Source organism: Micromonospora sp. NPDC004551, from assembly GCF_040609975.1.
GTDB lineage: Bacteria > Actinomycetota > Actinomycetes > Mycobacteriales > Micromonosporaceae > Micromonospora.
Genome location: NZ_JBEXLM010000008.1, coordinates 56,156 through 245,383, shown reverse-complemented (window position 1 = coordinate 245,383; position 189,228 = coordinate 56,156). Strand labels below are relative to the sequence as shown.

At 74.2% G+C, this 189,228-nt stretch carries 170 protein-coding genes and 5 tRNA genes (1 of these 175 running past the window's edge); 73 read left to right on the top strand and 102 right to left on the bottom strand.

Features of this window, described 5'->3' with window-relative positions:
- Nucleotides 1-95: 95 nt before the first annotated feature.
- From ABZW14_RS13170 to ABZW14_RS13160, 3 genes are all read right to left on the bottom strand, one after another.
- Nucleotides 96-1,742: a PKD domain-containing protein gene (locus ABZW14_RS13170; RefSeq protein ID WP_355344497.1), complete on the bottom strand. Its 1,647-nt coding sequence runs from the start codon at nt 1,740-1,742 to the stop codon at nt 96-98.
- Between the two features lie 249 nt (nt 1,743-1,991).
- Nucleotides 1,992-2,066 (bottom strand) — tRNA-Val (locus tag ABZW14_RS13165).
- Nucleotides 2,067-2,118: 52 nt separating this feature from the next.
- Nucleotides 2,119-2,191, bottom strand: a tRNA-Gly gene (locus tag ABZW14_RS13160).
- Nucleotides 2,192-2,375: 184 nt separating this feature from the next.
- On the opposite strand from ABZW14_RS13160, the gene ABZW14_RS13155 reads away from it, so the two are divergent.
- Nucleotides 2,376-2,615 carry a DUF6458 family protein gene (locus ABZW14_RS13155; RefSeq protein ID WP_091269284.1) on the top strand — a complete coding sequence of 80 codons (240 nt, stop codon included), beginning with the start codon at nt 2,376-2,378 and terminating at the stop codon, nt 2,613-2,615.
- Nucleotides 2,616-2,702: 87 nt separating this feature from the next.
- On the opposite strand, the gene ABZW14_RS13150 is transcribed toward ABZW14_RS13155, so the two are convergent.
- Nucleotides 2,703-3,521, bottom strand: a complete 819-nt coding sequence (locus ABZW14_RS13150; protein ID WP_355344492.1) for an isocitrate lyase/phosphoenolpyruvate mutase family protein — start codon at nt 3,519-3,521, stop codon at nt 2,703-2,705.
- Between the two features lie 70 nt (nt 3,522-3,591).
- On the opposite strand from ABZW14_RS13150, the gene ABZW14_RS13145 reads away from it, so the two are divergent.
- The gene (locus ABZW14_RS13145; protein ID WP_355344489.1) at nt 3,592-4,563 is read left to right on the top strand and encodes a helix-turn-helix domain-containing protein; all 972 of its coding nucleotides are present in this window, start codon (nt 3,592-3,594) and stop codon (nt 4,561-4,563) included.
- A gap of 53 nt (nt 4,564-4,616) precedes the next feature.
- On the opposite strand, the gene ABZW14_RS13140 is transcribed toward ABZW14_RS13145, so the two are convergent.
- From ABZW14_RS13140 to ABZW14_RS13130, 3 genes are all read right to left on the bottom strand, one after another.
- Nucleotides 4,617-4,691, bottom strand: a tRNA-Val gene (locus ABZW14_RS13140).
- Between the two features lie 13 nt (nt 4,692-4,704).
- Nucleotides 4,705-4,775: transfer RNA gene (locus ABZW14_RS13135), tRNA-Cys, on the bottom strand.
- Between the two features lie 34 nt (nt 4,776-4,809).
- Nucleotides 4,810-4,882, bottom strand: a tRNA-Gly gene (locus ABZW14_RS13130).
- 273 nt (nt 4,883-5,155) lie between these two features.
- On the opposite strand from ABZW14_RS13130, the gene ABZW14_RS13125 reads away from it, so the two are divergent.
- Nucleotides 5,156-5,758, top strand: coding sequence for a TetR/AcrR family transcriptional regulator (locus tag ABZW14_RS13125; protein ID WP_355344486.1), 603 nt, complete (start codon nt 5,156-5,158; stop codon nt 5,756-5,758).
- On the opposite strand, the gene ABZW14_RS13120 is transcribed toward ABZW14_RS13125, so the two are convergent.
- Nucleotides 5,679-6,932, bottom strand: coding sequence for an alkane 1-monooxygenase (locus ABZW14_RS13120; protein ID WP_355344483.1), 1,254 nt, complete (start codon nt 6,930-6,932; stop codon nt 5,679-5,681). The two genes, ABZW14_RS13125 and ABZW14_RS13120, sit on opposite strands and share 80 nt — an antisense overlap.
- 281 nt (nt 6,933-7,213) lie before the next feature.
- On the opposite strand from ABZW14_RS13120, the gene ABZW14_RS13115 reads away from it, so the two are divergent.
- Complete coding sequence (locus tag ABZW14_RS13115; RefSeq protein WP_355344481.1) at nt 7,214-8,602, top strand: glycosyltransferase; 1,389 nt, start codon at nt 7,214-7,216, stop codon at nt 8,600-8,602.
- A gap of 5 nt (nt 8,603-8,607) precedes the next feature.
- Here ABZW14_RS13115 and ABZW14_RS13110 read toward each other — a convergent pair whose 3' ends face one another.
- Nucleotides 8,608-9,492: a hypothetical protein gene (locus ABZW14_RS13110; protein ID WP_355344478.1), complete on the bottom strand. Its 885-nt coding sequence runs from the start codon at nt 9,490-9,492 to the stop codon at nt 8,608-8,610.
- A gap of 145 nt (nt 9,493-9,637) precedes the next feature.
- Between ABZW14_RS13110 and ABZW14_RS13105 the strand changes: the two genes are divergently transcribed.
- The 4 genes from ABZW14_RS13105 to ABZW14_RS13090 all read left to right on the top strand — a co-directional run bounded on the left by ABZW14_RS13105 (nt 9,638) and on the right by ABZW14_RS13090 (nt 13,299).
- The gene (locus tag ABZW14_RS13105) at nt 9,638-10,306 is read left to right on the top strand and encodes a 50S ribosomal protein L11 methyltransferase (RefSeq protein WP_355344475.1); all 669 of its coding nucleotides are present in this window, start codon (nt 9,638-9,640) and stop codon (nt 10,304-10,306) included.
- Between the two features lie 66 nt (nt 10,307-10,372).
- Entirely contained in the window at nt 10,373-11,479 is a 1,107-nt protein-coding gene (locus ABZW14_RS13100; protein WP_355344545.1) for a cytochrome P450, read from the top strand.
- A 69-nt stretch (nt 11,480-11,548) separates the two neighbouring features.
- Complete coding sequence (locus tag ABZW14_RS13095; protein ID WP_355344472.1) at nt 11,549-12,481, top strand: ATP-binding cassette domain-containing protein; 933 nt, start codon at nt 11,549-11,551, stop codon at nt 12,479-12,481.
- Entirely contained in the window at nt 12,478-13,299 is an 822-nt protein-coding gene (locus ABZW14_RS13090; protein WP_355344469.1) for an ABC transporter permease, read from the top strand. The genes ABZW14_RS13095 and ABZW14_RS13090 overlap by 4 nt, the downstream gene beginning before the upstream one ends.
- Before the next feature lie 15 nt (nt 13,300-13,314).
- Here ABZW14_RS13090 and ABZW14_RS13085 read toward each other — a convergent pair whose 3' ends face one another.
- Genes ABZW14_RS13085 through ABZW14_RS13070 form a run of 4 tightly spaced genes read right to left on the bottom strand, consistent with a single transcriptional unit; the run spans nt 13,315 to nt 17,631 of the window.
- Nucleotides 13,315-13,992 (bottom strand): response regulator transcription factor, encoded by a 678-nt coding sequence (locus ABZW14_RS13085; protein ID WP_355344466.1) that lies wholly within the window; start codon nt 13,990-13,992, stop codon nt 13,315-13,317.
- Nucleotides 13,989-15,650, bottom strand: coding sequence for a histidine kinase (locus ABZW14_RS13080; RefSeq protein WP_355344464.1), 1,662 nt, complete (start codon nt 15,648-15,650; stop codon nt 13,989-13,991). The genes ABZW14_RS13085 and ABZW14_RS13080 overlap by 4 nt, the downstream gene beginning before the upstream one ends.
- A 54-nt stretch (nt 15,651-15,704) precedes the next feature.
- The gene (bioD, locus tag ABZW14_RS13075; protein ID WP_355344461.1) at nt 15,705-16,439 is read right to left on the bottom strand and encodes a dethiobiotin synthase; all 735 of its coding nucleotides are present in this window, start codon (nt 16,437-16,439) and stop codon (nt 15,705-15,707) included.
- A 55-nt stretch (nt 16,440-16,494) separates the two neighbouring features.
- Complete coding sequence (locus ABZW14_RS13070) at nt 16,495-17,631, bottom strand: 8-amino-7-oxononanoate synthase (protein ID WP_355344458.1); 1,137 nt, start codon at nt 17,629-17,631, stop codon at nt 16,495-16,497.
- A gap of 168 nt (nt 17,632-17,799) precedes the next feature.
- Here ABZW14_RS13070 and bioB point away from each other — a divergent pair, with 168 nt between their 5' ends.
- The 3 genes from bioB (at nt 17,800) to ABZW14_RS13055 (ending at nt 19,588) form a co-directional block, all read left to right on the top strand.
- Nucleotides 17,800-18,795 carry a biotin synthase BioB gene (gene bioB / locus ABZW14_RS13065; RefSeq protein WP_355344455.1) on the top strand — a complete coding sequence of 332 codons (996 nt, stop codon included), beginning with the start codon at nt 17,800-17,802 and terminating at the stop codon, nt 18,793-18,795.
- 82 nt (nt 18,796-18,877) lie between these two features.
- Nucleotides 18,878-19,078: a hypothetical protein gene (locus ABZW14_RS13060; protein WP_355344542.1), complete on the top strand. Its 201-nt coding sequence runs from the start codon at nt 18,878-18,880 to the stop codon at nt 19,076-19,078.
- A gap of 3 nt (nt 19,079-19,081) precedes the next feature.
- Entirely contained in the window at nt 19,082-19,588 is a 507-nt protein-coding gene (locus ABZW14_RS13055) for a GNAT family protein (protein WP_355344452.1), read from the top strand.
- A gap of 29 nt (nt 19,589-19,617) precedes the next feature.
- Here ABZW14_RS13055 and ABZW14_RS13050 read toward each other — a convergent pair whose 3' ends face one another.
- From ABZW14_RS13050 to ABZW14_RS13040, 3 genes are all read right to left on the bottom strand, one after another.
- Nucleotides 19,618-20,148, bottom strand: a complete 531-nt coding sequence (locus ABZW14_RS13050) for a DUF488 domain-containing protein (protein ID WP_355344449.1) — start codon at nt 20,146-20,148, stop codon at nt 19,618-19,620.
- 140 nt (nt 20,149-20,288) lie between these two features.
- Nucleotides 20,289-22,724 carry a non-reducing end alpha-L-arabinofuranosidase family hydrolase gene (locus ABZW14_RS13045; RefSeq protein WP_355344447.1) on the bottom strand — a complete coding sequence of 812 codons (2,436 nt, stop codon included), beginning with the start codon at nt 22,722-22,724 and terminating at the stop codon, nt 20,289-20,291.
- A 220-nt stretch (nt 22,725-22,944) separates the two neighbouring features.
- Entirely contained in the window at nt 22,945-25,809 is a 2,865-nt protein-coding gene (locus ABZW14_RS13040; RefSeq protein ID WP_355344444.1) for a glycoside hydrolase family 9 protein, read from the bottom strand.
- Nucleotides 25,810-26,103: 294 nt separating this feature from the next.
- On the opposite strand from ABZW14_RS13040, the gene ABZW14_RS13035 reads away from it, so the two are divergent.
- The 3 genes from ABZW14_RS13035 (at nt 26,104) to ABZW14_RS13025 (ending at nt 29,352) form a co-directional block, all read left to right on the top strand.
- Nucleotides 26,104-26,895 carry an LPXTG cell wall anchor domain-containing protein gene (locus ABZW14_RS13035; protein ID WP_355344441.1) on the top strand — a complete coding sequence of 264 codons (792 nt, stop codon included), beginning with the start codon at nt 26,104-26,106 and terminating at the stop codon, nt 26,893-26,895.
- 99 nt (nt 26,896-26,994) lie between these two features.
- Complete coding sequence (locus tag ABZW14_RS13030; protein WP_355344438.1) at nt 26,995-27,519, top strand: isochorismatase family protein; 525 nt, start codon at nt 26,995-26,997, stop codon at nt 27,517-27,519.
- Between the two features lie 267 nt (nt 27,520-27,786).
- Entirely contained in the window at nt 27,787-29,352 is a 1,566-nt protein-coding gene (locus ABZW14_RS13025; protein ID WP_355344435.1) for an aldehyde dehydrogenase family protein, read from the top strand.
- 183 nt (nt 29,353-29,535) lie between these two features.
- Here ABZW14_RS13025 and ABZW14_RS13020 read toward each other — a convergent pair whose 3' ends face one another.
- Together ABZW14_RS13020 and ABZW14_RS13015 are read right to left on the bottom strand one after the other, a co-directional pair.
- On the bottom strand, nt 29,536-30,621 hold the full coding sequence (locus ABZW14_RS13020; RefSeq protein ID WP_355344432.1) for a GNAT family N-acetyltransferase: 1,086 nt from the start codon (nt 30,619-30,621) through the stop codon (nt 29,536-29,538).
- An 80-nt stretch (nt 30,622-30,701) separates the two neighbouring features.
- Nucleotides 30,702-31,406 (bottom strand): amino acid-binding protein, encoded by a 705-nt coding sequence (locus ABZW14_RS13015; protein WP_355344429.1) that lies wholly within the window; start codon nt 31,404-31,406, stop codon nt 30,702-30,704.
- Nucleotides 31,407-31,556: 150 nt separating this feature from the next.
- Between ABZW14_RS13015 and ABZW14_RS13010 the strand changes: the two genes are divergently transcribed.
- Entirely contained in the window at nt 31,557-32,630 is a 1,074-nt protein-coding gene (locus tag ABZW14_RS13010; protein WP_355344426.1) for a phosphotransferase family protein, read from the top strand.
- Between the two features lie 43 nt (nt 32,631-32,673).
- Here the strand turns inward: ABZW14_RS13010 and ABZW14_RS13005 are convergent, their stop codons facing one another.
- The 6 genes from ABZW14_RS13005 to ABZW14_RS12980 form a co-directional block, all read right to left on the bottom strand.
- Entirely contained in the window at nt 32,674-33,720 is a 1,047-nt protein-coding gene (locus tag ABZW14_RS13005) for a LacI family DNA-binding transcriptional regulator (protein ID WP_355344423.1), read from the bottom strand.
- Between the two features lie 81 nt (nt 33,721-33,801).
- On the bottom strand, nt 33,802-35,235 hold the full coding sequence (locus ABZW14_RS13000; RefSeq protein ID WP_355344420.1) for a GH1 family beta-glucosidase: 1,434 nt from the start codon (nt 35,233-35,235) through the stop codon (nt 33,802-33,804).
- Complete coding sequence (locus ABZW14_RS12995; protein ID WP_355344417.1) at nt 35,232-36,128, bottom strand: carbohydrate ABC transporter permease; 897 nt, start codon at nt 36,126-36,128, stop codon at nt 35,232-35,234. Before ABZW14_RS12995 ends, ABZW14_RS13000 begins: the two co-directional genes overlap by 4 nt.
- A 9-nt stretch (nt 36,129-36,137) precedes the next feature.
- Nucleotides 36,138-37,115 carry a sugar ABC transporter permease gene (locus tag ABZW14_RS12990; RefSeq protein ID WP_355344414.1) on the bottom strand — a complete coding sequence of 326 codons (978 nt, stop codon included), beginning with the start codon at nt 37,113-37,115 and terminating at the stop codon, nt 36,138-36,140.
- A gap of 121 nt (nt 37,116-37,236) precedes the next feature.
- Nucleotides 37,237-38,553 carry an extracellular solute-binding protein gene (locus ABZW14_RS12985; RefSeq protein ID WP_355344411.1) on the bottom strand — a complete coding sequence of 439 codons (1,317 nt, stop codon included), beginning with the start codon at nt 38,551-38,553 and terminating at the stop codon, nt 37,237-37,239.
- Nucleotides 38,554-38,801: 248 nt separating this feature from the next.
- Nucleotides 38,802-39,347: a plasmid pRiA4b ORF-3 family protein gene (locus ABZW14_RS12980; RefSeq protein WP_355344408.1), complete on the bottom strand. Its 546-nt coding sequence runs from the start codon at nt 39,345-39,347 to the stop codon at nt 38,802-38,804.
- Nucleotides 39,348-39,497: 150 nt separating this feature from the next.
- Between ABZW14_RS12980 and ABZW14_RS12975 the strand changes: the two genes are divergently transcribed.
- Nucleotides 39,498-40,283: a pyrimidine reductase family protein gene (locus ABZW14_RS12975; RefSeq protein WP_355344405.1), complete on the top strand. Its 786-nt coding sequence runs from the start codon at nt 39,498-39,500 to the stop codon at nt 40,281-40,283.
- A gap of 70 nt (nt 40,284-40,353) precedes the next feature.
- On the opposite strand, the gene ABZW14_RS12970 is transcribed toward ABZW14_RS12975, so the two are convergent.
- Entirely contained in the window at nt 40,354-41,385 is a 1,032-nt protein-coding gene (locus ABZW14_RS12970) for a sigma-70 family RNA polymerase sigma factor (RefSeq protein WP_355344402.1), read from the bottom strand.
- Between the two features lie 73 nt (nt 41,386-41,458).
- Here ABZW14_RS12970 and ABZW14_RS12965 point away from each other — a divergent pair, with 73 nt between their 5' ends.
- On the top strand, nt 41,459-42,289 hold the full coding sequence (locus ABZW14_RS12965; protein WP_355344399.1) for an alpha/beta hydrolase: 831 nt from the start codon (nt 41,459-41,461) through the stop codon (nt 42,287-42,289).
- 115 nt (nt 42,290-42,404) lie between these two features.
- Here ABZW14_RS12965 and ABZW14_RS12960 read toward each other — a convergent pair whose 3' ends face one another.
- Nucleotides 42,405-43,943: a M4 family metallopeptidase gene (locus ABZW14_RS12960; RefSeq protein WP_355344396.1), complete on the bottom strand. Its 1,539-nt coding sequence runs from the start codon at nt 43,941-43,943 to the stop codon at nt 42,405-42,407.
- Between the two features lie 339 nt (nt 43,944-44,282).
- Here ABZW14_RS12960 and ABZW14_RS12955 point away from each other — a divergent pair, with 339 nt between their 5' ends.
- Entirely contained in the window at nt 44,283-44,693 is a 411-nt protein-coding gene (locus ABZW14_RS12955) for a hypothetical protein (RefSeq protein ID WP_355344393.1), read from the top strand.
- Between the two features lie 9 nt (nt 44,694-44,702).
- Here ABZW14_RS12955 and ABZW14_RS12950 read toward each other — a convergent pair whose 3' ends face one another.
- Nucleotides 44,703-46,310 (bottom strand): hypothetical protein, encoded by a 1,608-nt coding sequence (locus ABZW14_RS12950; protein WP_355344539.1) that lies wholly within the window; start codon nt 46,308-46,310, stop codon nt 44,703-44,705.
- A gap of 263 nt (nt 46,311-46,573) precedes the next feature.
- On the opposite strand from ABZW14_RS12950, the gene ABZW14_RS12945 reads away from it, so the two are divergent.
- The 9 genes from ABZW14_RS12945 (at nt 46,574) to ABZW14_RS12905 (ending at nt 57,303) form a co-directional block, all read left to right on the top strand.
- Nucleotides 46,574-48,322: an ATP-binding protein gene (locus ABZW14_RS12945; protein ID WP_355344390.1), complete on the top strand. Its 1,749-nt coding sequence runs from the start codon at nt 46,574-46,576 to the stop codon at nt 48,320-48,322.
- A 10-nt stretch (nt 48,323-48,332) separates the two neighbouring features.
- Entirely contained in the window at nt 48,333-49,481 is a 1,149-nt protein-coding gene (locus ABZW14_RS12940; RefSeq protein WP_355344387.1) for an exonuclease SbcCD subunit D, read from the top strand.
- Nucleotides 49,481-51,955, top strand: coding sequence for an SMC family ATPase (locus ABZW14_RS12935; protein ID WP_355344384.1), 2,475 nt, complete (start codon nt 49,481-49,483; stop codon nt 51,953-51,955). Before ABZW14_RS12940 ends, ABZW14_RS12935 begins: the two co-directional genes overlap by 1 nt.
- A complete protein-coding gene (locus ABZW14_RS12930) occupies nt 51,952-52,905 on the top strand; it encodes a hypothetical protein (RefSeq protein ID WP_355344382.1) in 954 nt (317 codons plus the stop codon). Before ABZW14_RS12935 ends, ABZW14_RS12930 begins: the two co-directional genes overlap by 4 nt.
- A 13-nt stretch (nt 52,906-52,918) precedes the next feature.
- Nucleotides 52,919-53,776 carry a fused MFS/spermidine synthase gene (locus ABZW14_RS12925; protein ID WP_355344379.1) on the top strand — a complete coding sequence of 286 codons (858 nt, stop codon included), beginning with the start codon at nt 52,919-52,921 and terminating at the stop codon, nt 53,774-53,776.
- Nucleotides 53,777-53,858: 82 nt separating this feature from the next.
- The gene (locus ABZW14_RS12920; protein ID WP_355344376.1) at nt 53,859-54,557 is read left to right on the top strand and encodes a sigma-70 family RNA polymerase sigma factor; all 699 of its coding nucleotides are present in this window, start codon (nt 53,859-53,861) and stop codon (nt 54,555-54,557) included.
- Nucleotides 54,554-55,342 (top strand): zf-HC2 domain-containing protein, encoded by a 789-nt coding sequence (locus tag ABZW14_RS12915; protein WP_355344373.1) that lies wholly within the window; start codon nt 54,554-54,556, stop codon nt 55,340-55,342. The genes ABZW14_RS12920 and ABZW14_RS12915 overlap by 4 nt, the downstream gene beginning before the upstream one ends.
- Before the next feature lie 207 nt (nt 55,343-55,549).
- Nucleotides 55,550-56,206, top strand: coding sequence for a hypothetical protein (locus ABZW14_RS12910; RefSeq protein WP_355344370.1), 657 nt, complete (start codon nt 55,550-55,552; stop codon nt 56,204-56,206).
- 182 nt (nt 56,207-56,388) lie between these two features.
- The gene (locus tag ABZW14_RS12905) at nt 56,389-57,303 is read left to right on the top strand and encodes a DNA-3-methyladenine glycosylase 2 family protein (protein WP_355344367.1); all 915 of its coding nucleotides are present in this window, start codon (nt 56,389-56,391) and stop codon (nt 57,301-57,303) included.
- Here the strand turns inward: ABZW14_RS12905 and ABZW14_RS12900 are convergent.
- Nucleotides 57,297-57,818 (bottom strand): DUF1990 domain-containing protein, encoded by a 522-nt coding sequence (locus ABZW14_RS12900; protein ID WP_355344364.1) that lies wholly within the window; start codon nt 57,816-57,818, stop codon nt 57,297-57,299. The genes ABZW14_RS12905 and ABZW14_RS12900 overlap by 7 nt on opposite strands.
- A gap of 84 nt (nt 57,819-57,902) precedes the next feature.
- Between ABZW14_RS12900 and ABZW14_RS12895 the strand changes: the two genes are divergently transcribed.
- Nucleotides 57,903-58,415 carry a GNAT family N-acetyltransferase gene (locus tag ABZW14_RS12895; protein WP_355344361.1) on the top strand — a complete coding sequence of 171 codons (513 nt, stop codon included), beginning with the start codon at nt 57,903-57,905 and terminating at the stop codon, nt 58,413-58,415.
- Here ABZW14_RS12895 and ABZW14_RS12890 read toward each other — a convergent pair.
- Complete coding sequence (locus ABZW14_RS12890) at nt 58,390-58,812, bottom strand: SRPBCC family protein (protein ID WP_355344358.1); 423 nt, start codon at nt 58,810-58,812, stop codon at nt 58,390-58,392. The genes ABZW14_RS12895 and ABZW14_RS12890 overlap by 26 nt on opposite strands.
- A gap of 65 nt (nt 58,813-58,877) precedes the next feature.
- Nucleotides 58,878-59,090, bottom strand: a complete 213-nt coding sequence (locus tag ABZW14_RS12885) for a hypothetical protein (protein ID WP_355344355.1) — start codon at nt 59,088-59,090, stop codon at nt 58,878-58,880.
- A gap of 135 nt (nt 59,091-59,225) precedes the next feature.
- Here ABZW14_RS12885 and ABZW14_RS12880 point away from each other — a divergent pair, with 135 nt between their 5' ends.
- The gene (locus ABZW14_RS12880) at nt 59,226-60,338 is read left to right on the top strand and encodes an ATP-dependent DNA ligase (RefSeq protein WP_355344352.1); all 1,113 of its coding nucleotides are present in this window, start codon (nt 59,226-59,228) and stop codon (nt 60,336-60,338) included.
- A 34-nt stretch (nt 60,339-60,372) separates the two neighbouring features.
- A complete protein-coding gene (locus ABZW14_RS12875; protein ID WP_355344349.1) occupies nt 60,373-61,965 on the top strand; it encodes an alpha/beta hydrolase in 1,593 nt (530 codons plus the stop codon).
- 15 nt (nt 61,966-61,980) lie between these two features.
- On the opposite strand, the gene ABZW14_RS12870 is transcribed toward ABZW14_RS12875, so the two are convergent.
- Nucleotides 61,981-63,258, bottom strand: coding sequence for a YncE family protein (locus tag ABZW14_RS12870; protein ID WP_355344346.1), 1,278 nt, complete (start codon nt 63,256-63,258; stop codon nt 61,981-61,983).
- Nucleotides 63,259-63,786: 528 nt separating this feature from the next.
- On the opposite strand from ABZW14_RS12870, the gene ABZW14_RS12865 reads away from it, so the two are divergent.
- Nucleotides 63,787-64,578 carry a helix-turn-helix domain-containing protein gene (locus ABZW14_RS12865; RefSeq protein ID WP_355344343.1) on the top strand — a complete coding sequence of 264 codons (792 nt, stop codon included), beginning with the start codon at nt 63,787-63,789 and terminating at the stop codon, nt 64,576-64,578.
- 17 nt (nt 64,579-64,595) lie between these two features.
- Here ABZW14_RS12865 and ABZW14_RS12860 read toward each other — a convergent pair whose 3' ends face one another.
- On the bottom strand, nt 64,596-65,084 hold the full coding sequence (locus ABZW14_RS12860) for a potassium channel family protein (RefSeq protein ID WP_355344340.1): 489 nt from the start codon (nt 65,082-65,084) through the stop codon (nt 64,596-64,598).
- A gap of 73 nt (nt 65,085-65,157) precedes the next feature.
- Here ABZW14_RS12860 and ABZW14_RS12855 point away from each other — a divergent pair, with 73 nt between their 5' ends.
- From ABZW14_RS12855 to ABZW14_RS12845, 3 genes are all read left to right on the top strand, one after another.
- The gene (locus ABZW14_RS12855) at nt 65,158-65,610 is read left to right on the top strand and encodes a GNAT family N-acetyltransferase (protein ID WP_355344337.1); all 453 of its coding nucleotides are present in this window, start codon (nt 65,158-65,160) and stop codon (nt 65,608-65,610) included.
- A gap of 18 nt (nt 65,611-65,628) precedes the next feature.
- A complete protein-coding gene (locus ABZW14_RS12850) occupies nt 65,629-66,087 on the top strand; it encodes a hypothetical protein (RefSeq protein WP_355344334.1) in 459 nt (152 codons plus the stop codon).
- Nucleotides 66,088-66,163: 76 nt separating this feature from the next.
- Complete coding sequence (locus ABZW14_RS12845; protein WP_355344331.1) at nt 66,164-66,721, top strand: hypothetical protein; 558 nt, start codon at nt 66,164-66,166, stop codon at nt 66,719-66,721.
- A 63-nt stretch (nt 66,722-66,784) separates the two neighbouring features.
- Here the strand turns inward: ABZW14_RS12845 and ABZW14_RS12840 are convergent, their stop codons facing one another.
- Genes ABZW14_RS12840 through ABZW14_RS12825 form a run of 4 tightly spaced genes read right to left on the bottom strand, consistent with a single transcriptional unit; the run spans nt 66,785 to nt 74,400 of the window.
- Nucleotides 66,785-67,501, bottom strand: a complete 717-nt coding sequence (locus ABZW14_RS12840; RefSeq protein ID WP_355344328.1) for an ABC transporter ATP-binding protein — start codon at nt 67,499-67,501, stop codon at nt 66,785-66,787.
- Nucleotides 67,501-68,490, bottom strand: a complete 990-nt coding sequence (locus ABZW14_RS12835; RefSeq protein WP_355344325.1) for an ABC transporter ATP-binding protein — start codon at nt 68,488-68,490, stop codon at nt 67,501-67,503. The genes ABZW14_RS12840 and ABZW14_RS12835 overlap by 1 nt, the downstream gene beginning before the upstream one ends.
- A gap of 1 nt (nt 68,491) precedes the next feature.
- Entirely contained in the window at nt 68,492-71,221 is a 2,730-nt protein-coding gene (locus tag ABZW14_RS12830; RefSeq protein WP_355344322.1) for an ABC transporter permease, read from the bottom strand.
- Nucleotides 71,218-74,400, bottom strand: coding sequence for an FtsX-like permease family protein (locus ABZW14_RS12825; RefSeq protein WP_355344319.1), 3,183 nt, complete (start codon nt 74,398-74,400; stop codon nt 71,218-71,220). Before ABZW14_RS12825 ends, ABZW14_RS12830 begins: the two co-directional genes overlap by 4 nt.
- A 125-nt stretch (nt 74,401-74,525) precedes the next feature.
- Here ABZW14_RS12825 and ABZW14_RS12820 point away from each other — a divergent pair, with 125 nt between their 5' ends.
- Nucleotides 74,526-74,813: a hypothetical protein gene (locus ABZW14_RS12820; protein ID WP_355344317.1), complete on the top strand. Its 288-nt coding sequence runs from the start codon at nt 74,526-74,528 to the stop codon at nt 74,811-74,813.
- 3 nt (nt 74,814-74,816) lie between these two features.
- Here the strand turns inward: ABZW14_RS12820 and ligD are convergent, their stop codons facing one another.
- A complete protein-coding gene (ligD, locus tag ABZW14_RS12815; protein ID WP_355344314.1) occupies nt 74,817-75,845 on the bottom strand; it encodes a non-homologous end-joining DNA ligase in 1,029 nt (342 codons plus the stop codon).
- Between the two features lie 47 nt (nt 75,846-75,892).
- Between ligD and msrB the strand changes: the two genes are divergently transcribed.
- Nucleotides 75,893-76,300, top strand: coding sequence for a peptide-methionine (R)-S-oxide reductase MsrB (gene msrB, locus ABZW14_RS12810; protein WP_154225374.1), 408 nt, complete (start codon nt 75,893-75,895; stop codon nt 76,298-76,300).
- Nucleotides 76,301-76,322: 22 nt separating this feature from the next.
- On the opposite strand, the gene ABZW14_RS12805 is transcribed toward msrB, so the two are convergent.
- A complete protein-coding gene (locus tag ABZW14_RS12805) occupies nt 76,323-76,598 on the bottom strand; it encodes an isoamylase early set domain-containing protein (RefSeq protein ID WP_148427919.1) in 276 nt (91 codons plus the stop codon).
- Nucleotides 76,599-76,753: 155 nt separating this feature from the next.
- On the opposite strand from ABZW14_RS12805, the gene ABZW14_RS12800 reads away from it, so the two are divergent.
- The 3 genes from ABZW14_RS12800 to ABZW14_RS12790 all read left to right on the top strand — a co-directional run bounded on the left by ABZW14_RS12800 (nt 76,754) and on the right by ABZW14_RS12790 (nt 78,738).
- Nucleotides 76,754-77,014: a Prokaryotic metallothionein gene (locus ABZW14_RS12800; protein WP_091269340.1), complete on the top strand. Its 261-nt coding sequence runs from the start codon at nt 76,754-76,756 to the stop codon at nt 77,012-77,014.
- Nucleotides 77,015-77,045: 31 nt separating this feature from the next.
- Nucleotides 77,046-77,495, top strand: coding sequence for a GNAT family N-acetyltransferase (locus tag ABZW14_RS12795; RefSeq protein ID WP_355344309.1), 450 nt, complete (start codon nt 77,046-77,048; stop codon nt 77,493-77,495).
- A 133-nt stretch (nt 77,496-77,628) separates the two neighbouring features.
- Nucleotides 77,629-78,738 carry a lytic polysaccharide monooxygenase gene (locus tag ABZW14_RS12790; RefSeq protein ID WP_355344307.1) on the top strand — a complete coding sequence of 370 codons (1,110 nt, stop codon included), beginning with the start codon at nt 77,629-77,631 and terminating at the stop codon, nt 78,736-78,738.
- A gap of 46 nt (nt 78,739-78,784) precedes the next feature.
- Here ABZW14_RS12790 and hemQ read toward each other — a convergent pair whose 3' ends face one another.
- Genes hemQ through hemE form a run of 3 tightly spaced genes read right to left on the bottom strand, consistent with a single transcriptional unit; the run spans nt 78,785 to nt 82,047 of the window.
- Entirely contained in the window at nt 78,785-79,486 is a 702-nt protein-coding gene (gene hemQ / locus ABZW14_RS12785; RefSeq protein ID WP_355344305.1) for a hydrogen peroxide-dependent heme synthase, read from the bottom strand.
- Nucleotides 79,483-80,892 (bottom strand): protoporphyrinogen oxidase, encoded by a 1,410-nt coding sequence (gene hemG / locus ABZW14_RS12780; RefSeq protein ID WP_355344302.1) that lies wholly within the window; start codon nt 80,890-80,892, stop codon nt 79,483-79,485. The genes hemQ and hemG overlap by 4 nt, the downstream gene beginning before the upstream one ends.
- Nucleotides 80,893-80,904: 12 nt before the next feature.
- Nucleotides 80,905-82,047, bottom strand: coding sequence for a uroporphyrinogen decarboxylase (gene hemE / locus ABZW14_RS12775; protein ID WP_355344299.1), 1,143 nt, complete (start codon nt 82,045-82,047; stop codon nt 80,905-80,907).
- Between the two features lie 160 nt (nt 82,048-82,207).
- On the opposite strand from hemE, the gene ABZW14_RS12770 reads away from it, so the two are divergent.
- Nucleotides 82,208-82,780 carry a DUF3000 domain-containing protein gene (locus tag ABZW14_RS12770; protein ID WP_189193695.1) on the top strand — a complete coding sequence of 191 codons (573 nt, stop codon included), beginning with the start codon at nt 82,208-82,210 and terminating at the stop codon, nt 82,778-82,780.
- An 81-nt stretch (nt 82,781-82,861) separates the two neighbouring features.
- On the opposite strand, the gene ABZW14_RS12765 is transcribed toward ABZW14_RS12770, so the two are convergent.
- Entirely contained in the window at nt 82,862-83,719 is an 858-nt protein-coding gene (locus ABZW14_RS12765; protein WP_355344296.1) for a hypothetical protein, read from the bottom strand.
- Between the two features lie 126 nt (nt 83,720-83,845).
- Nucleotides 83,846-84,937, bottom strand: coding sequence for a trypsin-like peptidase domain-containing protein (locus ABZW14_RS12760; RefSeq protein WP_355344536.1), 1,092 nt, complete (start codon nt 84,935-84,937; stop codon nt 83,846-83,848).
- A 706-nt stretch (nt 84,938-85,643) separates the two neighbouring features.
- Here ABZW14_RS12760 and ABZW14_RS12755 point away from each other — a divergent pair.
- The 4 genes from ABZW14_RS12755 to ABZW14_RS12740 all read left to right on the top strand — a co-directional run bounded on the left by ABZW14_RS12755 (nt 85,644) and on the right by ABZW14_RS12740 (nt 91,664).
- Entirely contained in the window at nt 85,644-86,966 is a 1,323-nt protein-coding gene (locus ABZW14_RS12755; protein WP_355344293.1) for an HRDC domain-containing protein, read from the top strand.
- A 235-nt stretch (nt 86,967-87,201) separates the two neighbouring features.
- Nucleotides 87,202-88,425, top strand: a complete 1,224-nt coding sequence (locus ABZW14_RS12750) for a thiolase family protein (RefSeq protein ID WP_355344290.1) — start codon at nt 87,202-87,204, stop codon at nt 88,423-88,425.
- Entirely contained in the window at nt 88,422-90,485 is a 2,064-nt protein-coding gene (locus tag ABZW14_RS12745; protein ID WP_355344287.1) for a 3-hydroxyacyl-CoA dehydrogenase NAD-binding domain-containing protein, read from the top strand. Before ABZW14_RS12750 ends, ABZW14_RS12745 begins: the two co-directional genes overlap by 4 nt.
- A gap of 306 nt (nt 90,486-90,791) precedes the next feature.
- Entirely contained in the window at nt 90,792-91,664 is an 873-nt protein-coding gene (locus ABZW14_RS12740) for a hypothetical protein (protein ID WP_355344284.1), read from the top strand.
- A 64-nt stretch (nt 91,665-91,728) separates the two neighbouring features.
- Here ABZW14_RS12740 and ABZW14_RS12735 read toward each other — a convergent pair whose 3' ends face one another.
- The 4 genes from ABZW14_RS12735 to ABZW14_RS12720 all read right to left on the bottom strand — a co-directional run bounded on the left by ABZW14_RS12735 (nt 91,729) and on the right by ABZW14_RS12720 (nt 96,858).
- Nucleotides 91,729-92,115, bottom strand: coding sequence for a VOC family protein (locus ABZW14_RS12735; protein WP_355344281.1), 387 nt, complete (start codon nt 92,113-92,115; stop codon nt 91,729-91,731).
- Between the two features lie 204 nt (nt 92,116-92,319).
- Complete coding sequence (locus tag ABZW14_RS12730; RefSeq protein ID WP_355344278.1) at nt 92,320-94,824, bottom strand: malectin domain-containing carbohydrate-binding protein; 2,505 nt, start codon at nt 94,822-94,824, stop codon at nt 92,320-92,322.
- Between the two features lie 295 nt (nt 94,825-95,119).
- Entirely contained in the window at nt 95,120-96,193 is a 1,074-nt protein-coding gene (locus ABZW14_RS12725; RefSeq protein ID WP_355344275.1) for a HAMP domain-containing sensor histidine kinase, read from the bottom strand.
- Nucleotides 96,190-96,858 (bottom strand): response regulator transcription factor, encoded by a 669-nt coding sequence (locus ABZW14_RS12720; protein WP_355344272.1) that lies wholly within the window; start codon nt 96,856-96,858, stop codon nt 96,190-96,192. The genes ABZW14_RS12725 and ABZW14_RS12720 overlap by 4 nt, the downstream gene beginning before the upstream one ends.
- Before the next feature lie 159 nt (nt 96,859-97,017).
- Between ABZW14_RS12720 and ABZW14_RS12715 the strand changes: the two genes are divergently transcribed.
- On the top strand, nt 97,018-98,271 hold the full coding sequence (locus tag ABZW14_RS12715) for a C39 family peptidase (protein WP_355344269.1): 1,254 nt from the start codon (nt 97,018-97,020) through the stop codon (nt 98,269-98,271).
- Here the strand turns inward: ABZW14_RS12715 and ABZW14_RS12710 are convergent, their stop codons facing one another.
- Both ABZW14_RS12710 and ABZW14_RS12705 read right to left on the bottom strand, forming a co-directional pair.
- The gene (locus ABZW14_RS12710; protein ID WP_355344266.1) at nt 98,272-99,564 is read right to left on the bottom strand and encodes a PQQ-binding-like beta-propeller repeat protein; all 1,293 of its coding nucleotides are present in this window, start codon (nt 99,562-99,564) and stop codon (nt 98,272-98,274) included.
- Nucleotides 99,549-100,823: a PQQ-binding-like beta-propeller repeat protein gene (locus ABZW14_RS12705; RefSeq protein ID WP_355344264.1), complete on the bottom strand. Its 1,275-nt coding sequence runs from the start codon at nt 100,821-100,823 to the stop codon at nt 99,549-99,551. Before ABZW14_RS12705 ends, ABZW14_RS12710 begins: the two co-directional genes overlap by 16 nt.
- 140 nt (nt 100,824-100,963) lie before the next feature.
- Between ABZW14_RS12705 and ABZW14_RS12700 the strand changes: the two genes are divergently transcribed.
- A complete protein-coding gene (locus ABZW14_RS12700) occupies nt 100,964-102,757 on the top strand; it encodes a hypothetical protein (protein ID WP_355344533.1) in 1,794 nt (597 codons plus the stop codon).
- Nucleotides 102,758-102,961: 204 nt separating this feature from the next.
- Here ABZW14_RS12700 and ABZW14_RS12695 read toward each other — a convergent pair whose 3' ends face one another.
- Complete coding sequence (locus ABZW14_RS12695) at nt 102,962-104,749, bottom strand: hypothetical protein (protein WP_355344262.1); 1,788 nt, start codon at nt 104,747-104,749, stop codon at nt 102,962-102,964.
- Complete coding sequence (locus ABZW14_RS12690) at nt 104,707-106,515, bottom strand: hypothetical protein (protein WP_355344530.1); 1,809 nt, start codon at nt 106,513-106,515, stop codon at nt 104,707-104,709. Before ABZW14_RS12690 ends, ABZW14_RS12695 begins: the two co-directional genes overlap by 43 nt.
- 237 nt (nt 106,516-106,752) lie before the next feature.
- Between ABZW14_RS12690 and ABZW14_RS12685 the strand changes: the two genes are divergently transcribed.
- Nucleotides 106,753-107,937, top strand: coding sequence for a hypothetical protein (locus ABZW14_RS12685; protein WP_355344259.1), 1,185 nt, complete (start codon nt 106,753-106,755; stop codon nt 107,935-107,937).
- Between the two features lie 163 nt (nt 107,938-108,100).
- A complete protein-coding gene (locus tag ABZW14_RS12680) occupies nt 108,101-108,628 on the top strand; it encodes a hypothetical protein (RefSeq protein WP_355344256.1) in 528 nt (175 codons plus the stop codon).
- A gap of 141 nt (nt 108,629-108,769) precedes the next feature.
- On the opposite strand, the gene ABZW14_RS12675 is transcribed toward ABZW14_RS12680, so the two are convergent.
- The 8 genes from ABZW14_RS12675 to ABZW14_RS12640 all read right to left on the bottom strand — a co-directional run bounded on the left by ABZW14_RS12675 (nt 108,770) and on the right by ABZW14_RS12640 (nt 119,018).
- A complete protein-coding gene (locus ABZW14_RS12675) occupies nt 108,770-109,159 on the bottom strand; it encodes a hypothetical protein (RefSeq protein WP_355344253.1) in 390 nt (129 codons plus the stop codon).
- 38 nt (nt 109,160-109,197) lie between these two features.
- Entirely contained in the window at nt 109,198-109,434 is a 237-nt protein-coding gene (locus ABZW14_RS12670; RefSeq protein ID WP_355344527.1) for a hypothetical protein, read from the bottom strand.
- Between the two features lie 359 nt (nt 109,435-109,793).
- A complete protein-coding gene (gene dxs, locus ABZW14_RS12665) occupies nt 109,794-111,740 on the bottom strand; it encodes a 1-deoxy-D-xylulose-5-phosphate synthase (RefSeq protein WP_355344250.1) in 1,947 nt (648 codons plus the stop codon).
- 70 nt (nt 111,741-111,810) lie between these two features.
- Complete coding sequence (locus ABZW14_RS12660) at nt 111,811-112,971, bottom strand: anhydro-N-acetylmuramic acid kinase (protein WP_355344247.1); 1,161 nt, start codon at nt 112,969-112,971, stop codon at nt 111,811-111,813.
- Complete coding sequence (locus tag ABZW14_RS12655) at nt 112,892-114,229, bottom strand: O-antigen ligase family protein (protein ID WP_355344244.1); 1,338 nt, start codon at nt 114,227-114,229, stop codon at nt 112,892-112,894. The genes ABZW14_RS12660 and ABZW14_RS12655 overlap by 80 nt, the downstream gene beginning before the upstream one ends.
- A gap of 20 nt (nt 114,230-114,249) precedes the next feature.
- Nucleotides 114,250-115,599, bottom strand: coding sequence for a hypothetical protein (locus ABZW14_RS12650; protein WP_355344241.1), 1,350 nt, complete (start codon nt 115,597-115,599; stop codon nt 114,250-114,252).
- A 123-nt stretch (nt 115,600-115,722) separates the two neighbouring features.
- Nucleotides 115,723-116,958, bottom strand: coding sequence for a TRAM domain-containing protein (locus ABZW14_RS12645; protein ID WP_355344238.1), 1,236 nt, complete (start codon nt 116,956-116,958; stop codon nt 115,723-115,725).
- A complete protein-coding gene (locus tag ABZW14_RS12640; RefSeq protein WP_355344235.1) occupies nt 116,955-119,018 on the bottom strand; it encodes an APC family permease in 2,064 nt (687 codons plus the stop codon). The genes ABZW14_RS12645 and ABZW14_RS12640 overlap by 4 nt, the downstream gene beginning before the upstream one ends.
- A gap of 157 nt (nt 119,019-119,175) precedes the next feature.
- Here ABZW14_RS12640 and ABZW14_RS12635 point away from each other — a divergent pair, with 157 nt between their 5' ends.
- On the top strand, nt 119,176-119,841 hold the full coding sequence (locus tag ABZW14_RS12635) for a TrkA family potassium uptake protein (RefSeq protein WP_355344232.1): 666 nt from the start codon (nt 119,176-119,178) through the stop codon (nt 119,839-119,841).
- A 2-nt stretch (nt 119,842-119,843) separates the two neighbouring features.
- Nucleotides 119,844-120,533, top strand: coding sequence for a TrkA family potassium uptake protein (locus tag ABZW14_RS12630; RefSeq protein WP_355344229.1), 690 nt, complete (start codon nt 119,844-119,846; stop codon nt 120,531-120,533).
- An 18-nt stretch (nt 120,534-120,551) separates the two neighbouring features.
- Here ABZW14_RS12630 and ABZW14_RS12625 read toward each other — a convergent pair whose 3' ends face one another.
- The 4 genes from ABZW14_RS12625 to dut all read right to left on the bottom strand — a co-directional run bounded on the left by ABZW14_RS12625 (nt 120,552) and on the right by dut (nt 123,043).
- Nucleotides 120,552-121,226, bottom strand: coding sequence for a DUF3159 domain-containing protein (locus ABZW14_RS12625; RefSeq protein ID WP_355344226.1), 675 nt, complete (start codon nt 121,224-121,226; stop codon nt 120,552-120,554).
- Nucleotides 121,223-121,603, bottom strand: coding sequence for an OB-fold nucleic acid binding domain-containing protein (locus tag ABZW14_RS12620; RefSeq protein WP_355344223.1), 381 nt, complete (start codon nt 121,601-121,603; stop codon nt 121,223-121,225). Before ABZW14_RS12620 ends, ABZW14_RS12625 begins: the two co-directional genes overlap by 4 nt.
- A 263-nt stretch (nt 121,604-121,866) precedes the next feature.
- Nucleotides 121,867-122,520 carry a DUF3710 domain-containing protein gene (locus ABZW14_RS12615; protein WP_355344220.1) on the bottom strand — a complete coding sequence of 218 codons (654 nt, stop codon included), beginning with the start codon at nt 122,518-122,520 and terminating at the stop codon, nt 121,867-121,869.
- Between the two features lie 25 nt (nt 122,521-122,545).
- Nucleotides 122,546-123,043 carry a dUTP diphosphatase gene (dut, locus tag ABZW14_RS12610; protein ID WP_355344217.1) on the bottom strand — a complete coding sequence of 166 codons (498 nt, stop codon included), beginning with the start codon at nt 123,041-123,043 and terminating at the stop codon, nt 122,546-122,548.
- 86 nt (nt 123,044-123,129) lie between these two features.
- On the opposite strand from dut, the gene ABZW14_RS12605 reads away from it, so the two are divergent.
- Nucleotides 123,130-123,621 carry a DUF3093 domain-containing protein gene (locus ABZW14_RS12605; protein WP_355344214.1) on the top strand — a complete coding sequence of 164 codons (492 nt, stop codon included), beginning with the start codon at nt 123,130-123,132 and terminating at the stop codon, nt 123,619-123,621.
- Between the two features lie 21 nt (nt 123,622-123,642).
- Here the strand turns inward: ABZW14_RS12605 and ABZW14_RS12600 are convergent, their stop codons facing one another.
- Together ABZW14_RS12600 and ABZW14_RS12595 are read right to left on the bottom strand one after the other, a co-directional pair.
- Nucleotides 123,643-124,407, bottom strand: a complete 765-nt coding sequence (locus tag ABZW14_RS12600; RefSeq protein ID WP_355344524.1) for a hypothetical protein — start codon at nt 124,405-124,407, stop codon at nt 123,643-123,645.
- A gap of 267 nt (nt 124,408-124,674) precedes the next feature.
- Nucleotides 124,675-124,971 (bottom strand): DUF4193 domain-containing protein, encoded by a 297-nt coding sequence (locus tag ABZW14_RS12595; RefSeq protein WP_091269374.1) that lies wholly within the window; start codon nt 124,969-124,971, stop codon nt 124,675-124,677.
- 438 nt (nt 124,972-125,409) lie between these two features.
- On the opposite strand from ABZW14_RS12595, the gene ABZW14_RS12590 reads away from it, so the two are divergent.
- Nucleotides 125,410-125,922, top strand: a complete 513-nt coding sequence (locus ABZW14_RS12590) for a LytR C-terminal domain-containing protein (protein WP_355344521.1) — start codon at nt 125,410-125,412, stop codon at nt 125,920-125,922.
- 70 nt (nt 125,923-125,992) lie between these two features.
- Here ABZW14_RS12590 and ABZW14_RS12585 read toward each other — a convergent pair whose 3' ends face one another.
- Nucleotides 125,993-126,814, bottom strand: a complete 822-nt coding sequence (locus ABZW14_RS12585; RefSeq protein WP_355344211.1) for an inositol monophosphatase family protein — start codon at nt 126,812-126,814, stop codon at nt 125,993-125,995.
- A 286-nt stretch (nt 126,815-127,100) separates the two neighbouring features.
- Here ABZW14_RS12585 and ABZW14_RS12580 point away from each other — a divergent pair, with 286 nt between their 5' ends.
- Together ABZW14_RS12580 and ABZW14_RS12575 are read left to right on the top strand one after the other, a co-directional pair.
- A complete protein-coding gene (locus tag ABZW14_RS12580) occupies nt 127,101-128,711 on the top strand; it encodes an RNA polymerase sigma factor (protein ID WP_091269377.1) in 1,611 nt (536 codons plus the stop codon).
- A gap of 245 nt (nt 128,712-128,956) precedes the next feature.
- A complete protein-coding gene (locus ABZW14_RS12575) occupies nt 128,957-129,190 on the top strand; it encodes a hypothetical protein (RefSeq protein ID WP_013284786.1) in 234 nt (77 codons plus the stop codon).
- A gap of 140 nt (nt 129,191-129,330) precedes the next feature.
- On the opposite strand, the gene ABZW14_RS12570 is transcribed toward ABZW14_RS12575, so the two are convergent.
- From ABZW14_RS12570 to ABZW14_RS12560, 3 genes are all read right to left on the bottom strand, one after another.
- On the bottom strand, nt 129,331-131,070 hold the full coding sequence (locus ABZW14_RS12570) for a DEAD/DEAH box helicase (protein ID WP_355344207.1): 1,740 nt from the start codon (nt 131,068-131,070) through the stop codon (nt 129,331-129,333).
- A 180-nt stretch (nt 131,071-131,250) separates the two neighbouring features.
- On the bottom strand, nt 131,251-131,901 hold the full coding sequence (locus ABZW14_RS12565; RefSeq protein ID WP_355344204.1) for a TRIC cation channel family protein: 651 nt from the start codon (nt 131,899-131,901) through the stop codon (nt 131,251-131,253).
- 40 nt (nt 131,902-131,941) lie between these two features.
- Nucleotides 131,942-132,160: a DUF3039 domain-containing protein gene (locus tag ABZW14_RS12560; protein ID WP_030502976.1), complete on the bottom strand. Its 219-nt coding sequence runs from the start codon at nt 132,158-132,160 to the stop codon at nt 131,942-131,944.
- A gap of 88 nt (nt 132,161-132,248) precedes the next feature.
- Between ABZW14_RS12560 and ABZW14_RS12555 the strand changes: the two genes are divergently transcribed.
- Both ABZW14_RS12555 and ABZW14_RS12550 read left to right on the top strand, forming a co-directional pair.
- Complete coding sequence (locus tag ABZW14_RS12555) at nt 132,249-133,184, top strand: pseudouridine-5'-phosphate glycosidase (RefSeq protein WP_355344201.1); 936 nt, start codon at nt 132,249-132,251, stop codon at nt 133,182-133,184.
- Nucleotides 133,181-134,077 carry a sugar kinase gene (locus ABZW14_RS12550; RefSeq protein ID WP_355344198.1) on the top strand — a complete coding sequence of 299 codons (897 nt, stop codon included), beginning with the start codon at nt 133,181-133,183 and terminating at the stop codon, nt 134,075-134,077. The genes ABZW14_RS12555 and ABZW14_RS12550 overlap by 4 nt, the downstream gene beginning before the upstream one ends.
- A 34-nt stretch (nt 134,078-134,111) precedes the next feature.
- On the opposite strand, the gene ABZW14_RS12545 is transcribed toward ABZW14_RS12550, so the two are convergent.
- The gene (locus ABZW14_RS12545) at nt 134,112-134,468 is read right to left on the bottom strand and encodes a DUF3099 domain-containing protein (protein ID WP_355344196.1); all 357 of its coding nucleotides are present in this window, start codon (nt 134,466-134,468) and stop codon (nt 134,112-134,114) included.
- 106 nt (nt 134,469-134,574) lie between these two features.
- On the opposite strand from ABZW14_RS12545, the gene ABZW14_RS12540 reads away from it, so the two are divergent.
- Nucleotides 134,575-134,886, top strand: a complete 312-nt coding sequence (locus ABZW14_RS12540) for a hypothetical protein (RefSeq protein ID WP_244282502.1) — start codon at nt 134,575-134,577, stop codon at nt 134,884-134,886.
- Nucleotides 134,876-135,187 carry a hypothetical protein gene (locus ABZW14_RS12535; RefSeq protein WP_355344194.1) on the top strand — a complete coding sequence of 104 codons (312 nt, stop codon included), beginning with the start codon at nt 134,876-134,878 and terminating at the stop codon, nt 135,185-135,187. The genes ABZW14_RS12540 and ABZW14_RS12535 overlap by 11 nt, the downstream gene beginning before the upstream one ends.
- A 4-nt stretch (nt 135,188-135,191) precedes the next feature.
- Here ABZW14_RS12535 and ABZW14_RS12530 read toward each other — a convergent pair whose 3' ends face one another.
- The 4 genes from ABZW14_RS12530 to ABZW14_RS12515 form a co-directional block, all read right to left on the bottom strand.
- Nucleotides 135,192-136,424, bottom strand: a complete 1,233-nt coding sequence (locus ABZW14_RS12530) for a low temperature requirement protein A (protein ID WP_355344191.1) — start codon at nt 136,422-136,424, stop codon at nt 135,192-135,194.
- Between the two features lie 74 nt (nt 136,425-136,498).
- Complete coding sequence (locus tag ABZW14_RS12525) at nt 136,499-137,698, bottom strand: low temperature requirement protein A (RefSeq protein ID WP_355344189.1); 1,200 nt, start codon at nt 137,696-137,698, stop codon at nt 136,499-136,501.
- Between the two features lie 56 nt (nt 137,699-137,754).
- Entirely contained in the window at nt 137,755-138,339 is a 585-nt protein-coding gene (locus ABZW14_RS12520) for an HhH-GPD-type base excision DNA repair protein (RefSeq protein WP_355344186.1), read from the bottom strand.
- A 104-nt stretch (nt 138,340-138,443) separates the two neighbouring features.
- Nucleotides 138,444-139,667: a S8 family peptidase gene (locus tag ABZW14_RS12515; RefSeq protein WP_355344183.1), complete on the bottom strand. Its 1,224-nt coding sequence runs from the start codon at nt 139,665-139,667 to the stop codon at nt 138,444-138,446.
- 185 nt (nt 139,668-139,852) lie between these two features.
- Here ABZW14_RS12515 and ABZW14_RS12510 point away from each other — a divergent pair, with 185 nt between their 5' ends.
- Entirely contained in the window at nt 139,853-141,337 is a 1,485-nt protein-coding gene (locus ABZW14_RS12510) for a methyltransferase (RefSeq protein ID WP_355344180.1), read from the top strand.
- A complete protein-coding gene (gene dtd / locus ABZW14_RS12505) occupies nt 141,337-141,759 on the top strand; it encodes a D-aminoacyl-tRNA deacylase (RefSeq protein WP_355344177.1) in 423 nt (140 codons plus the stop codon). The genes ABZW14_RS12510 and dtd overlap by 1 nt, the downstream gene beginning before the upstream one ends.
- Nucleotides 141,760-141,767: 8 nt before the next feature.
- On the opposite strand, the gene ABZW14_RS12500 is transcribed toward dtd, so the two are convergent.
- On the bottom strand, nt 141,768-142,556 hold the full coding sequence (locus ABZW14_RS12500; RefSeq protein ID WP_355344518.1) for a sporulation protein: 789 nt from the start codon (nt 142,554-142,556) through the stop codon (nt 141,768-141,770).
- Between the two features lie 227 nt (nt 142,557-142,783).
- Here ABZW14_RS12500 and sigB point away from each other — a divergent pair, with 227 nt between their 5' ends.
- Nucleotides 142,784-143,770, top strand: a complete 987-nt coding sequence (gene sigB, locus ABZW14_RS12495; RefSeq protein ID WP_355344174.1) for an RNA polymerase sigma factor SigB — start codon at nt 142,784-142,786, stop codon at nt 143,768-143,770.
- Between the two features lie 72 nt (nt 143,771-143,842).
- On the opposite strand, the gene ABZW14_RS12490 is transcribed toward sigB, so the two are convergent.
- The 3 genes from ABZW14_RS12490 to ABZW14_RS12480 form a co-directional block, all read right to left on the bottom strand.
- A complete protein-coding gene (locus tag ABZW14_RS12490) occupies nt 143,843-146,398 on the bottom strand; it encodes a GNAT family N-acetyltransferase (RefSeq protein ID WP_355344171.1) in 2,556 nt (851 codons plus the stop codon).
- 25 nt (nt 146,399-146,423) lie between these two features.
- Nucleotides 146,424-147,605, bottom strand: coding sequence for an acetoin utilization protein AcuC (locus tag ABZW14_RS12485; protein ID WP_355344168.1), 1,182 nt, complete (start codon nt 147,603-147,605; stop codon nt 146,424-146,426).
- Nucleotides 147,606-147,669: 64 nt separating this feature from the next.
- Entirely contained in the window at nt 147,670-148,512 is an 843-nt protein-coding gene (locus ABZW14_RS12480; protein WP_355344165.1) for a sulfurtransferase, read from the bottom strand.
- 98 nt (nt 148,513-148,610) lie between these two features.
- Between ABZW14_RS12480 and ABZW14_RS12475 the strand changes: the two genes are divergently transcribed.
- Nucleotides 148,611-149,297, top strand: coding sequence for a metal-dependent transcriptional regulator (locus tag ABZW14_RS12475; RefSeq protein ID WP_355344162.1), 687 nt, complete (start codon nt 148,611-148,613; stop codon nt 149,295-149,297).
- A 24-nt stretch (nt 149,298-149,321) separates the two neighbouring features.
- Here ABZW14_RS12475 and ABZW14_RS12470 read toward each other — a convergent pair whose 3' ends face one another.
- The 4 genes from ABZW14_RS12470 to ABZW14_RS12455 form a co-directional block, all read right to left on the bottom strand.
- Nucleotides 149,322-149,870, bottom strand: coding sequence for a hypothetical protein (locus ABZW14_RS12470; protein WP_355344159.1), 549 nt, complete (start codon nt 149,868-149,870; stop codon nt 149,322-149,324).
- A gap of 86 nt (nt 149,871-149,956) precedes the next feature.
- Nucleotides 149,957-150,199 (bottom strand): DUF5522 domain-containing protein, encoded by a 243-nt coding sequence (locus tag ABZW14_RS12465; protein ID WP_355344156.1) that lies wholly within the window; start codon nt 150,197-150,199, stop codon nt 149,957-149,959.
- 35 nt (nt 150,200-150,234) lie between these two features.
- The gene (locus ABZW14_RS12460; RefSeq protein WP_355344514.1) at nt 150,235-151,173 is read right to left on the bottom strand and encodes an asparaginase domain-containing protein; all 939 of its coding nucleotides are present in this window, start codon (nt 151,171-151,173) and stop codon (nt 150,235-150,237) included.
- 35 nt (nt 151,174-151,208) lie between these two features.
- Complete coding sequence (locus ABZW14_RS12455; RefSeq protein WP_355344153.1) at nt 151,209-151,850, bottom strand: class I SAM-dependent methyltransferase; 642 nt, start codon at nt 151,848-151,850, stop codon at nt 151,209-151,211.
- A 148-nt stretch (nt 151,851-151,998) separates the two neighbouring features.
- Here ABZW14_RS12455 and ABZW14_RS12450 point away from each other — a divergent pair, with 148 nt between their 5' ends.
- From ABZW14_RS12450 to ABZW14_RS12440, 3 genes are all read left to right on the top strand, one after another.
- Nucleotides 151,999-153,255 (top strand): MFS transporter, encoded by a 1,257-nt coding sequence (locus tag ABZW14_RS12450; RefSeq protein ID WP_355344151.1) that lies wholly within the window; start codon nt 151,999-152,001, stop codon nt 153,253-153,255.
- Between the two features lie 93 nt (nt 153,256-153,348).
- On the top strand, nt 153,349-153,690 hold the full coding sequence (locus ABZW14_RS12445; protein ID WP_091269399.1) for a YciI family protein: 342 nt from the start codon (nt 153,349-153,351) through the stop codon (nt 153,688-153,690).
- Nucleotides 153,691-153,755: 65 nt separating this feature from the next.
- Complete coding sequence (locus ABZW14_RS12440) at nt 153,756-154,955, top strand: DUF6596 domain-containing protein (RefSeq protein ID WP_355344511.1); 1,200 nt, start codon at nt 153,756-153,758, stop codon at nt 154,953-154,955.
- Here ABZW14_RS12440 and ABZW14_RS12435 read toward each other — a convergent pair.
- The 5 genes from ABZW14_RS12435 to nrdR all read right to left on the bottom strand — a co-directional run bounded on the left by ABZW14_RS12435 (nt 154,948) and on the right by nrdR (nt 161,952).
- The gene (locus ABZW14_RS12435) at nt 154,948-156,579 is read right to left on the bottom strand and encodes a hypothetical protein (RefSeq protein WP_355344148.1); all 1,632 of its coding nucleotides are present in this window, start codon (nt 156,577-156,579) and stop codon (nt 154,948-154,950) included. The two genes, ABZW14_RS12440 and ABZW14_RS12435, sit on opposite strands and share 8 nt — an antisense overlap.
- 88 nt (nt 156,580-156,667) lie before the next feature.
- A complete protein-coding gene (locus ABZW14_RS12430) occupies nt 156,668-157,393 on the bottom strand; it encodes a nucleotidyltransferase domain-containing protein (protein WP_355344145.1) in 726 nt (241 codons plus the stop codon).
- A gap of 89 nt (nt 157,394-157,482) precedes the next feature.
- A complete protein-coding gene (locus ABZW14_RS12425; RefSeq protein ID WP_355344142.1) occupies nt 157,483-158,418 on the bottom strand; it encodes a DUF2332 domain-containing protein in 936 nt (311 codons plus the stop codon).
- A 119-nt stretch (nt 158,419-158,537) separates the two neighbouring features.
- Nucleotides 158,538-161,423, bottom strand: coding sequence for a vitamin B12-dependent ribonucleotide reductase (locus tag ABZW14_RS12420; protein WP_355344139.1), 2,886 nt, complete (start codon nt 161,421-161,423; stop codon nt 158,538-158,540).
- A 34-nt stretch (nt 161,424-161,457) separates the two neighbouring features.
- Nucleotides 161,458-161,952, bottom strand: a complete 495-nt coding sequence (nrdR, locus tag ABZW14_RS12415; protein WP_355344136.1) for a transcriptional regulator NrdR — start codon at nt 161,950-161,952, stop codon at nt 161,458-161,460.
- 544 nt (nt 161,953-162,496) lie between these two features.
- On the opposite strand from nrdR, the gene lexA reads away from it, so the two are divergent.
- A complete protein-coding gene (lexA, locus tag ABZW14_RS12410) occupies nt 162,497-163,279 on the top strand; it encodes a transcriptional repressor LexA (protein ID WP_355344133.1) in 783 nt (260 codons plus the stop codon).
- A gap of 49 nt (nt 163,280-163,328) precedes the next feature.
- Here the strand turns inward: lexA and ABZW14_RS12405 are convergent, their stop codons facing one another.
- Nucleotides 163,329-164,927, bottom strand: a complete 1,599-nt coding sequence (locus tag ABZW14_RS12405) for a hypothetical protein (protein ID WP_355344131.1) — start codon at nt 164,925-164,927, stop codon at nt 163,329-163,331.
- 50 nt (nt 164,928-164,977) lie between these two features.
- Nucleotides 164,978-166,441 (bottom strand): GTPase HflX, encoded by a 1,464-nt coding sequence (gene hflX, locus ABZW14_RS12400; RefSeq protein WP_355344128.1) that lies wholly within the window; start codon nt 166,439-166,441, stop codon nt 164,978-164,980.
- A gap of 195 nt (nt 166,442-166,636) precedes the next feature.
- Between hflX and ABZW14_RS12395 the strand changes: the two genes are divergently transcribed.
- Nucleotides 166,637-168,109, top strand: a complete 1,473-nt coding sequence (locus ABZW14_RS12395; protein WP_355344125.1) for an NAD-dependent malic enzyme — start codon at nt 166,637-166,639, stop codon at nt 168,107-168,109.
- 124 nt (nt 168,110-168,233) lie between these two features.
- On the opposite strand, the gene dapF is transcribed toward ABZW14_RS12395, so the two are convergent.
- Genes dapF through ABZW14_RS12380 form a run of 3 tightly spaced genes read right to left on the bottom strand, consistent with a single transcriptional unit; the run spans nt 168,234 to nt 170,767 of the window.
- Entirely contained in the window at nt 168,234-169,079 is an 846-nt protein-coding gene (dapF, locus tag ABZW14_RS12390; RefSeq protein WP_355344122.1) for a diaminopimelate epimerase, read from the bottom strand.
- Nucleotides 169,080-169,086: 7 nt separating this feature from the next.
- Nucleotides 169,087-169,998 (bottom strand): tRNA (adenosine(37)-N6)-dimethylallyltransferase MiaA, encoded by a 912-nt coding sequence (miaA, locus tag ABZW14_RS12385; RefSeq protein WP_355344120.1) that lies wholly within the window; start codon nt 169,996-169,998, stop codon nt 169,087-169,089.
- Between the two features lie 49 nt (nt 169,999-170,047).
- Nucleotides 170,048-170,767 (bottom strand): hypothetical protein, encoded by a 720-nt coding sequence (locus tag ABZW14_RS12380; protein WP_355344117.1) that lies wholly within the window; start codon nt 170,765-170,767, stop codon nt 170,048-170,050.
- Nucleotides 170,768-170,969: 202 nt separating this feature from the next.
- Here ABZW14_RS12380 and ABZW14_RS12375 point away from each other — a divergent pair, with 202 nt between their 5' ends.
- Nucleotides 170,970-172,178 (top strand): DUF349 domain-containing protein, encoded by a 1,209-nt coding sequence (locus ABZW14_RS12375; RefSeq protein ID WP_355344115.1) that lies wholly within the window; start codon nt 170,970-170,972, stop codon nt 172,176-172,178.
- A 347-nt stretch (nt 172,179-172,525) separates the two neighbouring features.
- Nucleotides 172,526-174,136, top strand: coding sequence for a cellulase family glycosylhydrolase (locus tag ABZW14_RS12370; RefSeq protein ID WP_355344112.1), 1,611 nt, complete (start codon nt 172,526-172,528; stop codon nt 174,134-174,136).
- Nucleotides 174,137-174,188: 52 nt separating this feature from the next.
- Here the strand turns inward: ABZW14_RS12370 and miaB are convergent, their stop codons facing one another.
- The 3 genes from miaB to selD form a co-directional block, all read right to left on the bottom strand.
- On the bottom strand, nt 174,189-175,688 hold the full coding sequence (gene miaB, locus ABZW14_RS12365; protein WP_355344109.1) for a tRNA (N6-isopentenyl adenosine(37)-C2)-methylthiotransferase MiaB: 1,500 nt from the start codon (nt 175,686-175,688) through the stop codon (nt 174,189-174,191).
- 171 nt (nt 175,689-175,859) lie between these two features.
- A complete protein-coding gene (locus ABZW14_RS12360; RefSeq protein WP_355344106.1) occupies nt 175,860-176,339 on the bottom strand; it encodes a hypothetical protein in 480 nt (159 codons plus the stop codon).
- 237 nt (nt 176,340-176,576) lie between these two features.
- Nucleotides 176,577-177,566: a selenide, water dikinase SelD gene (gene selD / locus ABZW14_RS12355; RefSeq protein ID WP_355344103.1), complete on the bottom strand. Its 990-nt coding sequence runs from the start codon at nt 177,564-177,566 to the stop codon at nt 176,577-176,579.
- Nucleotides 177,567-177,762: 196 nt separating this feature from the next.
- Between selD and ABZW14_RS12350 the strand changes: the two genes are divergently transcribed.
- Genes ABZW14_RS12350 through ABZW14_RS12335 form a run of 4 tightly spaced genes read left to right on the top strand, consistent with a single transcriptional unit; the run spans nt 177,763 to nt 181,164 of the window.
- Nucleotides 177,763-178,518, top strand: coding sequence for an amino acid ABC transporter ATP-binding protein (locus ABZW14_RS12350; RefSeq protein ID WP_355344100.1), 756 nt, complete (start codon nt 177,763-177,765; stop codon nt 178,516-178,518).
- 57 nt (nt 178,519-178,575) lie between these two features.
- Nucleotides 178,576-179,454 (top strand): glutamate ABC transporter substrate-binding protein, encoded by an 879-nt coding sequence (locus ABZW14_RS12345; protein ID WP_355344097.1) that lies wholly within the window; start codon nt 178,576-178,578, stop codon nt 179,452-179,454.
- A gap of 37 nt (nt 179,455-179,491) precedes the next feature.
- Nucleotides 179,492-180,199 (top strand): amino acid ABC transporter permease, encoded by a 708-nt coding sequence (locus ABZW14_RS12340; protein ID WP_355344094.1) that lies wholly within the window; start codon nt 179,492-179,494, stop codon nt 180,197-180,199.
- Nucleotides 180,196-181,164 carry an amino acid ABC transporter permease gene (locus tag ABZW14_RS12335; protein ID WP_355344091.1) on the top strand — a complete coding sequence of 323 codons (969 nt, stop codon included), beginning with the start codon at nt 180,196-180,198 and terminating at the stop codon, nt 181,162-181,164. The genes ABZW14_RS12340 and ABZW14_RS12335 overlap by 4 nt, the downstream gene beginning before the upstream one ends.
- Before the next feature lie 64 nt (nt 181,165-181,228).
- On the opposite strand, the gene rny is transcribed toward ABZW14_RS12335, so the two are convergent.
- The 7 genes from rny to ABZW14_RS12300 all read right to left on the bottom strand — a co-directional run.
- Nucleotides 181,229-182,995, bottom strand: coding sequence for a ribonuclease Y (gene rny, locus ABZW14_RS12330; protein WP_355344088.1), 1,767 nt, complete (start codon nt 182,993-182,995; stop codon nt 181,229-181,231).
- Nucleotides 182,996-183,876: 881 nt separating this feature from the next.
- Nucleotides 183,877-184,581, bottom strand: coding sequence for a 3-keto-5-aminohexanoate cleavage protein (locus tag ABZW14_RS12325; protein WP_355344085.1), 705 nt, complete (start codon nt 184,579-184,581; stop codon nt 183,877-183,879).
- A gap of 100 nt (nt 184,582-184,681) precedes the next feature.
- Nucleotides 184,682-185,380, bottom strand: a complete 699-nt coding sequence (locus ABZW14_RS12320) for a regulatory protein RecX (RefSeq protein ID WP_355344082.1) — start codon at nt 185,378-185,380, stop codon at nt 184,682-184,684.
- A gap of 14 nt (nt 185,381-185,394) precedes the next feature.
- A complete protein-coding gene (recA, locus tag ABZW14_RS12315) occupies nt 185,395-186,441 on the bottom strand; it encodes a recombinase RecA (RefSeq protein WP_091269420.1) in 1,047 nt (348 codons plus the stop codon).
- A 184-nt stretch (nt 186,442-186,625) separates the two neighbouring features.
- Nucleotides 186,626-186,826, bottom strand: coding sequence for a DUF3046 domain-containing protein (locus ABZW14_RS12310; RefSeq protein ID WP_073832642.1), 201 nt, complete (start codon nt 186,824-186,826; stop codon nt 186,626-186,628).
- 3 nt (nt 186,827-186,829) lie between these two features.
- Nucleotides 186,830-188,206, bottom strand: coding sequence for an MFS transporter (locus ABZW14_RS12305; protein ID WP_355344078.1), 1,377 nt, complete (start codon nt 188,204-188,206; stop codon nt 186,830-186,832).
- A gap of 70 nt (nt 188,207-188,276) precedes the next feature.
- Nucleotides 188,277-189,228, bottom strand: the 3' portion of a protein-coding gene (locus tag ABZW14_RS12300) for an acyl-CoA dehydrogenase family protein (protein ID WP_355344075.1). The gene runs 191 nt beyond the window's last position; only the last 952 of its 1,143 coding nucleotides appear in the window; the start codon falls outside the window, past its right edge; the stop codon is at nt 188,277-188,279.

Below are 189,228 nucleotides of genomic sequence, written 5' to 3'. Positions count from 1 at the left end.
GGCCACCGACATCGTCGCCCACAACTGGAACAGCTGAGCCAACACCACTGGCCGGCACCCCGAACGACGGGGTGCCGGCCAGTGGCGTATCCAGGTCAGGCCGGACGCAGGACGAACGTCCAGGTGGTCGTGGTCGTGCTGGCCGCCGCGCCCACCGCGGCCAGGCCGCCGTAGTTGCCCGCCGGCACACTGCTGCCCGAGTCGGCGAGGAGGGTGGTCACCCGGCCGCCGCCGGTCTGGGAACTGTTGCTGCGCACCTCGACACCGGCCGGCGGGGTCAGCGCCGTGGACGCCGCGTCACCGTGCAGCCAGTACGACACGGCCCAGCTCTGGTCGGCGGTGACCGGCGCGTAGGGGGTGGTACGGGTGGCGGTGCTTGCCGGGTCGGTGGCCCGCGCGAAGACCGGCGCGCTCGGCGCCACCCCCCGATACGCGGCCACCACGAGGTTGCCCTTGGCCTGACTGTCGAGGGCCACCCGGACCGCCGATCCGGCGTCCCCGGCGGCGGCGACCTTCCACCAGGCGGTGGTGGTGGCGTAGCCACCGTCGAGCCGGTCCAGGCGGGTCCAGCCAGTGACCCCGGTGGGCTCGCCGGTGCCGGTGTGGGTGTTCTGGCTGAGCAGGAGCAGCAGCGTGTCGCCCGGCTGGACGGTCGGCGGCACGGTCACGGTGTGGCTGGTCCAGTTGGCGTTCGCGGTGGCCTGGCCGACGAAGGCGATCCGCTCGGGCACCGGCGCGACCGTGACGTCGATGCTCGCCGTGCCGGTGGCGCCCCGGTCGTCGGTGACCGTGAGGGTGACCGGGTAGGTGCCGGCCGCCGCGTACGTGTGCGAGGTGGTCGGCACGGAGACGGTGTCGGCCGTGGACCCGTCGCCGAAGGTCCAGCGGTGGTCCTGGATCGCCCCGTCGGCGTCGGTCGAGCCGGCGCCGGAGAAGGTGCAGACCAGCCCGGAGCAGTTCGGGACGAGCTGGGCCACCGGCGGCTGGTTGACGGGGCCGCCCGATCCCTTGAGGATCTTCACGTAGTCGATGTCACCGGCGAAGTAGTCGCAGGTGACCTTCACGCCGTCGCACTGGCTCTTGCCGCCGATGGAGAGCTGCCAGTTGTTCGCGATCGTGCCGGTCGGCCCGGTCAGCCGGCTCATCCGCACCCCGTCGACGTACATCTCTACGTAGGTGGAGGTGCGGTTGCAGGTCACCGTGTGCCACTGGCCGTCGTTGATGGGCACGTCGGTGTAGCCGGTGCGGGAGGCGCCGTCGCCGCCGCGGAACAGGCACTTCGGCTTGCCGCCCGGTGCCTCGAACTTCCAGTAGCCGCCGATCGTCGCGCCCTGTCCCTTCTGGAGGATGTTGCCGAAGGAGTACGTGGTCCGGTAGCGGATGGTGAACGAGAAGTCCCCGGCATCGGGGTTGAAGTCGGTGGTGTGCGGCACCAGGTTCACGTGGCCCGGGACGTACTCCTGGTCGGTGGGCAGGTGGGTGGCGAACCGGTGCCCGGTGGCGCCGGCGTAGAGCGCGCCCGTGACGACCTCGGCGCCGACGGTGCCGTTGCGGCCGTTGCCGCTGCTGTCCTTGAGCACCGTGGACCCGGCCGGTTCGTCCATGCTCCAGAACGCGACGGTCCGGGTGGCGGTCGCCTGCGCGGGTGCGGCGCCCAGCGCCACTCCCGTCGTCACGAGGAGGGCGGCCACGCCCAGCCGGGCGGCTGCGCGCCGCCACCGTCCCTGCCTGACTGACCGCATACGATCGCCTCCCAGCTCCACGGGCCATCACCCTGTCATGCCGCGGGCCAGCGGTTCCATAACCCGTTGGGCGGATCCGTACCAGGTCCTCGGTGCGGCCGGGCGACCGATGTGGCCAGTGGCGGCGACCCGGCGGACCGCCGGCGCCGAGAGGCCGGGTGGTCGAGGCCCGCCGATCGGCCGGTGCGGCCATGAGGAAGAAGGCCCGCCACCGCGCGCGGTGACGAGCCTTCGTGCTGCTCAAGGAGCTGGTGGGCGATACTGGGTTTGAACCAGTGACCTCTTCCGTGTCAAGGAAGCGCGCTCCCACTGCGCCAATCGCCCGGGCACCCGCCGGATCACCGGCGACGGTCGGCCCGCGAGGGGGCGGATCGCGAGCGGACGACGGGATTCGAACCCGCGACCCTCACCTTGGCAAGGTGATGCGCTACCAGCTGCGCTACGTCCGCGTTGTCACCGGCTCGCGTCGGCGACGGGTGCAACTGTACCCGATGACAAGATCGCCGCGTGGCAGGGCCCCGCCGCGCCTCCGGACGGCGATCGGTGACCGCCGTCACAGCCCGGTGGTTGCGCTGGTCGCCGCCGGGGTACTGACTGCGGCGACAGCACAACCGTCCCCCGAAGGAGGCTGTCGTGGGTATCGGAACCAGCATCTTCCTGATCGCGGTCGGCGCGATCCTCACCTTCGCCCTGGACGCCAGCGTCGGCGGGGTCGACCTGGACGTCGTCGGCTGGATCCTCATGGCGGCCGGCGTCCTCGGCCTGATCATGACGACCCTGGTCTGGGGCCGCCGTCGCGAGGTGGTCACGACGGCCGAGCCGGTCGAGTACCGCCGGGTCGAGGAGCGCCGGGACATCGCCCCGCCGCTGTGAGCCGAGCGTGGCCGGGGTCGATGGAGCTGATCGGTCCCGGCCGGGTGTGACGGGGGCGCCTCGCGGCGCCCCCGTGCGCGTACCCGGTCAGTGGCGCATCAGCTCGTTGAGCGTGCCGTAGTCGAGCGCGCCGGCCAGTGCGCCGTACGTCCCGGCGGTGAGCGCCTCCTCGGCGGCCCGCGGGGCCACCGCGTACGCGGCCTCGGCGACGGCGGAGCCGAGGCTGACCCGGGCCACCCCGAGCCTCGCCAGCTCCGGCACCGGCGGGGCGCCCGGCCCGACCAGCACGTTCAGCGGCGCCGGAATGGCGGCGACCAGGGCGGCCACGGTGTCCCGATCGACCACCCCGGGCACGAAGATGCCGTCCGCCCCGGCGGCCAGGTACGCCCCGGCCCGCGCCACGGTCTCCTCGATCCCGCCGGCGCCGCGCAGGAAGGTGTCGACGCGCGCGTTGACGTACAGCGGGATCCCGGCCCGGTCGGCGGCGGACCGGACGGCGGCCAGCCGGGCGGACTGCTCCTCGACCGGGCGCAACGGCGCACCGCCGTCGTGCCGGGCGTCCTCGACGTTCACCCCGACCGCGCCGGCGGCCAGCACGGCGGCCACGGTCCCGGCGACCTCGTCGGCGGTGTCGCCGTACCCGGACTCGATGTCGGCGGTGACCGGCAGCGGCACCGCGGCGGCGACGCGGCGGACGACGTCGACGGCGGTCTCGCGGCCGAGGGCGTCACCGTCCGGGGCGCCGCGGCTCCAGGCGACGCCCGCGCTCGTGGTGGCGATCGCGCGGGCGCCGGCCGCGGCGACGATCCGGGCGCTCGCCGCGTCCCAGGCGTTGACCAGGACCAGCGGCTCGCCGGGGACGTGCAGGGAACGGAAGTGCAGGGCTCGGGTGTGGTGTTCGTTCACCCGGCCAGTCTCCGGCGGCGCCGCCGGCCGCCGTAATGTTTCAGTCCTGGCTGAAACGACGGGGGGCGGCGTGGTCGCGATCGGGCTGTCGGCGGGCGGCGTGGCACGCGTCCGCTTCGCGCTCTCCTGCCTCTGGGAGGTGATGGCCGGCGTCCGGGTGCTGAGCGACCCGGGCCGCCACGCGCTCCACCTGCCCTGGGCCAACCGGGTCCGGCCACGGCTGGCCGAAGCGGGACTGCTCGACGGCCTGCTCGGGCACCTCGTCCCGCCCGCGCCGGGCTACCTGCCCGACTTCCTCACCCCGCCGCCGGCCGGCCTGAGCCCCGACCTGGAGCAGGAGCTGGCCGTGCTCCGCGCCACCCCGCCCGGCACGGTCCGCGCCCAGCTCGACCTCTGTCCCGGCCCGCGGCCGGCGACGGTGGCCGCCCTGTACGACGATCCGGAGGCTGGGCTGCGCCGGCTCGCCGACGAGATCGCGGCGTACTGGCGGCTGGCCGTGTCCCGCGACTGGCCCCGGATCCGGGCGGTGCTCGACGCCGAGGTGTTCCACCGGGCCCGGCGGCTGGCCGAGGGCGGCGCGGCGGGGCTCCTCAACGACCTGCACGAGCGGGTCCGCTGGGAGGGCGACGCCCTGTTGATCAGCCAGCGCCACTGCGCCGCCCCGGACGTGCCGGACGGCCGCGGCCTGGTGCTGGTGCCCTCGGTCTTCGTCTGGCCGTCGGTGCTCAGCATCGCGGCGGGCGACGTCCCGCAGCTGGCCTACCCGGCCCGGGGCATCGGCGGGCTGTGGGAGTGCCCGGCGGAGGCGCCGGACGCGCTGGGCGCGGTGCTCGGGCGGGGCCGGGCGCGGCTGCTCGCGGCGCTGGACGCGCCGCGGTCGACCACGGAGCTGGCCCGGCGGACCGGGCTGTCCGCGGCGGGGGTGTCGCAGCACCTGACCGCGCTGCGGGCGGCCGGGCTGGTGGTGACGCACCGGCAGGGCCGGTCGCTGCTGAGCAGCCGGACGGCCGTGGCCGAGGCGCTGCTGGGCGCGTCGGCGTGAGGGGGCGGGCAAAGTGAGAGGCCGTATCGAATGATCGATACGGCCTCTCGTGCTGGTGGGCGATACTGGGTTTGAACCAGTGACCTCTTCCGTGTCAAGGAAGCGCGCTCCCACTGCGCCAATCGCCCTCGTCAACTGCCGAGGTGGAGACGGGATTTGAACCCGTGTACACGGCTTTGCAGGCCGTTGCCTCGCCTCTCGGCCACTCCACCGAGGTTGCCCCCGACATGCGTGGCGGCATCTCCGAGCGGACGACGGGATTCGAACCCGCGACCCTCACCTTGGCAAGGTGATGCGCTACCAGCTGCGCTACGTCCGCGTGCCCCCGGTTGTTACCCGGTGACGGATGAGAACTTTAGCCGAGCCCGGGAACGGTTGCCAAATCGGGTCCCCTTTCCGGGCGCGTCCGGGTGACGGGGTTTCGGGGTCCTAGAGCTTCCTAGGAGCCTGGGTGGAAGCCGATCAAGGGCGGCGCAGGGCGGCGACCTGCGGATTGTCGCCCCGGACGCACTGTCCGGCATCCGACTGTCGCGCGCCGGACCGGCCGCTTCGGTAACTCCTCGTGGTCACTCGGATGGGCTACGGTAACGGCGTGACGAGACGTGCCGCCGAGATCCGCCTGGACGCGCTGCTGCGCACGGCCTGTGAGGTGATCGCGGAACGGGGACTCGCCAACACCCGCACGGCCGACGTGGCCGAGGCCGCCGGGGTCAGCCAGGCCCTGGTGTTCTACCACTTCGCCACCAAGGACCGGCTGCTCGCGCAGGCGTTCGCCTACGCCGTCGAGCAGGACCTGCATCGGCTCGACACGGTCGTGCGCTCCACCGCCGCGCCGCTGGCCAAGCTGCGCCGGATGCTCCGCCTCTACGCCCCGACCGGCCGGTCGACCTCCTGGTCGATGTGGATCGACGGCTGGGCCGAGTCGCTGCGCACCCCGGAGCTGGAGAAGCTGTCCCGCCGGCTCGACCTGCGGTGGCGGCGGGACCTGGCCACGGTGATCACCGACGGGGTGGCCGACGGCACGTTCGACTGCCCCGACCCGGCCGGCGCGGCGTGGCGGATCAGCGCCGTGATGGACGGCCTGGCCGTGCAGCTCGCGGTGCACGAGCGGGTCATCACCCGCCGGCAGATCGCCGAGTGGGTCCGGCTCGTCGCGGCCCGCGAGCTGGGTCTGGAGCCGGCCCAGCTGGACTGAGCGGGCCGGGCGCGGCGACGCGCCGCCCGCGCAGCCGCGCCCGGGCCGGCGGGTGGACGTTGGCCAGTTCCAGGTCGCCGCCGTAATGGGCGAGCACCCGGTGGTCCATCACCCGCCGCCAGACCGGCGGCAGCAGCGCGGCGACCACCATGGTGGCGTAGCCGGCGGGCAGCTGCGGGGAGGCGTCGAAGCTGCGCAGCGTCTGGTAGCGGCGCAGCGGGTTGGCGTGGTGGTCGCTGTGCCGCTGGAGCTGGAAGAGGAAGACGTTCGTGACGGTGCGGTCGCTGTTCCAGCTGTGCCGCGGGTCGACCTTCTCGTAGCGGCCCGCCGCGGTGCGCTGCCGGGCCAGCCCGTAGTGCTCCAGGTAGTTGACCACCTCCAGCAGGGAGAAGCCGACCACCGCCTGGAGCACGAGGAAGACCAGCACCCCGGGGCCGAAGGCGACCGCCAGCACGGCGTAGAGGAGCACCGTCATGGCCCAGGCGTTGAGCACGTCGTTGCGCCAGGTCCACGGGGTACGGCCGCGGAGCCGGAGGCGACCGCTCTCCAGCCGCCAGGCCGAGCGCAGGCTGCCCCAGACCGTACGCGGCCAGAACGCCCAGAAGGTCTCGCCCAGCCGGGAGCTGGCCGGGTCCTCCGGGGTGGCCACGCGGGTGTGGTGTCCCCGGTTGTGCTCGACGTGGAAGTGCCCGTAGCCGGTCGGCGCGAGGGCGATCCGGGACAGCCAGCGTTCCGCCGTCTCCCGCTTGTGACCCAGCTCGTGGGCGGTGTTGATGGCGATGCCGTCGACCACCCCGACGGTGGCGACCAGGCCCGCGGCGGCCGGCCAGGAGAGCCCGCCGCGGGTCCAGACGGCACAGCAGAGCACGAGGGCGGCGTACTGGGCCGGCAGGTAGAGGTAGGTGAGCCAGCGGTAGTAGCCGTCGGCCTGGAGCGCCGGCACCAGCTCCTCCGGCGGGTTCTCCCGGTCGTCACCGATGAGCAGGTCGGCCACGGGGATGACGCCGAAGACGATCACCGGGGTGAGCCACCAGGCCCAGCCGGCGCCGGTCGCGTGCCAGAGCGACCATGCGGCGAAGGGCAGCGCGGGCACGAGCAGCGCGAGCGGCCAGAGCGGCTTGCGGGTGTCCCGCCAGGTAATCGTGTCGGCGCCCATCGTCAGCCTCCGATCCATGCACTCCTGCCCAGACTGTGGCAGCCGCCGCGCCGTTTTACAAGAGGTCAGTTTTTGTAAACCGATCTGATCGAAGACCCCCTATGCCACCCCTGCTTTGGGTGATGGTCGTCTATGCACAGAGTTATCGTCGCTGGGGCGCCTCCGCTTCCCTGGCCGGCCCCGCCGACCGACCCGCAACCGGTCGTCCCGCTCCCTTCCGGCCTTCCGCACACCGCCGCCGGGCCCGCCGGCGGCCCGGCCCGGCCGCGGCACGTCCGTCCGACGAACGGAGAACTCGCATGTCGTTGCAGACCACCGGCACCCCCGAGCTGAGCGTGGTGATGCCGACCTTCCAGGACGCGCAGTGCCTGGAGCTGACGCTGCGGGCGCTGACCCGCCAGACCCTGTCCCCGGACCGCTTCGAGGTGATCGTGGTACGCGACGGCGGATCGTCCGCCGGCTACGCCCGGGCCCTCGCCGCCGGCGCCGGCCTCCGCCTGCGGGTGGTGGAGTTCGCCGAGCGCCGGGGCCGCGCCGCCGCACGCAACGAGGGGGTACGGCACGCGTCCGCGCCCCTGCTGGTCTTCCTGGACGCCGACTCGTACGCCCTGCCCGACCTGCTGGAGCGGCACCTGGCCCACCACGCCGTCCCCGGTGGCCCGGCCGTGCTGATCGGCCGGCGCGACGAGATCGGCATGGCCCACCTGCCCGCCGTCCTGGCCGGCGCCGGGCCGTCGGCGCTTCCCCGCACCTATCCCCACGGTGGCGACATGCGGTTCCCCACCGGCGCGCCGGACGACGACCGGGACTGGCTGCGGGTGGGCTGGGCACTCGCCTACACGCACAACATCTCCCTCCCCCGGGCCCCGTTCGACGAGATCGGTGGCTACCGCGAGGAGTTCGGCCTGAGCTACGGGATGGAGGACATCGAGCTGTTCTACCGGGTGGACCGGCACCTGCCGCCGGGCGTCAACTTCGCGTTCGACGACGACGCCCGCGTCGTGCACCTGCCGCACCACAAGGACATCGGCCGCAACTGGGCCGAGATGATGGCGAACACCCGGACGCTCGCCGCCCTCTACCCCTGCCTGGAGTGGGAGTTCCTCAGCGTGATCGTGGGCCACGAGGCGGCCCGGCGGATCCTGCACTACCGGTCGCTGGTCGACGAGTGCGTCCGGCGGTCGTCCTGCGCGATCGGGCCGGCCGTCGCGCGGCTCGCCGACCGGCTCCCCGGGCCCCGGGTGCTCTGGGTGGGCACCGGCAGTGACCGGGCCGACCTGCCGGAGACCGCGCTGACCTTCGACTACGCCGCGCCGCCCGGGCCGACCAACTTCCACCTCGTCGGCATCGCGCCGCCCATCCCGCCCGGCAGCCTGGACGCGGTGGTCAGCGTCGACTTCTGGCGACACCTGCTCTGGCCGGAGCTGTGCCAGTTCGTCAAGGCGTCCGCGCTGCTGGCCGGGGAGGTGCACCTGGTCGCCACTGGCGACACGGCGCCCGGCATGTCCGTGGCCGACGCGGACACGACGGAGTACCTGCGCCGCGCCCTGGCCGCCGAGTACGCCGCCGAACTGCACGACGTGGACGGTCTCGGCCGGGTGCTGTCGCTGCGGCCCCGCCCACCGGCGGCCGACACCACCGCACCGGACGTGCCGGCGAACCACGAAACGGCGTACGCCCCGGCGTGAAACCCCTACCGCCGCCGCGACCGGGCCGGTGGCCGCTCGAACGCCCACCCCCGGTCCTCCGGCGCCTCGGAGGCCGGCCGCAGCAGGCGCCGCATCCGCAGCAGCAGCCCGGCGCCGAGGAAGACCAGCAACCCGCCGAGCAGGAAGGCGCCCTGGACCACGCCGAAGCCGCCGGACGCGGACACCGGGCGGCCCGCCGCGCCGGGCGGCGGGGGCTCCACCACCGCCGCCTCGGCCGACGGCTCGGCCACCGGCTCGTCGGTGGCCGGGTCGGCCGGCCCGTCGCCGGTCTCCGTAGGGTCCGGTGTCGCCTCGGTCGGCGCGGCCGTCGCCTCCTCCCCCACCACCCGGCGGTCGGCGGTTCGCCGGGCCAGCAGGCGCAACTGCGGGTCGTACGCCTCGGCGGCGAAGCTCACCCGCCCCCGGCCCACGTCCTCGGCGAAGGCCACCCGGTAGCGGGCCGTGACGGTGCGGCCCGGGCAGAGCACACCCGGGTCCAGCTCGCGGTCGGTCAGCCGGGCGGTGTCCCCCTCGGTCCGGATCTCCAGCGGGAAGGAGCCGCTGTCCTCCACCCGGTCCACCTTGACCTGGTCGAGCCGCAGGCCCTGCACGCGCAGCAGCATCGACCAGCGCACCTTGACGCAGCCACCCCCGTCGGTGCGGGACACCACGGCGGAGAGGGTCTCCACCCGGTCGCCGGCGGTGAACTCGTCCGGCAGGCCGCTCAGCTCGGTGGAGAAGGCGGCCGCCGCTCCGGCCGGCACGGCCGCGCCGAGCCCGGCCCCCGCCAGGCAGGTCAGCACGACTCCGATCCGCAGCGCGTACCGCCACCCGTTCACCACCGTCTCCCTCCCGTCGGCCGCGTCCACCCGGAACGCTAGGAGCGCCATCGGCGCCCCGGTAGACGGGCGTGTTCGCACGGACCGTCAACACCGGGGCCCGGTGTCACCGAACGTGGTGAACCGGTCACGACCACACCGCGACACGCCCGGGATCGCCCGCCGGCCGGCTTCGGGCGTACGACAGAATCACCCGGTGTCCGACCTGTCCGCGACCTTCGTCCGGCTGCACGCCAGGCTCGCCCCGGTCGCCTTCGTCCCCGAGGTACGGCTGCACCAGGCCGACGAGCCGATCGGCCTCTGGGAGCTGACCGAGGGCGAGTTCCGCAGCGCCCAGCCGCCGCCGTTCTGGGCATTCGCCTGGGCCGGTGGCCAGGCCCTCGCCCGTTACGTCACCGACCACCCCGAGCTGGTCGCCGGCCGCCGGGTGCTCGACCTCGCCTCCGGCTCCGGCCTGGTCGCCATCGCCGCCGCCCGGTGCGGCGCGGCCGCCGTCCGCGCCGTCGAGGTGGACGAGCGGGCCGTCGCGGCCGTCGCGCTCAACGCCGAGGCCAACGGGGTACGCGTCGACGCCGAACTCGGCGACATCCTGGACGGCGACGCCGGGGACGCCGAGGTGGTGCTCGCCGGGGACGTCTTCTACAGCGAGGCCATGGCCCGCCGGATGCTGCGCTTCCTGCTCCGGGCCGCGCGGTCCGGCGCCCGGGTGCTGGTCGGCGACCCCGGCCGGGCCTTCCTGCCCCGCGAGCGCTTCCACGAACTGGGCGCGTACGAGGTGCCGGTGCCGGAGGCGCTGGAGAGCGTACGGGTGAAGCACACCACCGTGTGGGAGCTGGACCCGGCTCCGCCGGGAGCCGCCCGTTAGCGTGGCGCCGTGCTGTTCCGGGGCTGGGGCGAGTCCGTCGACGGACCGTGGCCCGACGCGGCCACCGTGGTCGATCACGTCGGCGTGCCCCATCTGGTGGTGACCCGGCACGCGCTGGTGCGGCGGCTGCTCACCGACCCGGCGACGTTCCACCCGGACAACGCGCTGGACGCGGTGACGCCGATCCCGGTGGCCGCGCTGCGGGTGCTCGCCGGGCACCGGTTCCGGCTGCCGCCGACGCTGGCCAACAACGCGGCGGCCAGCCACCCGGAGATCCGCGGGATCGTCGCCGACGCGCTGCACCCGGACCGGGTGGCCGCCCAACGGCCCTGGCTGACCGGCCTGGTGCGGGAGCGGGTGGCCCGGCTCGCCGCCGCCCTCGCCGCGGGCGAGCCGGTCGACCTGCACGCCGGGCTCGCCGCCGACCTGCCGCTGCTGGTGCTGGCCCGGCTGGTCGAGCTGCCGGACGCCCCGGTGGGCGCGGTCAAGGATTTCGCCCGCGCCGCCCTGGAGCTGTTCTGGGCGCCGCTCGACGAGTCGAGGCAGCTCGCTCTCGCCGCCGAGGTGGGCCGGTTCCACACCGTGCTGCGCGCGTTCGCCGCCACCGGGGGCGGGCTGGCCGCCCGGCTGCGCGCCGCCGGGCACTCCCCCGACGTGGTGGTCGGCGCGCTGTTCTTCCTGCTGGTCGCCGGCCAGGAGACCACCTCCCAGTTCCTCACCCTGCTGCTGCACCGGCTCGCCGGCGAACCGGCGGTACGGGCCGGCCTGCGCGCGGGCGAGGTCACCGCGGCCGACGTGGTCGAGGAGGGGCTGCGACTGGAGCCGCCGATCGTCACCTGGCGGCGGGTGGCGGCCGTGGACACCACGCTGGGCGAGGTCGCCGTGTCGGCCGGGACCAGCATCGTCGCCTGGCTGGCCCGGGCCGGCCGGGACCCGGCGGTGGTGGCCGGGCCCGGCGAGTTCCGGCCCGGGCAGCGCGGCTCCCGCCGGCACCTGGCCTTCGGGGCCGGCCCGCACCGGTGCGTCGGGGCGCAGCTGGCCCGGATGGAGGCGGCCGTGGTGGTGGCCGAGGCCGCGCCGCTGCTCGACGGCGCGACCGTGGTCCGGCCGCCGTGGTGCCCGGACAACCTCACCTTCCGGATGCCCGACGCGTTCGTGGTGCGCCGGACCTGACGAAAGTCAGGGTGCGGCGGTGCCGATCGGTGGCGGTGCGCCACCACCTCCGCTCCCTACCGTCGGCGCATGATCACACTTCGTGGGTTGACGAAACGGTTCGGCGCGGCCACCGCGGTCGACGACCTGACCGTCGAGATCGGACCGGGGCAGGTGACCGGCTTCCTCGGCCCGAACGGCGCCGGCAAGTCCACCACCATGCGGATGGTGCTCGGGCTGGACCGGCCGACCGCCGGGCAGGCCCTGGTCAACGGCCGGCCCTACCGGGAGTTGCGGTACCCGCTGCACGAGGTCGGCGCGCTGCTCGACGCCACCGGCGTGCACCCGGCCCGCTCCGGGCACGCGCACCTGCGGGCGATGGCCCGCAGCAACGGCATCCCGGCCCGCCGGGTGAACGAGGTGCTCGACCTGGTGGGGCTGGACGCACGGGCCGCCGCGAAGCCGGGACGCGCGCTGTCGCTCGGCATGGGCCAGCGGCTCGGCATCGCCGGGGCGCTGCTCGGCGACCCGCCGGTGCTGCTGCTCGACGAGCCGGTGAACGGCCTCGACCCGGACGGGGTGCGGTGGATCCGCCGGTTCACCCGGGGCCTCGCCGACGAGGGGCGGACCGTGCTCATCTCCAGTCACCTGATGAGTGAGATGCAGCAGACCGCCGACCGGGTGGTGGTGCTCGGCCGGGGCCGGCTGGTCGCCGACGCGCCGCTCGACGAGCTGATCGCGGCCCGCCCGGCCAGCTCGGTCCGGGTACGCGGGCCCGAGCCCGCCGGCCTGGCGGCGCTGGGTGCCCGGCTGGCCGCCGAGGGGGCGGCGGTCAGCCCGGACGAGGGCGGGTTGGCCGTCACCGGCGCCACGGCCGGCCGGATCGGTGATCTCGCGTACGAGCTGGGGGTGCGGCTGCACGAGCTGACCCCCGTGGCCGCCTCCCTGGAGGAGGCGTTCCTGGAACTCACCGCCGGCAGCGTGGAGTACGCGGCCGGCCCGACCGGAGGCGAGACCCGATGACCGCCCTGCCCGCCGTCACCCCGACCCGGCCGGCCTCCCGGCCCGCACCGGTGGGCCGCCCGTTCACCGGGGCCGTGGCCGCCGAGTGGACCAAGCTCTGGTCGGTCCGATCCACGTGGTGGACGCTGCTGGCCGCCGTGCTGACCATGGCGGCCACGGCCGGCCAGCTCGCCATCTACGCGGTGAACGCCAACACCGACGACGACCCGACCGTGAACCCCGGCGTCGTGCCGGTCGGCGAGGTGGTCGCGGGCGCGCTGGAGCTCACCCAGTACGTCGTGCTCGCGATCGGCCTCTTCTCGATCACCAGCGAGTACGCCACCGGCACGATCCGGACGACGCTGCGCTGCACCCCGTCCCGGGTACGGGTGCTGGCGGCCAAGGCGGTCGTGGTCGGCGCGGTCACCTTCCCCGCCGGGCTGCTGGTCGGCACGGTCGGCGCGGCGGTCGCCGGGCCGGTGCTCGGCGAGTGGGGCCGGGCCCCGCTGGGCGGGACCGTGGCCGACGTGGTCGCCTCGGCCGCGTACCTCGCGCTGGTGGGCGTGCTGGCGCTCGGGCTGGCGGCGGCGCTGCGCGGCGCGGTGCTCACCCTGACCGTGCTCTTCGCGCTGCTGATGATCGTGCCGCTGTCCCTCCAGGAGCCGGGGATCACCGCGCTCACCCGGATCGCCGACGCGTTCCCCGGGGTGGCCGGCAACCACTTCCTGGCCGGGGACACCGAGCCCTACCCGGCGGCGGTCGGCCTGCTGCTGCTCGCCGGCTGGGCCGTCGCCGCGCTGGCCCTGGGCAGCTGGGCACTGCGCCGCCGGGACGCCTGAGCGGGGCGGGGCTGGTCAGCCGGTGGGCGGGACCAGCCCCGCCTCGTACGCGAGGATCGCCGCCTGCACCCGGTTGCGCACGTCCAGCCGGGTGAAGATGCTGGTCAGGTAGCTCTTCACGGTGCCCTCGACGAGGTGCAGCCGGCGGGCGATCTCGGCGTTGGACAGCCCCGCCCCGACCAGGGCGAGCACGTCCCGCTCCCGGTCGGTGAGCCCGGCCAGCCGGTCCCGCGCGTACGGGCCCTGGGCGAGCCGGCCGCCGCTGAGCTCGATGACCCGGCGCGCCACCCGCGGTGACAGGTACGCCCCGCCGTCGGCCACCGCCCGGAGGCCGGCCAGCAGCTCCCGGGGGTCGCCGGACTTGAGCAGGAACCCGCTGGCCCCGTGGCCGAGCGCCCGGGCGATCAGGTCGTCGTCGCCGAACGTGGTGAGCATGACCGTGGCGGTCTCCGGCACCAGCCGGCGGATCTCGGCCGCCGCGGCCAGCCCGTCCTGCCGGGGCATCCGGATGTCCAGCAGCGCCACCCGGGGCCGGTGCGCCCGGACCAGTTCCACGGCCCCATGGCCGTCACCCGCCTCGCCGACCACCTCGATGCCCGGGTCGGCGGCCAGGATGGCGCGCACCCCGGCGCGGACCATCGCCTCGTCGTCGGCGAGCACCACCCGCAGGGGGCGCCCGTGGTCGTCGGTCACTGCGCGATCCGCTCCTTGCTGATCAGGCGGCCGTCGGCGAAGCAGAGCCGCCAGGTCGGCTGCGCGAACGGGAAGTTGCCGTCGGTGTAGAACTCACAGCCCGGCGCGGCGGCCGGGGTCGGCGGGTCGGCCTGCCGCCGGGGCAGCCCGAGGGCGTCCCGATCCTCGCCGAGGCGCAGGCGCTCGTAGCCGGGCTCGTCGAGGACCGCGCCCGCCGTGGCGAGCGGGTAGTAGACCAGCGCGAGTGCCAGGGCGAGGCCGGCCGGGGCGCCGAAGGCCACCAGCAGGCTGCGCCGCGCCCGCCGGCGCGCCTCGCGCAGCCGCCGTTCCGCGTCGCCGGGGCCGTCGACCGGCGCCCCACCGGGCCCGCCGGCATCCCGGAGGCCGTCGTCCGGCTCGCCCGCCGAGCCGGCCAGGACGTCGGATCGGCCCGTTTGCGGGCCGCCGGACCGACCGGTGCCCGGGCCGGCCGCGGTCGGCACGGTGAGGCCGTCGGTGCGGTCGGCCTCGATTCCGGTCGCGGCGGGCGCGGGCGCGGCCAACGGCAGGTGTGCCGTCACCGCGAAGCCGCCGTTGCGCGGACCCGCGTCCAGCATGCCCCCGGCAAGGCGGACCCTCTCGCGCAGGGCGAGCAGCCCCGAGCCGTGCGACGCCGGCCCCGGCAGCGGCCCCTCCGGCGCCGGCCCGTTGACGACCGACACGGCCACCTCCCCGCCCGCCCGGTCGACGGTGACGGTGACCCGGGCGCCGGGGGCGTAGCGGGCGGCGTTGGTCAGCGCCTCGCGGACCACCCGGTGCACGGCGTGCGCCACGAGCGGCGGCAGGTCCGCTCCGGCCGTGTCGTGCAGCTCGACCGCCAGCCCGGCGTCGCGGGCGCCGTCCACCAGCTCCGCCACGCTCTCGCCGGCCGGTCGCAGCGACCCGGACCGCTCCTCGCGGAGCACGCCGATGATGTCGTGCAGCCGCTCGGTGGCGGCGGCCACGCTGGCCCGCAGCTCCCCGGCCGCGCGGCGGTGAGCGGGCAGCAGGTCGGTGGCCAGCTCCAGGGCGGCCGCGCGCAGCGCGATGAGGCTCAGGTCGTGCCCCAGCGAGTCGTGCATGTCCTGGGCGATCCTGGCCCGCTCGCGCAGCCGTACGCGCTCCACGGTCGCCCGCCGCTCCCGTTCCTCGGCCTCGGCGTGCCGTTCCCCGGCCTCGGCCAGCGCCCGCTGCTGCCGGCGCAGCCGGCCGAGCAGCCACGGGAACACCCCGGCGAAGAGCAGTACCGAGGCGAGCAGGAACCAGGTGGCCGGGTTGGTGCCGAGCAGCCCGAGGTTGAGCGCGGTGCCGGCGACCGCGATGGCGCCGAAGACCGCCGCCACCCGGCCGGCGCCGGCGCTGCGCCGCCCGGCCAGGTAGCTGAACACCGGGATGGCGAAGACGAAGTTGCCGTCGACCAGCGAGCCGAACACCACGGCCAGCAGCGCCGCGAGGGGCCACCGGCGGCCGTACGCCACCGCGAGGCCGAGCAGCGCCAGCGAGGCGGCCAGCAGCGGCAGGGCGTGGCGCGGCCAGGGCGGGGTGAGCCCGGCGTACGCCACCGGGGCGGCGACCACGGCCCAGAGCAGCAGGTCCCCGGCCCGGCGGCGGCCAGGCGGCGGGGTTCGCGGCGGTTTCACGGCGGCCAGGCTACCCACGGGCGGCCGGGCCGGGCACCGACGAAAGTCAGGTGCTCAGCTGATCTCCTCGGCCCAGGCGCGCCAGTCGTCGAGCACCCCGTAGAGGGCCGGGGTGAGCCAGCCCGGCGCGGACCGCCGGAACACGCCCGGGTCCATCCCGCCCGCGCCCATCGGCAGCGCGCCCAGCAGGTTGGGCACCAGGTCGGACAGGTTGAGCCAGTGCACCAGCTCCGGCTCGCCCGGCCAGGCGCCGATCACCACGCCCGCCGGGATGGCCCGGCGTTCCAGCGCCTCCAGGGTCAGCGCCGTGTGGTTGAGCGTGCCCAGCCCGGCGCGGGCCACCACCACGGCCGGCGCGCCCAGCGACACCGCCAGGTCGGCCACCGTCCAGGGCTCGCCCGACGGGCGCAGCCCCATGGGTACGAGCAACCCGCCGGCACCCTCGACCAGCACCAGGTCGTGCTTGTCGCTCTCCTCGCGGATGGCGTCGACGGCGGTGTAGAGCTCCAGCGGCTCCAGCTCGGCGACCCGGGCCGCGGCGAGCGGGGCGAGCGGGTCCGGGTAGCTGGCCAGGGTCCGGCCGGTGAGCGGGGCGGCCAGCCGGGTCACCGAGTCGACGTCACCGGGCTCACCGGTGGCCGTACCGGTCTGGCCGGGCTTGACCACCGCGACCCGCAGGCCGGCGGCCTGCGCGGCGGCGGCGATCGCCGCGGTCACCACGGTCTTGCCCACCTCGGTGTCCGTGCCGGTCACCAGCACCGGCCCGGTCCAGCCGTTGCCGTTGCTCATGAGCCCTCCTTCGTTCGCGACTGCGGGGCTCGCAAACCCGGCTCACTCCTCGCGCTCACGGTGCACACGCCACGATCACGTCCAGTGCCCGTTCGAAGTCGGCCCGGTCGACCCCGGCGCTGAGGGTCAGCCGGAGCCGGGAGCGGCTGTCCGGGGTGGACGGCGGACGGAAGCAGCCCACCGCCACGCCCCGGTCCCGGCAGTCGGCCGCCCAGGCGGTCGCCGCCTCCGGGCCGGGAGCGGTCACCGAGACCACCGCCGCGTCGGGGGCGGAGACCTCCAGGCCCGCCCCGCCCAGCCGGCGCACCACGAGGGCGGCCCGCTCGGCCAGCTCGGCGCGCAGGTCGTCGCCGGAGCGGGCCAGCCGCACGGCGGCGCGTACCCCGGCCACCACGGCGGGCGGCGGCGCGGTGTCGAAGATGAAGGTGCGGCCGGTCTCCACCAGGTGCCGGACGAACTCCGCCGGCCCGGCCACCACCCCGCCGGCCCCGCCGAGCGCCTTGGACAGGGTCGCCGTCACCACCACGTCGGGCTCGCCGGCCAGCCCCGCCGCGGCCACCCCGCCGGCACCGGCCGGCCCGGTGACGCCGAGCGCGTGCGCGTCGTCGACGAGCAGCAGCGCGCCGTGCCGGCGGGCCACGGCGTGCAGCGCCGCGAGGGGGGCGAGGTCGCCGTCGACGGAGAACACCGACTCGGTCACCACCACGGCCGGGCGGCCCGGGGCGGCGGCCAGCGCGGCGGCCACCGCGTCGACGTCGGCGTGCGGCGTGACGACCGTCTCGGCGCCGGAGATGCGGCAGCCGTCGATCAGCGAGGCGTGGTTGTGGGCGTCGGAGACGAGCAGCGTACGCGGCTGCACGAGCCCTCGGACGGCGGCCAGGTTGGCCAGATAGCCGGAGGAGAACACCAGCGCGCGGTCGACGCCGAGCCAGTCGGCCAGATCGTCCTCGAGGGCGTGGTGCGCCTCGGTGGAGCCGCGCACCAGCCGTGACCCGGTGGCGCCCAGCCCGTACGCCGACAGCGCCCGGCCGGCGGCGGCCGTGACCTCGGGGTGGCTGGCCAGGCCGAGGTAGTCGTTGCCGGCCAGGTCGACCACGGCGTCGCCGGCGGCGCGCGGGCGCAGCGTGCGGGTGAGCCCCGCCTTGGCCCGCAGCTCGGCGCGGCGGTCCAGGGCCGCCAGCCAGTCCGCCACCGTCACGTCCCTTCGCCCGACCCGTCGCCCCTCCGGGCGCTTCCGCGGGGCGAAGTTACCACCCGGGCGGAGGGCCCCGGCGTGGCGCGGTCCGGCTCGCCGGGCCTGCTCCCGGGGGCCCGACGCGGCCGTTTCCCGGGCTCCGGGGGGCCTTGTAGGGTACGAGCCATGCCAGAGATCCTCGACCAGGCCCGGACCCAGGTGCTGGAGAACGGCGTCGGCCTCGACGAGGCCGGTGTCCTCGCCGTGCTGAACCTGCCCGACGAGCACCTGCCCGCCGCCCTCCAGCTCGCCCACGAGGTGCGGATGCGCTGGTGCGGTCCGGAGGTCGAGGTCGAGGGCATCGTGTCGTTGAAGACCGGTGGCTGCCCGGAGGACTGCCACTTCTGCTCGCAGTCCGGCCTGTTCACCTCGCCGGTCCGTTCGGTCTGGCTGGACATCCCGGCGCTGGTCGAGGCGGCGAAGCAGACCGCGGCGACCGGGGCGACCGAGTTCTGCATCGTGGCCGCCGTGCGCGGCCCCGACGCGCGGCTCATGAAGCAGATGCGCGAGGGCGTGGCCGCCATCCGGGCGGAGGTGGACATCCAGGTCGCGGCGTCGCTCGGCATGCTCACCCAGGAGCAGGTCGACGAGCTGGTCGAGATGGGCGTGCACCGCTACAACCACAACCTGGAGACCTGCCGCTCCTACTTCCCGAACGTGGTCACCACGCACTCCTTCGAGGAGCGCTGGGAGACCTTGAGGATGGTCCGCGAATCCGGCATGGAGGTCTGCTGCGGCGGCATCCTCGGCCTCGGCGAGACGGTGGAGCAGCGCGCCGAGTTCGCCGCGCAGCTCGCCGAGCTGGACCCGCACGAGGTGCCGCTGAACTTCCTCAACCCCCGCCCGGGCACCCCGCTGGCCGACCGCCCGGTGGTGGAGGGCAAGGACGCGCTGCGCGCCATCGCGGCGTTCCGGCTGGCCATGCCCCGCACCATCCTCCGCTACGCCGGTGGCCGCGAGCTGACCCTCGGCGACCTGGGCACCCGGGACGGCCTGCTCGGCGGCATCAACGCGGTGATCGTCGGCAACTACCTGACCACGCTGGGCAGGCCGGCGACCGCCGACCTGGAGCTGCTGGACGACCTGAAGATGCCGGTGAAGGCGCTCTCCGCCACCCTGTGAGGACGACGTGACCGAGCTTGTCGAGCCCGCACCGCCGGCCGATCCCGGCGCCGGCCCGCTGCGCTCCCGCGGGGCGGCGGACATGAGCGACCTGGCTGCGGCCCCACGCTGGTGCGACCGCTGCGGCGAGTCCGTCGCGGCGGGCCCGCACGGGGCGTGCGCGGCGGCCCGGGCGCTGGAGCCACCGCGCTGGTGCGCGCACTGCCGGCGGCGGATGAAGGTGCAGGTCGTGCCGACCGGCTGGTCGGCGGTCTGCGTCGAGCACGGCGAGATCCGGGGCTGAGGCGTGCTTCGGGGGCGGGCCGTGACGCTGCGACCGGTGACCGACGCCGACGTGCCGGCGCTCGCGGCGATCCGGGCCACCCCGGAGGTACGCCGCTGGTGGCGCGGCGACGACGACCTCGCCGAGGCGGTCCGCGCCGACCTGGCCGACGACGACCTGACCGTCTACGCGATCGAGCACGACGGCAAGCTGGTCGGGGCGATCCAGTGGTACGCCGAGACCGACCCCGACTACCGCCACGCCAGCCTGGACATCTTCCTCGACCCGGCGGCCCGCGGCGCCGGCCTCGGCGGGGACGCCATCCGCACCCTGGTCCGGCACCTGGTCGACGAGTACGGCCACCACCGGTTCACCATCGACCCGGCGGCGGCGAACACCGCGGCCATCCGGGCGTACGCGAAGGTCGGGTTCCGGCCGGTCGGCATCATGCGGCGCTACGAGCGGGGCGCCGACGGCCGTTGGCACGACGGCCTGCTCATGGACCTGCTCGCCGAGGAACTGGCCGACTGAGTCGGCGGTGGGCGCGGGGGTTCCGGCGGTCAGCGGTCCCAGATCAGGTGCTCGCCGGGGAGGCGGCGGGCCCCCTCGGCCGGTCGGTGCGGGCTGAGCCGACCGTCCGGCATGAGGTGCGACACCGCCACCCCGCGGCCGAGCACGGCGACGTCGGCGATCAGCCGCCGGTGGCAGCGCCACCAGACGCTCTCGCTGCACATGACCGCCGTCGACCGCCGCGCCGCGTCGGCCAGCACCTCGTCCAACGCGGCGTCGAACTCCGGCGTCCGGGTGTAGCCGGCGTACGCCCGGAAGGCCGCGACGGTCCACCAGGTGTCCGGCGCCGGTTCGCCGGCGCGGACGTGCCGGCGGCCGCCGAGGCGCGGCTCCCAGCGGTAGCCGATGCCCCGCTCCGGCAGCCAGCCTTCCAGCGCCTCCTGCCGGACGTCGGGATTGGTCCGGCTGGCCGGGTAACGCCGCACGTCCACCACGAGAGCGATCCCCGCGCCGGCCAGCAGGTCCCCGAGCCGGTCCCGGTCGGCGGCTCCGTGCCCGACCGTCAGCAACTCCCGTTCCACCGGCTCAGCTTGCCCCGGGTCGCCGCCGGCCGCCGGTCAGCCGGGGCGCGACCCGCCAAAAAGGGCGTGTCCGGCACCGCACGGTGCCGGACACGCCCCGGTGATCAGCAAACGGGTGTGGCCTCGGACCAGGCCGTTCCCTAGCGCTGCAGGGTCAGCACACCCGGCCGCCAGGGCAGCAGGTTGTAGTCGCCTCCCGCGCTGGGGTTCTTGCCCTGGTACAGGAACTGCAGGTTGCAGGCGTCGATGGTCTTGGTCTGGTCGGGGTTGGTCCGGACCAGGTCACCGTGGCTGATGTCGTTGGTCCACGTCGCGCCGCTGTTGGCCTTGCCGGCGAAGGGGTTGCTCTCGCTGGCGGCCTGGGGGGTCCACGAGCCGCTCAGGCTGTTGGACGTGAAGGACCGGAAGTAGCGTCCCTGGCTCCCGATCGCCTCGACGATCATGAGGTACTGGTTCTGGCCCGCCACCTTGTAGACCTCGACGCCCTCGAACAGGTTGTTCGTCGAGTCGGTCATGATCGTCGTGTAGTTCGAGCCGAAGCTGCCCGGGAAGTTCCCGAGCGGCATGCTCGACCGGTAGATCTTGCCGTTGTCCCCGGCGAAGAACAGGTACATGTTCTGGTCGTCACCGATGAGGGTCTGGTCGATGACGCCGTACGGGGCGTCCGGCAGGGTGGCCGTGGACAGCGTTTGCGCCGAGGACCAGCCGTTGGCGTTCGTCGGGTCGCTCGACGTCTTGTAGCTGAACGAGGTCGGTCCCCACTGGTACGCCAGCACCCAGATGTTCTTCGGGGCGAAGTACAGCAGCGTGGGCGCCACGGTGCCCTGGCTCATCCCGGTCTGGCCCGCCGAGGCCATGTCGGACCAGTTGGTGAACAGGCTGAAGTTCATCGAGCCGTACTGGCCGCTGCTGTTGACGTTCGACCCGTAGACCAGGTGCTTGCCGTTGTAGACCACGTTGGTGAAGTCCTTGAGCGAGACCCAGCCGTTCTGCGGGTTGGCCAGCGCGCCGGTCGACGACCACCGGTAGGTCGACGGGAGCGCGCAGCCGCCCGGCGGGGGCGTCGTGGTCGGTGGCGGCGTGGTCGGGGGCGTGGTGCCCCCGAAGTCGGTCCGCCACTGCTGGTTGGTCTGCCCGTGGCAGTCGTACAACTGGATCTGCTGGCCGTTGCCGGTGCCCCAGACGTCCAGGCAGCGGCCGGACTGCACGCCGCTGATGGTGCCGTTGGAGTTGATGTTCCACTGCTGGTTCGACTGGCCGTTGCAGTCCCAGATGATGATGCCGGTGCCGTTGCCGGTGGCCGCGCCGTTCGCGTCGAGGCACTTGGTGCCGTAGACCATCAGCTGCTTGCTGGTGGTGTACGTCCACTGCTGGTTGGACTGACCGTTGCAGTCCCAGAGCTGGACGCGGGTGCCGTTTGTCTGCGTGGCGTTCGGTACGTCGATGCACCGGCCCGACTGCACGCCGACGATCCGGCCAGCGCCGCCGCTCGGCGGCGGTCCCGTGGTCGGGGTGGTGGTCGGCCCGGAGGTCGGGGCGGCCGCGTTCAGCGCGTTGAGGACCGAGGTGTACGCGGCCTTCTTGTTGCCGCCGCCGTCGAACAGCAGCGGGTTCTCGTTCGAGCGCCAGGAGTCGCTGTCGCGGACGCCCCACACGGTGATGCCGATGCAGCGCGGCACGTTGATGCACGCCTGGGTCAGCCCGGCGTACTGGCTGGTCGACGCGTTCGTGACGTCGACCTCGGTAAGCGCCACGTCGACGCCGAGCGCGGCGAAGCTGGACAGGGTGGTCTGGAAGTTGCTCGGCAGCGAGCTGCCGCCGGTGAAGTGGGTCTGCAGGCCCACGCAGTCGATCGGTACGCCGCGGGACTTGAAGTCCTGGATCATCCGGTAGACGCCCTGCGTCTTGCCGTACGACCAGTTCTCGATGTTGTAGTCGTTGTAGCAGAGCTTCACCGACGGGTCGGCCGCCCGCGCGGTGCGGAACGCCACCTCGATCCAGTCGTTGCCGGTGCCCTGCAGGTTCGACTGACGACGGCTGCCGTCCTCGTTGAACGCCTCGTTCACCACGTCCCACGCGGCGAGCTTGCCCTTGTAGTGGGCCATCACGCCGTTGATGTGGTTGATCATCGCGTTGCGCAACGTGCTGCCCTGCATGTTCTGCATCCAGGGCGGCTGCTGGGCGTGCCAGGCCAGGGTGTGCCCGCGGACCTTGAGGCCGCGTTGGGTGGCCCAGTTGTAGATCTGGTCGCCGGAGGAGAAGTTGAACTGGCCCTGGTTGGGCTCCGTCGCGTCCGGCTTCATCTCGTTCTCGGCGGTGATCATGTTGAACTCACGCGCCGCGATCGTGTTGTAGGTCGAGTCGTTCAGCCGGCCCGCCGCGATCGCCGTGCCGAAGTACCGGCCCGACTGCGCGGCGGCCGCGCCCAGCGTGGACGCGGCGGCGTTCGCCGACGGCATCATCACCGCGACGGCGGCCACCGTCACGGCGCTGACCGCGCCAGCGAGCAGCGCTCGGACGGCGGGCGATCGCCGTCGCCGACTCCCGCCGCGACGAAGGGATGGGCTCATTGCCATCGTGGCCTCCTTATGGCCAACACCCAAAGCAGTCTGGGTGAGGACGACTGGCGTCTTTGTTAGGAAATATATCGACTTCGATGTTCTCATCGGCCATCCGGCCGGACAACAACTTCCGGAAACTTCCGGAAGCAGTCCTGGCGCCCGGGTTCACCGGTTCGGCGACCCGGCGTGGCCGGTCACTCAGGTACGGTGACCGGCCACGCCGGCCGGATGCCCGTCAGGAGACGGTGCAGGGAGAGCCGTTGAGGGTGAAGGTGGCGGGTCTCGGGTTGGTGCCGGTGTGGGTGCCGTTGAAGCCGAAGCTGGTCGACGCTCCCGGCGCCAGCGCCCCGTTGTACGACACGTTCGTGGCGTTCACCGCTGTGCCGGTCTGGGTGAAGTTCGCCGACCAGCCCTGGCCCACCTTCTGCCCGCTGCTCGGGAACGTGAAGCCGAGCGTCCAGCCGTTGATCGCGCTGGTTCCCGTGTTGGTGAGGGTGATGTTCGCGGTGAAGCCGGTGTCCCAGCTGCTGGTCGTCCAGGTCACCGCGCAGCCGCCCGCGGCCGGCGGGTCCGCGGTGGTGACGGTGAGCGCCGGCGAGGCCGCCGAGACGTTGCCGGCCGCGTCCACGGCGACCACCGTGAAGGTGTACGCGGTGGCGGCGGTCAGCCCGGTGACCGCCAGCGTGGTGCCCGTGCTCGACCCGACGAGGACGTTCCCGGCCCGGTAGACCCGGTAGCCGGTGACGCCCACGTTGTCGGTGGCCGGGCCCCAGGCGAGGGTGAGCCCGGTCGGGCCGACGGCCGAGGCGGTGGGCGTGCCCGGGGCGGTGGGCGGGGTGGTGTCCGGCGCCGGGGCGGCCGGGGTGGTCACGGTCAGGGCCGCCGACGCCGCCGACCGGTTGCCGGCGCCGTCGCGGGCGCGCACGGTGAACTGGTACGTCCGCTCGGGCAGCAACCCGGTCACCGCGAGGGTGTTGGTCGGGGCGTCGGTCAGCACGAGCGCGTCGCTGCCGGCCTGTGCCCGGGTGACCTCGTAGCCGGCCAGGCCGCTGCCACCGGTGTCGGTGGAGGCGGGCCAGGTCAGGGTGAGGCCGGTGGCCGTGACGGCCGAGGCGACCGGGGTGCCCGGCACCGTCGGCGCGGTGGTGTCCGGGGTGGCCGGTCCGGGCTCCTCGCCCCAGACCCGCGTCCCGCCGGAGTAGAGCGGCACCTTCCGGTTGGGCCCGGCGGCGGTCTGGTACGACGGGTCGTTGGTCGGGTCCCAGGTGCCGCCCTCCGGCACGCCGACCTTGAACTGCACCTCCATCCGGTGCTGCGACTGGCCGGCCGGCGCGATCGTCCAGCCGGTGCAGTCGAACTCGACGTACCAGATGTCGCCGGACAGTTGCCGCGCCGCGGTGGGCGACGGGCAGCCCTGGGTGTAGCCGGGGGTGACCTGCACCGGGCCGGTGCCGTCGGGGCGGAAGTAGTAGCGGAACTTCGCGGTGGTCAGCGCCCGGGCCGGGAAGGCCGACTTGTTGTAGATGATCGCCTTGAGCCCGGTGGCCCGCGGTTCGGCCTGCATCACCGTGGTCTCCACGGTCAACTCGTCCAGGTCGGGCTGCTCGGCGGTCGGGAAGCCGGCGAGCGGGCTGCCGCCGTACTCGGTGACCAGCCGGGCCAGGGCGGAGGTGAAACCGGCGTTGTAGTCGGTGGCGACCTCGTTCATGACGTAGTCGGAGCGGCTGTCGGTGTAGGCGTCGTTGGCCGAGGACGGCCCGCCGACCAGCGCGCCGTAGAGCACGTGCCGGGTCTCGGTGGGCATGGTCTGGCTGTCCCACCAGGAGCCGTGCGCGGTGCGGTGGTGCGGATTCCTCGGCGAGTTGGCCCCGAAGCCGATCACGTAGCTGGAGTTGCGCGGATTGTCGCCGAGCGCGTAGTTGATCTGCCGGACCGCGAAGTCGTGGTATCGGGCCTTTCGCGTCGCGTCGGTGGTCCGGTCGCTGTAGACCAGCGCGGCGAAGGCCGTGTTGGCGGCGTAGCGCAGGGCGCCCCAGGAGTCGAGGACGGCCATGCCGCCGGGCGAGTAGTTGACCCGCGAGCCGTTGACGCCGACGGTCCACCAGTCGAGCCAGCGGTTGGCGTCGTCGGCGTACTTCTGCTTGCCGGTCAGGTTGGCCAGCAGCACGTACGTGCCGAACTGCTTGTTGTCCCAGGCGATGGTCCACTTGTAGGAGCGGGTGGTGGACTGCGGCTCGGTGCCCAGCTTGTCGTACTCGCTCTCCGCCTTGGCCAGGTAGGCCGCGTCGCCGGTGGCCCGGTAGAGCCACACCGCGCCCCAGACCAGCTCGTCCTGCCACCCGCTCCAGGACCGGTAGAAGCTCGTCGCGTCGGTGATGCACTCGTGGTAGCTCTTCCGCACCGTGTCGGCGAACGTGTAGAGCTGCTTCGCGTGGCCGAGCAGCCTGTCGGCGTAGGCGGCGTCGGTCGGGCGGAAGACCATCGACGAGGCGGCCATGGCGGCCGCCGTCTCACCCGCCAGGTCCGCGCCGCCACAGCTCGCATCGATCTTGTACGCGGGCCGCGCCATCGGCAGCACCTCGGCCGGCCCCCACCACTTGTGGTCGTCGTCGCCCTTGCCGATCTGTCCGTAGAGGACGTTCGGTGCGGGGTGCGCCTTGACGAACCAGTCGTTGACCCAGCGCAGGTTGTTCAGCAGGTGCGGGAGTTGGCCGGAGGCGGCGTAGCCGTCGCGGTACTCGACCGCGCCCCAGGCCAGCATGGTGGCGCTGAACGCCATCGGGAAGCCGAACTTCACGTGGTCGCCCGCGTCGTACCAGCCGCCGGTGAGGTCGAGGCCGACGTCCGCGCCGTCGGTGAGCGCCGAGTCGCCCCGCCAGGAGACCCGGTTCCAGGCCGGCTTCCTCCCGGACTGCTGCGCCTCGTAGAAGAACAGCGACTTCTGCAGAGCCTCTGAGTAGTTGAAGGCGGGCGCGGCCGCCGCCGGTGCGGGCGGCGGAACGGCGACGGCCGCGGCCAGGCCGGCGGCGAGCGCGGCGCCCGCGGCGAGCAGCCGGCGGAGCCGGGACGGGCCACGAGGTGGCGGGGTCGGACGGGGCATGGCGAGCTCCTGTGGGTGGCGGTGGTGGGGTGAGCCGTCGAAGCGCGGGAGCGCTCCCATGGATAGTCGACAATGTAATGTGGCCATCGCCGGTTGGGAAGGCACGCCCTGCGCCGGGAACCGGCGAGGCGTCCGGGACCCGTTTCGCGTTACGTCGACACGCCGGGAAAGTGGCCCGGATTTCGTCCCACGGAGGCGGCATCCTCGCAGCTCAGGCCGTTCGTCCGATGTCGCCAGACGGGTGCCGGTATGCGATCATGTGCCGTCCCCTCTCCCGATCTCGGAGGATTCCTCATGCCACAGCGTCGGCACGTGGCGCGCGCGGCCCTCACCGCAGCCGCCGCCACGGCCATGCTCGGGCTGGTGGCCGCCCCGGCCTGGGCCACCGGCAACCCGCACAACCCGAAGGGCGACAACGGCACCGTCAAGATCGACGGCGCCCCGTTCTCGGACAAGGTCGACAACCAGCCGCACGTCACCTGCGACTTCGAGCTGGAGTTCTTCAACTTCGACCAGAACCAGACGGCGAACATCACGCTGTGGGCGCAGGCGCCGTCGGCCACCCCGAAGGACAAGGTCGTCTGGTCGAAGAGCAACGTCCTGATCAGCGACGACCCGGCCTCCGGCGCGGAGAACGACCACGACGAGGTCATCAAGCTCTCCTCGAAGGATCTCGATCTGACCGGGCTGAGCCTGCACCCGCAGCAGGGCTACCACCTCAAGCTCGACGTCGACCTGACCGACGGCAAGGCGTTCGACGACAAGCACAAGGTGTTCTGGCTGACGCCGTGCGAGACGTCCAGCCCGACGCCGACCCCGTCGACCCCGGGCGAGGAGACGCCGACCCCGACGCCGGGCGGCTCGGAGAACCCGTCCGGGAACCCGTCCGAGAACCCGTCGGGCACCCCGGCGCCGGGCACCTCGGTCGGCGGTGGCCAGGGCGGCGGCAGCGGCACCGAGGGCGGCCTGCCGCTCACCGGCGTGGCCGCCACCAGCATCTCGCTCACCGGCCTCGCCCTGATCGGCGGCGGTGTCCTGCTGATGGCGCTGCGGCGCCGCCGGGACCGGATCACCTTCACGAGCTGACCGGACAGCGGCTCGGAACCGGCCGTCGGACCTCGGTCCGGCGGCCGGTTCCGCCGTTCGGGGCCGCCGCCCCGGCCTCATCGGCGATATGATCTTGGGGTGGACGCTCTCGACCCGACCCGCACCGCCGTCGTTCTGATCGATCTCCAGCGGCGCATCGTGGACCTGCCGACCGCCCCGCACACCGGGCCGGAGGTGGTCGCGCGCTGCCTCGCCCTCGCCGAGGCGGGCCGCGCCGCCGGCGCCACGGTCGTGGTGGTCCGCGTCGACCGGCCCGGCCCGGATCCGCAGCCGCCGGGCAGCGAACTGCTGCCCGAGGTGGCGCCCCGAGAGGGTGACCTGGCGGTGGTCAAGCACAGCTGGGGCGCGTTCCACGAGACCGGGCTCGACGACGCGTTGCGGGCGCGCGGGGTGGACACCCTGGTGATCGGCGGGATCGCCACCAACTTCGGGGTGGAGCAGACCGCCCGGATCGGCGACGAGATCGGCTACCGGGTGGTGCTGCCGCACGACGCGATGTCCGGACTGGACGCGTACGCGCACGAGTTCGCCGTCGACTATGTCTTCCGCCGGCTCGGCACCGTGTGCACGACCGCGGAGGCGATCGCCGCGCTGGGCGGTTGAACCGGCCGGCCACCTGATCCGTATCGACGGGCAACCCGGTCGACGCCGCCCGGACCTGGATCACATCATCGATAATCTTCTATAGGCTTCTCGCGTACTCCCCGGTCAAGCCGGTGGCGGTCGGGCCGCGACGTGTCGCGGCGGCGGGACGGGCGTCCTGGCATACGAGCGTACGGTTGCCCGCGCGCTCGACCGCGCGGGACAGTACGCGACACCAGCGGTGCCATCGACGCCGCCGCTCCCCCGGACAACCCTGAGGAGATCGCGATGGCTCTCAGACTCGCCGACGGCACCTCCTGGTCCGACACGCTCGCCCGCGCGGTGGCCGCCGCGCCGGAGGCCTTCGGCACCGCACCCGACGGCATCGCCACCCTGCACAACCTGGTCGAGGGCGGGTGGCGGGCGGTCGGCGCGCCGACCCCGGTACGCACCCCGGTCGACAACACCGTGCTGGTGAACCTGGCCCGGCTCGACGCCGAGGCGGCACGGGCCGCGGTCGCGCACGCCGCCGCCGCGCACCGCGAGTGGGCGCAGACCCCGCTCGCCGAGCGCAAGGCCCGGGTCGACGACGCCCTGGACGCCCTGACCGCCCACCGGGACCTGCTCGCCCTGCTGCTGGTCTGGGAGATCGGCAAGCCGTGGCGGCTGGCCTGCGCCGACGTCGACCGCGCGCTGGACGGCGTGCGCTGGTACGTGCAGGAGATCGACCGGATGCTCGCCGACGGCCGCGAGGCGCTGCCCGGCCCGGTCAGCAACATCGCCTCCTGGAACTACCCCATGAGCGTGCTCGTGCACGCCGAGCTGGTGCAGCTTCTCGCCGGCAACGCGGTGATCGCCAAGACGCCGTCGCAGGGCGGAGCGGTCTGCCTCACCGTGGCGCACGCGCTGATGCGCCGCGCCGGGCTGCCCGCCACCCTGCTCTCCGGCAGCGGCGAGGAGCTCTCCGAGGTTCTGGTCCGGGCACCGGAGATCGGCGCCGTGGCGTTCGTGGGCGGCCGCTCCAACGGCGGCAAGGTGGCCGCGGCGCTGCTCGACTCCGACAAGCGGCACTTCATCGAGCAGGAGGGCCTCAACGCCTGGGGCATCTGGAACTTCTCCCAGTGGGACCTGCTCGCCGCGCATCTGAAGAAGGGCTTCGAGTACGGCAAGCAGCGCTGCACCGCGTACCCGCGTTTCGTGGTCCAGCGCGACCTGGTCGACGAGTTCCTCGACATGTACCTGCCGGTGGTGCGCTCCGTCCGGTTCGGACACCCGCTCGCCGTGGCGGACGACTGGTCGGCCGGCGACCCGCTGCCCGAGCTGGACTTCGGCCCGCTGATCAGCGGGGCCAAGGCCGAGGAACTGCGCCGCAAGGTCGACGAGGCGGTCCGCGGCGGGGCGGTGCCGCTGCACCGGGGCAAGCTCGACGGCGCGCCGTTCCTCGACGGGCAGGACACCTCCGCGTACGTGGCGCCGGCGGTGCTGCTCGCCCCGCCCGGCCGGTCGCGGCTCATGCACGCCGAGCCGTTCGGGCCGGTGGACACCATCGTCGTGGTGGACACCACCGACGAGCTGCTGGCACAGATGAACGCCTCGAACGGTGCGCTGGTCGCCTCGCTGGCCTGCGACGACGAGGAGCTGGCCGGCAAGCTGGCGGTCGACCTCCAGGCGTTCAAGGTGGGCATCAACAAGCCGCGCTCCCGGGGCGACCGGGAGGAGCCGTTCGGCGGCCGGGGCGCGTCCTGGAAGGGCGCGTTCGTCGGCGGTGACCTGCTGGTGCAGGCCGTCACCGTGGGCGGGGACGGCCGGCTCTACGGCAACTTCCCGGACTACAGCAGCTACCCGGCGACCTGACCGGTCGGGCCCGGACACGGGCAGGGCCCCCGCACCGGGGGCCCTGCCGTGTCACCGTCCTCCGCACCGGAGGTCGGCCCGGGTGGCGCCGCTGCTCCGGCGCCGGTGCGCGGTCGCCCGCCGGCCGACGTCCCGGACCGCGCCGTTGCGGCCGGGGACGCGTCGTGGCGCGCGACCGCGGAGTCAGTACGACCGCCGCGCCCGCACGGTGGCGTCGGCCTGCCGGGGCGGCACGGCCGGGCGGGGGGCCAGCGGCACCGTCACGGTCAGCACGCTGCCGTCCCGTTCCACCGACGTGGGCCGGTTCAGCCCGCGTACGGTGCGCAGCATCGGGGTGTTCTCGGCCTGCACGTGCAGCAGCACGGCCGCGTAGCCGGCCCGGTCGGCGTGCCCGAGCAGGCGTCGCAGCAGGGCCGAGCCGAGGCCCCGGCGCTGCCAGTCGTCCCGCACCAGCAGCGCCGCCTCCGCCTCGTCCCCCTCGCCGAGCAGGTTGGCCATGGCCACCACCGGTGCCGCGGCCCCGCCGGAGCCGGCCGTGGCGACCAGGGTCAGCCCCCGGGCCGGTTCGAGCAGCCGCTGCAGCCGCGCCGCCGACGGGTTCCCCGCCCCGCTCAGGTAGCGCCGCTGGCGGCTCCGGTCCGAGCAGCCCGCGTGCAGCTCCAGCACGCCGGGCAGGTCGTCGGCGGTGGCCGGCCGGACCGGCACCTCGGCCGTGTCGGGCAGCACCAGGGTCACCCGGTCGGCGTCCCGGCGGGCCACCGAGGCGGCCAGCTCGACCAGGGCCTGGGCGCGGGCGTACTCGGCCGGGGTGAAGGTCGGCTCCCGCCGGCGCAGCTCGTACGAGCCGCCGGCCGGGTCGGTCAGCAGCATCGTGGTCCCGTCCACCCCGCCGGGCCGGACCGGCGGTGCCGGTCGCCAGGTCACCGCGTCCGCGCCGAGCAGGACGCGCAGTGTCTCGCCGGCCGCGTCCGGGTCGCGGACCAGCCGGCCGGCGAGGCCGAGCACCCGGGTGGGCTGGTCGACCAGGCCGCGCGCCTCGCTGCGCGCGACCCAGCAGTTCCGGCCCCGCCCCCGTTCGACGGCCGCCCGCAGGTCGGCCTCGGTGAGCCGGTCGGGCGCGTCGACCAGGAAGTCGTCGACCGCGCCCAGCTCGGTGGTGTGCACCTGCACGGTGAGGATGTTGACCCCACGCAGCGCGAGGCTCGCCGTGAGCACCGACAGGTAGCCCGGCCGGTCGTCCACGGTGGCACGGATCCGCCACAGCGCCATGGTTCGCTCCCTTCCTCACCACCGACCCTGCCCGCCGCCTGTTGCGCCCCCGTTGCCCACGGGTGAAACGGCGGGACCGGTCAGGTGATGGTGGTCACGGGCGGCGCGCCGACCAGGTCCAGCCGGTCACCGAGGATCACCGCGCCGGCCCGGACGAGCTGGGCGAGCCGGTCGACCTCGGTCGAGTGGAACGCGGCCGCGGCCAGCGGCTCGCTGTGGTCGCGCGCCACCACCAGCACCAGGCCGGCCCGGCCGAACGGCGCGACCGCGTAGTGGTGGCCGTCGGGCGTGGTCATCGACCGGGCCCGCAGCGGGGTCACCTCCGGCAGCCGGGGCGGGACCGGGGCGCGCCAGCTCGCGTGGCCGACCGTCGCCCCGCCGGCGCCGCCGCCGCGCGCGGCCCAGTCCAGCGGGACCATCGCGGCCACCGCCCAGTCCGCGGCGAGCAGCCCGGGCACCGCGTCGACCAGGGTGGCGACCCCGTCGGCGGGGTTCGCCGCGATCTGGGCGAGCAGCTCGGCGTCCTGGCCCGTGGTGGTCGGCGCGCCGATCGCCCGCCACACCCCGTCCACCCGGACGCCCGGGATCGCGGCCAGGCCGGCGAGCAGGCGCTCCACCCGCGCCGCACCCGGCCAGACCACGGTGAAGTCGTCCACCGCCCGGCCGCCGAGCCGTTCCAGCACCACCACCTGGACGATGTCGGCGCCGGAGACGCCGAGCGTCCGGGCCACCTGGCCGAGCGTGCCCGGCCGGTCCGGCAGGGTCACCCGCACTCTCAGCAGCATGTCTGGTCCCTCCGCTCGGCGGGCCGGCCGTGGCGGCCGGCAGGCTGGGCCCCAGCCTGCCGGTTGACCATTTCGCCCCCGTTGCAGCGGCATGTCCCGCCGGGAACATCCCACCTTGACAACAAAGCTGAGCTGCCATCAACTAACCCGATGACCGATCCGGCCGTCGACGCACCGCAGACCCCGACCGGTCCGGCCCCGCGCGGCCTCGACCTCGACCGGCTGGCCGCGTATCTGGACGAGCACCGGCCGCGGCTGGCCGGGCCGCTGTCGGCGCGACTGATCGCCGGGGGCAAGTCCAACCTGACCTACCTGCTGCGCGCCGGCGACCGCGAGGTGGTGCTGCGCCGGCCGCCGCTCGGGCACGTGCTGGCCACCGCGCACGACATGGCCCGGGAATACCGGGTGATCTCCGCGCTCGCCCCCACCGCGGTGCCGGTGCCCGGGGCGCTGCTGCTGTGCGCCGACCCCGACGTGATCGGCGCGCCGTTCTACCTCATGGAGAAGGTCGACGGCGAGGTCTACCGGCGGCGGGAGCAGACCGACGCGCTCACGCCCGGGCAGCGGCGCGACCTGGCCTTCGCGATGATGGACACCCTCGCCGGCCTGCACATGGTCGAGCCGGCCGCGGTCGGGCTGGCCGACTTCGGCCGCCCCGACGGCTACCTGGCCCGGCAGGTCCGCCGGTGGGCCGGCCAGCTCGACCGCTCCCGCAGCCGCCCGCTGCCCGGCATCGACGAGCTGCGGGACGCGCTCACGAGCAGCGTCCCGGAGGGCGCGAACGCCGGGCGGATCGTGCACGGCGACTACCGGCTGGACAACCTGCTCGCCACGGTCGAGCCGGTGGCGGTGCGGGCGGTGCTCGACTGGGAGATGGCCACCCTCGGCGATCCCCTCGCCGACCTGGGGCTGCTGCTCACCTACTGGGACGTGCTCGGGGACAGCGACAGCGCCGAGGGCAACCCGGTCGCCGACGGCATCGGCCCGCGGGCCGGCTTCCCCACGGGTGCCGAGCTGATCGACCGGTACGCCGGCCGCAGCGACGTCGACGTCGGGCCGCTGCACTGGCACGTGGCGCTCGGCTGCTTCAAGCTCGCGGTCATCTGTGAGGGCATCCACTACCGGCACACCCTCGGTCAGACCCTCGGCGGCGGCTTCGACCGGATCGGCGAGATGGTGGCGCCGCTGGTCGAGCACGGGCTGCGCGCGGTGCGGGAGAAGTGACGGACGCTCCGGAGCGGGACCCGCGCCGCCGGCCCTGAGCGCCTCAGGCGGAGGCGCGGTGGATGAGCTTCGTGTCCAGCAGCACGTGCGGGCTGGACAGCTCCTCGCCGCGGATCCGGGAGACCAGCAGCCGGGCCATCTGCCGGCCCATCTCCTCCACCGGCTGGAAGACCGTGGTCAGCGGCGGCTCGGCCTGCCGGGCGATCGGGGCGTCGTCGAAGCCGACCACCGCCACGTCCTCGGGCACCCGGCGGCCGGCCTCGCGCAGCGCCCGGAGCGCGCCGAAGGCCATCAGGTCGGAGGCGACGAAGACGGCGTCCAGGTCCGGGCAGACCTCCAGCAGCCGGCGCATGCAGGCGGTGCCGCTGCCCTCGCTGAAGTCCCCGTACGCGATGAGGTCCGGGTTGAGGTCGACGCCCGCGGCCCGGACCGCCTCCTTGTAGCCGGACAGCCGGGCCAGGCCGGCGCCCATGTCCTGGGTGCCGGCGATGGTGGCGACCCGCCGCCGGCCGCGCGCGAAGAGGTGCTCGACGGCCTGCCGGGCGCCGCCGACGTTGTCCACGTCGACGAACCAGGCCGGCTGGGCGTTGGGGTGCAGCATCCGGGCCGGCCGGCCGCCGAGCACCGTGGGCAGGCCGCGCTCCTCCAGCAGGGTGGGCAGCGGGTCCGCGTCGTGCAGCGACAGCAGCAGCACGCCGTCGACGTGCTGGTTGGTCAGGTGGTGCTCGACCCGTTCCCGCTCGATCTGCGACTGCGCCATGGCCAGCCACAGCTGCATCGGGGTCTCCAGCAGCGCGGAGCTGACGCCCCGGACGATGCCGGCGAAGAACGGCTCGGTGAAGACGCGCTCCCCCGACTCGGAGACCACCAGCGCCACCGAGTCGGTCCGCTGGGTGACCAGTGCCCGGGCCGCCCGGTTGGGCACGTACCCCAGTTCGGCGATGGCGGCCTGGACGGCGGCCCGGGCCTCCGGGCTGACCTGCGGCGAGCCGTTGACCACGCGGGAGACCGTGCCGCGCCCCACGCCGGCGCGGGCCGCGACCGCGTCGAGGGTCGGGCGCCCGAGCGACCGCGTGCGCTGCGTTGTCATCGTCTGTGCTCCTCCGACATCGGGCGGGCCCGGCACCTGTGAGGCGCCGGCGCCGGGCCGCCCGTCACTGGCTGGCCCAGCCTATTGTGCGGCCAGGCCGTTGCGTCGGATCACCTCGGCGTACCACGTGGCGCTGGACTTCGGGATTCGGACCTGGCTGTCGTAATCGACGTAGACCATGCCGAAGCGCTTCGTGTAGCCCCACGCCCACTCGAAGTTGTCCATGAGCGACCAGGCGAAGTAGCCCTTGAGCGGCACGCCGGCGCTGATCGCGGCGTGCGCGGCGCGCAGGTGCGCGTCGAAGTACGCCAGCCGGTCGGGGTCGTCGACCCGGCCGTCGACCACCGCGTCGACGAAGGCGGAACCGTTCTCGGTGACGTAGAGCGGCAGGTCCGTGTAGTCCCGGTGGACCCGTTCCAGCGTCTCCAGCAGGCCGGGGGCGTCGATCTCCCAGTCCATGTCGGTCACCGGGACCCCCCGGGTGACGAACCGGACGTCCTGGCTCCCCGGCCAGCACGAGGGCGCCCGCCAGTACGCCTCCGCCGCCCCGGTCTCCGCCGGCGCGGCGACCACGTACCGGCTGTAGTAGTTGACGCCCACCATGTCCAGCGGGGTCGAGATGATCGCCAGGTCGCCGTCCCGGACGTGCCCGAAGTCGGTGACCTTGCGCAGGTCGGCCTTCAGGTCCGCCGGGTACGCGCCGCGCAGCACCGGGTCGAGGAAGAACCGGTTGGCCAGCGCGTCGATCCGGCGGGCGGCGTCGGCGTCCGCCGGCGAGCCGGTGGCCGGGGTGACCGGGTAGAGGTTGACCGTGATGCCGAGCTGCGCGTCGGGGCGGGACGCCCGCAGCGCCTGCACGGCCAGCCCGTGCCCGAGCATGAGGTGGTGCCCGGCCCGGACGGCGTCCGCCCCGTCCGACCGGCCGGGCGCGTGCACGCCGGAGCCGTAGCCGAGGAAGGCCGAGCACCACGGCTCGTTGAAGGTGGTGAAGTACTTCACCCGGTCGCCGAGGGCGTCGGCGACCAGCTGGGCGTAGTCGGCGAACCGGGCGGCGGTGTCCCGGGCCGGCCAGCCGCCCGCGTCCTCCAGCGGCTGGGGCAGGTCCCAGTGGTAGAGGGTGAGCCAGGGCTCGATGCCGTGGTCCAGCAGCTCGTCCACGAGGCGGCGGTAGAAGTCCATCCCCTCCTGGTTGACCGCCCCGGCCCCGCCGGGCTGCACCCGCGGCCAGGAGACGGAGAAGCGGTAGGACTTCAGACCCAGGTCGGCCATCAGCCGCACGTCGTCGGGCATCCGGTGGTAGTGGTCGCAGGCCACGTCGCCGGTGTGGCCGGCCACCGTCCGCCCCTCGGTGTGGCTGAAGGTGTCCCAGATCGACGGGGTGCGGCCGCCCTCGGCCGCCGCGCCCTCGATCTGGTACGCGGCGGTCGCCGCGCCCCAGAGGAAGCCGGGCGGGAAGGTGACTGCCGCGCCCTCGTCGAGGACTCCGACGGCGGGCGGGCTGGCTGGGTTGCTCACGACTTGACGGCGCCTTCCATGATTCCGCCGATGATCTGGCGGCCGAACAGGATGAACACGATGAACAGGGGCAGGGTCGCGATCAACGTACCCGCGAAGATCTGCGAGTTGTCGGCGAAGTAGGCGGTGTTGAGGCTACGGAGGGAGATCTGCACGGTCGGGTTCGCGGGGTCGGCCAGCACCACGAACGGCCAGAAGAACTGGTTCCACTGCTCCATGAACGTGAGCAGGCCGAGCACCGCGGCGGCGGGACGCAGGGCGGGCGCCACCACGTGCCAGTAGACCCGCCAGGTCGAGCAGCCGTCCACCCGGGCCGCCTCGATGAGCTCGTTCGGCACGGCCTGCTCGGCGTACTGGCGCATCATGAAGATCCCGAAGCCGCCGATGAGGAACGGCACGGTCACCGACGGCATGGTGTTCAGCCATTCGAGCTTGGCCATGAGGATGTACAGCGGGAGCACGCCGAGCTGGATCGGCACCATCATCGAGGCCAGGATGATCAGCAGCAGCGCGTTCTTGCCGCGGAAGCGGAGCTTGGCGAAGGCGAAGCCGGCCAGGGAGCCGAAGAACACCGTGGCGATGGTGATGGTGCCGGAGACCAGGAACGAGTTCAGCAGGCCCTTGACGATGTTGGCGTCGCCGTTGTCGAGCACCCGCTGGATGTTCTCGCCGAGCTTGCCGCCGGGCAGGAACGGCGGCGGCCAGGAGTTGGCCGCGTCGTTGGTCCGCGAGGCGATCACGATCATCCAGTAGAACGGGAAGAGCGACAGGATCACCCCGAGGACCAGGCCGAACCAGGTGAGCGGGCTGGCCTTCCAGAGCCGCTCGGCCTGGTGGGTGGCCCGGACCGGCGCGTTGGGCCGGGCGGGTGGGCGGAGCGTGGTGGTCGTCATCTCGTCACCTCACTTGTCGGAGCTGATGCGGCGGGCCAGCAGGTAGTTGACCGTCGACATCAGCGCGATGAGCACGAAGAGCACGAGCGCGACCGCGCCGGCGTAGCCCCACCGGAAGCGCTGGTTCATGACGTCGAGCAGGTACATCGTGATCGTCTGGAACTGTCCCTCCGAGCCGCCGGAGAGACCGCCCGAGCCGCTGGTGAACAGCAGGGGCTCGGTGAACAGCTGGAGGCCGCCGATGGTCGAGATGATCAGCGTGAAGATGATCGTCGGGCGCAGCTGCGGCACGGTGATCGACCAGAACTGCCGGCGCCGGGAGGCGCCGTCCAGCGCCGCGGCCTCGTACATGTCCTTGCTGATGGACTGCATGGCGGCCAGGTAGATCAGCGCGTTGTAGCCGACCCAGCGCCAGTCGACCATGGTGGAGATGGCGAACCAGGAGGCGAACCGGTTGGCCCGCCAGTCGATCGGGTCCAGGCCGATGCTGTCGAGCACCCAGTTGACCAGGCCGAAGTCCTTCGCGTAGATCATCGAGAAGATCAGCGCGACCACGGCGGTCGAGGTGATGATCGGCATGGCGATGGCCATCCGGAAGAAGGTCTGCGCGCGCAGCTTCCGGTTGAGCGCGTTGGCCAGCACCAGCGCCAGCAGCAGCTGGGGCACGGTGGAGAGCACGAACATGCCGAACGTGTTCACCACCGCGTTCCAGAACTGCGGGTCGTCGGTGATCAGTTCGACGAAGTTGTCCAGCCCGACGAACGAGATCGTCGAGTTGAGCGGGGACCGGTCGGTCAGCGCGATCCACACCGTGTACGCGATGGGGTACGCGCTGAAGACGGCGAAGATCAGGAAGAACGGCAGGACGTAGAGGTAGGGCGAGTACCTCAGGTCGAGCCGGGTCAGTGAGCGGGCGCGGCGGTGCGCGGGACGGGCGCGGGACGATCCGGGATCGGGCGGCGCCGCGGCGTGCAGGTCGAGGCTCATGGGGAGTCCTTCTCCTCGGCCGGCGTCACCCGCCCACACGGGCGACGCCGGGGCTCTCCGGGCAGCGCGGGTGGCGCCGACAGCGGGGCTGTCGACGCCACCCGCGAGCGGGCCGGCCGGATCACTTACCGGCGGCCGCACCGTTCTTCAGCGCCGCCTGCCACTGCTCCTCGGCGGTCTTGCCCTGCTCCACGGCGCGGAGGCTGTTCTCCACGGCGGTGCGGACCGCGTTGTTCTTCGGGCCGAGGTAGACCGGCTTCAGCTCGCTCGCGCCGGTGGCGAAGATCTTGCCGACCGGGGCCTTGCTGAAGTAGTCGTTGGTCGAGTCGGCCACGACCGGGTCGGCCAGCGCCTGCGGCGAGGAGGGCAGGTTGCCGACCTTCTTGAACGCCTCGGTCTGACCCTTCGCGCTGGTCAGGAACTTGGCCAGCTCGGCGGCCTCCTTCTGGTGCTTGCTCGACTTCGGCACCGCCAGGAAGGAGCCGCCCCAGTTGCCGCCGTTGCCGGGGGCCTTGGCGATGTCCCACTTCCCGGCCGCCGCGTCACCGGCCTGGCCCTTGATGACACCGGTCATCCAGGCGGGGCAGGCGATGGTGGCGAAGGTGCCGTTCTTGAAACCGGCGTTCCACTCGTTGGAGAAGGACTGCAGGTTGTTCGACAGGCCGGCGGCGATCATCTTGGTGGTGAGGTCGTACGCCGACTTGATGTCCGGGTTCTCGCTGATGACCAGCTTGTTGCTCTTGTCGTAGTAGGTGTAGCCGGTGCCCGCGCCCGCGGTCTGCATGAGCACCACGTTGTAGAAGTTGGTCGCCGAGTCGACGAACTTGTGCTTCTTGTCGGCGGCGGCGAACCGCTGGCCGGCGGCGATGAACTGGTCCCAGGTCGGCCAGAGCGCCCCGACCTGCTCGCGGTCGGTGGGCAGGCCGGCGGCCTTGAACAGGTCGCTGCGGTAGCACAGCGCCATCGAGCCGACGTCGGTGCCGAGGCCGAGCACCTTGCCGTCCGGCGTGGTGCCCTGCTCCCACTTCCACGGCAGGAAGTTGCCCTTGAGGTCGTTCGCCCCGTGGTCGGCGAGGTTCACGAACTTGTCGGACTGGGCGTAGAACTGGACGATGGTGCCCTCTTCCAGGGCCACCACGTCGCCGGCGCCCGATCCGGCGGTGATCTGCTGGGTCAGCCGGGTGTTGTAGTCACCGAGGCCGAGACCCTTGCCCCGCTCCTGGATCTTGACGTTCGGGTGCTCCGCTTCGTACTGCTTGTACAGCTCGTCGTAGCCGAAGCCCTGGTCGCCGAAGACGTCGACGACCAGGGTCACCGGGCCACTGCTGCCGGTGTCGCTGTCCGACGAGTCGTTGCCGCAGGCGGTGGCGGCGGCGAGCACCGCGACGGACGCGAGCGCGATGGCCGCGAGCCGCCGGCGGCGGATTGGGACGCTCATCCGAGACCCCTCTTTCGGTGGTGAGGCGATATCTGTGTGGTGGGGGGGTGCTGTCGCGCCTCCGGCCGCCACCGGCCCGAGCCGAGGGCGACCCCGGGAGCGGGGCAGGGATGAGACCCACGCCACTCGCGGGAGCGCTCCCATGAGATTGCCGGGACGTGTCAGGGGTGTCAATAGACCGATGGGAGCGTTCCCATTTCGTTACCGCAACGGCCCCCGGCCCGTTCCGGCGGCCGGCCGGGACGCGGTCAGCAGAAGCGGCGCAGCAGGGTGGTGGCCCGGTCGGCGGCGAAGAAGTCCGGCTCGAACGCGGCGCCGGCCCACTCCCGCATCATCCGGTGCTCGGCGTGCCCGGGATCGGCCAGCGCGGCCAGCAGGACCGCGTACCCGGCCGGGCCGCCGACGTCCTCGGGCGGGCAGGCCCGCTCCCCCTCGACGCAGACCGGGTAGCGCTCGTCCGGGTCGGCCGTGCACACGTCCTCGACCACGAGGTCGTGCTCCCACCAGTCGCCGAAGTCGTAGGTGTAGCGGAACCGGTCGCCCTTGCCCACCACCGCGTCCAGCCGGACGTCCAGCTCGTCGCGGAGCGCCAGCTCGCCGTCCGGGTCGGGCTCGCCGTACTGGCGGCCGTCGATCTCGAACGAGTGCAGGTGGCAGTCGCGCCAGCCCATCGCGTGCTGGACCACCCGGTGCAGCCGGTCCAGCGTGTAGCCACCGGGGACCAGCACCCGCCGCCACACCGGCGGCCGGACCCCGGCGAGGGAGACCTTCAGTTGGAAGATCTGACGCGACATGCTGTCCCATCCTTCCCCGGCATAGGCTGCCCACATGATCTGCCGAGCGTGCCGGGAGCGGCGGCACGACGACTGTCCTGGTCGGAAGTGGTGCGACTGCCAGCACCGTACCCCCGAACCGACCCCTCCGGTCACCGGTCCGGCCGGCGAATGAGCGTCGCAACCCCGATCGAACGGATCTGGCCGGCGCCCGTCACCGGGCCCCTGGCCGACCCGGAGCTGGCCGCGCTCTACGGCCGGGCACCGCACCCCCACCTGCGGGTGAATTTCGTGGCCAGCGCCGACGGTGCGGTCACCCTGGACGGCTACTCCGCCGGCCTCTCGGGCGAGCCGGACAAGCGCGTCTTCGGCCTGTTGCGGATGCTCTGCGACGGGCTGGTGGTGGCCGCCGGCACGCTGCGCCACGAGGGCTACCGGGCGGTCCGGCTCGGCGAGGCGCGCCGCGCCTGGCGCCGTGAGCAGGGCCTGGCCGAATACCCGACGCTGGTGGTGGTCTCCGGCTCGCTGGACCTCGACCCGGCCCAGGCGTGCTTCGCCGACGCGCCGGTCCGGCCGCTGGTGCTCACCCGCGCGGCCGCCGAGCCGCCGCCCGGGCTGACCGAGGTGGCCGACCTCGTGCGCTGCGGCACGGAGCGGGTCGACCTGGCCGCCGGCCTGGCCGAGCTGCGCCGCCGCGGGCTGGGCCAGCTCCTCTGCGAGGGCGGCCCGCACCTGTTCGGCGCGCTCACCGCGGCCGACCTGGTGGACGAGCTGTGCCTGACCGTCGCGCCGCTGCTCGCCGGCGCCGGCCCGGGCCGGATCACCGCCGGGGCCGGCAGCGCGCCCCGGCACCTGCCGCTGCGGCACGTGCTGGCCGCCGCCGACGGCGTGCTGATGCTGCGCTACGCCCGCGACCCGGGTGGGGCGCCACCCGCCGGCGCCGCACCGGCCGCCTGACCGGGCCCTACCGGGAGGGGTACGCCCACGGCCGGCGCGGGGCGGGCGTGCCTGCGCCCGCCGCGCGGGGTCAGCGCGCCGGCGGCAGTGCGTCCGGGAGACCGAACGCCGCGACGTGCGCCGCGCCCACGAACGAGGTGATCCCGGCGATCCGGTTCCCCCGCAGCGTCAGCACGTCGACCGACCACGGGAGGTACGGGCCGGCGCCGCCCCGCCGCAGGTAGCCGGCGACCGCCGGCTGCCCGTTCGCGCCGGTCGGCACGTGCCGCCAGCTGCCGCAGGCGCCGAGCGGCACGGCCAGGGCGAAGTCCCGCACCGCCGCGAGGCCCCGGTACCAGTGCGGCATCGGCGGCATGGACCAGGTGACGTCCTCGGTGAGCAGGGCGACGAGGGCGTCCGCGTCGCCGTTCTCCAGGGCGGCGGTGTAGCCGGTGACGACCTCCCGCAGCCGGACGTCGTCGAGCATCCGCAGGGTGCGCTGCTGGGTCGCGGCGGGAACCCGTTCGGCGAGCACCCGCCGGGCCCGCGCGAGCGCCGAGTTCACCGACGTGGTCGAGGTGCCCAGCATGGCCCCGATCTCCGCGGCGGAGTAGCCGAGGACGTCGAAGAGCAGCAGCGCGGCCCGCTGGTTGCCCGGCAGGTGCTGCACCGCGGCCACGAAGGCCAGCTCGACGGCCTCGCGCTGCTCGTACCGCGCGCCCGGCGCGGCCGGGCCGGCCGCGAGACCGGTGTCCGGGTACGGGCCGAGCCAGGCGACGTCGTCGAGCGGATCGCTGTCGGTCACGGCGCGCTCGCTGGCCGGGCCGAGGTCGACCGGCAGGGCCCGCCGGGCGCGTCCGGCGATCGCGTCGAGGCAGACCCGGGTCGCCACGGTGTAGAGCCACGACCGCAGCGAGCCGTGCCCGGCGAAGGTCGGCAACCCGCGCCACGCCCGCACCAGCGCGTCCTGGAGGGCGTCGTCGGCGTCGTGGACCGAGCCGAGCATCCGGTAGCAGTGGGCGTGCAGTTCCCGGCGCAGCGGCGCGACGAGCGCCGTGAAGGTGGCCTCGTCGGCCGGGGCCCGGTCGGACGATCCGGCGGCGGTCGAAGAACTGACGCTCACGACCGACGATTCTGCCGCAGCGCCGGAGTCAGGAAGGTGAAGGGCTCGCTCACCCACGACTCCGGAGGACCCGATGAGCAGCATGTCGACCGCGCCTGTCACCACCGGCACCCTGGCGGTGCCCGACGGGCGGTTGTACTACGAGGTACGCGGCCGGGGCCCGCTCGTGGCGCTGGTCGCCGCGCCGATGGACGCCGACGCCTTCACGCCGCTGGCCGACCTGCTGGCGGAGGAGCACACCGTGCTGACCACCGACCCGCGCGGGATCCGCCGCAGCGTCCTGCACGACCCGCACCAGGACTCGACCCCCGAGCTGCGCGCCGACGACGTCGCCCGGCTCCTCGCCCACGTCGACGCGGGCCCGGCCGCCGTGCTTGGCTCCAGCGGCGGTGCGGTGACCGTCCTCGCCCTGGCCCAGGCGGCTCCCGCCGGGGTGCACACGGTCGTCGCGCACGAACCGCCGCTGCTCGGCCTGCTGCCGGACCGGGCGGAACTCCTGGCGAGCGAGGACGACATGATCGCCACGTACCGCGCCGGGGACCGGCTCGGCGCCGGGCGCAGGTTCCTCGCCGCCGCGAACATCCACCTGCCCGAGGAGGTGGTCCTCGGCATGTTCGGCGGCGAGCCGGACCCGCAGGCGGCCGCCGACGAGCACTTCCAGTACCTGCACATGATCCGGGGGACCACCCGCTTCCGGCCCGACGTCGACGCCCTGCGCGCCGGCCCGACCCGGGTCGTCGTGGGTCTGGGCGAGCGGTCGACCGGCGAGGTCTGCGACCGCACCTCGCGGGCGCTCGCCGCGGCGCTGGGCACGGCGCCGGCGATGTTCCCGGGCGGGCACGTCGGCTTCGCCGAGGACCCGCCGGCCTTCGCCGCCCGGCTGCGCGAGGTGCTCGCCGGCTGACCCCGGGACGGCGACGGCGGGCGCGGGACGCCGCCGACGGCGTACCCGCGCCCGCCGTTCGGAGCGCGGCCGCCCGGCGTCGACGGTGGGAGTCCGCCGACGCCGGGCGGGGCGATCAGTTGACGCTGACGGCCGACCAGGCGGCGGCCACCGTGTTGTACTCGGCGCTGCCGCTGCCGTACAGGTCGGCGGCGGCCGACAGGCTGGCGGTGCGGGCGCCGGCGTAGTTGGTCCGCGAGGTCATGTAGCGGGTGAGCGCGCGGTACCAGATCGCGCCGGCCTTGGCGTTGCCGATGCCGGTCACGGTGCTGCCGTTGCAGGTCGGGCTGTTGCCGTACGAGGACGAGCCGCTGCCCACGGCGAGCAGGTAGAAGAAGTGGTTCGCCACGCCGGAGGAGTAGTGCACGTCCAGCCGGCCCACCGAGCTGCTCCAGCAGTCGGCCGAGGCGCCGTCCTTGGAGGGCTTGTCCATGTACCGCAGCGGGACGCCGCTGCTGCGCAGCTTCTCGCCGATCAGGTAGTCGCCCGGGTCCTTGCTGTTGGCGGCGGAGAACTCGACCAGCGTGCCGAAGATGTCGCTGGTGGCCTCGTTGAGACCGCCCGATTCACCGCTGTAGCGCAGGCCGGCCGTGTTGCTGGTGACGCCGTGGGTCATTTCGTGACCAGCCACGTCCAGCGAGGTCAGCGGGTACCAGCCGGAGCCGCCGTCGCCGTAGGTCATGCAGAAGCAGGAGTCGCTCCAGAACGCGTTGGCGTAGTTGCTGCTGTAGTGCACCCGGCTGTAGGCGCCGACACCGTCGTTGCGGATGCCGTTGCGGCCGTGCACGGTCTTGTAGTAGTCCCAGGTCTTCTGCGCGCCGTAGGCGGCGTCGGCCGCGGCGGTCTGCCGGTTGGCCAGCGTGCCGTCACCGAACACGTTCGAGGCGCTGGCGACCAGGGTGCCGGTGCCGCTCGTGCCGCCGTTGAGGTCGTAGGTCTTGTGGCCGCCCCGGGTGGCGTCGGTGAGCTGCCAGGTGCTGCCGGACTGGGTGCTGCCCACGGTCACCGTGCCGGAGTGGAAGGTGTTGCCGGTGCCGTCGCGCTGCACGCCCTCCCAGGAGTCGCGCACCCTGCCGGTGGTGGCGTCCACCAGCACGTGCAGCTCGCTGGGGGTGCCGTCGGCGTACGCGCCGCCCACGACGACCTCGTAGGCGAGGGTGGTGCCGGTGGCGTCGGCGTCGTGGACGAGCTGGCTGCCGTCCACCCGGCGGGTGGTGGCGGTGGAGGCGGCGAGCGCGGCCCGGCCGGCGGCCGCGGCGCTCACCCGGGCCTTGGCGCCCCGCGTCGGCGCGGCCGCCATGCTCTGGCTGGCGCCCTTCCAGGTGTTGCCCTTGCCGAGGTGGACCACGGTGTCGCCGCCGAGCACGGGCAGGCCGTCGGAGTAGCGGTTGAGCCGGACGTGCTCGGTGCCGTCGGCGTCGGTCTGCACGTTCTTGAGCGTGAAGCTCTGGCCGTCGGCGACCAGCGCGCTGCCCGAGTGGGCCTTGAGCTGGGCGACCGCCCGGGTGAACGCGTCACCGGAGACGGGGGCGGCGGAGGCCGCGGTGGGCAGCGTGCCGGCAGCGGCCAGCAGCGCCGCCGTGGCCAGCCCGCCGAGGAGAGTGGTACGACGCATGAAGCTCCTACCTTCGCTAGAACTGCCGGTCGGGGGGTTTCGACCGACGGGTGACCCGCCGTGGGAGGACACGCCGGATCGGCCGCGTCCGTGCAGGTCACACGGCCGTGGCGGCGCACGAGGAATCGATGGAGGAAAGATCCTCGATGCGTTGTTGCACATTCTTGCCGCAGGCGGCCCATGTCTGTCACGACTTTCGGCCAAGATTTTTTCCACGGTTTTCGCATCCCGTTCACCACCCGGCGCGGGCGGCGCCGCGGGCACCCGGAGCCGCACCCCGCCGGGCCGGGCTGCGGCGTCTGACGAACCCGCCGGTGACCAGCGCCGTAACCTCGGGGAATGAGTGCTCCGCAGGCGACCGGGACGGCGCCGGAGCGGACCCGCCGGCCGGCGCTCGCCGGTGGGCTGCTGGTCGCCACCGGCCTGACCGACGCGCTGGCCGCGTACGGGATGCTCCGGTCCGGGTCGTTCATCGTGCTGGGCGAGGAGGGCCTCTACCCGGTCGATGTCACCGGCTGGATCTGGCTGCACCTGGTGGCCGGGGCCGCGGTGGCGCTCGCCGGGCTGGTGGCGATCACCGGCCGGCGGGGCGCGGCCACCGTGGCGATCGGCTGCGCCGTGCTGGCGCTCGCCGTGGACCTGCTCCTGCTGCCCTACGCGCCGATCCGGCTGGTGCTGGTGGCCGCCATCGACGCGGCGGCGATCCGGCTCCTGCTCCGGCACCGCCGGGCCACCGGCCGGTCGGAGTGAGACCGCCGGTCAGCGGGGCTCGCAGATCCGGCCGGAGAAGGCGGGATCGCCCTCCCGGTCCGCCGACCACACCTGGTTCAGGGCCAGCGCGAGCGGCGGGGCCTGCCAGGCCGCACCCAGCCGCTGGAGCAGGCGGTACTCCCGGCGCGGCTCGTCGACCCGGGCGCCGGCGAGGAAGTCCTCCACCCGGTCCTGGGCGAGCCGCTGGCCGATCAGTCCGCCGTGCAGGGCGGGCATCTGGAAGACCGGGATCCGGCTGTACTCGCCGGGCGGCGCCTCCGCCGCGCTGACCGTGGGCAGGAAGGCGATCATGCGCACCCCGGCCACCGGGCACAGCGTCCGGTTGCGGTAGAACGGCGCGTTGACCAGCACCGACCGCACGAACGGCTCGTCCGGGGTGCTCTTCACGCTGCGCCCCAGGTTGGCCAGCCAGAAGATCCCGCGCAGCTCCCAGCCGGCGGCCACGCCCCACCCCTCGTACCCCGGGGGCGGATAGTAGGCCCGGCCCGGCTGGATCAGCGGGCTGAACAGCAGCACCGCCTCCACCGGCAGCGGCTGGGCCCACTTGTCCAGGTAGGTGCGCGCCACCATGGCCCCCTCGCTGAACCCGAGCAGGGCGACCGGCCGGCCGGTCCGGCGGTGCAACTCGGTCACCTGCGCCGCGAGCAGCACCGCGCTGGAGTCCAGGGACTGGTGGGTCGCCTCGGGCCCGTACGGCAGCGGCCGGCCCTGCCGGTCCAGGCCCACGTAGGAGAAGCGCTCCACCCGGGGGTCGGCCGGTGGGCGGCCGTTCCACTGCGAGTCGTGCCCGGCGATGGCGATCACCGCGTGCGGCACCCGGTCGGGCAGCCGCTGGGCGATCACCCGGGGCCGCCACTCCGCCGGCGGACCCAGCGCCAGGCCGACGAGCGTCTGCGAGGCGACCGCGGCGGCCATGGTGAGCGCGATGGCCACCGGCGCGACGGGGACCCGCGCCAGCCGGATCCGGGCGGGCAGCACGGCCGCCGCCACGGTGCGCTGCCAGAGCAGGCCGTTGGCCAGGCCGGCCAGCGCGGCCACCGGGACGCCCCACCAGCCGGACGTGCTGGAGATGACCGCGCCCGCCACGGTGAGCACCACGAAGTTGAGCACCGACCAGCCGAGCATCTCGATGGTGGGCAGTCCCCGCCACCAGTTCCGGACCACCCCGGCGCGCTGGAGGAACGGGGCGAGCACCAGCATGGGGACGAGCGAGGCGAACAGGTAGAGCGAGAGCGCGACGGCCGAGAAGGCGACCGAGATGGCGGCCCACGGCGAGATGATGACCAGGGCGAGCGCGGCCACCTCCAGGTTCCGCCGGACCAGCCAGCCGAACGAGGGACGCGGCACCCGCTCGGGCCACGCCAGCGCGGTCAGCCCGGCGGTCAGCACGCCGCGGAAGACGGTGAGCCCCACCAGCCCGAGACCGAAGGTCCACCAGGCGTCGTGGTAGACCAGCAGCCACCGCAGGTCGTGGAACGAGTCGTACGGCCAGACCGCGGTCACCTGGGGCGCCAGGCCCCGGGCACCGTGAAAGCTGATGCCGACGAGCACCGCCTCCTCCAGGACCGCCGGCAGGACGGCGAGCAGCAGCAGCATCGCCGTCCGGCTCCGGACTGCCTCCACCGCCGCTCCTCGTGCCATCCGTCCTCCGGCCCCTTGCAGGATCTCCCGGGATCCGGCCCGGCGGTGTCGGAATGGCCGACCAGGGCGTACGGAGAGTCAGCATTCGGTGCCGCTGCGCAGGGTCGGTGGACCGGCGAGGTGGCGTCCGCCGCGTCGCGTGGCAACCTGTCGCATCCCTCGGGCAGGATGCACGACGTGCGCCGTGAACGGGACGACCAGCCGACCGGAGACCGCCGATGACCGACGACCTGCTCGACGGCCCCGGCGACGGGGTCGGCCGGGTGCTCGGCACCGCCGACGCCACCCCGCTCACCTTCTGGACCGCCGTCGCGCCCGGCAGCTACCTCCAGCTCGACGACGTGGTGGTGACCCGCCGCGAGCTGCCCGACCGGGAGCCGGTCACCATCGCCGGCGTCGTCACCCAGGTGCGCGCCCGGCACGAGGGGGCGCAGTTCGACTCCGACGTGTTCGCCATCGCCGACGGCACCCTGCCCGCCCAGGTGCAGGAGGCCGCCGAGGTCACCACCACCCGCGTCGACCCGGAGTTCTACGTGCCGCCCACCCCGGGCGCCGTGGTGCACCGGGCCGAGGGCGACGCCCGGGCCCGGGCGCTGCACTTCGACCGGATGGAGCGGCGCATCCCGATGGGCATGGGTCGCGACGGCGTCCCGGTCTACCTCAACGCCGACTTCCTCGACGGCACCCGGGGCGCGCACGTCTCCATCTCCGGCATCTCCGGCGTGGCCACCAAGACCAGCTTCGCCACGTTCCTGCTCTACTCGGTCTTCCGCTCCGGGGTGCTGGGCGGCGACGCGGTCAACGCCAAGGCGCTCATCTTCAACGTCAAGGGCGAGGACCTGCTCTTCCTCGACCACCCCAACACGCGGCTCGACGAGGCCACCCGGGCCGGCTACGCGAAGCTGGGGCTCGACGCCGGCGCCTTCCCCGACGTCCGGGTCTACGCCCCGCCCCGGGTCGGCGACTCCTCCGGCACGCCGGACGTGAGCAGCCGGCTCACCGGGGTGGACAGCTTCTACTGGACGCTCAGCGAGTTCTGCGCCGACCGCCTGCTGCCCTACGTCTTCGCCGACGCCGACGACGAGCGGCAGCAGTACACGATGGTGGTGCACTCGGTCGCCGCCCACCTGGCCAGATACGCCCAGCCCGCCGACGGCGGGGTGAGCATCGACGGGGTGCGCCTGGGGTCCTACGCCGACCTGGTCGACCACGTCGTCGCGCAGCTCAACGACGACGAGACCCGGGCCGAGTGGGCGGGCAGCGCGGTCGGCCTCGGCACGGTCAACGCGTTCGCCCGCCGGCTGATCGGCAGCAAGAAGGACCTGGGCCGGCTGATCCGGGGTGATCTCGCCACCCGCCGCCCGCACTCGATCAACACGGCCGAGTCCGCCCAGGTCACCGTTGTCGACCTGCACAATCTGCCGGACCGGGCGCAGCGCTTCGTGGTCGGCGTGACGCTCAAGAGCGAGTTCGAGCGCAAGGAGAAGGCGGGCACCGCGAAACCGCTGCTTTTCGTCGTCCTCGACGAGCTCAACAAGTACGCCCCCCGGGAGGGCTCCTCCCCGATCAAGGAGGTGCTGCTCGACATCGCCGAGCGGGGCCGCTCGCTCGGGGTGATCCTGGTCGGCGCCCAGCAGACCGCCAGCGAGGTGGAGCGGCGGATCGTCACCAACTCGGCCATCCGGGTGGTCGGCCGGCTCGACCCGGCCGAGGCGTCCCGCCCGGAATACGGCTTCCTGCCGCCCGCACAACGGCAGCGGGCCCTGCTGGCCAAGCCGGGCACCATGTTCGTCAACCAGCCCGACATCCCGGTCCCGCTCTGCCTGGAGTTCCCCTTCCCGGCCTGGGCCACCCGGGTCTCCGAGGCCGGCCGGGCGCCCTCGGAGACGCTGCGCTCGATCACCCAGGCCGCCGACCCGTTCGCGGTGGTCGGCTCGGGCACCTCCGACGACGACATCCCGTTCTAGAGGGCTGATCATGAAGATCCTGCACACCTCCGACTGGCACGTCGGCAAGGTCCTCAAGGGGCAGTCCCGGGCCGAGGAGCACAAGCAGGTGCTCGCCCAGGTGATCGAGATCGCCCGGGTCGAGCGGCCCGACCTGGTGATCGTGGCCGGCGACCTCTACGACACCGCCGCGCCCACCCCGGAGGCGACCCGGCTGGTCACCCGGGCGCTGACCGCGCTGCGCCGCACCGGGGCCGACGTGGTGGCGATCGGCGGCAACCACGACAACGGCGCGGCGCTCGACGCGCTGCGCCCGTGGGCCGAGGCCGCCGGGATCACGCTGCGGGGCAGCGTTCGGGAGAATCCGGCCGAGCACGTCATCGACGGCACCACGCGCGACGGCGAGCGCTGGCAGGTCGCCGCGCTGCCCTTCCTCTCCCAGCGCTACGCCGTGCGCGCCGTGGAGATGTACGAGCTGACCCCGGCCGAGGCCAACCAGACCTACGCCGACCACCTGGGCCGGGTGCTCGCCCGGCTGGCCGAGGGGTTCACCGAGCCGGACCGGGTGCACCTGGTCACCGCCCACCTCACGGTGGTCGGCGCGAGCACCGGCGGCGGCGAGCGGGACGCGCACACCGTGCTCGGCTACGCGGTGCCGGCCACCGTGTTCCCGGGCAACGCGCACTACGTGGCACTGGGCCACCTGCACCGCTCCCAGCGGGTGATCGGCCCCTGCCCGGTGCGCTACAGCGGCAGCCCGCTCGCCGTGGACTTCGGCGAGCAGGAGAACGTCGGGTCGGTGACGATCGTCGAGGTGACCGCGGCGACCGCCGCGCAGATCCGGGAGGTGCCGGTGCCCGGGGCCGTCCCGCTGCGCACGGTCCGCGGCACCCTGGCGCAGCTCGCCGAGATCGACGTGCCCGAGGGCTGGCTGCGGGTCTACGTCCGCGAGCAGCCCCGCGCCGGGCTGCGCGAGGAGGTGCAGGAGCTGCTCCCCCGGGCGCTGGAGATCCGCATCGACCCGGAGCTGGTGCCCGCCCCGGGCAGCGGCACCCGCACCGCCCAGCGGGCCGGCCGCTCGCCGCGCGAGCTGTTCGCCGACTACCTGGGCAGCCGCGGCCACGCCGACGACGAGGTCCGGCAGCTCTTCGACGAGCTGCTCGAGGAGGTCGACCACTGATGCGGCCCATGCGGCTGGACATGGCGGGCTTCACCGTCTTCCGCGAGGAGACCACGGTCGACTTCACCGACGCGGACTTCTTCGCGCTGGTCGGGCCCACCGGCTCGGGCAAGTCGACGGTGCTCGACGCGATCTGCTTCGCCCTCTACGGCACGGTCCCCCGCTGGGGCGGCACGCGGGGGCTGGCCAACGCCCTCGCCCCCTCGGCCACGGAGGCGCGGGTGCGGCTGGTCTTCGAGTCCGCCGGCGACCGCTACGTGGCGACCCGGGTGGTCCGCCGGGACGGCCGGGGCACGGTGAAGACCGCCAACGCCGGGCTCCAGCTCATGCCGCCCGGGTTCGACGTCACCAAGCTCGACACCGGGCTCAGCCCGGAGGATCTCGGCGAGGTGGTGGCCGGCACCCCGGCCGAGATGGAGCAGGCGGTGCTGGACGCGGTCGGGCTGCCCTACGAGCAGTTCACGAGCTGCGTGGTGCTGCCGCAGGGGCAGTTCGCCGACTTCCTGCACGCCAAGCCGGCCACCCGGCAGCAGATCCTCGTCAACCTCCTCGGGCTGGGCATCTACGAGGAGGTGCAGAAGAAGGCCACCGAGCGCGCCGGGCAGGCCGAGGCGAAGCTGGAGGCGGTCGACAAGGTGCTGGGCGGCCTCGCCGACGTCGACGAGGAGAGCCTGGCCGCCGCCCGGGAGCGGGTCGAGGCGATGCGCGAGCTGGCCGGGGCCGTGGCGGCGGCCGTACCCGAGCTGGAGCGGGTGCGGGCGACGGCGCGCGAGCAGGCGACCGCCCTCGCGGCGCTCGACGCCGAACTGACCGTGCTGGCCGGGGTCCGGCCGCCGGACGGGATCGCCGAGCTGGCCCGGGCGGTGACCGACGCGCGGACCGCCGCCGACGAGGCGGCCGGCGCCGTCGGGCTGGCCGAGGAGCGCGAGGAGAAGCTGCGCGGCGAGCTCGCCGCGGCCGGCGACGAGAGCGCGCTGCGCCTCCAGCTCAAGGCCCACGCCGACCGGGAACGGCTGACCGGCGAGGCGGCGGCGGTCCGCGCGGCGGTGGACGCGGCGCAGGCCGAGCACGACGCGGCGGCCGGGGCGCTCGCCGGGGCCCGGGCCGAGGCCGAGCGGGCCGAGGCGGAGCTGGAGGCGGCCTTCCGGGCGCACGAGGAGGCGAAGGCCACCGACCAGGCGGTGGCGCTGCGGGCGCACCTGGTCGACGGCGGCCCCTGCCCGGTCTGCGAGCAGCCGGTCCCGCGGGTGCCGGCCGTGCCCAAGGGGTCGGCGGTGGCCCGGGCGCTCGCGGCCGGCAAGGCGGCCCGGGCGGCCAGCGAGGCGGCCAAGCGGGTGGTCCAGGAGCGTGACGCGGCCGCCCGCGAGCTGGACCGGGTGCTGCTGCGCGCCCGCGCCGAGCACGACCAGCTCCGGGCCCGGCTGGCCGAGCTGGACGGGCAGCTCACCGGCGCCGCCGCGCCGGAGGCGCTGCGCGGGTCCCTGGCCGAGCACGCCCGCCTGCGCCGGGCGCTGGACGAGGCGGCGGGCGCGGTACGCGCCGGTCGCGACGCCGCCCGCCGGGCCCGCGGCGCGCTCGACGGCGCGCAGGAGCGGCTGCGCCGGGCGTGGCGCGACTTCGACACCGTCCGCGACGGGCTGGCCCGGTTCGGCCCACCGGCCGCCGACCGCGACGACGTGGCCGCCGCCTGGGCAGCCCTCGCCGCGTGGGCCGGCGAGCAGGCCGGGCGACGGCGCACCGACCGGGAGGGGCTGGCCGCCGCCGTCGGGACCGCCGAGGCCGCGGCCGGCGAGGTGGCGGAGCGGATCGGCGGGCTCTTCGACGCCGCCGGGCTGCCCGCGCCGCAGGACCCGCAGCGCGACGCCGCGGTGGCGGTGGAGCGGGCGGAGGCCGAGCTGCGCCGGCTGGAGGAGCGCCGCGAGCAGGCTGCCGACCTGCGCGAGCAGCGGGCCGGCCATGAGCGGGAGGCCCGGGTGGCCCGTGCCCTGGCCGGGCACCTGCGGGCCAACAACTTCGAACGCTGGCTGCTGGCCGAGGCGCTGGACCTGCTGGTCGACGGCGCGTCGCGGATCCTGCGCGAGCTGTCCGGCGGCCAGTACGACCTCGTTCACGACAAGGGCGAGTTCTTCGTGGTCGACCACCACGACGCCGGGCTGCGGCGCGGCGTGCGCACGCTCTCCGGCGGGGAGACGTTCCAGGCGTCGCTGGCCCTGGCGCTGGCCCTCTCCGAGCAGCTCGCCGGGATGTCCACCAGTGCGGCCAGCCTGGAGTCGATCGTCCTCGACGAGGGCTTCGGCACGCTGGACGCGGCCACCCTCGACACGGTGGCGGCCACCCTGGAGAACCTGGCCGCCCGGGGCGACCGGATGGTCGGCGTCGTCACCCACGTGCCGGCGCTCGCCGAGCGGATCCCGGTGCGCTTCGAGGTCCGCAAGGACGCCCGCACGGCGCGGGTCGAACGGACGGGCCTGTGACGAGGTTCTTCGTCGACGCGTGGGACCCGGCGTACGGGGCGTCGTTCGAGGCGGGGGGCGGGCCGGCGGCGCCGAGCAGCGCCCAGGTCGACGCCGACGTCGAGCTTCCCGCCACCGACTGGCGGGCCGTCGACGTCCGGCGCGACGTCGCGGCCCCGGACGTGGTGCTGCTGGTCGACGGGGTACGCCGGATCGACGCCAGCGTCTGGACGGCCGAGGACGACGGCGGCTCGTTCCCGGGCATCGCCGCCTCGTACGCGGCCGGGGTGGTCCGCTGCGACCTGGAGCGGGGCGCGGCGGAGCTGGCCGGTGCGCGGGTGGGCCGGGGCCTGTTCACGGCCAGCCCGTCGGCGCAGGACGTGCTGGCCGGCGCGATCCGCTACCCGGTGCACCGGGTGAGCGGCACCGGCGAGCTGAGCAAGCTCCCCGCCGCCGTGCAGGGCCCGCTGACCGCCCTGGAGGTGGCGGTCTCCGACGCGGTGCGCAGTGACGGCGACCTGCTGGTGGTGGACGGGCCGCTGCGCAGCCGGCGGAACCTCCCCCGCACCCTCGGCTACATCAAGACCCAGCACAGCCAGTACCTGGACGGCCGGCTCACCGCGGTGGTCACCGGGCTGGCCCCGGGGCAGCGCTGCCCGGTGTTCCGGCTGGGCACCGCGTGGGGCGGCTACTCGTGGTACCTGCGGCTGCCGGCGGCCGGCGGCGCCCCGTGGGCCGGCATCGTCCGGGTGGAGTGCTCCGCCGACCTGACCGAGGCCGAGGCCATCGGGCTCGCCGACCTGTCGCTGGTCACGCTGCCCCGGTTCGCCTCCACCCCGTACAAGGACCCGCGCGCCCCGCAGAACCTGATCCCCATCGCCGGCCTGGAGCGCCGGCTGCGCGGGATGCTCGGCGACGCCCGCCTGCTGCACCGGGTGCTCACCGCGGCGGCCCGGGGGATCCGGCGCTGATGGGCCGGCGCTGATGGGCCGACGACGCGGCGCGGACCGGGCGGTCGCGCAGGTCGACACCGGGCAGGCCGAGCTGGTGCCCGACCCGGACCGGCCGGGCTCGTGGACGCTGCTGCTCGACGGCGCACCGCAGTCCCACGTGGACCTGACCGACCCCACCCACCTGGAGTTCGAGTACGTCCGGCGGCTGGCCGCCGCGATCGACCTGGTGGCACCGGCCGGCGCGCCGCTGCGCGTGCTGCACCTCGGCGGCGGCGCGCTCACCCTGCCCCGCTACGTCCAGGCCACCCGTCCCGGCTCGACGCAGCGGGTGTCCGAGGTGGACGGCGCGCTGGTGGACCTGGTGCGCCGCGAGCTGCCCTGGCCGGCCGATCCCCGGCTGCGGGTCCGGGTCGCCGACGCCCGGGCCACCCTGGCGTCCAGCCGGGACGGCAGCTACGACGTGGTGGTCGCGGACGTCTTCGCCGGCGCCCGCACCCCCGCCCACCTGACCTCGGTGGAGTACGCCGCCGAGGTGGCCCGGGTGCTCCGCCCCGACGGCTACTACCTCGCGAACGTCGCCGACGGCCCGCCGCTGCGGCACGCCCGCGGGCAGGTCGCCACGGTGCGCACCGTGCTGCCCCGGGCCTGCCTGGTCGGCGACGCGGCGGTGCTGCGCGGCCGGCGCTACGGCAACCTGGTGCTCGTCGCGTCCAGGGTGGAGCCACCGGTGCCGGAGCTGACCCGGCGCGCCGCCGGGGACTGGTTCCCCGGCCGGGTGCTGGCCGGCGCCGAACTGGACCGGTTCGCCGGGGGCGCCCCGGTGGTCCACGACGCCGACGCCACCGACTCCACCCCGCCCCCGCCCGGAATTTTTTCCGTCCGGCGTTGATCCGCTCGGCGCACCGCTGCGTATCACCGGGCGGCCACGCCCGTGGGGGGTCGGCTGAGTCATCGGACACCGGAGGTCTTGCATGCATGCGGTGGCGGCCGGCTGGCACGGCGGGGTGGCACGGCCCGAGTGGATGTTCGCCCGGGCACAGCCCCAGTCGCGCGCGTCGAGGTCGGGCCGGGGGGTCGACGCCCGTTCCTCCGATCGCCAGAATGACCCGGTGACGCCGCGACCGGCTCCCGGACGCCACCAGGCCACCTCGACCGAGGCCAGCCACTCCGACCAGCTCATCCGCCTGCTCTACGCCGAGCACGCCGGGCCGCTGCTGATGTTCGTCATGCGGCTGACGGGCGGCGACCGGCAGCGCGCCGAGGACATCGTGCAGGAGACGCTGCTGCGGGCCTGGCGCAACGCGCACCGGCTGGGCGTCCAGGGCCAGGGCTCGCTGCGCCCCTGGCTGGTCACGGTGGCCCGGCGGATCGCCATCGACGAGCACCGCAGCGAGCAGGCCCGCCCGGCGGAGACGTACGACCGGGACCTGACCGCCTTCGCCGAGGCGGACAGCACCGACCGGGTGCTGCGCACGATGACGGTGGCGGACGCGCTGCGTACGCTGAGCCAGTCGCACCGGGAGATCCTGGTGGCCACGTACTTCCGGGGGCGTACCGTGCCCGAGGCGGCCGAGGAGCTGGGCCTTCCGCTCGGCACCGCGAAGTCGCGGGTCTACTACGCGCTGCGCGCGCTGCGCACGGCTCTGCAGGAGAGGGGGGTGACGGAATGAGCCGCGCGGACCACATGGATGTCGCCGCCTACGCACTCGGCGTGCTGGACCCGCAGGACGCGGAGCGGTTCGAGGAACACCTCGCCACCTGCTGGGCGTGTGCGGCGGAACTGGAGACGATGGTCCCGGTGGTGGGGCTGCTCTCCGGCATCGACGGCGAGGCGATGGCCGCGCTGGAGCAGACGCACACCGATCCGGCGCTGCTGGACCGTACCCTCATGGCGGTCCGCCGGGACCGGCGGCGGACCCGGATGCGGCAGGTCTTCGCCGCCGCGGCCGCGGTCGTGGTCTTCGGCGGCCTGAGCGGCGTCGCCATGGCCGGCATCTTCGGCGGCGGCGCGGAACCGATCCCGCAGGCCGAGCCGACTCTCACCGCGCCGATCACCGCCCCGCCGGACAGCGAGCCGCCGGACCCCAACGACCCGGGCATCGGTGACAAGGAGCAGCAGGAGGGCGACCAGCACAACGCCGTCGACCCCGGCACCGGCGTGAAGACCACCATGTGGCTGGCGTCGAAGGAGTACGGCACCCAGATCAACCTCCAGCTCACCCGCCTGCCGGGGCCGCGCACGTGCCGCCTTGTCGTGGTGCGGAAGAACGCCACCAGCGAGGTGGTCTCCACCTGGTCGGTGCCGGGCGGCGGCTACGGCACGAACACCAACCAGCTCCCCCTGGAGCTGAGCGCGTCCACCTCGGCCCCGGTCAAGGACATCGCGAAGATCCAGGTGCAGTCGGTCGACGTCAACGGCGTCGCCAGCCCCCTGGTGACGGTCGGCGACATCTGATCCCGCCGGGTACGCCGGCGCCGGGCAGCGACACCGCCCGGCGCCGTTCCGTCGTTGCCGGGGCACCAACCCCGATGTGCTCCCCCCACGCGCCGCCGGCCGGATCGGTTCAACGGATCCACTGTGAAATGGAGCACCCTTTTCTCTTCAACCTTGACAGCGCGCCGCCCGTACTACCCGGCGAACTGCCAAGAACGAGGAGGGCACGTGGCACACCTGAAGCGGACGACCGTCATCGTCGCGAGCGCGATGGTCGCACTAACGGCCTGCGCCCCCGCAGGCTACAACGGGGCGAACTCGAGCGCGGCCGAGCCGGTCGCCGTCGCCGCGGCCGAACCCACCGCGTCGGCCGAACCGGAAGCCTCCGCATCCCCGGACGCGGCCGCCGACGACAAGGCGCCCCCGTCCGACGTGCAACTCACCGACGAACTGGTCGGCAAGAAGCTGCCCCGCATGGGCAAGGTCGTCACCGACCAGGACGGCTGGGTGCTGTACCGGTTCGACAAGGACTCGGCCGACCCGCCGCAGTCCAACTGCGTCGACAAGTGCGCCCAGGTCTGGCCGCCCGCCCTGACCGACGGCAACCCGCAGCTCCAGGGCGTCTCCGACGACAAGGTCGGCACGGTCACCCGCCAGGACGGCACCCGGCAGATCACCATCGGGGGCTGGCCGGTCTACCGCTACATCGGCGACAAGAAGCCGGGCCAGTGGAAGGGCCAGGGCGTCGGCGGCACCTGGTTCGTCGTCGACCCGAACGGCAAGAAGAACCTCACCTGCCTGCCCACCGGCACCCCGAAGGCGGTCGCCCCGCCGGCGTCCGGCGACTCGGGCACCTCGGGTGGCGACTCGGGCTACTCGTACTGACCAACCCACGGACACGGTGGCCGGTCGCAGCCGGGGAGGGCGCGGCCGGCCACCGTCGTGGTCCCGGGACGGCGGCGATCCGGCAGCCCCGCGTCCCGCACGCGGCGCCGGCCCGATTCGGGCCGGCGCCGCACCCCCTGCCGTGTCCGCTGTCACGCCGGAGGTCATGGCAGAGTGGCGGGGTGACCTCCCCCGCCTCCCGCCGCACGCTGCGCCCGCCGGCCGGCTACCGGCTGGCCGCGTCGGTCCGCGCCCTCACCTTCAGCCCGTACGACCCGTGCGCCCGGATCGCCGCCGGCAGCTTCTGGTGGGCCACCCGCACCCCGGCCGGCCCGGGCACCCTCGCGCTGCGCCCCGAGGCGGGCGAGCTGGTCGCCGAGGGCTACGGCCCCGGGGCGGACTGGGTGGTCGAGCGGGCCGACGCGGTGGCCGGGCTGCGCGACGACCTGACCGGGTTCGCGGCGCTGGCCGGCGCACACCCGCTGGTGGCCCGGCTGGCGCACGAGCACCACGGGCTGCGGATGCCCACGACCGGCCAGGTCTTCCCCCGGCTGCTGCGCGCCGTCTTCGAGCAGAAGGTCACCGGCAAGGAGGCGTACCGGGCGTACGCGGCGACCGTGCGGCACTTCCGGGAGGCGGCCCCGGGGCCGCTGCAGCCGCTGCTGCTGCCGCCCGAGGCCGCCGCGGTGGCGGCCACGCCGTACTGGGTCTTCCACCCGTTCGGCGTCGAGCAGCGGCGGGCCGACACGCTGCGCCGCGCGGCCGCCGTCGCGGACCGGCTGGAACGCTGCGCCGACGCCGCCGAGGCCACCCGCCGGCTCACCGCGATCGCCGGCATCGGGCCGTGGACCGCCGCCGAGGTGGTCCGCGTCGCGTACGGGGACCCGGACGCGGTGAGCGTCGGCGACTACCACGTCCCGAACACGGTGGCCTGGGCGCTGGCCGGAGAACCGCGCGGCGACGACGCCCGGATGCTGGCCCTGCTGGAGCCGTTCCGGGGCCACCGCGGGCGGGTCTGCGTGCTGCTGGAGGCCGCCGGCATCCAGGCCCCGAAGTACGGCCCGCGTGCCCCGATCCGCTCCTTCGCCGGCTACTGAGGCCCGGCTGCGGGCCGCTGACCGGCGCAGAGCCGGCGCAGGGTCCGCCCCAGCCACCACGCGTACGCCTGCTGGACGGCCCGGGCGAGCGGCCCGGCGGCGCGCACGTACCAGTGGGCGGGGCGGCTGAACGCGGTGACCTCGAACCAGATCCCGTCGGCGGTCCGGGTGACCAGGAACGCCTCCTCGCCGATCTCCGGGTGCCCGGGCAGCGTGCCGTAGCCGAACCCGGCCCGGTCCGGCTCGTCCACCGTCCAGACCACCTCGGTCGGGCCCCAGAGCCGCAGCGGGCCGACGCCGAGCCCGGGGGTGACCCGCACGCCCGCGGCGGCGCGGGGCGCGTCGGTGCGCATGACCACACCGGCGGCCCGGTGCAGGCGCCAGCCGAGCACCGCGTCGGCCGCGGCCGGGAAGCCGCCGTCCGGCAGCCGGACCCGGTGGCGCAGGTGGTGGTAGCCGGCCGGCAGGCGTCCCTGGCGGGTCGCCCCCACCTCCGGGTACGTCAGCTCGGGCACCTCGGCCTCCCCCTCGCGCGGACACCGCCAGCGTACGGGCGGCCCGCCCGGGCCCGGTCCGGCGGGCTGTGGTGAGGTTGCCGGGTGACCGATCAGCTCACCGTCGCCCCGGCCGGCGTCGCGGACGCCGGCGAGATCCTCACCGTGCAGCGCGCCGCGTACCTGGTCGAGGCGCAGCGCTACCGGGACGTGTTCCTGCCCCCGCTGACCGAGACGCTGGACGAGGTCCGCGCCGCCCTGGCCGGCCCGGCCGTGGTGCTGGCCGCCCGGCTCGGGCCCCGCCTCGTCGGTTCGGTGCGCGCCCGCATCGACGGCGACACCGCCCACGTGGGCCGCCTCGCGGTCGCCCCCGACCAGCAGGGCCGCGGCATCGGTGGCCGGCTCCTCAGTGCGGTGGAGGCCGCCTGCGTGGGGCGGGTGGCCCGGTTCGCCCTGTTCACCGGCGCGGAGAGCGCGGAGAACCTGGGCCTGTACGCCCGGCGCGGCTACCGGGTCGTGGCGCACCGGCCGGATGAGAACGGCAACCGCCTGGCGGTGCTGGAGAAGGTCGTCGCGAGTGCGCCCGGCGCGGTCAGTCCCCCTCGCAGCGGCGCCTGAGCCCGTCGGCCTCCTGCCGCAGGTAGCGGCGGATGGTCCGGCCGGCGAGCAGCCCCACCAGCCCGGCAAGCGGCCCGGTCTGCACCATGGCCAGTTCGGCGCGCACCCGCCCGTCGCCGAGCGGAACGAGGCGGTGCTCGCCCCGGCTGTGCACGCCCGGGCTGTCGGACTCCCAGACGAAGGCGCGCGGCGGGTCCAGCTCGGTGACCCGCCAGACCGCCGGGCGTAGCCGGGGCTGTTCGAGCCGGGCCGACGAGCCGAGGGCCAGGGGCCCGGGCGCGAGCCAGCGGGCGGAGGTCACCGAGGGCGTCCAGTCCGGCCACCGCTCCACGTCGGTCTGCACCGCCCAGACCCGGTCGACGTCGGCGGCGATCTCGACGGACTCGACGAAACGCATCCCGGTCCCCTCCCTGACGCGATCAGGGTCAGGCTACGCCGGCGATCGACGGCGGGTGATCCCGGTCAGGCCGCCTCGCGCAGGTCGGCCAGGCCGACCGGGGCGTACCGGCGGAGCAGCGCCTCCAGCTCGCCCACCGAGGCCACCTCGCCGACGACGTTCGCGCCGCCGCCGTGCTCCGCCGGGTAGCGGTGCACCAGCCGGTAGCGGTGGCGCCCGCGGATCAGTTCCACGCTGACCCGCCAGCGCCCGCAGCATCGGCAGCTCCACTCCGGCACGCCGCGAACCTAGCGCTGACCTGCGGTTTCACCATCCGGTCGCGGGGGACGAACGAGCCCGGGAACGGACACGCCGCCCGGCACCGCCGGTGATCTGCCTCACGACCGTCGGTGGGGTCTGATTGACTGGTCGCCGTGGACCTGCCGATCAATCCGCCGGTCGAGCCGATGCTGGCCAAGAGCGTGCCCCAACTGCCCACCGATCCCGGCCTGACCTATGAGCCCAAGTGGGACGGCTTCCGCTGCATCATCTTCCGCGACGGCGACGAGGTCGAGCTCGCCAGCCGCGGCGGCAAGTCGATGACCCGCTACTTCCCCGAGGTGGTGGAGCAGGCGCGCCGCCAGCTTCCGGAGCGCTGCGCGGTCGACGGCGAGCTGATCGTGATCCGCCGGGACGGCCCCGACGGCCAGCCGCGGCTCGACTTCGAGCTGCTGGCCCAGCGGATCCACCCGGCCGCCTCCCGGGTGAAGCTGCTCGCCGAGACCACCCCGGCCGACTTCGTCGCCTTCGACCTGCTCGCGCTCGACGACGAGCTGCTGACCGACCGGCCCTATCCGGAACGCCGGGGCCGCCTGGAGAAGGCACTGGCGAAGGTCCGGCCGCCGGTGCACGTCACCCAGGTGACCACCGACCCGGAGACGGCCCGGCGCTGGTTCGACGTGTTCGAGGGGGCCGGGCTGGACGGGCTCATCGTCAAGCCGGCCGACCTGCCCTACGAGCCGGGCAAGCGGCTGATGTTCAAGGTCAAGCACGCGCGCACGGCCGACGCCGTGGTGGCCGGTTTCCGCTGGCACAAGTCCGGCCCGGTGGTCGGCTCGCTGCTGCTCGGCCTCTACGACGACGCCGGGGTGCTGCACCACATCGGGGTCAGCTCCTCGTTCAGCGCGGCCCGGCGCAAGGAGCTGCTGGACGAGCTGGAGCCCTACCGGGAGGTCGGCGGCGACCACCCGTGGGTGCACGGCGACCACGAGCGGGGGCAGCGCATCCCGGGCGGGGTGAGCCGGTGGACCGGCGGCAAGAACCTGGAGTGGGAGCCGCTGCGCCCCGAGCTGGTGGTCGAGGTGGGCTACGACGCGATGGAGGGCGACCGGCTGCGGCACACCGCCCAGTTCGTCCGCTGGCGTCCCGACCGCGACCCGCGCTCCTGCACCTACGAGCAGCTGGAGCGCCCGATCCGCTACGACGTCGACCAGGTGCTGCGCGGGGACCCGGCGGCGACCGTCGGCGACGGGCCGGGCCGGGCGTAGCCTGGCGGTCCACACGATCATGGAGGGCTCCCACGTGACCCGCTTCTCCGACCGGATCCGCCGCCGGCCCGCGCTGACCGGGTTCCTCGCGGCGCTGGTGCTCACCGCCGGCTGCACGATGCCGGCGTTCGCCCCGCGGGCCGAGAGCGAGGGCGAGGGCGAGGCGGCCGCACCGGGCAGCGCGCCGACCTGGCGGCCCTGCCCCGAGGTGCCGGACGAGCTGGTCGGGCGCGGCGCGGCGGGCATGCGCTACGACTGCGCCCGGATCGCCGTACCCCGCAACTGGGGCGCCGGGGCGGCGACCGGCGCGACCGCCGGGCCGGGCGCCGGGGAGACCTTCGAGATCGCGCTGATCCGGATCCGGTCGGCCAAGCAGCACGACCGGATCGGGTCGCTGGTGGTGAACCCGGGTGGTCCCGGCGCGTCCGGCGTGGACACCGCGGTCTACCTCTCCTTCGGGCCCGGGTTCGGCGGGCTGCCGACCGAGGTGACCGACCGGTTCGACATCGTCGGTTTCGACCCGCGCGGGGTGGGCCGGTCCAGTCCGGTGAAGTGCATCTCCGACGCCGAGCTCGACGCCAGCTTCGGCTACGACCCCGACCCGGAGAGCCAGGCGTCCTTCGACGGCTTCGTCGACCTCAACCGGCGGATCGGCCAGCAGTGCGGCACGAAGTACGGCGACCAGCTCGCGCTCTACGGCACCGAGCAGGCCACGCGGGACATGGACGCGGTGCGCGCGGCCGTCGGCGACGACAAGCTGACCTACCTCGGCTACTCCTACGGCACGCTGCTCGGGGCGACCTACGCCCAGCTCTACCCGAAGCGGGTGCGGGCGCTGGTGCTCGACGGGGCGGTGGACCCGCGGCAGCGGCTCCTGGCCGGCTCGGAGAGCCAGGCGAAGGGCTTCGAGCGGGCGTTCGACAACTTCTCCCGCTGGTGCACGGCGAACGCCGGCCGCTGCCCCATCGCGCCGGACGCCCGCGCCGCGGTGACCACCGCCATCGACAAGGCACGGGTGTCGCCGGTGCGCGGCCGGGACGGCCGGGAGGCCACCGCCGGCTGGGTGTTCTACGCGGTCATCTCCTCCCTCTACACGGAGCAGGGCTGGCAGGAGCTGGCCCGGTCCATCGACGCGTTGCAGGGCGGCGACCCGACCGGCGTGTTCAAGCTCGCCGACGCGTACGCCGAGCGCGAGGACGACGGCCACTACTCCAACATGTTCGACGCGAACATGGCGGTGAACTGCACCGACGAGACCGAGAAGCCGAGCATCGCGCAGATCAGGGCGGTCCAGTCGCAGTGGCGGCAGAAATACCCGCTGTTCGGCCCGGCCCTGGCGGTCGGCATGCTGGGCTGCGTGCAGTGGCCGGGCGGGCGGGACCCGTACCCGACCGGGAAGGCGACCGGCGCGCCGCCGATCCTGGTGCTCGGCACCACGGGCGACCCGGCCACGCCCTACGAGCAGACCCCCGCGCTGGCCTCGATGCTGGGCGTCGGCCGGGTGCTCACCTGGGAGGGCGAGGGCCACACGGCCTACCCGCAGACCGCCTGTGTGACGCAGGCCGTCGACGCCTACCTGGTCTCGCTCACCGTGCCCCGGGAGGGGCTGCGCTGCCCCGCCCGGTGACGGTGCACGGGCCGGTCAGCCGGCCACCGGGGGCGTCCAGCCGAGGGGCAGGTGCCCGATGCGGACCCGCTGCGGGTGGTCGCCGACCGGCACGCTGGCCACCTTCTGCCCGGTGGCGAAGCTGATCGCGGTGACCCGGTCGGCGCCGGATTCGGAGATCACGCAGTCCCGGCCGTCCCCGCTGACCGTGGCCCAGTACGGCTTGCTGGCCGGCACCAGGGTTCCCTCCCGCAGGGTGGCGCGGTCGACGACGGTGGCGTAGTCGTCCATGGTGCCGGCGACGCAGAGCCGGGCGCCGTCCGGACTGACCGACAGGCCGTGGTGGCGGGAGTCGTTCACCCAGGTGGTGCGGTCCTCGCTGGTGGCGGGGTTCTTCGGCAGGGCGGCGACCCGGGTGACCCGGTCGGTGGCGACGTCGTACTCGACCAGCCCGTTGAAGAACGAGACCTGGAAGTAGAGCCTGCTCCCGTCGGGGGTGAAGACCGCCGGGCGGACCGCGTCGGAGAGGTCCCGGCGGCCGGCGGCGTCCAGCCGCGACCGCATGTCGATCACCTGCACCACGTCGAAGGTGGTGGTGTCGGCGACGGTGATCCGCCGGTCCCCCTTCGTCCAGTCGAGCCAGGGGGCGTCCAGGTCGGTGTTCACCTCGCCGATGGACATGTTCCACAGCCGCCGGCCGCCGTCGGTGAAGATGTTCTCGTGCGGCTTGTCCCCGGTGGGGAACGAGCCGAGTTGCTGGCCGGTGCGGATGTCGAGCACGTGCACGGTGTTGCCGGTCGAGGCGGAGACGGCGACGCGGCTGCCGTCCGGTGAGACGGCCATGTGGTCGGCGCGGTAGCCGGAGACCGCGAAGCGCCAGCGGATCTGACCGGTGGCCAGGTCGACGGAGACGACGTCGGCGAAGCTGGGCCGGGACACCACGAGGGCGGTCCCGTCCGGGGTGGTGTACATGTCGTCGACGAGCTGGTCGTGCCCCTCCCCCGGGCCCTGCCGGATGCCGAGGAAGAACGCGAGCCGGATCGGGTTCAGGTAGATCTCGCGCAGGCGCGCGTCCCGGTCGGGGACCACGTTGATCCGGCCGAGCCGCGCGTAGTCGCCGCGGGACCGGATGACGTCGGCCGTTCCCTCCCAGTTGTTGCCCACGAACATCACCTCCTGGAGCCCCGCGGCGGCGGTGGCGGGGCGGGGGGCCACCACCACCGGGGCCGGCACGGCCAGGGCGAGAGCGGCCAGCGCCACGAGGGCGGCCCGCCGGGCGTGGCGGCGGGACGGGCGGGGCGGGGCGGGAGTCATGGGTGCCTCCTGGGAGCCGGTTGCGACATCGACGTTTCTCTGTGCGCCGGACGGTGTTACCTTGCGGTAACAATCAGGAGAGCAATCCGCCGGCCGGCCCGGATAGGGACCGGACGCCAACACCCGGCCGGCCCGGTTGTGCCGCGACGACAACGGGAGGCGGCGGGAGCCGATGACCCGGACCGGGAGCGTCCCCTCCTTCGGGGCGCTGCTGCGCGACCTGGCCGCCGACCCGGTCGCCGTCGAGGAGGTGGTCCGGGCCGCCCGCGCGCACTCGCCCGAGGTGGCCCGGCTCCCGCCGGCCGAGGTGCGCCGCCAGGTGGTCCTCCTGCTCACCAGCGGGCTCGGCGCGCTGGAACGGCGGGAGGACCCGGGTGAGCGCGACTTCGCCGAGGCGCGCCGGCTGGGCGCCGACCGGGCGGCGCAGGGTGTCTCGGTGGCCGGGCTGCTGTGCGGCGTGCAGGCCGGCCGGGACCGGGCGGTGGAGCTGGTGGTCTGGCACGGGCGGGCGGCCGGGATCCCGACGAGGTGCTGCTGGAGGGGCTGCTCACCATCGGCCGGTACGCCGCGGCGGTGGAGCGGGCCGTGGTCGACGGTCACCGGGCGGCCGAGCGGGAGGTGCCGAGCACCGGTGCGCCGGCCCGCGCCCGGCTGCTGCGCCGGCTCTTGCTCGACGGGCCGGCGGGCCTGCCGCCGCCGGAGCTGGCCCGGTTCGGGCTACGCCCCGACGGCCGCTACCACTGCCTCGTGGCCGAGCTGCCCGACCCGGTCCGGGCGCACGCCCTCCACCGGCTGTTCGCCGGGTCCGGCGGCGTGCTCGGCGCGGTCGACGACCGGCTGGCCGGGCTCACCCCCCGCCTGCCGTCGGCGGCCCCCGTCGACCTGCTCATGGTGGTCGCTCCCGTCGGGCCGCTGGACCGGGCCCCGGCCATGTACGCGCTCTGCCTGGCCGCGCTGCGTACGGCGGCGCACCGGCGGCTGCGCGGGCTGCACCCGGTGACGGACCTCGCCGTCCCGACCGCCCTGGCCGCCCAGCCGGCCCTCGCCGAGCTGCTCCGGGGCGCCCTGCTCGGCGGCCTCGATCCGGCCGACGAGTTCCACCGGGAGCTGGCCACGACCGCGCTGGCCTGGCTGGACCACGGCCAGCGGCTGGACCAGACCGCCACCGCCCTGCACGTCCACCCGAACACCGTGCGCTACCGGCTGCGCCGGCTGCGGGACCTCACCGGCGGGCCGCCGGTCGAGGAGGGCGCCCGGTGCCCGGTGCCGGACACCGTCCGCTGGTGGTGGGCGCTGGGTACCTGGCTCGACCCGCGCTGACCGCCTGGCCGTCGTGGTCAGCGGCGCAGGCGCCGGCGTCGCCGTTCCCACACCGGGGTCAGGCTGGCCGGCTCGGCGCGGGCCGGCTCGGGCAGGTCGATGCCCTGCCGGGCGGCCATCTCCTCGACCAGCGCCCGCAGCCGCCGCACGTCCGCCTTCAGCTCCTCCTGCTCGGCGTGCTCGAAGGCGTCGTCGTCCACGATCAGCCGGCTGGCGAAGTGCGCGGTGATCAGCGGGATGACCAGCAGCACCATGGTGGAGATGAGCAGTGCGGCGAGGAGGCGCCCGGCGAAGGAGGTCGGGGAGATGTCGCCGTAGCCGACCGTGGAGGCGGTGACCACCGCCCACCAGACCGAGTCCGCGGCGCTCTTGTGCTCGGCGTGGCTGTACAGCACGCCGGCCACCACGATCATCAGCAGGTACGAGATGATCAGCGTGCGCGGCGAGTTGGCGAACCAGACCAGCGCCCGGTAGATCCAGCGGAACGGCGACAGCAGGGCGTCCATGCGCACATGCTGCCCGGTGCCGGCAAACCGGCGCGACGCCATCGCCGGGCGTGACTGTGCGAGGCTGCCCGGCATGAGCGACCTGATCTTCCGGGAGGCCGTCCGGGCCGACCTGCCCGCCGTCATCGCCCTGCTCGCCGACGACGTGCTGGGCAAGGCTCGCGACTTCACCGAGGTCGACGAGGCGTACGAGCGGGCGTTCGCCGCCATCGACACCGACCCGCGCAACCACCTGGTGGTCGCGGAGACCGGCGGCGAACTGGTCGGCTGCCTCCAGATCACGTACATCCCGGGCCTGGGCCGGCACGGGGCCGAGCGGTCGCTGATCGAGTCGGTCCGGGTCCGCTCCGACCTGCGCGGCCGGGGGCTGGGCCGGGAGCTGATGACCTGGGCGATCGACCGGGCCCGGGAGCGGGGCTGCGCGCTGGTGCAGCTCACCACCGACAAGAGTCGCACCGACGCGCACCGCTTCTACCTCGGCCTCGGCTTCGTGGCCAGCCACGAGGGTATGAAGCTGGCCCTCTGACGGGGTAGCTTGGCGGCGATGGCCGCACCCGGTGCACCGGTGCCCCGCCGCCGGCGGGTGGGCGCCGCCCTGCTCGGCGCCGGTCTGCTCACCGTCCTCACCGCGGCGGCGTCGCCCGCCTGGCGCACCGTATACGCGGACCGGGTCGCGCTGCGGCCCGGCGCGCAGCTGCTGTGGGTCGCGCTGCCGTGGGCGCTGGTGTGCGGGCTGGTCGCCGTGGTTTCGCTGGCCCGGGTGGGTCCGTCCCGCCGGCCGTGGCGCGTGGCCAGCCGCGGGCTCCTGGTGTCGACGGTGCTCGCCGGTGCCGCCCTCACCGCCGCCTGGTGGTACTTCTCCGCCACCGACCCGTACGCCCGGGAGGACGGGATGCTGTCCACCGGCCCCGGTCCGGGGACGTGGCTGGCGCTGCTCGGCTGCCTGCTCGTTCCGCTGGCGGGGGCGCTGCCGGGCGGCCCCTCCCCGGATCGGGGGAGCTGACTCCCCGGTCGAGGGGAGGACCCGCGCCGGACCGCCCGGCAGGCTGGAGAGCAGGTTTCCAGCACCGGGAGGTCAGATGACCAGCGACACCGTGTCCGGCACCGTCCGGTTTCGCGCGGGCCGGCCCGCGCCGGTCTGGGCGGTCCGCGTCGCCCACCTGATCCCGTTGGTCGTGCTGCCGTCCGGGCTGTGGCGGATCGCCCTGGTCGCCGGCCTGCCCATCGGTGCGTCGGCGCATGGCGCCCCGGTTCGTCCCGGCCTCGGCGAGAGCGTCTACATCGTCTCCCTGAGCCTGGTCTCGGAGGGCTTGGCGCTGCTCGCGCTCGGCCTGGTCCGCCCGTGGGGTGAGGTGTTCGCGGGCTGGCTGCCGCTGGTCGGCGGGCGGCGGGTGCCGCCGCGGTTCGCGGTCGCGGCCGCCGCCACCGGCGCCGTCGCACTCATCCTGATCTGGGGCTACGCGGCCTGGGGCGTGGTCATCCACGGCAACGACCTGGCCTTCACCCCACCCGGCTTCGCCCTCCTGCTGGCCTGCTACACCCCCCTGCTCCTCTGGGGCCCCCTCCTGCTGGCAGTCACCTGGTCCTACCACCACCGCCACTCCCCCACTCACCCCGCCCACCCTCGTTGTTCATGAGGTCTGCGGCACGACACGCCGTCTCCGGCTGCCGCGACTCGTGATCAACGAAGCCAGGCGGATTCAGGCCGGGAGGAGGCGGCCGTCCCGGAGGGTCAGGGTGCGGTCGGCCATCTCGATCAGGGCCGGGTCGTGGGTGGCGACCAGGGCGGTCATGCCTCGGGCGTGCACGACGGCGCGGAGCAGGTCCATGATGGACCGGCCGGTCTCCGAGTCGAGCTGGCCGGTCGGCTCGTCGGCGATGAGCAGGTCCGGCTCGTTGGCCAGTGCCCGGGCCACCGCCACCCGCTGCTGCTGGCCGCCGGACAGCTCGTACGGGCGCTGAGCGGCGTGCCCGCCCAGCCCCACCAGCTCCAGCAGCACGGCCACCCGCTGCTCCCGCTCCGCGGCGGGCACCTTGGCCAGCCGCAGCGGCACGCCCACGTTCTCCGCCGCCGACAGGATCGGCACCAGGCCGAAGGTCTGGAACACGAACCCGACGGTGCCGCGGCGCAGCGCCAGCAGCTCCCGCTCGCTCGCGGCGGTCACCTCGTGCCCGGCCACCCGCACCCGCCCGCTGTCCGGCCGGTCCAGCCCGCCGACCAGGTTCAGCAGCGTGGTCTTGCCGGCGCCGGAGCGGCCCCGCACCGCCACCAGCTCGCCCCGGCCGGCCACGAACGAGACGTCCCGCACCGCGTGGACGGCGTGCTCGCCCCTGCCGAAGGTGCGGCTCACCCCCTCGACCCGGACCACCTCGTCGACGGCCACCCGGGCCGGCGCGACGGTCAGCTGCTCGGTCATCACTCACTCTCCTCGGCGTGCGCGCGGTCGCCCGGCCGCACCTCGACGTGGTCGGGTTCCAGGTTGAGCCGGACCCGGTCGCGCAGGGACAGGGCGTCCACGAAGGACGCCGGCAGCTGCATCCGGCCGGTCCGGTCGAGCACCGCGTACTCCTCGCTGACCAGCTCGGTGCTGCCGTCGGCGGCGACCCGGGCGGTGCGGCGTACCTCGGAGGAGGTCCGGCCGTCGCGGATCGCGACGGTCCGGCGGACCTGGCCGGCCACGGCGTGGTCGTGGGTGACCACCACGATGGTGACGCCCAGCTCGGCGTTGATGGTGCGCAGCGCGGCGAAGACCTCGGCGCCGGTGGCCTCGTCCAGCTCGCCGGTCGGCTCGTCGGCGAAGAGCACCTCCGGGTCGTTGGCCACCGCCACGGCCACCGCGCAGCGCTGCTGCTCGCCGCCGCTGAGCTGGCCCGGTCGGCGGTCGGCGCAGTAGCCGACCCCGACCAGGTCGAGCAGCTCGCGGGCCCGTTCCCGCCGGGCCCGCCGGGAACGGCCCCCGGCCAGCTTCATGGGCAGCTCGACGTTCTCCAGCGCGGTCAGGTACGGCAGCAGGTTCCGGCCGGTCTGCTGCCAGACGAAGCCGACCACCTGGCGGCGGTAGGCGAGCCGGCGCCGGTTGGACAGGGCGAGCAGGTCGTAGTCGGCCACCCGGGCGATGCCGGCGGTCGGGGTGTCCAGCCCGGAGAGGATGTTCAGCAGCGTCGACTTGCCGGAGCCGGAGGCGCCGACGATCGCCACCAGCTCGCCCCGGTCGATGACCAGGTCGAGGCCCTGGAGGGCGACGACCTCCACCCCCTCGGTCTTGAAGATGCGGACCAGGCCGTCGCAGACGATGTGCCCGCGCAGCCGGTCCCGGCCGCCGGCCCGTTCGGCGGCGCGCTCCGCCGCGCGCTGCTGAAGGGCGGCCAGGTCGGGTACGGCGGACGCCTCGGCGATCGCGGTCATCTCAGCTCTCCTCTCCGAGCCGGAGCACCTCGCCGAGGCGCATCCGACGGTTGTTCAGGGCCTCGACGGCGACGGCGAAGCCGAGGGCCAGCACGGCGAGGCCCAGCACCCCGGCCACCAGGCCGGGTTCGAAACGTGCCCGCACCGCCACCCCGCCGGTGAAGGCGGGCAGGCCGAGTACGGGGGTGAGCAGCACCGGCAGCACCGCGCCGACCACCGCACCGGTGAGCACGGAGACCAGCACCAGCGGGGTCAGTTCCACCAGCAGCAGCCCGCGCCACTGCCGGCGGGACAGGCCCATGGTGCGCAGCCGGGACAGCACCTGCCCGCGGCCGCGCGCCCCGGCCAGCACGGCGAAGGCCAGCGCGAGCAGGCCCAGCACCCCGCCGCCGACCGCGCCGATGGTGAAGCCGAAGACCAGCAGCCCGTTCACCCCGCTGCCGCCCAGCTCGGCGCGGACCGCCGAGCGGGTGGTGACGGTGGGCGGGCGGGGCTGCTCCCCGCCGGTCAGCGCCCCGGTCTGCTGGTAGCGGTGCGCCCCCTCGCCGACCACCCGGGCCACGGCGGCCGGATCGAGCCGGTCGCCGGCCAGCAGGAAGCCGGTCGGGGCCAGCGGGTGCGGGGCGTCCGCCGGCAGCGCCGGCCAGGGCAGCACCACGAACCGGGTCACACCCCGGTCGACCAGCGGGAACTCCTCGACGGTGGCGGCCGTGCGCACTGGCAGCCGGTTGCCCTGCACGTCCAGCCAGGCGGGACGCCGGCCGGCCGGGTCGGCAAGCCCGGCGTCGGTGAACTCGTCGGCCAGCGCCGGGGAGACCAGCGCGGGCAGCGGCGCGGTGCCGTCGCCGGTGGCGCGCAGCGGGTCGGGAACGGTCACCGGGACGCCCGCGTGGCGGGCCACCTCGGCGAACCGGGCGCCGTCGACCAGCAGCACCCGGGTGTCGCCGACCTCGGCGAACCGGCCGGCCTGGTCGGCGTACGGGCGCTCGCCGCTCTCCACCAGCAGCGGGGTGACCGCGCGGACACCGGGCAGGGCGGCGAGCGCGTCGGTGGTGTCCGGGGCGAACCGCTCCCCGTCGACCCGGACGTCCCCGGGCACCGCGGCGGTGGCGGCCCGGTCCCGGCCGTTCTCGATGCCGGCCGCGACCACCCCGCAGAACGCGGCGGTCGCCACGGCCAGCACCACCACGACCAGCGGGCCGGTGGTGGCGGCCCGGCCGGCGCGGGCAGTGCCGAGGAACGCGACGCTGCCCCGGGCCCGCGCGGCGGCCCGGCTGAGCACTCGCAGCGGCCACGGGTAGGCGCGCAGCGCGATCAGCGCCGCCGCGACGGCCAGCAGCACCGGCACGGAGACCAGCAGCGGGTCCACGGTCCCGTCGAGGTTGAGCCCGCGCCGGCGGAGCAGGAACGCGCCGAGCGCCGCGACCGCGAGGACGCTCACCTCGACGGTGAGCCGCACGGCCGGGGACCGGCCGCCCACCAGGTCGGTCCGGCCGCCGCCGCCCCGGCCGGCGGTGAGCGCGGTGAGCGGCGGGACCAGGGTGGCCAGCACCGTGGCGAGCAGCACCCAGCGCAGCTCCGTGCCGTCACCGGGGAGCAGCCCGCCGAGCAGCCAGCCCACGCCCGCCGCGAGGGGCAGCACCAGCAGCGACTCGGCCAGCCCGCGGCCCAGCACCGACGCGGTCGCCCCGCCCCGGGCGCGCAGGAGGGCGTACTCGCCCTGACGCCGGCGCGCGGCGAGGCGGGCGGCCAGCAGGATCAGGCCGGCCAGGGTGGCGAGCAGCCCGGCCGCGATGACGGCGAGCAGCGTACGCGCGGCGGCGAGCGACTCGGCGAAGCGGCGCAGCGGGATGTCCACGCCCTGCGTCAGGGTGAGCCCGGCGGGACGGGCCCGCTCCATCGCGGCGAGCCCGTCGACCAGGGCGGTGAGCTGCCCGGCGGCGATGCGGTCGGGGGCCACCCGGTAGCGCCAGGCGAAGCTGACCGGCCAGCCGGTGGTGGCGGCCGCGTCGAGGCCAGCCTCCGAGGTGTACGCGACGGAGAGGAAGGGCTCCCCGTCGCCGGTGGGCGCGGCGAGCCGCAGGATCTGGGGCAGCGCGTCCCAGATCCCCGCGCGCGGATCCGTCGGCCGGAACACCCCGACCAGGGCCACCGTCCGCTGCCGCACGGGATTGCCGTCCTGGTCGACGACGGACAGGGCGAAGGTGCTTCCGGCGCGGATGCCGAGCGCACCGGCCACGGTGTCGGCGAGGGCCATCTCGATGGCGTCGCCGGCCGCGCCGCCGCCGGCCGGCCACCGCCCGTCGACCAGGGTGGCCGCCTCGGGCAGCCCGGTCATGCTGCGCAGGCTGACGTCGATCAGGCCCTTGCCGGGGTCCAGGGTCGGCCCGGTCAGCCGGCCGAACGAGGTCTCCGCGGAGTACCAGCGCTCGCCGATGGTCCGCCGCACGGCCTCGGGCATCCGCGCCTCGACGGTCGCCAGCTGGGCGGCGTTCGTGGCGGCGACCCGGGAGGCGGTCCGGGGCAGCACCACCGGCTCGGTGGTGTACGTCAGGTCGCGCCGGGCCACCGGCTGGGCGGCCACGTACTCCCGCAGCCCCTGCCCGGTGAGCCGGTCGGCGACCCGGGGCACCGCGGTGATCAGCAGCGCGGTGACCAGGGTCAGGACGGCGAGCAGCAGGAAGTGCCCCCCGTACGCCCGGACCCGCCGCGGCGCACCTGACGGACTCATCGTTCTCCCCCGATCCGGAGCTGTGCGGCGGCCACCCGACGGCGGATACCGGTGGTGATGAGGGCGGCGAAGGCCAGCGCGGCCAGCAGCAGCCCGACGGCGGTCAGCCCGACGGGCGACCACGGCACGGTGAACACCGCCTCGGGCACCGGCCGGCCGGCGGCCGGGGTGAGGATCACCAGCGGGACCATGGTGGCCGCGACACCGGCACCCACCAGCAGCCCGACGCCGACGCCGATGCCGGCCAGGAACGCCTGCTCGGCGAGGAGGGCGCGGGCCAGCAGCCGGGCGTTCGCGCCGAGTGTGTGCAGCACCGCGAACTCGGCGAGCCGGTGCCGGGTGGTGGCCCAGACGTCCACGGCCAGGCCGACCAGGGCCAGCAGCACCGAGCCGAGCGCGGCGGCGAGCAGCCCGGTGCGCGCGCCCCGCCAGTACGGGTCGTGGGCGGCCTCCGCCGCCACCTGCCGCCGGTCCAGCAGCGTGGTGCCGGGGAACCCGGCCAGCTGCTCGGCCGCGGCGGCGTGCCCGCCGGCGTCGGTCCGCAGCCACCACTCGGCCACCGGCCGGACCGTGCCCTGCTGGCGGACCAGCAGGTTGGTGGCGGAGGGCAGGTCCAGCAGCACGCCGTCGGCCGCGGTGCCGGGCACGGCGGTCACCTGGCCGACGACCTTGACCGGCAGCGACACCCCGGACAGCGCCAGGGTCACGGTGTCGCCGGTGCGGACGTTCAGCGCCGCGGCGACGCCGGGGGTGACCAGGGCGGGCACCGGCGGGTCGTCCGCGGCGGGCACCACGGCGAACCGGGACGAGGGCTGGCGGGCGAACTGCAGGGCTCCGGCGGGCAGGTCGATCCGGTGGGTGGCGTCGACGCCGGCCCCGGCAACCCGGGCCGGGGCGCGCGGCCCCTCCGCGGAGTCGGTGACCCGCCAGTCGCCGTCGAGCGGCAGGGGCAGCACCGCTCCGGCGGCGTCGGTGAGCCGGAGACCGTCGATCGTGAGGCGGTACGTGAAACCGACCGCCGCACCGCCGTCGGATTCGAACCCGGCCAGCCGCAGCGGGACACCACCGGTGTCGGGCAGCGGCACGGTGAAGCGCACCCGGCCGTCGCCCTCGGCGACCGCGAGCGGCACCCGCCAGGCGGCCCCGGCGTCGGTGGTGAGCAGTGCGGACACGGTCACCTGCGGGATCGCGAACGGGGTCTCGACCGGGGCGCGGACGGTGCCCGTGAGGGTGTGCGCGCCGGCCGGCAGGACCGGCCCGGCGGGCGCGGCCCGCCCCTTGACCAGCCGGTCGAGCAGCGCGGCGGTGGACGCCCCACCGGCCGCGTCGTCGAGGGTGAGCACCCCCGTGGCGGCGGCGGCGTCGAGGCTCACCACGCTGGCCGGCCGGTCGTCGCGGCCCAGCCGCACCTCGTCCCGCCAGGCCGGCAGCACCCGGTCCAGCCCGGCCGTGGCGGCCAGCCGGCCGGCCCGGTCCGCGGGCGCGGCGCCGTTCCGCTCGACCAGCCGCAGGTCGGCGCCGACGGTGTGCCGGGCCTGGTCGCCCTGCGACCGTTCCCAGGACGCGACCAGCGACCACGCCAGGGTGCTGCCGCCGACGGCGAGGGCGAGCAGCAGCACCGGACCGGCGTGCGGCCGGCGCCCGGCCTGCCACATGCCGAACGTGGTGGCCGTCCACGGCCGCCGGTCGACGAAGCGTTCGGCGATCCGGGTGGCCGGCGGCAGCAGCCGCAGCGCGATCACCGCGCCGGCCAGCACGCCGATGGTGGGCGCGGCGGCGAGCAGCGGGTCGATGCCGAGCCGCCCGCCGGCCCCGGCGAGCGGTGACGAGTACTGCCGCAGCTGGGTCCAGGCGAGCACGGCCAGCGCCACCAGGGCCACGTCGATGCTGGCCCGCTGCACGGCCGCGCCCCGGGTGGGGCGGGAGCGGGCCGCCATGTCGGCGACGTAGGTGCCGGCCCGGCGCAGCGCCGGCAGCACCATGGCGAGCAGGCAGCCGATCGCGGCGGCGACGGCGACCACCCAGATCCGGGCCACCCCGCCGTCGGCGAGGCGCAGGTCCCCGCCGAGCCGGTGCACCGCCTGTCCGGTCAGCGCCGGGGCGAGCAGCACGGCCGGGGCCACCACCAGGGTGGCCTCGCGTACGGCGAGTCCGGCGATCTGGCCGCGGGCGGCGCCACGGGCGCGCAGCAGCGCGGTCTGCCCCCGGCGGTCCTCGTTGAGCAGCGCGGCCACCAGCACCAGCGCGTACCCGCCGAGCACCACGATCAGCAGCAGCGGGGTGAGCAGGGCGGACCGGCCCACCAGGTCGGCCCGGCCGAGCCGGTCGACCAGCCGGTCGAGGTGGCTCACGGTCTGCGCGGAGGAGCCGAGGCCGGTGGCGTCGGGAATCTCCTCGGCGACGGTGGCGAGGGCCGCCGTGACCCCGGTGAGCCGGCTCGGCTCGACCACGGCCAGATCGGGGGCGACCAGCCAGGAGCCCGAGGTCGAGCCCGGGAAGGTGCGCGCGAAGTCGGCGGGGTCCAGCGCGAACGGCCCGTACGACTCGCTGGTCGCGTCGCCCTGGCTCTCGCCCACACCCGGCGCGAGCCGCCAGTAGGCGTCGGACGGATCGCGGGGCCGCCAGGTGCCGGCCAGCACCACGGCCCCGGCCCGCTCGGTGCTGCGGTCGTAGAGCGGCACCCGCTCACCGACCCGCAGGCCGAGCTGGCCGGCGATCTTCTCAGGGAGGGTGACCTGCAACGGCGTCGCGCCCGGCGTCGGCCACGCCCCGCCGGTCAGCTCGGCGTGCGCCGGCAGGTCGGTCAGCGTGCCGAGGGTGGCGAACATCGGGTCGTCGTCGGTGCGGGCCGGCCCGAGGTCCCCGGTCAGCTCCCGCCCGGTGCCATAGCGGGCCGCGGCCACGGTGACCGGGACCCCGCCGAGACCGTCGGCGAACTGGGCGCGGACCGCCCGGTCCCGGTCGGCGTACGCGGCGGCGTCCCGCCCGCCCGAGCCGCTGACCAGCAGGCTGCGCTCCTCGGCCGGGGCGGCGTCCAGCACCGCGCGGGCACCCGCGCCGACCGCCCGGCGGTTGTAGTCGGAGAGCCCGGTGACCAACGCGACCGCGACCAGGGCCGCGACCGCGGCGGCGAGCAGCAGTCCACGAGCCTCGACCGCCCGCCTCCACACCAGCTTCATCCGACGTCCTCTCCTGGCCCCGGCGGGCCGATGACCAGGTAGACCCGTCGGGGGGCGGGAAAGGTTCGCGCGCGTTACGTGATCGTTATCCGCGCCGCTCGCGGCGATCTGTTTCCATGATCGTCATGGTGGACGAGATCCTGCTGATCGCGGTCCTGCTGCTGCTTCTCGCGCAGCTCGCCGGAAGCCGGCGCCCCGGGTCCGAGGAGTACCGGCTGGCGGAGATCGAGCGGCGGCTGGACCTCGTCATGACGCACCTGGGTGTGACCGACCCCGGCCGCCAGCTGCCCGAGGTGCACGCGCACCTGGCCCGGGGCGAGAAGGTCAAGGCGATCGCGGCCTACCGCCGGGCGACCGGCGCGGACCTGCGCACCGCCAAGGCCACGGTGGAGACCCTGGCCGGCCGACGCTGACCCTCAGGCGCGCGGCCGGTCGCGGTCCTTGGAGGGCTGCACCCGCTTCGGCTCGCCGGGCATCTTCGGGTATTCCGGCGGGTAGGGCAGGTCGCCCTGCCCGGCGGCGGCGTCCCGCTCCGCCCACTCGAGCAGCGGGGTGATGTCCCACGGGGCGTCGTCGATGCCGGCGTGCGGGTCGCCCCGCTCGGCGAACCGGGCCGGCACGCTGCCCAGGTGGAAGTCGTCCGGGTCGACCTCGGGCAGCTCGTCCCAGTCGACCGGCGTCGAGACGGTGGCCCGCCCGTTGGCCCGCAGCGAGTACGCGCAGGCGATGGTGCGGTCGCGGGCCATCTGGTTGAAGTCCACGAAGACCCGGCTGCCCCGCTCCTCCTTCCACCAGGCGGTGGTGACCAGCTCGGGACGTCGCCGTTCCAGCTCCCGGGCCAGCGCGATGGTGGCCCGGCGCACCTCGACGAACGTCCAGCGCGGCTCGATGCGCAGGTAGACGTGGACGCCGCGGCCGCCGGACGTCTTCGGCCAGCCGGTCACGCCCAGCTCGTCGAGCAGCCCACGCAGCTCGCCGGCGGCGGTGACCGCGTGGCTGAAGTCGGTGCCGGGCTGCGGGTCCAGGTCGATGCGCAGCTCGTCGGGGCGGTCGACGTCGGCGGCGCGCACCGGCCACGGGTGGAACACCACGGTGCCCATCTGCGCGGCCCAGGCCACGTGCGCCAGGTCGGCCGGGCACAGCTCGGCGGCCTTCCGGCCACTGGGGAAGCTGATCTCCGCGGTCGCCACCCACGGTGGGACGCCCCGGGCCGGCACCCGCTTCTGGAAGAACGCCTCCCCCTCGATGCCCTCGGGGAAGCGTTGGAGGGTGGTGGGCCGGTCGCGCAGGGCCCGCATGATCCCCTCGCCGACCGACAGGTAGTAGTGGAAGACGTCCGCCTTGGTGAAGCCGCGCTGCGGGAAGATCACCCGGTCGGGGCTGCTCAGCCGTACGGTGTGCCCGGCGACCTCGATCTCCTCGACTGCGGCCTTGCTGCCAGCCATTGGGCGACCCTATGCGATGCCACCGACGGCCGACGTACCGTTGTCCGGTGAGTCTTTCCGACAATGAACTGCCCCGCACCGAGGACGAGTGGCGGGTCCGGCTGAGCCCGGAGGAGTTCCGGGTGCTCCGCGAGGCCGGCACCGAGCGGCCGTGGACCGGCGAGTACGTCGACACCAAGACCCCCGGCGTCTACCACTGCCGGGCCTGCGGGGCGGAGCTGTTCCGCAGCGAGGACAAGTTCGACTCGCACTGCGGGTGGCCGAGCTTCGACGACGCCATCCCGGGCGCGGTCAAGGAGATCCCCGACAACACCCTGGGCATGCGGCGGGTCGAGATCCGCTGCGCCCGCTGCGACAGCCACCTGGGGCACGTCTTCGAGGGCGAGGGCTTCACCCCGAAGGACACCCGGCACTGCGTGAACTCGATCTCCGTCCGGCTGGAGCCGAAGGCCTGACGGCGCGCGGCCGCCGGCCCGGTCAGAGCAGCAGGCGGCTGCCCTGCTCGTCGACCGCGTCGGCGGCCTCGTCGTCCAGCCACACGCCTCCGGTGGCCAGGTAGCGGAAGCGGTACTCGCCCGGGCCGAGCCGCACGGTCACGGTGCGGGTGCCGTCGCGGCGGGCGACCAGCTCGTGCCGGCCGGGCTGCCAGTCGTTGAAGCAGCCGACCACGCTGACCGTGCCGGGCGGGGTGTCCCGGGGCAGGCAGAAGGTGACCCGGGTCTGGTTGCCGAAGAGCTTGTTGCGCTTGATCACGGATCCTCCGGGGTTCGAGGGCGGTCACCAGGCCTAACGCGCGACACGCCGGGGGCGACTCGCCGTCGAGCCGGATCAGGTTCGCCGGTTTCGGTTGCCGGGGCGTGTCCGCTCGCCGACCCTGGGATGACAGGTCCGTTTTCGGGGGGTTTCGTATGGCTACCTGTGAGGTCTGCGGCAACGACTACTGGATGGCGTTCGAGGTGCGCACGGTCAACGGGGCCACGCACACCTTCGACTCCTTCGAGTGCGCCATCCAGAAGATGGCGCCGATCTGCGAGCACTGCCAGACGAAGATCGTCGGGCACGGGGTCGAGGTCTCCGGCCGCTTCTTCTGCTGCGCCCACTGCGCCCGGGCGGTCGAGGGCTCCCAGGGCGCCGAGGTCCGCGACGCGGTCGGGGCCCGTCCCGCCTGAGCCCCGCCGGGGGCGGGCCTACCATCGCGGGATGCCTACCGAGTCCCACCTGGCCGGCTTCGCCGAGCTGGACGCCCGCACCTTCCACGACCTGCTCCGGCTGCGCATCGACGTGTTCGTGGTGGAGCAGTCCTGCCCGTACCCGGAACTGGACGGCCGGGACGTCGAACCGGGCACCCGGCACCTCTGGCTGACCCGGGACGGCGACGTGGTGGCGTACCTGCGGATCCTGGCCGACCCGGGCGGGGTGACGCGGATCGGCCGGGTGGTGGTGGCGCCCGCGGCCCGCGGCGCGGGCCTGGCCGGGGCGCTCATGACCGAGGCTCTGGCGGCGGTGGGCGACCGCCCGTGCGTGCTGGAGGCGCAGACCCACCTCGTCGGCTTCTACGCTGGCCACGGCTTCACGGTCAGCGGCCCCGGCTACGTCGAGGACGGCATCCCGCACACCCCCATGCGGCGGGAGGGCCGGGCCGCCGCCTGAGCAGACATTGACGGACACCGCTTTCCTGTGGCACCGTGCCAGGCGGAGCCACCACGCGAGCCGCCACGCGGGAGGGGGCAACTCCCGCACCGTCCGGGCGTCGTGCACCGACATCCCCATCCCGGAGGCTCCCATGTCCACTCCGCACCGCCGCCGCGCACCACTCGTGGCGGCGATCCTCAGCGTCTGCGCGGTCGTCGCGGCGCTGCTCACCACGGCCCTGTCCGGCCCGGCCTCGGCACACGGCTCGGTGGTCGACCCGGCGTCGCGCAACTACGGCTGCTGGCAGCGCTGGGGCAGCGACTTCCAGAACCCGGCGATGGCCACCCAGGACCCGATGTGCTGGCAGGCCTGGCAGGCCGACCCGAACGCCATGTGGAACTGGAACGGCCTGTTCCGGGAGGGCGTCGCCGGCAACCACCAGGCGGCCATCCCGGACGGCCAGCTGTGCAGCGGCGGGCACACCGCCAGCGGGCGCTACAACGCCCTCGACACGGTCGGCGCCTGGAAGACCTCGCCGGTGACCGGCAACTTCCGGATCAAGCTGTACGACCAGGCCAGCCACGGCGCCGACTACATCCGGGTGTACGTGACGAAGCAGGGCTACAACGCGCTCACCACACCGTTGCGCTGGAGCGACCTGGAGCTGGTCGGCCAGATCGGCAACACCCCGGCCAGCCAGTGGACGCCGGAGACGCAGGGCGTGTCGATCCAGGTGCCGGCGAACGCGCCGGGCCGGACCGGCCGGCACGTCGTCTACACCATCTGGCAGGCCAGCCACCTGGACCAGTCGTACTACCTGTGCAGCGACGTGGACTTCGGCGGCGGTTCCACCACCCCGCCGACCACCCCGCCGCCGACCACCACACCGCCCACCACGCCGCCGCCGACCACGACCCCGCCGACCACGACCCCGCCGACGACGCCGAACCCGGCCGGGGCGTGCACGGCGACGTACCGGATCACCGGGCAGTGGGGCGGTGGCTTCCAGGCCGAGGTGCAGGTGACCAACGGCGGGTCGCCGATCCGGGGCTGGTCGGTGAGCTGGAACTACACCAACGGCCAGCAGGTCAGCTCGGCGTGGAACGCCACGGTGAGCACCAGCGGGACGCTGGTCACCGCGCGCAACGCCGCCTACAACGGCACCCTGGGCGCGGGCGCGAGCACGTCCTTCGGCTTCGTCGGCTCGTGGACCGGGAGCAACCCGGTGCCCGGGATCCTCTCCTGCACGACGGTCGCCTGACCGCCGTCCGGCCGGGGTCGCGGGTCGCGGCCCCGGCCGGCACGGGTCAGACCAGGCAGGTGACGATGTCGGCGATCGAGCGGCGGCGGCCCGTGTAGAAGGGGACCTCCTCGCGCACGTGCCGCCGGGCCCCGGAGGCCCGCAGGTCGCGCATCAGGTCGACGATGCGGTGCAGCTCGTCGGCCTCGAAGGCGAGCATCCACTCGTAGTCGCCGAGGGCGAACGAGGCGACCGTGTTGGCCCGCACGTCCGGGTAGCCGCGCGCCATCCTGCCGTGCTCGGCCAGCATCTCCCGCCGCTCGGCGTCGGGCAGCAGGTACCACTCGTACGACCGCACGAACGGGTAGACGCAGAGGTAGGCGCGGGCCTCCTCGCCGGCCAGGAACGCCGGGATGTGGCTCTTGTTGAACTCAGCCGGCCGGTGCAGCGCCATCTGTGACCAGACCGGGGTCAGCGCCCGGCCCAGCGTGGTGCGGCGGAACCGCAGGTAGGCGTCCTGGAGCGCGTCGCTGGAGGACGAGTGCCACCAGATCATCAGGTCCGCGTCGGCACGCAGCCCCGCCACGTCGTACGTGCCACGGATGGTGACGTCCTTGCCGGCGAGCTCCTCGAAGAGCGACTCGACCTCGGCGACGACGTTCTCGCGCAGCGACGGGAGCGGGCTGGTGGCCCGGTACACCGACCACATGGTGTAGCGGATGGTCTCGTTGAGCTCCCGCAGCCGCGCCGCGTTGGTCTGCTCCGTCATGCTGCCGATCCTCCCAGTGCAGTGATGATCTCTTCGGCCGCCGCCTCGCCGGAGCGGACGCAGACCGGGATGCCGACGCCGTCGTAGCCGGCCCCGGCCAGGACCAGCGTCGGGTGGGTGGCGCGCAGCGCCGTGCGGGCCGCCGCCACCCGGCCGAGGTGCCCCGGGGTGTACTGCGGCAGGGCCCCGCCCCACCGCTGCACGTGCCGGGCCACCGGGGTCGGCAGCGGCGTGCCGAGCACCTTCGACAGCTCCCGGTGCACGGTCGCGACCAGGTCGTCGTCGGTGAGCTGGAGGGAGGTCTCCTCGCCGTACCGGCCCACCGAGGCCCGGACCAGGGCGAGCCCGTCGGGCCGGCGCAGGTGCCCCCACTTGGTGGTGAAGAATGTGGACGCCTTGATGAGCAGCCCCTCGGTGGCCGGCACCAGGAAACCGGACAGCTCCGGCAGCTCCGGCTCGGGCAGGGCCATGGTGACCAGCGCGACGCTAGCGTAGTCCAGCCCGCCGACGGTCCCCGCGACCTCCGGCGCCGGGCCGGCGAGCAGCCGGGAGGCCGGGCGGGCCGGCACGGCGAGCAGCACGGCGTCGGCCTCGACGAACTCGGGATCCCGGGTGGGGCCGACCACCAGGCGCCAGCCGGTCGCGGTGCGGTGCAGCTCGCGCACCGCGGCGTCCCGGCGGATGGTCGCCCCGCTCGCCCGCGCCGCCGCCTCGACCAGCGTGGTCAGCCCGCCGGCCAGGGTGCCGAAGACCGGTGCGCCGGGGGCGCGGGGCGCGGCGGCCTGCGCGGCCCGGACCGCGCCGACCAGGGTGTGCTCGACCCGGGCCGCCCGGGCCAGGGCCGGCATGGTGGTGACCAGCGAGAGGTCGTCGGCCCGGCCGGCGTAGACGCCGCCGAGCATCGGGTCGACCAGCCGGTCCACCACCTCGTCGCCGAGCCGGTCGCGGACCAGCGCGCCGACCGACACGTCGGCGTCCGGGGGAAGCAGCGGCCCGCCGCCGTCCCGGTCGGCCGCCGCGGCCGGCCGCGCCACCGCGGCCACCTTGTCCAGATCCCCGGGTACGCCCACCAGGGTGCCGCCCGGTACCGGGCGCAGCCCGCCGTCGACCAGCAGGGCGGCCTGCCCGACGGTGGGGTGCACGATCGCACCGGCCAGGCCGAGCCGGCGGACCAGGGTCACCACGGCCGACTCCCCGCCCGCCGGGTCACGCATGAGGAACGATTCGGCGCCGAACTCGACCGGGCCGCCGGCCAGCTCACCGGTGCGCAGCTTGCCACCGAGGCGGTCGGACTGCTCGTACACGGTGATCTCGGTGCCGGCGGGGGCCCGGTCGCGCAACCGGACGGCGGCGGCCAGCCCGGTGATCCCGCCACCGACGATCGCCACCCGCCACGGTCGCGCCATGGTCGTCCTCCCTTACGCGGCCGGCCGCGCGGACAGCTCGTGCACCAGCGCGACCACCCGGGTCAGCACCTCGGGGTCGGTCTCCGGCAGCACACCGTGACCGAGGTTGAACACGTGACCGGGGGCGGCCCGCCCCTGGTCGAGGATCCGGCGCACCTGGGCCTCCACCACCGGCCAGGGCGCGAGCAGCACGGCCGGGTCGAGGTTGCCCTGCACGGCCCGGTCCGGGCCGATCCGGCGGGTCGCGACGTCCAGCGGCGTACGCCAGTCCACGCCGACCACGTCGGCGCCGGCCTCGCCCATCGCGCCGAGCAGCTCCGCGGTGCCCACCCCGAAGTGGATCCGTGGCACGCCCTGCGACCACTCCGGCTCGGCGCGTCCATCGCCGCGCCGCGACCCGGAGCGGTCGCTGGCCAGCCCGGCGAGCACGTGGGCCGAGTGCGGCAGCACGTAGCGGCGGTAGTCCGCCTCGGAGAGCGCCCCGGCCCAGGAGTCGAAGAGCTGCACCGCGGAGACCCCGGCGTCGATCTGCACCCGCAGGAACGCCAGCGTCACCTCGGCGAGCCGGGCGCAGAGCGTGTGCCACAGCTCCGGGTCGCCGTACATGAGCGCCTTGGTCTTGGCGTGGGTCCGCGACGGGCCGCCCTCGACCAGGTAGCTGGCCAGGGTGAACGGCGCGCCCGCGAAGCCGATCAGCGGGGTGTCGCCCAGCTCGGCGACGAGCAGCCGCACGGCCTCGTCCACGTAGGACACGTCGTCCCGGCCGATCGGGTTGATCCGCTCGACGTCGGCGGCGGTGCGGACCGGCTCGGCCACCACCGGGCCGGTGCCGGGCACGATGTCCAGGTCGATCCCGGCGGCGGCCACCGGCACCACGATGTCGCTGAACAGGATGGCCGCGTCGACCCCGTGCCGGCGGACCGGCTGGAGGGTGATCTCGGTGACCAGCTCGGGGCGGCGGCACGACTCCAGCATCGGCACGTTGGCCCGGATGTCGCGGTACTCCGGCAGCGACCGGCCGGCCTGGCGCATGAACCAGACCGGGGTGTGCGGGCCCGGCTCGCGCCGGCAGGCGCGGACGAAGGGCGAGTCGGCCGGCCCGCCGGGGCGGGGTTCTCCGTCTCGGGCGGCAGTGCCCGTGGTGTCGGTGGTCATCGCGGCAATCGTGCCACGCGCCCGGGCGGCTCCCGCCGCCACCGTCACCTTTTGTGACCGGCCACCCTCCGGTGCCGGGCGCGGCCCGGCGCGCATGATCGTGACCGTCCGCCCGGCGTGCCGTCACACCACGCGGGGCGGGGCGGCATAGGCTGCCGTCATGGCCCCCCCGATCGCGCTCCCGGAACCCTTCGCCCGCGCGGTCGCGGGATTGCGATCGGTGACCTGCCGTCCGGAGATCGTGCTGGAGGAGGTCGGCGCCCCGCAGCGCCTGGCCCCCTACGCGTTCGCGCTCTCCGCCGGTGTGCTGCGCGACGGCGACGAGGTGGCCACCGGCCGGCTCATCCTGCTGCACGACCCGGCCGGGCACGAGGCGTGGCAGGGCACCCTGCGGCTGGTCACCTACGTGACCGCGGAGCTGGAGGTCGACCTGGCCAGCGACCCGCTGCTGCCCGGGGTGGGCTGGACCTGGCTCACCGACGCGCTCGACGCGCAGGAGGCCCGCTACCGGGCCATCGGCGGCACGGTCACGCAGACGCTCTCCACCCGGTTCGGCGAGCTGGCCGGGCCGCCCGCCGCGGGCGACATCGAGATCCGCGCCTCCTGGACGCCGCTCAGCACCGACCTGGCGCCGCACCTGCTCGGCTGGTGCACCCTGCTGGCCTCGACCGCCGGCCTGCCCCCACCCGGCGTGACCGCGCTCCCCACCCGCCGCCCCGCCGGCGCCGCCTGACCTCCCGGCCGCGGCGATCGTCGTGCCCCGGCACGGCGAGGGCCGCCCCGACGTGTCGGAGCGGCCCGTCGTGAACCTCCGTCAGAGGTAGTTCTCGGCCTCGTCGCAGACCTTGTCCAGCCCCTTGTTGGCGGCGTCGAAGGCCGCCTTGTCGCCGCGGGACGCCGCCGCGATGGCCTTGCTCAGCTTGTCCAGGCAGCTCGCGATGACCTTCTTCTGCCGGGCCTGCTCGTCCCGGTCGTTCTTGGTGCCGGTCAGGTCCTGCTGGGTGTCGGCGAGCTTGTCGCGGACCGTCTGCAGGTCCCCCTTGAGCTTGTCGATCTCCTGCCGGTTCGCGGTGATCGTGCCGTCCCGCTGGCTGACCTGCTGCTCGGACTTGTGCAGCTTGCCGTTGGTGTTGACGTAGAGACCGGTCATCACGCCGCCGAGGACCAGGAGCAGCCCCGCGACGATGCCCAGGATCAGCGCGGCCCGCCCCTTGCCGCCGCCCGCCGCGGGCGCACCGTAGGGCGGCACCGGGCCGGGCGGCGCCGACATCGGGTAGCCCGGCGCGGAGACCGGCGGGACCGACGTCGGCGGCGCCGACATGGGCTGCGGGTAGCCCGGCGCGGAGCCGGCGCCGGAGACCGGCGGGACGGAGGTCGGCGGAGCCGACATGGGCTGCGGGTAGCCGGGCGCCGAGCCGGCGCCGGAGGTTGGCGGGGCCGACATGGGCTGCGGGTAGCCGGGCGTGGGGGCCGGGGCTGCCGGCGGCGGGACCGGGGCGGCACCCGGCGCGTACTGCCCGGGAACCGGCGCGGTGGGCTGGAGCAGGGTGGGCTCGGGCTGGGGCGCCCCGTACTGCTGGGGCGCGGGCTGGCCCCCGTACGGGTTGCCGTACACGGTGCCCCCCGGCGGCTGCGGCGGGTAGCCGCCCGCTCCGGTGGGTGGCTGGGACATGGTTCTTCCTCCAGGTTTGCTGGTCCCCCGCGGGGTGGCCCGTAGGGCCGGGGTCTGCGGTCGGCGTGGTCGCGACCCACGCCTCGACGGTTGCGGTAGGCGGTCAACCCGCCGGCCGCGCGCCGGTCAGCAGAGCTTGAACCGGTCGCACGCGGTCTTGATCGGCACCGCCAGGCCGATGCCCTCGGCGTCCCGGGCCTTCGCCGTGGCGATCCCCACGACCTCCTTCGACCCGTTGATCACGGGCCCGCCGGAGTTGCCCGGGTTGATCGGCGCGTCGAACTGGATCACCGGACCGGAGCCGCCCTCGTCCTTGCGGAAGGCGCTCACCACGCCCGTGGTGACGCTGTCCTGGAGGCCGAGCGGGGCGCCGACCACCACGATCTGCTGACCGGACTTGACCGCCGTACGCGCCGCGACCAGACCGGTGAACTTCGCGGTGGTGCGCAGGTGGGCGAGGTCCTTGTCCTTGTCGACCTCGACGATGGTCGCCTCGAACCGCTGGTCGGTGCGCTCCAGGAAGACCTTGCGCTCGCCGGCCGTGAAGACCGACTCCACGACGTGGAAGTTGGTGAGCAGCGTGGTGCCGCCCCCGGCGGGAGCCTTGCCGATGGCGAAGGCCGTGCCGGTGAACTGGCCGGCCCGCACCCGGAACACGCTGGGCAGCACCGCGCTGGCCACGGCCTCCGGGTTGAACGCGGCGCCGGCCTGCTTCTCCAGCGCGCCCGCCCGCTCCTCCAGGCCGTCGAGCCGGCCGGCGGCCGCGCCCTGCGCCTCGGCCAGCCGCTTGTCGGTGGCGGCGAGCCGGTCGTCGAGCCGATGGATCTGGTACGCCTGCACGCCCGCCACCAGGACCAGGATCCCGGCCAGCACCAGCGCCACCACCGGCAGCCGGCGTCCCCGCCCGGGGCGGTCCGGCTGCCCGGCGGGCAACCCGGCGGCCGGCTGTCCGGGGTAGGCCGGGCCGGAGGCCGGCGGGCTCGGGAAGGCCGGGCCGGACGTCGGCTGAGCCGGATAGGCCGGGCCGGAGGTCGGCGGGCTCAGAACGGCGGCGCCGGACGCCGGGGCCGGGTGGGCCGGGCCGGGAGTGAACTGGGCCGGGTAGGCGCTGGACTGCGCCGAGGCCTCGGGCGGAGCGACGGGACTCGCGGCCGGCGGGACCGGGTGGGCGGCGGGCTGGCCGGCGAACTGCCCGGGGGCGGCCGGCTGCCCCGGCACGGCGCCGGTCGGTGGCGGCCAGCCGTCGGGGGTGCGCGGGGTGGGTGCGGCCGGACCGCCCCACTGACCGCTGTTCGGCGGCGCCGACCAGGTCGCCCGAACCCCCGACCCGTCGGCGCTCGGCGCAGCGAGGCCGGGACCGGGCGCGACGGACGCGGAGCCGGAGGCGGCGGGCGCGTAGCCGGGGACGGCGGGCGCGTAGCCGGGGGCGGGGACGGCGGCGGAGCCGTAGCCGGCACCCGGAGCGGAGCCGGGGGCGGCGGGCGCCGAGCCGTAGCCGGCAGCGGATGCGGTCGCGGCGCTGCCCGGCGGGAAGCCGGCGGCGGGGGTGCCCGGGAGGTTCGTCGTGGGCTGGCCGGGAACGGTGGCGTGGCCGGTCGGCGGGACGATGCGTGGAGGCAGCGGCCCCGGCCGGTCGGCCCCGGCCCGATCCGGGGCGGCCGTCTCGTCGCCGCCCTGTCCCGGCACGCCGTCACCGGCCCCGTACGCGCCCGTCATGATCCTGTCCTCCCCCGTGACCGCACCGACCTTCTCGCGGCCCGCGGCTCGATGGACCGTACCTGCGTGAAAGGGGTTTGTCGCCCCCGTTGTCCGACCCTGCCATCCCGGCGCAACCCGACCCGGTCCCGACACCTGTCGGACATCCCGCCGACACGCGCCCGACCGGCTGCGCACACCGGATCGCCCGGCGCACTAGGGTTGTCAGGTGACCGACGAACCACCCCTGCGCCGTCGGGCCGCCGAAAGCCGTACGGAAGAGGCGTCGCCGCATCCGTCCTCGGCCGCGCCGGAGCCGGCGGACGCGGGGACCGAACCAGCCGCCGGCGGGCCCGTCCCACTGACCGCTCCGCGCGAGGGCACGCCCGCGCCGGTGGCCACTCCGAGCGAGCTCGACGAGGTCGTGGCCCGCTTCGCGGCCGGCACCGGCCCGGTGGCCCTGGACGCCGAGCGCGCCTCCGGCTACCGCTACAGCCAGCGCGCCTACCTGGTGCAGCTGCGCCGGGCGGGCTCCGGCACGGCGCTGATCGACCCGCTGCCGCTGCCCGACCTCACCGGCCTCGACGGGGTGATCGCCGAGGCCGAGTGGGTGCTGCACGCCGCCAGCCAGGATCTCGCCTGCCTCGCCGAGCTGGGGCTGCGCCCGCGCCGGCTGTTCGACACCGAGCTGGCCGCCCGGCTGGCCGGCTTCGAGCGGGTGGGCCTGGCCGCGCTGACCGAGCAGGTGCTCGGCTACAGCCTGGAGAAGCACCACTCCGCGGCGGACTGGTCGAGCCGGCCGCTGCCGGAGTCCTGGCTGACGTACGCGGCGCTGGACGTGGAGCTGCTCGTCGACCTGCGTGACGCGCTGGACGAGGAGCTGACCAAGCAGGGCAAGTCGGCGTGGGCCGCGGAGGAGTTCGCGGCGCTGGTGCGCAACGGCGCCCGCCCGGCCCGGGTCCGCGCCGAGCCGTGGCGCCGCACCTCGGGCATCCACCGGGTACGCGGCGCGCGGGCCCAGGCCCGGGTGCGCTCGCTGTGGTACGCGCGGGACCAGATCGCCGCGCGGCGGGACGCCGCACCGGGCCGGGTGCTCCCGGACTCGGCCATCGTGGCGGCCGCCGAGCTGGACCCGAGGGACGAGAAGACCCTGCTGACGCTTCCCGGTTTCGGTGGCCGCTCGGTGCGCCGGCTGGCGCGTACCTGGCTGGCGGCCCTGGACGACGCGCGCCAGCTGCCGGACGACGCCCTGCCGGTGAACCCCGTGGTGGAGGGTCCGCCCCCGCCGCACCGGTGGGCGGAGCGGGACCCGGTGGCGGCCGGCCGCCTGGCCCGCTGCCGCGAGGTGGTGGTCGGCACGGCCGGCGCGCACCACCTGCCGCCGGAGAACCTCATCGCCCCGGACTACGTCCGCCGCCTGGCCTGGCAACCGCCCGAGGAGATCACCGACGACACGGTCGCGGAGACCCTGCGCACCTTCGGCGCCCGCGAGTGGCAGATCACCCTCCTCCTTCCCGCCCTGACAGAGGCCCTTCACCTCCCCCCGTCCTGACCCCAACCTCCTGGTTGATCAAGAAGTTCGCGTCGGTGACCCGCCGGTTCCCGACGCAAACTTCTTGATCGACGGGGCGGGATGCGATGTGGGGTTGGCCACACGGGGGGTGGTGTCGGCATTGGTTACTGGCGAGTAGCATCCGGGGAAATGCCAGTGCCGGCCGGCCCTCATTCGGTCCGTAGCGCCGCCTTGCGGCGCGGAGGCCGAATTATGGTCGAAGAGGAGGCTCCAAGTGCCCCGTGAAGTTCGGGATGTCGTCTTCGTCGACGGCGTCCGCACCCCGTTCGGCAAGGCGGGTGGCATGTACGCCAACACCCGCGCCGACGACCTGGTGATCCGCTGCATCCGCGAGCTGATGCGGCGCAACCCGCAGCTGCCGCCGGAGAAGGTGGAGGAGGTCGCCATCGCGGCCACCACCCAGATCGGCGACCAGGGCCTGACCATCGGCCGCACCGCCGCCCTGCTGGCCGGCCTGCCCAAGACGGTGCCCGGCTTCGCCATCGACCGGATGTGCGCGGGCGCGATGACCGCCGTCACCACCGTGGCCAGCGGCATCGCCGTGGGCGCCTACGACGTCGCCATCGCCGGTGGCGTCGAGCACATGGGCCGCCACCCGATGGGCGAGGGCGTCGACCCCAATCCGCGGATCATCGCGGAGAAGCTGGTCGACCCGTCCGCGCTGGTCATGGGCGCCACCGCGGAGAATCTGCACGACCGGGTCCCGCACATCACCAAGGAGCGCACCGACGCGTTCGCGCTCGCCTCACAGCAGAAGACCGCCAAGGCGTACGCCAACGGCAAGCTCCAGGGCGACCTGGTGCCGGTGGCGATCCGCGACCCCGAGACCGGCTGGGGCCTGGCCACCACCGACGAGGCTCCCCGGGAGACCTCGCTGGAGAAGCTCGCCACCCTCAAGACCCCGTTCCGCCCGCACGGCAAGGTCACCGCGGGCAACGCGGCCGGCCTGAACGACGGCGCCACGGCCGCCCTGCTCGTCGCCGAGGAGACCGCCCGCGAGCTGGGCCTGCCGATCGGCATGCGGCTGGTGTCGTACGGCTTCGTCGGCGTCGAGCCCGAGGTGATGGGTGTCGGCCCGATCCCGTCGACCGAGAAGGCGCTGCGCATCGCCGGCCTGAGCATCGACGACATCGGCCTGTTCGAGCTGAACGAGGCCTTCGCGGTGCAGGTGCTCGCCTTCCTCGACCACTTCGGCATCGCCGACGACGACCCGCGGGTGAACCCGTGGGGCGGCGCGATCGCCATCGGTCACCCGCTCGCCTCCTCCGGCGTCCGGCTGATGACCCAGCTCGCCCGGCAGTTCGCCGAGCACCCCGAGGTCCGCTACGGCCTCACCGCCATGTGCATCGGCATCGGCATGGGCGGCACCGTGATCTGGGAGAACCCACACTGGACGGAGTCCAGCAAGTCCGCGCAGGGGGAGGGTGGAGACAAGTGAGCCTCGCCGCAGCGAACGAGGTCGTCACCAAGGCGCTGCTGCGCCAGGTGAACGTGCCGGGGCTGGACCGCCCCGCCGCCCTCATCACCCTGGACAACGGCTTCGACCACACCAAGCCGAACAGCTTCGGTCCGGGCGGCCTGACCAGCCTGGACGAGGCGATCACCGCGGCCCTGGCGGCGGACCCGGCGTTCATCGCGGTCACCGGCAAGCCGTACATCTTCTGCGTGGGCGCGGACATCACCAGCCTGCCGCAGCTGGAGAACCGCGAACAGGCGCTGGAGATCGGCCGGCTCGGCCACCGGGTCTTCGCCCGCCTCAAGGACAGCGCGGTACCCACCTTCGCCTTCGTCAACGGCGCGGCGATGGGCGGCGGCCTGGAGCTGGCCCTGCACTGCCACTACCGGACCCTGTCAGCGGGCGCGGCGGCCCTGGCGCTGCCCGAGGTCTCGCTCGGGCTGGTCCCCGGCTGGGGCGGCACCCAGCTACTGCCGAACCTCATCGGCATCCCGGCCGCGACCCAGGTGATCCTGCAGAACCCGCTGATGCAGAACAAGATGCTCAAGCCGAAGCAGGCGGCGGAGATGGGCATCGCGGACGTGCTGCTGGAGCCGGCCGACTTCCTGGAGCGTTCCCTGGAGTGGGCCGCCGGCGTCGTCCGGGGCGAGGTCACCGTGACCCGGCCCGAGGTCGACAAGGACATGTGGGCGGGTGTGCTCTACTTCGCCCGGCAGACCCTGGACCAGCGGCTGCACGGGGCGGTCCCGGCCGCGTACAAGGCGCTGGACCTGCTGGAGACCGCGAAGGACGGCGACTTCGCCGCCGGCACCGCGGCCGAGGACGAGGCGCTGGCCGACCTGATCTTCTCCGAGGAGCTGCGCAGCGGCCTGTACGCCTTCGACCTGGTGCAGCGGCGGGCCAAGCGGCCGGCCGGCGCGCCGGACAAGGGCCTGGCCCGCCCGGTCACCAAGGTGGGCATCGTCGGCGCCGGCCTGATGGCCAGCCAGCTCGCCCTGCTCTTCGCCCGCCGCCTCCAGGTGCCGGTCGTCATGACCGACCTGGACCAGACCCGGGTGGACAAGGGCGTGGGCTACGTGCACACCCAGATCGAGAAGGCCGTCAGCAAGGGCCGGATGGACAAGGGCACCGCGGCCAAGCTGTACGGGCTGGTCAGCGGCTCGGTCGACAAGTCCGCCTTCGCCGACGCCGACTTCGTCATCGAGGCGGTCTTCGAGGACCTCGGCGTCAAGAAGCAGGTCTGGGCCGAGCTGGAGAAGATCGTGAAGCCGGAGGCGGTGCTCGCCACCAACACCTCCAGCCTGTCGATCACCGAGATGGCCGCCGACCTGGAGCACCCGGAGCGGGTGGTCGGGTTCCACTTCTTCAACCCGGTCGCCGTGCTGCCGCTGCTGGAGATCGTCCGCGGCGAGCGGACCGACGACGCCACACTCGCGACCGCGTTCGCGGTCGGCAAGCAGCTGAAGAAGTCGAGCGTGCTGGTCAAGGACGCCCCGGCGTTCGTGGTCAACCGGCTGCTGACCCGCTTCCTCGGCACCGTCTTCGCGGCCGTCGACCAGGGCACCCCGCTGGACGTGGCGAACAGCGCGCTGGACCCGCTGGGCCTCCCGATGCGCCCGCTCGCCCTGCTCCAGCTGGTCGGCCCGGCCGTGGCGTACCACGTGGGCGGCACGCTGCACGCCGCGTTCCCGGACCGGTTCGGCATCAGCGAGAACCTCAAGCGCATCGCCGACTCGGGCCAGCCGATCGTGGTCGACGACCAGGTCAACGAGGAGGTCGCCAAGCTGCTCGTGGTCGGCGACCAGCCGCTCACGGCCGAGCAGGTCCGGCAGAACGCGCTGGACGCGCTGGCGCAGGAGATCCGGCTCATGCTCGACGAGGGCGTCGTCGCCGAGGCGCAGGACATCGACCTGTGCATGATCCTCGGCGCCGGCTGGCCGTTCCACCTGGGCGGCGTCACGCCGTACCTGGACCGGACCGGCACCGCCGAGCGGGTCACCGGTAAGCGGTTCCTGCCCCGCGGGGTAGCCAGCCTGCGGTGACAACCCCAGTTCGGTACGTCTGACGCCGCGCCGCGACCTGGAGCCGTCAGCCTGATCCGCACCGCCGCTCCCCACGATCGCGGTGGCCGGCCGTCCCCTCCGGACGGTCCGGCCGCCGCGATCGGCGTTTCCGGGCCGTCCGCCGGCCGGTCACCGCGTGGACACCGAGCGCTCGCCGGCGGGACGTCGCCCGGCCGGGCCGGTCACGACCCGGTTCCGGTTTCGTCACGGCGGGACCGGCCGGACGGTGCCGCGTCGGTGCCGCTCGCTACGATCACGCGTCCGGATTTCTGAGGAGCTGTCACCATGTCCCAGCCGCCGTCCAATCCCTACCCCGGTTCCTACCCCCCGCCCCACCAGCAGCCCGGTGGCTACCAGCCGCCGCAGCAGCCCTCGTACGGCGGCGGCTACCCGCCGGCTCCACAGCAGCAGCCGCAGTACGGCGGCGGCTACCCGGAGAGCAGCCAGCCCGGCCAGCAGTACGGCGGCGGCTACCCGGAGAGCCAGCCCGGTCAGCAGTACGGCCAGCAGCACGGCGGCGGCTACCTGGAGACCGGGCAGCCCGGCTACGGCGCCCCGGCCCCGCTGCCGCCCAAGAAGAAGTCGAGCGTCGGCAAGATCCTGCTCATCGTGCTGGCCGTGGTGCTGGTGCTCTGCGTGGGCGGCGGCGTCGCCCTCTGGCTCGGCGTCAAGGACGAGGTCGGCGACGTGGTCACGGCGACCAAGACCCGCCTGGTCGAGCCCCCCACGCTGGCCGGCCGGCCGAAGATCACCGAGCCGCAGCTCCAGTCGGCCGCCACGCAGATGAAGTCGGAGATCGCCAAGGACGTCCCGAACGCCACCAGCACGGTCGGCGCGTTCTACGGCGAGCCCGCGAAGAAGGACATGGTCATGATCGCCGGCGCGTCCGGTGTCATCGCCGACCCGCAGAAGGAGATGGCGGACGCCATCACGGCGATCACGCCCCAGCTGGGCGCCAAGGAGTTCAAGACGGTCGACGCCGGCCCGATGGGCGGCGAGGCCAAGTGCGGCGACGGCAAGGCCGACAGCATCCCGGTGGCCGTCTGCGTCTGGGCCGACAAGGGCAGCCTCGGCATGGTGGTGGTCTACTTCAAGTCCGCCGCCGAGATCCAGCCGGAGTTCGTCACCATGCGCGGTGAGATCGAGAAGCAGGGCTGAGCCCCGCGAGTCCGGTGGACCGGGCCCCCGCCGTGACGGCGGGGGCCCGGTCCCGTTTCAGCGGTCAGGCCGACGCGGCACGCTCCGCGGGGCTGCGGCAGACGCAGAACTCGTTGCCCTCGGGGTCGGCGAGCACCACCCAGCCGGTGCCGTCCGGCCGGCGGCGGTCGGCGACCAGGGTGGCCCCGAGGTCGCGCAGCCGCGCCACCTCCTCGTCCCGGGTCCCCTCGGCGGCGTGCACGTCGAGGTGGAACGCGCCCTTGCCGTGCCGCTCCCCCACCGAGACGAACAGCAGGTCGGGGCCGTGGCCGTCGGGAGCGGCGAGGACCGCCTCCGGGTCGCCCGGGAAATCGTCGTCGTTCAGCTTGCGGTCGAGAACCCGCGCCCACCAGCTGGCCAGGGTGTACGGGTCGTCGCTCTCGACGGTGACGCAGTGGATCTGTGCACTCACGGTGCTTCCTCCTGGATCGGAGTGCGCCCCGCCGGAGTGAGAGAGGTCAGCGGCGACTGCGGGGCGCGGGACGGTTCACGGTGGACATCGACCACACCCCCTTCCGCGTCTCGGGCTGACGCCGCTGATCATGTCACCACCCGGCGGCGGGGACAAGCCGGCCCGGCCCCGCGAGGCGGGACCGGGCCGGACGAGTGCCCGGGGTCACGGGCCGACGAAGACCGCCTTCGCCCGCCAGTCGACGCCGTCCACGGCCGGGCCGCTGCGCACGGTGAACGCGGCGACCGGCGCACCGCCAGCCCAGTCGGTGGCCGACAGTTCGCCGGTGCTGCGGTTGACCTTGTAGAGGGTGCTGCCGGCGAGGAAGACCGACCCGGCGTCGGCGAATCCGCCCGCACCCGCGACGGTGAACTTCTCCGCGCCGACGACGCCGCTGTCCGGGGTGAACCAGCGCCAGAACAGGCCGCTCTGCCCGGCCAGCGTGTAGTAGAGCCGCCCGCCGCTGTAGAACATGCCGGTGACGTTGGGGATCTCCGGGTAGAAGTTGTTCGTCACCCCGGCGTACGTCTGGCCCGCCGGGCCGGAATCCGTCTCCACCGCGTCCCAGTAGGCGTCGTGGTACGGGTCGACCGCCGACGCGGCGCCGAAGGTGGACCCGTTGAAGGTGCGCCGCCACAGCGACCCGTTCATCCCGTAGAAGAGCGTGCCGCCGACCCAGAACGCGCCCCGCGCCGTGGACCACGCGGTGCCGTCCGGAACGGCCACCGGGGCGGCCGCGCCGACCGTGGTGACCCCGTCGTACGACCGGACCTGCACCTCGTTGCCGGTGCCGACGGGCGGGGCGCCGGTCTTGACGATCTCGATGCCGTCGACCAGTGGGTTCTCCACCACGTGCCGGAAGTCGACGCCGATCGAGCCGTCGCTGACCACGGTGAACGCCCGCATGGTGCCCACGTTGTGCCCGACGGTGGCGGACAGGTCGAGGTCGTCCAGGACGGTCGTCCCCTCCACCGCCACGTCGAAGATCCGGGAGCCGGGGGCGGCGGTGCCGTCGTACCGGTTGGCCAGGTAGAGCCGCACCTGGACCTCGGTGCCCGCGGGCACCGGGAACTGCCAGCTCATCTCCGCGTCACCGGCGGGATCCCAGCGCTCGTCGGTGTAGAGCGCGGCCGGGGTGCCGGCCGGCACGGTGGCGTCCACGCCGCCCACCGGAGCGAAGCCGGCGGTGCTGCTCCCGGCGTTGTGGTACGGGCTGGGGTTGCCGCCGTCGTCGGCCGCCCAGTCCGGCCCGCTGTCCGTGGACACGACCAGGGGGCCGCCCGCGTTGACCCGGTACAGCACGTTCGTGGGCGCCGGGACACCGGCCTGGTACACGTTGCCCGGCAGGGCGGCCGTGGTGGTCGGGTGCGGCGCGGCGCCGCCGGTCAGCGGGAAGAACGCGATCCGCTCCCGCCGGTACTGGAAGTTGCCGATCCACGAGGTGTCCGAGCCGACCCAGAGACCGGCCGGGGTGACCAGCATCTCGGACGCGCCGATGCCGCGCGGGTGCCGGCCCGGGTTCCAGGACAGCGGCAGGCCGGTGCGCGGGTCGAGGGCCGCGATGCTGGGCCGGCCGACGGCGCCGGCCTGGGCGGAGTCGCCGCCGAAGCTGTTGTTCAACCAGCGGAAGTGGCCGCCGACGTAGACCGCCTGCTCGCTGATGCCGACCGAGAGGTAGGTGTCGCCGCCGGTGTAGTCGACCCAGGTGGGCTGGAGGTCCGTGCCGGTGGCGCCGGCCTCCCAGCGGGCGGCCGCGTCGCAGAGCGTGCCGCCGTTCGGCGCGCCGGTGGTCACCACCACGAAGTAGCTGCCGTCCGGGGCGAACGCGAGATCCCGCATGTACGAGTCGAACGCCCACCAGGCGCAGCGCGGGGTGTACCGGCTGGTGTTCCAGTCGGCCACGGTGGCCGCGGTGGCGCCCAGGTCCAGCTTGACGATCTGGTCGTGCAGCACCCCGTCGGCCTTCTTGAAGTTGCCGATCACCACGAGCTTCGTGCCGTCCGGTGAGACGGCCAGCTTCTCGGCACCGACGCCGGCGTTGGAGCCGCTGACCCCGTCGTAGTTGTGGTGCTCGGTGAGCGCCGTGGTGAGGTAGCCGTCCACCGCGCCGGTGCTCGCGTTGAGCGAGGCGAGGCCGCCGCGCGGGTTGGGGTTGCCGGCCGTGGTGAAGATGCCGCCGACCAGCAGCCGCCCGCCGACCAGGGCGATGTCGTTGACCAGCCCGTTGAACGCCGGGCCGGCGAAGCTGGTGACCACCGCGCCGGTCGCGACGTTGAGCAGGGCCACCTTGCGCCGGGTGACCCCGTTGACCGTGTTGAACTTGCCGGCCACGAAGACCGTCCCGGCGGTGGGTCCGGCGACCACCGCGTACACCTCGTTGTCGACGGCCGGCGCGAAGGCGGTGTCCACCGTGCCGGTGGCCTTGTCGAAGGCGAGCAGGTAGCTGCGGGGGATGTCGACGTCGGTCCCGCGGTTCTGCACCCGGGTGAACGAGCCGGCCACGATGATCTTCGTGCCGGCGTCGTGGATCGCGTCGACCGTGCCGTCCATGATGTCCGGCGAGGCGGTGGAGGGTGTCGCTTTGACCAGCGTGGTGTGGTCGGGCGCGGCGGCGGCGGGACCGGCCGGGGCGAGCCCGGCGGCGGTGAGCGCGACGGCGGCGAAAGCCACGAGGACACGGCGCGCGAGGGCCGAGGGTGGGGTCACTGGCAGCTCCGGAGACTGGTGCGGACAGGCGTGTCGCAGCAATCACCCTGGGCCACCGGTCACCGGCCGTCCAGCACCGGCCACGCTTTCTGCCCGACCACCGCGCCGCTCCCGCCCGACCACCCGTGGCGAGCGGACGGGACAGCCGGGCCGGCCGCACGAACAGGTGACCGCCGATGGTGGTTCGGCGGGCGGCGGCCGTCGGGTCGGCGGTCCGGCGCGTACCGGTCGGTCGGCCGCGCGGACGCCGATCGGGCCCTCAGGTGGCCGCGGGCGCGTCGGCCCACGGCAGGGTGACGGTCACCTCCAGGCCGCCACCCGGCTGGGCGACCGCCTTCACCGTGCCGCCGTGCGCGTCGCAGACGGCGCGCACGATGGACAGTCCGAGACCGGAGCCGCGGGCACCGGTGCGTTCCTGCCCGCCGCGCCGGAAGGGCTCGAACAGCCCCGGCACGTCGGCGGGCGCGACCTCGAAGCCGGTGTTCCCGACCACCAGCCAGGACCGCTGCCCGTCGGTGCCGGTGCGTACCCAGAGCCGGCCGTGCAGGTGGTTGTAGCGGACCGCGTTCTCCACCAGGTTGCCGGCGAGCCGGTCGAGCAGGCCGGGATCGCCGACCACCGGGGCGGCGCGCAGCGAGGTGTGCACTTTGAGGCCGATCCGCTCGACCTCGCGGGCCATCGCGGAGAGCGCGTTGGCGGTGCCCACGGCCAGGTCGAACTCGGTGCGGCGGGCCAGCCGGCCGCCGGTCTGCGCCTCGCTGCGGGCCAGCACCAGCAGCGCGTCGACGAGCCCGTTGGCGCGTTCCGACGCTTCCCGTACCACGCTGGCCATCCGGCGGTACTCGGCGAGGTCCGCCTCGTCGTCGCTGAGCGTCACGTCGATCTCGGTGCGCATCACCGCGAGCGGCGTCCGCAGCTCGTGCGAGGCGTTGGCCACGAACCGCTTCTGCGCCTCGAAGGCGGCGCTGATCCGGTCCAGCATGGCGTCGAAGGTCTCGGCCAGCTCGGCCACCTCGTCGTTCGCGCCGGACCAGCCGATCCGCTCGTCCAGGGTGGTCTCACCGAGCCGGCGGGCGGTGGCGGTGACCTGGTGCAGCGGGCGCAGCGCCCGGCCGGCCACCGCGTACGCCCCGGCGACCCCGACCATGCCGATGGCCACCAGCGCCACCAGGGCCTTGACCAGCAGTTCCCGCTCGTCGGCGGGGCGCAGCGCGTCCCGGACCAGCAGCCAGGCCAGCAGCACCAGGACCGCACCGGCACCGACCAGCAGCACCCCGTTGAGCAGGGTGAGCCGCAGCCGCAGGGTGGGCCGCAACCGGGATCGGCCGCTCATGCGCCGGCCTCGCCGATCCGGTAGCCCGCACCGACCACCGTCTCGATCAGCGGCGGGTCGCCGATCTTCTTGCGCAGCGTCATCACGGTGACCCGGACGATCGTGGTGAACGGGTCGGTGTTCGCGTCCCAGACCCGCTCCAGCAGTTCCTCGCTGGAGACGACCGCGCCGCGGGCCTTGAGCAGCTCGGCCAGCACGCCGAACTCCTTGTTGGTGAGCTCGACGGGCTCCCCGCCCCGGGTGACCACCCGGCGTGCCGGGTCGAGCACCAGGTCGGCCACCTCCAGCACGGGCGGGGCGGCCGGGGTGGCCCGCCGGCCCAGCGCCTGCACGCGGGCGACCAGCTCGTCGAAGGCGAACGGCTTCGGCAGGTAGTCGTCGGCGCCGAGCTGCAACCCCTCCACCCGGTCGGCGACGGTGACGCTGGCGGTCAGCATCAGCACCCGGGTCAGCGCGCCGGAGGCGGCCAGGTCGGCGCAGATCCGGTCGCCGTGCACACCGGGCAGGTCCCGGTCCAGGATCACCACGTCGTAGCGGGTGACGAAGGCCGCCTCGTGCCCGGCGTCACCGTCGTAGGCGACGTCCACGGCCATCCCGCGCTTGCGCAGCCCGCGCGCGATCGCGTCGGCGAGGTTCCGCTCGTCCTCGACCACCAGTACCCGCATCCCGGCCTCCCGCCTCGTGACCTCCCACAACCTAGTGCGGGCCACCAAGCGTCCCTCGCGCGCCGTCGTTGCAAAAAATCTTCAGGTACGCGATGCTGCCCGGCAGCGAGCGACAACGCCCCGGCCACCGGCCCGGGCCCGAGCCCGACGGGAGCCCGCATGACCGCTGTCGACCCCGGCCGGGACGTGACGTACCACCGCTTCCGCTTCCCGGCCGACCTGCACCTCGGCACCGCCGACGGGGTGGCCGCCGGCCCGGACGGCCTGGTGCTCGGCACGCCGGCCGAACGGCTGAACCACACCGACCCGCACTCCGGCGACACCGCCGGCTACGACGCGGCGAGCTGGACCTCCCCGGTGGTGCCGGTCGGCTTCGCCGCCGCCGAGCTGGTCCCCTCCTGGACCGCCGACGCCCCGGCCGGCTGCTGGCTGCGGGTGGAGCTGCGCGGCTGGGCCGGCGACGTCGCCACCACCGGCTGGTACGAGCTGGGCCGGTGGGCCGCCGACGAGACGACCATCCACCGCTCCTCCGTGCCGGGACAGGCGGACGACGCGGCCTCGGTCGCGGCCGACACCCTGCGCGTCACAGGTGCGGCGGTCACCGGCTGGCAGGTGCGCGTCACCCTGCTCCGGCGCAGCGACGCGCCGGCGGGCCCGGTGCTGCGCACGGTCGGCGTGGTCGCCTCGGCCGGCGACCGGACCAGCATCGGCACGCCGGCCACCCGGGCGGGCGCGCCCGGCGCGCCCGACGGCGGGCCGGTCCCGACACCGGGCCCGATCGGCACGGCGACCGGCGAGGCCCGGGGCCGGGTGCTCGACGTGCCCCGCTACGCGCAGCGGCTGCACGCCGGCGGGGAGACCCGCTGGGGCGGCGGCGGGGACTCCTGGTGCAGCCCCACCTGCGTTTCGATGGTGCTCGACTTCTGGGGCGCCGGCCCCACCCCCGACCGGTACGCCTGGGTCGCCCCGCCCGGCCCCCGGCCGGTCGTGGTGCACGCCGCCCGGCACTGCTACGACCACGCCTACGCGGGGGCCGGGAACTGGGCGTTCAACGCCGCGTACGCGGGGCTGCACGGGGTGGACGCGTTCGTGACCCGGCTGCGCTCGCTGGCCGAGGCGGAACGGTTCGTGGCCGCCGGCATCCCGTTGATCGTCTCGGCGGCCTTCCACCGGGGGCAGGTGCCCGGGCTGGACTACGACACCCGGGGGCACCTCATCGTGCTGGTCGGCTTCACGGCCGAGGGCGACCCGGTGCTCAACGACCCGTACGCCCCGGACGACGAGGGGGTGCGGCGGACCGTGCCCCGGGCGGCGTTCGAGGCGGCCTGGCAGGGCGGCAGCGGCGGCGTCGTCTACGTGGTGCGCCCGGAGTCGGTGCCGCTGCCGCCGGCGCCCGCGCAGGCCAACTGGTAGTCAGCGGCCCACCGGCCAGATCATCAGCCCGCCGGACGGGCGCAGGCAGACCAGCGACCCGCCCGAGTCGGCGCACTCGTCCCACCAGCCCGGCAGCACCGCCCGGATCCGGGCCTCGCCGGACGCCAGGTCCAGCGTGGCGGCCAGCATGCGGTCGCCGGTCAGCCGGCGCAGCCCGAGCAGCCGGGTGGGGTCGCTCCCGAAGCCCGTGAGCCGCCAGCGTCCGAGCCGGGTGATGGCACGGCCGGTGGCCGGGTCGAGCACCGACAGCTCCAGCTCCGGCCCGACGCCGAGCAGCCGGCCGCCGACGGGCGCCAGCCCGGCCCATCGATCGTCCATCCAGCTCAGCCGACCGGTGACCGGGTCCAGGGCGCGTACCCCGCCGATCTGGTCGCGGATGCACACCATCCCGCCGCACTCGACGAACCAGGCCCCGCCGGGGGATTCCACGGGCACGCTCCAGCGCCGGTCCAGCCGGTCCAGCCCGTACGCGGTGACCGTGCCCGCCGCCCCGTCGACCAGCAGCAGGCCGGCCACCACCTGGGAGAACCGGTAGGCGACCCGGTCCGCGGCCGGCGGCACCCGGCCGGCGTGCAGCAGCGCGCCGGAGTCCGCGTCGTGCACCTCCACCCGGCCGTCCGGGCTGGCCAGCACGATCTGCGTCACCCCGCGGTCGCCCGTGCGGTAGGCCGCCCCGCTGTTGGGCAGTGGCAGCGACCAGCGGACCGCGCCCGAGGCCGGATCGACGGCCACGATCGTGCCCCCCGCCCCGGTTCGGGGCGAGGTCTCGAACAGCACCCCGCCGGACGCGGTCGACACCAGGTACCCGGAGTGCCGCCAGCGGACCGCGCCGGTCGCCGGATCCAGCAGGGTGGAGAGTGTCTGGCCGGCCCCGGCCGGGCTGCTCGTCACCAGCAGCCCCCCTGCCACCGCGCTCAGCCCGAGGACGCGGTCGCCGGCCGCCAGCGTGAACCGCCACAGCGGCTCGCCGCCGGGCAGCCCGTGCCCCGTGACCACCCGGCCGCCCAGGCCGGCCGTGCCCGGGCCGTCGGCCACCACGAGCCGGTCGGCCAGCACCAGGAACATGGCGCCCTGCGCGGCGGCCACCCGGCTCCCCACCGGCGGCCGGGCCGGCGGGGCCGCAGCGGCCAGGGACAGCAGCGCGAGGCAGCAGACCGCCACCATCCGGGCCACCCGGCCCGGCGGCCGGACCGGCGCCGGAGCCGGCTCGTCGGCCTCCCCGCCGCGCCGCAGCTCCCCCAGCTCGATGACCGGGCTCACGGCAGCCGCCACAGCCCGAACCCGCCGTCCTTGCGGCGGCAGACGAGCAGCTTCGCGCCCATCCGGCAGTCGCCCGCGGCGTCGACCAGCACCTCGCGCACCTCGGCGCGGCCGGCCGCCGCGTCCAACTCGGCGAGGAGCAGGCGGCCGTCCCCGGTGCGCCGGACGCCGAACAGCCGGCCGTCGTACTCGACCTGCGGGATCACGTCCCACTCGCCGAGGTCGGCGACGAGCCGGCCGGTGCCCTCCTCGACCACCGCGAGAGCGTTTCCCGTGATCGCGCCCGCGGCGACCACGAGCCGGCCGCCGGCGGCCGCCAGCGTCCCCGCCCACCGGTCGTCGGTCCACCGCACGGTGCCGGTGGCGGGATCGAGCGCCCACATCCCGCCGGTCTGGCGGGTGGCGCAGAGCAGGCTGCCGCACCGCTCCGCGTAGCCGACCAGCGGGAGCGCCGCCGTCCAGCGCCGCTGGAGGGTGTCCAGGTCGTAGCCGGTGACGGTGCCGCCGGCGTCCCGGATCACCAGCAGCATCCCGGCGGCGATCAGCGTCCGCTGCCGGGTGGGCAGGTCGCCGGGGCGCAGGTCGCGGGCGACCAGCCGGGCGCCGCTGGCCGCGTCGTACACGACGGTCTCGCCGTCGGCCGGCAGGTAGACCAGCCGGTCCACCCCCGACGGACCGAAGCTGAGCCCGACGTCGTCCGGCGTGCCCGGGGCCGACCAGAGGGTCCGGCCGTCGCTCACCGCCACCCGGCGGATCGGCTGCCGGCCCGCCACCTGGGGTACCTGCATGAGCAGCGCCTCGCCGGCCGGGAAGCCCACCCCGGGCTGGAGCCACCTCACCCGGCCGGTGCCGGCGTCGAAGCCGACCGTCTCCCACCCCATGTCGCCGGCGGTCCGCCCGACGAGCAGCACCGTGCCGTCCTGCTCCCACACCTCCGTGGCGACGCCCGCCCCGGGCAGCAGCGTCCGCCAGAGTGTCCGGGGTGGACCGCCGCCCACCCGGTACGCGACGAGCTGCCGCCCCACGCCGCGCTGCGGATCCGGCGGCTGCACCACGTACGCCCGATCGCCGGAGACGAACGCGGCGGCCGCGGGGCCGCCTGCCAGGGTATGCACGCCGGGCCGCGGCGGCGGGGCCGCGGCGGTGAGCGTGACCAACGCCACCAGCAGCACCACGACGCTCCGGAACGGACGGCCGACGGCCCGCGGCCGGCGGGTCGCCGGCTCGGGCGCGGCGTCGTCGCGCAGGTCACCCAGATCGATGACGGTCACGACCACCCCTCTCCGCGCCGCCGTCCCGGCGGTCCGGCCGTGACCGGCACGAGCCGGTGCCGCCTGTACGATGGCCCGTCGTGGCTGTGCCGGTGGTGGACCCCTCGCTGAACTCCTCGCCCGTCGAGGCCGGGCCCGCCGTGGCGGATCCGCCGCGTCGGCCCCGCCGCCGGCCGGCTCGCGCCGACGTGCTGGCCATCGGAGCCTATGTGGTGCTCGGGGTTCTCGTCTGCCTCAACTACTGGGGGGACGTGGAGCACCGCGTCTCCTCGCACCTGCCGACCGACCACAGTTGGTTCGAGTGGCTCTTCGCGCACGGCGCGTACTCGGTGCGTCACCTGGAGAACCCGCTGTTCACCGCCCGGCAGAACGCGCCGGACGGGGTGAACATGATGGCGAACACCTCGCTGCTCGGGGTCACCCTGCCGCTGGCGCCGCTCACCCTCCTGCTCGGCCCGCAGGTGATGTACGCGCTCTACCTCGGCGCGGCGCTCTCGGCCACCGCGGCCACCTCCTACTGGGTGCTGTCCCGGCATCTGGTGCGCTCGCGCGGGGCGGCCTTCGTCGGCGGCGCCTTCCTCGGCTTCGCGCCGGGCATCGTGCACCACGCCAACGGGCAGCCGAACTTCGTGTCCAACTTCCTGCTCCCGCTGATCGTGGCCCGGGTGCTGCGGCTCGGCGAACCGGGCCGGTGGCGGCGCAACGGGATCGCGCTCGGCCTGCTGGTGGCGTACCAGATCTTCATCAACGAGGAGATGCTGCTGCTCACCGCGCTGGCCTGTCTGGTCGTCGTGGTGACGTGGGTGGCGCAGCGACCACGCGCGGCCCGCGAGCGGGCCGGCGCGTTCCTCGCCGCCGGCGGCGTGGGCGGCGGGCTGGCCCTGCTGCTGACCGCCTACCCGATCTGGTTCCAGTTCAACGGGCCGCAGTCCTACCGGGGCCTGCAGGGCGGGGTCTTCCACAACTGGGGCGAGGACCTGATGGCCTTCGTCACCTTCGCCCGGGACACCGTGGCCGGTGACGAGGCGGTGGAGAAGACCATCGGGCTGACCGAACAGAACACCTGGTTCGGCTGGCCGCTGGTGCTGGTCGCGCTGGTCGCGCTGGTGCTGCTGGTACGCCGCTCGGTGCCGGCCCGGATCCTGGCCGTGCTCGTGGTGGTCTTCTCGGTCGCCGCGATCGGCCCGAAGGTGCGCTTCGACGGCGTGGAGACCACCGTCGACGGCCCCTGGGCGTACGTGCCGGACGACCTCCCGCTGGTCGAGATGATGATGCCGACCCGGCTGAGCCTCGTGGTGGCCGCCGCGGTCGGCGTGCTGCTCGCGCTGGCCTGGGACGCCCTGTCCGGGCGCGGCCGCCCGCCGGTGCCCGCCCAGCGCACCGGATCGACCGGCCGCACGCGGTCGCGCCGCCGCTGGCTGCGCCCCGTCGGGTACGCCGCCATCCTGGCCGCGCTGCTGCCGCTGTTCCCCCGCCCGCTGCCGGCCCAGCAGATCGATCCGCCGCCGCACTTCATCACGGCGGGCGGCTGGCGGCCCTACGTGCCGGACGGCCGCACCCTGGTGCCGGTGCCCATCCCGAGCAACGTGCACGGCCTGCCCACGCTGCGCTGGAGTGCGCTGACCGGGCAGGAGTTCCCCATCCCCGGCGGCTACTTCATCGGCCCCAACGAGGCGGGCGAGGGGGTCTTCGGGGCGCCGAACCGGCCGACCAGCACCCTCGTCTACGCCACGATGGACGCCGACAAGGTCCCGCCGCTGACCGAGGAGAACCGCCGCCAGGCCCTCGACGACCTGCGCTTCTGGAAGGCGTCGGTGGTGGTGCTCGGCGCGAACCCCCGCGAGGCGGTGCTCCGCGAGCTGATGACGCAGTTGCTCGGCGAGCCGCAGCGCGTGGACGACGTCTGGCTCTGGGACGTCCGCGCCCGCGTCTGACCGGACACGCGCGGCCCCCACCGGATCCGCCCGGCGACCGGTGCGGCCGGGCCGCCGCGGCCGGCTCGGGGACAACTTCACGCCGCCTACGAACGTGATGTCGCCGACCCCCGGCAGCCGGGCGACGTCCGACCCAAACGGGGGCCTGGCAGCGCGCCGATCACGGCCCGGCGGCCCGTCCCTCGTTGAGGCGAGAGAGCCGGGTCAGCCGGTCAGGGGGCGGACGTCCCAGAGGTGGGCGCCGGGGACGTCGCGGCCGGGGCCGACCAGGGCGTCCACGGTGGCGCGCACCGGGTCGCCCGGCGTCGAGCCGGCCTGCACCAGCACCGCGGCCCGCCAGTGCCGCAGGTCCGCGAGGGCCTGGCGGCGTTCCGCCTCGCCGATCGGCGGCACCTGGCCCGTCTCGGCGGCCCGGCGCAGCAGCAGCGACGTGGGCCGGTCGGGCGCGCCCCAGTGCGCGGTCGGGTCGGCGGCCGAGCGGGGACCGATGAAGTAGCCGCCCGGCGCGTCGAAGGCCAGCCCGGTGCGCGCCGACCAGAAGGTGGCCGGGCTGACGGCCGACCCGGTGACCGGCGGCACGGGCACCAGCGTCCGCCCCGGCGGCACGTACGCCCGCCAGCCGCCGTCGGCCACGAAGGCCGGCACCGGCGTGACCGGCACGGTGCGGATCGGCGTCGGGGTGAGCGGCAGCAGCGCGGCGGCGACCGCGCCCGCCCACGGCGCCCACGTCCGGACCGCGCGGCGCCGGACCCGGTCCAGGGCGAGGGCCAGCAGAACCCCGAGCACCGGTACGCAGACCAGCGCGAACCGGGCCGGCACCACGAGGTCGAGCAGGGGCACCCCGGCGAGCAGCCGGTACGGCCCGGGCAGCCCGGTGTCGTGCCGGTTCACCACCACGGTGGTGCCGAGGGAGAGCAGCGCGAAGAGCAGCCCGCAGGCCGCCAGGGCCCGGACGAGGGGCCGCCGCCACAGCCGGACCACGATGAGCACGGCCAGCAGCGGCAGGAAGGGCCCGAAGAAGGAGTTCTCCTCGGTGGGATTCGGGGAGAGCAGCCCGGCGTGGTAGCCGTCCCCGGCGACGGTCTGCCGGGCGGCCGTGGCGTAGGAGGCCAGGTCCAGCCGGTAGCCCCGCGCGTAGAACGGCATCCCCGTGTAGTGGCCGGAGCCGTGGAACTGGACCCACAGCGGGTACGCCAGCAGCACCCCGGCGACCAGGGCGCCGGTGCCGAGCCGGCGCGCCACCACGGGCGCCAGACGGCGGGCCCCCGCGCGGTCGGCCAGCGCGTACGCCCCCGCGAACACCCCAGCCGCGAGGGTCAGGAAGACCAGCACCTCCTCGCCGAGGAAGACCTGGTAGGCGACGGCCAGCCCGAGCAGCACCCCGTCCCGGCGGGCCCGGTCGGCGGCCGGCCGGAACACCAGCCCGAGGATCACCGGGACGAGGAACTGGGCGGCCATGTGCAGATGCGCCCCGGCCTGCGACACCAACCCCGGGGCGAAGCCGCAGAACAGCCCGCCGACCGCCGCGGCGGCCCGGGACCGGACCAGCCGGCGGGCGAGCAGCGCGTACCAGGCGGTGGCGGTGCCGGCGAGGCACAGCACCACGGCGACGAGGAAGGCCACCTGCGAGCCGAACAGCGCGGTGACCGGGGTGAGCGGCACGCCCAGCCCGAGCACCGAGGTGTTGGCCATGAGGTTGACCCCGTCGGGCACGTTCAACGCGGCGCTGTGCAGCGGGTTCTCCGCGCCGGTCACCGCCCGGGCGGCGCGGGCCAGCATCCACTCGAAGAGCATCTGGTCGCCGGCCTGGTGGAACAGCCGGTCGGGCCGGCGCCACTGGCCGGCGGTGAGCAGCACGGCCAGGCCGAGGTAGCCGGCGACCACGAGCGCGTCGACCGGGCGCGGCCGCCACCGGCGCCGGGGCGCGGGATCGAGGCGGTCCGGGCCGTTCAGGCGGACGGGCTGGTCAGTGTCCGGACGTCCCACAACCACACGTCCAGCTCCTGCCGGGCGGGCCCGACCAGCTGCTCCACGGTGCGGCGCAGCGGCTCGGCGTTCTGCTCGTTCAGCGGCAGCACCACGATCGCGGCCCGCCAGTGCCGCAGCTCGTCGAGGAAGCGGCGGCGCTGCCGGTCGTCGAGCTTCGGCGTACGCCCGGTGGCCTCGACCTCGGCGAGCAGCTCGCCGATGCCGCTGGGCCGGCCGCCGAAGCGGCCCGGGTCGCCGGTGACCCCGTTGCGGGGGGCCAGGAAGTAGCCCCCGGGGATCTTGAAGGCCAGGTCGGTGCTGGCGGCCCAGCGCATCGGGTCGGTGTTGCCCATGGCCGGCACCGGCACGGAGACCAGCGTCTGGTCCGGGCCGACGTACTGCCGCCACCGGTCGGCCGTGATGAACGCCGGCACCGCCGGGCGGGTGGTGACCCGCAGTGGCATGGGCGCGATGGGTAGCAGCGCGAACACCAGACCGGCGGCGGTGAGCGTCCGCATGGTGCGCCGCTCCACGACCCGCAGCGCCGCCGCCCGCTCGACGGCCAGGGCCAGCAGCACCCCGACGACCACGGTGGTGATGAGGCCGAACCGGGTCGGCACCACGGCGTCCAGCAGCGGCAGCTTCACCAGCAGCTCCCACGGGCCGGTGATGAGGTCCCGGTCCCACCAGGAGACCCGCTCGCCGAGGGAGAGCACCGCGAAGAACAGGCCGGTCACCGCGAGCGCCCGGACCACCACCTCCCGGCGCAGCCAGACCACGATGCCGACGGCCAGCAGCGACAGGCTCCAGCCGAAGAAGGCGTTCTCCTCCGAGTAGTTCGGCGCCAGGTTGACGTTGGCCCGCTCGTTGCCGCCCAGCGTGGTGGAGCCGGGGGTGAAGAAGGCGGCGATGTCGTTGCCGTAGTCGCGGACCGTGTCGCTGAGCCCGTGGTACGCCATGGGCCCGGCGAACTGCACCCACAGCGGGTACGCCAGCAGCGCACCGGCGAGCACCGCGCAGACCGCCAGCCCGACACCGAGCGGCCGCCACGCGGCGGCCCACCGCTCGCGCTGCTGCCCCACCATCGCGACCAGGAACACCCCGCAGGCCAGCGCCGTGAAGAGCAGGATCTCCTCGTTGACGAACGCCTGCGCGGTGACCAGCAGGGCCAGCAGCGCGCCGTCGCGGACCGGCCGGGTGGAGCGGGTCAGCACCAGCACCCGCCACACGATGAAGGGCAGCAGGAACTGGCTGATGATGTTCGGATGCCAGTTGGCGTGCGACAGCATGGCCGGCGAGAACCCGCAGAACCAGCCGCCCACCGCCGCGGCCAGCCGGTGGCGCACCAGGTGCCGGGAGAGCACCCGGTACCAGGCGGCGGCCGTGCCGGCGAGGCCGAGCGTGACCAGGGTGACGAAGGACACCGCCGGTCCGAACAGGAGGGTCACCGGCACCATCGGGATGCCGAGGGCCAGGATGGCGGTGTTCGCCATCAGGTTGACCCCGTCGGGATAGTTGAACTGGTCGGTGAAGAACGGATACTCGCCGTGCAGCACGATCCGCACCGAGTGGGCCAGGAAGAACTGCACCTGCGCCGGGTCGCTGCTGTAGAGGGCGGCCACCCGGCCCGCCGGGTCGGCCCAGATCCCGCTGGTCACCCAGACCGCGGCGAGCAGGAACACCCCGTACACGGCGAGGTCCTGCCGGCGCGGCGTCCACCGCCACCGCCGCCGCACGGCCGGCGCGGCGGTCTCCGCGTCGCGGGCGGTGACCGGGGGTTCGTCCACCATGACGGAGAGCGGTCCGCCCGAGGCGTCCGCGTCCGGGGTCGACTCGCCACGGGGCTCGGCAGGCGTCACAGTCGGCGGAGTCTACCGGAGCCGGAAATTGGCGTACGAATCGCACGCCGCACCGTCCTTTGTGCTCATCGTCCGAAAGGGTGAGGTGGGCGCGGCCGGGTGACGGGCCGTCTCGTACCATGTGGGCTTCCGGACCGGACCTGCGATGGGATACAGGGGGCGTACAGCGTGGCTTCAGCCCGTCGACGCGGCACGACGGCCACCGCGCTGCTGGCGCTGCTGCTCACCGGCTGCGGCCCGGTCGCCGGTCGGCAGCCCGCGGCGCTGCCCGTCGGCTACGACAGCCTGGACGGCGCCCTGAAGGTCTGGCCGCCGCGGGGCAACCTGGCCCGCGACGCCGCCGCGACCGCCGGGATCACCGACGCCGTCCGCGACTGGCGCTCCCCCGTCGACGACCGTGCCCACCTCTCCTCCTCCGGCATCCTCTACTCCGGTGAGGTCGCCGGGTCCCCGCTGGCCCTGGTCGCCGCCGACGTGCCCGGCGAGGCCGCCTCCTGGCTGCTGCAACTCGGCCGCGACGGGCAACGCTGGCGGGTGGCCCACGCCACCGAGTACACCGACCCCGGCTACCTGGTCTACTCCGACGTGCTGCCCGTCCAGCAGCCCACCGGCCGCCGCTACCTCACCTCGGCCCGGGTGGAACGGCTGCTCGGCCCCGACGGCACGGCACTCCCCGCGGCCGACGGCATCACCGGGCCGGTCGCCGTGCCGCCCTGCCAGGCCGTGGAGGTGACCGCGACGCTGCGGCCCACCCGCTCGCTGCCGCGCGGCCGGGCCGCGGACCGCGTCCTCGACCTGGGTACGGCCACCGAAGCGCCCCGCTATCCCCTGGTGCGGGACGAGACGGGGTCGGGGAAGCGGGCGCTGACCGGGCTGGACACGTGCGTGCTCGCCGGGGAGCGTGGTCCGTTCGGGAGCGTGCCGCGGCGGATCGGCGATCGGCAGGCGCCCCGGTCGGCGCCGGAGTCGTGGCCCATGGCGAAGATCGCGGTGCGGTCGCTCGGCTCGGTGGCGCTCGGTGGCGGGGAGCCGGGCGAACTGGAGCAGCTCACCTGGGAGAGCGCGACCGGGACGATGACCGCGGTGGTCTACCGGCCGGCCGGCGGTGGCGCTCCCGTGGTCTCCCCCGCCGACCGGTCGACGACCCTGCAGGCGTACTACCTGCCGGTGCCGGGGCAGCCCCTGGCCGTGCTGAGCTGGCGGACCCGGGATGCGTCGTTCGCCGCCCCGCCGGGGACGACCCGGCTGGTGGACCGGCCGGGGCTCGTCGTGGTGGCGCAGCCGGACCGGAAGCAGACGTTCAGCCTGGCCGGGACCGAGAAGACCTGGTACCGGTCCGTGGGCGGCCGCTGAGCCCGGCCTCCGCCGTCGCCCTGGCGCGTTTGCCGCCGTTCCACTCCAACCGAAGGGCCGACCACCGCGATACGCGGACCGTATTGACGCCCTCACCCACCGGGAGCAGATTCCAGGGTGATCCCGGCCGGCGCGGCCGGGGCGTCCCGGAAGGACGGTCGCCATGCACAGGATCAGGTCCACCGGTAGCACCCGACTCGCCTCGGCGGTGGCGCTGCTCGCGCCGTCGCTCGTGCTCGCGGCCGGACCCGCGCCCGCGCACGCCGCGGACACGACCACCCGGATCCTCCGGGCCCCGCTGGACCTCTCCGTCGTCCTGCCCTGCGCCAACGGCGGTGCCGGCGAGGTCGTCGACTTCGACGGCACGATCTCCGAGGTCTACCACGTGACCGTCGACGGGACCGGCGGGTTCCACGTGCACACCGTCGAGACCCAGTCGAACGTGCACGGCATCGGCGCGACGACCGGCGACCGGTACGTCAGCACCCGCGTCAACCTCTTCGTCTACAACCAGGGCTCCGGCGGGCTGCCGATCACGTCCACGCAGGAACTGGTGTTCAAGATCGTGGGGCCCGGGCCAGGCAACGACGCCTCACTCCGGATCACTAACCACACGACCGTCAACGCCGACGGCACGGTGACGGTCGCCTTCGACACGTTCTCAGCAGAGTGCGAACCCACGGCACCCTGACGGCCCGTCGTCGGTTGCGGTGGTGGGTGGCGGCTTCAGTTCGCCTCAAAGATCTTGGCAGGAAAGGGCCCCTATAGGGGCCGCTTCCGTCCAAGATCTCTCAGGGGCAGGTCCTGGACGGCGATCGCCACCCGACCCGCTCTAACCGGCATTGCGGCGCAGGAAACTTCGGATGTCGTCAAGGCCGTCCAGCGCACGACCGTCGACGTCCGACGAATCCGCCTCCGCTCGCATCGCCAGGGACTCCGCCAGGGCCAGTGCCTCATCACTGAGATACCTGAAGCGCCGGGCGGTATGCCCCAGGCACAGGCCGGCCAGGCCGAGAAGAGGACTGCCCGGCACGGCCCGCGTTCCCACCTCCACGCACCAGTGCTCCACGAACGCCTGGTCGTCGTCGTGCAACGCGGTCCCGACCAGCACGCTCGCCGCCTCGCCCTCCTGGGAGCGATCGCGCAGGGCCTCCTCCAACATCTCGACGACAACCTCGTGGGGCAGGGCGGGAGGGTTCTCGAAGCGTCGGTGCGAATGCATGGCGCGAAATTTACGCCCCGGCCGACCCCTCGTCTGGCTCAGCTCTGCCCCGGGTGAGAAGGAGAGGCCGGCGCCCGAAGGGTCATCAACTCAAGCCGCAGGCAGATGTATCGGGAGCTGTCTGGTCCAGCCCGGGATTCCCCGTCCGGCTTCCGGCCGTGTCTGGTGTAGAACGCTCGCGCACGGCTGTTCCGCTTCCACACTTCAAGCAGGCCGGTCGGTATGGACACGTCCTCCAGGTACCGCACGAAATGCGCATGCAATCTGCTGCCGATGCCTTCGCCCCAACGATTCGGGACGACGTGAATCTGGTACAGCTCGCCTCCGCACCGGTGTCCACCTCCCTGAACAGCGGAGGACCCATGGCGGCGATACCCACCGCCGACGTCGCATTCACGATCGACTCGGAGGCCAGTCCGCCGGCTCGGTAGTAGGCCAGACGCGCCTGCGTGTGCAGGTCGATGATTCCGTCCAGATCAGCGAGGTCGCTTCTCGCACGTCCATCGGCCTGCTCAGGCGCGAGTCCATGCATCGACATCACCGGCGTTGACGATGTCCGCGCCTGGAGGCGCGGCAGCACTCGACGCCGAACGGGCGGCCCTGCGCGAAGCAGGACCGCCCGTCAGTGAAAGCGTCAGTTCTTCGCGGTGGCCTCGTCGGCGGCCGTCTCGACGGACTGCGCGTCCAGCCCCGAGATCCACCCGGTGACGTCCCGCGCCACGTCCTGAGCCGTCAGCCCCAGGTCCGCGAGGATCTGCGCCCGCGTCCCGTGCGGGTGCCAGTCCGCCGGCACGCCAAGGTCCTTGACGGGAACCCGGACGTCGGCATCCCGCATGGCCTGGGCAAGGGCGGAGCCGACACCACCCACTCGCACGCCGTCCTCGACGGTGACCACGAGCCGGTGCCCGGCGGCCAGCTCGACCAGCTCGGCCGGCACCGGACGCACCCACCGCGGGTCGACCACGGTCACGCCGTAGCCCTGCTCGGCGACCCGGGTGGCGACCTCCATGCCGAGGCCGGCGAAGGAGCCGACCGCGACGAGCAGCACGTCGGTACGCGCCGACTCGGCCAGCACGTCGACCGGGCCGACCCGGCGCACGGCCGGCAGGTCGGCGGCCACGGTGCCGGTCGGGAAGCGCAGGATGGTCGGGCCGTCGTCCACGGCGACCGCCTCCCGCAGCTCCTCGCGGAGGGTGGCCGAGTCGCGGGGCGCCGCGATGCGCAGGCCGGGCACCACGCCGAACACCGACATGTCCCAGATGCCGTAGTGGCTGGGCCCGTCGGGGCCGGTGATGCCGGCCCGGTCGAGCACGAAGGTGACCGGCAGCTTGTGCATGGCCACGTCGAGCAGGACCTGGTCGAAGGCGCGGTTGAGGAAGGTGGCGTAGACGGCGACCACCGGGTGCAGGCCGCCCATGGCGAGGCCGGCCGCCGAGGTGGCGGCGTGCTGCTCGGCGATGCCCACGTCGTAGACCCGGTTGGGGTACTTGCGGGCGAGCGTGGCGATGCCGGTGGGCTCGGCCATGGCGGCGGTGATGCCGACCACGTCGGGCCGCTCGTCGGCGATCGTGACCAGCTCGTCGGCGAAGACGTGCGTCCACTTCACCGACGGCGCGGCGAGCAGCTTGCCGGTCTCGATGTCGAACGCACCGCCCGGGCCGTGCAGGCGGTCCGCCTCGTCCTCCTCGGCGGCGCGGTAGCCGTAGCCCTTGCGGGTGACCGCGTGCACGATCACCGGGCCGCCGAAGTTCTTGGCGGCGCGCAGCGCCGACTCGACGGCGGGGACGTCGTGGCCGTCGACCGGGCCGACGTACTTGATGCCCAGGTCCTCGAACATGGCCTGCGGGGCGACCGCGTCCTTGATGCCCTTCTTGACCGCGTGCAGCACCTCGTACATCGGCTTGCCGACGAACGGGGTGTTGCCGAGCGCGTCCTTGACGGTGTCGAGCACCTTCTCGTAGCCGGGGTTGAGCCGCAGCGACGACAGGTGGTCGGCGAGGCCGCCGATGGTCGGCGAGTAGGACCGGCCGTTGTCGTTGACCACGATCACGAGCGGATTGCCGGCGGTGGCGATGTTGTTCAGCGCCTCCCAGCACATGCCGCCGGTGAGCGCGCCGTCGCCGACCACGGCCACGACGCTGCGCTTCTCGCCGCGCAGGGCGTACGCCTTGGCGAGGCCGTCGGCGTAGGAGAGCGCGGTGGAGGCGTGGGAGTTCTCGATGAGGTCGTGGTCGCTCTCGGCCTGGCTCGGGTAGCCGGAGAGGCCGCCGCGCTGGCGGAGCTTGTCGAAGCCCTCCTGCCGGCCGGTGACGATCTTGTGGACGTAGGCCTGGTGGCCGGTGTCGAACAGGAGCCGGTCGCGCGGCGAGTCGAAGACCCGGTGCATGGCCAGGGTCAGCTCGACCACACCCAGGTTGGGGCCGACGTGCCCACCGGTGCGGGAGACCTTGGCGATCAGGAAGTCCCGGATCTCGGCCGCGAGGATGTCCAGCTGCTCGGCCGTCATCCGCTTCACGTCCTGCGGGCCGCGGACGGTGCCCAGCAGCCGACCGTGGTTGGCCGTGCCCTCTTCAACACTCATGACCGAAGAGTCTATCGGCCACCCGACAGCCCGCAGCCCGGCCGTGGATCTTCCCTGGTCAGGCCCCCGATCAGGGGGTGACGACCAGCCGGCGGGGCGGATCCGCCGGGGCGGCGGCGAACGGGGGGCCGGAGGGGGTCCAGGAGCCCAGCACGGCCGCCCGGGAGGCCCCGGTGACCGAGGGGATGGCCCCCGGCAGCCCGTGCCAGGAGAGCCACCCCAGCAGGGCGAACGCGTACGCCTCCTTGGCCTGCGCCGGCACCCCCAGCTCGTCGGTGGTGCGCAGCCGCCAGCGTTCCGCCCCGAGTGCCGCGAGGCGGGCCCGGAGTGTGGGGTTGCGCACTCCCCCGCCGGCGGCGATGACCTCGGTCACCCCGTGCCGGTCACAGGCGTCGGCGACCGTCCGGGCGGTCAGCTCGGTGAGCGTGGCGAGCACGTCGTCGGCGGCCACCGGCTCCCCCAGGGCGGCCAGCCGATCGTCCAGGTAGCCGCCGTGGAACAGCTCCTTGCCGGTCGACTTGGGCGGCGGTGCGGCGTAGTAGGGCTCGGCGAGCAGCAGTGCCAGAAGGCCCTCGTTCACCCGGCCGGCCGCCGCCCGCGCCCCGTCGAGGTCACAGGGGCGGTCCAGGAAGCGCCGGGCCGCCGCGTCCAGGAGGGCGTTCGCGGGGCCCACGTCGTACCCCAGGACCGGTGCCCCCGGCGCGACCACGGTGAGGTTGGCGATGCCGCCGAGGTTGAGCGCCGCCCGCGGCCCGGCGGCCGCGTCGAGCAGCAGTGCGTCGAAGGCCGGGACCAGCGGCGCGCCCTGGCCGCCGGCCGCCACGTCCGCCGACCGCAGGTCGTGCAACACGGGTACGCCCACCCGGGCGGCCACCCGGGCCGGCGCGCCGAGCTGGAGGGTGCCCCGCACCTGGCCTGCCTCGACCCAGTGGAAGACCGTCTGCCCGTGGGAGACCACCGCGTCGGCCGTGCCCCCGGCCAGCTCGACACCGAGCGCCGCCGCCTCGGCGAAGACCTCGCCCAGCCGGTTGTCCAGCCGGCAGACCGCCTCGATGGTGGTGGCCGCCGGGGGCAGCAGCGCGCCGATCTCCGCCCGCAGGTCGTCGGGGTAGTCCAGGCTGCGGTGCCCGAGCGGCCGCAACCGCAGCGTGTCACCGTCCCGGGCGAACTCGGCCGCCACCACGTCCACCCCGTCGTACGAGGTGCCCGACATCAGCCCGACGATCTTCACCGGGCCAGGCTAGTCGCTCTCCGGTGGGCCAGCGGCGAGGGCGCGGCCGCGTGCGCGCGACGGCGACGACGGCCAGGATCCAACAGAACCTCGTGTCGTAGTAGTCGCCGGAGAACATCGACGCGAGCAGCACGTACACGGCCCCGACCGCGCAGCCGACCTGCTCCGGCGGGACCACCGACCACGGTCGGCCGTCGCGGCACCACTGGTAGATGACCAACAGCAGCAGGCCGACGCCGAGGATCCCCGCCTCGGCGGCCAGGCCGGCCAGGAGGTTGTGGGGGTAGCCCATGCCGGTGGCCGCGTTGAACGCGTCCATACCGGCCCCGGCGACCGGGTGTTCACGGAACATCTGCCAGGCGATCGAGAGAAGTTCCGGCCGTTCGGAGTAGCCGTTGGCTTCCAACATGCCGGCGTTGTAGCGGGTGGCGGCGAGGGTGACGAAGGAAGCGCCCATGACCTGCCACACGGCCCAGCCGGCCGCGCCACCCAGGAGGAGGGTGGCGGCCAGGACGGTGGTGCGGCGCCGGCGGAGGAAGAACACGAAGAATGCGGTGGCCGCGCCGACCAGGGCGACGAGCCCGCCCCGGGAACCGGACAGCACGGCGGCGGCGCCGAGCACCGGCACGGGTAGGAGCAGCCACCACCGGCGGGTGGCGACCGCGAGGGTGACGGCGGCTATCGCGGCGAGTGACACGACGCGGACGTACACGTTGGGTCCGCCGCCGAACGCGGACACCCTGCCCTGTAGTTGCGGGCCCGCGTGCAGGCCGGCAACCGCGTAGATCAGGCCGGCGGCGAGCATCAGCACCAGCACGGTCCGGGCGGCCCGGCGCGGGTCGCCGGCGGTGAAGGTGGCGGCCAGCAGCACGATGACCCACAGGAGGACCAGGTCCCAGACGGCCGTTTCGACGCGGGCGCCCCATGGGGCCCACAGCGCGGACAGGATCTGCACGGCGATGAGGGCGGTGAAGGCGTGGAAGAACCGCGGCCACGGCCGGGCGGTGCCCCGCGCCCACTGCTCGGCCTGCCAGATGAGCGCGGCGGTGAGCAGGACGGCGCAGGCGGGTCTGCGGAGATCGTCCACGCCGATGGATATGCCTGCCCGGTCCGGAGTGATGCGCCCGGCGAGCGCGACCAGGAACAGGCCGGTCAGCAGGGTGACCGACATGGCGGGGCGTCGGGTCGGGCTGAGCGCGTCGTGTTCCGGCCGCCACTGCCCGACCGGCGTGGTGGGCTGCCACCGAAGCTGCGTCATGGGGTTCCCTTCCGGCCGTCTCAGCGCGGAGTTGCCGAACGCCGAGCCGGCGGAACGATCTTGCGGCCGGCCCGGTCGTCGGATGGTGTGGCGGTGAGGAGGGCGACGATGGCGAGGGCGGCGCCGATCCCGTAGGCGATCGCGGAGCCGACGGCGGCCCCGTACGCCCCCCGTTCCGGAATGAGGACCGCGTAGGCGGCCAGCGCGGCCAGCATGGCCGGGATGTCGGCGATCAGGGCCGTCCGGGCTCGTCCGGTGGCCACGCTCAACCCGACGGCGACACGGCTGATGCTGTAGGCGAGGGTGCCGATGGCGAGAGGGATGAGGAGGAGGATCGAATCGCGGTACCCGTCACCGAAGATCAGTGGGACGAGGACCCGGCCGGCGGCGACGAGGAGGATGCCGGCGCCGAGGCCGTAGCCGGCGACGACGACGATCGGCCGGGCACGGCGAAGTGTTCCGGCGAGGTGTTGCCGGTGCCAGCGGGACGCCTGCACGTCCACCCACGACTGGACGGGCCATACGGCGAGTTCGGCGACGGTGGCGACGACGATGTACAGGCCGAGCTGCTCGTAGCTGCCGAGCCAGGGCAGCAGGAGACGGTCGGCCCGCAGCATGATCATGCTGGCGAGCCCGGCGGGCAGCAGCCGCAGGCCGAGCGACCGGGCCTTCCGTAGATGCTCCGCCCCGCCCACGCGCTCGGTCCGGTGGCGGCGGCGCAGCAGCGCCCAGGCCGCCAGCGGCGAGACGCCGAGGGTGGCCCCGTAGGCGAGCAGCCACAGCCCCGGCGAGTCGACGCGCAGGACGCTGAGCATGCCGGCGGCGGCGACGAGCAGGGACTGCCCAGCCAACGCGCCGACCAGGTACGGGCCGGCGAGGTCGGATGCGGCCGCGGCCGTGCGTACCGCCCCGCCGCTCATCAGGGCGACCGCCGCGATCACGAACGCCGCGGCGGTGAGCCAGGGCCCGCTCGCGGTGTCGGCGCCGATGACGGCGACCACGGGCACGCTGACGGCGAGGATGATCGCACCGATCGGGGCGACGAGCCGCGTGGTGTCCCGAACCGCCAGGTACGGGCCGCGTCCGGGCGGGATGAGCACCGGGTAGGCGCGATCGATGCCGGCGATGGAGAGCATGTTGGCGAGGTAGCCGAGCTGGAGCAGCAGGGCGATGTGCCCGCGTCCGGCAGGTCCGAGGGTACGGGCGGCGAGAACGTTGATGATCACGCTGGCGATGGCGGCGGCGAGTTGCGGGGCGAGGAGGAGACCGGTCGTGCGGAGCGCGGACCACCGCGCTGGGCCCGTGGGCGAAGACGGCCTGGTCTCGGTCGACGCCCTCGGGACGTCGACCTGCCGTCCGGTTGTCGTCATCGCCCGTCCTCCCCGTCGACCCGCCGCCCTTCCGGGCCCTGGAAGGTCAACGAGGCAACGGCGGGCCGGTGTTGCGGCGTCGCCCCGGCCCGGCCTCCGCCCGGCGGAGCCGCCCGACGCCCGTCAGGAGGCCGGGACCAGCAATGACACGAGCTCGACGTGCTGGGTCATCGGAAACAGGTCGAAGCCGCGCAGGGCGGCGAGCCGCCAGCCCGCCCCCGTGAAGGTGCGCACGTCCCGGGCGAAGGCGGCCGGGTCGCAGGCCACGTACGCGACCGCGCGCGGCCCGGCGGCCACGATGTCGCGCACCACCGGGGCGCCCGCGCCGGAGCGCGGCGGGTCGAGCACCACGAGGTCGACCGGGCCGGTGACCCGGCGGCGGGACAGCGCGGTCTCCACCCGGGCGGCGACCACCTCGACCCGGGGCAGGTCGGCCAGGTTGGCCCGGGCCGCGTCGACTCCGCTCCGGCTCGACTCGACAAGGGTGACCCGGGCGTCGCCGACCCGGCCGGCGAGGGCCGCGGCGAACAGCCCGGCGCCGCCGTAGAGGTCCCAGGCGCTCTCGCCGGGGCGCGGGTCGAGCAGGTCGAGCACCGCACCGACAAGGGTGTCCGCGGCGGCCGGGTGCACCTGCCAGAAGCCGGCCGCGGGTAGCGTCCAGTCGCGTCCGGCGGCCCTCTCGCGGACCTCGGCCGGGCCGCTGACCGGGGTGGGGACCCCCTCGGCGTACGCGACGACGCTGACGTCGCCGCCGGTGGAGGCGACCGTCTCGACGGCGTCGGCGTCCGGCCAGCCGGCCCCACCGGGCGCCAGGACGGGCAGCTCCTGGATGGCCGGGTGGGCGATCAGGCAGCGGTCGATCGGCACCACCTCGTGCGAGCGGTGCTTGAGCAGGCCGGCCCGGCCGGCCGCGTCGACGGCGTAGCGGACCCGGGAGCGCCAGCCCAGCGGCCCGCCGGGCAGCGCCTCGACCTGGACGCCGAGGGCGTCGACCTGGTCGTCGGTGAGCCCGCCCAGCCGGGTGAGCTGCTCGCGCACCACGGCGGCCTTCCAGTCGAGCTGGGCGGCCGGGGTGACGTGCTGGAGGTCGCAGCCGCCGCACCGGCCCGGCTTCGCGTACGGGCAGGGTTGCTCGACGCGGTCCGCCGACGGGGTCAGGATCTCGACGGCGTCGGCGCGGGCGAAGCCCCGGTGCAGCTCGGTCACCTCGGCCACCACCCGCTCGCCGGGCAGCGCGTGCCGGACGAAGACCACCTGGCCGCCCACCCGGGCCACGCAGTGCCCGCCCGGTGCGACCGCGTCCACGGTCAGCTCGACCCGCTCGGCCTCCTCCAGCCCGCCACGGGCCGGCGCGGTCACGGGCGGTCCCCCGCACCGCTCTCGCCGGGCGGCGCGGAGACCACCGGCGGGACGGTGGGCGGCAGGGTGCTGCGCGGGGCCACCCGGGGGCCGCGCGCCGGGCCACGGGTGAGGGTGGCGTCCAGCCGGTCCAGGTTCTTGCTGGCGGTCGAGGCGAGCTGCCAGGGCACGCTGGTGACCATCACGCCCGGCTCGAACAGCAGCCGCCCCTTGAGCCGCAGGGCGCTCTGGTTGTGCAGGAGGTTCTCCCACCAGCGGCCCACCACGTACTCCGGGATGAAGACGGTGACCACGTCGCGGGGCGACTCCCGGCGGGTGGACGCCACGAAGTTGAGGATCGGCCGGGTGATCTCCCGGTACGGGGAGTCGATCACGGTGAGCGGCACCGGCAGCTCGCGCCGCTCCCAGTCCGCCTGGAGGTCCCGGGTGTCCTTCTCGTCGACGTTCACGGTCACCGCGGTCAGCGTGTCCGGCCGGGTCGCGCGGGCGTACGCGATGGCGCGCAGGGTCGGCTGGTGCAGCTTGCTGACCAGCACGATGGCGTGGTTGCGGGCGGGCAGCACGGCCCGCTGCTCGGTGGGCTCCAGCTCGGCGGCCACCCGGTCGTAGTGCCGGCGGATGGCCAGCATGAGCAGGTAGATCACCGCCATGGCGGCGATGGCGATCCAGGCGCCCAGCAGGAACTTGGTGACGAGCACGATGACCAGCACCACGCCGGTCAGCGCCATGCCGAACGCGTTGATCGCCCGGGAGCGGATCATCCGGGCGCGCGCCTCCGGGTCCCGCTCGGTGCGCAGGTGCCGGTTCCAGTGCCGGATCATGCCGGCCTGGGACAGGGTGAACGAGACGAACACTCCGACGATGTAGAGCTGGATGAGCCGGGTCACCTCGGCCTGGAAGCCGATGATCAGCACCACGGCGGCGACGGCGAGGAAGACGATGCCGTTGGAGAAGGCCAGCCGGTCGCCGCGGGTGTGCAGCTGGCGGGGCAGGTAGCGGTCCTGGGCCAGGATCGAGCCGAGCACCGGGAAGCCGTTGAAGGCGGTGTTGGCGGCCAGGAACAGGATCAGCGCGGTCATCCCGGCCACCACGTACAGCAGCACCGAGCCGTCGCCGAAGACGGTCTCGCCGAGCTGCGCGGTGACGGTCTTCTGCACGTACCCGTCCGGGCCGGAGACGATCTGGGAGGGGTCCTCGACGAACTGGAGGCCGGTCAGCTTGGCCAGCCAGATGATGCCCACCAGCATGCTGACCGCGATGGTCCCGAGCAGCAGCAGCGTGGTCGCCGCGTTCTTCGACTTGGGGGTCTTGAACGCGGGCACGCCGTTGGAGATCGCCTCGACGCCGGTGAGCGCCGCGCAGCCGGAGGAGAAGGTGCGCAGCAGCAGGAAGATCAACGCGAAGCCGGTCACGCTGTGCTCGGCGTGGATCTCCAGCCCGGCGCTGGGCGCCCGCAGGTCGTCACCGAGGATGAAGATCCGGACCAGCCCGGTCAGCAGCATGCCGCCGATGACGATCACGAAGCCGTAGGTGGGGATGGCGAACGCGGTGCCCGACTCGCGCAGGCCGCGCAGGTTCATGGCGGTGAGCAGCACCACGGCGCTGACCGCGATGAGCACCTTGTGGGTGGCCACGAACGGCACCACCGAGCCGAGGTTCGCCACACCGGAGGAGACCGACACCGCCACGGTGAGCACGTAGTCGACCAGCAGCGCGCTGGCCACCGCGAGCCCGGCCCGCGGCCCCAGGTTGACCGTGGCCACCTCGTAGTCGCCGCCGCCGGAGGGGTAGGCGTGCACGTTCTGCCGGTAGCTGGCCACCACGGTCAGCATCACCACGACGACCGCGAGGGCGATCCAGGGGGAGAACAGGAAGGCCGACGCGCCCGCGATGGACAGCGTCAGCAGGATCTCGTCGGGGGCGTAGGCGACGCTGGAGAGCGCGTCGGAGGCGAAGACCGGCAGCGCGATGCGCTTCGGCAGGAGGGTGTGCTGGAGACGGTCGGACCGGAACGGTCGACCGACGAGGAGTCGCTTCAGCAGCGAGGTGGGTCTGGCCACAACCGCCAAGAGTACGACCACCCCGCGCGGGGCGGTGGGGGTGCCCGATCGCCTCGCGCGCACCCGCGCGGTACGGTCGGTCCCCCGCCGGGCGCGGGGACGTGGCAGGCTCGCAGACGACGGGCCAGCGGGCGGCACCGTGGGAGGAGCGGACACCGTGCATGTCGTGATCATGGGCTGTGGCCGGGTCGGGTCGACCCTGGCCCAGAGCCTGGAGTCCCGGGGGCACTCGGTGGCGGTGATCGACCAGGACGCGGACGCGTTCCGCCGTCTCGGGCCCGACTTCGCCGGCATCACGGTCACCGGCGCCGGCTTCGACGGCGAGGTGCTGCGCCAGGCCGGGATCGAGCGCGCCGACGCCTTCGCCGCGGTCTCCAGCGGCGACAACTCCAACATCATCTCCGCGCGGCTGGCCCGGGAGACCTTCGGCGTGTCCCGGGTCGCCGCCCGGATCTACGACCAGCGCCGCGCCCAGGTCTACGAGCGCCTCGGCATCCCCACGGTGGCCACCGTGCGGTGGACCGCCGAACGGATGCTGCGCCACCTGGTCCCCGAGGGCAACGTGGAGATCTTCCGGGATCCGACGAGCACGGTGTCGATCATCGAGGTGCCGGTGCACAAGGACTGGATCGGCCGTTCGCTGCGGCACCTGGAGGAGGCCGCCGGCGCCCGGGTGGCCTACCTGATCCGGTTCGGGATCGGCACGCTGCCCACGGCCTCCACCGTGGTGCAGGAGGGCGACCAGGTCTTCATGCTGGTGACCGACGACATCACCGCCTCGGTCACCTCGGTGGCGGCGGCGCCGCCCGAAGGGGGGCAGTGAGCATGCGCATCGCCATCGCGGGCGCGGGCAACGTCGGCCGGTCGATCGCCCAGGAGCTGATCGACAACGGCCACCAGGTGATGCTGATCGAGCGCCAGCCCAAGATGCTCCGCCCCGACCGGGTGCCGGCCGCCGACTGGGTGCTCGCCGACGCGTGCGAGCTGGCCAGCCTGGAGGAGGCCAACCTGGCCGGCTGCGAGGTGGTCGTGGCCGCCACCGGCGACGACAAGGTCAACCTGGTGGTGTCGCTGCTGGCCAAGACCGAGTTCGCGGTGCCCCGCGTGGTGGCCCGGGTCAACCGGGCCGAGAACGAGTGGCTGTTCACCGAGCAGTGGGGCGTGGACGTGGCGGTGAGCAAGCCGCGGGTCATGGCCGCGCTGGTCGAGGAGGCCGTCACGGTCGGCGACCTGGTCCGGCTCATGACCTTCCGCCAGGGCGAGGCGAACCTCGTCGAGATCACCCTGCCGCCCACCGCGCCCTACGTCGGCCAGCCCATCCACGCCGTGCCGATTCCCCGGGACGCGGCGCTCGTGGCGATCCTGCGCGGCAAGCGGGTGCTGGTGCCCAGCCCGGACGACCCGATCGAGGCCGGCGACGAGCTGATCTTCGTGTGCACGGCCGCGGTGGAGGACGAGGTGCGGGCGGTGATCCTCGGCGCGGGCAGCGTCGACCGCAACCGCGAGCGGCCCTGACGACCCGTGCCCGGGGGCTCAGGCCCCCGGCAGCGGGGTCGGCGCCGTCTCCCGGGTCGTCCGGCGCACCACCCAGACGGTGATCAGCAGCAGCAGCGCGTACGGCGGGTAGCCGAGGGCGAGCCGGGCCACGCCCAGCGCGGTGTCCTGGTGAGCCAGGTACAGACCGGCCTGCACGCCGACCTTGGCCAGCCACACCACACCCCAGAGCACGGTGAGCTGGGTGAAGGTGCGCACCAGCCTCGGGTCGTCCCGCCACTCAGAGCGGCCCTTGGCCACCAGCACCGACCAGATCCAGCCGACCAGCGGCTGCCGGATCGCCGCTGAGAGCAGCAGGGCCAGGCCGTAGCCGATGCCGTAGAGGATGCCGGGCAGGTAGAAGTCGCGCTCGTCGCCGGTGCGCCAGGCGATGGCCGCGCCGATGGCGACGCCGAACAGGCCGTTGACCGCGTGCCGCACCGGCCGGCGCTGGGCCAGCCGCAGACCGGCGATCAGCAGCGCCACCGCCACCGAGGCGATCACGGCGGGACGCAGGTCGCCCACCACGTTGGCGATCACGAAGACCACCACGGGGATGCTCGACTCGACCAGGCCCCGCCAGCCGCCGAGCTGGTCGGCCATCTGCTCGGCGATGCTGGGCAGCCGCTCGTCCTCCGGCCCGAGTTCCGGCTCGGTGTGCTGTCCGGTCGTCACTTCGGCGACTCCAGCTCGTAGTACGGGTTGTAGATCACCTTGCGGTCGTCCCGTACGGCAACCCGGCCGCGGGCGGTGAGGTGCCGGCCGGGCTCGATGCCGGCGATGTGCCGCCGGCCCAGCCAGACCAGGGTCACCACGTCGCTCCCGTCGTAGAGGTCGGCCTCCAGCGTCGGCAGGTTCGTCCGGGGCGTGTAGACCACCGTGCGCAGCCGCCCGGCCACCGAGACCACCTGGCCGCGCATGCACTGGCGGGCCGGCATGCCGCCGGACTCGGCGCTCTCGCGGCGCAGCTCCTGCGCCTCGATCTCAGCCTCGCTCGCGGTGAGCCGTTGCAGGAGCCGCCGCAGCGACACCCGGCTCTCGTCGGTCGTCATGACCTCCGCGTCACCCTCTCCACGCCGGCCGGCTCGTGCCGGCTCCCTGGGTCGGCCGGCCGCGCCGGCACCGGCCCGCAGGTGGCGGGACCGTCCCGCCAGCGTACGCCGATCCGGCCCCCGGACGGCACCGGCGTCGGGGGGCGTAGCGCCTCCGGGGCCGCACACGCGACGGGCCCGGCGTCGCCGACGTCACGCCGACTCCGACCGGGCCCGGATCACGGTGCTCGGACCTCAGCCTCGCGCTGCTGCGGCGCGAGTGCTCAGGCCTCGCGCTGCTGCGGTGCGCCCTCCTGCTGGGCGTGCTGCTCGGCCACCTCGCGGGGCAGCCGCAGCGGCAGCGGCTCGCGGACCGGCTTGGCCTCCTGGCCGCGGTCGACGACCAGGCCGTCCAGGCAGGCCGCGAGGGGGCCGGCCGCCTCCGGGTTCGTGGCCGCCTCGCCCTGGTAGACCCCGCGCACCATCCAGCGCGGCCCGTCGATGCCGACGAAGCGCAGGTCGGTGATGCCGTCCGGGGTCCGGACGCGGGCGCGCAGCTCGGTGCCGTACTCTCCCTCGACCTCCTGCGCGGCGGCGCCGTCGTTGAACAGCGACTGCCGGATCTCCTCGCGCACCTCGTCCCAGATGCCCTCGGAGCGGGGCGCGGCGAAGACGCCGAGCTGGAGGGCGTTCGGGCCGTGCACGAGCACCACCTGCTGGATCACGCCCTGCGGGTCGGCCTGCACCCGCACCTCGACGTCCGGCACGGCCGGGATCTGCAGGCTGCCCAGGTCGAGCCGGGGCGCGTCGGGTGCCTCGGCCGCGTCGTAGGGGCCGCGGGCCGGCGACTGCGAGGTCTCCTCGGCGTCGAGGACCCCGGTGTCCCGCTCGTCACGCGCGTGCCGCGCGCCCTCGGCCCGCTTACGGGAGAAGATCACTGCGCCCACCCTCCGCTGTTCGCACTCACCCTGCCACCTCTTCCGTCCGCCCGCCCGCCGGAGCCAGGACCAGCCCGGCGTGCCCGCCGGTGGAGCCGTGCCCGCCGGTCCCGCGCCGGGACGCGGGCAGCTCGGCCACCGGCTGGAACTCGGCCCGGGCGACCCGCTGGACCACGAGCTGCGCGATCCGGTCGCCCCGGCTGATCTTCGCCGGCGTCTCCCGATCATGATTGATCAGGTTGACCAGGATCTCACCCCGGTAGCCGGCGTCGACCGTACCGGGCGCGTTGAGCACCGTCACGCCGAGCCTGGCCGCCAGCCCCGATCGGGGGTACACCAGGCCGACGTAGCCCTCCGGGAGCGCGACGGCCACGCCGGTCGGCACCAGGGCCCGCCCGCCGGGCGGCAGCTCCACGTCCGCGGCGGCCACCAGGTCCGCGCCCGCGTCGCCGGGATGGGCGTACGCCGGCAGCGGCAGCTCCGGATCGAGCTGCCGTACGGGCACGGGTACGACGTCTGTCACGGTGATCCTCTTCCGTCCGGTCCGAGCGGGGGTGACCCTGCCATCCTGCCGGTTCGGCGGCCGTGCGCGCGCCGTACCCTCGGAGTGTGCGTCAGTCGTCATCCTCGGCCGCTGCGGTGGCCACCGCCCCGGACTACTCGGAGCGCCTCGGGCTGCCCTGGTGGGCCTGGCCGGCCGGCCTGGCCCTCGCCGGGCTGCTCGCCGCCGAGCTGTGGATGGGCGCGACCGGCGTCCGGGCCTGGCTGCCGTTCGTGCTGCTGATCCCCGCGGCGGCCGCCACGCTGTGGTGGCTGGGCCGGATCCGGGTCACGGTCCACGCCGGTGAGCTACGGGTCGACGACGCGCACCTGCCGGTGCGCTACGTCGCGGACGCGGTGCCGCTGGACGCGGCCGGCCGGCGGGAGGTGCTGGGCGTCGGCACCGACCCGCTCGCCTTCGTGGTGCAGCGCCCCTGGGTGGGCGGCGCCGTGCAGGTGGTGCTGAACGACCCCGACGATCCCACCCCGTTCTGGGTGGTGAGCTCCCGGCGGCCGGTCGAGCTGGCCGCGGCCCTGCTCGCCGCCCGCGACGCCGCCTGACCGGACCGGGCGGCACCCGGTTCAGGGGTGCTTGCCCGGCAGGGCGCGAGCCTGGTGGCGGAGGTCCTTGCGGAGCTGGTCGCCGAGGGTGCGGGTGGCCCTCCGGTTGAGGTAGCCGGCCACCGCGGCGCCGGTGAGGAACGGGCCGAGCGTGGTGAGGTTGCGGCCGAACCGGCGCAGCAGGCTGTCGCGCAGCTCGCGGCGGGCGGCGGTGCCCAGCACCGCGCTGACACCGACTCCCGGCATCATCGGGTTGACGCCCCGCTGGGTGGCCCAGGCCTGCACCAGCGCCACGGCCCGCTGTGCGCCGCCGGTGGGCACCGGCAGCCGGTGCACCTCGTGCAGCTCGCCGATCAGCTTCAGCTCGATCGCCACCACGGCGACCGTCTCGGCGGCCAGCAGCACCGGGGCGGACAGCAGGGCCGGGGTGACCGCCCACTCGACCGCGGCCACCCCGCCGCCGGCCGCGCCCACACCGGCGGTCGCCCGGGACGCGTTGCGGATCAGCCGGTCGGCGAGGGCGTCGTCGTCCAGGCCCGGGAAGTGCTTCCGCAGCGTGGCCAGGTCCCGGATCGGCACGTGCGGGGCGATCTCGGCGACGGTGTCCGCCATCCAGCGCACCGCGGCCTTCGGCTTGAACAGGTCGGTGAGGCCGCGGGCGCGGGCCTGGCCGACCAGCCGCGTGAGCAGCTGCCGGCGGCGGGCCACGGGCAGGTCGTCGGCGGTCAGTGCGGCGACGGTCGCGCCGAGCTGGTCGGCGTCCGCCCCCGGCTGGCCACCGTCCACGCGGGGCTGGCCGGCGTCCGTGCCGGACGGTGCCGGCTCGGCGGCGGTGCCCGCGCGGGGCGTCTCGTCGGTCGGCCGGTCGGCGCCGTCCCCCTCGGCGCCCGGCCGGTCGGCCCGCTCGCTGCGCTCGCTCACCCGTCCGCCCTCCTGCTCCGCGCGGCGTGACAGCCGCCGATAGAAGTCAAGCAGCTTCCCGCCACCGGCGCACGGCGGCTCGATAAGCGGCGGCCCCGTCGAGGAGGCCGCCGCTGGTGTCTCGGGTCGGGGTCAGACGCACTCGCGGCAGATCAGCTCGCCGTTGCGCTCGACCGCCAGCTGGCTGCGGTGGTGGACCAGGAAGCAGCGGGCGCACCGGAACTCGTCCTGCTGCATCGGTAGCACCTTGACCGTGAGCTCCTCGTCGGCCAGGTCGGCGCCGGGCAGCTCGAAGCTCTCGGCCACCTCGGCCTCGTCGACGTCCACGGCGCCCGACTGTGTGTCGACGCGCCGGGCCTTGAGCTCTTCCAGGCTGTCCTCGCCGAGGTCGACCTCGTCGCGACGCGGGGCGTCGTAGTCGGTGGCCATCGGTTTCACTCTCCCATATCGATATGGTCGCTTCCGGTTGTAACGCCGGACGACGCTGTTTCGGTTCCGCTGGCCGGCCACCAGTTGTGTCGGTCACCCGACCCGACCGTCCCTGGGCCGGGACCGCCAGGAAGGAACTCTCCCAGCGAGCGCGGAACCTTACCCCCCCTTTGGGCGAGGCATGTATACCGCCCTCGCGGCAGAGATGTACGCCCCTGCGCCCGAAGTTGTTCCCAATGTGACTCAGGCGACACGAAGATAGGGGTAGTAGTACCCGTTCCCCCGGTGGCGCGCCGGTATGTCGGACTGTTTCCACGCGACAGCCGGACAAGCGTTAACCTCAGCGGCGTACTCGACGGCCGGCGGGGCGGACCGACCGCCGGCGGTCGCCGCCACCCAAACACCGCCCGGGGAGCGCCCAGAATGAGTTTTGCGCGAGTGCGGGCACTCGTTGTCGTCGGACTGCTGGCGGTCATCGCCCTGACCTTCGTCGTGATCGCGGTGGTACGCGACACCCAGAGCAAGGCGGGCACCGCCGAGAACTGCCCCGAGGGCTGGCCGATCGCCGACGTGCGCCTACGCGAGCAGAAGGACGTCAAGATCAACGTTTACAACGGCACCGACGAGGTCGGGCTGGCCGGCAGCGTCGCCGACGACTTCCGCAACCGCAAGTTCCAGGTCAAGAAGGAGGGCAACGCCCCCAAGGCCGTGGACGACGTGGCGGTGCTGCGCTTCGGCCCCAAGGGCGTCGGCTCGGCGCACCTGCTGCGGGCCTACTTCCTCAACAACGCCAAGCTGGAACCGGACCTGAAGCGCAAGGACGACACGGTCGACGTGATCCTCGGCAACGGTTTCCAGCAGTTGGCCACCACCACCGAGGTCAACCAGTCCCTGGGCGACCTCGGCTCGCCGCAGGCGCCGGCCGGCACCTGCCCCGGCCCGGTCAAGTAACCCGTCATCCGAGAAGAGTGGTCGCCCCGGCGGGGCGGCCACTCTTTTTCGTCCGCACGGGCCGAACCGGTCACGGGCCGCCGGAGGCGTCCAGGGCGGCGAGCCGGGTGTGCAGCGGCTCGTGCAGGGCGGGCGGCGCGGCGAGCACCAGGTCCGGGCCGGCCGGCTCGCCGGACAGGCCGGTCACCAGCAGCCCGGCCTCCCGCGCGACCAGCCCGCCCGCGGCGAGGTCCCAGGCGGCCAGCCCCTTCTCGTAGTAGGCGTCCACCCGGCCCTCCGCCGCCAGGCAGAGGTCGAGCGCCGCGGCCCCCATCCGGCGGATGTCCCGCACCTGCGGGATCAGCTCGGCGACCACCCGGGCCTGGTGCGCCCGGCGCCCGGCGTCGTAGCCGAACCCGGTGGCGACCAGCGCCTGCCCGAGGTCGGTCTCGGCGGAGCAGCGCAGCCGCTGCCCGTCCCGCCAGGCGCCGCCGCCCGCGGTGGCGGTCCACTCCTCGCCGGTGACCACGTTGCGGACCACCCCGGCGACGACCTCACCGGCCACCTCGGCGGCCAGGGAGACCGCGCAGTAGGGCAGCCCGTAGAGATAGTTGACGGTGCCGTCGATCGGGTCGACGATCCAGCGCACCCCGTCCTCGGCGGCCGGGCCGGTCTCCCCCGCCCCGTACTCCTCGCCGAGCACCGCGTCGCCCGGGCGCCGGGTGCGCAGCGCCTCCAGCACCTGCCGTTCCACCGCCCGGTCGGCCGCGGTGACCACGTCGGTGACGGTGCTCTTGGTCGCGGCGACCGATACGCCCTCGGCGCGCATCCGGTGCGCGGTGGCCGCGGCGTCCCGTGCGACCTCGACGGCGATCGTGAGCAGTTCCTGCGGCGTGGGCGCCGAGGCGATCATGTTCGTCCCCTTCCCGCACGACCCGGACCGGCCGGTTCGTGCGCGGGTATCATCCTTACAAAGTCCACAACTGCGCCTAATCGGTGGTCCGTACGGCCGGTCCACCGTGCGGCGCGGGATGATCGCCGCAGACGGCGTTACAATTCACCCTGCCCACGCGCCACGGACCGCCAGCGACCGGCCGGCCCGGGACACGGGGGTCCCTCAACGACATCGCCCGGCACGGCGTTCCGTGCTGCGCCGGACGACCCGGCCGTGCTCGCTCTTCGCCTCCGGAAGGTCATTCGTGACAGAACCCCGCCAGACCGGCGCCGACGTTCGCTCGCTCACCGACACCCTGATCGCCCACGCGCAGAGCGCCGGCGGCCAGCTCACGTCGGCCCAGCTCGCGCGCACCGTCGAGTCCGCTGAGGTGACCCCGGCCCAGGCCAAGAAGATCCTCCGTGCGCTCTCCGAGGCGGGCGTGACGGTGGTCGTGGACGGCTCGGCGAGCACCCGCCGCCGGGTCGCCGCCGCCCGGTCCGCCACCCCGGCCTCCCGGGCCACCACCGCCAAGACCACCAAGAAGGCCGCCGCGCCCGCCCCGAAGCAGGCACCGGCCGCCGAGGAGGCCCCGGCCCCCGCCCCGCGGAAGGCGACGGCCCGCAAGGCCGCCGGCACCACCGCCGAGGTGGCCGCCAAGGCCGCCGCCCCGGCGAAGGCCACCAAGACCACCCGGGCCACCAAGGCCACCGTGGCCGCCAAGACGGCGGCGGCGAAGCCGGCCAAGGACGCCCCGAAGGGCGAGGGCGCCGAGGGCGAGATCGACCCCGAGGAACTCGCGGCCGAGATCGAGGACGTGGTGGTCGAGGAGCCGGCCGAGCTGACCCAGGCCGCCGAGGCCGACGCGGCCAGCTCCGCCACCGACAACGACTTCGAGTGGGACGACGAGGAGTCCGAGGCGCTCAAGCAGGCGCGCCGGGACGCCGAGCTGACCGCCTCCGCCGACTCCGTCCGGGCGTACCTGAAGCAGATCGGCAAGGTGCCGCTGCTCAACGCCGAGCAGGAGGTCGAGCTCGCCAAGCGGATCGAGGCCGGGCTCTACGCCGCCGAGCGGCTGCGCGCCGCCGACGAGGGCGAGGAGAAGCTCACCCGCGACATGCAGCGCGACCTGCTGTGGATCTCCCGGGACGGCGAGCGGGCCAAGAACCACCTGCTGGAGGCCAACCTCCGGCTGGTCGTCTCGCTGGCCAAGCGCTACACCGGCCGTGGCATGGCCTTCCTCGACCTCATCCAGGAGGGCAACCTCGGCCTGATCCGCGCGGTCGAGAAGTTCGACTACACCAAGGGCTACAAGTTCTCCACCTACGCCACCTGGTGGATCCGCCAGGCCATCACCCGCGCCATGGCCGACCAGGCCCGCACCATCCGCATCCCGGTGCACATGGTCGAGGTGATCAACAAGCTCGGCCGGATCCAGCGCGAGCTGCTCCAGGACCTGGGCCGCGAGCCCACTCCGGAGGAGCTGGCGAAGGAGATGGACATCACACCGGAGAAGGTGCTGGAGATCCAGCAGTACGCCCGGGAGCCCATCTCGCTCGACCAGACCATCGGCGACGAGGGCGACAGCCAGCTCGGCGACTTCATCGAGGACTCCGAGGCCGTCGTCGCGGTCGACGCGGTGTCGTTCTCGCTGCTGCAGGACCAGCTCCAGCAGGTCCTCCAGACGCTGTCCGAGCGCGAGGCGGGCGTGGTACGCCTGCGCTTCGGCCTCACCGACGGCCAGCCGCGCACCCTGGACGAGATCGGCCAGGTGTACGGCGTGACCCGGGAGCGCATCCGGCAGATCGAATCCAAGACCATGTCCAAGTTGCGGCACCCCTCGCGTTCGCAGGTGCTCCGCGACTACCTGGACTGACCGCCACGCGTCAACCAGACGTGTCGGTTTGATCACCAGCCGTAGAACACTCTCCGGTGACCTGACGGTTGCCCGTTTGTGATCGTTGACGTGGCACCCTTGGTGCACGGCACACTGTCTTCCACGCCAGGTGTGACCTCCGTCCCCGACGGGCACACAGGGAAGGCAGGGCCCGAGAAGGGTGTTGCACGATAGGTGAGCAACCGAAGAGAGTGTTCATCGGTGACGACCAGAGGAGGAAGGCGATGACCCCGACCCTCACGCCGCCGCCCGAGACGGTGAGCCCCCCGGCCGCCGATGAACGGTGCGACCGCTGCAATGCTGCCGGCAAGCTCCGGATCACTCTGGCGGGTGGGAGCGAACTGGTGTTCTGTGGGCACCACGCGAACAAGTACGCGGAGGATCTCGTGAAGATCACCGTGCGCTACGCGTCGGACCCGGAGTTCAGCTGGCGTGGCGCCGATCTGATGGCGAACTGAGTACGAGGAATCCGCAACCCGACATAAGCCGGCCGGAGGTCCCCTGGGGACCTCCGGCCGGCTTTTGCGTATACCCCCTCGGAGCGTTGATCAAGGAGTTTGCGTCGGAATCGGGCCCGACCCCGGCGCAGACCTCTTGATCAACCAGACAGGGTCTGGACCGTTGCGATGCGTTCTTCCAGTTGTTCGATCGTCGCCTGGGCGCTCGGGGGGCCGCCGCAGAGGCGGCGGAGCTCGGCGTGGATCTTCCCGTGGGGCTGGCCGGTGCGGTGGTGGCGGGCGGCCACGAGAGCGTTCAGCTGCCGCCGGAGGGCCACCCGGCGCTGGGCGGCGCTCATGGGTGGCGGGGCCGCCGACGGCGCCGCAGGGGCCGTCTCAGCGGTCCGCTGGGCGGCCCTGCGCCGCTGCGCGGCGAGCTGCTCGGCCTGCCGCTTGGTGAGCAGCATCGAGACCTGGTCGGCGGTGAGCAGCCCGGGCAGGCCGAGGTATTCCTCCTCCTCCGGGGTGCCCGCCTGGGCGGCGGTGCCGAACGAGGCGCCGTCGAAGATCACCTGATCCAGCTCGGCGGTCGCGGACAGCGCGGCGAAGCGTTTCTCCAGCTCGCCGCTGGCCTGGTCGTCGCGCTGGGCACGCTCCAAGAGGTCGTCGTCGAAGCCGTCGGAGTCCTTCGGCTTGCCGAGTACGTGGTCCCGCTCGGCCTCCATCTCGCTGGCGAGGCCCAGCAGGTGCGGCACGCTGGGCAGGAAGACCGAGGCGGTCTCACCGGGCCGGCGGGCCCGGACGAACCGGCCGATCGCCTGCGCGAAGTAGAGCGGGGTGCTGGCGCTGGTGGCATAGACGCCGACGGCCAGCCGGGGGATGTCGACGCCCTCGGACACCATCCGCACCGCGACCAGCCAGCGCTGTTCGGAGGCCGCGAACGTCGCGATCCGCGCGGAGGCGCCCTGGTCGTCGGAGAGCACCACGGCGGCCTTCTCACCGGTCACCTGCTCGAGGAGCTTGGCGTACGAGCGGGCCACCTGCTGGTCGCTGGCGATCACCAGACCGCCGGCGTCGGGCATGCCGTTGGTGCGCAACACGGTCAGCCGGGCGTCGGCGGCCCGCAGCACCTGCGGCATCCAGTCGCCGGCCGGGTCCAGCGCGGTACGCCAGGCCTGCGCGATGAGGTCCTGCGTCATGGGCTCGCCGAGCCGGGCGGCCAGCTCCTCACCCGCGTTGGTGCGCCACCGGGTCTCCCCCGAGTACGCCAGGAACAGCACCGGCCGGACCACGCTCTCGCGCAGCGCGTCGGAGTAGCCGTAGACCGAGTCGGCGCGGGAGCGGAGCAGCCCGTCCGCGCCCCGCTCGTAGCTGACGAACGGGATCGGGTTGTCGTCGGAGCGGAACGGCGTGCCGGTGAGCATCAGCCGGCGTACCGCGGGTTCGAAGGCCGCCTTGACGCCGTCGCCCCAGGTGCGGGAGTCGCCGGCGTGATGGATCTCGTCGAGGATGACCAGGGTGCGCCGGGTCATGGTGCGCCGCCGGTGCACCTGAGGCGCCATGCCGACCTGGGCGTACGTGACGACGGCGCCGTGGAAGTCGGCCGCGGAGTGCAGGTCGGCGTTGCGGAAGGCGGCGTCGAGCTGGATGCCGACCCGGGCCGCCGACTCGGCCCACTGGGTCTTCAGGTGCTCGGTCGGGGCGACCACGGTGACCGCCTCGACGGTGCCGTCGTTCAGCAGCTCGGCGGCGATCCGCAGGGCGAAGGTGGTCTTGCCGGCGCCGGGCGTGGCGACCGCCGTGAAGTCCTCGGTGCGGCGGCGCAGGTACTCCACCATCGCCTTGCGTTGCCAGGCACGCAGGGGTGGGAACGTGTCGAGCGCCGGCAACCGCGGTGCCACGCGTAGCTCCTCTCCGACCGCACGACGGCGGACCCCGGCCGAGGGCCACGGGTGCCGCCGCCCATGAAAACGCCCTCGCGCATCCGGTGCCGCGAAGGCCGACTCAGCATAACCAGCGGGGGCCTTCCGCCCCACTCGACGCCACGCTGGTCACATCCGCCCACCCCGCCGCGCGGCGGCTCAGAGCTGCGGTCCCCGCGCGCCGGTGCGCGGCGGCCGCAGCGACGGCACCGGGGCGGACCAGCGGCGCCGCAGCGCCACGAGGCGCAGCCCGAAGACGAGGACGGCCGCGGCGGTCAGCGGCACCGCGGTCGCCGCCCCGTACGCCGACAGCAGCGCCACGGCGATCGACCCGGCCAGCGCGGCCAGGGCGTAGATCTCCCGGCGCAGCACCACCGGGATCTCGCCGGTGAGCAGGTCGCGGCCGAGCCCGCCGCCGATCGCCGTGAGCATGCCGATCATGCAGGCGCCGACGGCCGGCACGTGGGCGTCGAGCGCCTTGAGCGTGCCGGTGACGGTGAACAGGCCGAGACCGGCCGCGTCGAGCACCAGCACGGTGGTGCGCAGCCGGGCGAACTGGGGATGCAGCCAGAAGACGGCGGCGGCCGTGACGGCCGCGGTGACCGCGTACCGCCAGTCGGCGAAGGCGAGCGGCGGCACCTCGTCGATGACCAGGTCGCGGAAGATCCCGCCGCCGAGGGCGGCGACGACGCCGACGAAGACCACGCCGAACAGGTCGAGCCGTTTGGCCACCGCCGCGGAGGCGCCGGAGGCCGCGAAGACCGCCACGCCGGTGAGGTCGGCGAGGAGCAGGGCGGTGGAGGTGGTCACCGCCGCAGGTTACGCGGGCGGCCCGGACGGCCGCCCGGGATCACTCGGCGTACGAGTCGTAGATCTCCTTGCACTTGGGGCAGACCGGGGAACCCGGCTTAGCCGCCTTGGTCACCGGAAAGGTCTCGCCGCAGAGCGCCACGACGAAGGTGCCCATGACGGCGCTCTCCGCGATCTTCTCCTTGCGGACGTAGTGGAACATCTCCGGGCCGGTGTCGGCGTCCTTCAGCTCGGGACGCTCGAGAACCTCTGTACTCACGACTACACCTCCAACGGTCCAGTTTTGCAGGTCGATCCGGCCCGGTCCACCTGGGGCCGCGCCGGAGGCGGCCCGTACCGTAGCCGAAGTGACCAACTTTCACATCAGTCTCGGCACCGAGGTGGCCGACGCCCTGCGCGACGGGCGTCCGGTCGTCGCCCTGGAGAGCACCATCGTCTCGCACGGTCTGCCCCGACCGGACAATCTTCACGTCGCGCGACAGATCGAGCAGGCGGTCCGGGACGCCGGGGCGGTACCGGCCACCATCGGCATGGTCGCCGGTGAGCTGATCGTGGGGCTGGACGACGCCCAGCTCACCCGGCTCGCCACGGTCGACGGGGTGAGCAAGCTCTCCGTACGCGACCTCGCCGTGGCGGCGGCGACCGGCGCGGACGGCGCCACCACGGTGGCGGCGACCAGCGCGGTGGCCGCGGCGGCCGGGATCGGCGTCTTCGCCACCGGCGGGCTCGGCGGGGTGCACCGGGAGGCGGCACAGACCTTCGACGAGTCGGCCGACCTGGTCACCCTGGCCCGGACCCCGATCGCGGTGGTCTGCGCCGGCGTGAAGTCGATCCTCGACGTGGGCGCCACCCTGGAACGCCTGGAGACGCTCGGGGTCAGCGTGGTGGGCTACCGCACCCGCCGCTTCCCCGGCTTCTACCTGACCGACGCCGGCTTCGACCTGGACTGGTCGGTGGAGTCGCCGGAGCAGGCGGCGGACGTGCTGGCCGCCCGCCGGCAGCAGGGCGTGCACCAGGGCGGGCTGATCGTGGCGAACCCGCTGCCGGTGGACGAGCAGCTCGACCCGGCACTGCACGACCGCACCCTGGCCGCCGGCCTGGAGATGCTGGCCCGCGACGGGGTGACCGGCAAGGCGGTGACCCCGTTCCTGCTGGCCCACTTCCACTCCGCCACCGAGGGCGCGAGCCTGGCCGTGAACGTCCGCATCATCCTGCGCAACGCCGACCTGGCGGCGCGGATCGCGGTCGCCGAGGCGGCCCGCCGCACCGCCACCTCGGCATGAGCCGCCCGCCCCGCATCGTCGTCGTCGGCGACGTCATCACCGACGTGCTCGCGGTGCTGTCGGGTCCCCTCGCCACCGGCTCGGACACCGCGGCCGGGATCCGGTTCAGCGGCGGCGGCCAGGCGGCCAACACCGCGGCCTGGCTCGCCGGCCAGGGGGCGGCCGTCACGCTGGTCGCCGCGGTCGGCGACGACGAGACGGGCCGCGAGCGGGTCGCCGAACTGGAGCGGGTCGGGGTGACCTGCACGGTGGAGCGCCACGAGGGCTACCCGACCGGCACCGTCATCGTGCTCACCCACGACGGGGAGCGCACCATGGTCAGCCAGCGCGGGGCGAACCTGCGGCTGACCATCGGGCACGTGGACCGGGCCGTCGCGGCGGCGCCCGACGCCGGGCACCTGCACCTGTCCGCGTACACCCTGCTGGACGTGGGGTCGCGCGGCGCGGGCCTGCGGGCGCTGGCCGCCGCCCGCGAGCGCGGGCTCACCACCAGCGTCGACGCGGCCTCCGCGGCCCCGCTGCGGCGGGTCGGCGCGGCCTTCCTGACCTGGGTACGCGACGTCGACCTGCTGCTGGTCAACACGGACGAGGCGACGGTGCTGGCCGGCGGGCTGGACCCCGCGGCGCAGGCCCGGGCGCTGACCTCGGTGGCCCGGCGGGTGGTCGTGAAGCGGGGCGCGGCCGGCGCGGTCTGGGTGGACCGGACCGGGCTGGTCGAGACGGCCCCGGCGCCCGGCGTGGCCGTGGTGGACGTGACCGGGGCGGGCGACGCCTTCGCCGCCGGCCTGCTCACCGCCTGGCTGGCCGGCGCCGACCCCCGCACGGCCCTGTCCCGCGCCGGCGACCTGGGCGCCCTCGCGGTGACCACCGTGGGCGCCCGCCCCCAGCCCTGACGGCCGGACCGGTCCGGGCCACCGCCCGGGCCGGTCAGGGCTCGGCGTCGATGATTTTGTGCGGGCGTTCCTCGGCGGGCAGCGCCATGGGCGGGGTCTCGTCGCGGTTCCGGGGCTGGAACTTCCCGGCCAGGCGGTGCTCCTCCTTGGGCGGGCGGTCGTTGGCCAGCAGCACGGCCAGCCACGGGATGAGCGCCATCCCGAGGCCGCAGAGCGGCAGCCACACCCAGAGCAGCGGCGCCTTGACGCCGACCAGGACCGCACCGATCACCAGGCACGCGACCCGGATTCCCATCATCAGCACGTAGCGCTTCTGCCGGCTGGTGAGCTGGTCGTCCTGGCTGCGCGAGGCGTCGGTGATCAGGATCGGCTGATACGCCTGACGCTTCACCACGGACCTCCTCGAGGGGATTACGACTCATCCTGTCACCCCCGACGGTTGATCGGCGAAAATCGTGACAAGGCGCTCCGTGTTACGCGCGTGGTACGCTCCGCCCGTGGGCAACCGGTTCAGCTTCACCGACGAGGCGTTGGCCAACCTGCGGGTCTACGACGTCACGCCCGGGGAAGTCTGGGAAGCCCTGCACAGCACGCGGCGGGTCATCCGGCACCTCGGGGACGACGTCATGGTGGTCTACGCGACCGACCACCGCGGGCGACGCCTCGCGGTGCTGCTGGCCGAGGCCGACGGCACCGACAACGACTGGGACATCCTCTCCGCCCGCGAACTGAGCGACGTCGAGGCCAAGCGCTACGACGACGCGGTGCGGAGGTCACGCCGACGAGGAGGCGGTCACGATGCACCGTAACGAGGCGACCAAGCGGTTCCACGACGGCGGCGACGCGCTCGCCGACCTGATCGACGAGACCCAGCCCGCCGAACTGCCCACCCCCGACACGGACGTGCCGATGGTCAGCCGCTCGGTGCGCCTGCCGCTGGAGACGTACGAGCGGGTCCGGGCGGCCGCCGAGACGCGCGGCATCGGGGTGACCACGCTCATGCGCCAGTGGATCGAGGCCGGCCTGGCCGATCTCGACGACTCGGCCACGGTCTCCCTGGCCGACGTGCGCCGGGCCCTGGCCGCGCTGTCCCGCCCCACCGCCGCCTGAGCCCTCACGTCTCCGAGCCGCCGCCCTCCGGCCCGGTGCGCCCGATCGGGGAGGCCGACATCTCCGGCGGGCGCCCCCGGCTGCGCCGCGCGTCCGCCAGCGCCACCACGGCCAGCACGGCGGCCACCAGGGACAGGGACCGCACGGCGGGCATGTGCGCCAGCAGCGGGAGGAGCAGGAGCAGCACGACGCCGCCGAGCACCCGGGGCAGCGAGATCCGGCCGAAGATCTCGTACTCGAAGCGGACCCGGCCGGCCAGGAAGAGCAGCGGTCCACCCACCACGAACAGCAGCAGGCTCGCGTCGGACCGGTGGAACGGCTCGGCGATGGCCACCTCGTAGCCGACCGCCGCGGTGAGCACGCCGAGCACGATGACCAGGTGGGTGACCGTGGCCGAGGTACCGAGCCGGCCCGGCGCGCGCGCAAGCCGCAGCGCCTCGCCGAGCAGGCGCCCGGCCCGGTGGAAGTAGATCCGCCAGAGCAGCGCGGTGGTGACGAAGGCGACCACGAAGGCGCCGGCGCCCTCGCCGGAGAACTTCTCGCCGCTGTACGTCACCCCGATGACCAGGATCGACTCGCCGAGCGCGATGAGGAAGATCTGCTGGTAGCGCTCGGCCAGGTGCTCGCCGGCGATCCGCCAGCCGAGGATCGGCGAGGAGCCGAGCCGGGGCAGCGGCCAGCCGGTGAACAGGGCGGCGTAGTCCACGGTCAGCGCGAAGGCCCAGAGCGGCAGGCGCAGGTCGTCCGGGCCCAGCGCGCCGACCAGCCAGAGCGGCGCGGTGGCCCCCGCCCAGGCGGCCAGCCGGAGCGGGACCAGCCGCCGCGGATGGCCGTGCAGCGCGGCGGCGATGACCAGGGGCCGGCCGAACATCACCGCCACGTAGGCGAGGGCGAACGGCAGCGCCCGCTCCTCCAGCGCCCGCGGCAATGCCACCCCCATCACCAGACTGGCGAACATCGTGCCCACCACCACGGCCTGGATGACCGTCTGCTCCGGCTCGTACCGGCTGGTGACCCAGACGGTGATCGTCCAGACCAGCCACAGCACCAGAAAGAGCAGCACGGTACGGCCGATCGCGGCGGCCAGCGTCCACCCGGTGGCGGGGAGGTTGTTGATCAGCCGCTGGGAGACCCGGGTCAGCGCGAAGACGAAGACCAGGTCGAAGAAGAGTTCCAGGAAGGTGGCACGCGCGGCGCTTCCCGGCGGGCGCAGCAGCGCCGCGCCGCGTTCGTCCACCGTGTCACCCCCGTCCGCCGTCCTGGCTCCCAACGACCGGGCCGCCGCACGGGTTGCGTGTCCCGGCCACCGGCTCACATGGGCGAGGCCGGGTGTTCCGGCGGGCGGCCCCGCGCCCGCAGCGCGTCGGCGACGGCCATCCCGGTCAGCACCGCCGTGACGCCGGCCGCGATGCCGAGCAGGGGCAGCCGGCCCAGCAGCGGCACGCCGAGCACCAGGAGCAGCAGGCCGATCACGCGGGACCAGGAGATCCGGCCGAACACCTCGTACTCGAAGCGGGCCCGGCCGACCACGAAGAGCGCCGGGCCCCCGACGATGGCCGCCACCCGGACCACGTCGGCGTGGCCCGAGGGCTCGGCGATGGCCACCTCGTAGCCGACCGCCGCGGTGACGATGCCGGCGATCATCGTCAGGTGGGTCCAGGTGGCCGACTGGCCGAGCCGGGCCGGCTGCCGGGCCTCGGCCACCGCCTCGACCAGCACGGAGCCGGCCCGGTGGAAGTAGATCCGCCAGAGCAGCACGGTGGTGGCGAAGGCGTCCACGAGGGCGATCCAGCGCAGCACGGTGAACTGGCTGCCGCTGAACCCGACGCCGGCCACGAAGATCATCTCGCCGAGGGCGATGATGGTGAACTGCTGGTACCGCTCGGCCAGGTGCTCGCCGGTCACCGTCCACGCCGTGGCCGACGCCCGGCCCAGCCGGGGCACCGGCCAGCCGATGACCACCCCCACGTAGTCGATCAGCAGGGCCACCCCCCAGCAGAGCAGCCGCAGGTCCTCCCCGAGCAGGCCACCGACGAGCCAGGGCACGGCCGAGACGGCCGACCAGGCCACGATCCGGCTGGACAGGTGCCGCTGGAAGTGCCGGCGCAGCGCCACCGTCAGGTAGATCGAGCGGCCCAGCTGGATGGAGACGTACCCGGCGGCGAAGCTCAACCCGTGCGCGCCGTACGCGTCCGGCACCGAGACCGCCATCACCAGGCTGCCGAACATCGACCCGATCATCACCGCCTGGATGGGCGGTTGCTCGGGGTCGTAGTGGCTGGTGGCCCAGGCGGTCAGCGACCAGACCATCCATAGCGCGAGCAGCAGGAAAAGCGTCTGTGCCAGTTCCAGCGCGAGGCGCGCGCCGCCCGCCGCCACGTCGGTGACCAGGCGCTGCGAGACCCGGGTGAAGGCGAAGACGAAGACGACGTCGAGGAAGAGCTCCAGGAAGGTCGCGCGGTGGCTGCCCCCGCCGCCACGCAGGAGTTCCGCCCCCCGCTCGTCCGTCATCACCCGCCCGTCGTCGCCGCCGTGACGACAACGAGCCAGGGTGGGCGCGGGTTGCGTCAGCCCTTGGCGGCCTTCGCCTCCGCCTTCATCCGCTGCTTGTACTCGCGGACCCGGCGCAGCGACTCGGGATCCGTCACGTCGGCCACCGACCGGTACGCGTCCGCGTCGCCGTAGCCGCCGGCCGCCTCGCGCCAGCCGTCCGGGGCGATGCCGAACCGCTTGCCGAGCAGGGCCACGAAGATCTGCGCCTTCTGCCGGCCGAAGCCGGGCAGCTCGCCGACCCGGCGCAGCAGGTCCGGGCCGTCGTCCGCCTCGGACCAGAGCCGGGCCGGGTCGCCGTCGTAGCGCTCGACCAGGGCCCGGCAGACCTCCTGCACCCGGGCGGCCATGGCCTTCGGGAACCGGTGCAGGGCCGGCGGCGTGGCGAACAGCTCGACCAGGGCCTCCGGGGAGTATTCGGCCAGTTCCCTGGCGTCCGGCTCGTGGCCGAGCCGCTGGGCCAGCACGTACGGGGAGGAGAACGCCTTCTCCATCGGCACCTGCTGGTCCAGCACCATGCCGAGGAGCAGCGCCAGCGGGCTGCGCGCCAGCAGCTCGTTGGCCTGGGGATCGATGGGCAGCGAGAGCGTCATGCCCGTCATCCTGCCCCCTTCGCCGCCGCCGGCCACGCCGACTCCCCGCTGCGGGCGCGGCACGGCCCGGTGGACAGGGGTGGGGGTCCACCGGGCCGCGTGGCCGCGGATCGTCAGTTGACGACGAAGAGCAGCCGGTTCGGCGAGCCGGAGCCGGGGTTGGTCACCTTGCCGGTGGTGGCGTTGGTGGTCAGGTAGCTGGTCACCTGCGCCGGGGTGTACGACGGGTTGGCGCCGAGCACCAGCGCCGCCGCGCCGGCCACGTGCGGCGAGGCCATCGAGGTGCCGCTCAGCGTGCTGCTGGCGGTGTCGCTGGTCCGGTACGCCGAGACGATGCTCGACCCGGGGGCGAAGATGTCCACGCAGGAGCCGTAGTTGGAGAAGGACGAGCGCGCGTCGGTGCTCGTGGTGGAGCCGACGGTGATCGCGGCGGCGGCCCGGGCCGGCGAGTAGTTGCAGGCGTTGGCGCTGGAGTTGCCGGCCGCGACCGCGTACGTGACGCCGGAGTTGACCGAGTTGGTCACCGCGTTGTCGATCGAGCTGCTGGCGCCGCCGCCGAGGCTCATGTTGGCCACGGCCGGCTTCACGGCGTTCGAGGTGACCCAGTTGATGCCGCTCACCACGCCGGTGGTGCTGCCGCTGCCGCTGCAGTTGAGCACCTTCACGGCGACCAGGCGGACGCCCTTGGCCACGCCGTAGGTGGCGCCGCCGACGGTGCCGGCCACGTGGGTGCCGTGGCCGTTGCAGTCGGTGTTGTTGGTGTCGACGGTGTTGGTGCCCCAGGTGGCCCGGCCACCGAAGTCGGTGTGGGTGGTCCGGATGCCGGTGTCGATGATGTACGCCCGCACGTTCGAGGCCGTGTTCGGGTAGGTGTAGCTGGCGTTCAGCGGCAGGTTGCGCTGGTCGATCCGGTCCAGGCCCCAGGACGGCGGGTTGGTCTGTGTGGCCTGGCTGGTGACCACCCGGTCCTGCTCGACGTACGCGACGGCCGGGTCGGCGGCCAGCCGGCGGGCCTGGGCGGGGCTCAGCTTCGCGCTGTAGCCGGTGAGGGCGGCGCTCCACACCGTGCCGACGCTGCCGCCGTAGCGCTTGGCCAGGCCGGCGGCCCGGTCCGGCACCGCGGTCCGGGCGGCGAGGCTGTTCGCGGCGCCGACGGCGTCGCTCTTCAGCACCACGAGGTAGCTGCCGCTGATGGCGTCGGGGGCGGAGGCGTAGCGGACGTCGCCGGTCGGTGCGGCGAGGGCGGGGGTGGAGGCGGCGGCGGCGAGGGCCGCGGCGGCGGCCGTGACGGCGAGCGCGCGCAGCGCGCGCCGCCGGGGAACGGACACGTCGGACATCGTCTGGCTCCCTACCGGGCGCGCCCGGGCTCTCGGTCACCGGGGACGCCCATCGGCGGATGTTGGGGCAGATGCTAGCCACACATCGAAGAACGTGAAAGAGATAACGGCCGATACCCTCAGCTGGTGGTATGGATCTGCCGGGTGCCGGCCGGGCGAGCGCCACGGGGAGGCAGGATGACGACGTGGACCGTCACGACATGCTGCTCTCCCCCGCCGGGGTCGACGCGCTGCGCACCGCCCTGACGCGGGCCGGCTTCACCGCCAACGGGATCGCCGGCCGGCTCGGACCGCAGGCCACCGGCGCGGTGGCCCTCAACGACTTCCGCGCCGCGCTGCGCGCCACCGAGGACCGCGATCCGCTCGCCACGCTGATCCGGGTCTACATCTGCGACCAGACCGAGCCCGAGCCGGCGGTGGCCGCCGCGCTCGCCCCGCTGACCGTCGAGGAGGCCCTCGCCGGGGGCCTGGTCGAGCGGCACGGTGACGGGCTGCGCGCCGGGGTCGACCTGGAGCCGTACGGGGACGACTGGTTCGTGCTCGCCGACGTGCCGGCCAGCGCCCGGCCCGGCCGCCCGCTGCACGCCGAGCACGTGCTGGGCATCGGCGGCGCCACCCAGACGCTGATCGGCGCGACCGTGCGCCGGCCGGTGGAGACCGCGCTCGACCTGGGCACCGGCTCGGGCGTCCAGGCCCTGCACCTGTCCACCCACGCCCGCCGGGTCACCGCCACCGACGTCTCCGAGCGGGCGCTGCGCTTCGCCGCCACCACCGCCGCCCTCAACGGGCAGGACTGGGAGCTGCTCCGCGGCGACCTGGTCGCCCCGGTGGCCGGCCGCCGGTTCGACCTCGTGGTCAGCAACCCGCCGTTCGTGGTCGGTCCCGGCACCACCACGCACGTCTACCGGGACTCCGGCCGGGTCGGCGACGCGATCGGCGCCGAACTGGCCGCCGCCGCCCCGCACCTGCTCACCGAGGGCGGGACGATGCAGTACCTGGCCAACTGGGTGCACGTCACCGGCGAGGACTGGGCCGAGCGGGTGACCGGCTGGTTCGCCGGCACCGGGCTGGACGCCTGGGTCATCCAGCGCGAGGTGGCCGACCCCATGGCGTACGTCAACCTCTGGCTCACCGACGTCGGCGAGACGGCCGACCCGCAGCGCATGGCGGCCTGGCTGGACTGGTTCGACGCGCACAAGGTGGAGGCCATCGGGTTCGGCATCGTCTCGCTGCGCCGGGCCGGCCACGACGAGCCGGTCGTCCGGGTGGAGGACCTGCGCCAGCGGGTCGAGCCGCCGCTGGGCGACCGGGTCGGCGAGTGGTTCGACCGGCAGGACTGGCTGCGCGCCCGGGACACCGACGGGCTGCTCGCCGCCCGCTACCGGGCCGCCGACGGGCTCCAGCTGCGCCAGGAGGCCACGATGGGCGAGGACGGCTGGGCCGTGGACCGGCAGGTCCTCGCCATGCCGCACGGGCTGCGCTGGTCCGAGGAGATCGACCCGCTGGTGCTCGCCCTAGTCGGCGGCGCGGACGGCCGGCTGCCGCTGCGCGACCAGCTCGCCCTGCTCGCCGCCGCGCACGACGTCGCGCCGGACGAGCTGGCCGAGGCGGCGGGGCCCATCGTGGCGCACCTCGTCGAGCGGGGCCTCGTCGAACCGGTGGCGGACTGATGCGCGCGGTGGTGCAGACGGTGGGCCGGGCGACCGTGACGGTCGACGGCGAGGTGGTCGGTGCGATCGACGACGGGCTGCTGGTGCTGCTCGGCGTGACCCACACCGACACCCCGGAGGTGGCGGCCACCATGGCCCGCAAGATCCACGAACTGCGCATCCTGGACGACGAGCGCAGCGCCGCCGACACCGGCGCACCGGTCCTGGTGGTCAGCCAGTTCACCCTCTACGGCGACGCCCGCAAGGGCCGGCGCCCGAGCTGGACCGCCGCCGCCCCGGCCGAGGTGGCCGAACCGCTGGTGGCAGCGGTGGTGGAGGCTCTCCGTGCCCGGGGCGCCAAGGTGGAGACCGGCCGCTTCCGCACCCACATGCTCGTGGAGAGCGTCAACGTCGGTCCCCGAACCCTCCTCCTGGACCTCTGAGCCGGCGGTCAGAAGAAGAGACCGCGGCGGGACAGCGACTGGCGCAGCCAGCCGTCGAGCTGGGCGGCCCAGTCGGTGCGGTCGGCCGTCGCGTGGTCGACCGTGAAGCGGCCGAACGCGTCGTGCCCCTCCGTGAACAGGCCGCCGCGCTTGTCCAGCTCCAGCACCACGTGCATCTGGTGCGGGTCGGTGACGAAGGTCAGTTCGAGCTGGTTCATGGCCCGCGCGTACTGGGGCGCCGGGTGGAACTCGATCTCCTGGTAGAACGGCAGGCTCTGCCGCAGGCCGTAGATGTGGCCGCGCTCGACGTCGGCCCGGGCGAACCGGAAGCCCAGCCGCAGCAACGCCTCCAGCAGCCGTTCCTGGGCGGGCAGCGGGTGCACCGCCACCGCGTCCAGGTCGCCCTTGTCGACCGCCCGGGCCACCTCCAGCTCGGTACGCAGCCCCATGGTCATCCCGTGCAGGTGCTGGCCGTACAGGTCGGTGAGCGGGGTCTCCCAGGGCACCTGGAAGCGGAACGGCACGTCGTACCGCTGCCCCGGGTCCAGCCGGAACGCGCCGGTCACCTGGGCGCGGCCGAACTCCTGCGTGGTGTCGTACTCCGAGTCGCCGCTCTCCACCTCGACCCGGGTGACCAGGCCGAGCGCGACGTAGCTCACATCCACCGGGTGGTCCCCGCCGACCACCTGGATCCGGCCCTCCAACTGCCCGCCGGGGCGGCAGTTCGGGTTGGCCAGCACCGTCTCCACCGACGGTCCACCCACACCCATCGCCTGCATGAGCCGCTTGAAGACCACCACGTCCTCCGATCGCCTGTGCGTCACCGGGCCCCGCTTGGCCGGCCGCTGGCACGGTAACCGGGCCCGGCAAGGCACAGCCGGCGTTCCGCCCGGATTGCTGTCGGGTCCCCGATCGCCTCACTCCCGTTTCACGCGCCGCCCGCCAAGCTGTTTCTCACCGGCACCACCGCGTCAGCGGACGGGACGGGACCGGTACGGCACGACGGACACGGGGAGAATTCGAGATGGCCCAGCAGATGATCGAGCACCAGGACATGGACGTCACCCTGACCGACCTGGACGCCACCGACGAGCGCGGCGTCTCCACGGACCTGGTCCGGGCGTACCTGAACGGCATCGGCCGCACCAAGCTGCTCACCGCGGCGCAGGAGGTCGAGCTGAGCAAGCGGATCGAGGCCGGCCTCTTCGCCGAGGAGAAGCTCTCCACCTGCACGCCGGTCTCCGCCGAGCTGCGCGCCGACCTGGAGCTGGTCGCGGCCGAGGGCCGCGCCGCCAAGGACCACCTGCTGGAGGCGAACCTGCGGCTCGTGGTGAGCATCGCGAAGCGCTACACCGGTCGCGGCATGGCCTTCCTCGACCTCATCCAGGAGGGCAACCTCGGCCTGATCCGCGCGGTCGAGAAGTTCGACTACACCAAGGGCTACAAGTTCTCCACCTACGCCACCTGGTGGATCCGCCAGGCCATCACCCGCGCCATGGCCGACCAGGCCCGCACCATCCGCATCCCGGTGCACATGGTCGAGCAGGTCAACCGGATGGTCCGGGTCCGCCGCGAGCTGTCGGTGACGCTGGGCCGCGAGCCCACCGTGGCCGAGGTGGCCACCGCGCTGGAGATCCCGGAGTTCCAGGTGATCGAGCTGATCTCGTACGACCGGGAGCCGGTGAGCCTGGACCAGACCGTCGGCGAGGACGGCGAGAGCGCGCTGGGCGACTTCGTCGCCGCCGTGGACCCGAACGGGGAGCCGGGCGAGGCCGCCGGTGACGGCGAGCTGCGCAACGAGGTCCGCATCGTGCTGGCCACCCTCTCCCAGCGGGAGCAGGCGGTGATCCGGCTGCGGTTCGGCCTGGACGACGGCCGCCAGCGCACCCTCGACGAGGTGGGTCGCGAGTTCGGGCTGTCCCGGGAGCGGATCCGGCAGATCGAGAAGGTGACGCTGCTCAAGCTGCGCGCCCCGGAGCGGGCCAACCGGCTGGAGGCGTACGCCTGCTGATCCGGACCGATCCGACAGGCCCCGGCGGTGCGCCGGGGCCTGTCGCGCGTGAAGCGGCGGCCTCCGGGAGCCTCACAGCCGGCGCGGGCCGGTGTCGGGGCGCGGCGCCTCGGCGCCGGTGCGGACTGTGGCGTGCAGCACCGAGATGCCGTCCGGCCGGGCCAGCACCGGGTTGAGGGTGAGCGACCGGACCCGGGGCTGCTCGTCGGCGAGCCGCCCGACCCGCAGCAGCAGGTCGACCAGGGCGGCCCGGTCCACCGGCGCGGCGCCCCGGTGGCCGCGCAGCAGCGGCGCGGCGCGGGGCTCGTCGACCAGCTCGGCGGCGTCCCGGTCGGTCAGCGGCACCGCCCGCCACGCCCGGTCGCCGAGCAGTTCGGTGGCCACACCACCCAGGCCGAAGCCGACCACCGGCCCGAACGCCGGATCCTCCACCAGCTCCACGACGCAGGCCACGCCGGGCGGGACCATCGGCTGGACCAGCACGTCCGCGCCGAAGACCGGGGCCATCTCGGCGTACGCGCGGCGCAGCGCGGCGGCGTCGGCCAGGTCGAGCCGGACCGCGCCCAGGTCGAGCCGGTGCCGCAGCCCGGGGGCGGCCGCCTTGAGCGCGACGGGCCAGCCGAGCCGCTCGCCCGCCGCCACCGCCTCGTCGGCCGAGTAGGCCGGCGCCGACTCCACCACGTCGATCCCGTACGACCGCAGCAGCCCCGCCGGGTCGGTGCCGTCGGACCGCAGCGCGGCCTGCCCGGCCACCTGGTCCACCCGCTCCAGCTCGGGCAGCACGCCGGGCGGCCGGCGCAGCCAGTCGGCGTACGTGGTGACCCGGGCCAGGGCCCGGACGGCCTCCTCCACGCTCGGGTACGCGGGCACCCCGGCGGGCACCCGGCCGGCGAGGAAGGTGGCCACCACGGGCTTGCCGGTGGTGCGCGCGTCGGGCAGGGCGGCCGTGAAGTCGGCCTCCGGGTCGGTGAGCTGGCCGGGCAGCGGCGGGGCGAAGACCGCCACCACGGCGTCCACCCGCTCGTCGGCGGCGGAGGCGGCGAGCGCGGCGGCGTACGCGGCGGCGGCGGCCCGGGGACCGACGTCGTGCGGGTAGCCGTCGGCCACCGTGAGGCCCTGGGCGGCGCAGGCGGTGGCGGCCAGCCCGGTCAGCGCCGAGGAGTTGCCGACCACGGCGACCCGGCGGCCGGCCGGCAGCGGCTGGTGGGCCAGGAGCACGCCGACGTCGAGCAGTTCCGCGACGGTGTCCACCCGGATCACCCCGGACTGGGCGAACAGCGCGCTGACCGCGGCGGCGTCCAGGGCCGGCGCGTCGCCGACACCCGGCGGGCGGGCCAGCGAGGCGAGCGCCACCACCGGCTTGCTCCGGCCGATCCGCCGGGCCAGCCGGGCGAACTTGCGCGGGTTGCCGAACGTCTCCAGGTAGAGCGTGATGACGTCGGTGCCGGGGTCGTCCTGCCAGTACTGGAGCAGGTCGTTGCCGGAGACGTCGGCGCGGTTGCCGGCCGAGACGAAGCTGGACAGGCCGAGCCCGCGCCGGGACGCCTCGGCCAGCAGGGCCACACCGAACGCGCCGGACTGGCTGAAGACGCCCACCCGGCCGGGGGCGGGCAGCACCGGGGCGAGGGTGGCGTTGAGGCGTACGCCGGGGTCGGTGTTGGCCACGCCCAGGCAGTTCGGGCCGACCACCCGCATGCCGGCCAGGTGGGCGGCGCGGACCAGGGCGCGCTGGGCGGCCGCCCCGGCCGGGCCGGACTCGGCGAACCCGGCGGAGATCACCACCAGCCCGTGCGCGCCGGCCTTCGCGGCGTCGGCGACCACCTCGGTCACCGCCTCCGGGGCGACGGCCACCACGGCCAGGTCGACGGCCGCGCCGGCGTCGGCCGCCGACGGGTACGCGGGCAGCCCCGCCACGGTCGCCGCGGTCGGGTGCACCGGGACGATCGCGCCGGTGAACCCGCCGTCGCGCAGGTGCCCGAGCAGGGCCGCGCCGACGCCCTGGCCGGTGGTGCTGGCGCCGTAGACGGCGATGCCGCGCGGGGCGAGCAGCCGGGCGATCGAGCGGGCCTCGGTGCGGTGCTCCCGGCCGCGCTGCACCTCCAGGGTCGCCTCGGTGGGGGCGATCGGGAAGTTCAGGTGCACCACGCCGTCGGCGTACTGGCGCTGGACCTGGTAGCCGAAGTCGGAGAAGACGCGCAGCATCGCCCCGTTGGCCGGGAGCACCTCGGCGACGAAGTGCACGATGCCGTAGCGCCGGGCCGCGTCGGCCAGGTGCTCCAGCAGCACCGACCCGATGCCCCGCCCCTGGTACGCGTCCTCCACCACGAAGGCCACCTCGGCCTCCGGGGAGCCGGGGCCGAGCCGCTCGTACCGGCCGACGGCGACGATCCGGTCGCCGGCCAGCACCACGAACGCCTCCCGGTCGCGGTGGTCGACGGTGACGAACCGCTGGAGGTCCCGCTCCGGGATGCGCGGGTACGGCGAGAAGTAGCGCAGGTAGCGGGTGCGCTCGGAGAAGCGCGCGTGCATGGCCACGATCGCCGTGGCGTCGTCCGGGCGGATCTGCCGCAGCTGGACGGTCGTGCCGTCGCTGAGCAGCACGTCCACCGGTTGCTCGACGGTGGTCACCGGTCGGTCCTCCCCCACCGCCGGATCAGTCGCGCGGATCGTGCGGGTCGAGCCCGAGCAGCGGGAACACCGCCTTGCGGGTCGCCGCGACGGCGCGGTCCACGGCGGTCGGCTCGCCGCTCGGCTGCCACGGCTGGTACGACGGGTCGACGTCGTCGGTCATCCGCAGCGGGATCTCGTGCCCGGGCCGCCGCCGCGCCGCCAGGTCCCGCCAGCCCGGCGGGGTGAGCGTGGCCGGGTCGAGCGGCTCGCCGGTGGCCACCGCGAGCAGGTGGGTCCACGCCCGCGGCACCACCTCGACCAGCGCGTACCCGCCGCCGCCGAGGGCCACCCAGCGGCCGTCGCAGAGTTCGTCGGCGAGCCCGCGCAGCGCCCGGTAGGTGGCCCGCTGGCCGTCGACGGACAGGTGCAGGTCGGCCAGGGGGTCGAGCCGGTGCCCGTCCGCCCCGCACTGGCTGACCAGCACCTGCGGCCGGAACGCCCGCAGCACCGACGGCACGATCGCGTGGAACGCCCGCTGCCAGCCCGGGTCGCCGACCCCCGGCGGCAGCGGCACGTTGACGGCCGAGCCCTCCGCGCCCGGGCCGCCGGTCTCGTCGGGAAACCCGGTGCCGGGGAACAGCGCGAGCGGGGTCTCGTGCAGGCTGACCGTGAGCACCCGCGGGTCCCGGTAGAAGATCTCCTGCACCCCGTCGCCGTGGTGCACGTCGACGTCCACGTACGCGATCCGCTCCGCGCCCAGGTCGAGCAGGCGGGCGATGGCCACGGCCGGGTCGTTGTATACGCAGAACCCGGAGGCCCGGGCGGGCATGGCGTGGTGCAGCCCGCCCGCCACGTTGACCGCCCGCCGGGCCTCGCCGCGCCAGACCGCCTCCGCCGCCGCCACGCTCGCCCCGGCGATCAGCGCGCTCGACTCGTGCATGCCGTCGAAGACGGGGTTGTCCGACGTGCCGAGGCCGAACCCGGCGAAGAGCGGGTCCCGGGGCGCGGCCCGGACGGCCTCCAGGTAGCGCGGGTCGTGCACCCGGGTCAGCAAGGCGTCGTCGGCCGGCTCCGGCTTCACGAGCCGGACCCCGGGCCGGTCCAGCACACCCAGCTCGCGGGCGAGCGCCATGGTCAACTCGACCCGCACCGGGTCGAGGGGATGATCGCCCATGTCGTACCCGAGCAGGGCTTCGTCCCACACCACCACCGTCTCGTCGGCCATGGGGCCATCGTCGCACGTGGGCCGGGACCGCCCCACCGCACGCACGGTCCGGCGGCCCGGGTGGCTACCCGGTGGCGACCGGTCGGTCGGGATCGGCCACCCAGTTGCTCCACGAGCCGACGTACAGGGCCGCGTCCGGGCGCCCGGCCAGGTGCAGCGCCAGCACCGCCTGAGCGGCGGTCACCCCCGAGCCGCAGTACGCGCCGACCGGCGCGCCCGGCGCCACCCCGGCGGCGGCGAACCGCTCCCGCAGCGCCTCGGCGGCGGGGAAGCGCCCCTCGGTCACGTACTCCGGGGCGGGGAGGTTGACCGCGCCCGGCACGTGCCCGGCGACCGGGTCGATCGGCTCGGTCTCGCCCCGGTAGCGCGGGGCGGCCCGCACGTCGAGCAGCACCCCGGTGTCGGCGGCAGCCAGCCCGGCGGCCTTCCCCGCGTCCAGCACCGGCAGCTCGCCCGGGGTGACCGCGACGTCCCCGGGCGCGGGCTCCGGCGCCTCGGTGGAGACGGGTCCGCCGGCCGCGACCCAGGCCGGGAAGCCACCGTGCAGCACCCGGACCGCCCGGTGGCCGGCCCAGCGCAGGGTCCACCAGGCGCGCGCGGCCGACATGCCGTCGCCGCCGTCGTACACCACCACAGGGTGGCCCGCGCGGACGCCGGCGGCCCGCAGCGCGGCCTGGAGCGCGGCGGGGTCGGGCAGCGGGTGCCGGCCGGCGGCGCCCGGCCGGCCGCAGAGCTCGGTGTCCAGGTCCACGAAGACGGCGCCGGGCAGGTGACCGGCCAGGTAGTCCTCCCGGCCGGGCGGTCCGGCGAGCCGCCAGCGGACGTCGAGCAGGGTGGGCGGGTCGGCGCGGTCGAGCTCGGCGGCGAGCAGGTCGGGCTCGACGAGCAGGTCTTCGGTTCCGGACATGCGGTCCAGTCAACACCATCCGGGCAGCGACCCCCCGGTTCGGCGGCCGATGATCGTCGGGGGTCCGGGGTAGCATCGAACGCCGGGAGGCCGCTGACGTGAAGCATGACCTGGTCGACACGACCGAGATGTACCTGCGCACCATCCTCGAGCTGGAAGAGGAGGGGGTGCCGCCGCTGCGTGCGCGGATCGCGGAGCGGCTCAAGCAGAGCGGTCCCACCGTCAGCCAGACCGTCGCCCGCATGGAGCGGGACGGCCTGCTCACCGTCGAGGGCGACCGCCACCTGATGCTCACCCCGCTGGGCCGCGGCACGGCGGTTTCGGTCATGCGCAAGCACCGGCTGGCCGAGCTGCTGCTCGTGAACGTGATCGGGATGCCCTACGAGGAGGCCCACGAGGAGGCCTGCCGGTGGGAGCACGTGATGAGCGACGCGGTGGAGAAGCGGGTCTACGACCTGCTCAACCGCCCGACCCGCTCCCCCTACGGCAACCCGATCCCGGGCCTGGAGGAGCTGGGCGACCCGGGCCTGCGCGAGACCGAGACCGCAGAGGGCGAGCGCAACCTGGCCTTCCCGGGCCTCTCCGGGCCGGTCGTGGTGCGCCGGATCTGCGAGAGCGTGCAGACCGACGCCGACGTGCTCCGGCAGCTGCACGCGGCGGGCGTCGACCCGGGCGCCACGGTCACCGTGGCCCAGGAACGCGACGGGGTCTCCATCGACCGCTCCGGCGACCGGGTCCGGCTGCCCCGCGAGGTGGCCTCCCGGGTGTTCGTGGCGGCCCGCTGACCCGCCCGGCCCGACCCCCGGCGGTCAGAGCTGCCGGGTGTCGATCACCTTGGCGAGGCTGACCAGCTTGCCGGCCACCTTGTCCGCCTCGGCGGTGGCGGTGCCGCGCGGGCTGGTCCAGCGCAGCGTGGCCAGCCGTCCCTCGCCGGCCAGCCAGCCCACCTCCGCGGCCGGGCCGTTCTTCGCGGTCTTCGGCAGCGTGTGCCGGTAGGCGATCTTCCCGAGCTTGGTGACCTTCGTGGCCCCCCGGGGCAACACGTCGAGGGTGAAGGTCGACGTGTCGATCGACGTGTCGGTCACCGTGAGGGTCAGTTCCGGCAGCACGGCCTGCTCGGCCCGGACCACGCAGGTGTGGGTCTCACCCTTGTCCAGGGCGGCCGCCACGTCGAACCTGCCACCGGTGTGTTTGGCGATCACCGCGAAGTCGAGCAGCCGGCACGCCCCGCCGGACGAGGCGGCGGACACCTCGACCGCCCGGGGCTCCCCCGCCGGCATCGCGACCGGCGTGGCCTCCTTCGCGCAGCCGGCGGTCAGTAGTACGGCCGAAGCGGCCAGCCAGGTCCGGGCGCGCACGTGGAGACCTCCGCAGTCGTCGGCGGGTACCGCCCGCCGGATGTCCGTCGGACACCGTACGGGGTGCCCGCCGGGGGCGGAAGTCCTCAATCGTCCACATACGGACAGTGCCGGCACCCTCGCCCGCAGCACGTGCCGCGGCGGGCCAGGAAGCCGGCGCTGAGCACGAACAGTCCGGTCGCCGGGTCCAGGTAGCCGGCCTCCCCCGCGGCCAGGGCGGCGGCGTGTGCGGCCAGGATGCGCGCCCGGTCCGGGTGGTCGGGTGACAGCCGCGACGGGTGCGGCTCGGTCAACGGCCGGCCCGCCAGCGGTCGTCGCTCTCCGGTCACCGGGCGAGTCTACGGAGCCCGCGTCGGGCGCCGGCTCACCCGTGCCGGTCGAACGCCCCGGTGATCGCCGCCCGGTCCGCGCCCCCGGCCAGCAGCAGCCGCAGCAGCACCTTGGCCTTGTACGGGTCGAGCAGCCCACCGCAGACCAGCCCGCGCTTCCGCAGGTCGGTCTCCGAGCCGACCGCGCCGTAGGTGTTCCGCAGCACCGAACCCGCCCCGGTCCGGGAGGCGAGCACCACCGGGATCCGCGCGGCCAGCGCACCCAGCGCCGGGGCGAGATCCGGCGGCACGTGCCCCACCCCGAAGCCGGCGACCACCAGCCCGTCCAGGCCCGGGGTGAGCGCGTCGAGCAGCGCCGGGTCGTCGTCGAGGGTGACGGTGTGCAGCGCCACGCGGGTGCCGGCCAGCCGGTCGGGGTCCACCGGCGGCAGCGGGGCGTGCCGGGGCGGGCGGTTGAGCAGGCGTACCGCGCCCTCGATGACGTGCCCGAGCGGGCCGGCGTTGGGCGAGGCGAAGGTGGCCGTGCTGGTGCTGTGGGTCTTGCGGACGAAGCGGGCGGCGTGGACCTCGTCGTTGAACGCCACCAGCACCCCGAGGTCCCGCGCATCCGGCGCGGCGGCGACCCGGGCGGCGGCGAGCAGGTTGGCCGGGCCGTCCGGGCCGGCCAGGGTGGGGTTGCGCATGGCGCCCGTGAACACCAGCGGCGCCGGGTGCGGCCAGACCAGGTCGGCCAGGAACGCCGTCTCCTCCAGGGTGTCGGTGCCCTGGGTCACGACCACGCCGGTCGCGCCGTCGGCGACCGCCGCGCCGGCCGCGTCCACCAGGTCGAGGATCTGCCGGTACGCCAGGGCGGCGCTGGGCACCGCCTCGACGTCCCGCACGTCGAGCGGGATGCCGGCCAGCCCTGGTACGGCGGCCGTGAGGTCGGCGCCGGTGAGCCGGCTGACCACGCCCTGCCCGCCGGTGCCGGCCATGGCGATCGTGCCGCCCAGGGTGAAGAGCGCGACGGTCACCGGTCGGCCTTCCGCGCGAGCACGAACGCCTGCGGCCCCCGGTCGAGTTCCTCCGCCTCGCGGACCAGGGTTGCGTGCACGGCCAGGCCGGCCGCCGTGAGCTGCTCGACCAGCCGTTCCGGCGGCATCCAGTACACGTCGTACGAGACGGTGTGGCCGTACGCCTGCTCCAGCCGGATCCGCTGGTCGCCGGCCTTCACGGCGATCAGCAGGTGGCCGCCCGGGGCGAGCACCCGGTGGAACTCGGCGAACACCCCGGGCAGCAGGTCCGGCGGCAGGTGGATGATCGAGTACCAGGCGACGAGGCCGGCCAGCGCCTCGTCGGGCGTGGCCAGCGCGGTCATCGAGCCGATCTCGAAGGACAGCTCCGGGTAGTTCCGGCGGGCCACCTCCAGCATGCCCGGGGAGAGGTCGACGCCGGAGATGTCGAGCCCGAGGCCACGCAGGTGGGCGGTGATCCGGCCGGTCCCGCAACCCGCCTCCAGCACCGGCCGGCCCGGCCCGACCAGCTCGGCGAACGCGGCCAGCATTCCCCGGTCGAGCGGGCCCTCCAGCACGTCGGGGATCAGTCGTGCGTAGTCCACGGCGACCGTGTCGTAGGCGGCGCGCGTCTCGGTGAGCCAGGTCGGTTCGATCATGAAAGCCGACCCTAGTCGCCGGCCGGTTTCACGTCCGCCCGCACCCGGACCGCCCGCCTCCGACCGGGGGAAATGCCGCGCCCCGCGGCGGCCCGCCGGGATACCGTGCCGGGTCGCACCCCGTGACCCCGACGGACAGGCCCGAGCGGTGACCCAGCAACTGACGCCTTCGACCACCGGAACCCGCGCCTCGCTGTGGCGGAACCGGAACTTCCTGCTGCTGTGGAGCGGCCAGACGGTCAGCGAGGTGGGCACCCGGGTCTCCGGGGTGGCCGTGCCGCTGCTGGCCGCGGACGTGCTCGACGCCGGCGTCTTCCAGGTCTCCCTGCTCACCGTCCTGGCCTGGCTGCCGTACCTGCTCTTCTCGCTGCCGGCCGGGATGCTGGCCGACCGGGTCGACCAGCGGCGGCTGATGCTCGCGTGCGACCTGGGTCGCGCGGCGCTGCTGCTGTCGGTGCCGGTGGCCGCCCTGCTCGGCCACCTCACCCTGCCCTTCCTGTACGCGGTGGTCGGGCTCTCCGGCGTGCTGACCGTGGCGTTCACGGTGGCCTACCGGAGCCTGCTGCCCGCGCTCGTCCCGCCGGACGACCTGACCTCGGCCAACGCGCGCCTGGAGGTGAGCGAGAACCTGGCCGCCCTGGCGGGGCCGAGCGCCGGCGGCGTGCTCGTCGGCCTGCTGGGCGCGGCCCGCACCTTCGTCGCCGACGCGGCCAGCTTCCTGGCCAGCGCGGTCACGCTGCTGCTGATGCGGCACCGCCCGGCGCCGCGCACCGGAGGCCGCGTGCCGGTCCGGGCCGCGCTCACCGAGGGACTCGGGTTCATCCGGCGGGAGCGGATCCTCGCCCTGGTGCTCGCCTGCACCGCCACCTCGAACTTCTTCGTCATGGCCACCCGGTCCATCGAGGTGCCCTACCTGCTGCGCGTGCTGCACGCCGGCCCGACCACCATCGGCCTCCTGTTCAGCCTGGGCTCGGTGGGCGGGCTGCTGGCCGGGGTGCTGGCCGGGCGGGTCACCGCGCTGCTGGGCGGTGCCCGGACCATCTGGGTGTCGATGGCGGTGCCCGGCCCGCTCTACCTGCTCATGCCGCTGGCCCGGCCGGGCTGGGGCGCCCTGCTCTACGCGGTCGGCACGGCGGCGTTCGCGGCCAACGCGGTGCTGTTCAACGTGGCCGCCATGTCCTACCGGCAGCGGGTCACGCCGGCCCGGCTGCTCGGCCGGGTCAATGCCGCGTTCCTGTGGATCTGTTACGGCGCGATCCCGCTCGGCGCCCTGGTCGGCGGCGTCCTCGGCACCCGGCTCGGGCTGCGCCCGGCGCTGCTGGTCTGCGTGCTCGGCATGTGGAGTGCGGCGCTGTTCGTGGTGTTCTCGCCGTTGCGGCGGATGCGGGACTTCGCGACGCCGTGAAAAGAGGCAGGATTTCACGGGCCGCTGTCGAATCCGGCCGCGCCCGTCCGTCGGTGAGACGGAAGAGGGAAACGACAACCAGAGGAGACACCCATGGCCCAGTACGCAGTCCTCGTCTACTCGCCCGCGCCGGCCGACCCGATGGACCTGACCCCCGACTACGTGGCCCTGCTGGAGCGCTACGGCGACCAGGTCACCGAGCTGGGCGGGCAGATCCTCACGGGGTTCGCGCTCCAGCCGAGCACCACCGCCACGGCGATCCGCGGTGACCTGGTCACCGACGGCCCGTTCATCGAGGCCAAGGAGGTCGTCGCCGGCTTCTTCGTCCTGGAGGCGCCCGACCTGGACGTGGCCCTGAAGATCGCCAAGCTGAACCCGGCCACCATCGACGGCGGCGTCGAGGTCCGGCCGCTGTTCCAGCCGCCGGCCGAGTGAGCGACGCCGCTACGGTCGCCGCCGAACGCGCCGTCGCGGACGCGCACCGTCGCGAGTGGGCCTTCGTGCTCGCCGCGACGGCGCGCGTCGCCGGCGACCTCGACGTGGCCGAGGAGTGCGTCCAGGACGCCTACCTGGCCGCGCTGGCCGCCTGGGCACGCGACGGCGTACCCGACAAGCCGGGCGCCTGGCTGACCGCCACCGCGAAGCGCAAGGCGCTCGACGTGCTGCGCCGGGAGAAGGTCTTCCGGACGAAGATGCCCCTGCTCGTCGAACCGGCGGAGGCCGAGATGGCGGAGGAGCCCGCCGGGGACGCGGTGCCCGACGACCGGCTGCGGCTGGTGTTCACCTGCTGCCACCCGGCGCTGGCCCGGGAGGCCCAGGTGGCGCTGACCCTGCGTCTGGTCTGCGGGGTGGCCACCGGCGACATCGCTCGCGCGTTCCTGGTGACCGAGACGACCATGGCGGCCCGGGTCACCCGGGCCAAGAAGAAGATCGCCGCCGCCCGCATCCCCTACCGGGTGCCGGAGGCCGCCGAGCTGCCCGAACGGCTCGACGCCGTGCTCACCGTGATCCACCTGCTCTTCACCACGGGGCACACCGCGCCGACCGGGGCCGGCCTGGTCCGCACCGACCTGGTCGACCGGGCGGTGCACCTGACCCGGATGCTGCTCGCCCTGATGCCCGACGAGCCGGAGGTGCGCGGGCTGCTCGCCCTGCTGCTGCTCACCGACGCCCGCCGGGCCACCCGCACCGACGCCGACGGCCGGCTGCTGGTGCTGGAGGAGCAGGACCGGTCCCAGTGGGACCGAGCGGCCATCGCCGAGGGCAACCAGTTGGTCCTCGGCGCGTTCCGCACCGGCCGGGTCGGCCGGTACGCCCTCCAGGCCGCCATCGCCTCGCTGCACGCGATCGCCCCCAGTTACCCGGCCACCGACTGGCCCCAGGTCGTCCGTCTCTACGACGAGCTGCTCAAGCGCTGGCCGTCGCCGGTGGTGGCGCTCAACCGGGCCGTGGCGGTGTCCATGGTCGACGGACCGGCGGCCGCGCTCGGGGAGGTCGACGACCTGGCGGCCGACGCCCGGCTGGGCGGCTACCACTACCTGCCGGCGATCCGCGCCGACCTGCTCCGCCGCCTCGACCGGCCGCGGGAGGCCGCCGACGCCTACCGGGCGGCGCTGGACCTGGTCGACAACGAGGCGGAACGGGCCTTCCTGGTCGCCCGCCTCGCCGAGGTCGATGGAGCGCCGGGACCGGTCACGTGACCACGGTGCAGTCGAGAATCCGGCCGTCCAGGGTGCCGATCGCCAGGCGGCCGGGCGCCAGGCGGGTCAGGGACAGCGGCACGACACAGTGACCACCGAGCCGTAGTTCCTGCCGGAGGCGCACCGTGCCGTCATGGGCGTCCAACACCACCAACTCGCCGGAGTTGAAGGCGACGTACACCAGGTCATGGTCGACGTCGAGGGCCGTGGCCTGGTGGTCCGCGGTGAAGGCCCACTGCGCCGCGCCGCCCGGATACGCGCGGCGCACCACGAACGCGTTGCCCGGCAGCAGTCCCGCGCCGTCGTGGACCACACCGGTGTGCACGAGCGCGGGCCCCGAGCTGTCCTCGACGTATGCCCCGGCGCCGCCGTACAGGTGACCGCCGCGCGACGCATCCCACTCCAGCGGGAACAGCCGGCGCACCCGCCCGTCGGGCGGGTCGACGGCGACCACCCACTTGTCCCGCCATGGCTTGTCCTCGCGGCCCTGAAGGAACAACAACTCGGGCGCGTAGCGGATGTCCAGGAACTGGTTGAACAGGTCGTACCGGCCGAGCCGGAGCACGGCCGCCGATTCCCCGGCGGGGGCCCGAAGCAGCACCTTCCCGCGCGCCGCCCGGCTGTCGTGCCGTGAGTCGCGCAGCGCCCACCAGCCGTCGGTCCGGGAGGTGACCACCACCGGAGTGGCCGCCGTCTCCGTGGCCCGCACCTCACCCGCCGCCAGGTCGACCCGCCGCAGCACGCTCGGGTCGGTGATCCAGCCCCGGTTCTGGAACCGGGGCGGCGTCTGGGTCAGCGCCAGCGCCGCCCGCTCGTCCGGCGCCACCATGATCTGGCAGCCCGTGCCCTCGGCCGGCAACCGCCAGAGCTGCTCGACCGAGCCCCCGGACCAGCACTCCAGGCCGACCGCTTCGAGAGCGGCGAGGATCCGGCCGTCGGCGAGCCCGCGCACCGCCCAGACCGTCCGGCGCCGTGCCCAGGCCAGCCCCCGCTCCCCAGCGAGCCGGTCGAGATGGGCGGCGGCCGCCGCCAGGTCGGCGCTTGGCGGGTCCGGCACCGGTTCCTCGCCGTACGGCGGCCGCAGCATCCCGTCGCCGACCGTGGCCCAGTCATCCCGGCTGATGGAGCACGCGAGCGACCTGCCGCCGAACCGCTTCTCGTCCTCGTCACAGGGGATCGCCAGCACGAGGTCGAGCCGGTGAGGGTCGTGCCACCTGATCCGCCGCACCTCGCGCGGATACGCCAGCAGCGACACGACCGACCCCGTGGTCAGGTCCAGCAGCAGCAGTTCCCCCTCGTAGGCCCATCCACCGTCGTACGAGCCGGTGCCGATCGCCACCAGTGGGAGGGTCGGGTGGAAGGCGATGGCGTTGGCCCGCCACCGGGTGGTGCCGTGGTGCCGGCAGGTGAGATCGTCGGCCCGGTAGACCGCCAGCGGGTACCAACCCGGATGAGGACGGGACCGGGCGGACACGTCCCGGCCGTGCCACTGCGGATGCGCGAGCGCGCCGCCGACCACGATCAGGCGCCCGTCGGGCGAGACCGCGGTGACGCGTGGCTCGCCGATCTCACGGAACGGGCCGTCGCCCAGCACCCGGTCGACCCGGATCTCGGACGGGCTCACCGGATTTCGATGGAGTCGATTCTCTCGATCATGGACCAAGCTTCGCGGTCGGACCGGTCGGCGACAACGGATTTCCACCACCTGGCGGTCAGCGGACCTGCCGGCGCGCCTCCGTGACCGTGCGGCGGGCGTCGCGCCAGGCGATCAGGGCGGTGCGGAGCCGGGGCGAGGTGACCGGCTCGCCCCGGCGGCGGGCCCGCAGTTGATCGACCAGCCAGGCCGGGGCGGCGGCCGCCTCGACCGCCGCGGTCTTGGTGAGCAGGTCGCCGTGGCGCAGCGCGTACCGGCCGCGGGCCATCGAGGTGAGCCCGAGGTCGGCGAGGGCGGGGTCGAGCCACAACCAGGGACGCCGGGCCGCCCAGGCCCAGTAGCCGGTGAGTTCGGCGCGGGCGGCGGCCCGGACGTCGTCGTCGCTCACCGGCGGAAACACGTCGCCGGGCGGACGGCCGAAGACGGCGTACCCGTGGCGTACCAGCTCGGCCCGCGTGACGCCGGACAGGATGCGCTGGACGAGCTGTCCGTGCGTCCACGTCGGATGCTTCCGGTGGACGTCCGGGATGGTCGCGCTGTCGACGTGGACGCACCCCAGGTGCAACCCGGCGGCGCTGCCCGCGTCGAGGCGGCGGTGCACGGCGACGAGCGCGGCCTCCCGCGCGGCGTCGACCGGGCCGTCGGTCAGCGCCACCAGGTCGAGATCGCTCACGCCGGGCCGGTGGTCGCCGGTCGCCAGCGACCCGGCCACCAGCAGATCGGTGACCCAGCCGAGCGCCGCGAGCTCACCGGCGAATTCGTCGACGGCCGGCAGCCTCACCATGACTCCACCCTGGCCTCCGCAGTGAATCTTGGACACTTGTCGTTCGCCCCGAACAGCAAGTGTCCAAGATTGGCCGGCTCCGCCCAGCCCTACCCGAACCAGGTGATGGCCTGGCCGTGGCCGCGGGTCCAGGCCAGCGGCCTCCCGTCCAGCGCCAGCACGTTGTGGAAGCCGCCGGGCGGTTGCTCGGGCAGCGCCGGGTAGCGCACCACGTCGGGGTCCTCGTTGGCGATCCAGTGCCCGGGCAGCCCGCGCACGACCTCGGCGAACGCCTCCCGCCCGGGTGGCGGCACCTGGTAGAGCACCGAGGTGTGGAACACCACCAGGGTCGCGTCCCGCGGCGCCCGCGCGGCCAGCGCCGGCAGGTCGTCCACCAGGTCGCCCCGCACCAGCAGCGGCGGGTCGGCCGCGGCCACGGCCGCCGCGGCTTGCAACCGCTCGCGGCGGTGCCCGTGCTCCGGCCAGATGAGCGCGTCCAGCCATGCCACGTCGGCCGGGTCGCGCACATCGAGCGGGTTGAGGTCCAGGCCGGCCCGCCACACCACCTCAGGCCGGCGGTCCGGCGGCGCCGTCCCGCTGATCGTGCAGTCGAGGACCGGTTCACCCGAGCCGAGCCGGTGGTCGCCGTAGCGGTAGGCGTACCGGTCGGGGTAGAGGTTCAGGCCCGCGGAGGCGCCGACCTCCAGCAGGGCGAGCGGCTGGGGCAGCGACGCCAGCACCGGCAGGAGTACGGCACACCGGCCGGGCTCGTTGGTCTGCGTGGCCCGGACCCGCATCTCGGCCTCGACCGCCGGCCAGTTCGCGAGCACGTACTCGTGGAAGGCGGCCGGGTCCTCGACCGGTCCGCCGAGCAGCCGCACCACGCCGAAGAGCAGGTTCGGCTGGCGCTTGGCCGGCGGCAGGGTGCCGATCCGGGCCAGCAGCTCGCCGTCGCGGGCGACCGCCTCCGACAGCCGCTCGTACGCGGGCGACACCCCGCGCGCCTCGCGGGCGGCGAAGGTGGCGTAGCGGTCCGCAGTGGTCATGGCCCGAGCATTCCAGCCGGATGCCGTGGTGGAGCTTCCCCGACGGCGTGAGCTTCGTCCCGCTCAGACGCCGCGAGCGCGGCAGGGAGATCCCTGCCGCGCTCGCGAGCGGTCGTTCGTCAGCTGCAGCCGCTGGTGGAGCCGCAGCCCTCGCAGACGTAGCAGCTACCGGCCGGCCGCATCTTCGTGCCGCAGGTGAAGCAGAGCGGCGCGTCCGCGGCCTTGCCGATCACGGCCTCCAGCAGTTCGGTGCTGGAGCCCACCGACGGCGCCGGCTTGGCGGCGGCCACGTCGGCCACCTCCTGCGCCGGCTGGGCCACCGGGCCGGTCTTCGGCTCGGGCGCCTCGACCGGGGCGGAGGCGGCCATCGCGGTGAGGTCCGCACCGCTCGCCTCCGCCTCCGCCTCGGCCGCGAGCTGGGCGGCCCGCTCCTTGGCCGTGAAGATGCCCAGCTCCGCGCGGCGCTCGTACGGCAGGAAGTCCAGGGCCAGGCGACGGAAGATGTAGTCCATCACCGAGGCCGCCATCCGCACGTCCGGGTCGTCGGTCATGCCGGCCGGCTCGAAGCGCATGTTGGTGAACTTGCTGACGTACGTCTCCAGCGGGACGCCGTACTGGAGACCGATGGAGATGGCCACCGAGAAGGCGTCCATCACGCCGGCCAGGGTCGAGCCCTGCTTCGACATCTTGAGGAAGACCTCGCCGAGGCCGTCGTCCGGGTACGACGAGGCGGTGAGGTAGCCCTCCGCGCCGCCGACCGAGAACGAGATGGTCTCCGACGGGCGCTTCTTCGGCAGCCGCTTGCGGACCGGCCGGTATTCCACGACCTTCTCCACGACCTTCGCCGGCTCGGCCACCGGCTCGACCGCCTTGTTCGGCTTGGCGGCCGACAGCGGCTGACCCACCTTGCAGTTGTCCCGGTAGATCGCCAGCGCCTTGAGGCCGAGCTTCCAGCCCTCGAAGTAGATCTTCTCGACGTCCTCGACGGTCGCCTGCTCGGGCATGTTGACCGTCTTGGAGATGGCGCCGGAGATGAACGGCTGGACGGCCGCCATCATCCGCACGTGGCCCATCGGCGCGATGGACCGCTCGCCCATGGCGCAGTCGAAGACCGGGTAGTGCTCCGGCTTCAGGCCGGGGGCGTCCACCACGTGGCCGTGGTCGGCGATGTGCTCGACGATCGCCTCGACCTGCTCCTCGGGGTAGCCGAGGCTGCGCAGGGCGCGCGGCACGGTCTGGTTGACGATCTGCATCGAGCCGCCGCCGACCAGCTTCTTGAACTTGACCAGGGCCAGGTCCGGCTCGACACCGGTGGTGTCGCAGTCCATCATCAGGCCGATGGTGCCGGTCGGGGCGAGCACGCTGGCCTGCGAGTTCCGCCAGCCGTTCTTGTCACCCACCTTGTTGCCCAGCGTCCACTGCTTGGTGGCCTCGCGCTGGACGGCGCTGGCCACGGCGCCGGCCGGCTTGATCGCGTCGTTGGCGGCCGCGTGCTTGCGCATGACCCGCTTGTGCGCCTCGGCGTTGCGGGCGTAGCCCTCGTACGCGCCGACGATGCCGGCCAGCTCGGCCGAGCGGCGGTAGGCGGTGCCGGTCATCAGCGAGGTGATCGCCGCGGCGACCTCCCGGCCCTGCTCCGAGTCGTATGGCAGGCCGGAGGCCATCAGCAGCGCGCCGAGGTTGGCGTAGCCGATACCGAGCTGCCGGTAGGCACGGGTGGTCTCGCCGATCTTCTCGGTCGGGAAGTCGGCGAAGCAGATCGAGATGTCCATCGCGGTGATGACGAACTCGACCGACTTGACGAACTTCTCCACCTCGAAGCCGCCGTCGGCGCGCATGAACTTCATGAGGTTCAGCGAGGCCAGGTTGCACGAGGAGTTGTCCAGGTGCAGGTACTCCGAGCACGGGTTCGACGCGGTGATCCGCCCGGTCTCCGGGCAGGTGTGCCAGTCGTTGATGGTGTCGTCGTACTGCAGGCCGGGGTCGGCACACTCCCAGGCGGCCTGGGAGATGGTGCGGAACAGCTTCTTGGCGTCGATCGTCTCGATGGTCTGCCCGTCGAGCCGGCCGCGCAGGTCGAAGCCGCCGCCGTTCTCCACCGCGGTCATGAACTCGTCGGAGACCCGAACCGAGTTGTTGGCGTTCTGGTACTGCACGCTGACGATGTCGGCGCCGCCCAGGTCCATGTCGAAGCCGGCGTCCCGCAGCGCGCGGATCTTGTCCTCCTCGCGCGCCTTGGTCGCCACGAACTCCTCGATGTCCGGGTGGTCGACGTCGAGGATGACCATCTTGGCGGCCCGCCGGGTGGCGCCACCGGACTTGATGGTGCCGGCCGAGGCGTCCGCGCCGCGCATGAAGCTGACCGGGCCGGAGGCGGTGCCGCCGGAGGAGAGGAGCTCCTTCGAGGAACGGATGCGGGAGAGGTTGACGCCGGCGCCCGAGCCGCCCTGGAAGATCCGGCCCTCCTCCTTGTACCAGTCCAGGATGGAGTCCATCGAGTCGTCGACCGAGAGGATGAAGCACGCGCTGACCTGCTGCGGCGACGGCGTGCCGACGTTGAACCAGACCGGCGAGTTGAAGCTGAACACCTGGTGCAGCAGCATCCAGGTCAGCTCGTGCGCGAACACCTCCGCGTCGGCGGGGGTGGCGAAGTAGCCGTACTCCTCACCGGCGGTGCGGTAGGTGTCGACCACCCGGTCGATGAGCTGCCGCAGCGACCACTCCCGCTCCGGGGTCCCCACCGCGCCCCGGAAGTACTTGGTGGTCACGATGTTGGCCGCGTTGACCGACCAGGACTCGGGGAACTCCACCCCGCGCTGCTCGAAGTTGATCGAACCGTCCCGCCAGTTCGTCATCACGACGTCGCGGCGCTCCCAGGCGACCTCGTCGTAGGGATGCACCCCCTCGGTCGTCCAGACGCGCTCGATCTTCAGCCCTGCCCCGGCCTTGTTCCGTGACTTGCTGGTCGTCACGCCCTCGCCCCCCTCGTCAGCGCGGTCACCCACCGCGCGTCGTCCAACTGTCAGAAATCCGTGAAACTCAACTGGTCGCGCCGGCGGCCCCGACCGCCCCGGCACCCTCGCGGGCGATCGCGGCGGCCCGCAGCGTCTCGATCTCGCGCTCGAAGTCGGCGAGCGAGTCGAAGGAGCGGTAGACGCTGGCGAACCGCAGGTAGGCCACCTCGTCGAGGTCGCGCAGCGGGCCGAGGATGGCCAGCCCGACCTCGTTGCTGGGAATCTCGGCGGCCCCCTTGGCCCGCACGGTCTCCTCGACCTTCTGCGCGAGCAGCGCGATGGAGTCGTCGTCGACCGGCCGGCCCTGGCACGCCTTGCGCACCCCGCCGATGATCTTGGTGCGGCTGAACGGCTCGGTCACCCCGCTGCGCTTGACCACCGCGAGCACCGCCTCCTCGACGGTGGTGAACCGCTTGCCGCATTCCGGGCAGGACCGCCGCCGCCGGATGAGCTGGCCGTCGTCGGCCTCCCGCGAGTCGACCACCCGGGAGTCGGCATGCCGGCAGTACGGACACCGCATCGCCCGACCTCCTTCATCAACCGCGGCCCACCGGCCGCATCCGGGCACGCGTCACCGCGGCGGCACCATCTCTCGATGGCCGCCGCCGGGCCGACGGTACGGGAGTGCGGTCGGTAACCGGACCCAACCTGTAGGCGACTTACGCCCATGTAACCACAACATCTAGGGGTCGACCGTATGCCGTCGTACTAGCGAGGTCAAGTTGAGCGGCGTGTCCGGCGAGTCGCCAGAATCACGCCCCCGTCCCACCCCGTCCCCGGCGTACCGAGGAGCCCAACGGCCGGCGGCCGCCGGAGTCACGGGGCGCGACGATAGAACATTCGTTCGAGAGCGACGTACCATTTATCAGAACAGGCGTACGGAAATCCAGGATTTCGACGCGACACGCCGACAACAGGTCGTACAGATGTTTGAAAATGGCCGATCTCACCTATACGGTCAACAACGACCGGGCGCGGCGGATCGCGGCGGACCGGCCGACAGCACCATGTCAGCACGCACCACGAGCCGACGAGGCACCCAGCGCCGACCAGGGAGGACGGACGTGACCGAGGACCGGGCCAGCCGGCAGAAGAACCCGCAGCCGATCGACGGGGCGGGTCCGCCGGCGACCCGTCGACCCCGCACCGCGCGCAGCCGGGCGGCCCAGCCCGCCGTGCGTCCGGTCACCCCGGTGGTCAGCAGCTTCCCCGACCCGTCGACGGTCGACCTCACGGCCCGGCAGCGCCGGATCCTGGAGTTCATCCGCGCGTGGGTGGAGCGCCACGGCTACCCGCCGAGCGTGCGCGAGATCGGCGAGGCGGTCGGCCTGGTCTCCCCGTCGAGCGTCGCCTACCAGCTCAAGGAGCTGGAGAAGAAGGGCTTCCTGCGCCGCGACCCCAACCGGCCCCGCGCCGTGGACGTCCGGGCACCCGGCGACGTCGACGACGAGGCCGCCCGCGCCCAGCGCCCCGCACCGGCCTATGTGCCGATGCTGGGCCGGATCGCCGCCGGTGGCCCGATCCTCGCCGAGCAGGCCGTGGAGGACATCTTCCCCCTCCCCCGCGAGCTGGTCGGTGAGGGCGAGGTCTTCATGCTTCAGGTCAAGGGCGACTCGATGCTCGACGCGGCGATCTGCGACGGCGACTGGGTGGTGGTCCGGCAGCAGCCGACCGCCGAGGTCGGCGACATCGTGGCGGCCATGCTCGACGGCGAGGCGACCGTGAAGACCTACCGGCGGCGCGACGGGCACGTCTGGCTGATGCCGCAGAACCCGGCCTTCGACCCGATCCCCGGCGACGACGCGACCATCATGGGTCGCGTGGTCGCCGTGCTCCGCCGCATCTGAGCCGAGAAGAAAGGGGGGTGACCGCCGGTCACCCCCCTTTCTCGTGCGCTCAGTAGCGGTCGCCCCGGTAGTCCCGGCCGCCGCCGGAGAACTGGCCGTACTGCTGGCCCCGGTCGCCGTAGCCGCCGTCGCGCGGGTCCCGGCGGTCGGGCTCGCGGCGCGGCGGTTCCCCGCGCCCCGGGCCGTAGCCGCCACCGCCGCCCGGCCGGCCACCGCCGTAGCCACCGCCACCGCCACCGCCACCGCCACCGCCACCGTAGACGCCGCCACCCTGCGGACGGCCGCCACCCTGCGGGCCGCCGCCGTAGACCGCGCCCCCGCGACCGCCGCCGCCCTGCGGACGGCCGCCGCCGTAGACCCCGCCGGCCGGGCGGCCGCCGTTCGCCGGGGCACCGCCGTAGACCCCGCCCTGGCCGCCACCGCCGCCGTAGACGCCGCCGCGGGGCGGGGCGTCGGGCCGGCCGGCCGGCGGGTAGCCGGCGTTGCCCGGGAACTCGTCGTCACGCTCGTCGGTGGGCTCGGCCGGCGGCGCCGGCTTGCGCCGGGCCCGCAGGATGCCGAAGATGCCGGCGCCGACCATGAGGGCGCCGAGTACGCCGAGTGCCGCGATGAGGTACGTGATCTCGTCGAGGGTGAGCCCTTCGATCCAGGACTTCTCGGCGGCCGGCTTCGTCACGTCCTTGCCGGCGTTGGGCAGCGCCTCGGCCCCGGTGGTGGCCGGGGTGTAGCTGAGGATGTCGATCGGGTCCGTGGCGTCCAGGAGGCCGCCGTCGGACACGGTGACGAAGGACTTGCCGTCGGGCGTGTAGGAGATGGCCTCGCCGAACGGGTCCGCCAGGGGGGTGACCCGGGGCTTGCCGGTGGTCAACGCGCCGACGATGTTGCCGCCGGTCACGTCGAACTCGAAGGCGTCACCGTAGGTGCGCAGCACCACCTTGCTGCCGTCGGGCGAGCGGGCCGCACCGGTGACCAGCAGCCGGCCGGGGCCGCCCAGCTTGTTCTCGGTGTTGGTCTTGGGAAGGGTGACCTCGCCGACCTTCTTCATCGGGATCGGCTCGGTGTCGGCGGTGCTCTTCAGCTTCGCCGTGGGCGTGAAGATCTCCGACTTGCCGGACAGGTCCTTGGTGATGACCAGCGGCAGGTTGTCGTCGCCGACGAGCAGCGCCTCCGCGTCGTGCGGCTCGTTGCCCGGGTAGGTCAGCCGGTGCAGCACCGGCTGCTTCGACCCGCTCAGCGGCATGACCCAGACGGCGACCCGCTCCCGGCGGGTCTTGGCCTCGACGTTGTCGCCGGTGTCGGCGATCCAGAGCGTCTTCCTGTCCGGCCCGACGGCCAGGTCCTCGGTGTCGCGGGGCCCCGGATCCGGGTATCGGACCGGGTCCTTCGCGATCTCACACTTCGTGTCGAGGAAGAAGACCCGCTTGCGGCTCTCGTCGTCGCTGCCGTCGTTGATCACGACGTAGCCGGTGCTGGTGGCGACAATGCCGGACAGTTCCCGGAGTCGCTTGTCCTCGACGGTGCACTTCTTCTTGGGAGCCGCGGCCAGCACGGGGGCCGCGGCGGGAGCCGCCAGGGCGAACCCGGCCGGCGCCACGACCGCGCCGACGAGGCTCAGCGCGATCGTGACCGAGGAGACAGCGTGCCGCATGGCGCCAAGTGTCGCACGACCCAGGTTTCCGGCGGGTGACGCCGGACGGCTCACCGCCCGGCGCCCACCCGTTCCTCGCTGGTGAGCCGGTCACCGGCCCGGTACGGCACCAGCTCGGCGGCCAGCGCCTGGCCCACCCGGACGTGCAGCAGCGTGCCCTCCGGCAGGTGCGCCGTGCTGAGCACCTCTCCCTGCCGGTGCACCCGGGCCACCAGGTCACCCCGGTCGTACGGGAGCACCGCCCGGACCTCGACGGCCGGCCGCGGCAGCCGCTGCTCGATCGCCTCGCGCAGATCGTCGACCCCGCGCCCGCTGTGCGCGGAGACGAGGACCGCCTCCGGCCAGAGCCGCTTGAGCCGCAGCAGCGTCTCCTCGTCGGTGGCGTCGATCTTGTTGACCACCAGCAGCTCCGGCAGTCGGTCGGCGCCCACCTCGGCGAGCACCTCGCGGACCGCCCGCACCTGCTCCTCCGGGTCCGGGTGGGTGCCGTCGACCACGTGCACCACCAGGTCGGCGTCGCCGACCTCCTCCAGCGTCGAGCGGAACGCCTCGACGATCTGGTGCGGCAGGTGCCGGACGAACCCGACCGTGTCGGAGAGGGTGTACAGCCGGCCGTCGGAGGCCGTGGCCCGGCGGGTGGTCGGGTCCAGGGTGGCGAACAGCGCGTTCTCCACCAGCACACCCGCCCCGGTCAGGCGGTTGAGCAGGCTGGACTTGCCGGCGTTGGTGTAGCCGGCGATGGCCACCGCGGGCACCGCGTTGCGGGAGCGGCGGGCGCGCTTCGTCTGGCGTACCGTCGCCATGCTCTTGATCTCGCGGCGCAGCCGCGCGATCCGGTGCCGGATCCGGCGCCGGTCGGTCTCGAGCTTGGTCTCACCGGGACCGCGCAGGCCCACGCCGCCGCCGGCGCCACCGCCGCGGCCGCTACCACCGGTCTGCCGGGAGAGGGTCTCACCCCAACCACGCAGTCGCGGGAGCAGGTATTCGAGCTGGGCCAGCTCGACCTGCGCCTTGCCCTCGCGGCTCTTGGCGTGCTGGGCGAAGATGTCGAGGATCAGAGCGGTGCGGTCGACCACCTTGACCTTGGTGCGCTGCTCCAGGTTGCGCAGCTGCGACGGGGACAGTTCGCCGTCGCAGATGACCGTGTCGGCGCCGGTGGCGAGCACCACCGCGCCCAGGTCGTCGACCTTGCCCCGACCGATGTACGTGGCCGGGTCCGGCCGGCTGCGCCGCTGGATCAGCCCCTCGAGCACCTGCGAGCCGGCCGTCTCGGCCAGCGCCGCCAGCTCGGTGAGGCTGTTGTCGGCGTCGTCCTGGGTCCCCGCGGTCCAGACACCGACGAGGACGACCCGCTCAAGCCGGAGCTGGCGGTATTCGACCTCGGTGATGTCGCTGAGCTCGGTGGAGAGGCCGGGGACCCGCCGCAGCGCCTGCCGCTCCGACAGCTCGAACTCGCCGGTGGTGGCGTCGAGCTCGTCGTCCTCGTAGGGAAGGAAGGTCTCCTGGTCTCGCAAACCGCGACTCCTGTCCGTTATGTCTTTTGCCGGGGCATTTCCGGTGTGCATGAGCATCCTGACATGTACCAACGCCTCACGCACCTGCTATATGCCCGTGGCATTACTAACTGGTAGCGGGGTCGGATGCTCGCCGACCTGGGCGGGCGAGTAGAAATGCCAGGCGAGCCGCCAGCGCCGACGGAGGAGTTCCACGTGGCCAACACCCGACTGCCGAGTGCCGGATTCTCGATCACGATCCGGATCGCGGTCCCCGCCGACGCCTCCTCCATCGGGCGGCTGACCACCGCGGCGGGCGAGGCCGGCGCGATCGTCACCGCGCTGGACGTGGTCGACTCCGACCCGGCCCACGTGATCGTCGACCTCACCTGCGACACCGCCGACGCGAACCACGCCGACCAGGTGGTCGACGCGCTGACCGCGCTCGACGGGGTAGACGTCCGCAAGGTCTCCGACCGGACGTTCCTGCTGCACCTCGGGGGCAAGATCGAGGTCAGCTCGAAGGTCGCGCTGCGCACCCGCGACGAGCTGTCCCGCGCGTACACGCCGGGTGTGGCCCGGGTCTGCCAGGCGATCGCCGAGAACCCGGCCGACGCCCGCCGGCTCACCATCAAGCGCAACACGGTCGCCGTGGTCAGCGACGGCTCCGCCGTGCTCGGCCTGGGCAACCTCGGTCCGGCCGCCTCGCTGCCCGTCATGGAGGGCAAGGCGGCGCTGTTCAAGCGCTTCGGCGGCGTGGACGCGTGGCCCGTGGTGCTGGACACCCAGGACACCGACGAGATCGTGCAGATCGTCAAGGCGATCGCGCCGGCGTACGGGGGCATCAACCTGGAGGACATCGCCGCACCGCGCTGCTTCGAGATCGAGGCCCGGTTGCGCGAGGCGCTGGACATCCCGGTCTTCCACGACGACCAGCACGGCACCGCGATCTGCGTGCTGGCCGCGCTGACCAATGCGCTGCGCGTGGTGGGCAAGCAGCTCTCGGACGTCCGGGTCGTGGTCTCCGGCGCCGGCGCGGCAGGCACCGCGATCATGAAGCTGCTGCTGCGGCAGGGCGTGGGCGACATCATCGCGTACGACCGGCAGGGCGCCCTGCACCGCGACCTGCCCGACCTCAACCCGGCCTGGCGGTGGCTGGCGGAGAACACCAACAAGGAGAACTACTCCGGCGACCTGCCCGGCGCGATCCGGGGTGCGGACGTGTTCATCGGCGTGAGCGCCCCGAACCTGCTGACCGGCGAGGACATCGCCGGCATGGCCAAGGACGCGATCGTCTTCGCGCTGGCCAACCCGGACCCGGAGGTGGACCCGCGGGAGGCGCGCAAGCACGCCGCCGTGGTCGCGACCGGCCGGTCCGATCAGCCGAACCAGATCAACAACGTGCTCGCCTTCCCGGGCGTCTTCCGCGGCATGCTCGACGCGCACGCCGAGGAGTTCACCGAGGAGATGGCCATCGCGGCGGCCCGGGCCATCGCGGACGTGGTCGGCGAGGACAAGATCAACCCGACGGTGATCGTGCCGAGCGTCTTCGACTCGCGGGTCGCCCCGGCCGTCGCCGCCGCCGTCCGCGCCGCGGCCCAGAACCCGGGCGCGACGCCTCCGCCGGCCGCCGACCCGGGTCCGGCCGACCTCCCCGAGATCGCCGCCAACGCCAGCGCCACCCCCTGACCCCACCGTCCGGGTGCGCCGCCGAGCGTTGATCAAGAAGTTTGCGTCGGGCCGGGCCCGGATTCAGACGCAAACTTCTTGATCAACTTGCCGGAGGCGGGCCCGCGAGGGCGCGGCTGTGTGGTCAGGCTTTCAGGGCCGTTGGGGTTAGTTCGCCGGTGGCGATCAGGACGGCCGGGCCGGACAGCCAGCAGGTGTCGTCGGTGATGGTGATCGTGAGGCGGCCGCCGGGTACGTCCACGGTCACCGTGCCGGTGTCCCGGCCGGCGTCGCGCAGGGCCACGGCGGCCACCGCGCAGGCGCCGGTGCCGCAGGACAGCGTCTCGGCCGAGCCACGCTCGTAGACCCGCATGAGCACGTGCCCGTCGGTGCCCTCGACCGGCTCGCCCGGGGTGGTGAACTCGACGTTCACCCCGGCCGGGAAGACGGACGGGTCGACGTCGGGCGCCCGGGTGAGGTCCAGGCCGCCCAGGTCGAGGCTGGCTGGCAGCGCGCAGACCAGGTGCGGGTTGCCCACGTCCACGGCCGCGCCGGTCAGGGTGAGCCCGCCCACGGTGGCGGTGGCCGTGTCGTACAGCCGGGGGCGGCGCATCTCGACGGCCACGTCGGCGCCCTCGACCCGGGCGCGGACCAGGCCCGCGCGGGTCGCCAGCGGCAGGGTCCCGCCGGACGGGGCCGCCAGGCCGGTCTCCAGCAGGTAGCGGACGAAGACCCGGGCCCCGTTGCCGCACATCTCGGCGAACGAGCCGTCGGAGTTCCAGTAGTCCATGAACCACTCGGCCTCGCCGGCCAGCGCGGCGCCGTCCGGGTGCTTGGCGGCGCGGACCACCCGCAACACGCCGTCGCCGCCGAGGCCGCGCCGCCGGTCGCAGAGCGCGGCGACCAGGCCGGGCGTCAGGTCGAGCGCCCCGTCCGGGTCGGGCAGGATGACGAAGTCGTTGCCGGTGCCGTGGCCCTTGGTGAACTCCACGCCCTCATCATTCCCGATGCTCGGCGACCACCCGCAGCGCAGTGTCGAGAAACTCCGGCGCGGCCGAGTCCAGCCAGTGGATGCGCGGGTCGCGGCGGAACCAGGAGCGCTGCCGGCGGACGAACCGCCGGGTGGCCCGGACGGTCTCCTCGTGCGCCTGCGCCTCGGTCAGCTCCCCCGCCAGGAAGCGCAGCACCTGCTGGTAGCCGAGCGCCCGGCTGGCCGTCCGCCCCTCGGGCAGGCCCCGGCCGACCAGGGTCCGCGTCTCGTCGACCAGGCCGTCGGCCCACATGCGGTCGACCCGCCGGGCGATCCGCTCGTCCAGCAGCGCCGTGTCCAGGTCGACGCCGAGCTGCACCGACGGGTAGTGCGGCGTCGGCGCGGGCAGCGAGGCCGTGAACGGCGCGCCGGTCAGCTCGACGACCTCCAGGGCGCGGACGATCCGCCGGCCGTTGCTCGGCAGGATGCCGGCCGCGGCCACCGGGTCGGCCTCGGCCAGCCGGGCGTGCAGGGGCGCCGGGCCGACCGCGGCCAGTTCCGCCTCCAGCCGCTCCCGCACCGCCGGGTCGGTGCCGGGGAACTCGAACTGCTCCAGCACCGCCCGCACGTAGAGCCCGGAGCCACCGACCAGCAGCGGCACCCGGCCCCGGGCCAGGATGTCGTCGACGGCCGCGCGGGCCAGCCTCTGGTATTCGGCGACGCTGGCCGGCTCGGTCACCGGCCAGATGTCGAGCAGGTGGTGCGGCACACCCTCCCGTTCGGCCGGGGTCAGCTTGGCGGTGCCGATGTCCATGCCGCGGTAGAGCTGCATGGAGTCGGCGTTGACCACCTCGCCGCCGAGGGCGTGCGCCAGGGCGATGCTCAGCGCCGACTTGCCCGCCGCGGTCGGCCCGACCACGGCGACGACGGTCCGCGTCACTGCCGCTCTCCGTTCGCGACCGCGGGGCTCGCGAGCTCACTCCGCGCGCTCACCGCAGCTCCCAGTTCGCCACGAAGTAGGCAACGCCGTAGGGGGCCCGGTGGTAGGTCACGTCGCCGCGCCAGTCACCGCCCGCCGCGCGGACCGCGCCGGTCAGCACCTGCCACGGCGCCCGCCCGGCGACCTTCAGCTCCGCCGACAGCACCGGGTCCAGGCCGAGCAGGGCCTCGGCGTCCACGCCGGCCAGGGCCGCGGCGACCCCCTCGTCGTACGCGGGCGCGCGCGGGTCGTCGTAGCCGGGTGCCTTGACGCCCCGGCAGGCCGACCCGTCCCCGAGTACCAGCAGCGCGGTCCGCCCGTCGAACTCGGCGGCCAGCTCCGCACCGAGGGCGGCGCACTCGGCCGGTGCCGCGTCGGCGGCGACCGCCCGGGCCAGCCGGGGCAGCTCGGTGCCGGACCGGTTCACCAGCCAGGCGCCGATGGTGAGGCTCAACGGCAGCACCGCGGCGCCCGCGCAGTTGACCTTCCAGAGCCGGACGTCCCGGTCCAGGCCGAACGGGCGCAGCGAACCGTGGTCGGCCGTGCCGAACCGCGCCGTCCGCGGCCCGCCGCCGAGCAGCACGATCACCTCGGGGTCGGCGGCGAGCAGCCGGGCCACGGCCGCGTCGGCGGCGGCGCGGAGGTCGTCCAGCTCGGGCGCGGCGGCGCCGGCCAGCTCGGGCACGATCAGGGGCGGGTGGGGGCAGACGGCGGCGGCGACCAGGGGCACCGGTCCAACCTATCCGTATCCCCCGGTGCGTCCCCGCGCCGATCCGGTCATCGAGGCGCTACGACACCGTATGGTCACGGTCGACGACAGGCGCTCGACACGGACCGGGTCGGACCTGTGACAATGCCGGGAGAACTTTGCTGCGCCGTGGCGGCGATCGCGGGAGGTGTCCCGACGACGCCGGGAGAACGAGGATGGGCACATGAGCGACTGGACTGCCTTCGGACGGGTGGACGAGGACGGCACCGTCTACGTCAAGACCGCCGAGGGCGAGCGGGTGGTCGGATCCTGGCAGGCGGGGGCACCGGAGGAAGGGCTCGCCCACTTCGCCCGGCGCTTCGCCGACCTGGTGACGGAGGTGGATCTGACCGAGGCCCGGCTCAACTCGGGCGCGGCGGACGCCGGCCACTCGCTGACGACGATCCGGCGGATCCGCGCCTCGCTGGCCGAGGCGCACGTCGTCGGGGACATCGACGCCCTGGCCGCCCGCCTCGACAAGCTGGCCGCGGTGGCCGAGGAGAAGGCCGGTGAGGCCCGGGCCGCCCGGGACGCCGCCCGCGGCGAGGCGCTCGCGCGCAAGACCGCCCTGGTCGAGGAGGCGGAGAAGCTGGCCGCCGAGTCGACCGGCTGGAAGACCGCCGGCGACCGGCTCAAGGAGATCCTCGACGAGTGGAAGACCATTCGCGGGGTCGACAAGAAGGCCGACGGTGAGCTGTGGAAGCGGTTCGCCGCCGCCCGCGACGGCTTCACCCGCCGCCGGGGCGCCCACTTCGCCTCCCTGGACCAGCAGCGCAAGCAGGCGCAGGGGGTCAAGGAGGAGCTGGTCGCCGAGGCCGAGAAGCTCAAGGAGTCGACCGACTGGGGCGCCACGGCCAACCAGCTCAAGGACCTGATGGCCCAGTGGAAGGCCGCGCCGCGCGCCTCCAAGGAGGCCGAGCAGAAGCTCTGGGAACGGTTCCGGGCCGCGCAGGACGAGTTCTTCACCCGGCGCAGCGAGGTCTTCTCGGCGCGGGACAACGAGCAGCGCGCCAACCTGGAGCGCAAGCAGGCCCTGCTCGCCGAGGCTGAGGCGCTCGACGTCGACGGCGACCCGAAGGGCGCCCAGGCGAAGCTGCGGGAGATCCAGGCGCAGTGGCACGAGGCCGGGCGGGTGCCCCGCGAGGCGGCCGCCGGGCTGGAGCGCCGGCTGCGCGTCGTGGACGACAAGGTCCGTGAGGTCATGGACTCGGCATGGCGGCGCACCTCCAAGGAGGACAACCCGCTGCTGGCCCAGATGCGGGCCCAGGTCGCCGAGGCCGAGGACCGGCTGGCCCGGGCCCAGGCCGCCGGCGACGCCCGCCGGGTCAAGGAGGCCGAGCAGGCGCTCGCCTCGAAGCGGCAGTTCCTCCAGCTGGCCGAGCAGGCCGGCTGAGTTCAGCGTCACCGGGAAGCCCCCGGTCCCGCCTCGGGACCGGGGGCTTCTCCGTGTGCGCGGGCGGGAACCGGAAAGCGCCTTCTCGGCGCGGCCCCCGGTCGCCCTGTTGACGCATCGAGGTGAGCTGATCAAAATGGGCGGCGGAGCCAGGTTCCGGCACCGGCACGAGGGCACCGACGGCTGATCCGGCCGTCGACGATCGCCGGTGCTCCCCCGCGAGTGGCCGTCCACGTGACACGGCCCGTCGCGCGCTGTCCGCGTACTCGATGACGAGCGGGCCGTCTCCCCTGGTTTCTCCGCCCGCGGCGCTCGCGCGGCGCGGGCATCCGAAGTGGAGCTCGCCAATGCACCGACCCACCGCCCTCGGCGGCGCCCTCGCGGCGCTCGCCACCGCCGCGGCCGGCGTCCTCGTCGCCGCCGCCGTCAGCACCACACCGGCCGCCGCGGCCACCGCCGGGACCGGCACCGGCTACCTGCACACCAGCGGCAACAAGATCGTGGACAGCACGGGGGCCACGGTCCGGCTCACCGGCATCAACTGGTTCGGCATGGAGACCGACAACAAGACCTTCCACGGCCTGTGGTCGAGCAACCCGTGGCGCGGCCAGCTCGACACCATGGCCCGGCTGGGCTACAACACGCTGCGCATCCCCTACTCGAACGACGCGCTGAAGCCGGGCGCGACGGCCACCGGCATCAACGACTTCGTGAACCCGGACCTGGTCGGGCTCTCGCCGTTGCAGATCCTCGACAAGGTGATCGACTACGCGGGCGGCAAGGGGATGCGGGTCATCCTGGACCGGCACCGGCCGACCTCGGCCGGTCAGTCGCCGCTCTGGTACACCTCGACGGTCTCCGAGGCGACCTGGATCGCCGACTGGAAGATGCTCGCCCAGCGGTACGCGAACAACCCGACGGTGATCGGCGCGGACCTGCACAACGAGCCGCACGCCGAGGGCACCAACCCGGCGGCCACCGGCGCCTGCTGGGGCTGCGGCGACACCGCCCGGGACTGGCGGCTGGCCGCCGAGCGGGCCGGCAACGCGATCCTCGGGGTGCAGCCGAACTGGCTGATCTTCGTGGAGGGGGTGAGCTGCCCGAGCGGCGGCCTGTCGAACGTCTGGGACAACGACCCGAGCAACGACGAGGACTGCGGCTGGTGGGGCGGCAACCTGTCCAAGGCCGGGCAGTTCCCGGTGCGGCTGAACGTGGCCAACCGGCTGGTCTACTCCCCGCACGAGTACGCCACCTCGGTCTACCACCAGACCTGGTTCGACGACCCGACCTACCCCGCGAACATGCCGGGCATCTGGGACAAGTACTGGGGCTACCTCTACAAGCAGAACATCGCGCCGATCATGATGGGCGAGTTCGGCACCACGCTCCAGGACCCGAAGGACAAGGTGTGGTTGCAGAACCTCATGGCGTACACCGGGACCGGGGTGACCGGGATGTCCTTCACCTACTGGTCGTGGAACCCGAACTCGGGTGACACCGGCGGCATCGCCAACGACGACTGGACCACCATCAACCAGGCCAAGCAGGACATCCTCCAGCCCTACCTGATCCCGCCGACCGGTGGGGGCGGCAACCCCACCCCGACCCCGACCGGCACCGGCTCGCCGGCGCCCACCACGCCGGCGCCGACCGGGGGCTGCACGGCCACGTACAAGCAGGTCAACGCGTGGCAGGGCGGCTTCCAGGGCGAGCTGACCGTGAAGAACACCGGCACCGCGGCGGTCAACCCGTGGTCGGCCACCTGGACCTGGCCGTCCGGCGTGACCCTGGCCAGCGGCTGGAACGCCACCGTCACGCAGTCCGGCACGACGGTCACGGCGGCCGCGCCGAGCTGGGCGTCGTCGCTGGCGCCGGGCGCGTCGGTGACCGTCGGCTTCACGGCCAACGGCACGGCCGCCGCACCGGGCGCCGTGAAGCTCAACGGCACCGCCTGCTGAGAAAGGCGACGGCCGGGGCCGCCACGGGGCGGTCCCGGCCGTCGGCGGTCGCTCAGTTGGCGGCGCAGCCGCCGGTGGGCGCGGGCAGCGCGGCCGGCGCGCCGATCGTCGGCAGCCCGAGCAGCACCCCGGGGGTACGCGGGGCGCGCCCCGCCTCGGCCGCGTCACCGGCCCGGGTGCGCCGGTGCGACAGCGGCTCACCGTCGGCGTTGAGGTGGTGCGGGGCGGCGTAGGTGACCGTGGTGTGCACGATGTCCCCGGGGCGGATCTGCCCGGCGAGCGCGCCCGCGTCGAAGTGCACGAGACGGCCGTCGCGGGCGCGGCCGGACAGCCGGCCGGTGCGCTCGTCCTTGCGCCCCTCGCCGACCGCGACCAGCACCTCGACGGTCTCCCCCACGAGCTTCCGGTTCTCCGCCCAGGTGATCTCCTCGACCGTGGCGATCAGCCGCTCGTACCGCTCCTGCACGACCTGCTTGGGCAACTGGCCGTCCATGGTCGCGGCCGGGGTGCCGGGGCGCTTCGAGTACTGGAACGTGAACGCCGACGAGAAGCGGGCCTCGCGCACCACGTCGAGGGTGCGTTCGAAGTCGGCGTCGGTCTCGCCGGGGAAGCCGACGATGATGTCGGTGGTGATCGCGGCGTCGGGCATGGCGGCCCGCACCTTCTCGATGATCCCCAGGTACTTCTCCGACCGGTACGAGCGGCGCATGGCGCGCAGCACGTCGTCGGAGCCGGACTGGAGCGGCATGTGCAGCGAGTGGCAGACGTTGGGCGTCTCGGCCATCGCGGCGATCACGTCGTCGGTGAAGTCCTTCGGGTGCGGGCTGGTGAACCGGACCCGCTCCAGGCCGTCGATGTCGCCGCACGCGCGCAGCAGCTTGCCGAAGGCGTAGCGGTCACCGAACTCCACGCCGTAGGAGTTGACGTTCTGCCCGAGCAGCGTCACCTCCAGCACGCCCTCGTCGACCAGCGCGCGCACCTCGGAGAGGATGTCGCCGGGGCGGCGGTCCTTCTCCTTGCCGCGCAGGGACGGCACGATGCAGAACGTGCAGGTGTTGTTGCAGCCCACCGAGATCGACACCCAGCCGGCGTACGTCGACTCGCGCCGGGTCGGCAGCGTGGACGGGAAGACGTCGAGGGATTCGAGGATCTCCACCTCGGCCGCGGTGTTGTGCCGGGCCCGCTCCAGCAGCACCGGCAGCGAGCCGATGTTGTGCGTGCCGAAGACCACGTCCACCCAGGGCGCCTTGCGGACGATCTCGCCGCGGTCCTTCTGGGCCAGGCAGCCGCCGACGGCGATCTGCATCCCGGGGTGCTTGTCCTTCACGGGGCGCAGATGACCCAGGTTGCCGTAGAGCCGGTTGTCGGCGTTCTCCCGGACGGCGCAGGTGTTGAACACCACCACGTCGGGCTGCTCGTCGGCCTCGGCGGCGCGCACGTAGCCGGCCTGTTCGAGCAGGCCGGAGATGCGCTCGGAGTCGTGCACGTTCATCTGGCAGCCGTACGTGCGCACCTGGTAGGTGCGCGGGCTGCCCGCGGCTGCGGTAGTCATGACCCGGACAGCGTATCCGGGCGGAGCTGGTCGGATCGAACGAGGAGGAGCCGTGTGCCGAGGCGCTCGGCGAGCGCCGAGGCCTGATCGTTGACGCGGGAGCCACCCGACGCGCCGGCCCCCGGCATCGATGGGACGTCAACGATCACGGCGCCGCCCCTCGCCGCCGGGTCAGGCGGCGGCGAGGGCCGGGGCGACCGAGTCGGGGGCCCACCGGGAGCGGTGGCACTGCGACCAGCCGCGGCAGCGGGGGTCCGCCACGGTGCAGAGCCGCTGGTCGCTGAGCACCTCGCCGTCGTCGGTCTCGACCACGTCGAAGTGCACCGGCCGGATCGTCCCGTCCGGGGCGACCAGCAGGTGCCGCCCGGCGTCGAGGGTGTCGTCGCGCATCAGGCAGTTGCGGTCCAGCAGCCGGGCCAGCGCCGCGATGCTGGGCAGCTCGGGCAGGCGCTCGGGCACGCCGTAACAGTCGACCATGGTCCCGTACGCCCCGGGCGCCTCCCACACGTCGCACACCACCGCGTACGCGGGAAGTCGGGCCGGGTCGGCGACGGCGAGGGGCATCACCACCCGGCCGAGCGCCTCGGCCAGCGCCGGGTAGACCTCCACCGGCGCCGCGCCGTCGATTCTCCAGTTCCACAGCTCGGTCATGCCGCCTCCTCGCTGCGCTCGTCCCACCGGCCTCCGGATCGGGCCTTACTGACGATGGTGGGGTGCATATGACCTCAGCCGGGCGCAAGTTACCGGTCTGTGACCATTACGGGCAAAATTTCCCGGGGGGACCTCGCCCGGAGTAGCGGGAAGGTGACAGTTTATCGGGTATCGTGCCCGGTCCGCGAGGCGAACCACCGGGGTGCGGTGACGGATTCGTGAATGCCGGCGCCGGCTTCAGCGCACCCGGACGAGGTGTTCGCCGGCCGGCAACAGCTCGCCGACCACCGTGCCGCCCGGGACCTCGCCCGCGACCAGCAGCCCGCCCGAGGTCTGCGCGTCGGCCAGCAGCAGCCGTTCCTCCTCGTCGGCCCCGCCGAAGTCGGTCCACGGCGTCACCCAGTCCAGGTTGCGCCGGGTGCCGCCGCTGACGTACCCGTCGCGCAGCGCCTCCCGGGCGCCGGACAGGTAGGGCACCGCGACCGCGTCGATCGCCACGGTGAGCCGGCTGGCCCGGGCCAGCTTCGAGGCGTGCCCGAGCAGCCCGAACCCGGTCACGTCGGTGCCGCAGCGGATCCCGGCCGCCACCGCCGCCCGCGCCGCGTCCCGGTTCAGTCGTGCCATCGAGGCGACCGCCTCCGGGAACCGCTCTCCGGTCCGCTTGTGCCGGGTGTTCAGCACCCCGACGCCGAGCGGCTTGGTCAGCGACAACGGCAGGCCGGCCCGGCCGGCGTCCAGGGTGATCAGCTCCTCGGGCCGGACCACCCCGGTGACGGCCAGCCCGTACTTCGGGCCGTCGTCGTCCACGCTGTGCCCGCCGGCCAGGTGGCAGCCGGCCTCCCGCGCCACGTCCTGACCGCCGCGCAGCACCTCCCGGGCCAGCTCCAGCGGCAGCACCTCGCGGGGCCAGCAGAGCAGGTTGAGCGCGACCAGCGGGGTGCCGCCCATGGCGTAGACGTCGGAGAGTGCGTTGGCGGCGGCGATCCGCCCCCAGTCGTAGGCGTCGTCGACCACCGGGGTGAAGAAGTCGGCGGTGGTGACCAGGCCGGTGCGCTCGTCCAGCCGGACCACCGCGGCGTCGTCACCGTGCTCCAGACCGACCAGCAGCTCGGCGGCGCCGACGGCCGGCGCCAGCCCGGCCACCATGGTCTCGAGCTCACCCGGCGGGATCTTGCAGGCGCAGCCGCCGCCGCGGGCGTAATCGGTCAGCCGGAGTGCAGGTGCCATCTCCACATGATCTCCGTGAACCGCCGTGACGGCCATTCGGGCGCCCCTTTCGTGACGGAATTCGGACTGACGGGCACGGCGGTGACCGGTGTTACCGCTCCGTGACCATTCGAGTTGCGTTCTGCCACATCACCCCGCCTACAGTGGCCCAACCGGGGGTCTCGCGACCCCGCTTTCCGTACGGACGACAGGGACGGTGGACGACGTGACGACGGGCGAACCGCTGATCGTGCTCGACGGGGTGAACAAGTGGTTCGGCCCGCTGCACGTGCTGGACGACGTCTCGCTCTCCGTCGGCAGGGGCGAGGTGGTCGTGGTGATCGGCCCGTCCGGCTCCGGCAAGTCGACGCTGTGCCGCACCATCAACCGGCTGGAGCCGATCAACTCGGGCACCATCACCTTCGACGGCACCCCGCTGCCGGACGAGGGCAAGGCGCTGGCCAAGCTGCGCAGCGAGGTCGGCATGGTGTTCCAGTCGTTCAACCTCTTCGCGCACAAGACCATCCTGGAGAACGTCACCCTCGGTCCGGTCAAGGTGCGCCGGGAGAAGCCGGCCGCCGCCCGTGAGCGCGGCCTGGCCCTGCTCGACCGGGTGGGCATCGCCAACCAGGCGGACAAGTACCCGGCGCAGCTCTCCGGCGGCCAGCAGCAGCGGGTGGCCATCGCCCGCGCGCTGGCCATGCAGCCCAAGGCGATGCTCTTCGACGAGCCCACCAGCGCCCTGGACCCGGAGATGGTCGGCGAGGTGCTCGACGTGATGACCTCACTGGCCCGCGACGGCATGACCATGGTCGTGGTGACCCACGAGATGGGCTTCGCCCGGCACGCGGCCAACCGGGTCGTCTTCATGGCCGACGGCCAGCTGGTCGAGGAGGCCCCGCCCACGGAGTTCTTCGCGAACCCGCGCAGCGAGCGGGCCAAGGACTTCCTGTCCAAGATCCTCACGCACTGAGCGTCCGTAGTTGGAGTGCGCCGTCCCCCGGTGGCTCCGTCGAAGAAGGAGATGAGTATGCGTTTCAAGCGCGTGGCCGCGGTCGCCGCGGCGGCGACCCTGGCGCTGGGCCTGGCCGCCTGCGGTGGTGACGACGGCGACGAGGGCACCGGCGCGGGCAGCAAGTCCTTCGCCGCCGGCAGCACCATGGAGCGGCTGAACAAGGCCCAGAAGATCAAGATCGGCACGAAGTTCGACCAGCCGGGCTTCGGCCAGAAGGGCCTGTCGGGCAAGCCGGAGGGCTTCGACGTCGAGGTCGCCAAGATCATCGTCAAGGAACTCGGCATCCCCGAGGACAAGATCGAGTACGTCGAGACCCCGTCGAAGGTCCGCGAGGACGTGATCGTCAACGGCACCGTCGACCTGGTCGCGGCGACCTACACGATCAACGACAAGCGCAAGGAGCGCATCGCGTTCGCCGGGCCGTACTACGAGGCCGGCCAGAACATCCTGGTGAAGAAGGACGACACCAGCATCACCGGCCCGGACTCCTTCAAGGACGGCACCAAGAAGGTCTGCTCGGTCACCGGCTCGACGCCGGCCGAGGAGATCAAGAAGCACGTCAAGGACGTCGGCACCCAGCTGGTGCTCTTCGACACCTACGACAAGTGCCGGGACGCCCTCAAGGGCGGCCAGGTGGACGCGGTGACCACGGACAACGTGATCCTGCTCGGCTACATCGCCAAGGACGAGGCGTCCTTCAAGCTCGCCGGTGAGAACTTCACCAAGGAGCCGTACGGCATCGGTGTCAAGAAGGAGGACACCGACTTCCGTAACTTCATCAACGACACGCTGGAGAAGGCCTTCCAGGACGGTAGCTGGAAGAAGGCCTGGGACGACACCGCCGGCAAGTTCGGTGCGGAGCTCGGCGCCGCCCCGACCATCAACCGCTACTGATCCGACCTGATCTGGAGGGTGGGGAGGAAATCGACCCGTGAGTGTGCTCATCGACAAGTTCGACGTCTTCGCGGGTGGATTCTGGCTCACCCTCCAGATCTGCGTACTCGCTGCGATCGGCGCCCTGATCCTGGGCGCCGTCGTGGCGGTGCTGCGAATCTCCCCGGTGCCACCGCTGCGGGCGCTCGGCACCGCGTACGTGAACATCTTCCGGAACATGCCGCTGACGGTGGTCATGTTCTTCGCCGCCTTCGGGCTGCCGGCACTCGGCTCCAACGCTGACTTCCTGCGCATCCCGGGGCTGGACGCGATCTTCAAGCGGCTCGGCACAGACCTCCCGTACTTCCGCTTCGCGCTCATCGCGCTGGTGCTCTACACGGCGGCGTTCGTCTGCGAGGCGCTGCGCTCCGGGGTGAACGCGGTCCCCGCCGGGCAGGCCGAGGCGGCCCGTTCGCTGGGCCTCACCTTCGGCCAGAACCTCCGGTACGTGGTGCTGCCGCAGTCCTGGAAGGCATCCGTGGTGCCGCTCGGCTCGGTGATCATCGCGATGATCAAGAACTCGGCGCTGGTCGGCTTCTTCGGCGTCGTCGGCGACCTGTCCCAGACCGCCGACCAGCTCACCTCGGCCGGCGGCTACGCCTTCATCCCGGTCGCCATCGGCATCTCCGTCGGATACCTGATCATGACCGTGCCGCTCGGTGCCCTCCTCGACCGGATCGAGAAGCGACAGGCGGTGGCCCGATGAGCCAGCAGACCAGCGTCCTCTACGACGTCCCCGGCCCCCGCCAGCGGCGGATCACCCTGATCGGCAGCCTGATCGCCACCGTGGTGGTGCTCGTCGGGGCGTACTTCCTGATCTACCGGCCGCTGGCCGACAAGGGCCAGTTCTCGATGGAGCTGTGGGGGCCGCTGGTCGACCCCTCCAACGAGAACTTCTCCCAGGTCTGGGACCGGATCGGCCTCGGCCTGAAGAACACGTTGACCGCCGCCGCGCTGGCCATCGTCGCCTCCCTCGTGGTCGGCACCCTGATCGCCGTGCTGCGGATCCAGCTCAAGAGCCTGACCCGGCGGCGCTTCACCGGGTTGGCGGCGCCGCTGGCCTACCTGCTGCGCGGGCTGAGCTGGCTGCTGTCGGCGGTGACCCGGGTCTGCGTCGAGGTGTTCCGGGGCCTGCCCGTGGTCCTCACCATCTTCTTCGTGGCGCGCGGCTTCCCCGAGTTCGGCATCTCGTTCGACACGCTGTGGTACCTGGTCATCGGCCTGACCATCTACAACTCGGTGGTCATCGCCGAGATCCTCCGGTCCGGCATGGAGGGCCTGCCCGGCGGTCAGGCCGAAGCCGCCGCCGCGATCGGGCTCTCGCCCGCACAGACCACCCGGATGATCCTGCTCCCGCAGGCGTTCCGGATCATGCTCCCGGCGCTGATCAGCCAGCTCGTCGTGGTGCTCAAGGACACCTCGCTCGGCTTCATCATCAGCTACGAGGAGACGCTCAACATCGGCAAGCAGATCATCGGCGTGCTGGGCAACCCGATCCAGGTGTACGCGGTGATCGCGGTGCTGTTCATCGCCGTGAACTACTCGCTGTCGAAGCTCGCGCAGTTCGTCCAGCGCCGGCTCTCCCGGGGCCGCAAGACCGCCGGCACCCCCGCGCAGAACCCGCCGCCCGCGGCACTGATGTCGCAGGCCGAGGGCGCCGGCGGCAACTGAGCACCTGACGTAGCGGAAGGGCCGGCCCGGTGATCCGGGCCGGCCCTTCACGTAATCGCTGCCGTCAGCGGGCGATCTCGGTGACCCGGGACTCGCGCACCACGGTCACCCGGATCTGACCCGGGTAGGTCAGCTCCTCCTCGATCTGCTTGGCCACGTCGCGGGCCAGGACCGCCGCGCCGATGTCGTCGACGTCGTCCGGCTTCACCATCACCCGGATCTCCCGGCCCGCCTGCATGGCGAAGACCTTCTCCACGCCCAGCTTGCCGGCCGCGATCTCCTCGATCCGCTCCAGCCGCTTGACGTACGCCTCCAGGCTCTCCCGCCGCGCCCCCGGCCGGCCGCCCGAGCAGGCGTCCGACGCCTGGGTGAGCACCGCCTCGATGGTCTGCGGCGGCACCTCGTTGTGGTGCGCCTCGATGGCGTGCACCACGTCCTCGCTCTCCCCGTACTTGCGGGCCAGGTCGGCGCCGATGATGGCGTGGCTGCCCTCGACCTCGTGGGTGAGCGCCTTGCCGATGTCGTGCAGGAACGCGCAACGCTTGATGGTGGGCACGTCCAGCCGCAGCTCGGCCGCCATGGTCCCGGCGATGTGCGCGGTCTCCACCAGGTGCTTGAGCACGTTCTGCCCGTACGACGTCCGGTAGCGCAGCCGGCCGAGCAGGGTGACCAGCTCCGGGTGGATCTCGGTGATGCCGACCTCGACCAGGGCGTCCTCGGCGGCCCGGTGGCAGAGCTCCTCCACCTCGTGCCGGGCCAGGTCGTAGACCTCCTCGATCCGGTGGGGGTGGATCCGGCCGTCGAGCACCAGCTTCTCCAGCGTGAGCCGGCCGACCTCCCGGCGCACCGGGTCGAAGCAGGAGAGCAGGACCGCCTCGGGGGTGTCGTCGATGATCAGGTTGACCCCGGTGACCGACTCGAAGGCACGGATGTTGCGCCCCTCCCGGCCGATGATCCGCCCCTTCATCTCGTCGCCGGGCAGGTGCAGGACGCTGACCACGCTCTCCGCGGTCTGCTCGCTGGCCACCCGCTGGATGGCGTCGACGACGATGTGCCGCGCCCGCTGCTCGGCGGTGCCACGCGCCTCGGCCTCGATCTCCCGGACCAGCAGCGCGGCCTCCCGCTTGGCCTGCCCCTCGATCGACTCCACCAGCTCGGCCCGGGCCGTGTCCGCGGTCAGCCCGGCCACCCGCTCCAGCTCGCGGCGGCGCTGCTCCTCCGCCTCGGCGAGCGCCTGCTCCCGTTCCACGAGAGCAGCCTCCCGGGCCGCCAGCGCGGCGCTGGCGGCGGTGAGCTGCCGCTCCCGCTCGGCGAGCCGCTCCACCTCCTCGGTGTGCAGCCGCTCCCGCTCGTCCATCCGGGCCGCCCGCCGCTCGACCTCGGCGGCCTGCTCCCGGGTGGTCGCGGCGAGCACCGCCACCTCCCGCTCGCCGCTGCGCCGGGCGGCGGCGCGAAGCTGCTCGGCGTCCGCCTCGGCCTGCTTGTGCGCCCGTTCCAGCACGGTGTCGGCCTCGGCCCGGGCGTCGTCGAGCACCCGCCGGGCCTCGGCCCGGGCCGCCTTCGCCTCGGCCTTCGCGCCGGCCGCCTCGGCACGAGCCGCCGCGGCGGCCGACTTCGCCACGTCGATCGTGCTGTTCGCCTCGTCGGCGGCGCTGCGGAGGGCCGCGAGGGACTGCTCCTGGCGGTCCTTCTCGGCGATGAAGGCCGGATCCTCGGGCGGCGGCGCGAGACTCAGCCGCCGCAGCGTGCGCACGCCGAACAGGACGGCGCCGACCACCACCACGACGAGCAGCAGCACGACCGCGAGGATGACGACGTCGAAGGCGCTCATGCGGCCCCTCCGGGCCGGCTTCCGCCCACACCGATCAGGTCCGGCGCGCCCGCCGAGATCAGGTCGGACCCGCCGAGTGCGCTCCGTTGCGACCCGCTCATCGCTGTCGGGTGCGACCCGGCCGCGGCACTCAGGCGCGACCCGCCTGATGCCGTCGGGTGCGGGCTGTCGGCCGGTGAGGAGCGTCCGGCAGCGCGTGGAAGACCGCCGGTGAACCTCTGCCGCCCCGCCATGGCCGCCTCCCCTGAACGTCGGCACCGCAGGCGGCGTGCGGACGGCACGCACCTGCGGCTCTGGACGCCCGACCGGAGCGGCTGGCTGTGGGTAGCTTTCCGTCGGCGGTGCACCCCGTGGGGACATCGCCGGCGGCCGGTTGCAGTTGTCGGTCGGCTCCGGACGCACCGTCCCGGAGCTGCCGTCAAAGGCCGGTGTAGCTGGCCAAAGTGATGCTGTTCTGTTACGCGATCTATGTTGTGCGCTTAGCCTGCGCTGGTCGGGCAAAGTGAGCCTGTATGGCGAGGCTAGGTCGCCAGGGGCCGTTCGGTCAAGGACTCATGATCAAACCACCCGGACGGAGAGAAGTTGAGGCGTCACGCAGAGCTGTCCAGATGCCGGACACGGCCGGACAAATCTCACCGGTTGCGGCCGCCCCGGTGACGTTCCCGGCCTGCTCAGGGCCGCAACGCGACCACAGCGGCCCCGGTTCCGCGGTGACCCGTCGTCGGACCGCCGCGCCCACAACTCACCGCAAGAGTGATTCGCGTTTCACCACCCGCCCGGCCTACCGGGAGGTGACGGCGCGGCGTGACCTGCCGTTCGAGGCGAACGACAAGTCTCCAAGATCTCGCCGCGTACCCCGACGGTAGGAGAGCACAGCCGGCTCAGTTCGCGCCGAGAGCGCGGGCCGCCGCAACCAGCGCCACGTTGTCGGCGGCGACGCTGCCGTCCGGCAGGACCAAGGTGTCCTCCAGGCCGATCCGGGTGTCGAGGCCACGGCGCACCGCCTCGGCGAGCACCGGCCAGGTCGCCGGGCCTTCGCCGTGCAGCAGCACGGGCGGACGGTCGGGGGGCAGCGCGGCGAGGATGGCGGCGGCGTCGGCGAGGGCCACGTCGACCGGTTCGGCCAGGCACTCGACGAGGACCCGGCCGGTGGGCGCCGGCCAGCGGCGCCAGGCGTCGACCGCCGCCACCGTCCAGAGGCCGGCCTCGACCATGACGCCCCGCTCGTGCAGGGCGGCCGCGACGGCCGCCGCGCCGGGTTCGTGGGCGTTGACCGAGGCGAAGTCCGGCAGCACCGTCCAGGCGCGTACGGCGGCGACCCGGTCGGCCGGCTCGGGGGCGATCCAGGCGCCGGTGCTCACCCCGACGGGCAGGCCGGGCCGGGCGGCCCGGATCGCGGTGACCGCCGCGGCGATGACGCCCGGGTCGAGCGACTCGCCGCCGTCGGCGTCGCGGGGATGTACGTGCACGGCCGCGACCCCGGCCGCCGGGCACCGGGCCGCCTCGGCCGCCAATTCGTCGGGCGTCACCGGCACCGCCGGATGCTCCGCCCGCCGCCGCCCGCCGTTCAGACACGCCTTCAGCACGCCGCTCACCTCTCCACCGGTGCAGGCCGTTCACCGGGCCGCCGACGGCGCCGGTTGGGACGAGGTCGTCCGAGTCGATCCGGACGTCGCTCGGACGGGGTCAGTCGAGGGGGCGCGAGGCGGGGTCGAGGTCGTGCTCGGCGTCGGCAAGGGCGTCGGCGTCGATGTGCTCGGCGAACTCGGCCGCCTCGGCGCTCTGCGCGGCCAGCGCGTCCTTCACGGCGCGGATGGCCACGCCGGCCGGGTAGCCCTTGCGGGCCAGCATGCCGACCAGGCGGCGGAACACCGCGTCGGGCTCGCCCCGGGACGAGCGCAGCTTCCGCTCCACCAGGGCCCGGGCGGTCTCCGCCTCGGTCTCCTCGTCGAGCTCGTCCAGGGCCTCGCTGGCCACCTCGCCGTCGACGCCGCGCTGGCGCAGCTCGTTGGCGAGCGCCCGGCGGGACAGCCCGCGGCCGGTGTGCCGGCTGCTCACCCACGCGCGGGCGAAGGCAGCGTCGTCCACGATGCCGACCTCGTCGTAGCGGTCGAGGACCTGGTCGGCGACCTCCTCGGAGATGCCCCGCTTGGCCAGGGCGCCGGCCAGCTCGGCGCGGGTGCGCGGCCGGACCGCGAGCTGCCGCAGGCAGATCTCGCGGGCCAGCTCGGCCTCGTTCCGGGGCGGCGCGGGTGTCGCCTCGGCGTCGGGCTCCTCGACCCGGCCCCGGCGGCCGCGGCGCGGCCGGGGTGGAGTGGTGGCGTCACCCGGGCGGGGCGGGCTGGCATCCCAGCCACGCCCCGTGCGGGCACGTCGTCCTGCCACGGGTCAGCCGGGGATCAGAAGTCGACCGGCGGCAGCTCCGGGCCGCCGGCGGCGTCGCCCGCGCCGGTGCCGACGCCGAGCTTCTCCAGGATCTTCTTCTCGATCTCGGCCGCCACGTCCGGGTTCTCCCGGAGGAACTCGCGGGCCTTCTCCTTGCCCTGGCCGAGCTGGTCGCCGTCGTAGGTGTACCAGGCGCCGGACTTGCGGATGATCGCCTGCTCCACGCCGACGTCGATCAGCGAGCCCTCGCGGGAGATGCCCTTGCCGTACATGATGTCGAACTCGGCCTGCTTGAACGGCGCCGCGACCTTGTTCTTCACGACCTTGACCCGGGTGCGGTTGCCGACCACGTCGGTGCCGTCCTTGAGGCTCTCGATGCGGCGCACGTCGAGCCGGACCGAGGCGTAGAACTTCAGCGCCCGGCCACCGGTCGTGGTCTCCGGGCTGCCGAACATCACGCCGATCTTCTCGCGGAGCTGGTTGATGAAGATCGCGGTGGTGCCGGTGTTGTTGAGCACACCGGTGATCTTCCGGAGCGCCTGGCTCATGAGCCGGGCCTGGAGACCCACGTGGCTGTCGCCCATCTCGCCCTCGATCTCGGCGCGCGGCACCAGGGCGGCCACCGAGTCGATCACGATGATGTCGATGGCGCCGGACCGGACCAGCATGTCGGCGATCTCCAGCGCCTGCTCGCCGGTGTCCGGCTGGGAGACCAGCAGGGCGTCGGTGTCGACGCCGAGGGCCTTCGCGTATTCCGGGTCGAGCGCGTGCTCGGCGTCGATGAAGGCGGCGATGCCGCCGGCCCGCTGCGCGTTGGCCACCGCGTGCAGGGCGACCGTGGTCTTACCGCTGGACTCGGGACCGTAGATCTCGACGACCCGGCCGCGGGGCAGGCCGCCCACGCCGAGCGCCACGTCGAGCGCGATGGAGCTGGTCGGGATGACCGCCGTCTGGACGACGGGCCGCTCCCCCAGCCGCATCACCGAACCCTTGCCGAACTGCTTGTCGATCTGAGCGAGAGCAAGGTCGAGTGCCTTCTCCCGGTCAGGCCCTGCCGCCATCGTTGCCACCCCTGCCTTCGCCGGCGTCTTTCCTGAGCTTCGCGTCACGCGGACACGCTAGGCGCTGGGTCCGACAGAAAACCAGCCGACGGGCCGCGAGCTGTGGACGAGCACCCCGCTGTGGACAATAGCCGAACAGGTGTACGACTCGACAAGCGACACGCGGAACCCGCGGAAAGGCTGCTCAGCGTAGTCGCGCCGGCACCCGGTCGGGATACGCGGCGACCACGGCCCGCCACACCACGTGCGTCTCCTCCCCCGCCGCGAGGGCCTGCTCGATGGTCCGCCCGCCGAGCTGGGACAGCACCTGGTCGCTGGCGATGCTGGCCGCGTAGCCCGGCCCGAACGCCTCCTCCAGTCGCGCCCAGAAGTCGGTCAGCCGCACGTGTCACTCCTCCTTGCCGGGCAGGTCGTCCACGGGACGCCCGAGCTTGCCGGGCACCTCGTCCACCGGACGCCCGAGTTCCTCCGGCACCGCGACCGGCGCCGGACGCAACGCTAGCGCCACCAGCGGCACCACCGCGATCGCCGCCAGCAGGGTCAGGGTCGGATAACCCACGGCCCGCATGACAAACCCGCTCGCCGCCGCCGCGCCCGCCCCGGCCAGCCCCATGACCAGGTCGGACAGGCCCTGCACGCCGGGCCGGTCGGCGGTGGGCACCGACTCGGACAGCAGGGTCGAGCCGGCCACCATGGTGCCCGACCAGCCCAGCCCGAGCAGGGCCAGACCCACCGAGAGCAGCGGCGTGTGGTGCCCGGCGGTGCCGGCGACCGCGCAGGCGGCCACCAGCAGGGCCACCCCGCCCAGGATCACCGGGCGCCGGCCCAGCCGGTCGGTGAGCCAGCCGACCAGCGGGGAGAGCGCGTACATGCCGGCGATGTGCAGGCTGAGCACGATGCCGACCACCCGCAGCACGTCGGCGTCGGAGTGCGACTCGCCGAGGCGTACCGGGGTCATCGACATGACGGCGACCATCACGAGGTGGCCCATGGCCACGGCGGCGATGCCGAGGCGGGCGGCGGGCCGCTCGCGTACCGTGCGCCAGGCCGCCGTCATGCCCGCGCGGCGCCGGGCGGTCCCACCGGGCGCCGCGACCGGATCGGCCGGGGTCTCGGCCGCCGCCAGCCGGCGCGCGGTGAGCAGCGGGTCCGGCCGGAGCAACACCGCCAGTACGGCGGCGGCCAGCACGAACGCCACGGCGGAGAAGGCGAACGGGCCGGCCAGGGCCGGCAGGCCCCAGCCGCGGGTGGTGGCGTCGGCGAGCGCGGCGAAGTTGGGCGCGGCCACCGCGCCGATGGTGGTGGCCCACACGACCAGCGAGAGCTGGCGCCCCCGGCGGGCCGGCTCGGCCAGGTCCACGGCCGTGTAGCGGGCCTGGAGGTTGGCCGCGGTCCCGCCGCCGAAGAGCAGCATGCCGACGAAGAGCAGCGGCACCATCTGGGCCACGGTGGCGACCACCACCAGCACGCCACCGGCCGCCCCGACCAGGTACGCGGTGACCAGCCCCGGCCGCCGCCCCCGGGCGGCCATGAGCCGGGTGACCGGCACGGCGAGCAGCGCGGCGCCGACCACCCCGGCGCTCTGTGCCAGCCCGGCCAGCGCGGTCCCGGCGACCCGGGCGGCGAGCAGCGCGCCGACCGAGATGCCGATGGTGACGCCGATGCCGCCGATGATCTGGGTGCAGAGGAGCAGCCGGACGGTGCGCCGCTGGATCGGGGCGACGTCGAGCCGGCTCGGCGCCGGTGTGGTCAGGTCGGTGGCCATGGCGGATGCTCCTGGAGGTAAGGGGTCATCATCCTCCCGCACCCGACCGGCTCGCCGGCACCCGGTTTCGCTAAAGGCCGAGGCCCCGGCCGATGATCTCCTTCATGATCTCGGTGGTGCCGCCGTAGATGGTCTGCACCCGGCTGTCCAGCCAGGCCTTCGCCACCGGGTACTCCAGCATGAAGCCGTAGCCGCCGTGCAGCTGCACGCAGCGGTCGGCCACCTTGTTCTGCAGCTCGGTGGTCCACCACTTGGCCTTCGCCGCGTCGGTCACCGAGAGCCGGCCGGCGTTGTACTCGGCCACGCAGTGGTTCACGAAGGTGCGCGCGATGGTGACCTCGGTGTCCAGCTCGGCCAGGAGGAACCGGTTGTGCTGGAAGCGCCCGATCGGCCGGCCGAACGCCTCCCGGGAGCGGGCGTAGTCGAGGGTGAGCGCGAGCAGCTTCTCGGCCGCGGCCACCGCGGCGACCGCGATGCTCAGCCGCTCCCGGGGCAGGTTGGCCATCAGGTGGTAGAAGCCGTGGTTCTCGGTGCCGATCAGGTTCTCCGCCGGCACCCGGCAGTCGTCGAAGAACAGCTCGGCGGTGTCGTTGGCCTTCAGGCCGACCTTGGCCAGCCGCCGGCCCCGGCCGAAGCCGGGCGTGCCGGTCTCGACCACGATCAGGCTCACGCCGTGCGCGCCCTGGTCGGGGGCGGTCTTGGCGACCACCACCACGAGGTCGGCCAGCTCGCCGTTGGTGATGAACGTCTTCTGCCCGTTGAGCACCCAGCTGTCGCCGTCGCGGACCGCGCTCGTGCGGATGCCGGCCAGGTCGCTGCCCGCGCCCGGCTCGCTCATGGCGATGGCGGTGACGAGGCCGCCGGAGCAGAAGCCCGGGAGCCAGCGCTTGCGCTGGTCGTCGGTGGTCAGCTCGGTGAGGTACGGGGCCACCACGTCGTTGTGCAGCCCGAAGCCCAGCCCGGTGCAGCCGGCCACGATGATCTCCTCGTCGAGCACCGCGTTGAACCGGAAGTCCCGCTGC

What these genes read in the sequence shown, in the direction of transcription:
- ABZW14_RS12920 (WP_355344376.1), top strand. Translation starts at nt 53,859, where the DNA reads ATGCATGCGGTGGCGGCCGGCTGGCACGGCGGGGTGGCACGGCCCGAG.
- ABZW14_RS12950 (WP_355344539.1), bottom strand. Translation starts at nt 46,310, where the DNA reads ATGCTGCTGCTGCTCGCCGTCCTGCCGGCGGTCCTGGAGGAGGCGGTG.
- ABZW14_RS12940 (WP_355344387.1), top strand. Translation starts at nt 48,333, where the DNA reads ATGAAGATCCTGCACACCTCCGACTGGCACGTCGGCAAGGTCCTCAAG.
- ABZW14_RS12485 (WP_355344168.1), bottom strand. Translation starts at nt 147,605, where the DNA reads ATGGCCGACGAGACGGTGGTGGTGTGGGACGAAGCCCTGCTCGGGTAC.
- ABZW14_RS13045 (WP_355344447.1), bottom strand. Translation starts at nt 22,724, where the DNA reads ATGGCAATGAGCCCATCCCTTCGTCGCGGCGGGAGTCGGCGACGGCGA.
- ABZW14_RS12765 (WP_355344296.1), bottom strand. Translation starts at nt 83,719, where the DNA reads ATGTCCCAGCCACCCACCGGAGCGGGCGGCTACCCGCCGCAGCCGCCG.
- ABZW14_RS12335 (WP_355344091.1), top strand. Translation starts at nt 180,196, where the DNA reads ATGAGCCAGCAGACCAGCGTCCTCTACGACGTCCCCGGCCCCCGCCAG.
- ABZW14_RS12480 (WP_355344165.1), bottom strand. Translation starts at nt 148,512, where the DNA reads ATGTCCGGAACCGAAGACCTGCTCGTCGAGCCCGACCTGCTCGCCGCC.
- ABZW14_RS12425 (WP_355344142.1), bottom strand. Translation starts at nt 158,418, where the DNA reads ATGACCACTGCGGACCGCTACGCCACCTTCGCCGCCCGCGAGGCGCGC.
- ABZW14_RS12525 (WP_355344189.1), bottom strand. Translation starts at nt 137,698, where the DNA reads ATGACGGACGAGCGGGGGGCGGAACTCCTGCGTGGCGGCGGGGGCAGC.
- ABZW14_RS12820 (WP_355344317.1), top strand. Translation starts at nt 74,526, where the DNA reads ATGGTGGACGAGATCCTGCTGATCGCGGTCCTGCTGCTGCTTCTCGCG.
- ABZW14_RS12595 (WP_091269374.1), bottom strand. Translation starts at nt 124,971, where the DNA reads ATGGCCACCGACTACGACGCCCCGCGTCGCGACGAGGTCGACCTCGGC.
- ABZW14_RS13060 (WP_355344542.1), top strand. Translation starts at nt 18,878, where the DNA reads ATGAGCGACCTGGCTGCGGCCCCACGCTGGTGCGACCGCTGCGGCGAG.
- ABZW14_RS13005 (WP_355344423.1), bottom strand. Translation starts at nt 33,720, where the DNA reads ATGACAACGCAGCGCACGCGGTCGCTCGGGCGCCCGACCCTCGACGCG.
- ABZW14_RS12960 (WP_355344396.1), bottom strand. Translation starts at nt 43,943, where the DNA reads ATGCGTCGTACCACTCTCCTCGGCGGGCTGGCCACGGCGGCGCTGCTG.
- ABZW14_RS12620 (WP_355344223.1), bottom strand. Translation starts at nt 121,603, where the DNA reads ATGACGACCGACGAGAGCCGGGTGTCGCTGCGGCGGCTCCTGCAACGG.
- ABZW14_RS12655 (WP_355344244.1), bottom strand. Translation starts at nt 114,229, where the DNA reads ATGACGCAGCTTCGGTGGCAGCCCACCACGCCGGTCGGGCAGTGGCGG.
- ABZW14_RS12985 (WP_355344411.1), bottom strand. Translation starts at nt 38,553, where the DNA reads ATGAGCGTCCCAATCCGCCGCCGGCGGCTCGCGGCCATCGCGCTCGCG.
- ABZW14_RS12845 (WP_355344331.1), top strand. Translation starts at nt 66,164, where the DNA reads ATGACCAGCGACACCGTGTCCGGCACCGTCCGGTTTCGCGCGGGCCGG.
- ABZW14_RS12455 (WP_355344153.1), bottom strand. Translation starts at nt 151,850, where the DNA reads ATGATCGAACCGACCTGGCTCACCGAGACGCGCGCCGCCTACGACACG.
- ABZW14_RS13020 (WP_355344432.1), bottom strand. Translation starts at nt 30,621, where the DNA reads ATGGCGCTGTGGCGGATCCGTGCCACCGTGGACGACCGGCCGGGCTAC.
- ABZW14_RS12795 (WP_355344309.1), top strand. Translation starts at nt 77,046, where the DNA reads ATGCCTACCGAGTCCCACCTGGCCGGCTTCGCCGAGCTGGACGCCCGC.
- ABZW14_RS12345 (WP_355344097.1), top strand. Translation starts at nt 178,576, where the DNA reads ATGCGTTTCAAGCGCGTGGCCGCGGTCGCCGCGGCGGCGACCCTGGCG.
- ABZW14_RS12575 (WP_013284786.1), top strand. Translation starts at nt 128,957, where the DNA reads ATGACCCCGACCCTCACGCCGCCGCCCGAGACGGTGAGCCCCCCGGCC.
- ABZW14_RS12445 (WP_091269399.1), top strand. Translation starts at nt 153,349, where the DNA reads ATGGCCCAGTACGCAGTCCTCGTCTACTCGCCCGCGCCGGCCGACCCG.
- ABZW14_RS12835 (WP_355344325.1), bottom strand. Translation starts at nt 68,490, where the DNA reads ATGACCGCGATCGCCGAGGCGTCCGCCGTACCCGACCTGGCCGCCCTT.
- ABZW14_RS12870 (WP_355344346.1), bottom strand. Translation starts at nt 63,258, where the DNA reads ATGACTCCCGCCCCGCCCCGCCCGTCCCGCCGCCACGCCCGGCGGGCC.
- bioD (WP_355344461.1), bottom strand. Translation starts at nt 16,439, where the DNA reads ATGAGCAACGGCAACGGCTGGACCGGGCCGGTGCTGGTGACCGGCACG.
- miaB (WP_355344109.1), bottom strand. Translation starts at nt 175,688, where the DNA reads ATGACTACCGCAGCCGCGGGCAGCCCGCGCACCTACCAGGTGCGCACG.
- ABZW14_RS12945 (WP_355344390.1), top strand. Translation starts at nt 46,574, where the DNA reads ATGACCGACGACCTGCTCGACGGCCCCGGCGACGGGGTCGGCCGGGTG.
- sigB (WP_355344174.1), top strand. Translation starts at nt 142,784, where the DNA reads ATGGCCCAGCAGATGATCGAGCACCAGGACATGGACGTCACCCTGACC.
- ABZW14_RS12405 (WP_355344131.1), bottom strand. Translation starts at nt 164,927, where the DNA reads ATGCGGCACGCTGTCTCCTCGGTCACGATCGCGCTGAGCCTCGTCGGC.
- ABZW14_RS12925 (WP_355344379.1), top strand. Translation starts at nt 52,919, where the DNA reads ATGGGCCGACGACGCGGCGCGGACCGGGCGGTCGCGCAGGTCGACACC.
- ABZW14_RS13025 (WP_355344435.1), top strand. Translation starts at nt 27,787, where the DNA reads ATGGCTCTCAGACTCGCCGACGGCACCTCCTGGTCCGACACGCTCGCC.
- ABZW14_RS12520 (WP_355344186.1), bottom strand. Translation starts at nt 138,339, where the DNA reads ATGACGGGCATGACGCTCTCGCTGCCCATCGATCCCCAGGCCAACGAG.
- ABZW14_RS12515 (WP_355344183.1), bottom strand. Translation starts at nt 139,667, where the DNA reads ATGTCCGACGTGTCCGTTCCCCGGCGGCGCGCGCTGCGCGCGCTCGCC.
- ABZW14_RS12850 (WP_355344334.1), top strand. Translation starts at nt 65,629, where the DNA reads ATGGCCGCACCCGGTGCACCGGTGCCCCGCCGCCGGCGGGTGGGCGCC.
- selD (WP_355344103.1), bottom strand. Translation starts at nt 177,566, where the DNA reads ATGGCACCTGCACTCCGGCTGACCGATTACGCCCGCGGCGGCGGCTGC.
- recA (WP_091269420.1), bottom strand. Translation starts at nt 186,441, where the DNA reads ATGGCGGCAGGGCCTGACCGGGAGAAGGCACTCGACCTTGCTCTCGCT.
- ABZW14_RS12770 (WP_189193695.1), top strand. Translation starts at nt 82,208, where the DNA reads ATGGCCCCCCCGATCGCGCTCCCGGAACCCTTCGCCCGCGCGGTCGCG.
- ABZW14_RS12715 (WP_355344269.1), top strand. Translation starts at nt 97,018, where the DNA reads ATGACCGCTGTCGACCCCGGCCGGGACGTGACGTACCACCGCTTCCGC.
- ABZW14_RS12460 (WP_355344514.1), bottom strand. Translation starts at nt 151,173, where the DNA reads ATGGCCGGCACCGGCGGGCAGGGCGTGGTCAGCCGGCTCACCGGCGCC.
- ABZW14_RS12630 (WP_355344229.1), top strand. Translation starts at nt 119,844, where the DNA reads ATGCGCATCGCCATCGCGGGCGCGGGCAACGTCGGCCGGTCGATCGCC.
- ABZW14_RS12305 (WP_355344078.1), bottom strand. Translation starts at nt 188,206, where the DNA reads ATGGCCACCGACCTGACCACACCGGCGCCGAGCCGGCTCGACGTCGCC.
- ABZW14_RS13115 (WP_355344481.1), top strand. Translation starts at nt 7,214, where the DNA reads ATGTCGTTGCAGACCACCGGCACCCCCGAGCTGAGCGTGGTGATGCCG.
- ABZW14_RS12915 (WP_355344373.1), top strand. Translation starts at nt 54,554, where the DNA reads ATGAGCCGCGCGGACCACATGGATGTCGCCGCCTACGCACTCGGCGTG.
- ABZW14_RS12855 (WP_355344337.1), top strand. Translation starts at nt 65,158, where the DNA reads ATGAGCGACCTGATCTTCCGGGAGGCCGTCCGGGCCGACCTGCCCGCC.
- ABZW14_RS12535 (WP_355344194.1), top strand. Translation starts at nt 134,876, where the DNA reads ATGCACCGTAACGAGGCGACCAAGCGGTTCCACGACGGCGGCGACGCG.
- ABZW14_RS13015 (WP_355344429.1), bottom strand. Translation starts at nt 31,406, where the DNA reads ATGCTGCTGAGAGTGCGGGTGACCCTGCCGGACCGGCCGGGCACGCTC.
- ABZW14_RS12975 (WP_355344405.1), top strand. Translation starts at nt 39,498, where the DNA reads ATGAGCGTCGCAACCCCGATCGAACGGATCTGGCCGGCGCCCGTCACC.
- ABZW14_RS12980 (WP_355344408.1), bottom strand. Translation starts at nt 39,347, where the DNA reads ATGTCGCGTCAGATCTTCCAACTGAAGGTCTCCCTCGCCGGGGTCCGG.
- ABZW14_RS12725 (WP_355344275.1), bottom strand. Translation starts at nt 96,193, where the DNA reads ATGAGCGGCCGATCCCGGTTGCGGCCCACCCTGCGGCTGCGGCTCACC.
- ABZW14_RS13035 (WP_355344441.1), top strand. Translation starts at nt 26,104, where the DNA reads ATGCCACAGCGTCGGCACGTGGCGCGCGCGGCCCTCACCGCAGCCGCC.
- ligD (WP_355344314.1), bottom strand. Translation starts at nt 75,845, where the DNA reads ATGGCTGGCAGCAAGGCCGCAGTCGAGGAGATCGAGGTCGCCGGGCAC.
- ABZW14_RS12650 (WP_355344241.1), bottom strand. Translation starts at nt 115,599, where the DNA reads ATGACGACAACCGGACGGCAGGTCGACGTCCCGAGGGCGTCGACCGAG.
- ABZW14_RS12430 (WP_355344145.1), bottom strand. Translation starts at nt 157,393, where the DNA reads ATGGTGAGGCTGCCGGCCGTCGACGAATTCGCCGGTGAGCTCGCGGCG.
- ABZW14_RS12860 (WP_355344340.1), bottom strand. Translation starts at nt 65,084, where the DNA reads ATGGACGCCCTGCTGTCGCCGTTCCGCTGGATCTACCGGGCGCTGGTC.
- ABZW14_RS12720 (WP_355344272.1), bottom strand. Translation starts at nt 96,858, where the DNA reads ATGCGGGTACTGGTGGTCGAGGACGAGCGGAACCTCGCCGACGCGATC.
- ABZW14_RS12585 (WP_355344211.1), bottom strand. Translation starts at nt 126,814, where the DNA reads ATGATCGCCTCGGCGCCCACGCCGCAGGAACTGCTCACGATCGCCGTC.
- ABZW14_RS12375 (WP_355344115.1), top strand. Translation starts at nt 170,970, where the DNA reads ATGAGCGACTGGACTGCCTTCGGACGGGTGGACGAGGACGGCACCGTC.
- ABZW14_RS12675 (WP_355344253.1), bottom strand. Translation starts at nt 109,159, where the DNA reads ATGCATTCGCACCGACGCTTCGAGAACCCTCCCGCCCTGCCCCACGAG.
- ABZW14_RS12935 (WP_355344384.1), top strand. Translation starts at nt 49,481, where the DNA reads ATGCGGCCCATGCGGCTGGACATGGCGGGCTTCACCGTCTTCCGCGAG.
- dxs (WP_355344250.1), bottom strand. Translation starts at nt 111,740, where the DNA reads ATGAGTGTTGAAGAGGGCACGGCCAACCACGGTCGGCTGCTGGGCACC.
- ABZW14_RS12690 (WP_355344530.1), bottom strand. Translation starts at nt 106,515, where the DNA reads ATGGTGGACGAACCCCCGGTCACCGCCCGCGACGCGGAGACCGCCGCG.
- ABZW14_RS12990 (WP_355344414.1), bottom strand. Translation starts at nt 37,115, where the DNA reads ATGAGCCTCGACCTGCACGCCGCGGCGCCGCCCGATCCCGGATCGTCC.
- ABZW14_RS13120 (WP_355344483.1), bottom strand. Translation starts at nt 6,932, where the DNA reads ATGGATCGGAGGCTGACGATGGGCGCCGACACGATTACCTGGCGGGAC.
- hemQ (WP_355344305.1), bottom strand. Translation starts at nt 79,486, where the DNA reads ATGACGGAGCAGACCAACGCGGCGCGGCTGCGGGAGCTCAACGAGACC.
- ABZW14_RS13010 (WP_355344426.1), top strand. Translation starts at nt 31,557, where the DNA reads ATGACCGATCCGGCCGTCGACGCACCGCAGACCCCGACCGGTCCGGCC.
- ABZW14_RS13095 (WP_355344472.1), top strand. Translation starts at nt 11,549, where the DNA reads ATGATCACACTTCGTGGGTTGACGAAACGGTTCGGCGCGGCCACCGCG.
- ABZW14_RS12890 (WP_355344358.1), bottom strand. Translation starts at nt 58,812, where the DNA reads ATGCGTTTCGTCGAGTCCGTCGAGATCGCCGCCGACGTCGACCGGGTC.
- ABZW14_RS12825 (WP_355344319.1), bottom strand. Translation starts at nt 74,400, where the DNA reads ATGAAGCTGGTGTGGAGGCGGGCGGTCGAGGCTCGTGGACTGCTGCTC.
- ABZW14_RS12370 (WP_355344112.1), top strand. Translation starts at nt 172,526, where the DNA reads ATGCACCGACCCACCGCCCTCGGCGGCGCCCTCGCGGCGCTCGCCACC.
- nrdR (WP_355344136.1), bottom strand. Translation starts at nt 161,952, where the DNA reads ATGCGGTGTCCGTACTGCCGGCATGCCGACTCCCGGGTGGTCGACTCG.
- ABZW14_RS13110 (WP_355344478.1), bottom strand. Translation starts at nt 9,492, where the DNA reads ATGGCGCTCCTAGCGTTCCGGGTGGACGCGGCCGACGGGAGGGAGACG.
- ABZW14_RS12955 (WP_355344393.1), top strand. Translation starts at nt 44,283, where the DNA reads ATGAGTGCTCCGCAGGCGACCGGGACGGCGCCGGAGCGGACCCGCCGG.
- ABZW14_RS12830 (WP_355344322.1), bottom strand. Translation starts at nt 71,221, where the DNA reads ATGAGTCCGTCAGGTGCGCCGCGGCGGGTCCGGGCGTACGGGGGGCAC.
- ABZW14_RS12995 (WP_355344417.1), bottom strand. Translation starts at nt 36,128, where the DNA reads ATGACGACCACCACGCTCCGCCCACCCGCCCGGCCCAACGCGCCGGTC.
- dtd (WP_355344177.1), top strand. Translation starts at nt 141,337, where the DNA reads ATGCGCGCGGTGGTGCAGACGGTGGGCCGGGCGACCGTGACGGTCGAC.
- ABZW14_RS12800 (WP_091269340.1), top strand. Translation starts at nt 76,754, where the DNA reads ATGGCTACCTGTGAGGTCTGCGGCAACGACTACTGGATGGCGTTCGAG.
- ABZW14_RS12360 (WP_355344106.1), bottom strand. Translation starts at nt 176,339, where the DNA reads ATGACCGAGCTGTGGAACTGGAGAATCGACGGCGCGGCGCCGGTGGAG.
- bioB (WP_355344455.1), top strand. Translation starts at nt 17,800, where the DNA reads ATGCCAGAGATCCTCGACCAGGCCCGGACCCAGGTGCTGGAGAACGGC.
- ABZW14_RS12840 (WP_355344328.1), bottom strand. Translation starts at nt 67,501, where the DNA reads ATGACCGAGCAGCTGACCGTCGCGCCGGCCCGGGTGGCCGTCGACGAG.
- ABZW14_RS12965 (WP_355344399.1), top strand. Translation starts at nt 41,459, where the DNA reads ATGAGCAGCATGTCGACCGCGCCTGTCACCACCGGCACCCTGGCGGTG.
- rny (WP_355344088.1), bottom strand. Translation starts at nt 182,995, where the DNA reads ATGAGCGCCTTCGACGTCGTCATCCTCGCGGTCGTGCTGCTGCTCGTC.
- ABZW14_RS12790 (WP_355344307.1), top strand. Translation starts at nt 77,629, where the DNA reads ATGTCCACTCCGCACCGCCGCCGCGCACCACTCGTGGCGGCGATCCTC.
- ABZW14_RS13040 (WP_355344444.1), bottom strand. Translation starts at nt 25,809, where the DNA reads ATGCCCCGTCCGACCCCGCCACCTCGTGGCCCGTCCCGGCTCCGCCGG.
- ABZW14_RS13170 (WP_355344497.1), bottom strand. Translation starts at nt 1,742, where the DNA reads ATGCGGTCAGTCAGGCAGGGACGGTGGCGGCGCGCAGCCGCCCGGCTG.
- ABZW14_RS13090 (WP_355344469.1), top strand. Translation starts at nt 12,478, where the DNA reads ATGACCGCCCTGCCCGCCGTCACCCCGACCCGGCCGGCCTCCCGGCCC.
- hemE (WP_355344299.1), bottom strand. Translation starts at nt 82,047, where the DNA reads ATGACCACCGACACCACGGGCACTGCCGCCCGAGACGGAGAACCCCGC.
- hemG (WP_355344302.1), bottom strand. Translation starts at nt 80,892, where the DNA reads ATGGCGCGACCGTGGCGGGTGGCGATCGTCGGTGGCGGGATCACCGGG.
- ABZW14_RS12550 (WP_355344198.1), top strand. Translation starts at nt 133,181, where the DNA reads ATGAGCCGCCCGCCCCGCATCGTCGTCGTCGGCGACGTCATCACCGAC.
- ABZW14_RS12680 (WP_355344256.1), top strand. Translation starts at nt 108,101, where the DNA reads ATGCACAGGATCAGGTCCACCGGTAGCACCCGACTCGCCTCGGCGGTG.
- ABZW14_RS12740 (WP_355344284.1), top strand. Translation starts at nt 90,792, where the DNA reads ATGTCCCAGCCGCCGTCCAATCCCTACCCCGGTTCCTACCCCCCGCCC.